The following is a 227390-nucleotide window of genomic DNA, read 5'->3' as shown; positions in this document are numbered from 1 at the left end:
GCGCAACAGCATGATTGGCGAGTTGCTGCCACATCGCTGGACGCCGCCAACCGCGTCACCCTGACTGTCACCACCACTGCAGGGCCGCGGTCAATATGGGTTTGCCGCGCGCTTACCGTCCAATTCGATTGCAACGACCTAGGCGAGTTCATTGCTGCGTTCAAAACACCAATGCGCGGGAAGCGTCACCTGTCAGTACAAGCCGCGCAATCTAGATGAATCAGGCGCAACTTTTCGCACGAGAAAGGCTCTCTCGAATGCTGGTATCCAAAGCTACAGTATTAGAAAGAGGCGAAAAAAGTATTAGAAAACGACTGCGTTTGCTATTGTTTTTGTAGCAAACTATCCAGTGCCGTTGCGGCTTCTGAGGCTTCTCAAAAAACGCCTTTGAGGCTGAGCGAAGGATTAACAGTCCGGCGCTCTACCAACTGAGCTATCGAGGAATGCAGCCTCAAATTATAACGTGATCTTTTCCAGTTTTTGCCCTGCAGAGCAAATTTTCAGTAATTGGCGCACTCAGGCCCGTGTTGGCGACGCGACGCCAAGCACTTTGTGCAGTTGCGGGCTGGTGGTGGTGTACTGAAGCAGAACTTTCTTGTCTGGTGCAATAAAAGGCATGGCGCCATAGGCCGCCAACACGCATTCGTGAAAACCACAGACGATCAGCTTTTTCTTGCCTGGATAAGTGTTGATGTCGCCTACCGCAAATATGCCGGGCGTGCTCGTTGAAAACGTTTCGGTGTCGACTTGCAACTGTTTGCGCGCAATGTCCAGGCCCCAGTCGGCAATAGCCCCGAGTTTGGGTGAAAGGCCCAAAAGCACCAGCAACGCATCTGCGGGGATTATTTTCTCGACGCCGTCGACCCCTGCGACCCTGGCGCCCGTCAATAGCCCGTTCGCCTCTTCAAAGCCGGTAATTTGTCCCACCTTGAATTGCATGTGTTGGGCATCGCACAAAGCACGCATGGTTGCCACGGTGAATGGATCGCCCTGCAGCACGTCGCGCCGGTGCAGCAGTGTGACGCTTCGGGCCTTGTGGGGATTGCCGTCCTGGTGCGCGGCACACAAGTGCAGCGCCCATTCCAGGGCGATGTCATCGCCTCCCACAATGATCAGGTTTTTGCCAGCGTAGTCAGCCGCATTGGTAACCCGGTAGTTCAGCTGCGTACCCTCGAACCGCTCCAGACCATCAATTTTCAGTGTGCGGGGTAAAAAGGCACCTACGCCAGCAGCGATGAATACGGTTTTTGTCAGAAATCGCGTGCCCATGCTGGTGTCGACTGCAAAACGCCCATCGGGCTGCTTTTGCACCGCAGTGACCTGCTGGCTGTAATGAAATGTGGCGCCAAAAGGCGCAATTTGCTGGAGCAGTCGATCAGTCAACTCACGGCCGGTGCAAACGGCAATGGCTGGAATGTCATAGATGGGCTTGTCCGGGTACAACTCGGCGCACTGTCCGCCAGCGTAGGGAAGTGCGTCGATGACGTGGGCCTTGACTTCCAGCAGCCCCAGCTGAAATACCTGGAACAATCCAACCGGCCCAGCGCCCACAACGACGGCATCGGTCTCGATAAGACCTTTCGGGGCGGTCACGTGCAAATGATCCGAACCTGACGACGAAATCAGCGGAGCAACTGTGACAGCTTGCCTGTCTTGTCTTTCCACTCCTCCGCTTCGGGCAGTGGTGCTTTGCGTTTGGTGATGCTCTTCCAGGTTGGAAGTTTGGCGAGATCGGCGTTGAGCTGGGTCATGTGGCGCTGATCGGCGGGCACATCTTCTTCGGCGTAGATGGCGTTGACAGGGCATTCAGGGATACACACCGCGCAATCAATGCACTCATCCGGATCGATGGTCAGGAAATTGGGGCCTTCGCGGAAGCAGTCCACAGGACAAACGTCGACGCAATCGGTGTACTTGCACTTGATGCAGGCTTCTGTGACGGTGTGGGTCATTTTGGTTTTATGTGCGGGGATGGATTTATCAAACCCTTGATTTTATTGGCTTTTGGTGCCCCGGCATGTCACAGGGGTACGCGGGGCAGCGAATACGGCGGTTCTTCTTGTTGCAGGTCAATTCAGAAGCAACGCGCCAGATGTCTTGTGGCTGGCGGTGTCCACCAGAATCAAGGCACCCAAAACGCGCGACTGGCTGTAGGGCAGGGCGGCAATCGGTTCTTGCAGGCTGAGCTCAATGTGGCCGATGGCGTTGGGCTCGATCTGGGTCGCATCATGCTCTTCCAGCGTATGGATGTCCAGGCTGTGCACGATGCGTTTGACCTTGGCCTTGATCCAGCGGTGGCCATGCAGCGCCCAGTACACGCGGCCTGCCACCAGAGGTTCGTCGTCCATCCAGGCGACGGTGGCCTTGATTTCGCGTGTCGTCTCGAAATGGCTGGGTGCATCGTTGGATGCCAGCAGCCAGTCCCCGCGAGACACGTCCACTTCACGGTCCAGCACAATGCCAGCGCTGTGGCCTGCAGTCACCTTGCCCGGTACGCGGATGTGGTTCAGCACCTGGGCCACGGTGGCCGTCTTGCCGCTGGGCAGGATAGAGATGGTCTGGCCCGGTTGAACCGTACCGGTGGACACACGGCCCCAGAAAATGCGGCGACCCTGGCTGGTGTCGCTGGATGCCGAGAATTTTTCGACCCATTGCACTGGAAAGGCGAAAGGCACATCCAGCTCGGGTGGTGTCACTGGCAGTTGTTCCAGAAGGGTCAACAGGCTGGGGCCTGTGTAGCCGCACCAACCTTCAGTGGCTTGCACCACGTTGTTGCCTTTGAGGGCCGAGATCGGCACGATGGCACTAACCTGAATACCCGCGTGGGCCGCAAACGCTTGCAGCGCCTCTCGGATCTTGTTGAACGCTGCGGTGGCATTGCCCTGGGTTTCTGGCTTGGCTTCGCTCTCCAGTGCATCGAGTTTGTTCACGGCAAACACAATGCCGGGGACGCGCAGCAGGTTTACCAGCAGCGAGTGGCGGCGGGTCTGGGGCAGCAGTTCGACCAGGCCGTCCACATTCCACTTCAGCTTGGTTGCGTCCACCAGCACCACGGCGGCGTGGGCGCTGCTGGCCGCGGTAACCATGTTGCGGGTGTACTGCTCGTGGCCGGGCGCGTCACCAATGATGAACTTGCGCGTGGGCGTCGCAAAGTAGCGGTAAGCCACGTCGATAGTGATGCCCTGTTCGCGCTCCGCGCTCAGACCGTCGGTGAACAAGGCCAGGTCGGCTTCGCCGCTTTTGGACACGTTGGCCAGCTGGTCGAGCATGACCGAGCGGCTGTCCACCAGCAGGCGGCCAATCAGGGTGCTTTTGCCGTCGTCCACAGAGCCGCAGGTGATGAAACGCAGGGCGGATTGGGTGTCGTTCAGGCCGCTAGCCCCCGTGGATGTTGCTGGAGCAGCTATTGATTTTGTAGCGGTCATCAGAAGTATCCGTCTTTCTTGCGTTTTTCCATGGAGGCTTCGGACGTCTTGTCGTCCATGCGGGTTGCACCGCGTTCGCTCACATCGGCTGATAGTGTCTCAATCACCACGTCACCCGCGTTGGCCGCCAGGCTTTCGACTGGGCAGGTGCAGGTGATGTCGCCCACGGTGCGAAAACGCACGTCGCGCGATTCCACGGTTTCGCCCGCTTTGGCAGGCGTCAGTTCGGTCACTGGCACCAGCAGGCCCTTGCGCTCCACGATGTCACGCTTGTGCGTGTAGTACAGCGATGGCAAAGCGATTTTTTCGCGCTCGATGTACTGCCACACGTCCAGCTCGGTCCAGTTGCTGATGGGGAACACGCGGAAGTGTTCGCCCGGCTGCAGGCGGGTGTTGAACAGCGTCCACAGCTCCGGGCGCTGGGCCTTGGGTTGCCATTGGCCGAAGCTGTCGCGGTGGCTGAAAATGCGTTCCTTGGCGCGGGCTTTTTCTTCGTCACGGCGGGCACCGCCAATCAGGGCGTCAAAGCGGAACTCGTCAATGGCCTCCAGCAGCGTGACCGACTGGTGCACATTGCGGCTCTCGCCGGGGTGGGCCAGGCGCACGGTGCCACGGGCCATCGAATCTTCCACGCTGCGCACAATCAGCTCAGCGCCCAGCTCTTTGGCGCGGGAGTCGCGAAAATCGGTCACTTCCTTGAAGTTATGGCCGGTGTCGATCATCAGGAGCGGGTAGGGAATGCGCCCCGTGCCGAAGGCTTTTTCAGCGCATTTCAGCATCACTAGCGAATCTTTTCCACCCGAGAACAGCAGGGTGGGGCGCTCAAACGCGGCGGCTACTTCGCGCAGGATGAAGATGGTTTCTTCTTCCAGTGCATCCAGGTGCTGGTTGCTCAGGTGGGTGAGCCGTTCCTGGTTGCTGAGGTGGTCATTTCGGGCGTTCATGCGGGTGCTTTCTGGGACTCGGTGGATGCTTTGACGTGCAGGCCGCACTCTTTGGCAGAGCCGCCTTCCAGCTCGGCTTCCCACCACCAGCGGCCGGAGCGGAAATCTTCTCCCAGGCTGATGGCGCGGGTGCAGGGCTCGCAGCCAATGCTGGGAAAAAACTGGTCGTGCAGCGGGTTGTAAGGCACCTTGTTGATGCTGATGTAGTGCCACACATCACCCCAGGTCCAGTTGGCCAGGGGGTTGAGTTTGATGCGTTGTTCCGAATGATCGATCAGCGGCACGTCTGCACGGGCGCCACTCTGCTCGCGGCGCAGGCCGGTGATCCAGGCCTTTTTGCCCTCCAGTGCGCGTGCCAGCGGCTCCATCTTGCGGATGTTGCAGCACTCCTTGCGCAGGGCAATACTTGTGTACATGGGGTCTTTGCCTTCGCGGGCCACAAATTGCACGACGGCCTCTTTGTTGGGCGTGAAAACGCTGACCGGCGCGCGCGACGTAGCCTTGAACTGGGTCAGAAGCGCCAGCGATTCAGCGTGCAGCCTGCCGGTCTCCAGCACAAAGATGCCGATGTTGAGGCCCTGGCTGTTGATCATGTGGCTGATCACCACGTCTTCTGCGCCCAGGCTGGACGCCTGGGTAACTTCAGGCGTTCCGCCTTGGTTCGGTGACGCGTATTGCACGGCGGCCTGCGCCAGCAGTGCGCGCGACTCGGCGACCTTGATGACGTATTCCCGTGAGGGGCGTGCGTTCAGTTCGATGGCGGCACCGGCGGGTGCGGCCTGAAAGAGAGGGGTGACACTCATGCGGCCTCCTTGTGGGCGGGTTGGGCGAAGGCGGGTTGCACCGTGACGGCATCCCCCTGGTAGAAACGGCTGTAGCGCTCAAACTGCGCCTGTGCGAAGGCCATGTTCTGGTCTGCGCGCAGCACCGCAGCATCAAAGCCGCTGCGCTGCATTTGTACCAGCTGGTCAATCAACACGTCGCCGGTGGCGCGAATTTCGCCCTTGAAGCCGAGCCGGCGGCGCAGCAAAAAGGCCTGGCTGAAAGCGCGGCCATCGGTGAACTTGGGAAAGTGCAGGTCAATCCGCTCCACACCCTCCAGCGTGAGGGTTCGAGGGTCTACATCATTGGCCACTTCAATGGCATTTTGGCCTGTGGCCCCCGTGGAACTTGCGTCAGTAGCTATCAATTTCATAGTTTTTTCTGCGTGGTCCATCTTAAGCTTCCTGCGCGTCGCGGGCGTAACCGGGCGCTTTGGGCAACACATGCAGGTCTTCATGCGGGTTGGCCAGGCGTGCGGAATTGGCGGCAGCCTTGAAGGTCTCAAAGCCCACACGCTTGAGCGTGTCGATGAAGGTTTCGTGGTCCACGCGGTTGAACCGGTAGGCGTCCAGCACTGCTTCAATTACCAAGGGAACTTCATGGGCTCCAAACGAGGGGCCGACTACTTTGCCGGGCACTGCAGGCCCACTCAGCGTCGATCCATCGGAGCCGCCCAGCGAAATCTGGTACCACTCCTTGCCGTCTTTGTCCACGCCCAGCACGCCGATGTGGCCGCTGTGGTGGTGTCCGCAGGAGTTGATGCAACCGCTGATGTGCAGGTCGATTTCGCCCAGGTCGTGCAGCTCGTCCATGTCTTGGTAGCGCTCGGTAATGGATGCTGCAATGGGAATGGAGCGGGCGTTGGCCAGTGCGCAGAAGTCACCGCCGGGGCAGGCAATCATGTCGGTCAGCAGGCGGATGTTGGAGCGTGCCAAACCAGCGTGGCTGGCAGCGACCCACAGGGCGGGCAGGTCCGACTCGCGCACCCAGGGCAACAGCAGGTTCTGGTCGTGCGTTACACGCACTTCACCGGCGCTGAACTCCTGCGCGAGGTCGGCTGCGGTGTCCAGCTGGTCGGCATCGGCGTCGCCGGGTGCCTGGCCCAAGCGTTTATAGGACAGGGTCACGCAGCGCAGGACCGGGTTCTTGTGGGCTGCGACGTTTTGCTTCAACCAGCGTGCGTAGTCGGTTTGACGGTCAGCGGGAATTGCTACTGTTTTGATAGCTGCTTGCGCACGTTCTGCAAGGGCCGGCGGCACAAATGATGCTGAAACGCGGTCCAGCTCGGCCTGGCTGATGGTGTGGGGAGCGCCGTCCACCGTCAGAATCTGCTGGTACTCGGCTTCGACTTCGTCGATGTAGCGTTGGCCTTCGGCCTTGACCAGAATCTTGATGCGCGCCTTGTACAGGTTGTCGCGCCGTCCCCAGCGGTTGTAGACACGCACCACGGCTTCCAGAAAATTCATGATCTGGTTCCAGGGCAAAAACGCGCGCACCACGGTGCCAATGATGGGCGTGCGGCCCATGCCGCCGCCCACCTGGACCCGAAAGCCCAGCTCGCCCGCTTCATTTTTTATCAGGTGCAGGCCCACGTCGTGCCAGCCGGTCGCGGCGCGGTCTTCTGTAGCACCGGTGATGGCAATCTTGAATTTGCGTGGCAGGAACGCGAACTCGGGGTGCAGCGTGCTCCACTGGCGCATGATTTCGGCAAATGGCCGTGGATCGGCAATTTCGTCTGCGGCAACGCCGGCGAGTTCGTCACTGGTGATGTTGCGAATGCAATTGCCGCTGGTCTGGATGCCATGCATGTTGACCGTGGCCAGCAGGTCCATCACGTCGGCGCTTTTCACCAGAGGAATCCAGTTGAACTGCACGTTCTGGCGGGTGGTGAAGTGGCCGTAGCCCACGGGCAAATGCGTGGTGCCCCAAGTGGCCTGGGTGCCAATGGCCGTGTCAAACACTTCTTTACCGGGGTGGTCGTATTCACGGGCAATGCGGGCGAGCACGCGCAACTGGGTGCTGGACAACTCGCCATACGGCACGGCCACGCGCAGCATGGGCGCGTAACGCTGGATGTACCAGCCGTTTTGCAGACGCAGGGGGCGGAAGTCGTCATCGCTCAGGGTGCCGGCCAGATTGCGTTCGAGCTGGTCGCGGTGTTGGGCAGCACGGTTCTGAATGAACTGGCGGTCAAAGTCAGTGTATTGGTACATTTTAAAGCGCGATTAATTTGAAGCCGGCATAGGCCAGCAGTGCGGACAACAGGGAGCGGATCACGCGTTCGGGGGTTTTGTCCATCAGGTGGGACCCGACCCAAATGCCGGGCAATGAGCCCACCAGCAGGCTGGCCAGCATGGGCCAGTCGACAGAGCCCATGGACGCGTGGCCAAAACCTGCCACCAACGTGAGTGGCACCGCATAGGCGATGTCAGCCGCAACAATGCGGGGCAATGGCAGCAGGGGGTACAAAATCATCAAAACGGTAACGCCAATGGCGCCCGCGCCCACCGAGGTCAGCGTGACCAGGGTACCAATGATGGCTCCGAACAGCAGCGGCAGGCTCCAGTGCCGGGGGCGGGCAGCAGCGGCCTCCTGGCCTTTACCAATACTCGTGGGCGCCATTCTCCCGCGCACTACTTTGTACAGCGTGGCGGCCGCCGTCAGCAGCAAGGCCAGGCCCAACGCGGTGGTCATGACTTTTTGGACGGCCGGGTTGGCCGCACCCACCGTGTGCAGCAGGTACAGGGTAATCAGCGAAGCCGGGATGCTTCCAGCTGACAGATTGAGCACCACCGGCCAGTCAATGCGTTTGGCACGGGCCAACTTGATGGTGCCCCCCATTTTGGTGAATGCAGCAAAGAGCAGGTCTGTGCCTACCGCCAAATAGGGTTTGATGTCAAAGAAGAAGATCAGGATGGGCGTCATCAGCGACCCGCCACCGACGCCCGTGAGGCCGACGATGGTGCCGACAAAAAAGCCCGCCAATACAAACGCTAGTTCATGCATGGTCACGACTGTAGGTGGCCGTGCATATATTGAAAACTACTTTTTCGCTATTTCCATATTCTCATGTTGAATATAGAGCGCATTGGCAGTTGTTGGATGCGGTGCGTCTCAGCCTGCCAGGCCCACATAGACCTCTTGCACGTCGTCATTGGCATCGATAGCGGCCAGAAAGCCTTCCACTTCTTCCAGGGCTTCCGGGCTCAGGCTTGCCGGATCAACCGGGTTTTTGGGCTTGTAGCCCAGCTTCATGGACAGAACATTGAACCCCTGGGCTGGCAGTGCGCGGCTGACCAGGTCCAGGTCAGCGGGATCGGTGAGAAACAGGGTGGTGCCTTCCTCCTCGCCCGGCTCCAGGTCCTGTGCGCCTGATTCGATGGCTGCCATTTCCGGGTCCGCGTCCTTGGTGAGCGGTGCGGCTTCGATCATGCCCAGATGGTCAAAATCCCACGCGACTGAGCCAGAGGTACCGAGTTGGCCCTTGCGGAACAGCACCCGCATTTCGGGTGCGGTGCGCTTGACGTTGTCAGTCAGGCATTCGACCATCACCGCCACCTGGTGGGGCGCAAAGCCTTCGTAAATGACGCGTTCAAAGTTGACGGGTTCATCCGTCAGTCCTGCGCCTTTCTTGATGGCGCGCTCCAGCGTTTCCCGGGGCATGGAGACCTTGCGGGCCTGCTCCACCACCAGGCGTAACCGGGCATTTTGAGCGGGGTCGGCGCCGTTGCGTGCGGCCAGCATGATGTCCTTGGCCAGCTTGCCGAATACTTTGCCCTTGGCATTGGCTGCCAGATCTTTGCCTTTTGCTTTCCACTGCGCGCCCATGTCGGATCTTCCTTAAGTTATGACGATTGAATGCGAGGTTATACACCCAGGCTATCGACGTGCCCAACAGAGTGGGGAATCAACCGCATTGACGGAACACGGACTGAAATGTCCGGCGGTCACAATGTCCGTCTGAAACGCCACGACATAATGAAACTTTACCGAACCGAGCGCCCAAAGCCACCCCTATGAGCATCCGAAAAGAGATCGACGGCCGGGCCATGGGCTTGATGCTGGTGTTGTCCATGGTATGGGGCCTCCAGCAGGTCGGGCTTAAGGCCACCGCATCGGACATTGCACCCCTGATGCTGATTGCCCTGCGCTCGGGCTTGGCAGCGTTGCTGGTCCTTCTGTTGATGGTGGTGCGACGCGAGAACCTGTCATTGCGCGATGGCACCTTGCGACCCGGGTTGATCGTCGGCTTTTTGTTTGCACTGGAATACCTGCTGGTGGGGGAAGGCCTGAGGCACACCAGTGCGGCGCACATCGTGGTCTTTCTTTATACGGCGCCCATCTTTGCCGCGCTGGGTTTGAACAAAAAGCTGCGTTCAGAGAAGCTTCAACCCGTGCAATGGGTTGGAATCACGCTGGCCTTCTCTGGAATTGCAGTGGCGTTCTTTGGCCACAAGCAGACGGTCGCAAGCGATGCCAACAGCGTGTTGTTGGGGGACATTCTCGGCCTGCTGGCCGGTGCGGCGTGGGGCGCGACGACCGTTGTCGTACGGACCTCGGTTCTGGCGAACGCACCGGCAACCAAGACACTGCTCTACCAGTTGGTGGGCGCCTTTTTTTTACTTTTGATCGCGGCCATTGGTTTGGGGCAAACCGGGTTCAAGCACACGCCCATGGTCTGGAGCAATCTGGCGTTTCAGGTGGTGGTGGTGTCGTTTGCCAGCTTTCTCGTCTGGTTTTGGTTGCTCAGGCAATACGTTGCATCGCAGCTGGGGGTGTTTTCATTCATGACACCCTTGTTTGGCGTTGCGTTTGGGGTTTGGCTTTTGAATGAGCCCATGGAACCTGGCTTTGTGGGTGGGGCTGCACTGGTGCTGCTGGGCATCCTATTGGTGAGCGGCCACGGCTGGCTGAAGAAAATGCTGGTCGGCTGGGCTTAGTCCTATTGCAGCCAGTCCGACATCAGCGTCGCCTCAAACAGTTCCAGGCAACCCGCTGCATTCACCGCCATACAGACATCGGTCAATGGCAGATGCGGGCCCCAGCCGGCCTGCGGGTAGTCAATGTAAGCGCGGCGATTGAGCATGGTTTGTCCCTGGGCAATGCCTTCAGTCACCACACGGACGCAACCTCTTTCAAGCGTAAATAGTCCGGGACTCACCAGATAGATGAACGCCAGCAGGTCATGCGCAAAGCAACCCGGCTTGAGTGCCAGATGTTTATGCAGGCCACTGTAGAAAGTGGAATAGAAGGCTACCGCGTGGTGCAGCGTGTCGGTCGCCATATGGCGGTGGTGTTCGGCAATTTTCTTGAATAGGGCCAACTCGGTTACGACCCGGTGCGTGACGTCCAGGCCGACCATGGTGAGCTTCCAGTTTGCAGAAAAAACCCGGTCTGCAGCGTGGGGATCATTCCAGATGTTGGCTTCAGCCACGGGTGACACGTTGCCGGGCTCCGCGACGGTACCGCCCATGATGATGACCTCCCGCAAAAGCGCCGGAAGGTTGGGTTCCAGCATGAGCGCCAGGCTCAGGTTGCCCAGCGGACCAACAGCCACCAACGTGATCTCTCCCGGCTGCGCACGCGCCATGTCAACAATGAATTGCGCGGACGAGCGTGGGTCCAGCTGGTTGCCCGTGGCCACACGCGCTGTCAAATTGCCAAGGCCATCTGCGCCATGAATGAAATCCGGCGGTGCCTCGCCGGGTTTGACCCACGGGGTTGCCACGCCTTGGGTGATCGGGACCTCGCGGCCTGCGATCGCCGTCAGGTAGAGCGCATTCGTGGCGGCCTGTTCTACCGATACATTGCCAAAGGTGGTGGTAATGCCAACCACCTCAATGCCGGGGTGCGCCAGCGCGAAATACAGGGCCATGGCGTCGTCAACGCCGGGGTCTGTGTCATAAATAACTTTGCGGGGCAGTGTTGTTCTCATGGGTGCGCAGGTTGTTGGGATAGGAAGCGGGCTACCTCGGCCGCTTGCGGAATGCTGGACTGAGCGCCCGGGCGGGTGCATGTGAGTGCGGCAGCGGCACTGGCCTGTCGCAGAGCGATTGGCAAGTTGGCGCCCTGGCTAAGGGCGGCCACGAGCGCCCCACAAAACGTATCGCCAGCGGCGGTGGTGTCGATAGCGGTCACCGCAAATGCGGGTTGCTGATATAAGAACCCCTGACTGCGCGCCAGACAGCCTTCACGACCCAGCGTTACCACCACGGTGGGCACCGAAACACTTTGCAGGCAGTGGCTGACCGAGCCCGATTGGCCAGACACCGTGGCCAGCTCCCCCTCGTTGACCACCAGAATATCGATAAGCGAGAGCAGATCTGCCGGCAGGGCTTGGGCGGGCGCGGCGTTGAGGACTACGGTGATGCCCATTGCTTGGGCAGCACGGGCATAGGCCATGACGGTCGGTACCGGCGTCTCCAATTGCAGCAAGATGTGGCTGAAACCTTCAAGTGGTGGCAAATGTTCGGGTTGCAGGCAGAGATTGGCTCCTGGGGCGACCGTGATGGCGTTCTCCGCATCATCTGAGACACAAATGAAGGCGCAGCCGGTGGGCTGCTCCGCGACGTGAACCGCGTGAAGTTGCACCCCCGCGTCTTTCAGCGATGCTTCAAGCGGCACTGCATAGGCATCTCTGCCCAGTGCCGCAAGCATATGGGTGTCTGCGCCACCCGCGCGTGATGCGGCCACGGCCTGATTGGCACCCTTGCCCCCTGGAAAAGTGTTGAAGTCGCTGCCCAGCACCGTTTCTCCTGGGCTGGGAATGTGCGGCGCCCGAACCACAAAGTCCAGGTTCGCTGAGCCTGCCACCAGTATCATGAAGTCCTCCGTCGGTCTATCCATACACCCAACCATCTAGGGCTCTGATTGTGTCTTGTAAAACTGTTGTAGTGGTCGGTGGCGCGAATATGGATATCGTTGCGAGTACCAACTCCACGCTTGCCATGGCTGACTCCACGCCCGGGCATATTGCGTGCGCAGCCGGCGGTGTCGCTCGAAACGTTGCAGAGAACCTGGCGCGCATGGGTGATGTTGTGCACCTGATCAGTGCGGTCGGTGACGACGTGTTTGGCAGAAGCCTGCTGAATGCAACGTCGCAGGCAGGCGTGCATGTGAACGCCGTACATGTCATGCCCCAGGAACGCACTGCCACTTATCTGTCGGTTCACGGTGCCGATGGTGACATGGCCCTGGCGGTCAACGACATGGCCATACTGGAGCGCATGACCCCCGAAGTTTTGCAGGGCCATCGGGGTCTTTTTGCGCTTGCCGCTTGCACGGTCCTGGACAGCAATCTGTCCAGTGCGGCACTGGAGTGGCTATTTGATACCCGCTCCAAGGTCCCATTTTTTGTGGATGGCGTGTCAGTGGTCAAGTGCATGAAGCTGGCCCCATGGATCTCGCAGATTCACACGTTGAAAGTGAATCGGCTGGAAGCAGCAGCCCTCAGTGGCTTGCCCGTGAAGACCCCTGCAGACGCGGTGACCGCCGCACAGCGGCTTCACCAGATGGGGGTCACAAATGTCGTGGTGAGCCTGGGGGATCAAGGGGTGTGCTGGTGTGATGCACAGGGAGCCGGTGGTCATTGGACTGCCGGTCAGGTGCCCGTGGTCAACACGTCAGGCGCGGGTGATGCTCTGCTGGCAGGCCTGGTGCATGCCTATCTGTGTGATTTGCCATTGGCAACCGCGGTGAAATTCGCCATGGCGTGCGCGGAACTGACACTATCCAGTACATTCGCCAATGCACCGGAGCTGTCGCTTCGAGCCATAGACGCCCGTTTGACTGCGGGTGCTTTACCAGTCTGAAATTTTTCAATCCATGCCTCAACTTCCCTTTCTGGATATTGCTCCTGAAGTCGTCCACGCACTGAACACCGGTTTACCAGTGGTGGCACTGGAATCCACCATTATTTCGCATGGCATGCCTTATCCCCAAAATGTGGCAGCCGCCATGCAGGTTGAAGCCGAGGTGCGAGTGCAGGGGGCAGTGCCCGCAACCATTGCCATCGTCAATGGGCGGTTGAAGGCCGGATTGTCAGCACAGGAGATCGAGTCCCTTGGGCGTAGCGGACGTGAGGCGGTCAAGGTCAGCCGTCGGGATATTCCGTTCATCGTGGCAGCAGGCAAGACGGGCGCAACCACTGTAGCGTCCACCATGATCATTGCCGCCATGGCGGGCATTCGCATTTTTGCCACCGGTGGTATCGGCGGCGTACACCGCGGTGCCGAGCACAGTTTTGATATTTCGGCGGATTTGCAGGAGTTGGCCACTACGCCTGTCGCAGTAGTGTGCGCGGGCGCCAAGTCAATTCTCGACTTGCGCCTGACGCTGGAGTATCTGGAGACCCATGGGGTGCCCGTGGTGGGCTATCAGACCCATTCTTTGCCCGCGTTTTTCACGCGGGAAAGTGGATTTCCCGTGGATTACCGCATAGACACTTCCGTCGAAATTGCAAATGTTTTGCATGCCAAATGGTCCATGGGGCTAAAGGGTGGCATGGTGATTGCTAACCCGATACCGGAGGCCTTCGCGATGCCGCGTGCGCGCATAGATCAAGCCATTGAGCAGGCCTTGCGTGATGCGCAGGTCCTAAAGGTTGGCGGCAAGGAGTCGACCCCTTTTTTGCTGGCCCGGGTGAGTGAGTTGACGGGGGGCGATAGTCTGGCAGCGAATATTCAGCTGGTTCTGAACAACGCAAGGCTGGCGGCAGCGATCGGTGCCGACCTGGTTGCCCTTGGGGCTTTGGTATCGCAGGGATAGGGAAACACCCTGATTGCAGGGGTGACCGCAGCGAAGTAACCTGATTTGATTCATTAACCACAAGAGTACAGAGAGAGAAACCATGAAATTCAATAACACTGCGCGTTTGGGCCTCTTGGCGGCGGCTTTGGTCGCTACTTTTCAGGTCATGGCTGAGCCGGCGATTGTTTACGACATGGGGGGGAAATTTGACAAGTCGTTCAATGAAGCCGCCTACAACGGCATGGAAAAATGGAAGAAGGAGACCGGCAAGCAGTACTTTGAGTTCGAGATCTCCAGCGAATCGCAGCGCGAGCAGGCTATTCGCCGCATGGCGGAGCGTGGTGCCAGCCCGATCATTGGCATTGGTTTTAGTCAGGCTTCGAGCATCGAGAAAATTGCCAAGGAGTTTCCCAAGCTTCAGTTCGCCATTGTTGACATGGTGGTTGACTTGCCCAACGTGCAGTCAGTGGTATTCAAGGAGCAAGAAGGCAGCTTTTTGGTAGGCGCCATGGCGTCCCTTGCCAGCAAGACCGGCAAAGTCGGATTTGTTGGCGGTATGGACATTCCGCTGATCCGCAAGTTTGAATGTGGTTACGAACAAGGTGCCAAGTTTGCCAACCCGAAGGCCCAGGTCTTTCAAAACATGACCGGCACCACGGGCGCTGCCTGGAACGACCCCGCGCGTGGTGGTGAACTCGCCAGAGCACAGTTCGCCAAGGGTGCTGACGTGGTATTTGCTGCGGCCGGGGGTACAGGGGTAGGCGTGTACCAGGCAGCCAAAGACAGTGGCAAGTTGGCGATTGGTGTCGACAGCAACCAGAATCACCTGCAACCCGGCACGATGCTTACCTCCATGCTCAAGCGAGTGGATGTTGCGGTTTACAACGTGGCCAAAGGGCACAAATCGGGCCTCTCCGTATTGGGCCTGAAGGAAGGCGGCGTGGACTACGCCATGGATGCCAACAACGAAAAGCTGGTAACAGCCGACATGAAGAAAAAGATTGAATCCGCCAAGGCAGACATCATCAGCGGCAAAATAAAAGTAGCCGATTACATGGCCGACAACGCCTGCAAGTACTGATGCCAGTCGCTTCCGGTCAAGCACACCTTGCGGTGCGCATGACCGGCATCAACAAGCGTTTTGGGGCGGTGGCTGCGAACGCCGAAGTGAGTTTGTCCGTGCAGGCAGGCACGGTGCATGGCATCGTGGGTGAAAATGGTGCAGGCAAAAGCACGCTTATGTCGGTTTTGTATGGCTTTTACCAGGCCGACAGTGGGTCCATTGAAGTGTTTGGCCAACCCGCAACCATTCGCAACGCGGATGAGGCCATTGCCTTGGGCATTGGCATGGTGCACCAGCACTTTATGCTTGTAGACACCTTGACCGTTCTGGAAAACGTCATGCTGGGGGCGGAGCCGCACTGGTTGCTTCTGCGCGCAGAAGCGCAAGTGCGCACCAAGCTCCAGGCGCTGATGGAGTCTACGGGCCTGCGCGTCAAACTGGACGCCTTGGTGGCCAATCTTCCCGTAGGCGACCGGCAGCGGCTGGAGATTCTCAAGGCGCTGTACCGCGGTGCCAAAATTCTGATTCTGGATGAACCCACTGCAGTCCTGACACCTCAGGAAACCGAGCACCTGTTCGATGTCTTGCGGTTGCTGCGCCAGCAGGGGACAACGATTCTGATGATTACCCACAAGCTCAAGGAGGTGATGCGTCTGTGCGACAACGTCACCGTCATGCGTACGGGTCGCATTGTGCAAGAGCTGCCGATAGCCGGTGCATCCATTGAGGGGTTGGCAGAAGTGATGGTGGGGCGCAAGGTCCACATGGGGCGGGTTGACGAAGACACCAAGCCACCGGGTGACGTGCTTCTGCAGGCCAAGGGAATCATGGTGCGGGACTCCCTGAATGTGATGCGGCTCAATGGCGTGAATCTCGCATTGCGTGCCGGTGAGATCGTGGGCGTTGCAGGTGTTTCAGGCAATGGTCAAAGCGAGTTGCTGGATGTGCTTTCGGGCCTATTGAAGCCCACGGAAGGGACGATGCAGTTGGGAGGCCATTCGTTTGGAGCTGATGAGTGGCTTGATCCGCAGACGGCCCGCGAGCTGGGTCTGGCACATGTACCGGAAGACCGCCATTCGCGCGCGCTGGTGATGGAGTTTGTTGCCTGGGAATCAGTCGCTCTGGGTTATGACGGGCTCGCCCAGTATTCCAGAATGGGTTGGATGGACCATGACCGGATGCGCCAGGCGACGGTGGACCTGATGGAGCGTTTTGACGTGCGTCCGCGCGACCCGGAGCTACTCTGTAGCAATTTCTCTGGTGGTAATCAGCAAAAACTGGTTCTGGCGCGTGAACTGGGGCAAATGCCCAAAGTGCTTCTGGTGGGGCAACCTACCCGCGGAGTCGACATCGGCGCCATTGAGTTCATCTATTCCCAATTGCGCGCCATGCGCGACGCGGGTTGCGCCGTGCTGGTAGTGTCGAGCGAGCTGGACGAAATACTGGCCTTGTCAAACCGGGTGATTGTGATGAATCAGGGGCGCGTGACGGGCGAACTTCCCATAGGTGAATGCACGGAAGCAGGGCTTGGGCTCTTGATGGTTGGGGAGACAGGATGAGCGCGCCAGCGGTATTGCCCCGCTGGGCTGATCTGGTTGTGCTGCCCACTGTATGTCTGGGAGTGGCGCTTCTGGCCGCGGCGGGTGTGGTTGCCTTGGTCGGCCAGCACCCCATGGAAGTCATAAACGCCTTGGTTCGCGGCGCCTTTGGATCAGCCCGGGGTTTTAGTTACACCCTTTATTACGCCACGACTTTCGTGTTTACCGGACTCGCCGTGGCGGTTGCCTATCACTGCGGGCTTTTCAATATTGGCGGGGAGGGGCAGGCCATATTGGGTGGGTTGGGTACCGGGCTCGTTGCGCTGTGGTTTTCGGCGTTTTTACCGGCCTGGATCATGCTTCCGTTGATGCTGATTTCCAGCGCATTGTTCGGTATGGCGTGGGCGGCGGTGCCGGCCTATTTGCAGGCTTATCGCGGCAGTCATGTAGTGATTACGACCATCATGTTCAATTTTATTGCCAGCACACTTTTGGTGTATCTGCTAGTCAATCACCTTCGACCGGCCAGCACCATGGCGGTCGAGAGCCTGCCGTTCAGCCCGTCTGCCAAGCTGCCGGGCATGCATGAAGCATTGGCCTGGATCGGAATTGCATGGCCTGCATCCCCTTTGAATTTAAGTGTGTTGCTGGCTTTGTTCGCTGCGGTGGGCGTGTACCTGTTCTTGTGGCGAACGCGGGGTGGCTACCACTTGCGCGCAGTGGGTTCCAGTCCGGGTGCTGCGGAATACGCGGGAATCAGCGGGCGGCGCCAGATCATGGTTGCGATGGCTATTTCCGGTGCATTGGCTGGCATGGTCGGTATGAACGAGATCGCCGGGGTCAATGGCAAGCTCTTGCTCGAATTTGTGAGTGGGGCAGGGTTTACCGGCATTGCCGTGGCCTTGATGGGGCGCAACCACCCGGTGGGCATTGTCTTGGCGAGCATCCTGTTTGGCGCGCTATTCCAGGGGGGGGCCGAGGTGGCTTTCGAAGTGCGGGGATTCAGTCGCGACATGGTGGTGATGTTGCAGGGTTTTATCGTGCTGTTTTCCGGAGCGATGGCTTACGTCATTGCCCCTATGGTGGCATGGGTGCTGGCGCTATTCAAGAGACAAGGTGCGATCAATGGATGAAACGCTGATTGGTACCATGCTGGCGTCCACGTTGCGCCTGTCAACTCCGCTTATTTTTTGTGCATTGGCGGGCCTGTTGTCCGAGCGTTCTGGCGTGGTAGACATTGGCCTGGAAGGCAAGATGCTGTTCGCCGCTTTTGCAGCTGGCGCTGCCGGGGCGATGTTTGGCTCCACTACGCTTGCATTGATGGCTGCCATGGCCGTTGCTACGGCGCTGTCATGGATGCATGGGCTGGCCTGCGTCAGCCACCGCGGGGACCAGGTGGTCTCGGGTGTCGCGATCAACATCATCGCCGCAGGGTTGACCGTGGTGTTGGGCATTGCCTGGTTTTCGCAGGGCGGGCAAACACCACCGGTGGCTGCTGATGTGCGCATTCAACCGCTGTTTTTGAACGCGGTAGTGGCCATGCGTACTGTTCCGCTGGTGGGAACGATCGTGGGGGAGGGGCTGTTGAGTCACAACGCCATGGTTTATCTAGCGCTACTGCTGGTGCCCGCAGTGTGGTGGCTGCTGTTTCGCACGCGTTTTGGCCTTCGCCTTCGCGCGGTGGGAGAGAACCCGCAGATGGTGGATGCAGCGGGTGTTTCGGTTGCAAGGCTTCGATACACGGCTCTCACCTTGAACGGCATGCTGTGCGGTCTGGCGGGAAGCTATCTGGTCCTTGCCCAAGGCGCCAGCTTTTCTCCGAACATGACGGCCGGGCGGGGCTTCATGGCGCTGGCTGCGCTCATCTTTGGCCGCTGGCACCCTGTGAGCGCGTTATGGGCCTGTTTGCTCTTTGGCCTGCTGGACGCTGCTGCCATTCGCTTGCAGGGCGTGCACCTGCCAGGGATTGGCGAAGTCCCGGTGCAGGTGATTCAGGCATTGCCCTATGTACTGACCGTGGTGCTGCTCGCCGGTTTTATTGGCAAGGCCGTGGCACCGCAGGCATTGGGCCATCCGTATGTGAAGGAGCGTTAGGCAGGACTGGCAACAAAACGCTGCTAGAGTGCAGGCCCATGGAGAATGTATGAAGAAATTGGTGATGACGTTGGTAGCGGCGGTGTCGTTGGGCGCAATGGCCGAGAGCAAACCGATAAAAATTGGCGAAATCAACAGCTACTCCAGCATGCCCCAGTTCACCACGCCTTATCGGCAGGGCTGGCAGCTGGCAGTTGAAGAGATCAATGCCGCTGGTGGTTTGCTGGGCCGCAAGGTAGAGGTTGTGGCGCGAGACGACGCGGGCAAGCCCGAAGAAGCGCTTCGCCATGCGATTGAGCTCACATCCAATGAAAAGGTCGATGTATTGGCGGGAGGATTCCTGTCCAATGTGGGTTTGGCGCTGGCGGATCACGCCGCCAAGAACAAGCGCTTGTTCATAGCCAGTGAGCCTTTGACGGATGCCATTGTTTGGGACAAGGGCAACCGTTACACCTTCCGTTTGCGCCCCAGCACCTACATGCAGGCGGCCATGCTGGTCGAAGAGGCGGCCAAGCTGCCTGCCAAACGCTGGGCCACGATTGCTCCCAATTACGAATATGGTCAAAGCGCGGTCGCCAGCTTCAAGGCGCTATTGCAGGCGCGCCGCCCGGATGTGGAGTTTGTTGCGGAGCAGTGGCCCGCCCTGGGCAAACTGGATGCAGGCACCACCTTGCAGGCGGTGATGCAGGCACGCCCCGATGCTATTTTCAACGTGACCTTTGGTGCTGATCTGGCCAAACTGGTGCGGGAAGGCAATCAGCGCAATGTGTTTCCCAAGACGCCGGTGGTGTCCTTACTATCGGGCGAGCCCGAGTATCTGGACGTGCTGAAGGACGAGACCCCCAAGGGCTGGATCGTTACCGGCTACCCCTGGGACCAGATTGACACCCAAGAGCATGCGTCTTTTGCAGCCAACTACTACAAGAAGTTCAACGAAAACCCCAAGGTGGGCTCGGTCGTGGGTTACGCCACGATGCAGGCTATTTTTGCCGCTATCAACAAGGCCAAAAGTACGGACAACGAAAAACTGGTGGCCACCATGCGCGGGCTGAAGTTTGTGACGCCGTTTGGTCCGGCCGAGTTTCGCGCCATTGACCAGCAGTCCACGATGGGCGCCTTTGTGGGCAAGCTGGATCTGCGTGGCCAGAAGGGCACCATGGTGCAGTGGCGCTATGCCGATGGCAAGAATTATCAGCCGACAGACGCCTACGTGCGCAGTCGCCGTCCGGTGGCCGCAAGCCAGTAGGCAGGGAGCCCATGAAATCCAATGTATGGGTCAAAGTAGTGGGATTCAGCGATGTTGAAAGACACTCGCTCAACACGCTTTTTCGCCTGTCATTTCGCCGGTCACCGTCCTACAGCTTGTGGACTCCAGAGGTGGCATCCCCTGCGCATGTGGCCTTGATCGATGTGGACAGCTATGAAGCCGGGATGGAGCTGGCCTCACCCAGTCTGAATCCCAACCTGAAGATCATCTCTGTCGGAGCCCAATCGCCTGCCAAGGCGTGGCGGTCGTTTCAGCGTCCGGTCGACTGGAACGCGCTGGTTCAGGTACTTGATGGCTTATTTGCCTCTCAGGCAGAGGTGGACATTGATCTTGGCTGGGATGAGCTCCAGGACAAAATTGTGCCCCCTGGCGTGAAGGTTTCGCTCGTGGTGGGAATGGCACGCGACGAGCGACTTTATCTTCGCACCCGCCTGGCCCTGGCCGGTTTGACGGATCTGGATGAGTCCGAGAGCGTTGCACAGGCGGTCACACGCATTTCGCACCGCCACTACGATCTGGTCGTCGTCAGCCTGGAGTTGAAGGACGCCGACCCCTGGGCGCTGGTGCGCACACTCAAGGGCCTGCTGGCTCCGCCCCACGCGGTGATTGTGGTCACTGCCATGCCGTCCTGGACTGCAATGGAGCAAGCGGAACGGTTGGGCTGCACGGGTCTGCTGGAGATTCCCTTCAACCCACGCCAGGTGCTGGGCCTGCTTCAAAAAGTTTGAGAATCGGCGTGGGTCGTGGGCCCCGCTGCGCGCTTGCGGCGTACGCGGTTGGCGTCCAGGCTACGTGACAGGCTGAACTCCACTGGCAAGGGCTCGGCGCCCAGGCGCGCCACCAGCAGTTCGGCGCACAGCGCTGAAAAACTCAATCCCCGTGACCCCATGCCGACGCAGAGCCACAGACCGGGGCACGATGCAATGTCAATGGGGCCGACCAAGGGGAGGCGATCGTGGGTGACGCAACGCGTGGCAGACCACAGTGACACGGGTCCGCGGTCAAGCGTTTGTGCCAGTTCGGCACCCCCTTCGGGCAGCAGGTGCTGCAGGCGCTCCATGTTGGCCGCATGCTGCGCCCAGATGTCGGCCGCAGCCACGGCGTCAACCTCGAACGTGGAGCCTGCAAACCACTGCTCACCGCTGGCCGTGGGTACGTGGGGAATGAAACAACCATTGCCGTTCACCGGTGTGCTTGGCAAATCGGGAAGGATCTCGACGTACGTGCCATGGCTCAGCGTGCCATGAACTGCCTGCAAAGCAACCAGTTTGTCTTGCAGGTCTGACCCTGCGCGGTGGTCCGGGCCCAAGCGATTCAGCAGTGGAGCGCAGCCTACCGCGTTGGCCACAATGACCACTTCAAACCGACCCAACTCCAAACCTTGCGGGTCGTGCAGCAGCCAAAGACCGCCCGTGTGGCTGAGCCGGTGGACTTTGGTTTGCCCGACAAAGCGGACACCTGGTTGGGCCAACCAGGCCTGCACCATCGGTGCCGGCTTGATCCAGGCCGCTTCCGGGTGCCAAAGGGGTGGGGCGGTGTCCCGGCGTTCCATGACGCCGGTGGGATCCCAGTCCTGCCCTTGCACCAGAAAGCGCCTGGCATGTTCCTTCATCAAACGGGTGCCGCTGCGGGACAGACGAGAGCGCGGATTGTCGTCGGCCGATACGTGGGGCACCACCAGACCCGCGGGCAAGCCCGACGCACCGCCGGCCGGCGTGGCTTCCTGGTCAAAAACGGTTACCTGCCAATCGCGCACCGCCATGGCTTGCGCCACACTGGCTCCAGCGATGCCGGCGCCAATGACCGCGCATCGCGCAGGTGGCGGATTCATATGCTGCGACGGGTTTCGGCTGGTCGGGATTTCCCAGCGCGGATTGAAGGTGCCGGTGGTGAACGACTGATCGGTCGCGCGGGCTTTCCATTGAAAACCTGCAGCCTGCATCAGCGCAAACCCCGGCGAGTCTCCTTTCATCGTCGCAATGCAAATGCGGGTACCGCGCTTGCAGCGACGCGCCAACAATTGAGCCGCCCATTTGTTGTCGGGCGCCTTGGCCAAGACCGTATCGGCCTGAAACACCTGTTCGCCCAGCACGGCGTTCACTTCACCGAGGCACAAGGTCAACGAGACTCGGCCACCGTCCAGATTGATCCGGTGGAAACCTGGACCCAGATCCGAACACTGCTCAGCCAGTGCTAGCGAAAAGCGATGCAGATCGGCTACTTCGTGCTGGCAAACAGTCGCCGCAGGCGGGTCAATAGTCGGTGCGGTCGCCGCAATACCGACGTAGTGCAGCATGCGTGGTCTGCGGGCATCCATCTGCCAGGCGCGCCATATCGTCAGGAATTGAGAGCCATCGGCAAAGTCCGTGTCCAGCACCGTCCAGGCAGCCGTGTCGGCCCACGCGTCGGCAAGACCACAGGATGCCAGCCTGTCCACAGGAGTGGTGGCATCCACTGTGGGTGTGATCAGGCGGCGGGAGGCACGTAGCCCTGCGCTGCGTCCGCGCCATCACCAAAGAAATGGTTTTCCATCTGGCGCGCAAGGTACTGGCGGGCGCGGGCATCGGCCAGATTCAGACGGTTTTCATTGACCAGCATGGTCTGGTGCTTGAGCCAGGCCGCCCAGGCTTCCTTGCTGACGCCCTCCCAAATACGTTTGCCCAGTTCGCCGGGGTAGGGCGGAAAGTCCAGACCTTCGGCCTCTTTGCCCAGCTTGATACAGTTGACAGTGCGTGCCATGGATAACCTTTGATTGAAATGAGGGGTGTCTTTGAACACCAACGGACGAATTTTATTCGGTTTGTCGCGCTGGCTCGGCGGGGCAGTATGTTCCCGGTGGGAACTTCAGGGGCAAAATGAACACCAACCTTCGCGCAGAGATGCCGGATGGCGCAATTCTCAACAAGGACCGTGATTTTGAACTTCTTGATGGATCAGTTTGACAACGCGCCCCGGCGCGTTTTGTTGTGGGTGAGCGCTGCGTGCGTGGCCTTGTTGGCATTTGGCCTTTACCTGCAGCATGTGGTGGGTCTGGTGCCGTGCCCAATGTGCATCGTGCAGCGCTATGCTCTTGTTTTGATAGCGGTTTGTGCAGCATTGACGGGGGCTAGCGGCAGAAAGGGCTTGAATGTAACCGGTAGCGTGATCATGGTCATTCTGGCTTTGGCTGGCGCTTATGTGGCGGCGCGCCAGAGTTTTTTACAGTGGTATCCACCCGAGGTGGTGTCCTGCGGGCGCGACCTGTATGGAATGATCGAGACCTTTCCCCTGCAGCGCGCCATCCCCATGATTTTCAAGGGCGGTGGTGATTGCTCCCAGGTGGACTGGACCTTTCTGGGCGGCTCCATCGCTAACTGGTCGTTCTTGTGGTTTTGCGCGATGGCCTTGGTTGGGGCGCTGATGGTGTGGCGCCGTTCGCGTTCTCGCTGAGGCCCTTTCGCAAAAATATTCCCATCGTGCAAATACTGAGAGCTCACTTCAAGGCGGCCATCGCGTATTTCGCCCTCGTGTTGGGCACAGGCTTCGTCCTGGGGACCATTCGCGTTCCGTTTCTCGTCCCCCGACTAGGAGAACGGTATGCCGAGCTTCTAGAAATGCCCATCATGTTTGGCGTAATCGTCTTCGCCGCTCGCTACGTAGTGCGACGGTTCAGCCTGCCTCCCAACGCATCAGTCCGGCTACTGGTTGGCTTCGCGGCACTGGCTTTGGCGGTGCTTGCCGAGTTGCTATTGGCTGCTGCGCTTCAAGATGTCTCAGTCGCGCAGTACATAGCAAGCCGCGACCCCGTGTCTGGCGCTGTTTACCTCTTCGTGCTGTTGCTATTTGCGCTAATGCCTTACATCCTCACGCGCTTTCGCGGCGCGACACCCCCCGGCGGCCAAAGCCAGGTCTAGTCAACGCGGCAACACCGACCTGAATGACGGCGTGAGGCTGGACGGTATCAAGTATCACAGCCGTACCCCGGGTCAGTGTGATTCGATAACCGGTAGACGGAAAATGCAGGTCGAGGCCCTGTCCTCGCTCAGGAAGCGATTGTTTGGTAAGCCACGCCTGACCGAGCGTCGCAGAACCTGCAGGAGCCCCGCGCTATCCGAGCTTCTTCACCAGCACCTGGCTCTTGCGGTCCCAGTTGTATTTGCGCTTACGCGCCTCGGGCAGCCACTCCGGGTCCACCAGCGCAAACCCGCGTTTGAGAAACCAGTGGGTGGTACGCGTGGTCAGCACAAAGATGCTCTCCAGTCCAGAGGCCTTGGCACGCTGCTCCACCCGTTTGAGTACCCGCTCGCCGTCGCCCTGGCCCTGCACGTCGGGCGATACGGTCAACGCCGCCATTTCCGCCGTGCGGGCTTCGGGGTAGGGGTACAGGGCCGCGCAGGCAAAGATCACTCCGTCGTGTTCGATCACCGTGTAGTTGCCCACGTCGCGCTCAATCTCGGTGCGGCTGCGCTTGACCAGCGTGCCGTCTTTCTCAAAGGGCTCAATCAGTTGCAGAATCCCGCCGACATCGTCTACCGTGGCCTCACGCAGGCTCTCCAGCTTTTCGTCCACCACCATGGTGCCAATGCCGTCGTGCACATAGACCTCCAGCAGGATGGAGCCATCCACCGAAAACGGAATGATGTGGCTGCGCTCGACGCCGTTCTTGCAGGCCTTGACGCAGTGCTGCAGATAGAAGGCGGTGTCTGTGGGCTGGTTGGCGGCGGGCAACTCGGTCAACAGCTTTTCGGCTGCAGCCAAAGGAAGTTCCGTATCGATGGGGTTGTCGTCCGATGCCACTTCAAAGGGCCGCAGGCGGATGCCAGGCACTTCGGTGACAAAAATCAGTTTGTCGGCCTGCAGCGCCGTGGCCACCGAGGTCGCCACCTCTTCCATGGTCAGGTTGAAGGCTTCGCCCGTGGGTGAAAAGCCAAACGGGGAGAGCAGCAGCATGGCGCCCATGTCCAGCACGCGGGTGATGCCGGCAATGTCGACCTTGCGCACCAGGCCCGAGTGCTGAAAGTCGACGCCGTCTACAATGCCCACCGGTCGGGCCGTAATGAAGTTGCCCGATATGACGCGCACCGTGGAGTCCGCCATGGGCGTATTGGGTAGCCCCTGGCTGAAGGCGGCTTCTATTTCGTAGCGCAGTTGGCCAGCCGCCTCTTGTGCGCAGTCGAGCGCCACTTCGTCGGTAATGCGCATGCCGTGGGAATAGCGAGCAGCATGGCCTTTGGCTTTGAGTTGCTCGTTGACCTGGGGCCGAAAGCCGTGCACCAGCACAATTTTGACGCCCATACTCTGGATCATGGCCAAGTCCTGGGCCAAGTGGTGCAGTTTGCCCGCCGCAATGGCTTCGCCGGCAATGCCCACCACGAAGGTCTGGTTGCGAAACTTGTGGATGTAGGGCGCCACCGAGCGAAACCAGGGAACGAAGGTGAAATTGAAAACAGAGGTCATGGTGCGCAGGCAGTGGGGGCGGTTGAGAGCAACAGGGCGGCCAGGGGAAGGCCAAGGCAGGGATAATCTGCGATTCTCTACGAAGTTAGTACCTTGACCACTTGCCCCTTGCAAATCGACTTTCCTGAATCGCTCCCGGTGTCGGGTAAACGCGACGAGATCACGGCCGCCCTGCAGGCCCACCAGGTGATCATCGTTTGCGGCGAAACCGGCTCGGGTAAAACCACCCAGCTCCCCAAAATTGCGTTGGCCATGGGGCGTGGCAAGCTCAACTACCCGCCGGGCACGCGGCCCAAGCTCATTGGTCACACGCAGCCGCGACGCATTGCCGCCAGCAGCGTGGCCAAGCGCATTGCCGAAGAGTTGAAAACACCACTGGGCGATGTGGTGGGTTTCAAGGTGCGTTTTCAGGACCGGTTGGGTCGCGATGCATCCGTGAAGCTGATGACCGACGGTATCTTGCTCGCCGAGACGCAAACCGACCCGTTGCTCAATGCCTACGACACCATCATCATTGACGAGGCGCACGAGCGCTCTCTGAACATCGACTTTTTGCTGGGCTACCTGCGCCAAATTCTGCCGCGCCGCCCGGACCTGAAGGTGGTGGTGACGTCTGCTACGATTGACGCACAGCGCTTTGCCGACCATTTCAAATCCAGCAAGGGGCCTGCACCCGTCATCATGGTGTCGGGCCGCATGTTTCCGGTGGAGACGCGCTACCGGCCCTTTGAAGAGAGCCGTGAATACGACCTGAACAACGCAATAGCCGACGGCGTGGACGAGCTCTGGCGCGACCCGCATAACAGTGGTGACATTCTGGTGTTCCTGCCCGGAGAGCGCGAGATCCGTGAGGCCGCCGACCACTTGCGCAAGCACCTGAGCCACCAGCCCATCATGCGCAGCGCCGAGGTGTTGCCGCTATTCGCCCGCCTGAGCCCCGCCGAGCAGGACCGCATTTTTGATGGGCACACTGGCCGGCGTGTGGTGCTGGCTACCAATGTTGCCGAAACATCGCTCACGGTTCCAGGCATTCGATACGTCATTGACGCAGGCACAGCACGCGTGAAGCGCTATAGTTTTCGTAGCAAGGTAGAGCAGCTGCTGGTCGAGCCCATTAGCCAGGCAGCCGCCAATCAGCGGTCCGGGCGCTGCGGGCGGGTGGCCAACGGCATCTGCATCCGGCTGTACGACGAGAAAGATTTTGCCGGACGCGACCGGTTTACCGATCCCGAAATTCTGCGGTCATCGCTGGCCGGGGTGATTCTGCGGATGAAGTCGCTGCACCTGGGGATAGTGGAAGACTTTCCGTTTCTGGAGCGGCCCAGTGGACGCGCCATTGCCGATGGCTACCAACTGCTCAATGAGCTGGGGGCGGTGGACGATGCCAATGAGTTGACTCCCATGGGCCACGAGCTGGCCAAGTTGCCGCTGGACCCGCGGGTGGGTCGCATGATTCTGGAAGCCCGGTCGCGTCAAGCACTGGACGAAGTGCTGGTGATTGCCTCGGCGCTCAGCGTTCAGGACGTGCGCGACCGGCCCATGGAAGCGCAGCAGCAGGCGGATCAGGCGCATGTGAAGTTTGATGACGAGAAGAGTGAGTTTGTGGGTTACCTCAAGCTGTGGAAGTGGATACACGATGCGCGGGGCGAGAAGGCCGCGGGAATCGCGCCTTCGCACAAGCTGACCAACCGCCAATACGAGCAACTGCTGCGCCAGAACTTCGTCAACATTCGTCGCGTGCGGGAGTGGAAAGACATCTATAGCCAGTTGCACACGGTGGTGGCCGAGCACAAGTGGCAGCTCAATGCTGCGCCCGCCACCTACGAGCAATTGCACCTGTCCATGTTGGCGGGTTTGCTGGGCAACATTGGCTACAAGGCGGAAACCGAAGGCCCGTCGGGCGAATACCTGGGTGCGCGCGGCATCAAGTTTTTTGCGCACCCCGGCGCGCACCTCGCCAAGAAGCCGGGCCGCTGGATTGTGGCCGCCGAGCTGGTGGAAACTACGCGACTGTTTGGCCGCGGCATTGCCAATATTGATCCCACCTGGCTGGAGCAGGCGGGCGGCCATTTGCTCAAGAAGCAGTTGCTGGACCCGCATTGGGAAAAGAAGGCTGCCGAAGTAGTCGCGCTGGAGCGCGCCACGCTCTACGGCATCGTCATTTACAGCGGGCGGCGCACCAACTATGGCCGGGTCGATCTGGTCGGTGCGCGTGAAATCTTCATCCGTGAGGCCCTGGTCGACGGTCAATGGGAAACGCCATTGCCCTTTTTGGCGGCCAACCAGAAGATGGTGCGCCAGGTGGAAGACCTGGAGCACAAAGCCCGCCGACAGGACGTGCTGATCGACGATGAGCTGATCTACGCCTACTACGACCAGCAACTGCCCACCGATGTGTGCAGCGGCTACAGTTTTGAGCGCTGGTACCGGGAAGAGGTCAAGAAGCAGCCCAAACTGCTCTTGCTCACCCGGGAAGAACTCATGCGCCACGAGGCGGCGGGCATCACGACCGCGTCTTTCCCCAAGACCTTGCGCCTGGGTGGCGTGGACTGTGCCGCCAGCTACCTGCACGAACCCGGTGATGCGCGCGATGGGCTGACGGTGACCGTGCCGCTGTTTGTGCTCAACCAGCTGAACGACGAGCGCTGCGAATGGCTGGTGCCGGGCATGCTGAAGGACAAGGTACAAGCCCTGCTCAAAACGCTGCACCAGCGCCCGCGCTCGCGTCTGGTGCCGCTGCCTGACACCGCTACCAAATTTGCCGAGAAGTTGAACGAGCCTGAACGGTTTGGGCATGGCGCCTTGATCGACGCCGTGCTGAAGCTGGTGCGCGAAGCCACCTCCCTGGATATTGCCCGGGCCGACATCAAGGCCGACATGTTGACGCCGCATTTCTTCATGAACTTTCGCGTGGTCGATGAACATGGCCGCCAAATGGGGCAGGGTCGCAATCTGGCGGCCTTGAAGGCCGAATTGGGCGCGCAGGCACGTGGCGCCTTTCAGGCGCTCGCCAGTTTGAAGCTGGCGCACGTGGGTTTAGCATCAAATAGCCCGCTAGCCCCCGTAGATACTGCGCAAGCAGCTATTAAAAATGGAGCAACGCCGGCGGCGGCTTCCGCGCAATCCAAGCCCCTACTGCCGTCGCCGTCCATCACCGGGCAGCGCTACACCGCCTGGACCTTTGGCGAGCTACCGGAGCTTCTGGAGATTCAAAAGGGCGGCCAGACCCTGATTGGTTTTCCTGCACTGATTGATGCCGGCGACGCCGTCACCGTTGAAGTATTCGATGAGCCTGAAATCGCGGCAACCAGGCACCGTGCGGGCCTGCGCCGCCTGTTTGCGCTGCAAATCAAGGACGCGCTGAAGTACCTGGAAAAAAACATCCCCGATCTTCAGAAGATGGCGGTGACCTATATGCTGGTGGGCAAGGCGGACAACGGCACTGGCGGGGGAACGCTGGAAGAATTGCGCGACCAGATCATCGCCGTGGCGCTGGATCGCGCCTTTCTGCTGGAGCCGCTGCCGACCGACGAATTCGCCTTCAAGCGCCGGATTGAGGAGGGTCGTGGTCGTCTGACGCTGATCGCAACCGAGGTTGCGCGTCTCGCGAGCACCATCTTGCTGGAGTACGCCACAGCAGTCCGGAAAATCAAGGACACCAAGAGTGCCCCTGATGCCGTGGCTGACAGCACACAGCAACTGCAACGCCTGGTTCCCAAACGCTTTTTGCAGGCGGCTCCCTGGCCTCGCCTTCAGCATGTGGCGCGCTACCTCAAAGCCATCACCCAGCGTCTGGACAAATACCGTGCGGATCCTGCCCGCGACGCCACCCGCCTGGCCGAGTTGCGACCGCTGGAGCAGCGTTACTGGCGTCTGGTGGCGGAGCGAAAGGGCGTAGTGGACGAACGCATGCAGGAGTTCCGCTGGCTGCTGGAAGAGCTGCGGGTGAGCTTTTTTGCACAGGAGCTGCGCACGCCGCAACCGGTGAGCGTGAAGCGACTGGACAAGGCCTGGGCGCAAATGGGGTAGTTGGACCCCTAGAATGGTGTTTTAGCTTCAAGGGAGTGGTGCGCGATGGCTACCGATCACAGTTTCAAATACCGCGGACATCATTTGCACTGCGGCCCCATTGCCATGGCGGACGGCCGCTTTGGTGCGCAAGTGGTGGTTGCCGAGGATGCGGGGGATTCGGTGCATGAGCGCCGGTTTGCAGATCTGGACTTCTTCCTGACTGAAGCCGAAGCCGTGGCCCATGGCAAGGCCACAGGCGAGCGCGTGGTGGACGAGAAGCTGGTCGCAAAGTAGCCCAACGCAAGCCATCTGTAAGCGGGCGTTCCGATACTGGGTGGCTCTGTGCCACGCATTCGGTGGCACAATGCGTGCAGTTACTAGGCCCCTTCCATGCCACAGTCGCATCCGCCAAACGGTCCAGCCGTGCCGCGGAAGGTTAATCAACACCAGCTTTAACCAGCTTATGTTTCCTACAGGGAAACGGAGGTCAGCGGAATATGAGTGAGACAACGTCCCAGAAGACGACGCCCGCGTCGATTTATCAAGCCTATGCAGGCAATACGTACCTTTTCGGTGGCAATGCGCCATACGTCGAAGAGATGTACGAAAACTACCTCGCCAACCCCGGCAGCGTGCCCGATAGCTGGCGCGATTACTTCGATGCACTTCAGCACGTACCCGCGGTGGACGGCAGCAATGCCAAAGACGTTCCTCATCTGCCCGTAGTCAATGCTTTTGCCGAGCGCGCCAAACAGGGCGGCACCAAGGTGGTCGTTGCCAGCGCCGATGCCGAAATGGGCCGCAAGCGCACTGCTGTGCAACAGCTGATCGCGGCCTACCGTAATGTGGGCGCCCGTTGGGCCGATCTGGACCCACTCAAGCGCACCGAGCGCGCCAATATTCCCGAGTTGGACCCCGCTTTTTACGGGTTCAGCGATGCCGATCAGGAAGCGGTGTTTGACACCAGCAACACCTTTTTCGGTAAAGACCGCATGGCTCTTCGTGAGCTGATGAATGCCCTGCGTGAAACCTACTGTGGCACTGTTGGCGCCGAGTACATGTACACGACGGACCAGAACCAGAAACGCTGGTGGCAACAAAAGCTCGAAGCCATTCGCAGCAAGCCTAACTTTGCTGCAGAGAAAAAGCTTCACATTCTGGATCGCCTGACAGCCGCCGAAGGCCTGGAGCGTTTTCTGCACACCAAGTATGTGGGGCAAAAGCGCTTCTCCCTCGAAGGTGGTGAGAGTTTCATCGCCTGTATGGATGAGTTGATTCAGGGCGGCGGTTCCGTCGGCCTGCAGGAAATCGTGATCGGTATGGCCCACCGGGGTCGCCTGAACGTGCTCGTCAACTCGCTGGGCAAAGTGCCCGCCGATTTGTTTGCCGAGTTCGATCACACAGCGCCAGAAGATCTGCCAAGCGGTGACGTGAAGTACCACCAGGGCTTTAGTTCTGATGTGACGACCCCTGGCGGCCCTGTCCACCTGACGCTGGCATTCAACCCATCGCACCTCGAAATCGTGAATCCGGTGGTGGAAGGCTCCGTGCGTTCGCGCATGGACCGCCGCGGTGACCCCAAAGGCCTGCAGGTGTTGCCCGTGCTGGTGCACGGCGATGCCGCCTTTGCAGGCCAGGGCGTGGTCATGGAGACGTTGGCCTTGGCCGAAACCCGTGGTTACTCCACAGGCGGCACGGTGCACATTGTCATCAACAACCAGATCGGTTTCACCACCAGTGATCCGCGCGATAGCCGTTCCACGCTGTATTGCTCGGACGTGGTCAAGATGATTGAAGCGCCCGTTTTGCACGTGAACGGCGATGACCCGGAAGCCGTGGTGCTGTGCACGCAGCTCGCACTGGAATACCGCATGGCCTTCCAGAAAGACGTGGTGGTCGACATCATCTGCTTCCGCAAACTGGGCCACAACGAGCAGGACACACCGGCGCTGACCCAGCCGCTGATGTACAAGAAAATTGCGGTTCACCCCGGTACACGCCGTCTCTATGCGGACAAGCTGTCGGCGCAGGGCTTTGGCGAAACCCTGGGTGATGACATGGTCAAGGCCATGCGCGCAGCACTGGATGCGGGCAAAAACACCTTCAACCCGGTGTTGACCAACTTCAAGAGCAAATACGCAGTGGACTGGACACCGTTCGTCAACAAGAAGTGGACTGACGCAGGCGATACGGCCATTCCATTGACTGAATGGAAGCGCCTTGCCGAGAAGCTCACCACCATTCCCGCCACCATCACGCCGCACTCTCTGGTGAAGAAGGTCTACGACGACCGTGCAGCCATGGGTCGCGGCGAGATTCCCGTGGACTGGGGCATGGGCGAGAGCATGGCTTTTGCCTCCCTGGTGGCCAGCGGTTACCCGGTGCGCCTGAGCGGTGAAGACTGTGGTCGCGGTACCTTTACCCACCGCCACGCGGTGATTCACGACCAGAATCGTGAAAAATTTGACGAAGGCATTTACACACCCCTGCAAAATGTGGCACCTAACCAGTCTTCGTTCACAGTGATCGACTCGATCCTGTCCGAAGAGGCGGTGCTGGCGTTTGAATACGGTTATGCCTCTAACGACCCCAACACGTTTGTGATCTGGGAAGCGCAGTTTGGCGACTTTGCCAATGGCGCACAGGTTGTGATTGACCAGTTCATTGCATCCGGTGAAGTGAAGTGGGGCCGTGTGAACGGCATCACCATGATGTTGCCGCACGGGTATGAAGGCCAGGGCCCAGAGCACAGCTCGGCGCGTCTGGAGCGTTTCATGCAGTTGTCGGCTGACACCAATATGCAGGTGATCCAACCCACGACGGCCAGCCAGATCTTCCACATTTTGCGTCGCCAGATGGTGCGCAATCTGCGCAAGCCCCTGATCATCATGACGCCCAAGTCGCTGTTGCGTGCCAAGGATGCCGCGTCCCCGTTGTCCGAGTTCACCAAGGGCTGTTTCCAGACCGTGATTCCTGAGAACAAAGAGCTCAAGGGTGACAAGGTCAAGCGCGTTGTGGCGTGTTCGGGCAAGGTCTATTACGACCTGGTCAAGAAGCGGGAAGAAAAGGGTATCGAAGACGTTGCCATCATCCGCGTCGAGCAGCTCTATCCGTTCCCGCACAAAGCATTTGCGACGGAATTGAAAAAATATCCCAATGCCACCGATGTGGTGTGGTGCCAGGACGAGCCACAGAATCAGGGTGCCTGGTTCTTCGTTCAGCATTACATCCATGAAAACATGGCTGACGGCCAGAAGCTGGGCTACTCCGGCCGCGCCGCATCGGCGTCACCTGCGGTGGGTTACTCACACCTGCACCAGGAACAGCAAAAAGCATTGGTTGAGGGTGCGTTTGGCAAGCTCAAAGGCTTCGTGCTTACCAAGTAAGCGAAGCAAGTTCCAAAGCAAACCTCAGAAACAAAACACGGAAAGTTCAAAATGGCAATCGTTGAAGTAAAAGTTCCCCAGCTGTCTGAATCAGTGGCAGAAGGCACCCTGTTGACATGGAGGAAGAAGCCCGGTGAAGCCGTGGCAATCGATGAAATTCTGGTGGAAATCGAGACTGACAAAGTCGTGCTCGAAGTCCCGGCACCTGTCGCTGGCATCATGTCCCAACTCGTTCGGGCGGACGGCTCCCAGGTCGTCAGTGAAGAGGTGATTGCGCGCATTGACACCGAGGGTTCAGCCCAGACCAGCCCGCTGGCAATCAAGGCGGTGGAACCGGTTGTAGCGCCCGTACCGCAAGCGACGGCCGCAGCCGCATCCAACAGCAAGAGTGACGTGGCCATGCCCGCAGCCGCCAAGCTCTTGGCCGACAACAACCTGTCAGTCAGTGCCGTCACCGGTACAGGCAAAGATGGCCGCGTCACCAAGGGTGACGTGCTGGGTGCTGTAGCGGCGGGACCTGCTACAAAAACAGTAGCGGCTTCCGCAATCCCCACGGGGGCTCCGACCACTTCTTTGCCTCAAGTAGTAACCCGTCCAGGCAGCATGGCGGATTCGCTTGCTGGGCGACCTGAACAGCGCGTGCCGATGAGCCGTCTGCGTGCCCGTGTGGCTGAGCGGTTGCTGCAGTCGCAATCTACCAACGCCATTCTGACCACGTTCAACGAAATCAACATGGCGCCGGTGATGGACATGCGCAAGCGCATGCAGGAACGTTTCGAAAAAGAGCATGGCGTCAAACTGGGCTTCATGAGCTTCTTTGTGAAGGCCGCTGTGCACGCACTGAAGAAGTTCCCCGTGTTGAACGCCTCGGTGGATGGCAACGACATCGTCTACCACGGCTTCTTTGACGTGGGCATTGCCGTGGGTTCGCCCCGTGGTTTGGTGGTGCCGATTCTGCGCAACGCAGACCAGATGAGCTTTGCCGACATTGAGAAGAAGATTGCCGAATTCGGCACCAAAGCGCGCGATGGCAAGCTGGGCATGGAAGAAATGACCGGCGGAACCTTCTCCATCTCCAATGGCGGAACCTTCGGCTCCATGATGTCCACACCCATCATCAACCCACCGCAATCGGCGATTCTGGGCGTGCACGCCACCAAAGACCGTGCGATGGTCGAGAACGGCCAGGTTGTGGTTCGTCCCATGAACTACTTTGCCATGTCCTACGACCACCGCATCATCGACGGCCGCGAAGCCGTGCTGGGCCTGGTGGCGATGAAGGAAGCGCTGGAAGATCCTGCCCGTTTGTTGTTTGACATTTAGTAGCCTCCCCGGCTTGCCCCCCTGCGTGTGGCCGCTTTCCCTCTTGCAGGGGGGACACCAGCGGTCCGGAAACCTTTAATTTTGGAATCGCTATGAGTAAACAGTTTGATGTGATCGTTGTTGGTGGCGGCCCCGGCGGCTACATTGCGGCCATTCGCGCGGCCCAACTGGGCTTTAACGTAGCCTGTATCGACGAATGGAAGAACGAAAAAGGCGGCCCGGCATTGGGCGGCACCTGCACCAACGTGGGTTGCATTCCCTCCAAGGCGCTACTGCAGTCCAGTGAGCACTTTGACCATGCCAACCACCACTTTGCCGAGCACGGCATCAGCGCCAAAGACGTGAAGATGGACGTGACAAAAATGCTGGCCCGCAAGGACATGGTTGTGAAACAAAACAACGATGGCATTCAGTACCTGCTCAAGAAGAACAAGATTGCGTTCTTCCATGGTCGCGCCTCATTCGTCAAGGCCGTTGAGGGCGGCTACGAGATGAAGGTGGCCGGCGCCGCTGAAGAGTCGCTGACCGGAAAAAACATTATTCTCGCGACAGGCTCCAACGCCCGTGCTTTGCCTGGCACACCGTTTGACGAGGAAAATATTCTCTCGAATGATGGTGCGTTGCGCGTGGGCGCGGTGCCTAAAAAGCTGGGGTTGATCGGCTCCGGAGTCATCGGTCTGGAAATGGGCTCTGTCTGGCGCCGTCTGGGTGCAGAAGTCACCATTCTGGAAGGCTTGCCCACGTTTCTGGGTGCAGTGGACGAACAGGTGGCCAAAGAGGCGCTCAAGGCCTTCACCAAGCAAGGTCTCAAGATTGAACTCGGCGTCAAGGTCGGTGAAATCAAATCCGGAAAAAAGGGCGTGTCCATTGCCTATACCAATGCCAAGGGCGAAGCCCAGGCACTGGACGTCGACAAGCTCATCATCTCCATCGGCCGCGTACCCAATACCATCGGTTTGAACACCGAATCGGTGGGCTTGGCCTTGGACGAACGGGGAGCCATCGTGGTGGACGGCGATTGCAAGACCAATCTGCCAGGCGTCTGGGCGGTGGGCGACGTGGTGCGTGGCCCCATGCTGGCGCACAAGGCCGAGGAAGAGGGCGTGGCCGTGGCCGAGCGAATTGCCGGTCAGCACGGGCATGTCAATTTCAACACCGTGCCCTGGGTGATTTACACCAGTCCCGAGATTGCCTGGGTGGGCCAGACCGAGCAGCAGCTCAAGGCCAGCGGCCGCGCCTACAAGGCGGGCTCGTTCCCTTTCCTGGCCAATGGCCGTGCCCGTGCACTGGGTGACACCACCGGATTCGTCAAGTTCCTGGCCGATGCCACGACCGATGAAATTCTGGGCGTGCACATTGTCGGTCCACAAGCCAGTGAGTTGATTTCCGAGGCTGTCGTGGCCATGGAATTCAAGGCCAGTGCGGAAGACATCGCCCGCATTTGCCACGCGCATCCGTCCCTCAGCGAGGCCACGAAGGAGGCTGCGCTCGCGGTCGACAAGCGCACTCTGAACTTCTGATTGTTATGTGATTAAAAGTGCTGTCAGCCCTCTTGCATTGGGCGCAGGCAGCTACTTTATTGATAGCATTTAGAGGGTCTATTCATTGAACGTCAAGCAAACCTACGAAGCTGAGCTGGCAGCCCGCGGCTATGTTGCCGACCCCGCCCAGTTGCGGGCGATTGATGCGCTGGAGCGGTGTGCCACGGAGTGGGCTGCGTTCAAGGTCAAGCGGTCCAACGCCCTGAAGAAGTTGATCAATCGCCCTGATATTCCGCGCGGCGTATACATGTATGGCGGCGTCGGGCGGGGCAAGAGCTTTTTGATGGATTGCTTCTACAACGCGGTGCCTCTCAAACGCAAGACGCGCCTGCACTTTCACGAGTTCATGCGCGAGGTGCACCGGGAACTGGCAGACTTGCAGGGCACGGTCAACCCGCTCGATGTACTAGCCAAGCGGATGTCCAAACGTTACCGTCTGATCTGCTTCGACGAGTTTCATGTGGCTGATATCACCGACGCGATGATCCTGCACCGCCTGTTGGCCGCATTGTTCGAAAATGGTGTTGGATTTGTCACAACGTCCAATTTCCGGCCCGATGACTTGTACCCGGGTGGAATGCACAGGGATCGCGTATTGCCCGCCATTGCGCTGCTTAATGCCCGGCTGGACGTGATCAACGTGGACAACGGAATAGATTACCGGCGGCGTACGCTGGAGTCGGCAAAGCTCTACCATGTGCCGATGGGGTCGGATGCAGATCTGGCCATGGAAAGCACGTTCAATGCACTGGCGGAAACCCACGACGAGGATCCGGTTCTGCATATTGAGTCCCGCGAGATACATGCCCGACGCATGGCCGGAGGGGTGGTGTGGTTTGATTTCAAAGCCCTGTGCGGTGGACCCCGTTCACAAAACGACTATCTGGAGATAGCCTCCCGGTTTCACACGGTTTTTCTGAGTGATGTGCCGCACATGCCCGTGCGACTGGCATCGGAGGCTCGCCGGTTCACCTGGCTGGTGGATGTTTTATATGACCGGCGCGTCAAGTTGATCATGTCCGCTGCAGTGCAGCCAGAAGAGCTGTATACAGAGGGTCCGATGGCGCATGAATTTCCGCGCACCGTTTCACGACTCAACGAAATGCAGTCCAAAGAGTTTTTGGCGCTTGAGAGGCGTATTGTGGACACGCGGCTCACATGAGGGCACTAGGGGTTTTCGTGGCGATACTGACCGTATGCGCCCAAGCATGGGGTCAGGAAGGGCCAGGGCAAAGCCTGGACAGTGTCGACCAAGAGCGCCAGCGCATCGAGGCCATTCGCCAGCAGCAGAACGTACTGTTCAATGAACAGGAAGCGGCCTGCCAAACGAGATTCGCCGTCACGGATTGTGTGAATTCAGTACAGGCGCGCCGCCGCGCCATGCTGGTCGAATTGAAGCGGCAGGAGACCGCTCTCAACAGCTTGCAGCGCAGTCAAAGCGGCGAAGACCAGTTGCGGCTGATCCAGGAAAAGGCTGCAGACCAGGCAAAGGCGAGGGCGCAAGCTGAACCGGACGCACTTCAGCAGCCGCAAGTCGATGCGCAGGCTGAGAGGAAAGGCGCGCTGGATGAAAAGGTCAAAAACCATTCCAAGCCACTTCCTTCGCCAGCGGCCCCGGCGGGTAGTCGCGAAAAACCGGCTGGGATGGATGCGTCCGTAGCAGAGGCCAATCGCAAGGACTATGAAGCCAAGCAGAAGGCTTCAGCAGAGCGGCGCGCAGACAAGGAAAAAAGGTTGAAGGACAACAACCTGCGCAACCAGCCGCTACCGGTACCGCGCTGAATCGCTGAATGTCTGTTGTTGGTGGCAGGCAGCGTCAGCCCAACGACTCGAGCTTGACGATCACGATAGAGAGGTTGTCTCCCGTCCCGTTTCCCCGCGAGCGTGCTTTTTCGATCAAAAATTCGTTTGCTTCGCGAGCGGACAGTGTCGCCAGAACAGAGCCAATTTCCCCTGTATTGAAATAGTGCCATACGCCGTCGCTGCAGGCCATCAATACGTCACCCGGCCGCAACTGTGGAATGAAATGCAGGTCCACAGGAGGATCGTTGTCCGTGCCCAAACACCCCATCAGGATGTTGGACTGGGGGTGGACTGCTGCCTGTTCTTCGGTGATTTCTCCACGGTTTACCAAGGCCTGAACATAGGAGTGGTCCATTGTCCGCTTTACGAAGCGGTTGCCGTGGTAATGGTAAATGCGAGAGTCGCCGGTATGTGCCCAGTGGCAGTCACCCTTGGGGTTGATCAGAAATGCAGCCAACGTGCTGTGGGGTTCTTCCTCTGAAGACACAGCCGTCAATTTAATGACGATATGGGCCTCTTGCACCAGTTGCGTCAGGGTGGCCGCTGCGTCGTCGGTCTCCGGGTCATAGCGATCGAACAGTTGCTTGGCCGTCATCATCACCTGATCTGACGCTTTTCTGCCTCCACTGCGCCCGCCCATGCCGTCGGCAACCACGGCCAGGATGCAGCCATTAATGCGCGGGTGTTTGAGCAGCGCAACCTGATCCTGCTGGTACTCGCGGTCACCTTTGTGTATTCCGGTTGAAGCGGTAAGTCGGTAACCAGTGGCCATGTTCGGATTGATTGCAGAGCAATACTTTGGGTAAAGGGGGTGGTCTGGACGTATTATCCAGTCCAGCTTATTTGTCGCAGTTTAACCGCCTACTTTTACCTATTTTTTTCGTGGACGCCAATCTTCACTCCCCCGGTCGAATGCTTATTGAGTTGCGCATGGAGCATGGCGACCTGGATGCGTTGATCGACCGCGCAGCAGACCATACACCGGTAGACGAATTGATGATGCGGCGCCTGAAGAAGAGGCGTCTTGCCTTGCGCGATGACATTGCGCGTTTGGAATTGCAATTGCAGCCTAATGAGCCAGCTTGAAACATGGGTCTGCAAGATGCCGTTGAGCGCGCTTTTGACACCGATGGCCCGCTGGCCAGTTCCGTAGCGGAATTCAGACCTCGCCCGGGCCAGACCGTGATGGCTAGAGAGGTCGCGCGGGCGATGGAGTCGGGTGGCGTGTTGGCAGTGGAGGCAGGTACCGGGGTCGGGAAGACCTTTGCTTACCTTGTTCCCGCGCTACTGAGCGGTGAGCGGGTATTACTTTCCACGGCAACGAAAGCGCTTCAGGACCAGTTGTTTGGTCGCGACATTCCACGTCTGGCAGCGGTGCTGGGTTTGCCGGTCCGGGCGGCCATGTTAAAGGGACGAAGCAGCTATTTGTGTGTGCACCGCCTGGAATCGGCCAGGCACGACGTGCAGGCCGGCATTCCGTTGGTGCAACGTGATCTGGCGCGAATAGAAGCGTGGTCAGCAGCCACGCGCTCAGGGGATCTGGCGGAATTGGTGCAACTGGACGACCGTTCACCGGTTATTCCACTCGTTACTTCCACGCGCGAGAACTGCCTGGGTGGGCAATGCCCCAAAGTACATGTCTGCCATGTGAATCTTGCCCGCAGAGAAGCGATGGATGCGGATGTGGTCGTTATTAATCACCACCTTTTTTTCGCTGATCTGAACGTTCGTGAGTCGGGGGTTGCCGAATTGTTGCCAACGGTCACGTCCGTTGTCTTTGATGAAGCTCACCAGCTCAATGAAATTGGCGTGCAGTTTCTTGGGCGCCAGCTGACTACCGGGCAATTGGACGGCTTGCGTCGGGACATTGCATTGCAGGGCCCCCAATTGGCTTTGGGATCAGCCGACTGGCGCCAGCTTCTGGATGAACTGGGTGACTCCATTACCTCGCTTCGCGATTTGTGTAGCGGCGGCGAATCGGATCGGTGGTCCTGGTTTGGGGATAGCCCGCTGGGTGTACCCCCTGCGCCGTGGGCCGACAGGTTGGCAGGTATTCATTCGCGTTTGCAGCTACTGGACATGACGTTACGTAACCTGGAGGAATCGTCTCCTGTGTTGAAGGGCTTGCGTGAACGAACGGGTGCCTTGATGTCCGCGGTTGATTTGTTTGCCTCGCCCATGCCACCGGGTTTTGTGCGCTGGCTTGAGTCGGGCAAGCACATCCGGCTGGTTCAGTCGCCGCTGGATATCGCGCAGACCATGCAAACCAGGGTCATCGGGCAAGAGCCAGCCGCTGGCAGTAGAAAGTCCTGGATTTTTACATCGGCAACGCTGGGCAGCGATGCAAGCATGTCATGGTTTCTGGAGTCCTGTGGATTAAAGGGCGCGCAGGTGCTTCATGTCGAAAGCCCATTTGACTATGCAGTTCAGGCTGCCATGTACATCCCGGCACATATGCCAAAGCCCAGTGATCCGTCGCATAGTGCCTGTGTGGCTTTGCTGGTGGCGCGCGGGGCTGAAATACTCCGGGGCCGAACGCTGGTGCTGACGACGTCATTGCGAGCCATGCGAACCATTGGGGAGGCTTTGCACATTCACTTTCCTCCATCCCAAGGCATTGAAGTGCTGGTCCAGGGGCAGGCCCCCAAGCGAGAGCTCATAGAACGTTTTTGCGGGGCAGAGGGTGGTGCAATTCCCAAGTGCATTCTCATTGCCTCATTCTCGTTTTGGGAAGGTATCGATGTTCCTGGTGACGCTTTGCAGATGGTCGTCATCGACAAGCTGCCCTTTGCTTCACCGGGAGATCCGTTGGTTGAAGCAAGGGCGCGGCAGGTAGAGTCGCTGGGGAAAAGCCCGTTTCAACACTATCACTTGCCACAGGCCGCGATTGCGCTCAGGCAGGGTGCTGGTCGACTCATCCGCAGGGAAACTGACCGAGGGGTCCTGGTTGTTTGCGACGTGCGCTTGAGTCAGATGGCCTATGGCCGTCGAATGCAGGCCGCGTTACCCGCCATGCAGGCTATTTCAAACGATAGTCAGTTTGAGGCGGCGCTGCTGGCGCTCACCAGAACTTCCACCAAGGATTCTGGGTAGACCGGGAACCCTTGGACAAAAACTCTGACTGGGGATAGTTAGTTTCCAACACTCTTTTGGCATCGTCTCGCAGCTGCTGCATGCCCAGGGCATCGTATGACTTGTACAGTATGAACAACGCTTCTTCCACCGCAGGAACGTCCCGATAGTCCGTCACCGTCTGCTGCGCCCGGTTTGCGGCGGCCAAATAGGCCCCGCGCTTGTAGTAATAGCGCGCCACATACACTTCATACTGAGCGAGCGAACCGACGATGTAGGCCATGCGTTGTCGGGCGTCCGGCGCATAACGCGAATCCGGAAAACGTGCCACCAGCTCCTTGAATGCTTCAAACGACTCTTTGGACGCTTTCTGGTCTCTCTCTGCGAGGTCTTGGCGTGTCAGATCCGAAAACAAGCCCAGATCATCATTAAAGTTGATGACGCCCCTCAGGTAAAGTGCATAGTCCAGCGCGGGGCTGGCCGGGTGCAGCTTCATGAAGCGCTCCAGTGTGGCGAGCGCCTGCGCCTGCTCGCCTGCCTTGTATTGGGCGTACGCCTTGTCCAGCTGGGCTTGCTGCGCAAGGGGCGTTCCCGCAGCGCGTGCTTCCAGTTTTTCAAGCAATGGAACGGCTTTGTCCCATTGACCAGTACTCATTTCGTCTTTCGCTTCTGCGTATAACGTGTTGGGGCTCATTCCCGCAGTTTTGTCTACGGGGGCAGTTGAGCAGCCTGTCATCAGAAATGCGCTGGTCGTCAGCAGGCATACGCAAACGACCGATAATTTGACTCGAAGCATTTGGGGAAACTTTCTTGAAACAGACCGCGGGAATTATATCGAGCACTCTGCTTGTAACAGACGCAGAAGACACCGAGGACGTATCTGCGGACGTCGAATGGCGCAATGTATCAGTCACGGCCTCACAGCACGGGGAAAGGATTGACCGTGCCTTGGCGAATGCCACCCCCGAGTTCTCGCGCAGTTACTTGCAGCAACTAATCGAAGCGGGCCTTGTGGTGGTCAATGCCTTGCCAGTGCGCAAGGCGTCGCATCGCGTAAAGGCGGGCGACACGATCACGGTGGAACTGAGGCCAACCCCTCAAAGTCAGGCTTTCAAGCCCGAGGCGATGCCACTACGAGTTGTTTTCGAGGATGAACACATCCTGGTGATCAATAAACCGGCGGGCCTGGTGGTCCATCCTGCGCCTGGCAACTGGAGTGGGACTCTGCTCAATGGCCTGTTGGCCTACGACGAGGGAAGCGCACTGGTGCCCCGAGCCGGGATCGTCCATCGACTGGACAAGGACACCAGTGGATTGATGGTGGTAGCGCGCACCCGGGCAGCGATGGACTCCTTGGTGCAGGCCATTGCGGCGCGCGAGGTTAGTCGCCAATACCTGGCGCTTGCCCACCGGCCATGGGTTGGGCAACCACGCCGAAGCGTTGAAGCTCCGATTGGCCGTGATCCGCGAAACCGTTTGCGTATGGCTGTTGTTGATCTTGAAAAATCACCGGGAAAAACGGCGAAGACTGACGTGGTCTTTTTGGGCAATTCTGAAGCTGGGTGTTTTGTTCGATGTATTTTGCACACTGGACGAACACACCAGATTCGGGTGCATATGGCTTCACTGGGACATCCCCTCGTTGCCGACGTCGTATACGGCGGCACATGCGTTCCGGGAATGTCCAGGCAGGCGTTGCATGCATGCCGCTTGGCGCTGGTGCATCCTTTCACAGGAGAATCGTTGGTTTTCGAGGCGCCGTTACCTGACGATTTCAGTGGTTTGTTGACTGCATGGGGCCTACGTTACAATGAGGGCGAGAGGCTGGAATGCCCTTAATTGCCTTGGCGCATGGCTCAAGGTAGGCTCGGTGTCTCCTTCACACCTGCAGCCATCCGAATGGGATCACATTGATTGATCACCTGATTGGTGACGTTTCCGGAATAGCCTGATTATGAATATGGCGGAAGCAAAGCGGGTCCTGGAGACCGCACTAATTTGCTCGCAGCAACCCTTATCGTTGCGCGATATGCGTGCGCTTTTCAATGAAACCCTGGGAGCAGACTCCATTAAAGAGCTGCTGGAAGCGCTGAATAACGACTGGATGGATAAAGGGGCGGAACTGGTCACTGTTTCGACAGGCTGGCGGTTTCAGAGTCGGCCGGAGATGCGCGAATATCTGGATCGGCTTCACCCTGAAAAGCCTCCGCGATACACGCGTGCGACGCTGGAAACGCTGGCAATCATTGCCTACCGCCAGCCAGTTACACGGGGTGACATGGAGGATATCCGTGGCGTCACCATTAATTCGTTGTTGATCAAGCAACTGGAAGATCGAGGGTGGGTGGAGGTTATTGGTCACAGGGAGGCTGCGGGACGACCGGCACTCTTCGCGACGACACGGCAGTTTCTGGACGATCTGGGGCTGGCTTCTCTGGATCAGCTTCCATTGCTGGAGAGTGTTGCGCACAAGGGCGATACTTTAGACGCTTTTGTCAGCGTCATGGAGGAAGCTCCCGTGACGTTGGCAACGGATAGCGCAGTGCAAGGCGATGGGGAATTACAACTGAACATGCCACTGGATGCTTTGACTCCAGACATGAATACATTAACGAATGGGTTTTCAGAATGAACGAAATCACCTCTGCGGCACCGTCTGGCGCCGGGCCGGAAACCGGCCCTGCGGATGACGCGGCCAGCGCCAATTTGACCGCGATGAATCCCGCAGCTCCTGACGCCGTGACCCAAAGCGAACTGCCGGTCGACCATGGACTTGAATCGGCAACGGTTGCACCCGGTGTTACGACTGATAACCGGTTCAGCGATGTAATCTCGGGTCAGTTTGATGCCGACGAGGAATTGGTAGAACTGGTCCCGACCAAACGTGTGCTTGCACCATTGGCTGAAACCCCAAAACTGCACAAAGTCCTCGCGCAGGCAGGTATGGGCTCGCGTTTGGAAATGGAGCAGCTGATTCTGGAGGGCCGTATTTCCGTGAACAACGAGCCTGCCCACATAGGTCAAAGAATCCAATTTGGCGACCACATCAAGGTCAATGGCAAGCCCATCCGGTTTCGTATTGATCCCCCTCCCGCACGGGTTATCGCGTACCACAAGCCGGTTGGCGAAGTGGTTACCCACGATGATCCTCAAAATCGGCCAACGGTGTTCAGGCGTCTTCCCAAGCTGCACCAGGGCAAGTGGCAGTCGGTGGGCCGACTAGATTTGAATACGGAAGGTTTATTGCTGTTTACCAGTTCAGGCGAACTGGCGAACAACCTGATGCACCCAAGATTCGGGTTGGAGCGTGAGTATGCCGTTCGCGTCTTGGGATCCCTCAATAAGGAGGAGAAGCAGATGTTGCTCGGTGGCGTCAAACTGGATGATGGAATGGCCCAGTTTGGATCTATTGAAGAGGGCGGTGGCGAGGGCTCCAATTGTTGGTACCGGGTCACCATTTCAGAGGGGCGCAACCGGGAGGTGCGACGGATGTTTGAGGCCGTCGGACATGCTGTGAGCCGCCTTATTCGTATCCGTTATGGTGCCATGGTATTGCCGCGCGGTCTGAAGCGTGGTGCATGGATGGAGCTTGATGAGGCGGACATCCGCGGTCTTGTGCAGGCTGCCGGCGGTGGCGCAGCGCAGGCGGGTGGGGCGCATGGAGAGGTAAGCCGCGGGGAAGGTTTGCCGCGCAATGCACCGAGAGACGGAAAACCGCGCCGCGGGCGCACTGGCGGCCCTCGTGCCGGGAACAATAGTCAGCGGGCAGCACCGCAAGCGCCTTTCCCTGGAGGAGTTGCCAACACAAGAGGCGGTGGACGACCGGATCAGAATCGACAGGATAAAGTCGGCGATCGAAAAGACGGATCCAGCCAGCCGGACCCGATGAAGACGGCGTTCGGATACATCGGTGCTGACAGTTTTACCCGACAGCGACAGGAGGTTGGGCAGCGACCGCGCGGCGCGCCGGGCGGGCAGCGTCGCAACGGACGCAGTCGTTAGCAGTGAATGCTAAAATAATCGGCTTTGCTTGATTTGCAGCAAATTTAATTTCACATTCAGTTCAGGAAATATTATGACAATCGAACGTACCCTATCCATCATCAAACCCGATGCAGTTGCAAAAAACGTCGTCGGCCAGATTTACGCACGTTTTGAAGCGGCAGGCCTGAAAGTTGTTGCCGCACGCATGGCTCATTTGTCACGCGGTGAAGCCGAGGCATTTTATGCCGTTCACAAGGCCCGTCCCTTTTTCAAAGACTTGGTGGATTTCATGATTTCCGGCCCGGTCATGATCCAGGCGCTCGAAGGTGAAAACGCTATCCTGAAGAATCGCGATCTGATGGGCGCAACGGACCCAAAGAAAGCGGATGCAGGAACCATCCGCGCCGACTTTGCGGACAGCATCGACGCAAATGCAGTGCATGGTTCTGATGCCGCAGAAACCGCGGCCGTCGAGATCGCGTTCTTCTTCGCCGGCATGAACGTCTACTCACGTTAATTCATGCAATGACAACCAATCTGCTCGACTACGATCTGGAGGGATTGGTTGCTTTTTGCGAACGGCTGGGGGAGAAGCGATTTCGCGCGACCCAGTTGTTCCGTTGGATTCATCAAAAAGGTGTCGCCCAGTTCGATGAGATGAGCGACCTCGCAAAGTCGTTGCGGGAAAAACTCAAGGCCTCGGCGACGGTTCAGCCACTGCGTATTGTTCAACAGCATATATCGAACGATGGAACCATCAAATGGTTGTTTGACGTTGGCGGTGGTGATGCTGTTGAGGCGGTGTTTATACCCGAGGACGATCGCGGGACGCTGTGCATATCGTCGCAGGCCGGATGTGCGGTTGGTTGTAGGTTTTGTTCGACCGGGCATCAGGGTTTTAGTCGTAACCTGACATCGGGAGAGATCGTTTCCCAACTGTGGTTTGCTGAACATTTTCTGCGTAAACACTTGCAATCGAGCGAGCGGGTCATCTCGAATGTGGTGATGATGGGAATGGGTGAGCCGTTGCAGAATTACTCTGCACTGGTGCCAGCACTGAAGGTGATGCTGGACGATCATGCCTACGGCCTGTCCCGCAGGCGTGTCACGGTTTCCACTTCGGGCGTGGTTCCCATGATGGACCGATTGGGCCAGGATTGTCCTGTTGCGTTGGCGGTATCGCTGCACGCACCAAGCGATGCGTTGAGAAGCGACCTCGTGCCCTTGAATCGCAAGTATCCGATTGCTGAGCTGATGGAAGCTTGCAAACGCTACCTCGCCCATGCACCGCGTGACTTCATCACGTTTGAATACTGCATGCTGGACGGTGTGAACGATTCACCTGAACAGGCTGCTGAACTCGTGAAAATTGTCCGTCCTGAACCTGGTGAACGAGCCTGGTGCAAGTTCAACCTCATTCCTTTTAACCCGTTTCCCGCGTCGGGCCTTGTTCGGTCACCTCAAGCCAGGGTTTTGGCGTTCTCCAAAGTTCTGAGCGATGCGGGTCTGGTGACAACGATTCGAAAGACGCGCGGTGATGACATCGATGCCGCCTGCGGGCAACTTGCTGGGGATGTGAAAGACAGAACCGACGTGAACAAGCGGATTTCCCGACAGCGGACCGTTATGCTCACGCCAGTGAAAGAATTCTCTCCACCAGCAAGCAAGGATATGGTCAATGACAAATAGAGTTCGGAGCGGCACAGTCGCGCTTGCGTCAATGGTGTGGTCGATTCTGCTTCTGACACTATTGACGGGTTGCGCCTCAAGCCCAACTGGCCTGCCTGGGCGGTCAGACATGGTGACAGAGTCTGATCAGACAGATGTGCGGCAGCGGGCCAGTAAGCGACTTGAACTTGCAGTTGCTTATTTGCAAGAAGGTAAACCAATTTTTGCCCTGGATAACATCAAACAGGCCTTGGCAACCGACCCCAGTTATATCGACGCCTACAACGTCAGGGGCCTTATCTACATGAAGCTGAACGACCCCGGCTTGGCAGAGGAGAGTTTTCGGCGGGCCTTGAGCATTGACTCTCAGGACAGCGATGCACTGAACAATTTCGGCTGGTTTTTGTGTCAGCAATCACGACACGCGGAATCGATGCAATATTTCACAAAGGTTCTTGCCAACCCTCGATATGTTGGCCGAGCTAAAACGCTGATGAACCAGGGCCTTTGTCAGCTCAAGGCTGGTCGCCCCGTCGATGCAGAACAGAGTCTGTTGAGGTCTTTCGAGCTGGATGCGGGTAACCCTGTAACGGGCTACAACCTTGCGCTGCTGCTATTCCAAAGAGGGGATTTTGTACGCTCCCAGTTCTATTTACGCCGACTGAATAACAGTGAATTGGCAAATGCAGAGTCGCTCTGGCTGGGCATTAAAGTGGAGCGGCGTCTGGGTAACCGGGATGCTGTGGCGCAATTGGGCTCACAGCTAAAAAAACGTTACTCCCAATCGGTCGAATCGTCTGCTTTGGAGCGAGGTGCATTTGATGAGTGATCCGATGACAGCAAACCAGGCGGCCACCGTAAATGAGATTCAGTCGACGACTTCATTGACTGCAGGAGCGATGCTGCGCAAGGCGAGAATGGCCGCAGGCTTGCATGTTGCGGCTCTTGCCGTTTCGATGAAGGTGCCGGTCAAAAAACTGGAGGCGCTGGAAGGTGATCGACTGGATCTCTTGCCGGACGCCGTTTTTGTTCGTGCATTGGCGTCGAGCGTGTGCCGCACGTTAAAAATTGATCCAGTTCCCATTTTGGCGAAACTGCCAAAAAACAGTGCAGTGAGCCTCAGTGTTGGCAATCGCGACATCAACGAGCCGTTCCAAAGGACCGGCGCTAATTCCGGTTTTTCGATTTCAGCCATTCTGGCCAGGCCTGTGGTTTTGGTAGTTCTGGGCTTGTTGATGGCCGCAATCGTGCTGCTTTTTCTTCCAGATATTCAGAAGATGGGACTCTCTTTTGATCTGGGTGGTACCCGGACCAAGCCAAGTTCTGCTTTATTAACTTCTGAAGTGCTCAAGAAGTCTGATGACACTGGCGGTGCTTTGATGCCTCCCACGGGTGACTCTCCCGGGCTGGCAGGCACCGTTGTGTCAATGCCGCCAAGCAGTTCAACAGGTGGGGTAACGCAGGAGAGTCTGACAACCCTCACTGCCACCGCGCCTCAAACGGCATCCAGTCAATTGCCGGAACCAGTGGTGGGCAACTCTGCCGAATGGGTAGTGTTCAAGGCGCATGGATCGACTTGGGTTCAGGTTGTTGACGCCAAGGGAACTGTTCAGCTCAGCAAGACTCTGGCAAATGGAGATGTAGTTGGCACGGGCGGATCGTTGCCGTTGATGGTCGTCATAGGGCGTGCGGATGTCACTGATGTTGAGGTCCGTGGCAAAACCTTCAGCTTGGCCGGTATTGTCAAAGACAACGTTGCGCGATTTGAGGTGAAATAGTGGATTCGAAATTACCCATTGCCCTGGCGGCCCCATTAAAACGGAATTCATTACAAGCGCGAGTCCTATGGGGAGGGCGCACTGTAACCGTCGGCGGCAGTGCGCCGGTCCGCATTCAGTCAATGACCAATACGGACACTGCTGATGCTGTAGGAACGGCGATACAAGTCAAGGAACTGGCAATTGCGGGTTCGGAGATGGTTCGAATAACCGTGAATACTCCTGAGGCAGCACAAGCCGTACCCTACATTCGCGAGCAACTTGATCGTATGGGAATCGACGTTCCGTTGATCGGAGATTTCCATTTCAACGGACATCGATTGCTCACGGACCATCCGGATTGCGCACAGGCGCTTTCAAAATACCGAATCAATCCAGGAAACGTTGGCAAGGGCGATAAACGGGATAAACAGTTTGCGCTGATGATCGAGGCAGCGATTCGATGGGATAAACCCGTCCGGATTGGTGTCAACTGGGGCAGCCTGGATCAGGAATTGCTGGCAACCCTGATGGACGAAAACAACCAAAGAGCGGCTCCATGGGACGCCAAGCCAGTGATGTACGAGGCGCTGATCACCTCCGCGATCGAGTCGGCCCAGCGCGCGGAGCAGATTGGCATGAAAGCCAGTCAAATCATCTTGTCATGTAAGGTCAGTGGTGTGCAGGACCTGATCGCGGTCTACCGTGAGTTAGGCCGGCGGTGCACCTACCCACTGCATCTGGGGCTTACTGAGGCTGGCATGGGAACCAAGGGGACTGTGGCGTCGTCTGTTGCGCTCGCTGTTCTGCTGCAGGAAGGAATCGGTGACACGATTCGTGTGTCCCTGACACCCGCTCCGGGTGAGTCTCGCAACCAAGAGGTTGTTATTGCGTCCGAAATAATTCAGGCACTTGGGTTGCGGACCTTTGTTCCCAGCGTTACAGCCTGTCCAGGTTGCGGACGCACGACAAGCACGACTTTCCAGGAACTAACTCAACAGATTGATGACTTTCTCAGAGCGAAAATGCCTGAGTGGCGTGAATCCTATCCCGGGGTAGAAAACCTCAAGGTTGCGGTGATGGGGTGCATTGTCAATGGACCTGGCGAAAGCAAGCATGCCGACATTGGGATCAGTTTGCCAGGAACCGGAGAAGCACCGGCGGCGCCAGTGTTCATTGATGGCGAGAAACGGATGACCCTGCGTGGGGAGTCTATCGCTGCCGATTTCCAGTTGGTTGTCGAGAATTACATACAGCAGCGCTTTGGCGCATCTGTCACTTCATCTAAATAGTAAGACTTCGAATGGTTGAGAAAACTGCTACACGTGGCACCGAGAAACTGGCTGCTGTGAAAGGCATGAATGATATTTTGCCGCCTGAGTCCGCTCGATGGGAAGCTTTGGAAGGCAAGGTACGTGCGTTAATGCGGCGTTATGCCTATGAGAACATCCGTACGCCGATTGTTGAACAGACCGCGTTGTTTGTGCGCAGTCTGGGCGACGCAACTGACATTGTCGAAAAGGAAATGTATTCTTTCGACGATCGCTTGAATGGCGAAGCATTGACTTTGCGACCAGAAAACACCGCTGGGGTCGTTCGTGCGGTTGTTGAGCACTCCATGCTGTACAACGGTGGGAAGCGACTCTATTACATGGGCCCGATGTTTCGCCACGAACGGCCGCAGCGAGGTCGCTACCGACAGTTTCATCAGATAGGTGCTGAGGCATTGGGTTTTTCTGGCGCCGAAGTGGATGCCGAACTCATTTTGATGGCTCATGCACTCTGGAAAGAGTTGGGGTTGACCGAGGTTGCGTTGCAGATCAACAGTTTGGGGCAACCTGCCGAGCGCGTGTTGCATCGGGCCGCATTGGTGGCGCATTTTGAACAGAATGCGAGCAGCCTGGATGACGATGCGAAGCGGAGATTGCACCTCAACCCTTTGCGTTTGCTGGACAGCAAAAATCCTCACATGCAGGACCTCATTGAGGCGGCTCCCAAGCTACTGGATTTTTTGGGTGAGGAATCTCGCGCCCACTTGCAGTTAGTGACCTCCATCCTGGACGCGAATGGCGTGGAGTATTCCATTAATCCACGACTGGTGCGGGGCATGGATTACTACAACTTGACCGTCTTCGAGTTTGTAACCACCCGGCTTGGTGCGCAGGGCACAATCTGCGCTGGTGGACGTTATGACTACCTGACAGAGCAGATCGGTGGGAAGCCTGCAGCGGCAGTGGGTTGGGCCATGGGGGTTGAGCGGGTGCTGGAGTTGATCAGTGAGCAGGCTGTAGAAACTGAGGTTTCCCCGATCGATGCCTATGCCATCGTGCCGGATGCAGGCGGGTTGCCTGCGGCGATGGTCTGCCTGCAAATGCTGCGCGCCTTGGGTGTGACGGTACAAATGCACGCTGGGTCTGCCGCCGGTCTGGCAAGCATGAAGTCCCAATTCAAACGCGCAGACAGTTCAGGAGCGCGTTTTGCACTGGTGTTTGGAGCCGATGAGCTTGCCAAAGGGCTAGTTACCGTGAAGGCCTTGCGTGAGGGTGGCGGTCCTCAGGTCACTCAACTCCTGAGCAACCCGGCCCAATGGGCCAAAAGCCTACAATCCAAGGCTTAACTGAATATCTCCATGGCAAATCACCTAGATCTCGAAGAACAAGAGCAACTCGATCAGCTCAAACATTTTTGGAAGCAGTATGGCAACTTGATCACATGGGGGTTGATTGCAGTGCTAAGTGTTTTTGCGGCATGGAATGGTTACCAGTTTTGGCAACGTACCCAGTCGGCACAGGCCGCTTCGATGTACGATGAAGTGGAAAAAGTCGTACGCGCGGGCGATGTACAAAAGGGGGAACGTGCTTTCTCTGATATGAAAGAACGTTTCTCTGGCGCCGTGTACACGCAGCAGGCTGGTCTTCTGGTTTCCAAAATGGCCTACGAATCGGGCAAAGCCGATTCCGCCAAATCGATATTGACCTGGGTCGCTGAAAAGGGTGCGGACAAAGGGTACGCCTCTGCCGCGCGGCTGAGGTTATCTGCCGTGTTGATGGACACCAAATCCTATGATGAGGCGCTCAAATTACTTTCTACGGGTGTTGCAGAAGAATATGTCGCATTGGTCGCTGACCGAACCGGGGATATATACACATTGCAAGGCAATACTACCGAAGCAAAGAAACAATACCAAAAAGCGTTTGCAGCCTTGGACGAGCGTTCTGACTACCGCCGTCTGGTCGATGTCAAGCTGAACGCACTGGGTGGCGTGATCGTGGCGGACGGGGCCCGATGATGGATTTTTCATCGTTTTTTGTGCGCCTGTTTCGCCCAGTTTTGATTGTCGGCTTCGCTGTGACGATTGCTGCATGCGCTGGTCCCGAGAAGGCTAAACCGGCCGACCTCGGGGCGAATACCGCTTTGATCGGCGTTCGCTCTGTGTGGTCCGCATCTATTGGTGCGGTAAATTTTCCGCTTGATATTCGGGTCATCGGCAATACTTTTGTGGTTGCCGGGTCCGACGGCAATATTGCTGCGATAGACGGCAGAACGGGTGGTGACCTCTGGCGCGTCGCTTTAGATACGAAGTTGTCTGCGGGGGTGGGAAGCGACGGTCGATATTCTTCGGTGGTCAGTCGCGAAAACCAGTTGATCACCCTCGACGGAGGCAGAGAGATCTGGCGCCAGAAACTCAACGCCATCACGCTCACCGCGCCATTGGTCGCTGGGGCAAGGGTTTTTGTCTTGTCGTCCGATCGGTCTGTTTCCGCGTATGAAGCTGCCACTGGCCGTAAGCTATGGAATCAGCAACGAAGCAGTGACGCATTGGTACTTGGGCAATCAGGGGTTATTTTTGCTTTGGGCGATTCATTGGTTGCGGGTTTGAGCGGTCATTTGGTAGCCATGAATCCCCTTAACGGCAATGTGCGCTGGGACGCTGCGGTCGCCAGTAGCCGTGGAACCAATGAAGTTGAGAGGCTTGTTGATCTGGTATCTGGCGTGAGCCGTATAGGCGATCAGGTCTGCATGCGCGCGTTTCAAGCAGCTGTTGGTTGCGTGGACGGTGTCAAGGGTAGCCTGGTATGGAGTAAGCCTGCATCTGGGGCTACCGGATTGGGCGGTGACGATGTGGCCTTGTTTGGTTCAGAGAGTGACGGAAAGCTGATCGCGTGGAAGCGTTTAGATGGTGAGCGTCTGTGGGTGTCGGAGCGATTGCGTTTCCGGTCTGTGACTGCGCCGTTGTTGGCCGGTAGGTCGCTTGTGGTGGGAGACGAGTCTGGCACCGTTCATTTTCTATCCCGAGAGGATGGTGCACCCCTGAATCGCGTGTCAACCGATGGATCACCGGTAGTTTCTGCACCTGTATTGGTTGGGCAAACACTGGTTGTCGTGACGCAGCGTGGTGGTATTTTTGGCTTCAGGCCTGAGTGAAAGTTTAGGCGAAAACCATGAAACCTGTTATTGCTTTGGTCGGGCGTCCCAACGTCGGCAAATCCACGCTTTTTAACCGATTGACCAAAACCCGGGATGCAATTGTGGCCGACTTTGCCGGGCTGACGCGCGACCGTCACTACGGTACGGGAAAGCTCGGCAATCTGGAATTCATTGTGATTGACACCGGTGGTTTCGAGCCGGACGCAACGACTGGCATCTACAAAGAGATGGCCAAACAGACGCGTCAGGCTGTAGCCGAGGCCGATGTAGTCATGTTTGTCCTAGATGCCCGTGCCGGCCTCTCAGCTCAGGACTACGAAATTGGCAAGTATTTGCGCAAGCTCGGAAAACCCTGTCTTCTCGTTGCAAACAAGTCAGAGGGGATGGCTGAGGGTACTCAACTCGGCGAGTTCTTTGAACTTGGTTTGGGCGAGGTGATTGCCATATCGGCGGCGCATGGTCAAGGTATCCGACCTCTGGTGGAGCTTGCCCTGGCGCCGTTAGGCCTCAAAGACAAGGATGAAGACGAGGCAGAGGCTGATCCCAGCGTTATCAAGCTGGCAGTGGCTGGTCGTCCAAACGTGGGCAAGTCGACCCTTATCAATACCTGGTTGGGCGAGGAGCGTCTGGTGGCGTTCGATATGCCGGGAACCACCCGTGACGCGATTTCCGTCCCCTTTGAACGGAATGGACAGCGTTTTGAATTGATCGATACTGCTGGCCTGAGACGCAAAGGGCAGGTATTCGAGGCTATCGAAAAATTCTCGGTTGTAAAAACCCTTCAGGCCATCGAGTCTGCCAGTGTGGTGCTTTTATTGATCGATGCTACTCAGGGCGTTACTGACCAGGATGCGCATATAGCAGGCTATATTCTGGAATCGGGGCGTGCGGTGGTTGTTGCAGTCAACAAATGGGATGCTATTGATGAGTATCAGCGGGAGCTCGTCAAGAGGTCCATTGAAACGCGACTTGGTTTCCTGAAGTTCGCTGCTTTGCATCTGATATCGGCCCAAAAGCGCCAGGGACTGGGTCCATTGTGGGATTCAATTGCGCAGGCGCACAAAGCTGCAAACTGCAAAATGTCTACCCCCGTGTTGACTCGTTTACTGCTGGAAGCAGTTCAGTTTCAAACGCCCAAGAAGTCGGGCATGTACCGACCAAAACTCCGCTACGCGCACCAGGGTGGCATGAACCCTCCGATCATCATCATTCACGGCAACTCGCTGGAGCATGTGACGGACTCGTACAAGCGTTTCCTGGAAGGGCGTTTTCGCAAGGAGTTTGATCTGGTTGGAACGCCAATGCGCATCCAGATGAAATCCGCTCAAAATCCCTATGCTGACAAGGATTAGGCCTAGTCATTTATCTCCTCGTGTTCCCCTCGCTGAGACACGGGTTGGTTGATTCGGCGCCAACTTCGGTTGCATCGTGTGGTATCGTTGATACTTATTAATTTTTTGAACACGGAGAATATCGTGAGCAACAAAGGTCAGTTACTTCAAGACCCATTTCTCAACGCTTTGCGTCGTGAACATGTTCCAGTTTCCATCTATCTGGTCAACGGCATCAAGCTGCAGGGGCAGGTTGAGTCGTTCGATCAGTACGTGGTTTTACTGCGAAATACGGTCACTCAAATGGTATACAAACATGCCATTTCAACAATAGTTCCTGGGCGGGCTGTGAATTTCACTTCCCCTGGTTCAGACGAGCCTGAGGCTGCGTGAGATTCCCTGCGGCACTGGCCATATCAACTGAAACGCCAGTTTCTCTCTCCCTCATTTGACAGCAGCGCATCAAATTACCGACGCCCCAACCATATTGGTTGGTGTTGACTTGGGTGACCGCAATTTCGACAGCGAGCTGGAGGAGTTGGGGTTGTTGGCGAAAACCGCTGGTTTGACACCGATCGCCCGGGTCACATGTAAACGTAAAGCTCCGGACGCGGCTTTGTTTGTCGGGTCGGGGAAGGCCGATGAGATCAAGCTCCTGGCAACTCAATTGGGTGCGAAGGAAGTCTTGTTCGACCAAAGCTTGAGTCCTAGCCAGCAACGCAATCTTGAGCGCCATCTTGAGCTTCCTGTAAACGACAGGACCTACCTGATTCTGGAAATATTTGCCCAGCGTGCCCGGAGCCACGAGGGGAAATTGCAGGTGGAGCTTGCCCGTCTTCAATACTTGAGCACACGACTTGTGCGTCGTTGGTCCCATTTGGAGCGCCAGAGTGGCGGCATCGGCATGCGGGGTGGCCCCGGTGAAGCGCAGATTGAGCTTGATCGTCGAATGATCGCAGACACAATCAAAAAGACCAAAGAGCGATTGACCAAGGTCAAGCGCCAAAGACAGACTCAGAGGCGCCAGCGCGAGCGTCGGGACGCTTTCAATATTTCTCTTATCGGCTATACCAATGCGGGGAAGTCAACGCTTTTTAACGCACTGGTCAAAGCGCGCGCCTATGCGGCAGATCAGTTGTTTGCGACGCTGGACACCACGACGCGACAGCTATACCTGGGTGAGGCGGGGCGCTCGGTTTCCCTGTCTGATACGGTTGGTTTTATTCGTGATCTGCCTCATGGATTGGTTGATGCGTTTCAGGCTACCTTGCAGGAAGCGGTGGATGCGGATCTGCTTTTGCATGTGATCGACGCCTCAAATCCGAACGTCGTGGAGCAAATTGCCCAGGTGCAACAGGTGCTCAAGGAAATTGGGGCTGATCAAATTCCCCAGTTACTTGTTTTCAACAAGATCGACGCCTTGGACCAGGAGCATCAGCCGCTGCGAATGGAAGACGAATTCGAGATAGATGGTATGCAAACGCCACGTATATTTGTGAGTGCAAAAAACTCGTTGGGGTTGCAGGCGTTGCGAAGCCGTTTGGCCAGCATCGCGTTGAAGTCTGCTGGAGACGTTGCGGTGGATCCCCCTGATACTGTGGGGCTGACCGATGATTGGGCACAATCGGATTTAGATAAACGAGAAACGAAGAAATGAAACTTCACAATCGCGTGATTGATTTTGGTTCGGCCAATCTGCCGCAGTGGCTAAAAGGAATGTTCAGTTTGAACGATTCCCGCTGGGGCCGTGGTGAATCCAAACAGGGTGACAATGAAAAGGCTGACGGGCCACCTCCAGAGGGCGAGCCCGCCAAACCGCCAGCAGATTCTGGTTCCCGCAACGGTCGAAATGGCTCCTCCAATTCGGGGCCACCCGATCTGGATGAGTTGTGGCGGGATGTCAATCGCAAGCTCGGCGGTTTGTTTGGCAAGTCACAGCCACCCAGGGGCAACAACGGCGGAACAGGCGGCGGATTTCAGCCCGACATGAAAAATGCCGGGATCGGTATCGGGTTGATTGCGGCGGTGCTGGTACTGATCTGGTTGGGCACCGGCTTTTTCATTGTGCAAGAAGGGCAACAGGCCGTCATCACCCAGTTTGGTAAATACAAGACAACCGTCAATGCCGGCTTCAATTGGCGTTTGCCGTATCCCATTCAGCGCCATGAATTGATTTTCGTGACCCAGATTCGTTCTGTTGATGTGGGTCGCGATACGGTCCTCAAGGCGACCGGACTGCGTGAATCAGCGATGCTGACGGAAGACGAGAATATTCTGGATATTAAGTTTGCAGTGCAATATCGCCTGAGCGATGCGCGTGCGTTTCTGTTCGAAAGCAAAAATCCAGGCGATGCAGTGGTGCAGGCGGCTGAAACCGCGGTGCGCGAAGTCGTGGGGAAAATGAAGATGGATGCCGCTCTCTCAGAAGATCGTGACCAGATCGCTCCGCGGGTCAGAGCACTGATGCAAGTAATTCTTGATCGCTACAAGGTCGGCGTTGAGGTGGTTGGCATCAACCTGCAACAAGGGGGCGTGCGGCCGCCCGAGCAGGTGCAGGCCTCGTTTGATGATGTTCTCAAAGCCGGACAGGAGCGTGAGCGCGCCAAAAACGAAGCGCAGGCCTACGCCAACGACGTGATACCGCGGGCGGTTGGTTCTGCTTCTCGCTTGAAAGAAGAGGCGGATGCGTACAAGGCCCGAGTCGTAGCGCAGGCGCAAGGTGATGCCCAGCGTTTTCGGTCCGTCTTTGCCGAGTATCAGAAAGCACCACAAGTGACGAGAGACCGGATGTATCTGGATGCCATGCAGCAAATTTACGGCAATGTGACCAAGGTCCTGGTCGATTCCCGGCAAGGTTCAAACCTTTTGTATATGCCGCTGGACAAACTCCTTCAAATGGGCGGTGACGCGGGCGCCGCAGTGGCTCCAGCAGCAGCGCCTGTTCAAGTGGCGCCGGCGAATACCGCCCCTATCAATGATGCACGCAGTCGTGAAGCGGCGCGTACGCGCGAACGTGAAACACGCTAGGAGCCAATGATGAATCGTATTGGATTATTTTTCTCGTCCCTGCTGGTGTTGGTAGCGCTTGCAAGTTCAACATTGTTTGTAGTAGACCAACGGCAATTCGGTGTGGTCTACGCCTTGGGTCAAATCAAGGAAGTCATCACCGAGCCAGGCTTGAATTTCAAGCTGCCACCGCCGTTTCAAAATGTGTCCTATATTGACAAACGCCTATTGACGCTCGACAGCACCGATGCAGAACCCATGCTGACTGCGGAAAAGCAGCGGGTCGTTATTGACTGGTACGTGCGCTGGCGCATATCGGAGCCAACAGAATACATCCGCAACGTAGGTCTGAATGAAGGTGCGGGTGCCAGTCAGTTGAACCGGGTAGTGCGCAATGCGTTTCAGCAGGAGATCAACAAGTACACGGTCAAGGAACTCCTTTCATTGAAACGTGAAACTTTGATGTCCGAGGTGAAGACAGAGGTGCTGGATAAGGTTCGTGGAGCCAAGCCTTGGGGTGTTGATGTCGTGGATGTGCGCATCACCCGCGTGGACTATGTGGAGGCCATCACTGAGTCGGTGTATCGCCGTATGGAGGCAGAGCGTAAACGGGTTGCCAACGAATTGCGATCTACGGGTGCGGCTGAGGGCGAAAAAATTCGTGCGGATGCAGACCGGCAACGGGAGGTGACCATTGCGAATGCCTACCGTGATGCCCAGAAAATCAAGGGTGAAGGTGATGCTGAGGCTGCCCGCACGTATGCGGAAGCGTTTGGTCGTGATCCTCAGTTTGCCCAGTTCTACCGTAGTCTGGATGCCTACAAGGCTACCTTCAACAGCAAGAGTGATGTGATGGTCCTTGATCCGTCGTCATCCGAATTCTTCAAGGTTTTTCGGGGCGGTGGCGCTGCAACCCCTGCAGCGAAGAAGTAAGCGTTGGACTTCGATTCCGTGTGGCTGGCGCTGGCCCTGGTGCTGGTGATTGAAGGGTTGTTCCCTTTTGTGTCTCCCTCGGGGTGGCGCAAGATGTTTGCCCAACTGCTGCAACTGACGGATGGGCAGATCCGGTTCTTTGCCATGTTCAGCATATTGATCGGTTTGCTGCTGATTTGGTTGCTTGCACCCTGAAAAGAAGGGTGCAAGCCCGGTAAAATCACGGTTTTAATAGCCTGCCCTTTTCACATGTCAGCTTGGGTCCTTCCGGATTACATTGCCGATGTGCTGCCCTCCGAGGCGCGCCACATCGAAGAAATACGTAGAGACCTGCTGGACATGGCTCGCTGCTATGGCTATGAATTGGTCATGCCGCCATTGCTGGAGCACCTCGAGTCACTGCTGTCGGGCACCGGCGAAGCGCTGGATCTGCAAACCTTCAAACTGGTCGACCAACTTTCCGGTCGCATGATGGGTCTGCGAGCCGACAGTACGCCACAAGTTGCCCGCATTGATGCACATCTGCTGAACCGCGAAGGCGTCACGCGCCTCTGCTACTGCGGTCCCGTGCTGCATACGCGGCCCAGTGGACCCCATGCGACACGCGAACCGCTGCAATTTGGCGCCGAGCTCTATGGGCATACCGGGCTTGAAGCCGATCTGGAGATTCTGACGCTGGCGTTGGACTCCCTGAAAGTTGCACAGGTAGGCTCCATCAAGGTGGATATGGCCGATGCGCGGATTGTTCACGCCTTGCTGAAGGATTTGTCGCTGGACGCGTCCCAACTGGCGCTGATTCACGCTGCGCTGGCTGCCAAGGATGCCAGTGAACTCAAATGGCTAACCCGCGATGCACCGGTCGCGACAGCCCAGGCCTTGCAGGATTTGGTGCAACTGTATGGCGATGTCGATGTCCTCCAGGAAGCCCGACGCGTATTGCCCGCATTGCCCGCTATCGATGACGCTTTGACGCACCTGAAGTGGCTGGCGAGCCATCTTGATGGCGCGGGCGTTTCTTTTGATCTGGCGGATTTGCGCGGTTACGCCTACTACAGCGGTGCCATGTTTTCCATGTATGCGCCAGGGGCCAGCAATGCTCTGGCGCGCGGCGGACGTTACGATGAAGTGGGTCTGGTATTCGGGCGCAAGCGCCCAGCTGTCGGATTTAGCCTGGATATCAAGTCTCTGACCGCGGTTGCGGGCAATCGTCCCCTGCGGGCTGCAATTCGTGCGCCTTGGGGTGAGGGCGCTGATTTGCGTGCCGTGATCGCCTCTTTGCGCCGTCAAGGCGAAACCGTGGTGTGTGTGCTGCCGGGCCATGAGAGTCAAGTTGATGAGTTCCATTGCGACCGCGAGCTGCTTCAGGCGGCGGGGCAGTGGGTTGTTACAGCTATCTGAGAAATTTCCAAATGAATGCAACCAAAGGTCGTAACGTTGTCGTCGTGGGTACCCAGTGGGGTGACGAGGGCAAGGGCAAGCTGGTCGATTGGCTCACCGAAAGCTCCCAAGGCGTGGTGCGCTTTCAAGGCGGTCACAATGCCGGCCACACGCTGGTTATTAATGGTGTCAAAACTGCGTTGCATTTGATCCCAAGCGGCATCATGCGCCCGGGTGTCAAGTGCTATATCGGCAATGGAGTCGTGTTGTCGGCTGCCAAGTTGTTTGAAGAAATTGAAGGTCTGGAAAAGGTCGGCGTGGAAGTACGCTCGCGTTTGCGCATCAGCGAAGCCTGTCCGTTGATCCTGCCTTTTCACGCTGCGCTGGATCAAGCGCGGGAAGCAGCCCGTGAAAAAGGTGGTGATGCAAAAATCGGAACAACGGGTCGCGGCATCGGCCCTGCTTACGAGGACAAAATTGCACGCCGTGCCTTGCGGGTGCAGGACTTGAAGCATCCTGAGCGCTTCGCTGCCAAGCTGCAGATACTGCTTGATCTGCACAACCACGTACTCACCACGTATCTTGGTTCGGCAGACTTTGATTTTGGTGAGGCCCTTGCGCCCTTCATGTCCAATGGCAGTGTGCAGTTTGATGCCGTGTACACACAAGCGATGCAGCATGCAGAGCTGCTCAAGCCCATGATTGCTGACGTGTCCCGTGAACTGAATGAGGCCCATGACAAAGGTGCCAACCTGCTGTTTGAGGGTGCGCAAGGCACATTGCTTGATGTGGACCACGGAACCTACCCGTATGTCACCTCCAGCAATTGCGTGGCAGGCAACGCAGCTGCTGGATCGGGCGTTGGCCCTGGCATGCTGCACTACATTCTGGGCATTACCAAAGCCTACTGCACGCGCGTGGGCGGCGGACCGTTCCCTACTGAACTGGATTGGGCAACACCCGGCACACCCGGTTACCACATGAGTACCGTGGGCGCCGAGAGGGGTACCACCACGGGCCGCTCGCGACGCTGTGGCTGGTTTGACGCGGCCTTGCTCAAGCGTTCCGCTCAGGTCAACGGCCTGTCGGGCCTGTGCATCACCAAGCTGGACGTGCTGGACGGACTTAAGGAATTGTTGCTTTGCACGGGCTACGAAATGGATGGTGAAATTCTTGACATTCTGCCCATGGGCGCGGACGACATTGAGCGTTGCAAGCCTATCTATGAAGTGATGGATGGCTGGAGTGACAGCACCGTGGGTGTCACACAGTATGACCGTCTGCCTGTGGCCGCCCGGTTGTATTTGCAGCGTATCGAGCAGGTTACCGGCGTACCCATTCACATGGTGTCCACCAGTCCGGATCGGGATCACACCATCATGATGCGTCACCCCTACCTGGCCGATTGAGAGTGCAGCGGATAATTTCAAGAGAAATAGGGCTCTAGCCCACGTGGATATTGCGCAAGCAGCTATGAAATCAGGAGCAAAGAGATGTTGACAGAAGACGGCAAGCACCTTTACGTGAGCTATGACGAGTACCACAATCTGATCGAAAAACTGGCGATCAAGATTCACCAGTCGGGTTGGGAATTTGACACCATCCTGTGTCTGGCACGCGGGGGCATGCGCCCTGGCGACATCTTGTCGCGGGTGTTTGGCAAGCCGTTGGCAATCATGTCGACCAGTTCGTACCGATCGGACGCGGGTACCGTGCAGGGCAACTTGGACATTGCCCGTTTCATCACCACCCCCAAGGGCGAGATTGCCGGTAAGGTTCTGTTGGTGGATGACCTTGCTGATTCCGGGCACACCCTGAACGCGGTTATCAACATGCTCAAGAACAACTACGCACCCATCACGGAATTGCGTAGCGCAGTCATCTGGACCAAGGCACTGTCCACGTTCACACCCGATTACGCCGTGGAGTTTTTGCCCACCAACCCCTGGATCCACCAGCCCTTTGAGAGTTACGACTCCATGCGGCCTGAACAGCTCATCAAAAAGTGGAGCGTCTGACGCGTCCGGTTTGCCATGGCGCACCTCACCACCGAACTGATCCACCACGCCTACGTTCCTCCTGAGGGATTCGAGGCGCCCCAGCCGGGCGTCTTCAAGGCCTCAACGGTGTTCTTTCCATCCGTCGCAGCCATGCGCAGCCGCGAATGGAAGGACAAGTCGGCGTACACCTACGGCCTTCATGGAACGCCCACCACTTACGCGCTGGAGGAGCGCCTGTGCACGCTGGAAGGGGGCCAACAATGCCTTCTGGTGCCCAGTGGCCTGGCCGCCCTCGCGCTGGTGGCGCTGTCTGTGCTCAAGTCGGGTGACGAAGTCCTGATGCCTGACAACGCATATGGCCCGAACAAAGCCCTGGCGGAAGGGGAACTCAAGGATTGGGGCATCACCCACCAATACTATGACCCGATGGATGCGCTGGACCTCCAGGCCAAAATGTCCAGCCGTACCCGGTTGGTGTGGGTGGAAGCGGCTGGGTCAGTGACACAGGAGTTTCCCGACCTGCCCGCATTGGTGCGCATCTGCAAGGCCAACAACGTTTTGGTGGCAATAGACAATACGTGGGGCGCCGGGCTGGCCTTCAAGCCTTTTGACCTGCTGCCGGTAACTGATCCGGGCTTGGGAGTAGATATTTCTGCACACGCCCTGACCAAATACCCCAGTGGCGGTGGCGATGTGCTTATGGGCAGCGTCATCACGCGCGATCCGGGTTTGCATTTGCGCCTCAAGCTGACGCATATGCGCTTGGGTTTGGGTGTGGGTGCCAATGATGCAGAGGCGGTGCTCAGGAGCTTGCCCAGCATGGCCTTACGGTACCGGGCACACGATGAGACGGCGCGGGCGCTGGCACTGTGGTGCCAGGCACAGCCGGAGTTCGTACAGGTATTGCATCCCGCCCTGACGGGTTCACCGGGGCATGAGCATTGGAAGGCACTTTGCGTCGGTGCGGCCGGCCTTTTCAGCGTCGTCCTGGATGCGCGCTTCAGTCAGGCGCAGACGGATGCGTTTTGTGATGCGCTTAAGTTATTCCGTTTGGGTTACAGCTGGGCTGGCCCCGTCAGTCTGGTGGTTCCCTATGATCTGGCGACCATGCGTAGCGGTTGGCCCAACCATATTGCGAAGGGCACACTCGTGCGTTTTGCCGTCGGCCTTGAAGCGTTTGAGGATTTGCGTGCCGATTTGGCGCGGGCATTGAAGTTTTTGCGCTGACCCCGTGTTTTCCTGAATAGCCAGCGCAGGAAGTGCGCGCTAGTCTGTTGGCATGAGTCAACCATTTCCCACGCAAGAACCACCGCCCTACGTACCGCCTCCTTCCGACGCACCACCCAAGGAAATACTGCCCCTGCGCCCTGTCCACCTGCTGAACTGGCTTGCCGCCGGCTGGCGCGACATGCGCGCTCAACCGGGTATCAGTGCGTTTTACGGATTTTCCTTCTGGTTTATGGCATTGGTCTTGGGTGCAGTATTCCGGTCCAGGCCGGAATACACCATGTCCATTGCGTCTGGCTGCCTGCTGATCGGCCCGTTTCTCGCGATGGGGCTCTATGAAGTGAGTCGGCGTCGTGAACTGGGTATCACGCCTGAGTTGGGAGCATCGCTGACCTGCTGGGAGTCCCATTTGCGCAGCATGGGCATGCTGGTGCTGGTGCTCATCGTGCTGGAGTTGCTGTGGGGCAGGGCGTCACTGATTGTTTTTGCGGTATTTTTCAATACCGGCATGCCGTCCACCTCCAGCGTGATGCAGGCGGTATTCAATCCCGAGAATTGGGAGTTTGTGGCGGCGTACGCCATCGTAGGTGGCGGGTTTGCCGCTCTGGTATTTTCTATTTCGGTCGTGTCCATTCCCATGATCCTGGATCGGGATACCGATGCCATTTCAGCCGCCATCACCAGCATTGAGGTGGTGTTTCACAACACCTTTGTGATGTTGTTGTGGGGTGCCCTGATTGCGGCACTGGTAGTCGTCGCCTTGCTGCTGCCATGGGGGGCTGGTTTGCTGCTCGTGGGGCCACTGCTGGGCCACGCAAGCTGGCATGCCTACCGCGGCGCGGTGCATTGGCATCCCGACAAGGCAGAAGAGCAGGCCTGAGGTGGTAAAGTGTCAGCAACTACTGAAAGCAAACCTTGGCAACACCCAATTACGGATACGAAAAACGTCAGAAAGAACTGGCGAAAAAACGCAAGAAAGAAGACAAACTCAAAGAAAAAAATGAGCGCAAGACCCATGGTCCTGAAGACGGCGCCCCTGAAGATGGCCAAAATCCGGATTCACTACACCCCCCCGCTCCAGACGCTTCCTGATCGCCCTGCGGCCCGTATCACCCACCCGATGGTTCCGGCGACAGCAACTGCTGCGCCAGTTGGCTCATAGCCTCTGCGGAGCGGTTGGTTGGCGTGATGGGCTGCGCTTGCGGATACTGGCTGAAATTGCGCTTCATTGACTGGATGTATACCGGGTCGTAGTGCTCGGTCAGTAAATCCCGCACCACGGGGTCCACATTGCCCCCCAGGACCTGGGCCTTCCAGGCATCCACAACCGCCTTGCCCCGAAACGTAGCCAAAACATCCAGGCGAGTGCAGAAGTAGGCGCTGTCTTTGACAAAAAAGTCGTAGTCTTCCAGCAGCAAGGCCACCCGTTCCTCAATGGGCAGGGTCAAATCCAGGCACGGACTCGACCGCATCCGGTCAATCAATGCCGTTGGCACTGCCACGTTACCCACTTTCTTGCTTTCGCTTTCGATGAAAACGGGGCGCGACGGGTCGAACTGGCGCAATGCATCCCACACCAACATATCAAAGCGCTTTTGGCTTGGCTGCGGTACGCCGGGAATAGCGCCCAGAACCGAACTGCGGTGGTTGGCCAGCGCCTCCAGGTCCAGCACCTGCGCGCCATGCCCTGCAAGAGCCTGCAGTAGGCGGGTCTTGCCCGAGCCTGTGGTGCCGCAAACGACCTGAAAATCCAGTCGGGCGACCTGCAGCGGAATATCCAGCAACACAGCGGCACGAAAGGCCTTGTAACCGCCCTCGACCAGAGTGACGCGAAAGCCAATCTGGTCCAGGACCAATGACAGTGACCCGCTGCGCTTGCCGCCTCGCCAGCAATAGGCCAGGGGTTTCCAGTCGCGCGGTTTGTCAATGACATCGCGTTCGATGTGCATGGAAATATTGCGCGCAGCAAGGGCCGCCCCGCGCTTTTTGGCTTCAAACTGGTTGACTTGCACATACATGGTGCCAATCAGCTTGCGCTCTTCATCGTTGAGCGTGGGCCAGTTCACTGCCCCTGGAAGGTGGTCTTCAGCGAACTCACCCTCGCTTCGGGCATCGATGATCGTGTCAAAGGTGTTCAGTTGCGCCAGTACGTCGGGCGCGCTCAGAATGGTCAGGCTCATGCAATCAGTTTCTTCACGGTGGGCCACACATTGTTGAGGATCAGGGGGTGCGCCGCTTCATTGGGGTGAATGCGGTCGTTCTGAAAGAGTTGCGCGGCATTGGGGCCATCGGCCACGTCCTTCAGCAGAAACGGCACCAGAGTCGCCTTGCCCGCTTTGGCGACGGTAGCAAAGGTGGCTGCAAATTTTTGAGCATAGTCTTGCCCGTAATTGGGCGGCACCTGCATGCCTATCAGCATGACTTTGGCCCCTGCGGCCTGCGCCATTCGGGCCATGGCCTGCAGGTTTTCCTGCGTCATCTGCAAAGGCAGTCCGCGCAGGGCATCGTTGCCGCCCAGTTCGATGATGACGACGGTGGGTTTATGCTGGGTCAGCAGTGCCGGGAGACGGGAGCGCCCGCCTGACGTCGTATCGCCACTGATGCTGGCATTGACGACATGGGCCGTGATTTTTTCCTGGGCCAGTCGCTGCTCCATCAAGGCGACCCATCCGGTACCGCGTTTGAGGCCATACTCGGCGCTGAGAGAGTCTCCCACGACCAGCAGTGTGGGAGTGTGCGGTTTGGGTGTGGCGGACTGGGCGGTTGAAAGCCCTGCCGAAGCAGCCCAAACGCCAAGCGCGATAAAGTGTCGTCGATTCAAAGAAGGCCCCATGACTGATTCCATTATTTCCGTTGAGCACGTGTGCAAGTCGGTTACCGACTCCACCGGCACATTGCAGATTCTGCTCGACATCGATTTTGCGCTAAAAGCGAAAGAGACGGCTGCCATCGTCGGCGCCTCAGGGTCTGGCAAGAGCACATTGCTGTCCATCATTGCCGGACTCGACACGCCCACTTCCGGCACGGTGCGGCTGGCAGGGGTCGATTTGTTCGCAATGGACGAGGACGACCGGGCTGCACTGCGGGCCAGCAAGGTGGGCTTTGTGTTTCAGAGCTTTCAGCTGCTGGGCAATTTGACTGCGCTGGAAAACGTGATGCTGCCGCTGGAGCTGGATGGCCGCAAAGACGCCCGCAAAGCCGCCACGGAGATGCTGGCGCGGGTGGGGCTGTCCCAGCGCTTGATGGCCTATCCCAAGGTACTCAGTGGAGGTGAGCAGCAGCGCGTGGCCCTGGCCCGTGCCTTTGTGGTGCACCCCGCCGTCTTGCTGGCGGACGAGCCCACGGGCAGCCTGGACTTTGCCACGGGTGAAAAAATAATGGAGTTGATGTTCGAGCTGAACCGCGAGCAGGGCACGACGCTGGTGCTGGTCACCCACGACCGCGCCATCGCGGCCCGATGCGACCGGCGCATTACCATTGAAGCCGGGAAACTGGTGGATTCTTTGGCCGAGGTTTAAAGCGATATGGGCCTGTAGCCCCCGAGGAATATGCGCAGGCAGCTCCTTTTTTGATAGCGGATGCTAACCCGCGATAATCACGGCATGTCTTCACCCAAAGTTTTATTCGGCTTCCATGCCCTGGCCGTGCGTCTCAAAACCGCGCCTCAATCCATTATCGAAATCTACTACGAGCCCAGCCGGCGCGACGCGCGCATGCGGCAGTTCCTGGACAAGGCCAATGAGTCGGGTGTTCGGCTGATCGAAAGCGATGGCGAGCGGCTTTCCAAAATGTGTGGCGGCCACGGGCACCAGGGCGTGGCAGCGCGCGTCCATGCGCTGGAGCAGATTCATTCGCTGGACGAACTGCTGGAAAACCTGGAGGCCGCCAATCTGGCTTTGCCGGTTGCCGAGCGTGTACAGCCCCTGATTCTGGTACTGGATGGGGTGACCGATCCGCACAACCTGGGTGCGTGCCTGCGCGTGGCCGATGGCGCTGGGGCGCATGCCGTGATTGCCCCCAAAGACCATGCGGCGGGTATCAACGCCACTGTGGCCAAAGTAGCCAGCGGTGCGGCCGAGACCGTGCCGTACTTCATGGTGACCAACCTGGCGCGTACCTTGAATGAACTCAAAGAGCGCAACATCTGGATCATTGGCACCAGCGACGCGGCACCGGGCACTTTGTACCAGGCCGACCTGAAAGGGCCGGTTGCGCTGGTGCTGGGCGCAGAGGGTGACGGCATGCGCCAGCTGACCGCAAAAACCTGTGACCAATTGGTGAGCATTCCGATGCATGGCGCAGTTGAGAGTCTGAATGTGTCGGTGGCGAGCGGCATTTGCCTCTATGAGGCACTGCGCCAGCGTCTCTGACAGTCGTCAACCCGAAATCAATCCGCAACTTGCCGCGATGGCCAAGGCCAACTGGACACTCGGCATCGTCACCCTGGCCCTGTTCGTGGGCCTGGGCGTCTACCTGGCGCCTCTGAATCCCAACATCGTGACGCTGCAGTTCACGTTCAGCCCGGTCGCCTTCCAGGCTGTTTTGGACGCGTGGGGTCCCGAGGGCGTGGCGCACTACCGGGCGCATCTGCCGGTCGATGGCGTTTTGCTGCTGTGCTATGGCGCTCTGGGCTATGGGTTGTCCACCACGACGGCTTTGTTCGCGCCGTTTTCACCTGATGCAAGAAGATTCCTGGCCCTAGTCCTTCCTTTGGCGGCGTGCTGCGATTCCCTTGAAAACCTTCTGCATTGGACCCTGACTGTGGCCAATGGTCCAGGTCCGGCGGCGCTTTACGCGGTTGCAGGAATCAGTTCAACGTTGAAATGGCTGGGCATCGTCCTGTTTTTGCTATGCGCGATGTTTGCCTTGATGCGCAGGACGCGGTAGATGAACAGCCATTCAAATCCAGCCAAGGCCACCCAAGAGCGCTCCGGCACCCAGTAACCACAGCATGTGAATGCGCGTGCGCCACACCAGCACGGCGGTGATGGCGGTCAGCAGCCAGACGCGCCAGTGCGCCAAGGGGCTGCCCTGGCTGGCGGCCAGAATCCAGCCAGTGGCAATGAGCAGGGCAATGACAATGGGCGCCATGCCCTGTTTGAAAGCGCGCACCGCGCGCAGTTCCCGGTTTCTGTGTCCCCAGCGCGCAGCCACAAAGGTGAGGGTGGTGCTGGGCAACATGATGCCAACCATGGTGACCAGCACCCCGGTAGCGGCCATACCCCAGGCGCGCGGGCCAGCGGCCATGCCGCCACCGGCGTTCATGCCCACGTTCCACCCCAGCAGTGCGACAAACAGCACGTTGGGGCCAGGCGCTGCCTGCGCCAGCGCAACAGATGCGGTGAACTGGCTGTCGGTCAGCCACGATTTTTCATTCACCAGGTAGCTGTGCATTTCAGGTGCCGTGGTGATAGCGCCGCCAATGGCCAGCAGTGAGAGCGACATAAAGTGTACGAACAGCGCCAGCCAGTCGGCACTGGTAAACCCGGCCATCATTCGCTGCCTCCGGCCGTTTGCTGAGCCAGGGCAATACTCCCCAGTTGCTTGTACGCCCAGACGCAGGCCAGGCCACCCACACCCAGCAGCACTGCGGCCAGGGGCACCCTGAATAGCCCGATGGCCACGAAACTGACGATTCCCAGTGCGTAGCAAACCGACAATCCCATGACATTTCGCTGCAGGCCTGCCATCAGCTTGAGGCCCGTAGCGGCAATCAAGCCAGCCGCTACGGCACCCATCCCGCGCAGGGCGCCCTGGGCCACCGGTGTGTCGGCGATTCCGCCAAATAGCACGGCCAGTGCCAGCACAATCAACAGGGGAAACGTCAACATGCCCGCCAGCGCCGTCAGCGCGCCGCGCAGACCGAAGTAGCGGTCACCAATCATCAGCGAGAGATTGACGACGTTGGGGCCCGGCAAAATCTGGGCGACGGCCCAGTCCTCCAGAAACTCCTCCCGGGTGAGCCATTGCTTCTTTTCCACCAACTCACGCTGCACCACGGCCAGCACGCCCCCAAAACCCTGCAGCGCCAAAATGGAAAACGAGAGGAAAAGGTCGGTCTTGGATTGGGGGCGCTGGGATGACATGGACTGAAAATGAGGGGTTATTTGTGCCGCTAGCCCCCGTGGAATATGCGCAGGCAGCTACTGTTTTGATAGTGTTTTAACCGACGGCTGTTTCCTGGGCGCCCGTTTGGCGGCCCCCTTTGGGGTGGCCGTCTTTGGCGTCGTTGATTTTATTACCCTGGACGCCGGCTTGCGCGTTTCCTTCGGCGAAGGGTGTGCCCCAATGCCCAGTGCTGCCTCCAGTTCCAGGATCGCGTTGTGCGTGTAGTCCAGCATGCGCTGCAACGCCGGCACCGATCGGCGGCAGGCAATGTAGCCAAAGCCCAGCCGGTCACCATAGCCACTGATGGTGATGTTCAGCGCCAGATAGTGGGTGGGGATGGATACCGGATAAACCTCATCCAGCCGTGCGCCATTGAGGTAGAGGGTCTCCCGGGGCCCCGGTACGTTGGAGATCACCAGGTTGAACACCGGGTGCTGTTCTGCCATGCCCGTGACCATGCCAGGAGCGAGTGGGGAAATCGTGGTGACGCCATGGGCCCATTTTTGCAGGCGAGGCATGGCCGCCAGACGGTCTTTGGCATGTTTGGTGGACTCGACGATGCGCTGGAGGCGCTTAAGCGGGTCCGCAATGTTGGTGGCCAGACTCGCCAATAGCAGCGATACCTGGTTGCCTCCGGCGTCCGTCTCGGCATGAAGCGAAACCGGCACCATCGCCACCAGCGGTTTCCTGGGTAATTTGTTCTGCGACAGCAGATATTCGCGCAGTGCGCCAGCACAGATGGCGAGCGTGACGTCGTTCACCGTGGCCCCGGTGGCCTCACCAATGTGTTTGAACCGCGCCAGTGAATAGGACTGCGACGCAAATCGCCGTGAGCCTGAAATCTCCACATTGAAGGGGGAGGGCGGTGCCTGAAAGGGCAGGGCTGCCGTGGTCTCGGAAACCGCCGCGCGCACGATGTCCCATAGGCCAATGCCAACACCCGGAAGGATTTCCTTGCCGGCTTTCAGCACGCTGCCCAGTTGCTCCAGTAGCCCGGGCGACGCCACTTTGGGGCGGGACGTCGGGTGTTGCTTGTAGGGTAGCGCCCACAAGGGCGGTTTGTGGTCCGAATCATTCAGACACAGGCCATTGGCCGCCATTTTTCCGCCGGTAACGCCATCCACCAGCGCGTGGTGGATCTTGTTGTAAACGGCAAACCGGCCTCCGGGCAGGCCTTCGATGACATAGGTTTCCCACAGCGGGCGGTTGCGGTCCAGCAGGTTGCCATGCAACCGGGACACCATGGCCAATAGCTCCCGAATGCGTCCGGGTTGCGGCAACGAAAGGTGGCGCAAGTGGTAGTCCAGCTCGAAGTCTTTGTCCTCCTCCCAAAACCACAGACCCAAGCGCAAAACCGGGCGCAAATTGAAAGGGGCGACGGCCTTGTGATGCCTGCCCCAATCGGCCAGCAGTTTGCTGACGAAATCATGGCTTGATCCCGGCGGCGGTGTGTAAATGCTCAGCCCCGCCACATGCATGGGCTGGTTGCGGGTTTCCATCCACAGGAATGCGGAGTCGGTGGGGCTCAGTGCTTGCATGGTGTTGTCCTCCTCTTGTTTTTTTGCTGGTCAGGTCGTCCCGAGCCCAGTCTATTCAGTTTACGGGCCCGGAGCCAGTAGCACGGTGCGAAAACCCAGATGGCTCGCGCCCAGATCGTCGTCCTGGGGTTGGCGTGCCCCGGAACGGTAGCGCATGCAGTAGTTCGGCGCACACAAGAACGAGCCTCCCTTGATGACGCGTTGCCCGTTGGAACGGGGCCGCAGGTCTGGTGGCACCTGGTCAGGCGTTGTCGCTTCGCCATCCGCATGCGTGGACGTGTAGGCATCGCGGGTCAGCTCCCAGGCATTGCCCATCATGTCAAACAGTCCCCAGGTGTTTGGTGGGTAGCACCCTGCGGGGGCAAGGCCCACAAATCCGTCTTCAGCCGAGTTCGCCACCGGGAACAAGCCCTGCCACGTGTTGGCGTCTTTGGGCTGGTCATGGTCGGCCGCTGCACCGGTGTTGCCCGCACGTGCCGCCCACTCCCACTGCGCTTCGCTGGGCAGTTGATGCCCTTTCCATTTTGCGTAGGCGGAGGCATCTTCAAAAGTGACCGTGACCACGGGGAATGCACCACGGCCGTCAATGCGGGTGTCGGGGCCACCGGGATGGCGCCAGTTGGCACCCGGGATGTAGCGCCACCATTGGGTCACGCTGCCAGTGCCCTTCACATCATTGGGCATGACGAAGACGACGGCACCGGGCAGGCGCATCTCGGCCGACAGCCCGGGGTGCAGCCGGGTGTCCACTGCGCGCTCAGCGACAGTGACGTACGCCGTCGCCTTCACAAACTCTGCAAACTCAGCATTGGTGACTTCCGTGCGATCCATCCAGAACCCGGCTACCCGGGTGGGATGAACCGGCTGTTCTTCAGGGTAGGCCGTGTCGCCAAATGCGAAGCTTCCGCCCGGCACCCACGCCATGCCCGGGTGGGGTGCTGTGGCGTCTTGCGCAGGCAACGCACATTGCAAACGCTCGGCCTTCGTGTGGCGGGATGTTTGCGCACCCAAGCCCATCCACGCAGCAACGGCCAGAAGGGCCAGCAAGGCTGCAAAGAGGGCCAACCGGCGAATATTCATGTTGAACAGTGCACGCTTTAGTTGACCCAGTAGGTGTATTCGTCTTTCGGCGTCATTGGTTGGTTCAGCGTCTTGTCGATTGCCACGGGTATTTCAAGAAACGACGGCCACAGTGGTGCAGGCATGCCGGCGTTGTGGGTGGTCAACAGCGCCTGGAGTTGCGCCAGCTTCTGCGGCTGCTGGTCTGCCAGATTGATCTTCTCGGTGGGATCAGTGTTCAGATTGAACAGCCAGTTCTTTTTGGGTCGTTCCGCTGAAATGAGCTTCCAGCCCTGATCTTGAACGGTGCGGTAGGGGCCATCACGCCAGAACAGCGGTCGTGGCGGTTGTGTCGCGGGCTTGGCACTCAGGTACGGCAACAGGTTCACGCCATCCATCACGCGATCGGTGGGCACTGTTCCACCCGCCGCAGAGACTACCGTGGGCAGAACATCGATGTTCGATACGGGGGGCTGGTAACGTGTTCCGGCTGGAATATGGCCCGGCCACTTGGCCACATAGGGCACATGCAGGCCTCCCTCAAACAGGGTGAGCTTCCAGCCGCGGTAAGGCTGGTTCACCTCCGGCAGCCCAATGTAGCCTGGTGCGCCGTTGTCGCTGGTGAAAATCACGATGGTGTTGTCGTCCAGGCCCTCGTCCCGCAGGGTCTGCAGCACGCGGCCCACGCTGCGGTCAATAGCGCGCACCATGGCCAGATACACGCGCCTGCGGTGGTCGGGAATGTTGCTTAGGGCGTCATAGTCGGCCTTGCTCGCCTGCAGCGGGGTATGCACGCCCCAGTGCGCCAGGTACAGGAAGAAAGGCTGATTCTTGTTGCGTTTGATGGCGGTTACCGCTTCATCGGTGAAGTAGTCGGTCAGGTACCTGGCCGGTTTGAACCACTTGCCATTGTTGAAGCTGACGCCAAAGCGCATGTTGGGCCAGAGGAACTTGTCAATCGGGTCAAAGTCCTGCTTGGAGTTCACCACATTGGGATCGTTTTCCGGCAAATACAAGCCGCTCTCCATGAACAGGCTTTCATCAAAGCCCTGGTTGTTGGGGCGCATCTCGGGCGTGCTGCCCAGATGCCATTTGCCGATGTGCAGGGTGTGGTAACCGCGTGCCTTCAGGAGTTCGGCCACGGTTTGTTCTGAGGGGGGCATGCCCAGGTCGTTGAAACTTTTGGCCTGGCCGGCCTTTTTCCTGTCGATGACAATCGGATACAGGCCGTCGGCATCTTCATACAACTTGCCCGCAACCCGCGCCATGGCGCCCGGCGTAGGCGTGAATTCCACGCCGAATCGCCACGGGTAGCGCCCGGTCATCAAAGCCGCACGCGAGACGGTGCACACGGCGCTACCGGCATAGCCATTGTCGAAACGCACGCCGTCGCGTGCAATGGAGTCGATGTTGGGGGTGGCAACGCCCAGAGCCGCCTGGCCGCCGCCATAGGTGGTCACATCGTTGAAGCCGAGGTCATCTGCCAGAATGACAATGATGTTGGGCGGCCTTTGCGCCAGGGGTTTGCCCGTTTGGGTGGGGCCCGCGACCCAGGGCACCGGATGGTTGGCGTCACGCGGGTGAAGGATGTCAGTCTGCCAGCCCAGCGAATACTGCAGCAGCTTCAGGCGGTTGGCATATGCGCCCGCCACGACAAGTGCCAGAACAGCCAATGCGATGGCTGCCTTCTTTTTTGTGTTCATTCTTTTGATGCCCTGCGATCAGGATTGGGGTCGACCACCCGCAGCGAGCAGCATTTTCTGCGCCGTCTCCACACCCGCGTTCTGGTTTTGCCCGGTTACCAGGCGCCCATCCACTACCGTGTGATTGGCAAACACATCCAGCAGTGCGCTGCTGCTCTCAAACAAGGCGCCCGCGGCACGCAGTTCCCGTTCAGGATGTTGCGGGGTGAGGGTGATGCCCAGTTGCTGAACCTGCCGGTTCGTCACAGCCGTCAGATGCCTGCCTTTGACAAGGGATACACCGCGGGCATCCGTTGCCAGCAGCAGGCCCAGGGGCCCGTGGCACACGCCACCGACCACCCGCTGGGCGGCCCACGCTTGCGATATTTTTTGACCCAGCGAGACCGAGGTGCCCAGGTCGTACGCGGCGCCCCAGCCACCCGCCAGAAAAATGATGTCGTACTGGGTGAAGTCCAGATCATCGATCCTTCGCGAGGATTTGACTTTGCCCTGAAATTCGGGATCTTTCAAATAGCGCTTGTCGGATGGGGCGGCCAGTAGCCAGAGAAAGGAGCCTGGCTCAATCGGTATTTCGCCGCCTTGAACGCTTGCGACATCCACCTGCATCCCGGCGTCCTGGAACGCATAGTAGGGTGCTGTCATTTCTGACCCGAAAACTCCGGTCGCTCTGCCACCTTCTCCCAATGTTTTGTGGCTCGTGGTGATGATCAGGGCACGTTTTCCCGGCAACGCATAGGTCTGTCCAGAGTAGCGTGGATGCAGCCCCAGCGCGGAGAGCACCAGTGGCAACCCGAGCCAGATGAAAAGCGCGCAGAGAACGATAAAAATGAGGATGTTACGCATGGATGCCCCGCGCTCATGCGGGCTGCCCCACTACCGTGAAGCGCTGGGTGTTGTCACGCAGCCATTGCTCGGACAGGGACGTATCCTGCTGGCTGGGGTGAAAACCGGGCTCCATGTAGGCACGCCACATCGCCGAGTTGCCCCGGATCATGCCGTCTTTGGCAAACAGCAGTTTGCCAGCGCTGCGCCAGGTGCTCCACTTGAACAGGCTGCCGTCGTGCCACAGGTTGCGGATGGTCTGGCGTGTGATGTCCATGGCAAAGGTGAGGGTGATATAGCGCAGCAGGCGCACCCGCCATTCAAGGCTCCCTTGTAGCGCGGTGTAGATGTCAAACGCGGTGCTGCAGTGCTCTGCCTCTTCTGCTGCATGCCACATCCACAAGGTCTGCAGGCGGGACTCGGCACCTTCCAGGGCTTCGGGGTGGCGAAACATCCAGTCGGCAAACATGGCGGTCAAATGTTCGGTGGCTGCAGTAGCTGCCACGTGCACGCGCACATCCCGGTGTGCGTTGTCCCGCAGGCGCTTGGTGGCACGGCGCTCCAGTTCGTTATCGAGCCCCAGTTTTTCCAGCTGAGCATTGAACAGCGCGTGGATGCGCCGATGGGTTGCTTCTTGCCCAACAAAGCCTTGCACTTCAGGCGCAAGCCGTTGGCGGTCGGTCTCTGGCAGATTTTTCAGCCCGGCCCGAACGGAGTCCATGAAATACTGCTCGCCGACCGGAAAGCTCATGGACAGGGCGCTGAAAAATGCCGAGCGAAACGCGTCGCCACCATTCCACCGGGCGGGGAAGGGCGCAGCGAGGTCAATTAATAGTTTGCGGACAACAAGATCGGTCATGTTTGTGTGCTCAGGTGATCGGTAACGCCATATAGAAGGCGCTCCAGGCCTTTTGGCTTGAAGGGCTGCCAGTGATGTTCGGTCTGGGCGAGGCGTTTTGCCAAAAGATACAAAGCCCCCGGGCTGCACCCCATGCCGCAATGGGTGTTGCCGCGCAGGTGGATATTTTCGCCGTCAGGTTGTCCTTCTTCAATCGAGCACTGCCATGCAACCACACCGTCAACCTTGCTGTAGATGGAGGTGGTGGGTACCGGCGGTTTGATGCGGATTTCAACGTGCTTTTTAAAATCCATGTCATCGAATCGGTCACCCGAGAGCCATTCGTAGAAGCGAGCGCCAGTCGAGGCGAGTGGGTGGCCGGTAAAGGGCGACCCCAAGGTAATGACCTGCCGCACTTTGTCAGGGGACAACTTGGCGAGCTCGCGTGCAAAGACACCCCCCAGACTTTGCCCAATCACGCTGACTTTTTGTCCGTGCTGGGCGTAAATGAACTGCAGGTGCTTGTCCATGGCGCCGGGGAGGGCATCGTTGATGCCTTTGTTGCGACCCATGCCCCACGGGTAGGTAACGTAGCCCAGATCGTCAAGAAAACGTCGCAGCAGGGCGGTCGAGACATCGGACGCACCCAGACCCGGAAGCACCAGAACCGGGTGCCCATCCCCTTTGGGTGCCATACGCCGCAGGATTCCGAACAGGGAAGCGCCGCTCACGTATTCCCAGAATACACGCGCTTCCGATACCAGCAGCCACACAGGTGGGGCTGGAATGTCTGGAAACTGGGTCAATGACGCCTTGAGACGTTTTAATCGCGACATGGTTGTTGGGCTTTGATAAACACAAGGGGTTCAAAGGTATAGTTTATGAACGTATTTCATTAAAATGTTTCAGATTTTTGCGGGCGGAAACCATGGCGAAGAAAATAGTAAAAACTTCAATTAAATCAATAGTAAGAGCCCCAAAACAGGATCGTGCAAGGATCACGGTTGAGGCTATACTTGAGAGTGCCTTTCAGATTCTTGAAACAGATGGTCTGGCAGGATTCAAGGTTGCCACGGTGGCAGAGCGGTCGGGTTATGGCGTGGGTACTTTGTACCAGTACTTTGAAAATATCGACGCCGTCATGCTGGCACTGGTTGATCTGGAAAGTGAGCGCCAGAGGCAGACGCTGCTGGCCGCGTTCAGCGACCAGGCTGCACGTGGTGTGGCACTGGGAACACGAGACCTGGTTAACCTGATGCTGTTCGCATTTACCCAGCGCCGCGCGGCCCATAAAGCCATCATTGAGTGGGCATTGTCCCGCCGCGAAGTGCGCTCCATTGAAGGCCGCAATACATTTCTGGGGCAAATGCTGGCAAGCGTTTCGGTGCGATCGCAAGGGTTGCAGTTTGATCGGCTTCTGAATCCAACCGAAATGTTTGTGCTCTCCCGGAGCTTTCTCGGCACGCTGCGCACGGCTATCTGGAATGATGAGGCCGACACTAGCGCGCCCCAATTTGCGCAGGCACTGACGGATCTGGTGGACGGCTATGTCCATCAGCTGGTAAAGCGCGAGGCAGCGGGCATCCACGCGTGATCTGCGGCTCATCCCGGCGGTAGGTCATCCAACTGTTGCACTACCCACTGGATGACCGGCACATTGATGCACATCTGGACATGACCAATTCCATCGAATGCGGTTGGGGTAATGCCCTGCAATACCTGTGCTCGCTGGGGATAGACGATGTTGTCTTGCGGCGTAATGGCGATGCGCTTGAGCGCGCGAACAGCGTCTGATTCCGATGCGGCCAGATCGGCGAGCCATTGGCTTTTCCAGCCCATCTGGGTTCCATTGGCCGTCTTGAAAAACGGCCCCACGCGGGTACCCGCATGCGGCGTCCCCAAGGTGAGGATGCGCGCAACTCGATCCGACCCAAACGAGCGCATCCAGGCACGAATTGCCAATCCACCCATGCTGTGCCCGACCAATGCCACACGGGATGCGCCGGTTTGCCTGCAAATTTCTTCTACCGCGTTTTCCACAATAGGCGTGTAGTTGTCGATGGATGCAAACAGTGGCTCCAGATCGACGGCAAAAACCGGATGGCCGTTGGAGCGAAGCGCGTTCGCCATATCGTCCCAAATGCGGTGATTGCACATGAAGCCGTGCACCAGCACAACCGGGATTTTCGGCACGCTCCCAGTAGCCGGTTGCCAAGTGGGCGGTGCAATCGCCCAAGGCTGGCGAAACAAAAAGACCTGGATGCCCGCGTTGAACTCACCAAACAAAGACCGCCACCAGACTCTGATGCCTTCGTTCCCCCTGGATTGAACCGCAGTCACGATGTCAATCAGGATCATGCCGACGAATGGCATGGCAGCAGCCCATGCGAGCACACCCCAGACCGGGCCATGCCCCAATTTGAATAACAGGAAACCCAGTCCTGCACCGATCAGCATTTGCGTGGCTATCACGCGACGAAGAAGTTGTGCCAGCATCGTGTTACCTAAACTTTGTTGCAAACCAGTGTACGTCGGGCGGGTTCCAGAACGGATTTTTCAGCCTCGTAGTTCCCTGTCAAAACGCGCATCAACAGAAAACCTTTGGTCGATGGAGAAACCACCACCTGCACCCCTTCTGGCACCACCCGGCCATCGGGATTTCCACGTTCGGACACCAGCCACAAGTCCACAGGCTTGCCGGCAGCCTTGCGGTCATTCAGGACAAAAAAATTGTCGCTATTGGCTGAGTAGAGTGCAACGGACCAGTAAGTTTGCAGGCCCGGATTGGCCTTGATCTGGACAGGGCCTGCAGATACGTCATAGACGCAAACCGAGTAGAGCATGTCCGGGCTGGGCATGACGACGGAGCGTGAAGCTGCGTTGACGGGAGAAGGAAATGCCGCCTGGTTCTGCATGTTCAGCGCATGGGCCATGGGCCCATCCATCAATACCCGCATGATCAGACGGGGTGCCGCCCAGACAGTGACGAGGTGAACAATGGCGGCTGTCGCAGTCAGCGTCAACACGCGGTAGAACCAGAGGCGCTTGCGGGTTGACATCTGCTTCATTAGCAGGTTCCTGTGGAGGTGATGGTGGGAGGCGCCATGGTGGTGGGCGCTGCCTGCAACTCCTTTTCGGGGTTATACAGGCGCAAAGTCAGGAAAAGGCCACGGTCCCCCGGTGTTGGAAGCCAGTGGGTGCCCGGCTGCTCCTTGCCTCCCGTTGTGAAGGAAAACCGGCCATTTTTGTCAAGCTTCGCCGTACTGCCATTCAAACTGTAGTGCCCTCCGGGCGCATCAAATAAGAACTTGTCATCGGCGTATGCGGTGATGCTCCACCAGCGCGCTTTGGGAGGTATACCTTCCACGCGGTAGGTACAGCTTGAGCGGAGCGATTTGCCGGTGTCGTCGTGGGTCGCCACAAAGTACATGGTCTCATCCCGATCCAGAGCCAAAAGTGCATTGAGAGCGACGCTGGCGCGGGTGTACATGTCCGCGTCCGGGCTGCCTGCGCGCAAATTGGCTTTCCATGCGCCTGTCTGCACCGTGGCGTTCATCCAGGGTGCTTTTGTCAACACCCACCAAGCGGAACCGAGCCCCACTGCCACGGCACTCAGGTACAGGGCAATGCCTATGGCGATGCGCCTGGAACGACTTTGGTAGAGGGGCTTGTTCATCTTTATTTATTTCAGCTTATGCCGCAGGTCTGCGCCTGCGCATCAACCAGCCTGCACAGGCAATCAGTGAAAGCCCTACCAGGACGGCAGGGGCATAGGACTTGAACCGCGGCACATAGACGTTCACCAGGGCATTGATCTGCACCTGCCGGATGGGGTCGTAGTCCGCTGGCATGTCCAGAACCTGGTTGGCTTTGGCATAGGCGTCATAGTCCGCGCGCATGGCGTCAAAACGCGCAGGCATGGCTGCTTGCAGGTCCTTTGTCTCGCCGGGGTCGCTCTGGATGTTGTAGAGGTGCCATTGGCCGTCTCCCACCCCCTGGAGTACCCGCACCAGTTTGTAGTCACCCTTGAACAGGGCAGAGCTACCCGAGAGTTCGTACCCGATGGGCTGTTCGTCCGGGTGCACCTGTTGCGCTTTTCCTTGCAGTAGCGGTAACAGGTTGCTGCCCGTCAAGGGCTCCACGGGATGGCCCTGGTAGGTTCCGGTGTGGGGTGCCACACCGGCCACCGCGAGAAGGGTTGGCACGATGTCATTGACATGGGTGAAAGCCCTGCTGATCTGATTTTGCTGCATGCCTTTACCCGAGATAACCAGTGGCACCCGAAGGCCGCCTTCACCTCCATAGAACTTGTAGGTGTTCAGCGGAGACGCTGCGGCGCTGCCCCAACTGGGGCCCAGCACGGCATAAGCACCTTTCGATCCCAGGCGGTCAAGATCCCGGTTGTACTTCCAGTCCAGCCAAAGCCGACCAGACAGCGTTGCATAGGGGTCGGACGCCTCCGCCCCGTTGTCAGACATAAACACGAATACGGTGTTGTCATATTGCCCAGTCGACTTCAGGTGACTGACCAGGCGGCCGACCTCATGGTCCATCGCATCGGCCATGCCGGCATAGACTTCCATGCGCCGGGATTGGTAGGCTTTCTCGTCCGGAGTCAAGGCATCCCAATCCGTTGTGGTGGACATGGTTACCATGGGCGCGCCTGGGGGTATCAAACCCAGCGCAATCGCTCGCTCTCGTCGGCTGTTTCTCAGCGCCGTCCAGCCGTTTTTGTAGACGCCCCGGTATTTATCTACAAACGATTTTGGCGCCTGCAGGGGAATGTGGTTGGCCTGAAAAGCCACATACGAGAAAAAGGGTTTGTCGTCGCCCTGGTTGGACTGGATGTACTGAATGGCCTTGTCCACGTAGTAGGTGGACGAATAGAAGTCTTTGGGGATGGTCGCAGTTTTGTCCTGTTCAAACCAATAGACCTTGTCCTTGATGTCGAGGTAAACACGGTCTTCCCAATTGTCCGAGCCGCTATCGGCCTGAATGAACGAGCGCTCAAAGCCCCGCGCGCCAGGCAGGTTGTGCGCTTCTTTGCCCAGATGCCATTTGCCTGAGATGTAGGTGTGGTATCCACTGTCCCTGAGCATGCTGGCGACGGTGACCACATTGGTATCAAGCACCCCCAGATAACCGGGCTTCCCGATGTGCGACTGGGGAATGCTCTCGGGCATGTCGCCCACGCCATTGCGGTGGTTGTCCACACCCGTCATCAGCATGGAGCGGGTCGGTGAACACGATGCTGCGACATGGAAGTTGGAGAATCGCACGCCTTTTGCGGCCAGTGCATCAATGTTGGGGGTTGAAATTTCGCTGCCATAGGCACCCACATCGCTAAAGCCCCAGTCGTCTGCCAGCAGCAGAACGATATTGGGGCGTCTGGTTTCTGCGACCACGTGGCCCGATGCAACGACCAGAAAAGGGATTGCTACAGTGAACAGCAGCCCTTTGGCAAAGGGTCTTGAAACCAGTGCGTTGCGAGTCGTCATACCGTCAGGCTTTGCGGGCAAGCTGGCTGGCTTTGGCCAGCGGCAGCCAGTGCAACAGGCCAAACAAGAGAGCCAGAAGCAGACTGGTCAGCAAGGAGCCCTTGTAGGTCTTGATGTGTTTGAACGCAAAGATGGCCTCCAGCACATGAACTGCCAGAAAGGCCACTGCCACCTTCTGAAAAATCGGTCCACTGCCCCACGGCAGGACCATCAGCAAACTGACAAGGGCGAGCAGGTAAATAGCAATGCAGTTGGCTTTGAGAAAAGTGTTCATGGTGAGAGGGGTTGAAAGGGAGTGGAGGAAATGAAGTCTGCAATTTGTTGCGCCAACTCGGGGCCTTTGTCCTCTTGCAGGAAATGGCCTGCACCGCGCGTCACCGCGTGGGGCTGTTTGGCCGCACCCGGCACGCACTTCTGGAATATTTTTTCACCGCCACGGGTAATGGGGTCGCGGCTGCTGAACAAGGTCAAAAAGGGTTTGTTCCACTGCTTGAGCACTTCCCACGCCTGCTCATTGCGTTCGCGCTCAGGGTCTGTGGGTGTTGTGGGTACAAAGGTGGGAAATATCCGCGCCCCCATTTCGTATTGCTTCGAAGGGTAGGGCGCGTCATAGGCTGCGATTTCTTGCGGGGTGAGCTTGTTTACACAGCCAGAATTGACGATGCGGCCAATCGGAAACCAGGGGCTGAACCGGGCGAACGCGCGCCACACTTTGAACGCCTTGGGCGTCTGTCCCTGGGTGCCGGTTGGCAAGCCACCGTTGGCCAGCACCACGCGGGCAAACCGATGCGGGCTGTGGGTCACCATGCGCAATCCGATCAAAGAGCCCCAGTCCTGGCAGAACAGGGTGGCGTTCTGCAGGTCAATGCTCTCCATCCAGGCGGTCATCCACTGCACATGGTTCAAGTACGAGTAATCCGAGGGGCGCGCGGGTTTGTCCGATCGGCCAAAACCCACCAGGTCTGGCGCGATGACCCGGTGGCCTGCAGCCAGTAAAGCCGGGATCATCTTGCGATACAAAAAGGACCAGGTTGGCTCGCCGTGCATCAGCAGCACGGGGGCTGCATTGCGCGGGCCTTCGTCGATGTACGCGATGCGCAGGCCATCCAGCTCCAGGTAGTGGGGCTGGTACGGAAAATCCGGCAGATGGGCAAAGCGCGCCTCCGGGGTGCGCAGCACGCGGTCTTTCTGGATGGCGGGTAGAACGGTTGTTGGTGTCATTTGGCTCTTTTACTCATGCTTCTGCTGATATCCGTCAACCATCTGGACGACCGGGTGGGCACCAGTCGGAACATCCAGTCCAGCACCCGGGCATCTGCTCCGATCAGCAAGCGGGTCTTTCCGGTCTCGATGGCCTGGATGATGGCTTCAGCCGCCTGTGCCGGTGTGGTGCGGGCGACTTGCTCGAAGTGGCTGCGAAACGCCTGATCCGATGAAGCCACCATGCGTGAGTCGGTAATGCGCGCCTTGTTGGCGATATTCGTCTTGATGCCGCCCGGGTGCACGGTCAGAACGGTGATGGGGGTGCCGCGCAGCTCTTCGCGCAGCGCGTCGCTAAAACCGCGCACCGCGGCCTTGGACGCGTTGTAAATACTTTGGGTCGGCATGGACACCATGGCAAAGATGCTGGATACGTTCACCAGTACGGCTTCGGGTCGCTCGCGCAACTGAGGCAAAAAGGCCTGGCAGCCGTGCACCACGCCCCAGAAGTTGATGTTCATCAGCCAGTGCGCGTCCTTTGTCGGCATGCCCTCGACGGGAGACACCAGGGCAACGCCAGCGTTGTTGATCAGCACGTCGGCACTCCCCAATCTGGTACGGGCCTCCTCGGCTAGTGCATAAATGGCCGACTCACTGCCGGTGTCGGTGACCAGGCCATGGCACTCCACGCCCATGCTCTGGATGGTACCTACCACCCGCTTCAGGCCGACCGCGTCAATGTCTGCCAGCAGCAGCCGGGCACCGCGTTGCGCCATACCCGTTGCCAGTGCTTCGCCGATGCCAGAAGCCGCGCCAGTGATCACGACAGATTTGCCTTTGAGTGAGCGCATGGTCAGAACAGTTTTTGTTGGTTGATGGAAGTCCCGCCCGCGGGCAGGCTGAACAGCATGCCGTCTTCGCCCACGGTGATGGGGTTGGCATAGTGCTTGGCTGCGTCACCCAAAAATGCGGGGTAGGCATAACGAAACGGCATGGGCGGCACGATGTGGTTCAGTACCAGCTGTTTTGCACCCGCAGCGCTGGCTTGTTCAGCCGCCTCCTCCGGGGTGGTGTGGTAGTTAAGAATGTCGCGCATCACATGGCCGATGTTGGGCATGTTTTTTTTATTGAACTCCTGCTCCAGCAGATTCACCAGCTTGGGCTGCAGGGCCTCGTGCACCAGCAGATCAACGTCTTTGGACATGGCGACCACCGAGGGCGTTTTTTTGGTGTCGCCCGTAATGACGACGGAACGGCCCTTGTAGTCAAACCGGTAACCCACGGCGGGCTCGATGGGTGCATGGTTCACCCGGAACGCGGTGACCTTCAAGCCCTTATCGTCCAGCACCACCACGGCGTCGCCCTGGCCGACGGCCGGGAGCGCAAAAGGCATTCCTTTGCCGCCACTGCCCCCGGCGGGCATGATTTTCTCGGAGTGGTGGCTTACGCGGTAACCAAAGTCCAGCACGTAGGCTGCACGAAAGCCGTCCACCACTTTGTCCACGCCTGTGGGGCCGTACACCGGCAACGGGCTTTGTGCTGTGGCCATGGCCCAGCGTTGCAATAGAAACGGTGGCAGGCCGTCGATGTGGTCCGAGTGGAAGTGGGTCAGAAAGATCGCTTCAATGCTGGACGCCAGAAACCCCATGCGGGCCACATTGCGCATGCTGCCTTCACCCGCGTCCACGATGAACATCCGGTCGCCGGCAACAACGGCGGTGCAAGGGCCCGCACGTGTTGGATCGGGAAACGGCGAGCCGCTGCCGCACAGCGCAATGTGCAAGCCATCGGGCAGGGTGGGCAGGATGTTGCGGCCCACGTTGTAGGCAGCTACGCGCTGCAGCAGCAGTGTGCCAATCTGCTTCTGGAATACAACAGCGCATGCAGCCCCTATCACTGCGATGGCGGCAACACCCAACAGGGTTTTCTTGATCTTGTTCATGGTCTTATATTGTGGAATGTGAATGGCGCGCCGGATTCGAAAACTCCATTGCGTTGTCGGCCACGCTGCCAAACTTCAGGTCCATCAGGTCCAGCGCATAGTTTTGGTTCAGCTTCCAGGGCGCGTGGGATCCTTGCTTCGGCAGTCCGCTCAACGCCCGCTGGACATAGCCCGAGGTGAATTGCATGACCGGCTCGGTCACTTGGGACGGGTCGGTGTTACGCGGCACGCATTGGCTGAAGCCTTCTTTTTGCATGTGGTTCAGCAAGCGGCAGGCGTAGGCGGTGGTCAAGTCGCATTTCAGCGTCCACGAGGCGTTGGTGTAGCCCAGGCTGTAGGCCAGATTAGGCACGCCACTGAACATCATTCCCTTGTAGTTCAGTGTGTCTGCAATGTGGACGGTCTGGCCATCGACGGCCAGACTGGCACCCCCCATGAGCTCCATGACCAGACCGGTTGCGGTGACGATGACATCGGCATCCAGGTGGGCACCCGATTTCAATCGGATTCCGGTTTCCGTAAAGGTATCGATGTAGTCGGTGACGATGGACGCTTGTCCGCTTTTGATCACTTTGAATAGATCACCGTCCGGAACGACACAAACCCGTTGATCCCAGGGCTTGTAACTCGGCGTGAAATGCTTGCCCACATCAAAGTCCGGCCCGAGGGCATCCTGTACCTGTTTCACCATCCAGCGCTTGACCTGCTGCGGCCGCTTGCGGCTCATACGAAAGAAGTACATGCCCATCAACACGTTCTTCCACCGCGTCATTGCATAGGCCAGCTTGTCTGGCAGGATGTTGCGCAAGGTGTTGGCAACGGCATCCTGGCCGGGCCGCGCCATGACGTAGGTCGGTGAGCGCTGCAGCAGCGTGACATGAGCGGAAGTGGGCGCGATGCTGGGAACCAGCGTCACCGCAGTGGCGCCACTCCCGATAACCACCACCTTTTTACCTGCAGTGACGATATCGTCTGTCCATTGCTGGGGATGGACGATCCGCCCTTTGAAACGCTCAGCACCGGGGAAGTCCGGCGTGTAGCCGCGGTCATACCGGTAGTAGCCGCAACACATGAAGAGAAAATTGCAGGTCAGTTGCACGGGCGTGGGCGCACCGTCCTGCTGCACGTCTACCGTCCAGCGTCCGTCAGCACTCGACCATGCGAGATGCGTCACCTTGCTCTGAAAGCGAATGTGCTGGCGGATACCGTAGTCATCGGCAGCGTCACGGATGTAGTTCAGGATGCTGGCGCCGTCGGCGATGGCTTTGGGATCGGTCCAGGGCCGAAATTCGTAGCCCAGGGTGTACATGTCTGAGTCGGACCGGATCCCTGGATAGCGAAAAAGGTCCCATGTTCCACCGATGGCAGAACGGCCCTCAAGAATGGCATAGGTTCTGTCTGGGCACCGGGTTTGAAGGTGGTGCGCAGCACCAATGCCCGATAGTCCCGCTCCCACGATCAATACGTCAAAGTGCTCAGTGTTCATGGTTAGCTTGCTCAGGCAAATACGAACCCCTCTTTCCACGGACGTGGCAGACAGGGTCATTGCGGTGTTTAACCACTGGGTGCAAGTTTATGAAATAAGTTCATTTTCATGTTTCATATTTCTCGCACCGCTTGTTGCCTTTAAAAGTTGCGCTTGACTGCACTTTTTCATTGGTATGAATTCAATACCATCCATCTGGTATCAGTCAAAAACCATACGACGAATTGAGCGGTTTTCATATTTATAAAACGGGTATGCATCTATGTTGGGCTGTTCAGTACTGAGGCTGGTACTTGCGGATGGCCGCCTTCACCTCGTCGGTCAGTTTGAATCCATCGCCAAACTGCGCCGCCAGTTCTGCCGCACGCGTCTCAAATGCCTCTACGCCCATGCCATAAATGAACTGCATGGCGCCACCGGTCCACGCGGGGAATCCAATACCGAAGATTGAGCCGATATTGGCGTCGTGTACCGTGGTCAGCACGTTTTCACTCAGGCAACGTGCGGTTTCCACGGCCTGGCGGTACAGCAGGCGGTCTTTCAGGTCCGTAATGGTCCATTGGGCATCGGCTTTTTCAAACAATGGTTTGAGTTGAGGCCACAGAAACTTCCTGGCGCCTTTTTCCGCAGGGTATTCATAGAACCCACCGCCCCCTGCGCGGCCAGGGCGGTTGTGCTTGCGCACCAGGTCAGCCACCAGCAGTTCGCCCGGTGTGGCCACATAGGTTTTGCCTTCAGCCTCATAGTCGGACCGGGTCTGCTCCATGACGTGCAGGCTCAGCGTGAGCGCGGTTTCGTCCAGCACTGCCAGGGGCCCCACCGGCATGCCGCATTGAATGCCGGCGTTCTCGATGGCCGCAGCGGGAATGCCTTCGCCCAGCATGGCGGCACCTTCCATGACAAAAGTGCCAAACACGCGGCTGGTGAAGAAGCCACGCGAGTCATTCACCACAATCGGGATCTTGCCGATGGCCTGCACGTAGTCAAACGCACGGGCCACAGTTTCGTCATTGGTCTGCTTGCCGCGGATGATCTCCACCAGCTTCATCTTGTCCACCGGGCTGAAGAAGTGGATGCCGATGAACTTCTCGGGCGCGGCGCTGGCCGTGGCCAGGCCGCTGATGGGCAGGGTGGAGGTGTTGGAGGCGAAGAAACCACCGGCGGCCAACAGAGGCTCGGATTCCTGGGTGACCTTGGCCTTGAGCTCGCGGTTTTCGAACACGGCTTCAATGATCAGGTCGCAGCCTTTCAAGTCGTCTACCGAGCCAGTGGGTTGGATGCGGTCCAGAATGGTTTTTTGCGCCTCGGCCGTCATGCGGCCCTTGTCCACACGGGCCTGGGTGATCTTGGCACTGTAGCTTTTGCCCAGGTCCGCCTTCTCCTGACTGACGTCCTTCAATACGGTAGCAATGCCCTTGCTGGCCTGAGAGTAGGCAATGCCTGCGCCCATCATGCCGGCGCCCAGCAAACCCACTTTCCCGGGCTTGAAGCGCGGTGTCGTGCCGGGGCGGCTCTGTCCGCTCTTGATGGAGTTGAGGTTGAAAAAGAAGGTGTTGACCATGGCCTGTGCGTTGATGCCGGTCATGAGCTTGGCCAGCGCGCGGCTTTCCAGACGCAGGGCGGTTTCCATGTCCACCTGCAGGCCTTCAACCATGCACGCCATGATGGCCTCAGGCGCAGGGTACAGGCCACGGGTCTGTTTCTTGATCATGGCCGGTGCCACCGCCAGCATGCCCGCTACCACGGGTGAGGAGGGCAGGCCGCCCGGGACCTTGTAGCCCTTGGCTTCCCAGGGGTGCTGCGCGCTGGGGTTGGCGGCGATCCAGGCCAGGGCCCGGGTGCGCATCTCGGCTGCGGCGTTGTCGCCCGGGGCAACCAGGTCGTGCACCAGGCCCAGGCCTTTGGCCTCGGATGGTGAGAAGGTTTTGCCTTCCACCAAATAAGGTTGTGCACCCATCAGGCCCAGGTGGCGTGTCATCTTGGTCACGCCACTGGCGCCGGGCAGCAGGCCCAGGGTCACTTCGGGCAGGCCAAACTGGGTTTTGCGGTCGTCAATGGCAATGCGGTGGTGGCCCACCAGTGCCACTTCCCAGCCGCCACCCAATGCGGTGCCGTTGAGCAGGCTGACCACGGGCTTGCCCAGGGTCTCGAGGGTGCGAAAGTTCTTTTTCACACGCTCAATCTCGGTGAAGATGGTTCCGGCGTCCGAAGGCTTGAGGCGCATGACGCCTTTGAGGTCGGCACCGGCAAAGAAGGTGGATTTGGCAGAGGCCAGCAGGATGCCTTTGATGGCGTCCTTGTCTTTGAGCACCTGTTCGGCCACGGCCGACATGTCTTCCTGCCACTGCAGGCACATGGTGTTGACGGGAGAGTCTGGCTCGTCAAAGGTGATGGTGGCGATGCCGTCCGAGAGTGCGTATTGAATGGTTTTCATGGTGTGAATGCTATGAATTAAGGAGCTGCTTGCGCAATGAATACGGGGGCTAGAGGCCTTTTTTTCTTAAATTCTCTCGACGATGGTGGCAATGCCCATGCCGCCACCCACACACAGCGTAACCAGGCCGTAGCGCAAATTGCGGCGGTGCAGTTCATCAATCACGGTGCCCAGAATCATGGCGCCGGTGGCACCCAGCGGGTGGCCCATGGCAATGGCGCCGCCGTTCACGTTGACCTTCTCGTGTGGCACTTTCATTTCTTTCATGAAGCGCATCACCACAGCAGCGAAGGCTTCGTTCACTTCAAACAGGTCGATGTCATCTACCGTCAGGCCGGCTTTGGCCAGTGCCTTGCGTGTCGCAGGCATGGGGCCAGTGAGCATGATGGTGGGGTCTGCGCCACTCAGGGCGGCCGCCACAATGCGGGCCCGGGGCGTCAGGTTATGGGCTTTGGCGGCCGCTTCAGAGCCAATTAGCACCGCGGCAGCGCCGTCCACAATACCGGACGAATTGCCGGCATGGTGTACGTGGTGAATGCGTTCCACCTGCGGATAGCGGGTGAGCGCGACCTGATCAAAACCCATGCCGCCCATTTGCTCAAAGGCGGGTTTCAGGCCGCCCAAGCCTTCCAGTGTGGTGTGGGGCTTGATGAATTCGTCTTTGCCCAGAATGGTCTGACCCAGAGCGTCTTTCACCGGCATGACCGAGCGGTCAAAGTAGCCCGCAGCTTGCGCCTTGGTGGCGCGGCGTTGTGATTCCAGTGCAAAGGCATCCACATCGGCACGGGTAAAGCCTTCCAGCGTCGCAATCAGGTCGGCGCCAATGCCCTGCGGCACAAACGCAGTGGCCGAATTGGTTTCGGGGTCCAGAGCCCAGGCGCCGCCATCGGAGCCAATCGGCACGCGGCTCATGCTTTCCACCCCACCGGCCACCACCAGGTCTTCCCAGCCTGAGCGCACTTTTTGCGCTGCCATGTTCACGGCTTCCAGGCCCGAGGCGCAAAAGCGGTTGATCTGCACACCGGCGCACTGGAAATCCCAGCCCGCCTTGAGTGCGGCCACTTTGGGCAAGACTGAACCCTGGTCGCCCACGGGCGACACGATGCCCATTACCACGTCATCAACCCGTGCGGTATCAAACTGGTGGCGCTGCTGCAAATCGGTCAGCAGGCCTGCCAGCAGGTTCACGGGTTTGACCTCGTACAGGCTGCCGTCTTTCTTGCCTTTGCCGCGCGGGGTGCGGATGGCATCAAATACAAATGCTTCGGTCATGGTGGTACTCCAGGGGGAAATGGGTCGATGGGAACGGACGGATCAATTTGGATCTTTCTCGATTTGGAGTATATTGCTTTTTACCAAGCAAATGCTTTGTATAAATAAAAACGTCCCAACCCACAAGTGCCCCGATGATTGAACGAACCCTTTTCTCTTCCGACCACGAAGCCTTCCGCGACAGTTTTCGCCGTTTCATTGACAAGGAGATCGCCCCTTTCCATGCCGACTGGGAAGAGCAGGGCTACGTGGACCGCGCGGTCTGGAACAAGGCCGGTGAAAACGGCTTTTTGTGCATGACCATGCCCGAGGCGTACGGCGGCTCGGAGGCCGACAAGCTGTACTCCGTGATCCAGTTCGAGGAAGTGGCGCGTGCCGGCTACACCGGCATCGGCTTTAGCCTGCACAGCGAGATCGTGGCTCCTTACATCCTGCACTACGGCACACCCGAGCAAAAAGCCAAATACCTGCCCAAGCTTGCCACGGGCGAGATGATTGGCGCCATTGCCATGAGCGAGCCTGCAGCGGGCTCGGATCTGCAGGGCATCAAGTCCACCGCCATCGAACAGGCCGACGGCAGCTACCTGCTTCACGGCAGCAAGACCTTTATCACCAATGGCTGGCATGCGGATCTCGTGGTTGTGGTGGCGAAAACCAACCCGGCTGCGGGCGGCAAGGGCACCAGCCTGCTGCTGATTGAACGCGGCATGCCGGGCTTCTCGGTGGGTAAACGTCTGAAGAAAATGGGCATGAAGGCACAAGACACCTCCGAGCTGTTTTTTGACAACGTGCGCGTACCCGCAGAGAACCTGCTGGGCGGCAAGCCACAGGAGAACAAGGGCTTCATCTGCCTGATGGAACAGTTGCCTTGGGAGCGCCTGCAGATTGCCATCAGCGCCGTGGCGGCAGCGCAGGCTGCCATCGACTGGACGGTGGACTACGTGAAGGAACGCAAGGTGTTTGGCCAGCCCGTGGCCTCGTTCCAGAACACCCGCTTCACCCTGGCCGAACTGCAGACCGAAGTGCAGGTCGCCCGTGTGTTTGTGGACAAATGCTGTGAACTCATCGTGCAGGACAAGCTCGACACCGCCACCGCCAGCATGGCCAAGTACTGGACTACCGACCTGCAGTGCAAGGTGATGGACGAGTGCGTGCAGCTCTTTGGCGGTTATGGCTACATGTGGGAATACCCGATCACCCGCGCCTATGCCGATGCGCGTGTGCAGCGCATTTACGGCGGCACCAACGAAATAATGAAAGAAGTGATCACCCGGGCCATGGGACTGGGCGGCAAATAAAAAAAGGGGCAACAGCATGGGCGAGGTTTTTGACACCATCATTCGCGGTGGGCGGGTTTTTGACGGCACCGGCGGGCCTTCGCGCATCGCCGATGTCGGCATTCGCGACGGCAAGATTGCCGCCATCAGTGAGACGCCGCTGGATACGGCCGATGCTGACGAGGTAATTGACGCGCAAGGTCAGTGGGTCACACCCGGCTTTATCGACATCCACACCCACTACGATGCCGAGATGATTCTGGCGCCCGCGCTGGAGGAGTCTGTTCGCCATGGGGTCACGACCTGCTTTGTGGGAAGCTGCTCCATCAGCATGATCTACAGCGACCCCGAGGATGCGTCCGATATCTTCACCCGCGTGGAGTCCATCCCGCGTGAGTACGTGCTGCCCGTGCTGGAGAAGACCAAGAGCTGGCGCGACAGCAAGGGCTATGTGGACTACCTGAAGAGCCAGCCCTTTGGCCCCAACATTGCAAGCTATATGGGCCATTCCGATTTGCGCGTGGCCGTCATGGGCCTGGGGCGTGCGGTAGACCCGAAGGAGAAACCCAGCGAGGCCGAGATGCAGCTAATGGAAAAACACCTCAACGAAGGCATTGACCTCGGGCTGCTGGGGCTGTCGAGCATGACCAACCCCTGGGACAAGGTCGATGGCGACCGCTACCGTTCGGCCGCTTTGCCGTCGGTGTATGCGCGCTGGAGCGAATACCGCCGCCTGCACCGGCTGCTGCGCAAGCGCAACGCCATTCTGCAGTCGGCTCCCAATCTGACCAATCCGCTGAACGCGTTGTTCTTCATGGTCACATCCAGCAGCCTGGCATCGCGGCGCACGCTGCGCACCACGCTGATCACGCTGATGGACGTCAAGACCAAGCCCAAGCTGGACATCGTGATGTCGGCCGCTACCCGTGCGTTTAACAAGCTGCTGGGCGCATCGTTCAAATGGCAAATATTGCCGCAGCCCTTTCTGGTGTATGCCGACGGCATCGACTTCATCATTTTTGAGGAATTTCCGGCCGGTGAAGTGGCCCTGCATCTCAAAAAAGACTTTGACCGCAACAAGCTGTTTTCCAACCCGGCCTACCGTGAACAGTTCAAGCGCGATTACCAGCGCAAATGGGGCGGCCGTGTGTGGCACCGGGATTTTGGCGATGCCCGCGTCATTGATTGCCCCGACGCCACGCTGGTCGGGCGTACCGTGCGTGACATTGCCCTGCAGCGCGGCGTGCATGAAGTGGACACCTTTCTTGACCTGTTGATAGACCACGGTAAACAACTGCGCTGGTCCACCTTGATTGGCAACCACAACCCGGCGCGCGTGGCGGTGAATGTGAATGCCGATTGCGGGCTGGTGGGCTTCTCGGACGCGGGCGCGCACCTGCGCAACATGGCGTTTTACAACTTTGGCCTGTGCATGCTGCAGCTCGCCATGACCGAGCACCCCGTGATGACGCCCGAGAAAGCGGTGTGGCGCCTGACCGGCGAGATTGCAGACTGGTACAACCTGGACGCTGGCAAACTGCAGGTGGGTGCACAGGCGGATGTGGTGGTGCTGGACCCCAAGGCTCTTCAGCAGGCCACGCTGATGCGCTACGCCGAATCGCCCATGGCGGTAATGGGTGGTTTGTTGCGCGTGGTGAACCGCAGCGATGGCGTGGTAAAAGCCACCCTGATCAACGGCAACGTGGCCATGCGCAACGATGTGGTCAACCCGGAGCTGGGCCGGGTGCAGAAGTTTGGACGTTACCTGGCGCGGCAGGGCGCTATCAATTAAATAGCTGCTTACGCAGTACCTGCGGGGGCTAGAGCCCCAAACAGGCGCTCCTGCAGGAAGGTGACAAACGTCGCCGTGTTGAGAGCCAGCCATTTGCGCGCCGGGTACACCGCATAGATCGACGGACCTGGGCTCAGGCGGTAAGCCGGTAACAGTTCGACCAGCGCACCACTGGTGAGCTCATGCTGTGCCAGCAGGCGGTCCAGCACCGTAATGCCAGCGCCGGTGCACGCGCTGGCGACCAGTGCCATGCCATCGTTGACCCGGATGCGGCCATTGGCGCGAATCTGGGTGACCTGGGTGGTGTCATCACCGCCATGAAAGCTCCATTCGTCCCACACCTTGGCGCCACTGACGTACAGCAGGCATTCATGCTGCGCCAAATCGGCCGGTGTCGTCGGGTTGCCCGCGCGCTGCAAGTAGGACGGTGCGGCGACCAGCACGCGGGGATTGTCAGCCAGCTTGCGCGCGATCAGCGTCGAGTCTTCCATGTGCGCAACGCGAACGGCCACATCAATCTGCTCCGCGACCAGGTCGGTCAGGCGGTCTTCCACGATCAATGTCATTTCCACCAGCGGATGGCGTTGGGTGAACTCCGTCAGCAGGGGAACCAGGTAGCGCTGGCCGAGCGGTCGGGGGCAGGCAATGCGCAGACGACCCCTGACTTCCTGCTGGAACTGGCCAGAGATCTGTTCGACGTTCGCCAGTGAGCGATCGATTTGCTGGGCCTCCAGCAGCACCACTTCGCCAACCTCGGTCAGTGTCAGTTTACGTGTCGTGCGCTGGATCAGCCGTGCACCTAAATCGGCCTCCAGTTTCGCCAGCTGCCGGGAAATGACGGATTTTCCGCAGCCCAGACGGGCTGCCGCCTTGCTGATGCTGCCGGCGCTGACGATGGCAGAAAAGGTTGCAAGGTGTTGGGGGTTCAGCATAAAAAATGATTGTTGATAAAAATGCAACTCAATTTTGTCATATTGAATCTATGCAAGCAACAAATAGATGTCTAAAGTGCAACCTGGTTGCATTGATATGCATTCGATTCACATACAGAACCAGGAAAACGCACATGAGCGACAGCCATCCCCAAAACTCAGTTCACCCCCTCATTGACAAGCTTCAATGGCGCTACGCGACCAAAGGCATGGACGCCACCAAGACGGTGCCTGCAGACAAGCTGGAGCGCATTCTGGAAGCCGCGCGCCTGGCACCGACATCCAGCGGCCTGCAGCCGTTCGAGATCATCGTGGTTACCAACAAGGCGGTACGCGAACAAATCAAGCCCATCGCCTGGAATCAGGCCCAGATCACCGACGGCTCGCACCTGCTGGTGTTTGCCGCCTGGGACAACTACACGGTCGAGCGCATCAACATGATGTTTGACCTGACCAACGAGATCCGCGGTTTCAAGAACGAAGGCTGGGAAAACTACCGCCAGATGTTGCTGGGCATGTACCCCCAGCGCGATGCCGAGGTGAACTTCCAGCACGCCGCCCGTCAGGCCTACATCGGCCTGGGCGCCGCCCTGATTGCAGCGGCGTTTGAAGGGGTGGACGCAACGCCCATCGAAGGCTTCGATCCGAGCGCACTGGACACCATTCTGAACCTGCGCGAACGCGGTTTGCGCAGCGTGGTGATCATGCCCATTGGCTATCGTCAGGAAGACAAGGATTGGCTGGTCAACCTGAAGAAGGTTCGCCGTCCACGCGAGCAATTCATTACCGAAGTCTGATACACGATGCAATGAACCTGGAGCCCGCACGGCGCCAGGTTCATTGCCGCTGGGGCCGTTCCTGGAGTATCCTGTAGCTGTGAATGCAGCGGTGCGCGAAGGCAAAAGTTTCGGGCATGGTTGCTGGTCGTAGGCTCAATTTTTCTATTGAAGGGGCAACTCCATGCTCAACTTGAAAAAGACGTCGGTCTCCAGTGAACCCCCCAGCGAAGAAGAAGTCGCCGGTATGGACGAAGAAACCGATGACATTGAGATTGTTTCCAGGCCAGACGGCTATTACTGGGTGGCGCCAGACGGCCGACAGGAGATTGGCCCTTTTGAGAGCCGGGAGTTGGCGCTTTCCGACATGGAACTCGCCGAGGGGGAGTCCCCCGAACCGGGTGAATCCCTGCAGGAAGCGGAAGACGAAATCGGCATCTCTGACTGGATTGACCCGGACACCGGCGGGCCCTCGGAAAGCCAGTCAGGCCCCCGACTTTATTCGGAGTAGTTCCGCTTCAAAACCGTGATGGATGTGAATTGCAGGTGGTGCATGAACTCCCGCAAAATCAAAGGTGCGCTCCATGGCCTCAATGGACAGCTGCATTCATGCACTCTCGGCTACACCTGAGAGAATGGCAATTTCGATAGGGGATCCAGACCATCGCCCACGGCAACACATCCGTTTGCTCATGACCTATGTGCAACGCCACAAGGCGCCCTGTATCCGCAATCACATCGCGGACAGCCGCGTACCGCAATCTGACCTCGGCTTCAATTGGGGCCTTGTCCACGATCCGGCCTTTCGGTGTTGACCGCTCAGGCCGCTTGCACAGCCTTGGGCTCATTGGCGGCTTCGGACGCCAGCGTCTTGATGTCGATATGCGCTGCGGCAATGGCCTGCGCTTTGGGGGCTTCGCCCATGGCAAGGCCTTCGGCGCGCACAAACTGCACGTCGGTAATGCCAAAGAAGCCGAATACGGTTTGGAGGTAGCTCTCCTGGTGCTCCATTGCGCGTCCGCCTTCCGTCGTGGAGTACACGCCGCCACGGGTGGACGCCACGATCACCTTTTTGCCAGTGGCCAGGCCTTGTGGGCCTTTTTCCGTGTATTTGAAGGTGCGTCCGACTTGGGCTACGCGGTCGATCCAGGCCTTGAGTTGGCTGGGGATCGAGAAGTTGTACAGGGGAGCGCCCACCACGATCACGTCGGCTGCGAGAAATTGGGATACCAAAGCCTCGGAAACCGCATTTTCGCGTGCTTGCACTTCGGTCAGCGCCGCTGTACCGGGCGCCATGCGAAAGCCGAGCGAGTCAGCCGACAGGTGGCTCGGTGCGCTTGTCGCCAAGTCCAGATAGTCAACCGTGGTGCCCGGATGGCTGGCTTGCCACTGTGTGACTATTTGGGCCGTGAGTTGGCGGGAAACCGATTGGGTGCCGAGAACGCTGGAGTCGATATGGAGCAATTTCATGGTGGTATTTCAGTTTGTGACGCTGCGAACTGCAGCAATGGACTAAGTATGCCCATGTATATAGTCTTTGATAAGTCAGTGAAAATGCGTTAGATTGTTCTATTCATAGAACAATAGGTGCAGCCGATGCAGGATTTAAACGACTTGTTGTACTTTGCCGAGGTGGTGGACCGGGGCGGGTTTGCCGCCGCAGGGCGGGCGCTGGGCATACCCAAATCACGCCTGTCTCGGCGCGTGGCCGAGCTCGAGGCCCGCATTGGCGTGCGTCTGCTGCAGAGAACCACGCGCAAGCTGTCCCTGACCGCGGTGGGCGAGCAGTTTCATCGGCACTGTGTCGCGATGCGTGAGGATGCCCAGGCGGCAGAAGAAACCGTGGCGCAGGCGCAAACCGAGCCCCGGGGCATCATCCGCATTGCGTGCCCGGTCACGCTGGCACAAACGACGCTGGGGCCCATCCTGCCGCAGTTTCTGGCACGCTATCCGCAGGTGAGGGTAGACATGCGGGTGAGTAACCGGGCGGTGGACCTGGTGGAAGAGGGCTTTGATGTGGCGCTGCGGGTGCGCCCGACGCTGGATGACAGCGGCAGCTTGGTGGTGAAAAACTTTGGATCCACCCAAACTCTGCTCGTGGGTAGCCCGGCACAGTTGGCGCGCCAGGGGCGACCGACAACAGTGGCGGACCTGGATCGGCTGGACACGGTAAACATGTCCAGTGCTGACGGGCGCGCCGTCTGGCACCTGATTGGCCCGGATGGCGCGACCCACGCCTTTCAGCACCAGCCGCGCTATGTTGCCGACGACTTGCTGACACTGAAGCTGGCCGTCCTGCGCGGCACTGGAATATGTGTTTTGCCCGATTACATGTGCAGTGACGAAATCCGCGACCGGTTGCTGGTGCCGGTTCTTGCGGGCTGGGCACCCCGCCCGGGCATATTTCACGCAGTTTTTCCATCGCGCCGGGGATTGGTGCCAGCGGTCAGGCGATTTCTTGACTTTCTCGATGAAGCCATTACCCGAGAAGGGCTCGCGCAGGTGACTTCGTCCTCACAGTGACCAAACCACCCGCGTGTGGCGGTTCATTGCACAGGGCGTTTGGAGGCGTTGGCCGAGTCGAGCAGGGCGGAAATCTGGGCATCTTTCTCGCGCCAGAGCTGTTGCACCCATTGCGAAAAGGCCTCACGAAAAGCGGGATCCTGCGCGTAATCGCCCTTGAGCAAATGCTGCGGGACGGGTAGTGTACGGACCCGAACGATGACGCGCTTGAGTTTGCCTTTGAGAAAATCGGAAAATGCAACGGGGCCGTCCGGGTAGACGATGGTCACATCCAGAATGGCCTGGAATTTGTCGCCCATGGCGTCCAGGGCCAGCGCCATGCCACCGGCCTTGGGTTTGAGCAAGTGCTTGTAGGGTGACTGCTGCCTGGCCTGCTTGGCCTGCGTGAAGCGTGTGCCCTCCAGAAAGTTCATCACACTGGTGGGAATGAGCGCGTATTTCTCGCAGGCCTTGCGCGTGGTTTCCTGGTCTTTGCCGCGCATTTCGGGGTGCTCTTTCAGAAATTCCTCACTGTGGCGACGCATGAACGGGAACTCCAGCGCCCACCAGGCCAAGCCCATCACAGGCACCCAGATGAGTTGCTGTTTGATGAAAAATTTGAGCAACGGGATGCGACGGTTCAGCAAACGCTGCAGCACGAGAATATCCACCCAAGACTGGTGGTTGCTGTTGACCAGATACCAGCTGTTCGGGTTCAGGCCCTCAATACCTTGGACGTCCCATGTGGTGTCCTGGGTCAGTGCCATCCAGGCGCTATTGCCCGCGATCCAGTTCTCGGCGATAGACAGCAGAATCGGGTCGATCAAAAGACGCACCGGTTTGAACGGCAAGATCAACTTCAGCGCGGCGAAAACGAGCAGGATGGGCACCCAGAACAGTGCGTTGAGCACCATCAGAACGGTGGCGATCATGCCAATCAGCGTAGCTGGCAAAAAATGGAGCATGACGGATGGATTCCTGCGTAGTGGGCCCTGGCGTGCCCCCGGATTTCGCTATTGAATTGATAGCTCTTTGCGCAGTATATACGGGGGCTTGGGCCCCATTTCTTCATAAAAACACAGGGTGTTTCGGCCGCGGGCCTTGGCTTCGTACATCGCGGTATCTGCCCGTTTGAAGATGTCGCCGGGTGCAAAAGCGTTCCCTTTGAACAGCGTTGCGCCTATGCTGGTCGTTAAGGTGTGGCGCTGCCCCTTCAGGGTATAGGGGTCGTTCAGGCTCAAAAGAATCTTTTCCCCAAGTGCAGCGGTGTGCATTCGGGCATCAGCACAGTCGGCGCTCAAATCCTGCAGGAGCACCACGAATTCATCGCCTCCAAGGCGCGCAACCGTGTCAATCGCCCGCACGTTGAGCTCCAGCCGAAGTGCAACTTCCTGCAGCAGCAGGTCCCCCATGTCATGGCCATGGGTGTCATTGAGTTGCTTGAACTGGTCCAGATCCAGAAACAGCATGGCTCCGTGCTGCTGGCGTCGGGCGCTGGTGGACACGGCGCTTTGCAGGCGATCCGTCAGCATCCGCCGGTTCGGCAAGCCGGTCAGGCTGTCATGGAATGCCATGTGCTGAACCGCCTGCTCGGCAATCTTGCGTTCCGTGATGTTACGGGCGATGGCAATGAGGCGCACTTCTTCACCCGGCTCGGTGGGTTTGGGAACCACCGACAACTCGAACCATTGAACACCGTGCGGAAGCGACAGACTGTATTGCTTCCCCGATGACCGGCCCGTGTCGCGTGCCTCGTGCAGTGCCTCCAGACAAATAGCGGCTGCTCCTCTGGGCAATACGTCGCTCATGAATTTACCAATGATCCATTCAGCGGGCTGGATCAGGTCAGACACATCCTGGCTGTGAATGGCGCGGTACCGCCCGTCAACGGTCACTTCAATCACCAAGTCTGGAAGTGCATTGAGTGTTGCCTGCAACTCCGCCTGGGCGGCTCGCAGCTTGATTTCAGCCAGTTTGCGCTCCGAGATATCCATGAGCGTGCCCACCAGACGCAGTGGCTTGCCATTCTGGTCACTCTGCACCACTTTGCCCCGGCTGCTTAACCACACCCAGTGGCCGTCGGTGTGACGTGCACGGTATTCCACCTCGTAGGCTGGCGCCCCATGATGAATATGGGCATGCATTGCCCGAAAGGTGGCGGGCAAGTCATCGGGATGAATCAGATGCCCCCATACCTGCCTGAGCTCGCACATGCGGGTGTCGCAGCCCAGCATCAGGCAGGCGCGTTCATCCATGCGGTAGCCCTTTTCACGGGTCAGATCGTGATCCCAGCGACCCAGATCCGCACCCATCATCGCCAGCTCAAGTTGTTCCGTTGTATCGCGCAGCAGTGCTTCAGCGTCTTTGCGTAACTGGATATCGCGCGCCATGCCCAACAGGCCTACGGTATTGCCATGGCGGTCCCGCATCGGCGTTTTGACGATTTCAAAAAGGTCACGGCCCGGGTGAAAAGGCGAAGGCATCACCTCTTCAGTCATGACGGTTTTTCCGGACTGCAACGCGCGTTGATCGGTGGCCCGAAATTCGGCGGCAAACGATTCATTGACCCAATCACGGTCAGTGGTACCAACCACTTCCGCCGCGGTAACCCCCAGGTTGGCCGCGAACGCATCATTGCAGGTCAGATAGACGCCGTTCATGTCTTTGAGCCAAACCCGGTCCGGAATAGTCTGGAGAACACTTTTGAGCAAGGTTTCGCTTTGACGCAACGCGGACTTTGACAAGTATTCCTTGGTGATGTCTTCCAGCGTGCCTTCGTAATACAGCGCGTTCCCGTTTTCATCGCGGACCATGTGTGCATGCTCGCGAACCCACATAGGCTCGCCAGTTTTCAGGCGAACCATTTCGGACACGAAATCGGATATTTGTCCTTGGGTTTTCAACAAGAACGTGAACTCTTCGCGCCGCTGCGGGTTCACGTAGGAGTCCGGGCCGATGCTGTGCACGTCGGCCTTCATTTCTGCTTCGTTGGCAAATCCATTGATCCGCAGCAACGCGGCATTGGCGCACACGAGCTCACCGTCAGGACTGGACCGGTACGCGCCAATAGGCAGCAAGTCAAACAGCGTTGAAAACTCGTGGACCTTCACACCAACAATCCTTTGACAGGTTGAAGTGATTCAGTCTATCGCTCAACAGGATTTTGGATATCCCCCATTCGGGTGAATTTGCAGTGCTTTTATGCGTCTGGCTTGCGAAATCGCAGCCAATTTAACAACATCAAATTTACTTAAGACTGCCCGACAGGAATTGCGCAAGGCGCTCACTTTTAGGGCTTGCCAGCACTTGCGCAGGATTGCCTTCTTCTTCAATCAGACCCTTGTGCAGAAAGACAAGGTGGTTGGCTACCTCACGCGCAAAGCCCATTTCGTGCGTTACCACGACCATGGTCCGGCCTTCAAGCGCCAGGTTCTTCATGACCTTGAGCACCTCTGAAACCAGCTCCGGGTCCAGTGCGCTGGTCGGCTCGTCAAACAGCATCACCTCAGGCTCCATGGCCAAGGCACGCGCAATGGCGACGCGTTGTTGCTGACCACCACTCAGGTGAGCCGGGTAACTGTCTTCCTTGCCTTCCAGCCCCACTTTGGTGAGGTATTTACGGGCGACCTCAATAGCCTGGTCGCGCGGAATACCCATCACGTGGACCGGTGCTTCAATGATGTTCTGCAGCACGGTCATGTGTGCCCACAGGTTGAAATGCTGAAAAACCATGGCCAGCTTGGTACGCATACGGGCCAGTTGTTTTGGATCGGCTGCGCCCAACTCTCCGTTGGATTGCGGGACGAGCTTCAGTTCCTCGCCCGCAACAATGATGCGCCCCTGATGCGGCTTTTCCAGCAGATTGATACAACGCAAAAACGTGCTCTTGCCAGAGCCCGAGCTGCCAATGATGCTGATCACATCACCCGCTTGCGCGGTGAGGGACACACCCTTGAGCACCTCATTGCTGCCGAAGCGCTTGTGGATATTTTCGACCTGGAGTTTGAGGGGCTTGGAAGTCATTGGGTATTGAAAATGGATGCGGAAAAACCGTGGGTTCATGCACCCAGCAGCTCTCCGGTTCGAAAAGGCGTGGCGCCAGCAATTTTTCCCAGTTCACCTCCGCTGGTGATGTAACGGTCGCGGATTCGGGCATAGAACGTTCCGTCAACGCCGGCCAAAACCCGGTGGCTCTGGTTGGAGATCGGATCAATGATTTCTGCAACCAGATCTCCCACCCGAAGTGACTGGCCAACCTGGGCGGCAAACACCACAATGCCGGGGGCGGGCGCGTTCAGGGTTTGCGAACCTGCCAGAGGCGTTGGTTGGCATTTGAACGGCGGCACAACGGGTGGGACCGTGCAATCCACCACTTGGGCGTGCTGCAAGTAGGCGAAGATGGCTGCCGCATCGGCTTGTGCAAAGGCGTGGGAAACATCCAGTTCACCACGCAACTCAACAGTGGTACTGCAGCAGCCTTGGGGCAGGGGAGCCTTGCTGCCCCCTGCTTTCAATGCATCGGCCAGCCGCCACCAGACTCCCGATAGGCACTCGTCAATCGGTCCGCTTCCCGAGTTCTTGGCCAGCAAAATCGCTTCGCTGTGCAGAAACCGCGCGAGTGGCTCCAGCTGAGGCCAGCAGGTCTCCTCCGTATAGAAGTGCATGACACCTTCGCAATCGCAGTGCAAATCCAGCACAAAATCGGCGTCATGGGCGAGCGTCAACAAGGTGCGCCGCAGGCTTTCCAATTCGGTAGTTGGCACCCAGGATTGCAAGTAGTTCCCTATGGCCCTCCGCACGATTTGAACATTCGTCTGCGGGTCATTGCCTAGCGTATCCATCACCACCGAACCGATGGCTTTGGCGAGGTCCGGGTAGTGGCGATTGAAGTTCTCGGAGGTATCCAGTTCAAACCGGCCCATAGGCTTGTGGTCCACGCGCTGCGCCAGTCCGATGGGATTGGCCACTGGTACGAGAACGATCTCGCCCCTGATTTGCCCTGCCGCCTGCGCGCGCTCCAGCAGGGCGCGCAAGTGGTGCGCCACCAGCATGCCCGGCAGTTCTTCGGCGTGCAGGCTCGCCTGAATGTAGACCTTGGGCCCACGATCAGTACCGTCACTTCTTTTGCCAAAGTGAAAACTGGTCAGCGTCTTTTGGCTACCCAAACTGGGCGATAGCAGCGGATGGTCAATGCGTTGCATGGTAATTCAGTGTTTCCGTGGTGCAAGATAAGCCAGCCAATGCCGCTCGCCGAGCTTGAAGGCTCCAATCAGGCAGAACGAGGCGACGAGGTAAATTGCCGCTGCTGCCAAATAGGCCTCAAACGGAAGGTAATGGTCAGAGTAAATACGGCTCGCCGCAGCCGTGACGTCCAGCATGGAGGGCACGGCGCTGGCCAGACTGGTGCTTTGCAGCATCATGACGACTTCGTTGCTGTAGGCGGGCAGGGTGCGGCGCATGGCGCTGGGCAGCACAACCCGTAGCATCACTTGAAAACGGCTCATGCCAAATGACTGGGCGGCTTCAATCTCGCCTGCGCTGGTTTCGCGAATGGCGCCGGCCAGCATTTCAGCGGTATACCCCGCTGTGTTCAGACTGAAGGCCAGCAGGGCGCAGAAAAATGGTTCCTTGAAATGCGTCCAGGGCCAGACGTCATCCCATCTCGCCTGGATCCACTCCAGCTGACCCAGACCGTAATAGATCAGATACACCTGAATCAACAGCGGCGTGCCACGAATGACATAGGTATAGGCGCCCACCAGCCACCGCAGGGGCGCCCAGGGGCCTGTCAGCAGCAGGGCAAAAATCAGGGCAAGCACGCCGCCGACCGCCAATGATGAAAAAAGCAATCCCAGTGTGGTCAATATCCCGGTGCCGTATAGCTCCAGGTTTTGGGGCTCGAATATGACATGCCACTTCATTACAACTGCCCCCTTTTGGTGCCCAGGCTATAGCGGGCATTCAGTCTGCGCAGGGCATAGAGGGAAACGGTTGTGTAGATCAAAAACAAACCGGCCGTGAAAAGAAAGAATTCAAAAGGTGAGCGGGTGGCTGCGCTCGCTTGTTTGGCAAGGTAGGTCATTTCCTTCAGGCCAATCAGGCTCACGAGTGCAGTGGCTTTGATCAATACCAGCCAGTTATTGGTAAAACTCGGCAAGGCGTAGCGCACCATTTGTGGCATGGTGATACGAAGAAATGTTTGGGGCCGGCTCATGCCGAAAGCCCAGGCAGCCTCCGTTTGCCCCTTGGGGATGGACAGGATGGCCCCCCGAAAGGTTTCGGTCATATAGGCACCGTAGATGAATCCGATGGTCAGCACGCCCGCCAGAAAGGGGTTGATGTCGACGGTGGCCTTGCTGCCAGACCATTCAAGCAGATGGTTGATGCCAATCGTGCCACCGTAAAAGACCAGGAGCATGACAACCAGGTCGGGTATGCCCCGAATAATTGTGGTGTAGCCGGTTGCCAGTGCAACCATCACCGGACGCCCCGAGAGCTTTGCCGCCGCGCCCAACAAGCCCAGACCGATGGATACCAGCAATGCGCAAAGCGACACGCCTACGGTCAGGAGTGAGCCTTGAAGGATGCCTGCGTAATATGCGTTCATGGGTTCATAACATTACAAGTAAAAACGACGGCGCGCATTAGCTGCACGCCGTCGCAACCAGTCAAGAGCGATTATTCGCCGTAGACGTCAATGTTGTACTTGCTGAAATACTTGTCGGCGATCGTCTTGTAAGAACCATTGGCGCGGATGGCTTTGATGCCGGCGTTCAGGTCAGCCTTGAGCTGGTCCTCACCCTTACGCAATGCAATGCCAGCGCCGTAGCCGAAGTACTGGGGCATCTTCAGATCAGGGCCGACCAGCTGGTAGTTGGCGCCTTCTGGCTTGCTCAGGAATCCACCGGTGACTTCCATGAAGTCAGCCACGGTTCCATCCAGACGGCCGGACTTGATGTCCAGGTAAACCTGGTCTTGCGCTTCATACGAGTTCACTACGACGCCGGCTGGCTTCAAGTCACCCATGGCGTATTTTTCCTGGGTGCTGCCCTTGAGAACACCGATTTTTTTGCCCTTGATGGAAGCCGCGTCTGTGAATTTGACGGTCTTCTTGAGAACAATGCGGCTGGGCGTGTTGTAGTACTTGTCGGTGAAGTCAACTTCCTTCATGCGCTCGTCGGTAATGGACATCGAGCTGATGATGACGTCATATTTCTTGGCGTTCAGGCCAGGGATCATGCTGTCCCACACTTGTTCCACAAAAACGCATTTGCGCTTGACTTGTTCACACAGCGCGCTGGCAATGTCGACGTCAAAGCCGGTTGGCTTGCCATCGGCCGTTTTGAAGGTAAACGGCTCGTAGGTTGGGTCAATAGCGACCTTCAGCTCAGCCGCTTCGGGTGCAGGTGCGGCTGCAACGGGTGCCGCTGCGGGCGGCGCAACAGCGGCTGGTGCGGGTTCTTCTTTTTTGCCGCATGCTGCGAGCATCGAAGTAATGGCAAGCGCCAAGAGCAATTTTTTCATATTGGTTTCCGGATGGGCCCAAAGCGTGCCTTGGGCGGGTTGAAGAATTTAAAAAAATGATTCTACGGGTCAAAGCATGCAATTTCGATGCCTGAAAAAAGAATGGTGTTGGGGTTTCTACTGTGGGTCACCTGCTGGCCTGGGTTTTGTTGCTGGGCGATGATGCGGTTATGAAACCCATTAATGTCGCCCTCATTGGCTACGGAAACGCCGCCCGCATCTTTCATGCGCCCCTCATTAGTGGAGTGCCGGGCTTGCGTTTGGACTGTATTTGTTCGTCCAAGCCCCAAGCGGTGTTGGCGGACTGGCCTCAGGTCCGCGTCGTGAGCACCTCGCAAGCGGTTTTTACGGATCCGTCCATCGAACTGGTCGTTATCGCTACCGGCAATGAAAGCCACCACCCGCTGGCACGCGAAGCGTTGCTGGCGGGAAAGCATGTGGTGGTGGACAAGCCTTGCACCGTGACGCTGGCGCAAACACAGGAATTGCTGCAAATCGCCAAGGAGGCAGGCAAAGCGATGACCGTGTTCCAGAACAGGCGCTGGGACGCGGACTTTCTGGCCCTGCAACAAGTACTGGACAGCGGGGTGCTGGGCCGAATCGTATCTTTCGAATCCCATTTCGATCGTTACCGCCCGGTCGTGCCCGATCGCTGGCGCGAACAGAACCTGCCAGGTTCCGGATTGTGGTTTGACCTGGGCGCCCACCTGGTTGACCAGTGCCTGCAGCTGTTTGGTGCCCCTGATGACATTCAGGTGGATCTGGCATGTCAGCGTGACGGCGCACAGGTGAACGACTATTTCCACGCCCAGTTGCGGTATGCGAAACAGGACTCCACGCGCCATACCGGTCTGCGCGTGCTGTTGCATGCCAGCGCGCTGGTTCCGGCGGTGGGACCGCGTTTTGTTGTGCACGGCACACTGGGTTCCTTTGTGAAATATGGGCTGGATGTGCAGGAAGACGCGCTCAAGGCGGGTGGGCGGCCGCAATGGGGAGACACCTCAGCCTGGGGCCACGATCCGCTGGTGGGCAGCGTGACGACGCACACAGACCGTGGGCTGGTGGTCACACCAGCACCCGACCGGGCAGGCAACTACCTGGCCTATTACGCCCAACTGTGTGAGCACCTGCAAGGGCGCGCACCTGCGCCATCGGTAACCCCGGAACAGGTGGAAATGGCCATGCGGCTGCTGGCCCAGGGTGAGCACAGTGCGTCCCTTGGGCAGTTTGTATCGGTGGGTGCGCCTGTTGGCGTGGGCGGCTGGCTTTAGCCATTGCACGGAAGTACCCCTTTAAGGTGCGCTGCCAAGCGCAAAACCTTAAAATGCTCGGTTAACCCCGTGAGTGCCATGAACGCCCCTGTTGACGTCTCCTTTTTCGCGCGCGCCGCCAAGCCGCTGACCAGTTACCGCAAGTACTGGGCGGCCCGCTTTGGCACAGCCCCCATTTTGCCCATGAGCCGTGCCGAGATGGACAAGCTGGGTTGGGACAGCTGCGACATCGTGCTGGTTACCGGCGACGCCTATGTGGACCACCCCAGTTTCGGCATGGCGGTGATTGGCCGCATGCTCGAAGCCCAGGGCTTCCGGGTCGGCATCATTGCCCAGCCCGACTGGACCAGTGCCGAGGCCTTTAAAGCGCTTGGCAAGCCCAACCTGTTTTGGGGTGTGACCGCGGGCAACATGGATTCCATGATCAACCGCTACACCGCAGACCGCAAGATTCGCAGTGACGATGCCTACACCCCGGGTGATGTGGGTGGCAAGCGCCCCGACCGCGCCGCCATCGTCTACAGCCAGCGCTGTCGCGAGGCGTTCAAGGATGTGCCCATTGTTTTGGGCGGCATCGAAGGCTCTTTGCGCCGCATCGCCCACTACGACTACTGGAGCGATAAAGTGCGCCGCAGTATCGTGGTGGACGCCAAGTGCGACCTGCTGCTCTACGGCAATGCCGAACGCGCTATTGTCGAAATTGCCCACCGCCTGGGCGCGAAAGAACCGGTTCACAACATCACCGACGTGCGCGGCACGGCCTTTGTGCGTCGCCCGGACGACGAAACCGGCAAAGGCTGGTTTGAGATTGACTCCACCAGCGTGGATGAAGTTGGACGCGTCGAAGCCCACGTCAACCCCTACATGACCACCTCAGAGCAGGCGGCGTCTCAGGGCAGCACCTGTGCGAAAGAGGATGACGCCAAAGCCGTTGCGCAAGCCGCTGAAGCGCGTGGAGCGGCGTCTAGTGCTATTAATTCAATAGCTGCTCTCGCAGGTAATACGAGGGCTACAGCCATAAAAGGCTTAAAGCCAGAGGTGAATGCCAGCATTTCACCCATTACCTTCTTTGCCAACCCAGCCTTGCAAGGCAAGCTCAAAGTACCGCCGCGCGACCGTTCGGTCATCCGCCTGCCCAGCTACGAGCAGGTCAAGAGCGACCCTATCCTGTATGCCCACGCCAACCGCGTGTTGCATTTGGAGACCAACCCCGGCAACGCCCGCGCGTTGGTGCAAGCCCACGGCGAGGGCGTAACCGCACGCGACGTGTGGATCACCCCGCCGCCCATTCCGCTGACCACGGCCGAGATGGACTTTGTGTTCGATCTGCCTTACGCCCGCAGCCCGCACCCGGCCTATGCGGACGAGAATGGCAGCCACGAGCACACCACCAAGATCCCGGCGTGGGAGATGATTCGGTTCTCGATCAACATCATGCGCGGATGTTTTGGCGGCTGCACCTTTTGCTCCATCACCGAGCATGAGGGCCGCATCATCCAGAGCCGCTCGGAAGAGTCGATCATCAAAGAAATCGAGGATGTCCGCGACAAGGTGAAGGGCTTTACCGGCACCATTTCCGACCTGGGTGGCCCCACGGCCAATATGTACCGCCTGGGCTGCCGCACACCGGAGATTGAAGCCGCCTGCCGCAAGCCGAGCTGTGTCTATCCTGGCATTTGCCAGAACCTGACCACCAACCACGACCCGCTGATCAAGATCTACCGCCGCGGGCGTGCGCTCAAAGGTATTAAGAAAATTCTGATTGGCTCTGGTGTGCGCTACGACCTGGCAGTGCAGAGCCCTGAGTACGTGAAAGAACTGGTACAGCACCACGTGGGTGGCTACCTCAAGATTGCGCCCGAGCATACCGAGCAAGGCCCGCTGAGCAAGATGATGAAGCCGGGCATGGGCACCTACGACAAGTTCAAAACCCTGTTTGACAAGTTCACTGCAGAGGCCGGCAAAAAGCAGTTTTTGATTCCGTATTTCATCGCAGCCCATCCGGGCACCACCGATGAAGACATGATGAATCTGGCGGTGTGGCTGAAGAAAAATGGCTTTCGGGCCGACCAGGTGCAAACCTTTTATCCCAGCCCCATGGCCACCGCGACGGCGATGTACCACTCTGGTGTCAACCCCCTCAAGGGTGTTCACCGCGATGAACGTGGCGAAAAAGTGGACGTGGTGCGCGGCGAAAAGCGCCGCCGCCTGCACAAAGCCTTTTTGCGCTACCACGACTCCAACAACTGGCCGCTGCTGCGCGAGGCGTTGAAATCCATGGGCCGGGCCGACTTGGTGGGCAATGGCAAGCACCACCTGATTCCAACCTACCAGCCGCTGCCGGGCAGCTCTTACGACAGTGCGCGCAAGAAAAACTCCACTGCGCTGGGTGCCAAAACATCCGTAGCCTTGTCGTCAACCAAAGCGGCCCCGTCGGCCGTGTCAGCCACGCCCGTTAAAGGGCGCATGCTGACGCAGCATACCGGCTTGCCCCCACGCGACACCGGTGCGGGTCGCCTCGCCAGCAAATTGCCGCGCAAGCCGCGCTGAGATGTGCCTGTAGCCCCCGTGGGCTATGCGCAGATAGCTATTAAAACTATAGCAAATGACGGGTCATCAGTTCTGGAACTGTTCCGCGTCCGGGGTTGTATGCGTTGACTGCGTGTGGTGAAGCGAAGCCAATCGACAGGCCGCAGATCAGCTTGTAGTCCTTTGGCACATCAAACGCTTCACGCACGGGCCCACCCCACGTAGCCAGAGCGCCCTGCGCGCACGTGCCCAGCCCGTGTGCATGGGCCGACAGCATCAGCGTCTGGATGAAGATACCCGCATCCAGCACCGAGAACTCGCGCAGTCCGCTATGCGCAAACACGAAGATCACGGTGGGCGCGCCGAAGAATTCAAAGTTCCGGCGCATTTGCGCCTCGCGGGCGGCGTGGTCTTTGCGGCCGATGCCCAGCAACGCATACAGACCATGTCCCGTGGCACGGCGGCGCGGTTGCAGGTCGGGTGGATACTCAAAGTTGACCTTGAAATCACCGTCCGGCATGGCACCCGGTGTGGCCAGCAGTTGGAGTTTGCCCATCCATCCGCCGCGCTGGGCGACCATGCCCTGGTTGAACCGTGCAGTCAGTTCGGCAGCGAGTTTGTCGCGCGTGGGGCCAGTGGCGATGGCTATCCGGTAAGGCTGCGTGTTGGACCAGCTGGGTGCGTGGTTGGCGTCGGACAGCACCGCGTTCAGCACGTCTTCGGGAATAGGGGTGGGCAAGAAATCGCGCACGCTGCGCCGGGAGCGGATCAGCGTGGACAGGGTGTCTGCAGTGGATGGGATGTGCATGGGTCAGCCGGCGTCGGCAGTGTTAATGAATATTCTGGGCGCTACTCGCGACCATAGAGGCGACCGAATTGGGCGAGTCGCGCGGCGTGCAATGGCTCCACCTGATCCCAGTGAAAGCGCCACTCCCAGTAGCCTTCTGCCTGGCCCGGGCAGTTCATGCGGTGTTCTCCGCCCAGTCCCAGTACATCCTGCAACGGGTGAATGGCGGTGTTGGCTACACTGGCGCACGCAGCGCGGATCAGCTCCCAATGCATGCGATGGCCTTCAAGGTCACTGGAACCCAGGTAATCAAGGACATGCTGGCGCATGGCGGGTGAAATATCGGCCCACCAACCCTGCGTCGTGTCGTTGTCATGCGTGCCGGTGTAGACCACCGTGCTGGCCTCATAGTTGTGCGGCAGGTAGGGGTTGGCATTGTCATCGGCGGCGCCCTCTCCAAAGGCGAATTGCAGGATGCGCATGCCCGGCAACTCGAACGCGCGGCGCAGGGCATTCACCTCTTTGGTGATCACGCCCAGGTCCTCGGCAATGATGGGCAGGTCACCCAGCGCATCGCGGATTGCGTAAAACAACGCGGCGCCAGGGCCCGGTTGCCAGCGACCCTTGACGGCTGTGGGCTCCGTGGCGGGTATCTCCCAATATCCGGCAAAACCCCGAAAGTGGTCAATGCGAACAATGTCCACCAGTTCGAAAGTGCGCCGGATGCGCTCGATCCACCAGGCGTAGCCTTCATCCGCATGGGCACCCCAGCGGTACAGTGGGTTGCCCCAACGCTGACCCGTAGCGCTGAAAAAATCGGGCGGAACACCTGCGACCACGGTGGCGCGACCGTCTGAGTCCAGCTCAAACAACTCCGGACGAGCCCAGACTTCGGCACTTTGGTAGGCAATGAAAATGGGCGCATCGCCCACGATCTGGATGCCGCGGTTATTGGCATAGTGTTTGAGCCGCTGCCACTGGCTGAAAAAGCACCATTGGCAGAACTTCCAGAAGGCGATCTGCGATGCGTTGTCATTCCTGACCTGCTGCAAAGCCTGTTCCTGGCGTTGTGCCAGGGGTGCCGGCCAATCGCACCAGTCTTGCCAGTCTTGCAGTTCGGCGACTGTCATGAACAGGGCGTAGTCGTCGAGCCAGCTGGCGTGTTGCTGGCAAAAGGCCGCGAAGTCGGCCAGATCTTCTGAAGAACCTGCGTGCGCACATGTCTGTGCGAATGCCTGCGCGGCTTTGTGCAGGCGCTGCATGCGCCAGGGCACGACGGCTGCGTAGTTCACCCGAACATCGCTGAAATCTGGGACCGCTAGCAGATCGGCCGCGTCAAGCCAGCCGCGTTGCTGCAAGTTGGCCAGGTCAATCAGCAGCAGGTTGCCCGCAAACGCGGAACTGCTCATGTACGGCGAGTTACCGGGGCCAATGCCGCCCAGCGGCAGGATTTGCCACAGCTTTTGTCGGGCCGTGGCCAACCAGTCCACAAAATGGTAGGCCGTCGGCCCGAAGTCTCCGCTGCCATGGGGGCCAGGCAGGCTGGTCGGGTGGAGCAGAATGCCGCTGCGGCGGGGAAATATCATGGTGAACGGTGCTCAGTAGAAATGCACATCGGTACCGGCAGACACCAGCAATACGAGACTCTGCGCCGCAAGCGGGTAGGGTGTTTCGCCTTGCCCGTGCCAGTGGGCAATGCCACGCGGGTGTGCCGTGTCCAGGACGGCGCGCCACACGCCCGCCGGTAGCATGAAAGCATGCGCGACAGCCTCCGGGTTCACCAACAACAACACGGGGGCCTTGGCGCGCCCCGGCTTGCCGATCAGGCAGCCCAGCACACAGTCCCGCGTATCACTCCAGGCTTGCTCCGGTAACGGACCGCCACTCCGTTGCAGCCATGTCAAGTCGCCCAGACCGTTGCGGTCGGGCAGTCCGCTGTACCAGAGGTTTCCAAATGGAAGCGTCTGGCGGCGCAATGAAATGACCCATGCGGTGAAGTCGATCAGATCCAGGTCGGCATGGGCCCAGTCAATCCAGGTGGTTTCGTTGTCCTGGCAGTAGGCATTGTTGTTGCCGTTGCCGCTGTGTCCCAGTTCATCACCGGCGCACAGCATGGGTGTTCCCTGGGCCAGCAGGGTGGTGGCCAGCAAGGCGCGCTGGAGTCGACCGCGCATGGCGTTCACCGCCGGGTCGTCGGTGGGGCCCTCAATTCCGCAGTTAAAGCTGAGGTTATGGGCGTGTCCATCCCGGTTGTTCTCGCCGTTCGCCTCGTTGTGGCGCTCGTTGTAGCTCACCAGATCATTGAGCGTGAATCCATCATGCGACACCACGTAGTTGACCGACTCCGCCGGTGCACGCTGGCGTCTCTGGCGGTGCTGGTACAGGTCGGAAGAGCCGCACAGGCGCAGAGCGAATTGGTCGCGTGTGCGGGCCGGGTGGCCGCCATGCACCCAGAAACCGCGCATCACATCCCGAAAGTGGTCGTTCCATTCCAGCCAGCCGCGTGGGAATTGACCGACCTGGTAGCCGCCTGGACCGATATCCCAGGGTTCGGCAATCATCTTGACCCGCGACAACACCGGATCCTGAGCGATTGCGGTAAAAAAAGCGCCTCCACGCTCGAACCCATGGTCTCCGCGACCCAGGATGGGCGCGAGGTCAAAACGAAAGCCATCCACATGCATATCCGTGACCCAGTAGCGCAGACTGTCCATGACCAATTGCAGGACCCGGGGATGGCGTATGTCCAGCGTGTTGCCACAACCACTGAAGTTCTCGTAGAGAGCCCGGTTATCTGGCTGCAACCGGTAGTAGCTCGCGTTATCCAGACCCCGAAAACTCAGATTAGGGCCGTTTTCGTCGGACTCGGCGGTATGGTTGTAAACCACATCCAGCATCACTTCAATGCCTTGGGCATGAAGCGCCTTGACCATATTGCGAAATTCGTCCCGTGCGTCCGCCCCGTGTTGCCCTGCGGCCATGTGCGGGTTGATGGCAAAAAAAGCGAGGGTGTTGTAGCCCCAGTAGTTGACCAGTCCCATGGCGACCAGCCGTTCTTCATCGAGAGCGTAGTGCACCGGCAGCAGGCTGACCGTCGTCACTCCCAGCCGCTTGATGTGGGCAATGGACGCGTCTTCCGCCAAGCCTGCGTAGGTTCCGTGCAGGGGCTCGGCAACGCGCCGGTTCGTTTTCGAAAAACCTTTGACGTGGAGTTCGTACAGCACGGTGTCTTGGCGGGAAACCATCGGCGGTGTGTCCTCTCCCCAGTCATAGTCGTCCAGCACGACCCGTGACTTCAAGGCACTGCCCGCGTTGTCCCGCATGTCCATTTGCTGCGGGTGGTCCCGGTCAGCAGCAAAGTGGGCGTCCTGCCAACTGAATGCGCCCACCACCTCACGGGTGTACGGATCCAGCAAAAGTTTGAATGGATTGAAGCGGTGCCCCTGGTCGGGTTGCCACAGGCCGTGTGCGCGATATCCATAGACAAGGCCTGGTCCGCCTCCGGGTAAATAGCCATGCCAGACGTCGTTGGTATGGTTGGATAGCGCCAGCCGGGCGAGCTCCACCGTGCCGGCTTCATCAAAAAGGCACAGTTCGATAGCCTGCGCGTGGGCGGAGAAAACGGCAAAGTTGACGCCCTTGCCATCACAACTGGAACCCAGTGGCCAGGGACGACCCGGTTGCAGTGCGGGGGTCAGGGCTTCCATACCAGCATCACGGTGGCCAGAGGCGCCAGGGTCAACAGCACGGAATAGGGTTTGCCGTGCCACCCCATGGGCTCTGCGGTCGCCGCGCCCCATGGAGTCCCGGTGTTGCTGCCTCCGTAATGGCTTGAGTCCGTGTTGAGGCACTCCCGGTAGACACCGGGCGTGGGGACGCCAATACGGTACCCCTGATGGACGGTGGGCGTGAAGTTGCACACCACGACGATGAAGGTATCTGGATCGGTTCCACGACGGATGAAACTCAGCACGGAATGAGCCGCATCCTGATGGTCGATCCACTCGAATCCTTCCTGCACGAAATCAAGCTGGTACAGCGCGGGTGTTGTGCAGTACAGACGGTTCAGGTCGCGCACCAGGCGCTGCACGCCCGCGTGCTGGGGGTTCTCCAGCAAATGCCAGTCCAGGCTCTGGTCATGGTTCCATTCGCGCTCCTGGGCAAATTCACATCCCATGAACAACAGCTTCTTGCCGGGGTGCGCCCACATGAAGCCCAGGTAGGCACGCAGGTTGGCCAGTTGTTGCCAGCGGTCCCCAGGCATCTTGCGCAGCAGCGAGCCTTTTCCGTGCACCACTTCGTCATGAGAAATGGGCAGTACAAAGTTCTCCGTAAATGCGTAGGCCATGCCAAACGTCATGTCGTTCTGGTGGTGCTTGCGGTACACCGGGTCACGCGCCATGTACTGCAGGGTGTCGTGCATCCAGCCCAGGTTCCATTTGTAGTGAAAACCCAGACCACCGGCATAAGTAGGGCGTGACACAGCGGGAAATGCGGTGGACTCTTCTGCCAGCGTGATGGCCTCGGGGCGCTCGCTTCCAATCACCTCGTTCATGCGCTTCAGAAAAGCGATACTTTCCAAGTTTTCGCGCCCGCCATGCTGGTTGGGAATCCATTCACCGGGTTCGCGGCTGTAATCGCGGTACAGCATGGAGGCCACGGCATCCACGCGTAGCCCGTCCACGCCGTAGCGTTCCAGCCAGTACAAGCCATTTCCGATCAGGAAGTTGCGCACCTCGGTGCGGCCCAGGTTGTAGATCAGCGTGTTCCAGTCGTTATGAAAACCCTCACGCGGATCGGCATATTCATACAAATGGGTGCCATCAAAGTTGGCCAGGCCATGGGCATCGGTGGGGAAGTGCGCGGGCACCCAGTCCAGCAGCACACCAATGCCTGCCGCATGGCAGGACTTCACAAAACGTACAAAGCCTTCGGCATCGCCAAAACGCGAAGTCGGTGCGTACAGACCAATGGGCTGGTAACCCCAGGACCCGTCAAATGGGTGCTCGCTGATGGGCATCAACTCCAGGTGGGTGAACCCCATGTCCTGCGTGTACGGCACCAGTAACTCTGCCAGCTCATCCCAGTTGGGCCAGCGCTGCGATCCGTCAGACGCCACAATGCGCCTCCACGAGCCGAGGTGCACTTCATAAATGCTCATGGGCGCGTCCAGCGCGTTGGCCTGTCGTCGCTGATCGGATGAGGCCACCAGTGGCGGCATGGCCGCCACAATGCTGGCCGTAGCCGGGCGCAATTCGGCCTGCCGGGCATAGGGATCGGCGCGGGCAACCAGCAGGTGACCATCGCCGGAATGCATCTCGAATTTGTACTTGGCGCCTACCGATACATCCGGCAGAAACAGTTCCCATACCCCGCATTCACGGCGCAGCAGCATGGGGTTACGGCGACCGTCCCATTCATTGAAATCGCCTATCACGCTGACGCCAGACGCATTGGGTGCCCATACGGCAAATGCGGTGCCGGCTACGCCATGAATGACCCGGGGGTTGGCGCCCAAAATCTCATAGGGCCGCAGATGCGTGCCCTCCCGAAGGAGCCAGACATCCATGTCGCCGAGCACGGCGAAGGGCGTACTCAGTGTGCGGGGGGCTTGATGTTCCATATCTGGGCAGCGTATTCGCGGATGGTGCGGTCAGAGGAAAAAGCGCCCATACCGGCCACGTTGGCAATGGCCCGCTCAACCCACTGCGTGGGCTGACGGTACAGATCATCCACCCGGGATTGCGCGGCGACATAGGATTCGTAGTCGGCCAGCAACAAGTAGTGGTCTCCACCCCACAGCAAGGAATCAATCAAGGCACGATAGCGCCCCGGATCGTCCGGAGAAAACTGGCCGCCAAGAATCGCGTCCAGCACCGCCTTGAGTTGGGGCAGGCGTTCGCTGTAGCGCAACGGTTGATAGCCAATTTGCCTCAGATGACGTACTTCCGGCGTTTTCAGCCCGAAGATAAAGATGTTGTCATCGCCCACGTTCTGGCGGATTTCAATGTTGGCGCCGTCATCGGTGCCGATGGTGAGTGCACCATTAAGCGCCAACTTCATGTTGCCGGTGCCGGATGCTTCAGTACCTGCAGTAGAAATCTGCTCTGACAAATCGGCGCCCGGCATGATGATTTCGGCCACTGAAACCCCATAGTTGGGGATAAAGATCAGTTTGAGTTTGTCGCCCACACGCGGGTCATTGTTGATGATGCTGCCCACGTCGTGAATCAGCCGGATGATGGATTTTGCCGTGTCGTACGACGATGCAGCCTTGCCCGCCAGGATCACGGTTCTGGGGACCCAGTCCGCACCCGGATTGGCCAGAATGGCCTGGTAACGGGTAACCACATGCAGCACATTAAGCAACTGGCGCTTGTATTCGTGGATCCGTTTCACCTGCACGTCGAATAAGCTGTCCGGGTTGACCTTGAAGCCGGTGGTTCGCTCAATGTAGGCGGCCAGTCGCACCTTGTTGGCGCGTTTGATCGCCCGGAACTTGCTGTTGAAAATAGGGTCGGTCCGATAGCCGTTCAGGCGCTTGAGCTCTTCCAGATCCAGCCTCCAGGCCCTTCCAAGCGTGCTATCCAGCAGGTCTGACAAGCCGGGGTTGGCCTGCGCCAGCCAGCGCCGCGGCGTAACGCCATTGGTCATGTTGGTAAAACGGTCGGGCCACAGGTCCGCAAAGTCGGCAAAAATGGTCTGTACCAGCAGGTTCGAATGCAATACCGACACGCCATTGACTTTGTGGCTGCCCACAACAGAAAGGTGCGCCATGCGTACACGGCGCTCACCGTGTTCGTCAATCAGGGAGAGACGGGCGAGGTATGCGTTGTCGTCCGGGCGGTGAAGCGCCGCAAGCGCCAAAAATTCCTTGTTGATCCGAAAAATGATTTCCAGATGGCGCGGCAATACATGCTGCATCAGGCTCACCGGCCAGGTTTCCAGGGCTTCGGGCATCAGCGTGTGGTTGGTGTACGAAAAAGTCGTGCAGCACAGCTGCCACGCCTGGTCCCAAGGCATCTGATGCTCGTCGCAGAGCAGACGCATCAATTCCGCCACACCGATGGCTGGATGGGTGTCGTTGAGGTGAATGGCAACCCTGTCGGCCAGATTGTCCAGTGTGGGGTGTTCCCCCAGATGTCGCTTCACCAGGTCCTGTATTGACGCGGCAACAAAGAAGTACTCCTGTTTGAGGCGCAGTTCGCGCCCGGCGGGCGTGCTGTCGTTGGGGTACAGAACCCACGAGATGTTCTCAAATTCATTTTTGATACTCGCGGCACGGGCGTAGTCACCGGTGTTGAAGGCACCAAGGTCAATGTGCGCGGGCGCCACAGCTTTCCAGAGACGCAACGTGCTGACGTGCTCGGTACCATGGCCCGGTACCACCATGTCGTAGGCCTTGGCCGCCACTTCCCCGGCGTGCCGCCAGGTGGCTGTGCCGTTCACGTGTTCAACCCAGCCACCAAACCGCACAGGGTAGGCAATCTCGGCTCGGGGAAACTCCCACGGTGTGCCGTCCTGCAACCAGGGGTCAGGGTATTCAACCTGCACGCCGTTCTGGATTTCTTGCGCGAACATGCCGTATTCGTAGCGGATTCCGTATCCAAACGACGGCAGACCGAGTGTTGCCATGGAATCCAGAAAACAGGCTGCCAGACGTCCAAGACCACCGTTGCCCAGCGCTGCATCAGGCTCCTTGTCGGCGACGTCCTCCATGGTCTGGGCATGTTGCTCCAGGCCCTGAGCGGCGCCGCCTGTCAAGTTCAGAGACGCAAGGGCATTGGATAAAGTGCGCCCCATCAGGAACTCCATGGACAGATACACCACGCGACGGGCCTTGTCTGCGCGCTCCTGCGCCTGGGTCTCCACCCACCGCCGCGACAGCTGCTGGCGCGCCACTTGAGCCACCGCCTGCATCAGGTCAGTGCGACTGGCTTCCTCCGATGCGACGCCAACCGTGCTTAAAAGATGTTCTTCAATTTGGGCGGCGAGGGCATGTTTGGCGATCGGTGAAATGGGAGACACGGTGAAATCCTTTAGTTTCGAGTCAGGTTCAAGAATAGCAGCAAGGATCGAGCCATTTGCCAACGCAATTTGATTCTCGCACGGGGGGAGGGCAGTCATACCGATTTGCGGTGGTGGGTAGGTGGGCATTAAGATGCCGGTGTGTGTCCCAATTGCGCTGAAAACGAGAACCCGTATGAACCGAACCGAGCGTGCACAAAATCTTGAACTGCCCAAACGCGCCATGGCCTTGGTGCTGGCGGGGGGACGAGGAAGTCGTCTGATGAACTTGACCGATCGCAGGGCCAAGCCCGCGGTTTATTTCGGGGGCAAGTTTCGTATCGTGGATTTTGCGCTATCGAATTGTCTGAACTCGGGCATTCGCCGTATCGGCGTCATCACCCAGTACAAATCGCACAGTTTGCTCAGGCACCTGCAACGTGGCTGGGCATTTTTGAAATCTGAAATGAACGAGTTTGTCGACCTGATGCCGGCACAGCAGCGAAATGACGACGAGAGCTGGTACCGCGGCACCGCAGACGCGGTCTACCAGAATCGCGACATTCTGGAGAGTTATCGACCCGACTTCATTGTTGTCTTGGCAGGTGACCATGTTTACAAAATGAACTACGCCCTGATGCTGGCGGACCACGTTGAAAAAGGGCGTAACTGCACCGTAGCCTGCATTGCGGTGCCACGCAGCGAAGCCAGCGCCTTCGGCGTCATGGCGGTCGACGCAGACAGCAAGGTGACTGACTTTCTGGAGAAACCGGCCGATCCGCCAGCCATGCCAGACCAGCCAGAGTTGTCATTGGCCAGCATGGGCATCTACATCTTTAACGCCGACTATCTTTACAAGGAACTGGCGCGGGACATGGCGGACCCGGGGTCAAGCCACGACTTTGGCAAAGACATCATTCCGCACGCGGTTCGCCATGGCGACGTTGCAGCACATCCGTTTGAACTGAGTTGCGTGCCAGGAAGCGATGTGGATGATGCGCCGTACTGGCGTGACGTAGGCACGATCGATGCCTACTGGGACGCCAACATGGATCTGACTGCGACCGAGCCCCAGCTCAACCTCTACGATCGTCGCTGGCCAATCATGACCTACCAGGACCAGCTGCCACCCGCCAAGTTTGTCCACAACCAGGATGATCGTCGCGGTATGGCTATTGAATCGATGGTCTCGGGCGGCTGCATTGTGTCGGGCCATGTGTTCAGGTCGGTCCTGTTCTCGAGTGTTCGGGTTCACTCCTATTCCACCGTCAACTGGTCGGTTCTATTGCCGGCAGTCCAGATAGGGCGTGGTGCCCGCTTGAACCGGGTCGTGGTGGACCGGGGTGTCAGCATTCCCGATGGAATGGTGATTGGTGAAGATCCGGTGCTTGACGCTGAACGCTTTCATCGCAGCGCCAACGGCATCACACTGGTGACTTCCGACATGCTGGCGAAAATTGCCATATGAAGGTATTGCATGCTGCGGCGGAGGTGTTTCCACTGGTCAAAACGGGAGGCCTCGCCGATGTGGTGGGTGCGCTACCCGAGGCGCTGATCGCAGCGGGTGCGGACGTCCGGCTTGTGCTACCCGGTTTCCCCGCCATTCTTGCGGGCATTGAAGAACAGAGCGTGGTGTGTGAACTGGGGGCCGTGTTTGGCGCAGGCCGTGTGACGCTGCGACTCGGACGCATGGCGCACAACGGTGTTGCCGCCTACGTGATCGATGCCCCCTACCTCTATCAGCGTGCAGGCAACCCCTATCACACTCCCGACGGCCAGGAATGGCCAGACAACCTGCAGCGTTTTGCGTTGCTGGGCTGGGTCGCGGCCCATCTGGCTGCCGGTGAGCTGGACCCGGAGTGGAAACCTGAGGTGTTGCACGCGCATGACTGGCATGCTGCCATGGCGTGTGCCTACCTGGCTTGTCGCCCGGGTACAGGTACCGCCACGGTGTACACCATTCACAATCTGGCCTACCAGGGATTGTTTGATTCCGGTGACTTTCATTTGCTGGGTTTGCCATCACGCCTGATGGTGCCTGGCGGCCTCGAATACCACGGGCAACTGTCGTTCATGAAAGCCGGTCTGAAATACGCGCAGCGTGTGACAACGGTCAGCCCAAACTACGCGCGGGAAATTGCAACCGTAGAGTTCGGCTGCGGTCTGGACGGGGTGATTCGGGCACGCAGTGCGGAGGTTTCGGGCATCCTGAATGGTGTGGATGGTGGCGTTTGGGATCCCGCCCATGACGCCTTGATTGCGGCGCCCTATTCAGCTACAGGCCTGAGTGGCAAGGCACGCTGCAAAGCGGCCCTGCAGCAGGAGATGGGACTCCACCCGGATCCTGATGCACCCTTGTTTGGAGTCGTCAGCCGGCTCACGTCACAAAAGGGGTTGGACCTGATTCTGGCCGCATTACCCGTGCTGCTGGAAGGCCCTGTTGCCAAAGGTGCCCAGCTGGCGGTTCAGGGCAACGGCGATTCCGCGCTGGAGGCTGCGTTTGAAGCGGCCACCTTGGCGTACCCCGGTCGGGTAGCGGTTCGGCTAGCGTATGACGAGCACCTTGCCCACCGAATCATTGCCGGAGCGGACGCCATGCTGGTGCCTTCCCGTTTTGAGCCCTGCGGTCTGACGCAGCTCTATGCACTGCGCTACGGTACCGTACCCGTGGTACGCAACATAGGTGGTTTGGCCGATACGGTGGTGGACGCTTCCGACGATGCGATGCAAGCGGACATTGCCACCGGGTTCATGTTTGGCCCCGCTACGACTGTAGCGCTGGGACAAGCGATGACGCGGACCGTCAACGCTTACCGCAATACAGCACTTTGGCGCCAACTGATGCTGCGTGGCATGGCCCAAAACTACTCCTGGGAACACGCTGCAAGAGAGTACATCGCGTTGTACGAGGACGCAGTTCTGGCGCTGAAGTCGGAACAGACCACCTGACGTCTGGCCTACGCCAGGGTGTGCAGGGGAATGTCTTTGTCGGCCGCCAACTCGTCGAGTTGCTTGCGCGTTTGAGTCAGGAAAAAAGCGGCTGTGCTCTGGTGTGACTCCGGGGCAAACATGGCCACGATGCCGGAGTTTTTCAAGCCGACTGCAGCACCCAGTGCCGCGGCGAAATGGGGCTCCAGTGCCGCTACGGCTACGCGACCGTCCTTGCAGGGGTAAACGCGATAACCCGCGTGGCCTCCGCCCACGGCCGCACCGGGTTTGGTCAACCCCCAACTGCGCGGCAGGGCCAGGTACGCTGCAGCATCTGACAGGGCCACTTCAAATCGCGCGCCTTTGCCTTTTTGCAGTTGATTCAGGCGCGCCTTGAGCACCGCTTCGGATGCCATGAGCGAGCCGCCCATGTCCGCGTACAGGGTCGGAGGCAACTCCAGACCTCCCACCAGATTGTTTTCCGCCAGATAGGTCAGGTCATGGCCGGGCTCCTCGGCCCGAAGCCCCGGTGAACCAAAAATCGCGACCAGTGACAGATTGGGATAGAGCTTGTGCAGCACCTTCCACTCCAGCCCCAGTTTATTTAGAGCCGATGGACGAAAGGAAGTCATCAGCACATCTGTTTTGGCCAGTTCACGGTGCAGGGCTATTTGACCTTTTTCCGACTTGAGATCCGCTGTAGCAATGCGGACACCTGCGTGCAACACATCGTAGGCTGTGCGGTTGTACAGCCCCATGGGGTCGCCGGACGTGCCCTTCGGTGCGCTAGGGTGCGCTGGCGGTTCGAGCTTGACGCACTTGGCGCCCATCTGCTGGCAGCGCATCAGTGCGGCTGGACCTGGCAGGTTCAGCGCCAGGCTCAGGATGCGAACGCCCTTGAGCGGACGGATCGGTTTGGGAGTGGCGGCGGGAGACGGAGTGGTGGCCATAAATGGTAAGAAAGAGTGAAATTTTTTTGTTATGAATTTGGAAGCTGCCTGCGCATATTCCACGGGGGCTACAGCATGTTTTCTTCTGTATTTATGGGGATGCGGCTCATCAGTTGGGGCAACCACTCCCTGCACCAGAGCAGAGCATCCTCTTCGGGCTGGACGCTCGCGAGCGAATCCAGGCAACACATAGGAGCCACCGGATGGGCTCCGAGGTCTTGCAGCCGCTCGTCAAAGCGCTTGCCGCCACCGCAAAACGTTTCCCCGTAACTGCTGTCGCCCAGCGCAATCACGCCATAGTGCACATGGCCCAGGTAGCGCGCCTGGGCATCCATGGCAAGGTAAAAAGCCTGGGCGTTGTCAGGCAAGTCGCCAGAACCCGTGGTGGAAGTGCAGATCAAAAAGGCACCTGGTCGGTCGAACACCTCCATGGTCAGCTCGTCCATGGGCAGTACAGTGATGTTGGCGGAAAAGTCGTCCGCAGACATCTGGATGGCTTGGGCCACGCTAAGGGCGTTGCCGTGAACCGTGCCGACAAGGATGGTGAGTTGCATGGGTGGGCGTCAAGGAGTCTTGCTGACGATGATAATGGCAGTTCTTCCATTCGCTTTTTCCGATCCGCAAGGTGGACCTTTGAACAACGACCAGCTCGACTTTGCCTTCGTGGCGGACCTGCCCACAGCGCCCATTCACTCCAAAAAACGGGCTTCACGCAGCAAACCTGTGGCGCCAGCATCTGATTTGGCTTTGACACACATCCCCGAAACTGGCCCTGCGCTGGAAACCAGTGCGGCTAGTAGCGCCGTCGGTGCCGCGCCAGCCATTCTTCCGGTGACGGCCGGAGATGCGGAGTCCATCGCCAACACGCTGGACGCCCACCCGGACTACCGCGTGCTGCGCCGTTTGCAGCCGCGATTGCAATGGCCGCAGGCAGGAGAGGGGCAGGGTGTTTGTCGTGTCATCGTGCTCGATACCGAGACGACCGGTCTGGACCCGTCCAGGGAAAAGATCATTGAGCTCGCCCTGTTGCGCATAGACGTTGACATGGCGACTGGCATGCCAGTGGGCTCGGTGCAGGTCTACGATGGGCTGGAAGACCCTGGCATTCCCATCCCCAAGGAAATTGAGGGCATTACGGGCATCAACAACGACATGGTTCGCGGACAGCGCCTGGACGAAGACCGTATTGCGGCGCTGCTGGACGGTGTGGACCTGGTGATTGCACACAACGCCGGATTCGATCGGCCCTTCGCAGAGGCGCGCATTCCCCGTTTTCAGCAGCTGGCATGGGCCTGCTCATTTGCTGATATTGGCTGGAAAGACCACGGACGCAGCTCCGCCAAACTGGAAAATCTGGCGCTGGAGATGGGCTGCTTTTACGACGCCCACCGCGCCGAGATGGACTGCCACGCGCTGTTGGCGGTGCTGGCGATGCCCTTGCCCAAACTGGCACACACGGGGCTGGCGCATCTGATCAGCCAAGGCAGCAAGCCCAGTTACCGCCTGCAGGCCACCAACGCGCCGTTTGACGCAAAGGACCAGCTCAAATCCCGTGGCTACCGCTGGAATGCCGACCAGAAAGTCTGGCACACCCGTATTGGCGATGCCGATGCGCTGCGGGAAGAATGCGAATGGCTGAAGGAAAAGGTCTACCACCAGCGCAACGCCGTGGTGCAGATCGAGAAGCTGGATGCGGGCGTTCGCTACTCCAGCCGCAGCGGCGAAGTGGTCCACCAGCAACTATGACAAGCACTACCGCGTCCACGCCCGCCATGTTCGTACTAGGCATCCAGATCGCCCGAGCCCGCAAGGTTGTTATCTCCGGCCGGTCCATTCTCACAGGCATCCACAAGACGCCGGTAGGCGGACCGGTGGTTGTTGCCGCGCTGGGCTTGCAGGGCGACGAGCAAGCCGATTTATCGGTGCATGGGGGGCTGGACAAGGCGGTATATGCCTACCCGGCGGAGCACTACGACTTCTGGCGGGACGCCCGCCAACAGGCCGGCGTGGCCGATATCGATACCCAGCTGGCCTACGGCGCTCTGGGAGAGAACCTGACGTTGCAGGGTCTGCTGGAAGCCGATGTGTGGGTCGGTGATGTGCTGCGATTTACGGATTGCGAACTGCGCGTGACCCAGCCCCGTGAACCCTGCTACAAGTTCAATGCGGCCATGGGCTTCAATATGGCGTCCAAGCTCATGGCAAAAAGCGGTTTTTGTGGCTTTTACCTGGCAGTGGACGTGCCCGGCACTATTCGGTCAGGCGAACCGTTTGAACTGCTTGCAGGGTCGCGACGCCTCGGCATTCCCGAGAGTTTCAAAGCCAAGATGTTCAAGCATTTGCGCTGAGATCTTTCAACAAGGGTGGGCTGGCCAGCACCATCAGCACCGCGGCAATCGGGACCGTAGCGTAAAACCCGATTGAGCGGAAGGCGAGGGCGCCCACAATTCCGCCCGTGAAAAATAGGCCCAGAATGGCCGCATGAATGGCCAGGCGGTCGTGATCTGCCTTGACGAAATGGGCTGCATTGGCTTTCTGGGAGTGGTTCCAGTACAGCATACGACCCAGTTCAATGCCCAGATCCGTCGCGATACCCGTCATGTGAGTCGTTCGGATGACCGCGCTTGAAATCTTGGTAACGATGGCATTTTGAAGCCCCATGATGAAGCACAGGATGAGCACGGTGGTGGGCACAAATACTTCAATCAGGACATTCAGATTGGCGCCGAGCAGGCCAAAGGTGAGGAGCAACACCGCTTCCAGCATCAGGGGAAGTGCATATTCGCCATGCATGTGCCGGCGACGCGCCCAGTTAATCAGAATGGCCGTGGTGGCCGCGCCCGATACAAAAGCCAGAAGAAAGGCCATACCCGCCAATGCAAGTGCCACATTGCCCAGAACCAGATCGTCCGCCACTTCCGACACGATGCCCGTCATGTGGGACGTGTAGCGCTTGACCGCCAGAAAACCGCCTGCGTTGACCGCGCCCGCCACAAAGGCCAAGACGCCCCCGAGTTGCCGGTTGCTGCGCTGGGTGCGCGAGTTGGAAACGAGTCGATAGAACATCTATGTGCAGTTTGCCTCAGTGGCAAGATTCGCGTAATGGTCGAATCATATGAAAAGTCATGGGGATTCCATTGTGCGCGGCTTCCGGCTCCTTGCGCGCCGAGGCCACCAGTTGAAGTGGTCAATCTGGACAAGACACAGCGTAATTATCTTCCAATGGACCACAATGAAAAACGCGGCCTGAGCCGCGTTTTTCTAATCGAGAGCCTGGTGCCCAGGAAAGCTTATTCGACCTTGGCTTTGCTGCGAAGTTCTTCCTGGTATTTGGCCATTTTCTGCTGCTGCAGTTGCTGGGCAATTTGGGCTTTCACTTCGTCGAACTTGGGCAGCTGGGCATCTCGTATGTCGTCCAGACGAATGATGTGGTATCCAAACTGACTCTTCACTGGCACTTCAGTTGTCTTTCCCTTGGTCAGCGCAACCAATGCGTCGGAAAACTCTTTCACGTAACTGCTGGGACTGGCCCAATCCAGTGAACCGCCGTTGGCGCCAGAGCCTGGGTCTTTGGACGATTTCTTGGCAATTTCTTCAAATTTCCCGCCTTTTTTCAGCTGGGCAATGATGGCTTTGGCCTGGTCTTCCTTCTCCACCAGAATGTGGCGGGCACGGTACTCCTTGCCGCTGTTGGCTGCAGCAAATTTGTCGTACTCTGCCTGAATTTCTGCATCAGTGACCGGGTTCTTCTTCTGATAATCCGCAAACAATTCGCGAATCAGAATGGCTTGCCGTGCCAGGTCAATCTGGGTCTTGTAGTCTTCTGTGGCGTCCAGTCCACGTGCCTGGGCTTCCTGCATAAAAATCTCGCGGGCGATGACTTCGTCCTTGAGTTGACCCTGCATTTCTGGCGTTACCGGGCGACCGGAGCGTGCGACCTGTTGAGCCAACGCTTCCACGCGGGCCTTGGGAACGGCCTTGCCGTTGACAATGGCGATGTTTTGCGCCAAGGCCGCGGGCGTCGCGGTTGCCAGCATGGCTGCAGCGGCAAGCGCGGACAAAATTTGCTTCTTCATGCGTTTTCCTTTGGGGATGCTTAGACGGATTAGACGGATTTGTCGGTTGGTGTTTCTACAGTTTCAATGGCCAGGGCATGAAGGCCCTGATCAATGAAATCCTGAAGTGAATCATACACAAGGCGGTGGCGGGCAACCCGGCTTTTGCCGGTGAACAAGGGGGAGGCAATGCGTACCCTGAAATGGGTTCCAAAACCGGTGCCGTTGGAACCAGCATGGCCGCCGTGCTGGTGACTTTCGTCCAAGACCTCCAGCTGGCTTGGAGCCAGGCGGGCGCGCAATCGCTCCTCCAGCTGGGTGACGGTCGGTCCCATACTCATGATTCGTGCTTTGTGTCGGTGGCTTCATCAGCCTGTAAATGGGGCGCGATGTATACACCTTGCCCAATGATGAACGCCAGCGGGAACGCGTAGCCCCAGAGCTTGAAGCTCACCCAGGCTTCCGTGCTGTAGTTCATCACCACGTAGGCGTTGATCAAGGACATAAAGGCGCAATACAACACCCACGCGATGTTGAGGCGGCGCCAGACCGGGTCGGGCAGCGCCAACTGACTGCCCAGCAGCAGCTTCAGGAAATTTTTCCGCATTCCCCAAACAGCGACAGCCAGACCCATTGCCATCGCCGCATACAGAACGGTGGGCTTCCATTTGATGAAACGGTCATCGTGCAAGGCCAGTGTCAATGCACCGAAGAGGAGCACCAGTACCAGCGTGATCTTATGCATGGCCTGCAGTTTGCGGTCCATGCCATAGATCAGTGCCATCTGCAGTACGGTGGCCCCCATCAGAACCGCAGTGCCAACATAAATGTCGGACAGCTTGTACGCACCAAAGAACAGCAGGATGGGGAAAAAGTCGATCAGTATTTTCATGCAGGTGTGAAGTGTAGCGAAGCCGAGTTCATGCAATACCGCAAACCGGTGGGCGCGGGCCCATCTTCAAAAACATGGCCCAAGTGGGCTCCGCAGTCTGCGCAGTGCACCTCGGTGCGTTTCATCCACAACATTCCGTCCACTTTGGTGCCCACGGCTTCAGGAGCCAGTGGCTGAAAGAAGCTTGGCCAGCCGCTGCCGGATTCATATTTGGTGTCCGACGTAAACAGCGGCTTGTCGCAGCACATGCAGCGATACGTGCCTGCGGCCTTGTTACTTTCAAGACGACCGGTGTAGGCGCGTTCGGTGGCCTCGTGACGGGCCACGTCAAAAGCCAGCGGCTCGGCCCCCTTCACTTTCAACAGGGCCTTCCACTCTTCGTCGGTTTTCTGAATTTTGTAGGTCATAGTCGGGTTGGTTGGATGTTAGGAGCTGCAACTGATGGAAATATCGCCCGCCCAGTCAGGCGGAAAGTCTGCAAAAGACTCGAACTGCGGATGTTCTTCAAAAGGTTGCTCCAGTACTGCAAGCAGTTGGGCAACCAGGGAGAAATCCTTCTGCTTTGCCGCTTGGATGGCCAATTCGCCCAAATGGTTCCGCAGTACGAACTTGGGATTGGTCTTTAGCATCAATTCGGCCGAATGCCCCCGTGGATCCTGCGCAAGGCGCTCCGAAAATTGTAGCAGCCAGCCATCGATTCCCGCGCTGTCCAAAAAGAGATCTCGTACCGACGTGTCGGCCGCACCCCGTTGGACAGCCCATTGGCTCAGACGTCGCCAGAAGATGGTGTAGTCCACGCGGTCTGTCGCCATGAGTCGCAGAACGTCGTCTACCGTGCCACGCAAACCTTCCTGGACAGCCGAAAAGCCCAACTTTGCGGCCATGGCGGCGTCAAACGCGCTTGGGTAAGCCGTCTTGTAGGTCTCCAGGGCGGCTATGGCCAACTCCTGCTCACCGATGAGTGGCAAAAGAGCCTGGCCCAGGCAAAAAAGGTTCCAATACGCCACGTTGGGTTGCTTAAAAAAGGCGTATCGGCCCTGGTTATCCGAATGATTGCAGATGTGGCCCGGGTCGAACGCATCCAGAAACTGGAACGGCCCGTAATCGATGGTCAGCCCGAGAATACTCATGTTGTCGGTGTTCATGACACCGTGGCAAAAACCCACGGCCTGCCATTGGGCCACCAAGCCTGCCGTGCGCTGGGTCACCGCGTGCAAGAAATTTGCGTACGGGTTGCCATCAAAGCGCGGGTCAGTTCGACACTCGGGGTAATGGCGATCAATCACGTAGTCGGCCAACTGCCGGAGCTGATCGTGAAGACCGTTGTGGCTAAAGTGTTCAAAGTGCCCGAATCGGATAAAACTGGCCGCTACCCGGGTCACCACCGCAGCGGTTTCCAGTGACTCCCGACGAATAGGGGCGTCGGACCCGATGACGCTCAAAGCGCGCGATGTGGGGATGCCCAGGCCATGCATCGCTTCACTGCAAAGAAACTCGCGAATACTGGACCGCAACACAGCCCGGCCGTCACCCATTCGGGAGAACGGCGTCAAGCCGGCGCCCTTCAATTGCACTTCCTGACCGGCGAGTTCGCCCAGCAGAATCGCCCGGCCATCGCCCAATTGCCCTGCCCAGACACCAAACTGGTGGCCGCTGTAGACGCTGGCCAGAGTTCGTGTTCCGGCAAGTGCCTGGTTGCCAGCCAAGGCTTGCAGCCATTCCGGAGAATCAAGACGGTCGGTCGGCAAGCTCAAATGCGCGGCAACCTGTGCACTTCTACCCACCCAGTAAGGGGCAGGAAGAGGCGTAGGGGGCAATGCGACGAAAAAATCCTCACCCAAATCAGCAAAGCTGTTGGTCCATGTCAGGCCAGTGTCCACCGGGCTGGCCGCGCTTACCAAATTATTCATGCACGAATTGTCCCGCAAATGACTATCACCGCCGATTTTCGGGGACTTGTAGCGGGTACCATGCGGCGACGCGCAACAGATGCAGCGCTCGTATTTTCGAGTCCAACTATTGAGGAGACATGTGCCATGTTAGGGTTAATGCAAAGCCAGCAGCTTCTGATTTCTTCACTGATTGATTTTGCCGAGCGCCACCACGGCGAGGGTGAAGTTGTTTCGCGCCGAGTGGAGGGCGACATCCACCGCTACACGTATAAGGATGTGGCCCAGCGTTCACGCAAAGTGGCCAATGCGCTGGATACGATGAATCTTGCCTTCAGCGACCGCGTCGCCACGCTGGCGTGGAACGGGTATCGCCATCTGGAACTGTATTTTGGTGTGAGTGGTTCAGGCCGCGTACTGCATACCCTGAATCCGCGTCTGCATCCCGACCAGATCGTCTGGATCGCCAACCACGCTGAAGACCAGGTTCTGTGCTTTGACATGTCTTTCTTGCCCATCGTCAAGGCGATTCACAGCCGTTGCACCACCATCAAGCATTTCATTGCCATGTGTGATGCAGACAAGCTCCCGGCAGATACGGGCATTCCGGGCCTGCAGAGTTATGAAGCCTGGATGGGTTCGCAATCCGCGGAATACACCTGGCCGCAGTTTGATGAAAACTCTGCTTCCAGCATGTGTTACACCAGTGGTACCACGGGCAACCCCAAGGCGGCTTTGTACAGTCACCGCTCTACGATCCTGCATGCGTTTTCAGGCGCTTTGCCGGATGCCTTGAGCATGAGTGCCCGGGATTCGGTGTTGCCGGTCGTTCCCATGTTCCACGTCAATGCGTGGGGGCTCCCTTACTCGGCAGCCATGACTGGGGCCAAACTGGTATTTCCCGGCCCCGCAATGGATGGCAAATCCATTTTTGAGTTGATCGAGTCTGAAAAAGTCACATTCGCAGCGGGTGTGCCCACCGTGTGGCAAATGATGCTGGGTCATATGCAAGCCGGCAGCCTGCGTTTCAGCACGCTGAAGCGCACAGTCATTGGCGGCTCCGCGTGCCCGCCCGCCATGATCAACGCGTTCAATGATCAGTACGGTGTGGAAGTGCTGCACGCCTGGGGAATGACAGAGATGTCCCCGCTGGGCACGGTTTGTACGCTCAAGAACAAGCACCTGGCCATGGATTCAGCCGACAAGATGAAGGTGCGCCTCAAGCAGGGGCGTGGCATTTACGGTGTCGACATGAAAATCGTCAGTGACGAAGGCAAAGAACTACCGTGGGACGGAAAGGCCTACGGAGACCTGCTGGTCAAAGGACCCTGGGTGATTAGCGAATACTTCAAAGGCGAGGGTGGCTCTCCCTTGATTGACGGCTGGTTTCCAACGGGTGATGTAGCCACTATTGACGCAGACGGCTACATGCAAATCACGGACCGAAGCAAGGACGTCATCAAGTCCGGGGGAGAGTGGATCAGTTCCATCGATGTAGAGAACGTCGCGATGGCGCATCCATCCGTCGCCATGGCGGCCTGCATCGGTATGAAACACCCCAAATGGGACGAGCGCCCCATCATCGCCGTGGTGAAGAAGCCTGGATGCGATGTGACCCGTGATGAACTCATCGCGTTCTACGACGGCAAGACCGCCAAATGGCAAATTCCTGATGATGTCGTCTTCGTTGATGCCATTCCGTTAGGTGGAACCGGAAAGATGCAAAAAACCAAGCTGCGGGAAATGTTGCAGGACTACAAGCTGCCAAGTCTCTGAGACTGCATTTCCGTCCCGTTTTTAGTCACATTGGTGATACGCCGTAGGGGAAACCCTCGCATTGCAGTGCACAAAAACTTGTACGCTGGCAGGGTTGTGTCTAACAGGAGCTTTTTAATGAAATTTGTATTCAAGCTTGTTGCCGTTTCAGCGGCTTTGGTCTGCGCAAGCGCAGCGATGGCCCAAAAAGGGGAGACCGTGAAAATGGTCCGAATTGACGCCCAGACCGGCTTGCTGGGCCCCGTTGGCGTTAACCAGCTGAAGAGCTACCAGTTTTTCGCTGAAAAATTCAGTGGAGCAGGTAATCCGGCCGGTGTGAAGTTTGAAGTGACAGGTATTGACAACAAGCTCAGCCCTACAGAGAGTCTCAATGCACTGAAGGCGGCCATTGATGGCGGCGCGCGTTACATTCTTCAGGGCAACGGCTCCTCGGTGGCTTTGGCTCTGTCTGACGCGGTTACCAAACACAACGAGCGCAACCCGGGCAAAGAAGTTTTGTATCTCAATGATTCCGCAGTGGATCCTGATCTGACCGGAAGCAAATGCAGCTACTGGCACTTCCGCTTTGACGCTGACACGTCCATGAAGATGGAAGCCATGTCGAGTTTCATGGAAGGCCAGAAGGACATCAAGAAGGTCTACATCCTGGGTCAAAATTACTCGCATGGCGTGCAGGTGGCCAAGTTTGCAAAGCAAACGCTGGCACGCAAGCGGCCTGACATCCAGATCGTTGGCGAGGACTTGCATCCACTGGCGCAGGTTCGCGACTTCGCTCCCTACATTGCAAAAATCAAGGCATCGGGAGCCGACACGGTCATCACTGGCAATTGGGGCTCAGACCTGTCCTTGTTGATCAAGGCCGCTAACGAGGGCGGCTATACCGGTAAGTTTTTCACTTATTACGCTGGCGTGACGGGCACGCCCTCTGCGCTGGGTACCAACGGCGCAGGCCGGGTGTACCAGATTTCCTACAGCCACTACAACATGGGCGGGCAAATGGACAAGTGGATGAGTGAGTTCAAGACGAAGTACAACGATGACTTCTACACGTCCTCCATCATTCGAATCTACGAAACCCTGGGTTCGGCCATGGCCAAGGCCAAGTCCACCGACCCGGTCAAGGTTGCTGCGGCGCTTGAAGGAATCAAGGTGAAGAGCTTCAACGGTGAAGTCGAAATGCGCAAAACTGACCACCAGTTGCAGCAGCCGCTGTACATGACGGTCTGGGAAAAGGCCGACAAGAAGTACCCCTACAGCCCGGAAAACACCGGTATGACGCTGGTGCCACTCAAAGAGTACCCCAACTACGTTTCCAGCACGCCCACCAGCTGTGACATGAAGCGTCCTTCCTGACCCCCTGCGGTCAAAACAGGAGCCCGAGCGGGGTCGCCGTATCGGGCTTTTTCATTTCTAGTGACGAGGAAGGTTAGTCGGCAATGGAGTTTTTCATTATTTCGATGCTCAATGGCTTGAGCTACGGTCTGCTGTTGTTCATGCTGAGTTCAGGGCTGACCCTGATTTTCAGCATGATGGGCGTCCTGAATTTTGCGCATGCCAGCTTCTACATGCTGGGCGCCTACGTGGGTTACACCGTATCCCGATTCGTCGGCTTTTGGCCAGCCCTTGTGATCGCTCCCCTGGTTGTGGGGGCCATGGGCGCGTTGTTCGAGCGGGTGTTCCTGCGCAGGGTGCACAAGTACGGGCATGTCGCTGAATTGCTGATTACCTTCGGCTTGTCGTACGTAGTGCTTGAGCTGGTGCAGCTTGTCTGGGGCCGTATCGCTCTTGAATTCCGGCCACCGGAGTCACTGCAGGGCCCCGCCTTCACATTGATCAATCATTCGGTGAATGGCTTGAGGCTGCTGTGGGGCGCGGCGCCTGCTGAACTGTGCAGCGCCGCTGACGCAGCTGTGCGGGTTGTATGCTCGCCGTTTCCGGCAACCCGTGGATTCATGATGCTGGTTGCACTGGTGATGCTGGTCTCAGTTTGGCTGCTGTTGACCCGAACGCGCATCGGGTTGATCATCCAGTCGGCCTTGACCCATCCTGAGGCAGTCGAATCGCTGGGCCACAACGTTCCGCGGATTTTCATGCTCGTATTTGGCGCAGGTGCCGGGCTGGCCGGGCTGGCCGGGGTCATTGGTGGAAGCACCTTTCTGACCGAACCTGCCATGGCTGCGACGGTAGGCTCCGTCATTTTTGTGGTCGTGGTGGTGGGCGGCATGGGTTCGTTGTCGGGTGCCTTTCTGGCCTCGGTGCTGATTGGCGTCATACAAACCTTTGCCGTTGCATTTGACTATTCCGTCGCAACTCTGGCCCAGCAGCTGGGGCTTCAGCTGGGTGACGCAACCCGAAACAATTCCTTCGTCAAGTTGACCTTGTCCCAGGTCGCCCCCATCCTTCCTTATCTCTTCCTGGTCCTCATCCTGATCTTCCGGCCCAAAGGGCTGTTGGGCAAGCGGGAGGGCTGAACTATGCGCAACCAATCAACATCCAAGCCATTCAATACGGGACGCTGGGTCACCTGGGGGCTATTCGCGCTCTTGCTGGCGCTGGCTCCATGGGTCTTCACCGGCGGCCTTGCCATCACCGTGCTGTCGCAGATGGGCATTGCGATCATTGCCTGCCTCTCCTACAACATGCTACTGGGGCAAGGCGGCATGCTGAGCTTTGGGCACGCGGTATACACCGGACTGGGTTCATTTCTGGCCATCCACGCGCTGAACAGCGCTGCCAGTGGTGCATTGCCCATTCCGGTTTCACTTGTGCCCATCGCCGGCGGATTGGCTGGTGTAGGTTTTGCGGTCCTGTTTGGTTATGTAACCACCCGCAAGTCTGGTACCACGTTTGCGATGATCACCCTGGGTCTGAGTGAACTGGTTTTTGCCATGTCGTTAATGATCCCCGAATTTTTTGGCGGCGAAGGCGGCGTTTCGGGCAACCGGGTCATCGGGCAAGCCTTCCTTGGCATCACCTACGGGCCCCCGGTTCAGGTTTACTACCTTATTGCCGTGTACACCTTTATTTCAGTTGTTGCGATGTTTGCCTTCACGCGAACGCCGCTGGGCCGCATGTTAAACGCGGTCCGGGACAATCCCGAACGGGTCGAGTTTGTGGGCTACAACACGCAGCGCGTGCGGTACACCGCATTCATCATTGCCGGTTTTTTTGCAGGAATTTCCGGCGGCTTGGGCGCACTTAATTTTGAGATCGTCACGGCTGAGGTGGTTGGGGCTGCGCGCTCAGGCGCCTACCTGCTGTTTACGTTCCTGGGAGGTGCAACCTTCTTCTTCGGCCCGATCATCGGAGCCGTGTTGATGGTGCTTGCCTTTGTGCTTTTCAGTGAGTTCACGAAGGCATGGTTGCTCTACCTCGGTCTTATTTTCCTCTTCATGGTGATGTATGCACCCGGAGGAATCGCCAGCCTGATCATGATGAATTTGCGCGTTGCTTCATTCGGCAAACTCCGCCAGCTGCTTTTGAGCTATTGCGTTCTGACTGTCACTGGCATTATTGGCCTTGCCGGTGCGGCGGCCATGGTTGAAATGATGTACCACCTCCAATTGAATGCCGGGCAGGGTTCCGAACTGGTATTTTTGGGGGTCCGACTGGATGCCGCCAATATGAGCAGCTGGGTAGGAGCCGTCGTGGTCATGATCGTGGGCTTGGGTTGCTTCGAGTTCGCCAGGCGCAAGTTTGCCCGCAAATGGGAGCAGATTCAGGGGTTTATCGAACAGGAAATCAATAGAAGGAGTCTGTCATGAGCGCGCAATTGACACCTGCGCTTGAACTAAAGAATCTGCGCAAAAGTTTTGGCAAGACCGAGATCATTCGGGGTATCAACCTGGCGGTCAATCCCGGTGAACGGGTTGCCATCATCGGACCCAACGGGGCTGGCAAATCCACGTTGTTCAATTTGATCAGTGGCCGGTTCGAGCCCACCAGTGGTGAAGTGCTGCTAAACGGAATCCGAATCGACGGAAAGAAGCCTTTCGAAATCAACCGGCTGGGGCTTTCCCGCAGCTTCCAGATCACCAACATATTTCCGAAACTCAGTGTGTTTGAAAACCTGCGCTGCAGCGTGCTGTGGAGCTTGGGCTACCGATACACATTCTTCAAATTTCTGGCTGATCTGGATGATGCCAACGCCCGCGCAGACGAGTTGATGCAGATGATCAAGCTCGACAAGAAGCACGATGTGCTTGCCATGAATTTGACCTACGCGGAACAGCGAGCGCTCGAAATTGGCATCACTATTGGCGGCGGTGCAGGGGTCATTCTTCTGGACGAACCGACGGCTGGCATGAGCAAAAGCGAAACCTCCCGTTTCATTGACCTGATCAAGACCGTCACCGAGGGTAAAACCCTGTTGACCGTGGAGCACGATATGGGCGTTGTTTTTGGGCTGGCAGACAAGATCGCTGTGGTTGTCTACGGCGAAGTTATTGCCTTTGACACACCCGATGCGGTCCGTGCCAACGCGCGGGTGCAAGAGGCCTATTTGGGGTCCGCGGTGGCCGACGCACAGGCGGGGGGGCACTGAACATGTTGAAAGTCTCCAACCTGAATGCCTTTTATGGCAAAAGTCATGTGCTGCATGGCGTGGACATGCATGTCAATGCCGGTGAGATTGTCGCTCTGCTAGGGCGTAACGGATCAGGCCGCTCCACCACGGCCAAGGCCATCATGGGCTTGGTGGACTGCCAGGGTTCCGTTCTTTGGAAAGATCAGGAATCCTTGGGCCTGAAGACCTATCAAATAGCCCATCTGGGTTTGGGATATGTACCCGAAAGCCGCGACATTTTCCCCAAACTGACGGTCTACCAAAACCTGCTGCTCGGGCAGAAGAGGGGCAAGGGCAACCCACGCTGGGCATTCGATGACATGTACCGCATGTTTCCCCGCCTGAAAGAGCGAGAGCATACGGAAGCGGGTGTCCTGTCGGGTGGCGAGCAACAGATGCTCACCCTTTGCCGCACCCTTATGGGCGACCCGGATTTGATCATCATTGACGAACCCACCGAAGGCCTTGCTCCGATGGTTGTTGAGTTGGTGGCCGAGTACCTTATGGAGCTTCGGCGCCGTGGTATCTCGGTTTTGCTTATTGAGCAGAAGCTGACGATCGCCATGAAGATTTCAGACCGCTGTCTCGTCATGGGACACGGAAGTATTGTCTTTGACGGAACCCCCGACGAACTGCGCAACAACACCGATATCCGCAAGGAATGGCTGGAAGTCTGACCTGGTTTGTCCCAACCGTGACAAACCGGATTGAACCGACTCCAAAACCCACCTACAATTAAAAAAGAACGATCGTTCTTTTTTGGTTGTTCCAATTTTCATATTTGAGGAATGCAAGCATGACTGCCCAATACCAGGTTCATGGCGACGTCGCCGTTATTACGCTGAACAACCCACCAGTCAACGGATTGGGACTCGCGACCCGACAGGGCATTGCCGATGGCATGGCGCAGGCCAATGCGGATGCAGCGGTCAAAGCCATCGTGATCACCGGTGCCGGCAAGGCGTTTTCGGGTGGTGCGGACATCAAGGAGTTTGGCTCGCCCAAAGCCCTGCAGGAGCCCAATCTGCTCAGCGTGATATCCGTGTTGGAAAACTCGTCAAAGCCAGTAGTGGCCGCGCTGCATACCGTTGCCATGGGTGGCGGCCTGGAGTTGGCGCTGGGTTGCCATTACCGTATTGCAGCGCCTGGCACCGCCATTGCATTGCCCGAAGTCAAACTGGGTCTGATTCCCGGCGCGGGCGGCACACAGCGCCTGCCCCGTGTGCTGGGTGTTGAACCTGCACTGAACATGATCGTCAGCGGCGAACCCGTTAAAAGCGAAATGCTGGCCATGCTGCCCGGTCAAAAGCTGTTTGACAAACTGTCTGCATCCGCTGAATCGCTGGCTGAAGAGGCCCTGGCCTTTGCGCGTTCGGTGGCCGATGTGCGCCCCCTGCCGCTGGTGCGCAACCTGCCGTGCAAGCATCCCCTGGGCGACGCGTATTTCCAGTTTGCCCGCAACATGGTCAAGGGCATGTCCAAGAACTACCCCGCTCCAGCCAAGTGCGTGGACGTGGTCGAAGCCGCAACGAAGAAGAAATTTGAAGACGGCATGGCCTATGAGCGCGAGCTCTTCATCAACCTGATGCTGACGGCCGAGAGCAAGGCCTTGCGCCATATTTTTGTGGCCGAGCGTGCAGCATCAAAAATACCGGATGTCCCCGCAGATATTGCACAGCGCGCTATTAATTCGATAGCGGTTATCGGCGCCGGCACCATGGGTGGCGGCATTGCGATGAACTTCCTGAACGCCGGCATCCCCGTAAAGATGCTGGAAATGAAGCAGGATGCACTCGACCGTGGCATTGCCACCATTCGCAAGAACTACGAATCCCAAGTCAAAAAGGGCAAGCTGAAGCAGGACAAATACGATCAGCGCATGAGCCTGCTCACCACGACCTTGAGCTATGACGACCTCTCCGGCGCCGATATGGTGATCGAAGCAGTGTTTGAAGAGATCGGCGTGAAGGAAGCCGTGTTCAAGGAGCTCGACCGCGTCATGAAGCCCGGTGCCATTCTGGCGTCCAACACCTCCACACTCGACGTGGACAAGATTGCATCCTTCACCAAGCGGCCTGAAGATGTGGTGGGCCTGCATTTCTTCAGCCCTGCCAACGTCATGAAGTTGCTGGAAGTGGTACGTGGCGCCAAGACCGCCAAAGACGTCATGGCCACGGTCATGGGCGTTGCCAAGAAGATTCGCAAAACGGCGGTGGTTTCGGGTGTGTGCGACGGCTTTATTGGCAACCGCATGATCGAGCAATACGGCCGTCAGGGCGGTTTCCTCCTGGACGAAGGGTGTACCCCGGCGCAAGTGGACAAGGCCATGGAGAAATTCGGCATGGCGATGGGGCCGTTCCGCATGGGCGATCTGGCTGGCAATGACATTGGCTGGGCGATCCGCAAACGCCGCTACCAGGAAAAGCCAAACATGAAGTACAGTAAAACGGCTGACTTGCTGTGCGAGAAGGGCCGTTTTGGTCAAAAGACCGGCGCTGGCTGGTATGACTATGTAGCCGGCAAACGCGACGCTATTCCCAACGCTGAAGTCGTGGCGATGATCGAAGAACACCGCAAGGCGCTGGGCATTACCCCGCGCAAAATTTCGGACGAAGAAATTGTCCAGCGTCTGGTGTTTTCACTGGTGAATGAAGCAGCGCACATTCTGGAAGAGGGCATTGCCAACAAGGCCAGCGACATCGACATCGTCTATATCTTTGGTTACGGCTTCCCTCCCCACCGCGGTGGCCCGATGAACTACGCCGATCAGGTTGGGTTGTTCAACGTGGTGCAGGCCATGAATCGTTTCGCCAAAAATCCTCTGGACGATGCCTCCTTCTGGCAACCCGCTCCGCTGTTGGCCAAGCTGGCCGCTGAAGGCAAGACCTTCAACTAAAAGCCCAGGCACCCTACCGAATAAGGAAAAATCATGACTTCAGCTGTAATCGTTTCTACCGCCCGTACCCCGCTCGCCAAGAGCTGGAAAGGCTCGTTCAACATGACCCACGGTGCGACCCTTGGCGGTCACGCAGTGGAGCACGCCATCCAGCGCGCCGGCATTGAAGCCGGTGAGGTGGATGACGTCATCATGGGCTGCGCGACACCCGAAGGCGCAACCGGCGCCAACATTGCGCGCCAGGTTGCCCTGCGTGCCGGCTGCCCGGTCACCGTGTCGGGCATGACGATCAATCGCTTCTGCTCTTCCGGTCTGCAAACCATCGCCACCGCTGCGCAGCGCATCATCGCCAATGAAGGCGATATCTATGTGGCTGGCGGAGTCGAGGCCATTTCCTGCGTTCAGCAGGAGATGAACCAGCACATGCTGGCAGACCCGTGGCTGGTGAAAAACAAGCCAGAGATCTACTGGAACATGCTGCAAACCGCCGAGAACGTGGCCAAGCGCTACAACATCAGCCGTGATGCCATGGACGAATACGGTGCGGCCAGCCAGCAACGCGCCACTGCGGCATTGGCTGCTGGATTGTTCACTGCCGAGATTGCGCCGATCACCGTGACCATGGGTGTGGCTGACAAGGTCATGGGGTTGACCACCAAGCAAGTGACCGTCAGCAACGACGAAGGCATTCGCGACGGAACCACTAAGGAAGGCATCAGCGGCTTGCGCTCAGCGGTTCCGGGTGGCCTGATCACGGCCGGCAATGCCAGCCAGTTCTCCGACGGCGGCGGTGCCGTCGTGGTCATGCATGAAAAGCTGGCCGAGAAAAAAGGCTTGAAACCCCTGGGTCGCTTTTTGGGCTTTGCGGTGGCGGGTTGCGAACCCGACGAAATGGGCATCGGCCCCGTGTTTGCCATCCCCAAAGTTCTGGCGCGTCTGGGCCTGAAGGTCAGCGACATCGATTTGTGGGAATTGAACGAAGCATTTGCCGTGCAGGTGCTTTACTGCCGTGACAAACTGGGCATTCCAGCAGACCGTCTGAACGTCAACGGCGGTGCCATTGCGGTGGGCCACCCTTACGGAGTCAGCGGCCAGCGCCTGACGGGCCACGCCCTGATTGAAGGCAAGCGTCGCGGTGCCAAGCGGGTTTGCGTCACCATGTGCATTGGCGGTGGAATGGGCGCTGCAGGCATTTTTGAAGTGCTGTAAAGCAGGCATTTAACCCATGCCAGGACGGGCCGAGACTGCACAAGAAGCGCAGTCCGGCCTTTTTTTTGACCTCACGCACCGATTAATACCATGAACTTGCGTCCAACCATTGATTTTCTGCTTCACGACTGGCTCGATACCGTAGCGCTTGCGCAGCGCGCCCGCTTCGAGGACCACTCGCGCGACACCTTCGATGCGGTGCTCGACACCTGCGAACGCATTGCCCGCGAGAAATACGCCCCTTTCAACCGCCTGGTGGACGTGCAGGAGCCGCACTTCGATGGCGAAAAGGTCATCCTGCCGCAAGAAACGCACGACGCCAACCGGGCCTATGCCGAGTCCGGCATGCTCAGCGCAGCACAGGATTACGAGATGGGCGGCATGCAGTTGCCCTATAGCGTGGAGGCTGCCGCCAATGCCTTTTTTGCCTGCGCATCCGTGAGCATTGGTTCCGGCATGCTCACCACCGGCAACGCCAATTTGCTCATGAAGCACGGCACCCCCATGCAGAAAGAGGTGTTTTCCAAGAACGAATTTGCCGGCCGCTGGTCGGGCACCATGTGCCTGAGCGAGCCCCAGGCGGGCTCCAGCCTGTCGGATGTGGCAACCCGTGCTGTACCGGATGGGGCTGATTTCGAGACGGATGCGCTGGGCCCACGCTACCGCCTCAAGGGCAACAAAATGTGGATTTCTTCCGGCGAGCACGAGCTCACCGAGAACATCATCCATCTGGTGTTGGCCAAGATTCCAGATGCATCCGGCAAGCTGGTTCCCGGCACGCGCGGCATCTCGCTGTTTGTGGTGCCCAAGAAACTGGTCAACACCGACGGCACCCTCACCGGCGTGCGCAATGACGTCGCGCTGGCTGGGCTCAACCACAAACTGGGCTGGCGCGGCACCACCAACACGCTGCTGAATTTTGGCGAAGGCAAGTTCCCCGTCGGTAGCGAGGGGCCTTTTGGAAAAGGAGCGGGCGCTGTGGGCTATCTGGTGGGCCAGGCCGGCAAAGGCTTGCAGTGCATGTTCCACATGATGAACGAGGCCCGTATTGGCGTGGGCATTGCTGCCACCATGCTGGGCATGGCGGGTTACTACGCGTCGCTGGACTACGCCCGCAACCGGCCACAGGGACGCCCGATCAAGGCGGGAAGCTCGGGCACTGCGGGCAAGGATGCGGCACAGCCCCAGGTGGCTATCATCGAACACGCCGACGTCAAACGCATGCTGCTGGCGCAAAAGTCGTATTGCGAAGGCGCACTGGCGCTGGAGTTGTACTGCGCCCGCCTGGTGGATGAACACCACACGGCCGGTGGCAATGTCGCCGACGATGCCCGCCTGCTGCTGGAGGTACTCACCCCCATTGCCAAAAGCTGGCCCAGCGAGTGGTGCCTGGAGGCCAACTCGCTGGCCATCCAGATCCATGGTGGATACGGCTACACCCGCGATTTCCCGGTGGAGCAATACTGGCGCGACAACCGTCTCAACATGATTCACGAAGGCACCCACGGCATCCAGGCTACCGACCTGCTCGGGCGCAAGGTGCTGATGGAGGAGGGCAGGGGATTGCAGCTGCTGGCTGCCCGCATGACCGCCACCATCGAGCGCGCGTCCGTACAACCCGAACTTGCCGAGCACGCAACGGCCTTGGGCAAGGCCTTGCAGCACATCGGATCGGCAACCCAAAAAGCCTGGGCCACGGGCAACCCATCGGACGCACTGGCCAATGCGGTGCCCTACATGCAGGCGTTTGGGCACACCGTGCTGGCCTGGATCTGGCTGGACGTGGCGGCTGCCGCACTGAAAGCCGACCCGGCACAGGCCAACGTGTCCACGCTGGGGCGCATGGGTGCCACGCGATTTTTCTACCACTACGAGCTCCCCAAAATCGGTGCCTGGCTGGGTGTGGTGGAATCACGGGACACAACCTGTGCCGCGTTTCCCCAAGAGGCTTTTTAATGACGTTTTTCAAAAAATACAGTGGCAGTACCGACGTTCGGATGGTCCGCATGGAGCGGCTCATCTGGACATTGATTTATGGCGGCCTGATTGCTGTCGTACTCGGGTATTTTCTGGAGACATCTCAGGAGCAGAACGGCAGTGAGCTGCTGGCTGGCGGCGGCATGGCAGTTGCCGCTGGCGTGATTCTGATTTGGGTCCGCTCCCGCATGCATGAGTGAACCTGATCCGGCGCGGTTATCGCGCCGGGGACACGCAGAAATGGTCTGTCAGCGGCACAATCCGGGCCGCAAACCGTATCGTGATGCGGCCTTCGCGCCACGATTGATCCAACCGATAAATAGCAGGAGAGTACCCCTATGACCGCACGAACCATTCAGCAATTGTTTGACCTCACGGGCAAGACGGCCCTCGTTACCGGTGGCTCGCGCGGCCTGGGCCTGCAAATGGCCCACGCGCTGGGTGAAGCCGGCGCAAAAATCATGCTGAGCTCGCGCAAGGCCGAAGACCTGGAGCAGGCCACCGCCGAACTGCAAGCCGCTGGCATCGATGCCCGCTGGATTGCCGCCGATTGCGCAAAAGACACCGAGATCCACCGCCTGGCCGATGAAACCCTGCAGCGCATGGGCGATGTGGACATTCTGGTCAACAACGCCGGCGCGGCATGGGGCGCGCCCGCTGAAGACCATTCGGTTGAAGCGTGGGACAAGGTCATGAACCTGAACGTGCGTGGCTACTTTTTGCTCAGCCAGGTCATCGCCAAGAAGAGCATGATTGCCCGGCGCAGTGGCCGCATCATCAACATCGCCTCCATTGCCGGCCTGGGCGGCAACCCCGAAGGCATGAATACTATTGCCTACAACACCTCCAAGGGCGCGGTCATCAACTTCACCCGCACCCTCGGCGCGGAATGGGGCAAGTACAACATCAACGTCAACGCCATTTGCCCCGGATTTTTCCCCAGCAAAATGACCATGGGCACGCTCAAGGCGCTGGGCGAGGACAAGCTGATTGCGGGCGCCCCCCTCAAACGCCTGGGCGATGACGAAGACCTCAAAGGCCTGTGTGTTCTGTTTGCGTCCGATGCCGGCAAGCACATCACTGGCCAGTGGATGGCGGTCGACGGCGGCGTCAGCATCGTCACGGGCGGCTAAACGGATGAACACCCCACCGTGGGACAAAGCCATGGGCTTTGGCGTGCAGATTCCGTTTGTGGATCTGCTGGGCTTTGAGCTGCTGGGGTTCAGCGGTGGCCGGTCCGAGTTGGGGTACAACCCCCGGCCAGAGCACCTGAATTCTTTCGCGGTTACCCACGGCGGCGCGTTGATGACGCTGCTGGACGTCGCCATGGCCACCTCAGCGCGCAGCATTGCGCCGGAGATGGGCGTGGTCACGATTGAGATGAAGACCAGTTTCATGCAGCCCGCCGTGGGCCCGTTGAAGGCGCGGGGTGAGTTGATGCACCGCACGGCCACCATGGCGTTCACACAGGCTACGGTGTACGACGAAGCGGGACGCGCCTGCGCGCACGCCACAGGCACCTTCAAGTTTGTGAAGCGACTGCCCACCGGACTCAAAACCGGCAACGCATCCGATAGTGCGACTGGAAACATCGCCACCGATTGAGCATTCCATTCGACAAACTTTATAAAAAATAGGCTTCTAGCCCCCGTATTCATTGTACAAGCAGCTATAAAAACAATAGCAAACCAAAGGAAAAAAACCATGCCAACCAACCAGCAGATCATTCTCGACAACCGCCCCACCGGTGAAGCGGTCGCCAGCAATTTCAAACTCGCCTCCAGCGACACACCGCCCCTGCAGGACGGCCAGGTGCTGGTGCGCCACCACTTTTTGAGCCTGGACCCTTACATGCGTGGGCGCATGAACGACTCCAAAAGCTACGCTGTACCACAGGCCTTGGGCCAGACCATGGGCGGCGGCACAGTGGGCGAGGTGGTCGAATCCCGCAACCCGCGTTTTGCCGTGGGGGATAAAGTGGTCGGCATGGGCGGCTGGCAGGAGTACAGCGTGGTCGATGCCAACCAGGTCGGCGCCCTGCGCAAGGTCGACACCACCCACATTCCCCTGAGCGCTTATCTGGGCGCGGTCGGCATGCCCGGCGTCACCGCCTGGTATGGGCTGGTCAAGATTTGTGCACCCAAGGCCGGCGAGACCGTGGTAGTCAGCGCCGCTACGGGTGCCGTGGGCAGCGCCTTTGCCGCCTTGTCCAAAGCGCGCGGTTGTCGCACGGTGGGCATTGCCGGTGGGCCGGACAAATGCAAATACGCAGTGGACGAGCTGGGCTTTGACGCCTGCATCGACTACAAGTTGCACAGCAATGCGGCCTCACTCTCCAAAGCCATTGCCGAGGCTTGCCCCAATGGTATCGACGGCTATTTTGAAAACGTGGGCGGCATGGTGCTCGACGCGGTTTTGCCCCGCATGAACGCCTTTGGCCGCATTGCGGTGTGCGGAATGATTGCGGGCTACGACGGCCAGCCCTTGCCGCTGAGCTACCCCGCCTTGATCTTGACGCAGCGCCTCACGGTGCAGGGTTTCATCGTCAGCGAGCACATGGAAATCTGGCCTGAAGCGCTCACCGAGCTGGGCACGCTGGTGGCGACCGGCAAGCTCAAGCCCCGCGAGTCCATCGCGCAAGGCCTTGCTGCCGCTCCCGAAGCGTTCCTGGGCCTGCTCAAAGGCAAAAACTTTGGCAAGCAACTGGTCAAACTGATCTGAACCCGTCTAATTCAATTACCGGGTAACGACCATGACCGACCTCATCCTGCACCACTACCCCACCTCACCGTTTTCTGAAAAGATCCGGCTGGTGTTGGGCTACAAGAACCTGGCCTGGAAGTCGGTCATCATCCCGTCCATCCTGCCCAAGCCCGATGTGCTGGCGCTCACCGGCGGCTACCGCAAAACCCCGTTTCTGCAGATTGGCAGCGATGTGTATTGCGACAGCGTCCTGATCTGCGATGTACTGGAGCACCTGCAACCCACGCCCACCTTGTACCCTGCAGAGCACAAGGGCCTGGCACGTATCGTGGCCCAGTGGGCGGACAGCACCTTGTTCTGGGCCGCTATGGCCTATAACCTGCAGCCCAGAGGGGCCGCCGCCATGTTTGAAGGCGCGCCGCCCGAAGTGGCCCAGGCCTTTGGTGCGGACCGCGCCGCGATGACCGTGGGCATGACGCGGCTGCGTCCGGCCGATGCCACCGCCGCGTACAAGTCCTACCTGCGTCGCATCGCAAACATGCTCGATGGCCAGGACTTTCTGATGGGCCGTGCCCCCTGCGTGGCGGACTTTGCCGTCTACCACCCGCTGTGGTTCTCGCGCAAGCGCGTACCGGTGATGGCGGGAATTCTGGACGCCACACCGGGCGTGCTGGCCTGGATGGACCGCATGGCCGCCATCGGCCATGGTCCGATGGAAAAGTATTCTGCTACTGAATCAATAGCAGCTTGCGCAGCATCTACGGGGGCGGTAGTTCAAAACGACACCACATTTCAGGACGAGCACGGCATTGCACTGGGCAGCCAGGTCACCGTGTCCGCCGAGAGCTTTGGCCCTGAACCCACCGAGGGCGAACTGGTGGCCGCCACCCGCACCCGTTACACCCTGCGTCGCACAGACGAACGCGCTGGCACCGTGCATGTGCACTTTCCGCGCATTGGATTTGTTTTAAAGAAAGCCAACACATGATCACTGATTTCAACAACAAGACGGCCGTCCTTACCGGCGCTGGATCGGGCTTCGGTCTGGAATGTGCCCGCATCGGTGCCAAACTGGGCATGAACCTGGTTCTGGCCGATGTGCAACAAGACGCGCTGGACAAGACCACGGCCGAGATGAAGGCGGCCGGCGCGCAGGTGCTGGCCATGCGGGTTGACGTATCCAAAGCCGCCGAGATGGAGGCGCTGGGCGCCGCGGCGTTCGCCCGTTTTGGCGCACCGCACTTTGTATTCAACAACGCCGGCGTGGGGGCAGGAGGCCTGATCTGGGAAAATACCTTGCAGGACTGGGAATGGGTGCTGGGCGTCAACCTCATGGGCGTGGTGCACGGCGTGCATACCTTCACCCCCATGATGCTGGCCGCAGCCAAAGCCGATCCCGCCTATCAGGGCCACATCGTCAACACCGCCAGCATGGCGGGCTTGCTGAACGCGCCCAACATGGGCATCTACAACGTGAGCAAACATGCCGTGGTGAGTTTGTCCGAGACCCTGTACCAGGACTTGGCCCTGGTGACGGACCAGATCAGCGCCAGCGTGTTGTGCCCGTTCTTTGTGCCCACCGGCATCAGCCAGAGCCAGCGCAACCGCCCGGACGACCTGAAGACCGCCGGCAGCAAGCCGACCCAAAGCCAGCTCATCGGTCAAGCCATGAGCGACAAGGCGGTGGGCAGTGGCAAGGTCACGGCAGCCGAGGTGGCGCAAATGGTGTTTGACGCCATTGGCGCCAACCGGTTCTACATCTACAGCCACCCCAAGGCCATTGGCTCGGTGCAGACGCGCATGGAAGACGTGCTGCAGGCGCGCAACCCGACTGATCCGTTTTCGCACAAGCCCGAGCTTGGTGTGCAACTGAAAGCGGCGCTGCGCGGCGAATAGCGCCCCACGCATGTCTGCTGCCACGCGCCTGCAAGAACTGCTCGGCATCGAGTTGCCCATCATCCAGGCGCCCATGGCCGGGGTGCTGCAGGTTTGCAGGTAGGAACGGCGTACTTACTCTGTACCGAGGCCACCACCAGCGCTCTGCATCGCCAGGCACTCCAAAGCGATGCCGCCCATCACACGGCGTTGACCAACCTGTTTACAGGCCGCCCCGCGCGCGGCATTGTCAACCGGTTCATGCGGGAGCAGGGGCCCATGAGTGGGCTTGCACCGGCATTTCCACTGGCCACTGCTGGGGTTGCCCCCTTGCGGGCCAAGGCTGAGGCCCTGGGTAGCGGCGACTTTTCGCCCCTGTGGGCGGGGCGGCGCAACCCCGAGTCAGCGTTAGATAACGCGGTTGCGACCGCGCTGCTTGGCCACGTAAAGAGCCTTGTCCGCATCGTGGTACAGCACCTCGAAGCTCTGCTTCTCACTGGCCGTGGTGCCGGCAATGCCGATGCTCACCGTGATGGCCATACGGGTGTCGTTCCAGGTGGCCGCCTGGCCCTCCAGCCGCATCCGTATTTTTTCTGCCAGATTGCGGGCTGCTTCAATGGATGTGCCGGGCAGCAGCACAATGAATTCTTCGCCCCCCAGGCGCCCCACCAGGTCGGTACTGCGCACCGTGGTGCTGGCAATCATGGCGGCGTGCTTCAGCACGGCATCCCCCGCCGGGTGTCCCCAGGTGTCATTGACGCGCTTGAAGTGGTCCAGGTCCAGCAGCAGGATTGCCGTGGCCGTGCCTTGGCGCTGGGCGCGGTCCAGCTCTTTCTTCGTCAGTTCAACAAAGGTGTTGCGGTTGAAAAGCCCGGTCAGCCCATCCAGGCGCGTGAGGCGTTCGAGTTCGCGCTGTTTCTCCTGCAGATCGGTATTGGCGTTTTCAAGCTGTTGCTGCTGCAGGGTGATGGTGGTGAATTTGCGCCACAGCAATACCGACAGTGCCCACCCCAAAACACACGCCGCCGCGCCGTTCAAGCGGTTGGATAGCAACCATGCCGGATTGGCTTGCGTCAACTCCATAGCGAAAAAGTAACCCACGTAGGCGGCGGCATACAGGCCCGCTGCGACCAAAGGCCTCAAATAGATGGCCAATCCGGCAATCATGCAAACAATCAGGAAAGGCGTGATGTTGGGCGTAATCCATTGGTCAATGGCTACCACCGCAATGCAGAAAGCCATGCCGATCACAACAACCAGGCGGGGCAGCACTTGCCCCTTAAATGTCCGGCTGTCATGCTGCAAGCGGTGGGCGAGTACGGCAGAACCCGCCATGAGCAAACCCATGATCAGATGGGCCGTCAAAAGCGCTAATTGCCAGCTCTGAATCGTCTCGTCATCCGACGGGTTGAACACCAGTTGATACAGAAAAACGGCTACGTGAATGGCGTTCAAAACAGCCACCAAAGGTGTCAGCCACCGCATCCTGTCGAGGTTGATAGCTGCCGCCTCAACCGTCACACGGGAGTTCTCTGCCCGCCAAAGACCCATCAGGCGGCGCAATTCTTGTGTGGCTTGTGATTGGGTCAGCATGCAGGGAGTGTAACTTTCTGTAACCAGCGTTTTGCATACTCCAGCGCAATACGGTAGGTGTTGAGTTGCACCTGAACAGTTTCTTCAATATGGACACCGTAGCCTCCGGCCATCACAAAAGCCACTGGCAGGTGGCGCTCATGGCACCAGTCAAACACCCGGCGATCGCGGGATTGCAGCCCATCCATGGTGAGCTTGAGGCGGCCCAGCCGATCACCCTTGTAGGGGTCTGCGCCCGCAAGGTACATCACCAGATCGGGTTTGAACTGCCCCTCCAGCGTCTGCAAGGCATTCTCCAGTGCGCTCAGGTACTCAGCGTCCCCACAGCCGTCTGGCAAAGCCACATCGAGATCGCCTGCTTCCTTGCGAAACGGAAAATTTTTGTCCCCATGCAGAGACAGCGTGAACACGCTGGCATCGTCTTTGAAAATGCTGGCGGTGCCGTTGCCCTGGTGCACGTCCAGGTCGATCACCGCGACCTGCAGCGGTGCGCGACGTTCGCCATTCTCAGCACGGCTACGACCCCATTCGGCTTGCATCACCCGTGCGGCCACAGCCACGTCATTGAAGACACAAAAGCCGCCGCCCTTGTCGGCATAGGCATGGTGGGTGCCGCCAGCCAGGTTGGCTGCGACTCCGTTTGCCATTGCGCTGCGCGCTGCGGCAATGGTGGCCCCCACTGAACGGCGCGCCCGCTCGGCCATGGCTTCGCTCCAGGGAAAGCCAATCTCCCGCACCATGGCAGGTGAGACTGTGCCGTCCGCGATGGCCGCCACGTACCCGGGGCTATGGGCAAACGCCAGTTCGCCATCGCCCGCACTAGGGGCTTGGGTGAGTTGAACCTCGGGGAGGTGCTGCGCCAGCTGGTCGCGCAGCATGCGGTACTTGGCCATGGGAAAGCGGTGCCCGTCGGGCAGCGGGAGGACAAACTGGTCGCTGTAAAAAGCCTGCATGGCCGTGTCCCGCGTTTCAGCCCATTCGATCAATAGGTCCCGATGTAGTCTTTCTTGCCCACTTCCACGCCGTTGTGGCGAAGGATGGAGTAGGCCATGCTGTCGTGGAAAAAGAAGTGCGGCAAGCCATAGTTAAAAAGGTAGGACTGGCCGGTAAAGCGCTTTTCTTTGGGGGTGCCGGCTTGCGTCACGATCTCACGGGTGGCGGCATCGGCAAATTTGGCTTCATCCAGGCTGTTCAGGAAAGCCAGCACGGTGTTGATGCGCACTTGTAGATCGCCGAAGGTTTGCTCGCTGTCTTCCAGTTTGGGCACTTCCACACCGGCCAGCCGGGCGGACACGCTTTTCGCAAAGTCGCTGGCGACCTGCACTTGGCGCAGCAGCCCGAACATGTCGGGAAACAGGCGGGCCTGCAGCAGGGCGTTGGGATCGATCTTTTTGTCGGTGGCGTGCGCTTCGGCCTTGCGCAAGACCTCTTGCAGTCCCCCCAGCATCTGCTTGAAGACGGGGATGGAGGCGGTGTAGATAGCGTGGGTCATCGGTGTTTGTGAACAAAAGGGAGTGAGAGTAGCAGGGTTGCGGTGCCGAGGCCGCCAGAGGGACACTGCCAAAAATGGGCGCGGGGTCACGTGTGGCAAACTGACGACCCTGATTCCGTTTCGGGTGCCGCAGTCGGGCATTCATCCTTATTCGTTAGTGACAGTTGGTTCCTTTATGCAGAAAATCATCGCGCAAATCGCGCAAGAAATCCGTGTTCGTCCCCAGCAAGTAGAAGCCGCCGTGCAATTGCTCGATGGCGGGGCCACCGTGCCGTTTATCGCCCGCTACCGCAAAGAGGTGACGGATGGGCTGGACGACATCCAGCTGCGCGAGTTGGAGGCCCGCCTGTCGTACCTGCGCGAGTTGCGCGACCGCAAAGAAGCCGTCATCAAACTCATTGATGAGCAGGGCAAGCTGACCCCCGCGCTGATTTCTGCCATCCATCTTGCTGCCACCAAGCAGGAGGTGGAAGACATTTATTTGCCTTTCAAGCTCAAGCGCCGTACCAAGGGCCAGCTGGCCCGCGAGGCCGGGCTGGAGCCGCTGGCCGACGCGTTGTTTGCGAATCCCACACTGGTGCCCGCTGACGAGGCGCTGGCGTATGTCATTCCCATGCGGCCGGTGGTGGAGGGCGAAGACAAGCAGCCTGATTTTTCGACCGTGCAGGCGGTGCTGGATGGCGTGCGCGACTTGCTGAGCGAGCGATGGGCCGAAGATCCGGCCCTGGTGCAAGACCTGCGCGAGTGGCTGTGGACCGAAGGCCTGCTCCAGAGCAAGCTGATGGATGGCAAAGACGAGGCCAACGCCGACGTCTCCAAGTTTCGCGACTACTTTGACTACGACGAGCCGATTGGCCGGGTGCCGTCGCACCGGGCGCTGGCCGTGTTCCGGGGTCGGGCGCTGGATATTCTGGACGCCAAACTGGTGCTTCCAGAGCCCAATGTGCCTCTAGCCCCCGTCAATGCTGCGCAAGCTGCTATTAAAACAGGAGCAGCGGGCGCCTCTGCCAGAGCGACCCCTGCCGTATCGCTGGCCGAGGCCCGCATTGCGTTGCGCCTGGGTTGGAGCCATCAGGGCCGCGCGGCAGACGACCTGCTGCGCAAATGCGTATCCTGGACCTGGAAGGTGAAGCTCAGCATGTCCACCGAGCGCGACCTTTTTACCCGTCTACGGGAAGAGGCCGAAAAAGTCGCCATCAAGGTGTTTGCCGACAACCTGCGCGACCTGCTGCTGGCCGCACCGGCCGGCCCGCGTGTGGTGATGGGGCTGGACCCCGGCATCCGCACCGGTGTGAAAGTGGCCGTGGTGGACGCCACCGGCAAGCTGGTGGAAACCGCCACGGTGTTCCCGCACGAGCCGCGCAAGGACTGGGATGGCTCGCTGCACACCCTGGGCGCTTTGTGCATGCGCCACGGCGTGAACCTGATCGCCATCGGCAACGGTACGGCCAGCCGCGAGACCGACAAGCTGGCGGCCGACTTGATCAAGCTGATGGCCAAAGGCAATGGCCCTGCCATCGAAAAAGTGGTGGTGAGCGAGGCGGGCGCCTCGGTCTATTCCGCCAGCGAATTTGCGTCGCAGGAAATGCCCGATGTCGACGTGAGCCTGCGCGGCGCAGCCAGCATTGCCCGCCGCCTGCAAGACCCGTTGGCCGAGTTAGTCAAGATTGATCCCAAATCTATCGGCGTCGGCCAGTACCAGCACGACGTGAACCAGAGCGAGCTGGCCCGCACGCTGGACACCGTGGTGGAAGACTGTGTGAACTCGGTCGGTGTGGACTTGAACACCGCCAGCGTGCCATTGCTCTCCAAAGTGTCGGGCCTGTCGGGCACCGTGGCCAAGGCTGTGGTGCGCTGGCGCGAAGCCAATGGCGCTTTTGGCAGCCGCCAGGATTTGCTCAAGGTGACGGGTCTGGGTGCCAAAACATTCGAGCAGGCCGCCGGTTTTTTGCGCATTCGCGGTGGCAGCAATCCGCTGGACATGACCGGCGTGCACCCCGAAACCTACTCCGTCATCGAACAGATCATTGCCCAAACCGGCAAGCCCGTGGCCGAGATCATGGGCCGGGCCGACATGCTCAAGACCCTGCGTCCTGAACTCTTTGCCAATGAAAAATTCGGTGTCATCACCGTCAAGGATATTTTGGGTGAGCTGGAGAAGCCCGGCCGCGACCCGCGCCCCGACTTCAAGGTGGCCCGCTTCAACGACGGCGTGGAAGACATCAAGGATTTGAAGGAAGGCATGATTCTGGAGGGCACCGTGAGCAACGTGGCCGCCTTTGGCGCTTTCATCGACCTGGGCGTGCACCAGGACGGCCTGGTCCACGTGAGCCAGCTCAGCCACAAGTTCACCACCGACGCACGCGAAGTGGTCAAGACCGGAGACATCGTCAAAGTGCAGGTGGTGGAAGTGGATGTGGTGCGCAAGCGCATTGCCCTGACCATGAAGCTGGGCGCAGCGCCTGCGCGGCAGGGCGGCGGTGACCGTAGCGACCGGGGAGCAGGGGATAACCGCTACCAGTCGGCCGGACGGGGCGAGCGTCAGCAGGGCAGCCATAACAACAGTGGCTCATTGGGCTCATCGGCCATGGCCTCCGCCTTTGCCAAGCTCAAGCGCTAGCCAATCCGTAGCAAAAATGACACTGGCAGATACATAATGGAATCGTCCCCCAAAGCGGGTCGTGGAGGCTGTATTTCATGAAGCTCAGTGCGTTGCTGGAACAGCAGTTCGTTTTGCCCAGCATCCCCAAAGTAGTGGCGCTGCTGCTGAGTGAGCTTGACCGCAATGAGGTTGATCTGCGCAAGGTCACCCAGCTCATCAGCACGGACCCGGCATTGACTACCCGGCTGCTGCAGCTGGCCAACTCTGGCTTTTTCAAGCTGGGCGGAAAGATCAGCAGCGTCTCGGAGGCCCTGGCACTTTTGAATCTGGCACATGTGCGCTCCATGGCGCAGGTCGCGGCGAGCGGCGCTTCGCTCAAGGGCATCCCGGGCATCAATCTGCAGCAGTTCTGGGACTACAGCCTGAACGTGGCCAAGGTGTCGCGGTCTCTGGCAGGGCTTGTCCGCCAGAACCAGCAAGCGGCCTTCACCTGCGGGCTCATCCACGCCATTGGTGAGCTGGCCATGCCTCTGGCAATGCCTGAAGAAATCGCGCGACTGAACAAGGAAGTGGCCCCGCTGGATTTGCGTCGCGCAGCGGCGGAGCGGCGCGCCTTCGGCTACTGCTATGCGTCGGTAGGAGCGGGCTTGGCGCGGATGTGGCAGTTCCCGCAGCCCATGATTGACGCACTGGAACACCAGTACGCACCGTTTGAAAGCAATGTGTATGAGCCACTGGCGGGCGTTATCCATCTAGCGGCCTGGCGGGCGCGCGGCAAAGAAGCCAAATTGAACGAACGTGCATTGGCGGTGACCTTTCCGGGCTCTGTGGGAGTGGCGCTGGGGCTGGACATTGACATGGTGCTGCAGCAAGACCCGTTTGACTGGGCCGCGCACCGCTAGTCGGTCGCCCAGCTCTCAGCTTTATCCCATGCACGCGCTCCACATTCACGCAGGCCCACTAGCCCTTCAGGCACTCGCCAAAAACGGGCTGCAACCGGGTGATGTGGGCACCATCCCCGGTGCAGCCGGAGGGCCTAAAGGGCTGATCCTGGGGGCATTGGACCGCTTCCTGTTTGGCGAATGGTTGCCACGCTCGGAGCAGCCGGTCAATCTGGTCGGGGCGTCCATCGGTGCGTGGCGCATGGCCACTGGCTGCCTGAATCAGCCCGTGGCTGCGTTCGAGCAGCTGGAGCATGACTACATTCACCAGCATTACGAATTGGCACCCGGACAGAAACGACCCACCGCCGCATTTGTGAGCGAGTTGTTTGGCAAGAACCTGCAGGCTTTCTACGGCGGGCGGGTGAATGAAGTACTGAGTCATCCACGCTACCGGCTGCACATCATTACCTCCCGTGGGCGCCATGTGTTGAACAGTGAACATGGACTGCGCACGCCTTTGGGGTATGTGGGTGCTTTTCTGACCAACACCCTGCACCGCAAGTCCATGGGCGCCTGGCTGGAGCGGGTGGTTTTTTCCAGCCGCGACGCCGTGGCAACGGGCGCGGCCTGTGCGCCCCTGCCATTCGCCACCGATGACTACCGCACGCGTCAGGTGCCCCTGAGTGCGGCCAACTTCAATCTGGCATTGCAGGCCAGTTGCTCGATTCCTTTTATTCTCAGGGCCGTGCACAACATTCCCGGTGCGCCGCCGGGGGCCTATTGGGATGGTGGAGTGACCGACTACCACCTGCATCTGAACTATCCTGCCGCCGGGCGCGATGCTATGAAATCAGTAGCTGTTCGCGCAATAGACACGGGGGCTAGAGGCATGAATGAGCATCAAGGCCTGGTGTTGTACCCCCACTTCCAAAAAGCCGTAGTACCCGGCTGGCTGGACAAGAAACTGACATGGCGTCACCACGCTACTCACCACCTGGACACCATGGTGCTGCTGGCACCCAACCCGGAATGGGTCAAAACCTTGCCCAACGGCAAGCTGCCGGACCGGACCGATTTCACCCATTACGGCAATGACCTGGCCGGGCGTATCAAGGCCTGGACTGCGGCCTGCAGTGCCAGCGCCCAGTTGGTAGACGAGTTTGCGGCCTGGCTGGAGCGCCCGGACATGGGCCGGGTGCAAGCGCTTTAGCGGCCCCTCACATCGCTTGCATCAGCATGTCACGGTAGTCGTCTGCCGTGGCCAGACGGGGCCCGGTCTTGTGGCAATGGTCTGCCAAAGCGCCGGTGATGATCGCGTCAAACTGCGCAATCTGCACCCCCATTTCGGCCAGACCACTGGGCAAGCCAAGACGGGCGTTCATGTCCTTGATCGCAGGGCCGATGTCGCTGGCGGAGGCCAAACCCATGGCGTGTGCCATGCGCTGCAGGCGATTTTCCTTTTGAATCGACTCCGCGCTTGCGTTAAACGCAATGACGGCTGGCAAAAACATGGCATTGAGCGTGCCATGGTGCAAGCGCGGATCCACGCCGCCCAGGCTGTGGCTGAGCGAATGCACACAACCCAGCCCTTTTTGAAAGGCCATGGCGCCCTGCATCGAGGCGCTCATCATGTTCAGGCGGGCCTCGCGGTCGCTACCGTCCTGCGTGGCGCGCGCAATGTGCGCCCAGCCGCGCTCCAGACCGTCCAGCGCAATGCCGTCGGCCGGCGGATTGAACGCAGGCGCCATGAAGGTTTCCATGCAGTGGGCTATGGCGTCCATGCCCGTTGCAGCGGTGAGTTTGGGGGGCAAGCCCAGTGTGAGCTCCGGGTCACAGATGGCGGTTTTGGGGACCAGATGCCACGAGTGAAAGCCCAGCTTGCGGTGATCGTCGACGATGACAATGGCTCCGCGTGCCACTTCACTGCCGGTTCCGCTGGTGGTGGGCACCGCAATGATGGGCGCCACACGCTCGGTAATGCGGGGTGATCCACCCAGGATGGTGGCGTAGTGCGTGAGCGGGCCTTCGTGGGTGGCAGCAATGGCCACGCCCTTGGCGCAATCAATGGCCGAGCCGCCGCCTACCGCAATCAGGCCATCGCACTGGTTGGCGTGGTACATCGTTACCGCAGCGCGCACGGCAGCTTCTGTGGGGTTGGAAGGGGTCTGGTCAAATACGGCCACCGGAAGGGCGGGGGACACCGCGTTCAGTGCGTCCAGTGCCTTCTGCAGGACTCCTGCAGCCTTCACACCGGGGTCGGTCACGATCAGGGGGCGGGTGATGCCCACCCGTTCGCACTCTTGGCGTAGCAGTTTGACCGCGCCAAACTCGAACTGGATTTGTGTCACGTAATAGATAAAGGCCATGGCGTGCTGCGGTGTAGGATTGAAAAGCAGCACTTTAACAAGAAGATTTTTATCTATGAGTCACCACCGTAACCCGAGGGCCTTGCTCACACCGGCCATGCACCATGTGTTGGAGCGCATGGACCGCACGGGAAACATGCCCTTGCATGCACTCAGCCCCCACCAGGCGCGGTTCGCCTACGCCGCAGGTTCCGGCGTGCTGGAGTTGCCAGCCCATGCTTTAGCCCGGGTAGAAGATTTCCAGATCGCCGCCCGCGATGGGTTCGAGGTGCCTGTGCGTCTGTACGCCCCCTCGCACGAAACCTTGCCGGTGCTGGTGTATTTTCATGGTGGTGGCTTCACCATTGGCAGCATCGCCACGCACGACGGTCTGTGCCGCCAGCTCAGTCACCACGCAAATTGCGCCGTGCTGTCAGTGGACTACCGGCTCGCCCCTGAGCACAAGTTTCCCACCGCAGTCGATGACGCGTGGGACGTGGTTCAGTGGGTTGTCCAACACGGCGCAGGCCGCGCGCTGGACACCCATCGGATTGCCCTGGGAGGTGACAGCGCAGGCGGAACACTGGCGGCGGTGTGTGCCATTCTGGCGCGCGATGCGGCAGTGCCAGTGGCCCTGCAGCTACTTTTTTACCCAGGTACGGCAGCGCATCAAAACACGGATTCCCACCGCACATTCGCCCAGGGTTTTGTGCTGGAGGAGTCGCACATCACCTATTTCTTCAACCACTACATCCGCACCCAAAGCGACCGCGATGACTGGCGATTTGCCCCTCTGGATGGCCTGACCGAATCCGGGCAACTGGCTGAGCTGGGGGGTGTTGCGCCGGCCTGGCTGGGTCTGGCGGAGTGCGACCCGCTCGTGGATGAGGGCGTGCAGTACGCCGACCGCCTGCGCATGGCAGGTGTGGCGGTAGACCTGGAAATTTACCGCGGCGTGGTGCATGAATTCATCAAAATGGGGCGCGCCATTCCCCAAGCGGCCCAAGCCCATCAGGACGCAGCCCGCGCGCTGCATAAAGCATTCTTGAAAGCACCTGCACCATGAGTTTGCCGCGTTCCGATTTTCGTTTTTCCCACCGCATGCGAGTGCGTTGGTGCGAAGTGGACATGCAGAAGATCGTGTTCAACGCCCACTACCTGATGTACTTTGATACCGCCATGGCCGACTACTGGCGTGCCCTGGCCTTGCCCTATGAAGCAGCCATGCAGTTGCTGGACGGGGATATTTTTGTCAAGAAGGCGAGCGTGGAATACCACGCATCCGCCCGCTACGACGACCGCATCGAGGTTTGCCTGCGCTGCGCGCGCATTGGCACATCGTCCATCGTGTTTGACGGTGCCATTTTTCGGGACGACACGCTATTGGTTACCGGCGAACTCGTGTACGTGTTTGCCAATCCGGCAACCCAGAAATCGATGCCAGTACCCAAAGCGCTGCGCGCTATTTTTGAAGGCTATCAGGCGGGCGAACCCATGACCGTCCTCGACATGGGCAACTGGGATTTGCTGGGCTCTCGCATCTCGGTGTTGCGCACACAGGTCTTTGTGGAAGAGCAGGGCATTGATCAGCGTCTCGTCTGGGACGCAGCGGACGCCACCGCGCTGCATGCCATGAGCTGCAACCAACTGGGGCAACCGATTGCCAGTGGGCGGCTGGTGCAACACGCGCCCGGCGTGGGCCGCATTGGCCGCATGGCGGTGGACCGCGTGCTACGCGGCTCCCGCCTGGGACGCAATGTGCTGGAAGCGCTGATTCAGGCATCCCGGAATCGGGGCGATTATCAGGTGATGCTTCACGCCCAGTGCAGTGCCACCGGTTTTTACACGGCCTTTGGCTTCATGCCGCAAGGCCCCGTATTTGAAGAAGCAGGGATAGCGCACATCGAAATGGCGCTCGCGCTGAACTCAGAACCCCAGTGAAGCGAGCAGGTCGTCCACATCATCCTGCTTCAGGGCCGCATCTCCCGCTTGCGGGCCCTGCAACTGGTGGGTTTCACCCGTGAATGCAGCCTCGGTCGTCGCTTCGGATGCGGGTTTCACTGGTGCACTGTCTACCAGCAACTGGACCAGCTGCATTTCAGTGCGGCTGATGATGTCGATAACCTTCTTGATCACCTGGCCCGACAGGTCCTGAAAGTCCTGCGCCATCATGATGTCGCTCAGCACATTGCCTTCCTTTTCAGCAAAGGCAGCGGTGCGTTCGGCAAACTTTCCACACACCACCAGCAGTCCGCGCGCGTGCTCCAGGCTCATGTCTGGCTGGACGGCCATGCGATTGAGCGAGTGGGCTAGCTCATGTCCGCGTTTGGCAAGGTCATCGCATTCCGGTTTTCCCGCATCCACGAGGTTCAGTACCTTATTGGCCGCTTCTTCCGTCATTTTTCCTACATGGGCCAGACGGTCGCGCGCGTCGGGCATTTCACCTACGACTGCGTGCAACTGACTGCTGCCGCCGAGAACAGAAAATGCCTCGTGCATTTCCCGGGTAATCGAACCCAGACGGGCAAAGGCTTCTTCTTTTGATAACGGTGTGGACATGTACGAAACCAATCCCTTCTTTTCTTGATGCTCTATTTTGGCGTCGGAGCAATTATGGATGCTGCGCAACCCCGTCGGCCTCCGCCGAATAAAGTTTATCGCTCGCCATTGGCTCGTGTTTTAAATGTCTTCAAGCAGAGCGTAGGGCAGGGGCAGCAGGCGAAGTGACGGTCGGCCATCACCACCGAGCCGCAGGGTGCCACCCTCCACTGCCGACAACTGGGCAGAAACGATGGCGTCGAATCCTCCTTGCGGATTGACGGCCGCCTGCACCACAGTGCCAGCGGGCTGGCTGTCGTCTGCTTCTGGAAACACTTCATCACCTGCCGCCAAGGCGACATCCGCATGGACCAAAAATGCCCGGCGTTTGAAGGTGCCCCTGAACTGGCTGCGTGCCACGACTTCCTGGCCGGGATAGCAACCCTTCTTGAAATTGACTCCGCCAACTGACTCGTAATTGAGCATCTGCGGCACAAATGCCTCAACCACTGGGGCCGTAATAGTGGCAACCCCACTGCGAACTTCGCTCCATTGCCAAAGTTCCAATGGCATGGGTACTCCGGACGGTGGTGGAGCCCCAGTGGGCGCCACCCAGAGTTGGCGGGGAGCTCCGTCCGCAGGATACAAATTGACCACGGAAACATCACCAAAATCAGCCTTGGCCCACGCCGATGTTGCGCTTCCAGCTATTGTTTTAATAGCATCCCCTGTCAGGCCAAACAAGGCATATTCGTCAGTGGCATCACCCAGCCGGGCTTTTGCCCGCATCACAAACATCGAAAGGCGTTTGAGAGTGGAGGGCAAAATATCACGGCTGCAAATCAGAAGGATCTCTTCCGGTCCGCGCTTGAACCCAATAAAACTGGCCTGCGCACGCCCTTTGGAAGAACAAAACGCGGCCAGTCGGGCGGTGTCCAGACCCAGCAATGAAAAATCCTGGGTGAGCTGTCCGTGGATGAACTTGGCAGCATCTTCGCCAACAATTTTGATGACGCCCAGATGTGTCAAAGTTGCTACCCCGTTCAGGGTCAAAGCTTTCGCACTGTCAGTCACGGTATGGAACCTCGCTATGTTGATGCACTGAATTATGATTCCTCCCATGAATTCACTAGGTATGTAAGGCTGTGCGTCTCTTTATTGTTATTGTTTTGGCCGGGGTCCTGGGTTTGGGTGGCGCCGGCTATGCCTGGCTAGACCACCGGTTCGACCTACCCGCAGCAACGGTGGATCTGTCCATTGAGCCGGGTACCTCAGCGCGCGAGGTGGCCAAATCGGTCGCTGAAGCGGGTGTGCCCGTCGATCCGGCCATGCTGTATGGGTGGTTCAGGCTGTCCGGTCAGTCCCGACAGATCAGGGCGGGCAGTTACGAACTGGACCGCGAGACCACGCCCAGAAGCCTGTTGCGCAAACTTGTGCAAGGGGAAGAAGCCTTGCGCAGTGTCACGCTCGTCGAGGGGTGGACCTTTCGCCAGGTCCAGGCTGCCCTGAAAAAGGCGGAGCAACTCAAACCGGATTCGCAAGGGTTGCCCCCGGACGTTCTCATGCAGAAACTGGGCAAACCGGGCGTGCATCCAGAAGGGCAATTTTTCCCTGACACCTATACCTACAGCAAGGGCTCCAGTGACCTGGCAGTGCTGCAACGCGCCATGCGTGCAATGGACAAGAAACTTGCCTCAGCCTGGGCTGTGCGCGACCCCAAGTCACTCTTGCAAAACCCCGCGCAGGCATTGATATTGGCTAGCATCGTTGAAAAAGAGACGGGAGCACCTGGTGATCGACCCGCAATTGCAGCCGTGTTCAGCAACCGGTTGCGCATCGGCATGCGACTGCAAACCGACCCCTCTGTGATTTACGGTCTGGGCGAGACATTTGATGGCAATTTGCGCAAGATTGACCTGCAGACGGATACACCGTGGAATACCTACACGCGTGCCGGACTGCCCCCAACACCGATCGCGATGCCAGGAAAGGCGTCTTTGCTGGCAGCGGTCCAACCGGCAGCATCGAAAGCTCTGTACTTCGTTGCAAAAGGGGATGGCAGCAGCCACTTCAGCGCCGGCCTGGACGAGCACAATAAGGCAGTCAATAAATACCAGCGTGGGCAATAAGGCCGTGAACAAGACAGTGAATCAGGTAACGAGCGGGCTTTTTATCAGTTTTGAGGGCATTGATGGCGCCGGCAAATCCACCCATGTGGAACGCCTTGCCCAAGCCTTCAAGGAACAGGGCAGGGTGGTCACCCTGACCCGCGAGCCGGGTGGGACGCCATTGGCCGAGAAACTTCGCGCCCTTATTCTGAACGATTCCATGGATGCCATGACGGAAGCGCTGCTGGTCTTTGCAGCGCGGCGCGACCACTTGAAGCGCGTCATCGAACCCGCTTTGGAACGGGGTAATGTGGTCTTGTGCGATCGTTTTACCGATGCCACATTTGCCTATCAGGGAGGTGGGCGTGGTTTTGACTGGCAGGTCCTGTCGATTCTGGAAGAATGGGTTCAAGGGTTGCCTGCGCAAGGTGACTCATTGGGTAGTTTTCAGTTAGTGCAACCGCACATGACCGTGTGGTTCGACTTGCCCGCCGCCGTCGCGGCCAAACGGCTGACGACCGCCCGCATCCCGGACAAATTCGAGTCGCAACCGTTGGAGTTCTTTGAAAAAGTAGCCCATGGTTACGGGCAAAGGCTTGCTCAGGATCCCGCGCGTTTCGCCAGAATCAACGCCGACCAGGCACCCGATGCGGTTTGGCTGCAGGTGCATCGCGCGGTGCGCGCCAAGGGCTGGTTGCCATCATGCTGAACACCACACGGCCGGCACTACAACCCTGGATTGCAGATCAAACCCGGCAGTTGTTGGCGCAACGGGGGCACGCCTGGTTGCTGCATGGCCCTTCGGGCTTGGGTCAATACAGTCTCGCCATGGAATTGGCACGCGCGTGGCTGTGCGAACAGCCCAGCGAGCAGGGTGCGTGCGGCTCCTGCGGAAGTTGCCATGCCATTGATGTGCGCACGCATGCCGACCTGTGTGTACTGATGCCTGAAGTCACCATGCTGGAACGGGGCTGGCCATTAGGGGAAAAGGCACAAGCGGAAGTGGACGACAAAAAACGCAAACCCAGCAAGGAGATTCGTGTGGACGCCATGCGCGACGCGGTCGAGTTCTCCCAGCGTACCAGTGCACGCGGGCGCGGCAAGGTTGTTTTGGTGTTTCCCGCTGAGCAAATGAACAACATTACGGCCAATGCGCTGCTCAAGACTTTGGAAGAGCCACCTGGGGATGTGAAGTTTGTACTGGCCAGTGAATCGGCGCACCAGCTATTACCCACCATTCGCAGCCGCTGTCTTGGCCACACCATGCGGTGGCCCGATGCGCAAACAAGCCAGGACTGGATGGTGTCCCAAGGCATACCGGCTACTCAATCGCATCTGTTGCTCAAAGCCACAGGAGGGCGCCCCGATGATGCACTGGCCTTTGCGAGTTCCGGCCGGGACCCGAACGCCTGGGCTGCCCTCCCAGGTGCCATGGCGCGCGGTGATACGGGTTTTATAAGGGACTGGACGGTGGCGCAGACAATGGATGCCCTGCAAAAGCTTTGCCATGACTTGATGGCTCGCCAAACGGGCGCAACACCCCGATTTTTTGAAGCGGCCGATCTGGGCGGCCCGGCGTCTCTTGACGCACTGAGCAACTGGAGTAAGGCGCTTGCACGGGCAAGAAGAACGATGGAGCACCCCTTCAACACCGGGTTGATGCAGGAGGCACTTGTCGCACAAGCCAAAACGGCCCTAAACTTCGTTTATTGAGTACCAGACATGCCTACACCCCCTGCTTCTACACCCAGACCCAGCGTCATCCAGTTGTCCATCAAGGAAAAGGCTGCTCTCTATGCTGCCTATATCCCGATGTTCACGGAGGGCGGCGTGTTCATTCCGACTTCCCGTGAGTACTCACTGGGCGATGATGTGTATGTTCTGCTTTCACTACCTGAAGACATGCAGCGCTATCCCGTGGCCGGGAAGGTTGCGTGGGTCACACCCGCCAAGGCAGCAGGCGGGCGCACGCAGGGTGTGGGAATCATGTTCCCCAAGGATGAGAAGTCCCGTACGCTCAAGCTGAAAATTGAAGAAATACTGGGTGCCCAATTGGCCTCCGAGCGGCCCACGCAAACCATTTGATTGCCTGCCAATCTGCCTGTGGGGCTGATTGGGTGCGACATCCATCTATTCATGTTTACAGACTCCCATTGTCATTTGACCTTTCCCGAGCTGACTGCGTCACTGGCTGAAATTCGTCAGTCCATGGCTGACGCCCAGGTCGACCGCGCTCTGTGCATCTGCACCACCTTGGAAGAGTTTCCACAAGTGCACCAACTGGCTACCCGATTTGATAATTTTTGGGCAAGTGTGGGAGTGCATCCTGACAATGAGGATGTAACGGAACCCAGTTTGAACGACCTGTTGGCGCGAGGGGCACTGCCTCGGGTGGTCGCCATTGGTGAAACCGGGCTGGATTATTACCGTCTGGGTGATCGTACGGTTGCCGACATGGAGTGGCAGCGCGAGCGCTTTCGGGTGCATATTCGTGCAGCGCGGCAACTGCAAAAGCCGCTGGTAATCCACACGCGCAGCGCTTCTGAAGACACACTTTCCATTTTGAGGGAACAGGGGGAAGACGGCTCGGTTGGGGCCGCCGGTGGCGTTTTTCATTGTTTTACGGAAAGCCAAGCGGTAGCCAGGCAAGCGCTCGATCTGGGTTTCTACATCTCCTTTTCTGGAATCCTGACCTTTAAAACGGCCCAGGATATACGTGATGTCGCGGCTTGGGTACCTTTGGATCGCTTGTTGATCGAGACGGACAGCCCCTATCTGGCACCTGTTCCTTTCCGCGGGAAAACCAATAATCCGTCCTATGTTCCGTATGTGGCCAAGCAACTGGCGTTGCTCAGAAACTGCAGTGTAGAGACCATTGCCGAGGCCACCAGCCATAACTTTACTGCGCTTTTTCGTGGTGTTTCATCATGAAGTACTACTTTAAGTTAGTTGCATATCTAATTGTTTTTGTTGGATTTTCACATTCCGTTGCGGGATCGTATGACGATTTTTTTGTCGCCATGGCCCGCAACAACTCTGAAGCAGTGCAGTCACTATTGAATCGCCGCTTTGACCCGAACACCTTGAGTACAAAAGGAGAATATGCTTTGATACTGGCCCTGCGGGACGGGTCACTCAAAGTGGTTGATGTGCTTCTGGATCAACCTGCCACCAAGGTTGAAGTCCGTACAGCCCTGGATGAGAGCCCTTTGATGTTGGCGGCCTTGAAGGGGCACATGGCGATTTGCCAGAAGCTGATTGCTCGCGACGCCGATGTCAACAAACCCGGCTGGACGCCTTTGCATTACGCCGCAACCGGCGGACATATTCCTGTCATGCGCCTGCTTCTGGAGAACCACGCCTATATCGATGCAGCGTCCCCCAATGGCAGCACGCCGTTGATGATGGCGGCCAAGTATGGCTCTGCACCTGCCGTTCAATTACTGCTGGAGGCTGGAGCAGATCCCTCGTTAAAGAATGGCATTGGACTGTCAGCAATCGACTTTGCACGGACGGCACAGAGAACCGACTCCGTGGAGATCATTGCGTCATTCATTCGTGCACAGAGGCCCAAAGGCAGCTGGTAATCGTACTTTATACGATGTATAGGTCATATAGAAGCTCCATTAAAGTGCAGAATCTGCATAAGAGGGTAAAAAGGGGTCAGGTTTTCAGGGCGCGAAGCGGCATCCTTGGCACACGGCGACCCGTCCCGCGAAGGGCTTGATTCGACTGGGATAGACCCCCTGCTAGGGGTGTCTGAGGCAGTCCCCGAGGGCGTGGTTTGGCTTGTCGGGTACCCCTCCAACCGGTCCCCATGGGGCGACGCCCCATACCCCATACAGCCAATGCATGGCGTAGTGGTTTTCATTGAAGGACCCCCGATGGTGGCAGCGCATGAACCACCCCCCGCGAGGCGGGGCCCCCCTCACGCGCCGCAACCATCCCCACATGATCGAGCCAGATGGCCGCAGTCTCCGCATCCGGGTGATTGCCGTTTTCAGCCTGGACGCTGGCCAATTCATGCAGCAGCTCACAGGCTGCGCGGACCTGTTCCCACTGCTCAAAGAGGCTCATAACGCACCCCCTATCGGCTGGTTAGCTGGCTGGGTTCCTGCGATGCCAGTCGGCCAAGCGGCTGCGTTCGGCTTTGCTGGGGTTCGCTTTGAGGACCGGTTTGGGGTCGGTCGGGGCAAGCCTTGGGGCCGTGAGGATCGGCTTTTCCCGGGGTGCTGGGGCAGGGCTGACAGGGCGCTCAACGGCAGGCGTTGGGGCGCTTGGAGGGCTGGCAACGGGGACAGAGGGTCCCGGATTGGGGTCCGTTCTGGGCCGTTGTAAATAGGCGTCAAGGGCGACGCCGACAAGGGCATTGAGGGAGATTCCGACCCGTTCGCAGTAGGCCCGGGCGAGTAAATCGACCTGGGGAGTGAGTCTGATATTAACGGCCATACAAGGTTGTTCGCTCCGGCTAAATCTGTTCCCCCCGTGTTACCTATGGGGGTAACATCGAGTTTGGTACCAGATTGGCCCCATGATGGTACCAGACTGCCGGGATTTAGAGCGATTGGCTGCGAAGTGCATGCTTCACTGTAAACGGCCTGCAAGGGCTCTGCAAGCCCTTTTTGGCGCTCGTAGAGCGTGCCAAAGGACTTGGCACGTAAGACCATCAACGACCACCAGGACGATTCATGCGCAGCAATGGTGCGGCCTTCTGGCGTCACCAGACAGCCCCGCGTGAAGTGCCAGCCCGCCCAAGCCTTGCCCGGCAGTTCCAGAAACCGCAGCATCCGTAGCAGCTTGGTGACCGCATACGGCACCGCGTGGGTGCCAGCGGCCCAGTTATGCAAAGTGCGCAGCGAGACGTGCAGCAACTGCGCGGCCTGGGGGTACGTCAGGCCCAGGTCTGCCAGCAGCGCACGGAAGCGCCGGGCATATTCCATGCGGTCCGCCGGGCACTGAGGCACCTTGCGCGACCGCTTGTGTACTTTATACGATGTATATTATGTTAAGTTAAGTACTGGCGCAGGCCGTCGCAATCCAACGCTACCTACAAAATTGAAAATCCTACGGTTGGCACGCTTGCGTCCGCAAACGACGCACCAAGAGCCAGCTCTCCCCGGCCATGTAGAACGCACTCATCACGGCGCAGCAGCACGTCCGAACCCGTAGCGCCTGAGAATCGGATCCAGCTTCCGTAGCTGCTGGCATCGACAAAGACCACGCTACCGTTGCGCCACTCCAGTCGTGCATGGGTTCTGGAAACTCGTGGGTCGTTGACCACGAACTCCACGTCCCGGATGCGACCAATCTGAATCGGTAGCTCAAAAGACTTAAACCGCTTGGTTGACCCCATCCAAGTTAGTTCAATTTCACGCCCCAGTGCATCGACATCACCACTGGCATACAACGGGTCGAGTTCGCCTTGCATTGTCAGAAAATCGGTGGCGACCTCTTCGCGCCATTCAATCTGATAAACGTTGCACGGCTCCGCACGTCCACGGATATTGATTGGACCTAACACGCGAAATGCTATTCCGGGCATTTCGTCAACTTCATTCAATGAAGCAGCACTGGCCCAAATCTGATGAGGTCCGCAAAGATCACAAAGCCTTGCCGCGACATTCACCGCGTCGCCATAGCAATCACCGGCGACTATTTCAACCTCTCCACTTGCGACCCCAATTCGCATCGCCATTCGCAATTCTGGCTGGCCACGCATTAGACGCTTGGTATGAAGTCGTTGCAGGTCCACTACGGCGTTCACCGCACGATGACCTTCTGGAAACATGGCTAACACCCCATCGCCTAATGTCTTGACGACTCGCCCCCCATGTCGCTCACACTGCGTTGCGATCCACGACGTAATTTCAGTAACTATCTCGGTCGCGCGGGCGTTGCCCAAGGCCTCAAACACCGCCGTGCTGCCATGTAAATCAGTAAAGACAACGGTCGTTTGAACACCCATTCCAGATATATCCGCTTTTTGTGTATGGACAGAGTTTAGATCATTGCGACGACATCGGGCGCATTGACCAAGACATTGAATTTGACGCTAGATGTTGCGAGAAAACTCGACATTCTTTTTGGTTTGCAAAGGTGTATTCGTGGCCAGGCACGTCGGTAGGGAAACCAAGGAAAGTCATCAATTTGACCGAGCAATCGAAGCAATAAAGTACCTTAACTTAGGAGCAAAAACTCACGTCTTAGATATAGTTACTGCTGTAAGTCATTGAAAACAATGTTGTTTATTTGTATTTATTGAAAAATTCTATTGCTGATCTTGAAGATACTGCTTAAGGTAGCGCTAACCACTCAGCTAAAGACATAAAACAATGCGATGGACCACCTCCAACTTCATGTTCAGCGTGCAAACACTGTTCAATGGGAATGCCTCAAACGACAAAGCGCAATGCAAAGCTGCAATGCAGCACATTCGCGAAGCAATGTTGGATAGCTTGTCGCAGCCGGGCTCTGTTGCGGACCACTCGGTGGAACTCAAAGTGGTCCACGCCAATGACTTACAGGAGCTTTGGTACCTGCGTGGGGATCTGATGGCTGCGATGGCGGCTGTCGATGGAGAAGCCGTGGCACGACGAAAACTGATTCAAATCAGTGAAATGTTCAAGGGGTTTCTGCCCAAGGGATTAACCTCACGCCCTAGCCCATTGAGCCATTGATTGGGGCGGTGAGACCCGTTTCAGGCGCGATGACCCCAGTAAATCAGCGCGTCTCGCCCGTCTACCGCGAGGTCAACCTTGGCACCTACCGGCAACAGCACTTTGGTAGCTACATGCCCGTAAGGTAAATTAGTCAATATTGGCGTCTTGGTCTGGCTTCGCAGCCAGTCGATCACCGCCTGCAGTTTGAATCCCTTGTCGTGTGCGGTCAGCTTGAACTCGGTAAATTGCCCCATCAAAATTGCCTTTTGACGAGACAGAACACCTGCATGGAGTAACTGGGTCAGCATGCGCTCAATACGGTAGGGATGTTCCGCCACATCCTCCAGAAACAGAATGCCACCCTTGATTTCAGGAAAATAAGGCGTACCCAGCAAGGACGTCAGCAAGGTCAGGTTACCGCCCCAAAGAACGACATTTTTCGCACGAAAGGCTAGTGCACCGGGTCCCTCATCACGAGCTGGTTCCCGGTGCTGACGCCAGCCGGAGCCTTCGCCCTGCCCCATCAAAAGGTCATTGAAGCAGTCTTCCATGATGTCGTCTGGAACAGCCTCTTCGCCGTGCCCATGGCCGTCGAGAAGCTCCGGCTTGCCGCCCACGCCGAACCCCTCGCACAACGCTGGCCCGGCCCAGGTAACGCTACCGGTTTTCGCCAGGAGCGCCAGTTGAAGCGACGTGAAATCACTGATACCAACAAACTGCGTCCCACGCTCAATGGCCTTGGCTAGCACCTTGTAGCGAATGCTGCCCAAAATACGCGTCAAGCCGTAGCCGCCACGCGAAATCAGTGCAACATCCGCACCACTGGCTGCTGCACGGTGAATGGCCGCCAAGCGTGTGGCATCGTCGCCGGCAAAACGCTGGTAACTGGTCAACGCGTCGGGGTCGACCTCCACCTCATGACCCAGGGTTTTAAGGCGTGATATGCCGCGCTTGAACGCGGCTTTGTCACGTACGGCGCCCGACGGCGAATAGATGTAGATATGTTTTTTCACTGCACCATTATCGGGCAGCGGTCGCTACGACTTTGCCCTGATCCCGGGGGCATTCTGACAAAGGCTCAGCTCGTCACTGCGCGTTCGCGCAACCAGTCCTGCAACTGCAGGGAGGTCAGGGGTTTTGCATACAGATAACCCTGACCTTCATGGCAGCCCAACCGCAGTAAAGCCTCGGCCTGCACCGCTTCCTCGATGCCTTCGGCTATCACCGTCAGATTGAGGTTACGTCCCAGTTCAATGACCATGGAGGCGATATGTCCGCTTGACACCTCCTGGCTGAGTTCCGAGACGAACGCCCGATCAATCTTGAGCCGGTCGATCGGCAACTGGCGCAAGTGACTCAGCGAGGAGTACCCCGTGCCAAAATCATCGATGGCGATCGATATTCCGAGTTCGCGCACCGCAAGCAGTATCTCCAGCATGAAATCCGGGTCCTCCATAGCCACCGACTCGGTAATCTCCAACTCAAGGCATTCGGGTCTGATGCCGGTATCCACCAACGCCGCCTTGAGCTTCACCAGAAACTCGGGATGACGGAACTGAATCTGGGAGACATTGACCGACATCCGCAAATCAGGCAGCCCCATGGCCTGAAGACCCAAGAGTTCGTGACAGGACACGCGGAGCACCCAGTCACCAATGGCAACGATCATGCCCGACGCTTCGGCTAAAGGAATAAAGCGGTCAGGAGGCACAAACGTACCATCTTCGTTGCGCCACCGGAGGAGTGCCTCAACACCCACCACATTGCCGTTAATCAGATTGACTTGAGGCTGGTAGACCACGAAAAGCCGCTCGCTTTCAACTGCATGGCGCAGCGCTTGCAAAAGCCGAACGCGCTCACGAATATCGAATCCCATCTCGGCGGAAAACGTTACAAAGCTGCCTCGGCGATTCCTCTTTGCCAACTTGAGGGCAATGTTGGCATCTTTAAGGGCATCTCGCCCGACAATGCCATCGCATAGCAGCCGGGTTAGACCCATGGTCGCAGTCACAACCATGGAGTCATCCTGCACAACAAAGGGCGTGCGGAACATGGCCAATATGGACACAGGGTCTACCACCTTGCTGGAGCCCATCAACCCGAATGTGTCGCTCCCGATGCGTGCCAATACCACTTGGGTACCCAGCTCCAGTTTTAGCCGCTCGGCCACGGCCTGCAGCAGCCGGTCGCCTTGCTGATGACCCAGCGCATCGTTTATTTCAGAGAAGTCATCCACATCCAGGATGGCGATGACATCGTCGTCAAACGCTCCGGACAAAATGCGTTCGTCGCTCAGATCAATGAACTTATTGCGATTGGGCAGACTGCACAGATGGTCGTAAAAGGCGAGCTCGTCGAGCTTGCGAATTTGCTCATACGCACGCAGAGCGGCGGTTATCGTTGCATATAGTTTGGTGCGCGTGAGTTCGGACTTGGTTTTATAGTCGTTGATATCGAAGTCGTGGATGGTTTCGATTTCAGGGGCGTATCCGGGTTGCCCGGTCCTCAGAATAATGCGCAACTCAGACAACTTGAGTCCTTGCCGAATGGTCTTTATCAGGGCCAAACCGGCGTCCTCACGCTCCATGACCACGTCGAGCAACACCACCGCAATTTCGGATTCCACGCGCAACAGCTGGGTAGCCTCGGCGGCTGAATAGGCGTGCAAGAACTGGAGTGATCGCCCCAGAATCTTCACCCCAGCCAAAGCGAAAGTGGTTGCACGATGCACGTCTGGTTCGTCGTCAATCACCAAGATACGCCAAACCGGCTCATCGGCGACACCATCCACGCTATCGTCATCCAGGAATTGCAGCGTATCTGATTGAGTTTGCATGCCGACTACAGTCTTGTCATTTGTTGAGCCATTGTGCACCAACACCTTGGGGAAAGTACCGGTAGAAATACCGGTTTGAATAAACTTCTGGGTACTTTGTCTCGAATAGGCGCGAGCTATTCGGGATAACCCCAATTAACTGCTCGACGTGTCGAAATAACGGACGGCCGCTTCGGCAATCACACCTCCATGCTCTTGCACGAAATGCCCTGCCTGGGTGATCAACATGGGCTCAGGACAACCCCGTATCGTGGTCTGCAATTCCGTCATAACCGGCAATCCAAGGACCGGGTCCTGGAGGCCGACGGCCATCATTGTCTTGCCCGTCCAGCGTTTTTGCCAGAACTCCCGTGCCTCGCATGAGACTTGCGCGCCCTCGGACTCAGGCTGCTCGGGAACCATGGGTGGAAACGCGCGGGTTGCAGCGCGGTGGCCCTTGTCGGGAAAGGGCGCCATGTAGGCGGCGCACTCTTCAACCGTCATCTGGGGGTTACCCCGGGCGAACAGACGGGCGATATCAAACTCTGGATTGCGGGCACACATCTCTCGCCACCCCAAAAAGCCTGGAGACAGCGCCATATCCCCCGTAGCCAGTGTCGTATTCATGACCAGCAGGCCGGCGAAACGCCCAAGTGCAGCCATAGGCAGTGTCAAGCCAAGAATGCCGCCCCAATCCTGCACGACCAGCACCACGTTGCGCAGGTCCAGCCTTTCGACCAATTCCAGCAGAATCTGACGATGGATGGTGAAGCTGTGCGCAGATTCTCTCTTCGGCTTGTCGCTTTTGCCAAAGCCGATAAGGTCGGGCGCCACCACGCGATGCCCGGCATCCAAAAACACGGGAATCATCTTACGGTACAGATAACTCCACGCGGGGTTCCCATGCAGACACAGGTAGGTCAACTGCGCGTCTTGCGGGCCCTCGTCCAAATAGTGCATCCGTAAGCCCGCAAGCGAAGGCAGATCACTCAGGTAGTGGGGCTCCCACGGATAGCCTGGCAGGTTATTGAACCGCGGCTCAGGGGTACGAAGCGCATCGTCACGCAAGGGGTGCTGAATCATTTTTCTTTCCTCGCGCCTGAGTTGAAAAAAACTCTGAAGTTCGGTGGAGCAAGCGTCCGCCAGCACGCCCCCTTGCACTTGAGTCTGGTGGTTGAGTTGTTTCTGTCCAAACAGATCAATGACCGACCCGGCCGCGCCAGTTTTGGGATCGGTGGCTCCGAACACCACGCGCGCTAGCCGAGCATGCAACATGGCGCCACTGCACATAGCGCAGGGCTCCAGTGTGACAAACAGCTCACAACCATCGAGCCGGTAGTTGCCCAGCACCTGCGCTGCTGCACGAAGGGCCACCATTTCAGCATGCGCAGTCGGGTCATGCGCATTAACGGGCCCATTGCGGCCCGTGGCAATCACCAGTCCGTCCTTGACTACCACGGCTCCCACCGGCACTTCGCCAGCGGCGGCAGCGTCGCGGGCCTGTACAAGCGCCAGATGCATAAAAGCGGAATCACGCATGACTGCTATATTTTTTATAGCTGCTTAAGCATATTTAACGGGGGCTAGAGCCCCGTTGGGTTTGATTATTTATCATCGGGCATAGACCGGGCCTGCTGGACTGCCGCCTCGGCTGCCGCTTTGAACTGCTGCTGTATTTGCTGGGATTGTTGCTGCACTGTGCCGTCCGTTTTGATTGAAGTGGTTGTTTCCTGGGCGCGTTCAGGAGCGGCAGGCAGTCTGATTTCGTTGACAGAGCCTAGTTGTTTCTTCGCCAGCATTCCGATGATCGCAACGACCAACAGCAAGCCCAAAACGCCAAAAATCATTCGCATTACTTTGCCTCTGGTACAGCCATGCCCAGACGGTCCATCCACTGCCCAAGGGCTATTTCGTTCGGATTGCCAGCGGCGTACACGGCACGCATGGCGGCATGGGCTTCCGGCCGATGCTGGTTGAGCTTCAACTTGCACTCCAGACGGGTTACCAGAAGCTCAAATCCGACTATTCCGCCCAGCATTTTCTGGGCGAACTCTTCGCCCAAGCCACGCCATTGCGCGGCATAGGTTGGCTCGTGGTCGCCAATCAGTTTCTTCAGCAAACGGTCTTTCGCCTCCGGCTCCTCCACCAGTGTTGCCTGCACCGTGCAATGCACAGCCACATAGCTCCAGGTGGGAACACGGGCCAGATCGGGATAGACCTGGGGCGACATATAGGCATGCGGTCCCAGAAAGGTAACCACCGCGGTCGGCCGACTTTGCAGATAGCGCCAATGCGGGTTGGGCTTGGCCACGTGGCCCAGCAGAACCCACTGGTCACCGCGTTCCTCCAGGTACAGGGGAAGGTGCGTAACAAAGGGCACGCCCTCCTCGTCCACACTGATCAGACTGGCAAACGGATGCTCACGCACCACGTGCGCCGCGTGGACCCGATCCTTCGCATTGAACTGGGGAGGCAGGTACATAGGCGTTCTTTCAGGTCAGGTGTGGATCATTCCCACTCGATCGTCGCGGGCGGTTTGCTGGAGACATCATAGGTCACGCGGTTGATACCCCGGACTTCATTGATGATGCGACCCGACACTTTCTTGAGCAGCGCATAGGGCAGTTCGGCCCAATCTGCCGTCATGAAATCGCTGGTTTGCACGGCGCGCAAGGCCACCACGTAGTCGTAGGTTCGACCGTCACCCATGACGCCCACGCTCTTCACCGGCAAAAACACGGTGAACGCCTGGCTGGTGAGCTGGTACCAGGTCTTGCCTGAGGCCGCATCCTTGAAGTTATGGAGTTCTTCGATAAAGATGGCGTCGGCACGGCGCAGCAAGTCGGCGTATTCCTTTTTGACTTCACCCAGAATGCGCACGCCCAAGCCGGGTCCTGGGAAGGGATGACGGTAGACCATGTCGTGGGGCAGGCCCAGTGCAACACCCAGTTCGCGTACTTCGTCCTTGAACAACTCGCGCAAGGGCTCCAGCAGTTTGAGGCCGAGCTGTTCAGGCAAACCACCCACATTGTGGTGGCTCTTGATGGTCACGGCCTTTTTGTTGCCGGCACCACCCGATTCGATCACGTCGGGATAAATGGTCCCCTGAGCCAGAAATGTTGCTCCTTTTTTGCTAGCATCTCCCGCAGTCAGGGTGAGGGCTGCCGCCTTGAATACCTCTACAAACTCGCGACCAATGATCTTGCGCTTGGCTTCGGGATCACTCACGCCCTTGAGATGGCCGAGGAACTGGTCGGCGGCATCCACCCGCATCACTTTGGCGTGCAGTTTGCCTACGAACATGTCCATCACCATGTCGCCTTCATTCAAGCGCAACAGGCCATGGTCCACAAACACACAGGTGAGTTGATCACCAATGGCACGGTGAATCAATGCGGCGGCGACCGATGAATCCACGCCACCCGACAAACCCAGAATCACTTCTTCGGAGCCGACCTGGGCGCGAATTTTTTCAACCGCCTCGGCAATGTAGTCGCCCATGATCCAGTCGGTGCGCGTGCCGCAGATATCCAGCACGAAACGATTCAGAATGGCCTGCCCCTGAATGGTGTGGGTCACCTCGGGGTGAAACTGCACGGCGTAGAAGCGGCGGGCCTCATCGGCCATACCAGCGATCGGGCAAGCGTCGTTGGATGCCATCACGCTGAATCCCTGGGGCAATTCGGTCACCTTGTCGCCATGACTCATCCAGACATCCAGCATTCCGTGACCCTCTGGCGTGGTGCTGTCCTGAATACCATCAAACAACCGGGTGTGACCGCGGGCCCGGATTTTGGCAGCACCAAACTCCCGTGTGTGTCCGGCCTCGACTTTGCCGCCCAGCTGCTGCGCCATCGCCTGCATACCGTAGCAAATGCCCAGAACCGGAATTCCCAGCTCAAACACCGATTGCGGTGCCTTGTCCGTCGTCTCTTCGTAAATGCTGGCATGACTGCCAGACAGGATCACACCTTTCAGGTTGCCGTCCTTGGCGTAATCGCGAATCCAGGCGTCGCTCACATCACAGGGATGCACTTCACAAAACACATGGGCTTCACGCACACGACGGGCAATCAGCTGCGTCACTTGGGAGCCGAAATCAAGAATGAGAATCTTCTGGTGCATAGAAATGAAAAAGCCAGCCCGAAAGCTGGACCCTATTTTTTGAAGAGAGGGATTGAGGCCTTAGGCCAAGGGCGGACAACGTAAAACTTGACCTGGGTAAATTTTGTCCGGTGAACTGAGCATTGGCTGATTGGCTGCAAAGATCACGGGGTACTTATTGGCATCGCCGTAGACCGCCTTGGCAATCTTGGACAGATTGTCGCCACTTACCACAGTGTGATAGGTGGCCTCATCAGCCGGTTCGGCTGTTTGCATTTCGTCATTGACGGCGGCAACACCGTGAACATTGCCGTAGCACAGAACGATTTTTTCCCGAACTTCCTGGCTCGCAACCAGACCGGTCACCGTGACAACCTGATCGGCTCCACTGAATGTGATGACCAGATCATCTGCTGGCAAGTCCTGTGATCGGATGTAGTTTTTTATCGCCTCTGAAGCCGACACATTGGCCGCCGCGGCCTTTGCTTCGTTGGTAGGTTCAGCGACTGCCTCCGCCACTTCTGGCGAGTGACCAAACAGTTTTTCTCCCGCGCCCTTGATGAACGAGATGATGCTCATGAAATCCTCCTGGTAAAGACTCACAATATAAACAGAAGACTTCGATGCCCGTAATGTCGGTCCCAGCCCTGTGTGCATAAATGCTCAATCGGCCCGATAATTTGGCGCTTCTTTGGTGATCTGCACATCATGCACGTGGCTCTCGCGGATACCGGCAGTGGTGATTTCCACAAACTCTGCCTTGTTCTGCATGTCTTCAATCGTGGCGCAACCGCAGTAGCCCATGCTGGCGCGGATGCCGCCCGACATCTGAAACACGATGGAGACCATCGAGCCTTTGTAAGGCACACGACCCTCAATGCCTTCAGGCACCAGCTTGTCCGCATTGGGGTTTCCGGTACTGGACTCCTGAAAATACCGGTCTGCACTGCCCTGCTGCATGGCTCCGATGGAGCCCATCCCACGGTAGCTCTTGTAGCTGCGGCCCTGAAACAAAATCACTTCACCCGGTGCTTCTTCCGTACCCGCAAACATGCCACCCATCATCACAGTGCCGGCACCGGCTGCAAGTGCTTTGGCGATGTCTCCGCTATAGCGAATGCCGCCATCAGCGATCAGCGGCACGCCCGTGCCCCGCAGAGCGGTTGCCACACTGTCAATGGCCATGATTTGTGGCACGCCTACGCCCGCCACAATCCGTGTCGTGCAGATGGAGCCGGGGCCAATACCCACTTTGACCGCATCCGCACCGGCCTCCACCAGCGCCAGAGCCGCCGCACCGGTAGCAATGTTGCCTCCAATCACATCCACCTGAGGGTAGTTTTTCTTGACCCAGCGCACGCGCTCGATCACGCCATGGCTGTGGCCGTGTGCCGTGTCCACCACGATGGCGTCCACACCGGCACGCACCAACGCTTCCACGCGCTCTTCTGTGCCCTCGCCCACTCCGACTGCGGCGCCGACGCGCAGTTTGCCCAGAGCGTCCCGCGCTGCGTTAGGGAAACTGGTTTGCTTGGTGATGTCCTTGACCGTAATCAGGCCCTTCAGCTCAAACGCGTCGTTAACCACCAGCAGGCGCTCAATTTTGTATTGATTGAGCAACACTTTGGCTTGGCTGATCGTCGTGCCGTCCGGCACGGTAATCAACTTCTCCCTGGGGGTCATGATCTTGCTCACAGGCAGGTCGTAGCGCGTCTCAAAGCGCAAATCCCGGCCGGTCACAATGCCGACCACTTTGCCACCTTCGCAGACGGGGAAACCGGAGACGCCGAGTTGTGCGGACAAATCCATCACCTGGCGAACCGTATGGTTCGGAGTAATCACGACGGGGTCTCGCAGTACGCCGGACTCATAGCGCTTGACCTTGGAGACCTGCGCAGCCTGCTCTGCTGCCGTCAGGTTTTTATGAACGATGCCGATGCCGCCTTCCTGTGCAATGGCAATGGCCAAACGTGCCTCGGTAACCGTATCCATCGCCGCTGAAACCAGGGGCAGGTTCAAGGCAATGTTGCGTGAAAATCGGGTGGCGAGGGAGGTGTCCTTTGGGAGGACCTGGGAGTACGCTGGCACCAACAACACATCGTCGAAGGTGAGCGCTTTGCCGAGGAGGCGCATGTCAAAGCTCCAAATGTCGAAATTGTACCCGTCGCGCCCTTCGTAAATTGGATGAGGTGCCGATAAAGTGGTGGTGAAACCCGACACTTCGACTGAATTCCCAGGCCAATGAAGGCCTTGAACGATACACTTCATCCATGAAAATGCTTCAACTACTCTTGATTGCAGCCCTGACCGGGGCCTGCGGTGCCGCTTTCGCCCAATGGCAGTGGATCGACAAGGACGGCCGCAAAGTATTCAGCGATCGCGCGCCTCCCGCTGATATTTTGGACAAGAATATTCTCAAACGCCCAGCGGGCCGGGCACCAAGCGCAGCACCCGCCGAAGAGAACGCCGGATCGGCCGAGGCTGCAGCGCCAGCATTGCCTGCCAGCGGCAGCAAAGTTGCCACCATTGACAAGGAGCTGGAAGCCAAGAAGAAGCAGGCTGCCGATGCCGAGGTTGCCAAGCGCAAAGCGGACGAAGAGCGTGTGACCAAGGCCAAAATCGAAAACTGTGCCCGCGCCAAACAGGCCAAGACCAGTTTTGACTCAGGCGTACGGATCGCACGCACCAACGCTGCGGGTGAGCGCGAGATCATGGATGACGCCGCGCGTGCCGCCGAGGCCAAACGCATTCAGGGCATTATCAACACCGACTGCAAATAGGCACGGGCCAGTGGGTTGCGGCTAGTAGCCTGCTTTTGCGCCAGCACGGCGCTTGGCGAACAGGCCTGCCGCTTTTTTTGCGCCCTGACGCACAAAACGTTCCCGACGAGCCACCTTGGGGTCTACGGTGAGTGGACGGTAAAGTTCCACGCGGTCATCAACCCGCAACAAATGATCAACAGGCACTTTGCGGCCCCACACGCCACACTCCAGCGCATGCACTTCTGCTGGCGTCAGCCCCTCAATCAATGCGCTGGACCGAATAGCATCTCCCACAGTGGCACCCTGCTCCATCAGCAAGTTCACTTCGCGCACCTCGCGGGGCTTTGGGGAGTAGACAACCACAACCGGGAATGGCATCTCAGTCTCCGTACACCTGCTGGGCGCGCTTCACGAACGCATCGACCAGACTGGCGGCGATCCGGTCAAAAACCGGCCCCACCAATTTACCCAGGGTGGCGTTGTCGAAACCGTAGTTCAGCGTCAGCTCAACCTTGCAGGCGCGCTGCGAGCCGTCCCCAATCGGGTAGAAATTCCATTGCCCATCCAGATGCGAAAACGGACCGTTAACCAAAACCATGTCAACACGACTGGCCTCCGTGTGGGTGTTGCGGGTAGTAAAACTCTGGCGTACGCCTCCAAAGGACAGACCGACCTCCGCGGTCATTCCGCTTGCATCCTGATCCACCACATTGGCATGGTCACACCATGGCAGGAACTCAGGGTATTGGCTGACACGGGTCACCAGGACATACATTTCCTGCGGGCTGTACCAAATAAGAACGGACTTGTGAACAGTTTTCATAGAATGGGGGTCTGCGCGGGATTGTAGTCAAGCCCTGAGGCACCCCCCTTCATTTCCCGTCTGTCACCCCCATTTGAGTCCCATGGCTAAAAAACCCGCTATCAACACCCGCATTGCCGACAACAAGAAGGCCGCGTACAACTACTTTTTCGAAGAGCGCTTTGAGGCCGGTCTGGTGCTGGAGGGCTGGGAGGTCAAATCGCTGCGCGAAGGCAAGGTCCAGCTCACCGATGGCTACGTGGTCGTCCGTGGAGGTGAGCTGTTCATCATCGGGCTGCAGATCAACCCGCTGCATACGGCATCGAGCCATGTCAACCCCGACAACGTGCGTACCAAAAAGCTCTTGATGCACAAGGAGCAGATTCAAAAACTGATCGGTAAGATAGAGCAGAAGGGCTACACCCTGGTCCCCATCAATCTGCATTGGAAAGATGGCAAGGTGAAGTGCGAAGTGGCGCTGGCAAAAGGCAAGGCAGAGCACGACAAACGCGACACCATCAAGGACCGCGAAGGAAAGCGTGAAGTGGACCGCGCCATGAAATCCCGCACCCGTTGAAATATTTCTTGCCCCCGGGAATAAACCTCGTGCATTGGGCGTTCATCTAGTTGCAGACAGTTTTCTGCGCACTGCACTACTGGAGAAAACCCATGAAATTTCTTGCCATTGCGACCTTGACCGCAGCCCTCCTCGGCGGCTGCGCCTCTATGGATACGCCCTCTCCCACCAAAACCGCCGATGGTGTGCTGACCGGTCCCAACGGAATGACGCTCTACACCTTTGACAAAGACACCCAGAACAGCGGCAAATCCGTGTGCAATGGCCCTTGTGCCACCAACTGGCCACCTTTAATGGCGGCTGATACGGACAAGGCCAGCGGCGACTACTCGGTCGTCACCCGTGACGACGGCAAAAAGCAGTGGGCACTCAAAGGCAAGCCGCTGTACTACTGGGCAAAAGACACCAAACCGGGCGACAAAACCGGTGATGGCGTACTGACCGTATGGCATACCGCCAAGCCCTGATCTCCAGGTGCTGACTTACGGTTCGCTTTAGGGCCTACCATCCGGGCATATGGACCGAACCGACCTCATCGCCCAGATACCCGGTTTGCGTCGCTATGCGCGCGCACTCATGGGAAACGCGTGGGCGGCTGACGATCTGGTGCAGGATACGCTGGAGCGTGCCTGCTCCAAGTGGCGCCTGTGGGCAGCTGGCACTGATCTGCGCGCCTGGCTGTTCACGCTGATGCATAACCTGTACGCCAGCGATGGTCGCCGCGTCGTCAGGAGTCAGCAGGCCGGAACGCGGGTTGACATCCACGACGTGGCCCATGAATTGGTGGCACCCGATCAAGCCACCGATTTGGCACTCGACCTGCAGCGGTGCCTGCTGATGCTGCCCGAAGAGCAACGCACGGTTTTGCTGTTGGTGAGCCTCGAAGATATGAGTTATGAAGACGTTGCCCGGGTCACGGGCGTTCCCATGGGTACCGTCATGTCGCGCCTTTCACGGGCACGCGCGAGATTGCAGTCGCTCATGGATGCCCCGGCTTTGACACCCGAAAAGAGTGATGTACCCGGCGCCGCGGTGTCACCGCTACGCCGCATGAAATGACTGTCAGGACAGAAATGATGGACAGGAACTCTTCCCCCCTCACTGAAAGCGAACTGCATCGGCTGGTGGATCAACAGGTGCATGGCGCCGAGCGTGCAGCGCTGGAAGCCCGTCTGTCGCAGGACCCCGCCGCCCTGGCGACGGTTGCGCAATGGCGGCAACAGCGCGACTTGCTGCGTGGCCTGCATCAGGCCGTTCTGGATGAGCCGATTCCACCAACCCTGATGGCGGCAGCCCGGCAGACGGTCGACTCGCGGCACGCCCTTCAACAGGGGTGGCGATGGGGCGGCATGGCCGCCGCAGTTGTACTCTCTTTTGGCACGGGCTGGCTGACGCACAACGAATGGCAGGCCCAGCGTGGGGGTGCCTTGGCCAAGACAACGCTGACCGCGGATTTCGTGCGCCAGGCGAGCTACGCCCATGCGGTGTACGCACCCGAGGTACGACACCCCGTAGAGGTTGCCGCAGCCGAGCAGGAACACCTGGTGCAATGGCTGTCCAAGCGGGTGGGGAAACCAATCAAGGTGCCCAATCTGTCCTCACAGGGTTACGAATTGGTCGGAGGGCGCCTTTTGCCAGGGGATGCAGGCGCACGCGCGCAGTTCATGTTCCAGAACGCCACAGGAGTCCGGGTTACCCTGTACCTCGGCGCCATCAGCCCGAAGGCAGACGCCACGACAGGTGCCAGGACTGGCGATATGGACGGACAGGAAACCGCTTTCCGGTTTGCGACAGAGGGCGCCCTTCCCAGCTTTTATTGGGTAGATCAGGGCTTTGGCTACGCCTTGACGGGCCCGCTAAAACGGGACGCCTTGATGCAATTGGCCCAAACCGTCTATCAGCAGCTTTAAGTTACTGCAAATTGCGCAGGGGATGCGCATCAGCAGCCCAAGGGCTCACGAAAAACGGCTCCACCATGCCGACCTTGACATCTTCAATGCGTGCAGGATTCCAGACCGGTGTGAAGTCCTTGTCCACCGCCAGCGCGCGAATACCCTCAACCGTTTCGCTCGACGCACCGGAGCGCTCCAGGTGCGCCGTGTGAAAACAGTGGTGTACCAGATCACGCTCCATGCGCAGATCATCCGCCAGTGTCATGGTGCGGGCACGCCGGATCTGCTGCAGCACGACGTGCAGCATCAGCGGACTTCGGTGGCGCAAGGTGGCGGCTACAGCACGCGCCGGCTTGCTGCCCTGGGCTTCCAACGCCGCCACGATAGACGCGACGCTTCCCAGACGGAAAGCCGCCTCAATCTTTGAGTCAATTGGGGCCTCAGCCCCCGTGGATACTGCGTGGTCAGCTATCACATTGGTAGCAGCCCACTGCTGCAATGACTCCAGCGAACCCTGCGTCTGCAGGCTCGCCCAGAGCGCAGGCAATTCAGCGGAAGGCACACACACATCTGCCAGTCCCCAGGCTACGGCCTGTTCGCCGGAAATGGTATCTCCGGTCAACGCCAGATACTCGCCTACATGGCCGGGACAACGACTCAAAAAATAGCCTCCGCCCACGTCGGGAAAGAGGCCAATGCCAGTTTCTGGCATGGCCATCCTGGTGCGTTCCGTCACGATGCGCAGACTGGCCCCCTGGCTGATACCCATGCCGCCGCCCATCACCACGCCGTCCATAAAGGCCATGTAGGGCTTGCGGTAGTTGTAAATCAGGTGGTTAAGGGTGTATTCCTCGTTGAAAAATTCACCCAGAGCGGGATCGTTGGCCAAGGCAGCCTGGTGGAAAAAGCGGATGTCGCCACCTGCACAGAATCCACCGAAAAAGCCTTCCGGGGTACCGGGGCGGCCCACTTTGTTGGTGCCGCGAATCGCGACCGCAAAGATGGCCGGATCGTCTTGCCAAAGCAGTAATGTGGCCAGAAGCGCACGTACCATGGGCAGGTTCAGCGCATTGAGCGCTTTGGGGCGGTTCAGCGTGATGAGGCCCACGCCTTCAACCACTTCCGTCTGGACTTCAGTCAATTCAGGGTTCATATTTCGTTTCTCCTTTGATTCCATCCCAGCAGCTCGTTGGTCACCAGGGCGCCGATCACCAGCGTTCCGCCCAGCAGTACCGTCGGGCCAGGTGCTTCACCCGCCCCGAGCCAGGCCAGCGCGATGCCAAAAACGACTTCCAGCAACGCCAGCAGCGAAAGCTCTGGGGCTTTGAGCACACGGGCACACATGACCGACAGCACGCAGGGAATGGCCAGCTGGCCCACACCCAGATACGCAAGAAGGACCAGATCGTGCGTGGTCGCCTGAAAGGGTAGCGCCAATGGCAGCGTGACGAGGCAGCTGATCACGGCGCCAACAAACACCGCCGGGACCAGATCCACGTCATGCCCCTGCGCGTGGGCGTTTTGGGTGACGGTCCAGTTGGTGGCGCCGGCAACGGGCACGCACAAGGCCACCAGGGTACCGATGAGTTGGTCCCCCGAAACCTGCGCCCCGTACATGTAGGCAATCCCCGCGCCCGCAACGGCAATGGCCATCCAGGTTCGCAGGGGAATGCGATGCCCAATGAAAATCCGGGCAATCAGCGCGGTCAGCAAGGGGCCGATCGACATGGTGACCAGCACATTGGCAACCGTTGTCAGGGTCAACGCCACCATGTAGGCGGTGAACATCACGGACCAGCACACACCTGACACCCAGAAGGCAGTGCCCGCATGGCGAATGTCTGCAAACACCCTTCGCCCCCGTATCAGAGGCAGGATCAGCACCAGTGAGAGCGATGTGAAAAACGCCCGCCAAAACGTGATCTCAAAACTGCGGGCTCCGTCCAGATGACGGGTCACCACGCCCGCAGTGGACCACATCAGCGCCACCGCAGCCATCAGGACGACGGCGCGGTTGTGACTGAGCTTCATGCCCGGCGATGGGCTGAGACGTTAGCGTCCAGCGCGCTTGCGTTCACTCTCGGTCAGGTGACGCTTGCGCAGACGGACCGATTTGGGCGTGATCTCGACCAGTTCGTCGTCTTCAATGAATTCCACACCGTATTCCAGCGTGAGTTCAATGGGTGGCGTGATCTTGATCGTGTCTTCCTTGCCGCTGACCCGGAAGTTAGTCAGCTGTTTGGTACGCGTGGCGTTGACCACCAGATCATTTTCACGGCTGTGAATACCGACGATCATGCCTTCGTACACCGGGTCGTTGGCGCGCACGAACATGCGGCCACGGTCGTCCAGCTTGCCCAGCGCGTAGGTGAAAATTTCACCGGCGTCCATGGAGATCAGCACGCCATTCTTGCGGCCGCCAATTTCACCCTTGTGTGGCTCGTAGCTGTCGAAGATGTTGGAAATCAGACCCGAGCCGCGCGTCAAGTTCAAGAACTCGTTGGTAAACCCGATCAGGCCACGCGCCGGGATGCGGTACTCCAGGCGCACGCGGCCACGGCCGTCCGGCTCCATATTCACGAGGTCACCCTTGCGCTCGCCGAGCGCCTGCATGACGCCGCCCTGGTGCTGCTCTTCAATGTCGGCCGTCACCAGCTCGATGGGTTCGTACTTTTCGCCGTTGACTTCCTTCATCACCACGCGTGGCTTGGACACAGCCATCTCGTAGCCTTCGCGACGCATGTTTTCCAGCAAAATGGTCAAGTGCAGTTCTCCGCGGCCCATGACTTCAAAGATACCTTCTTCGTCGGTTTCCTTGACGCGCAGTGCGACGTTGTGTTGCAGTTCTTTTTGCAGACGATCCCAGATCTGGCGGCTGGTAACGTACTTGCCTTCACGGCCGGCCAGCGGGCTGGTATTGACACAGAAGTTCATGGTCAGGGTCGGCTCGTCCACCTTGAGCATGGGCAGCGGAGCCGGATTGACCGGGTCGGTAATGGTCACACCAATACCGATGTCCGTCAGGCCATTGATCAGCACGATCTCGCCTGGGCCGGCTTCCGTAGCCTGCACTCGCTCCAGACCCTGGAATGTCAGTACCTGATTGATGCGGCCTTTGACGGGCTTGCCGTCCGGGCCTTCCATGACCACCACTTCCATCATGGGCTTGATGGTTCCCTGGCTGATACGGCCGACACCAATGCGACCCACAAAAGTGGAGAAATCAAGTGCAGAGATTTGCAGTTGCAGTGGTGCGGCAGGATCACCGGTTTGGGCGGGTACATGCTTCAGAATGGTGTTGAAGAGAGCCGACATGTCGGGACCCCACTGTTCACCCTGTTCGCCCTCTTCCAGTGAGCTCCAGCCGTTGATGCCGGATGCGTAGACCACAGGAAAATCGAGCTGTTCGTCTGTGGCGCCCAACTTGTCGAACAAGTCAAAAGCGGCATTGACCACGAAATCGGGGCGGGCACCAGGCTTGTCCACCTTGTTCACCACCAGGATGGGTCGCAGTCCCAGCGCCAGTGCCTTCTTGGTCACAAAGCGGGTCTGTGGCATGGGGCCTTCCTGCGCATCAATCAGCAGAACAACGCCGTCGACCATCGACAAGGCACGTTCCACTTCACCGCCGAAGTCCGCGTGTCCGGGGGTATCCACGATGTTGATGTGGGTACCTTCCCAGGTCACTGCGCAGTTCTTGGCCAGAATGGTAATACCGCGCTCTTTTTCGATCGCGTTGTTGTCCATGACGGTATCAACAATTTTTTCGTGTTGGGCAAAGGTGCCGGACTGGCGCAGCAACTGGTCGACCATGGTGGTCTTGCCATGGTCAACGTGGGCGATGATGGCGATGTTGCGGATCTGTTTAATGCTCATGGTTCACTTTCTCTTGAATCTGTTCTTCGTGGCCTTCTGAGGCCACATTCGTATCAGTTGTCATGCCAACCGCCTGCTGAGCTTGAACTTGCGCAATGTCAAGTGGGCTCAGCAAACGCCCCGGTATCAATTCACCTGCTTTGGTATGGGCAGTGCCCAGCAGAGCCGGTGGGTGCGTGCCGTATACGGCCACACGCTCATCATCAGGCCAGTTTCCACGTCGGCGAACGCCGCTCAAAAACCGTCCTGCATTTTCCGCATCCAGCGTGACAACCGTGTGATTCGCCAAAAGCGAATCCACTGGCATCAAACACGCCAAGCGCTCTTCCTCCGTCATGGCCTCCAGCGCCTCCAGCGTCACGCATTGCGACACACCAAAGCCACCAGTCCCCGTTCTGCGCAGCGCGGTCAAATGCGCGCCGCATCCCAACGCTTCTCCAATATCCTCACCCAGTGTGCGGATGTAGGTCCCCTTGCTGCATTTCACTATCATATTGATAGCTGGCTGCGCAGATTCCACGGGGGCTAGAGCCACATTTAACTCAAATATCGTGACGGCACGCGCCTCCCGCTCCACTTCGATTCCCTTGCGCGCATACTCATACAAGGGCTTGCCGTCCTTCTTCAGCGCACTGTGCATCGGCGGCGTCTGGCGTATCGGTCCGGTAAACCCGGGCACCACGCGCTCAATATCCTCCTGCGTCACTTGCACCGACCGCACCGCGATGACCTCGCCTTCTGCATCACCCGTACTGGTTTTCTCACCTAAGCGTGCGGTCGCCGCGTACTCTTTGTCGGCATCCAGCTGAAGCTGGCTGAACTTGGTGGCCGCACCAAAACACAAGGGCAGCACACCGGTGGCAAGAGGATCCAGCGTGCCGGTGTGGCCCGCCTTTTCCGCCCGCAACAACCACTTCACTTTTTGCAAAGCATCATTGCTGGACCAGCCCAATGGCTTGTCCAGCAACAGCACCCCATGCACGGGGCGCCTGGCAACCCGTGCACGCGGCGCATTCATCCTGTCAGTCCTCGTTCTTGGAACGCGACGCCACAGCCTGCGCGATCAAGGCATTCATGTCCGCTGCCTTTTCAGTCGTGCGATCGAACTGAAAGTGCAGCGTGGGAACGGTATGAATATGCAGGCGTTTGAACAAGCCAGCACGCAAGAAACCTGCCGCCTGGTTCAGCCCTTCTGTCGTCGTCACCGGGTCGCCCTTGAGCAAACTGTAGAAAACCTTGGCGTGAGCGTAGTCGGGCGTAACCTCCACAGCCTGAATCGTCACCATCCCGACCCGCGGGTCTTTCAACTCGCGGGCGATCAACTCCGTCAGATCCCGCTGGATCTGATCGGCCACGCGGAAGCCGCGGTTGGGGGTGGATGATTTTCTACGAACCATAGTTCATTACCAATTACAGCGTCCGGGCGATTTCGCGGATTTCGAAGAACTCCAGCGCGTCGCCTTCCTGGATGTCGTTGTAGTTCTTGATCGTCAAGCCGCACTCGAAGCCTTCCTTGACTTCCTTGGCGTCGTCCTTGAAGCGTTTGAGCGAATCCAGCTCGCCAGTGTAGATGACCACATTGCCGCGCAACAAGCGCAGTTTGGCGGTGCGGCGGGCAAAACCCGAGGTAACCATACAACCCGCGATCGAGCCAATCTTCGACACTTTGAGCACCTGGCGAATCTCGGCGGTACCGATGACTTCTTCTTTCTTGTCTGGCGTCAACATGCCCGACATGGCCAGTTTCAAATCGTCCACTGCATCGTAAATGATGTCGTAGTAGCGAATGTCAACACCGTTGTTCTCTGCCAGCTTGCGGGCTCCGGCGTCGGCACGGATGTTGAATCCAATGATGACGGCCTTTGCGGCAATGGCCAGATTGACGTCGGACTCGCTGATGGCGCCCACCGCGGTGTAGACCATCTGCACTTTGACTTCGTCGGTGGACAGCTTGACCAGCGACTGTGCCAAGGCTTCCTGCGAACCCTGCACGTCGGCCTTGACAATAATCGGAACAAGTTTGACTTCGCCGGCGTTGATGTCGGTGAACATGTTCTCCAACTTCGACGCTTGCTGTTTGGCCAGCTTGGTGTTGCGGAACTTGCCTGCACGGTAGGTTGCGATTTCACGGGCACGGCGTTCATCGGCCATGACAATGAATTCGTCGCCAGCGCGCGGCACCTCGGTCAGGCCCTGGATCTCGACCGGGATCGATGGACCCGCGGTCTTGATGGTTTTGCCGTTTTCGTCCAGCATGGCACGCACGCGGCCAAAGGTCTGTCCTGCCAGCACCACATCGCCTGTTTTCAGCGTACCCGACTGCACCAAGATAGTCGCCACAGGTCCGCGTCCCTTGTCCAGACGCGCCTCGATCACCAGGCCCTTGGCCATGGCATCCACCGGTGCGCGCAGCTCCAGCACCTCAGCCTGCAGGAGCACCTGCTCCAGCAGTTCGTCGATACCCTGGCCAGTTTTGGCGGACACGGAAACAAAGGGTGAACTACCACCAAACTCTTCCGGGATCACCTCTTCAACCACCAGCTCGTTCTTCACGCGCTCAGGATTGGCATCAGGCTTGTCGATCTTGTTGATCGCCACCACGATAGGAACTCCAGCAGCCTTGGCGTGCTTGATAGCCTCTTTGGTCTGGGGCATGACACCGTCGTCCGCAGCCACCACCAGAATCACGATGTCAGTTGCATTGGCTCCACGGGCACGCATGGCCGAGAAGGCCTCGTGACCCGGAGTATCCAGGAAGGACACCATGCCGCGCGGGGTTTCCACGTGGTAGGCGCCAATGTGCTGGGTAATGCCACCGGCTTCACCTGAAGCCACTTTGGCCCGGCGAATGTAATCGAGCAACGAGGTCTTGCCATGGTCCACGTGGCCCATGACGGTGACCACCGGTGCGCGTGGTAGCGCCTCAGCGTGCTGCTGCTGCACTTCGTCGTCCGTAAACGCTTCTGCGTCATCCAGCTCCGCAACCACCGCTTTGTGGCCCATTTCTTCCACCACAATCATGGCGGTATCCTGGTCCAGTGGCTGGTTGATGGTGACCATCTGACCCAGTTTCATCAGGTGCTTGATAACCTCAGATGCCTTGACGGCCATCTTGTGCGCCAATTCCGCCACGGTGATCGTTTCAGGCACATGCACTTCCAGCACGCGCGCTTCCACCGGTGCCGACATGGGCTGGTGATCGTGGTTGCGGTCATTGCTGCCACGGCGGCCCCTTGGCCCGGTGCGCCAATTGGTCGAGCGACCGGCTCCCGCACCGGTGTCACCACGGGTAGGAATAGCTTTCTTCTTGGCTGGATCGCCTGCCCAACTGGAGGACAATTTGGCCGATTTCACTTCCTTGCCAGCGCCAGCAGGAGTGGTGCCCGCAGCGCCAGGCGCCGCCGGTTTTGCCGGCTTTGCCACTGTGCTTCCGGCTGCTGGCTTGTGCAGAGTGCCTTTAACGCCAGCTACCGCCGGCTTGACTTCTTCGGGCTTGTGGGCCACCAGCACGCGTTTAGGCGCAGACATCATGGAGCGAATCGCAGCCGCTTCGGCTTCGGCCTTGCGACGACGCTCGTTCAGGTCCACAGCACGCACTGCCTCTTCATCGGCACGGGCCTTGGATTCGGCGGCGGCTTTTTCTCTCGCTTCAACCTGCGCCGCAGCACGGGCTGCAGCAGCTTCGATGGCCTCAGCACTGGCTTCTGTCTTGCTTGTAGAGGCCAGGCTCTTCTTCTCTTGTTCTGCGGCCGCATAGCTTGCGGCACGCTCTTCCGCATCGCGTTCGCGTTTTTCGTCCGCTTCACGCAGGCGACGCTTTTCCACCAAATCTTCTTCCTGGCGGCGGATCAGCTCCGCTTGGCGTCGCGCTTCTTCTTCGCGGCGTCCGAGCTCGGCGTGGTCAATCACCGGCTCAGCCGACTCTTGAACAGGAACTTCCCGCTCCTGTGCTTCAACGGGCTGCTCGACTTCGTCGTCACGGCGTACAAACGTGCGTTTTTTGCGCACCTCCACCTGAATGGTGCGTGCCTTGCCTGTTGCATCGGCCTGTTTGATTTCTGTGGTCTGCTTTTTCACGAGCGTGATCTTCTTGCGCTCGGAACTGGCCGTTCCATGGCTACTTTGAAGATAATTCAGCAAGCTGTGCTTGTCGGCATCGGTCAGGACATCCGAGGCAGCCGCCTTGGCTACCCCGGCTGACTTCAACTGCTCAAGCAGCGTGTCAGTGGATTTTTTGAGTTCACTTGCAAACTCGGCGACGGTCGTACTGGACATTTGTTGTGTAACCTTTCATGACCATTACTCTTGAGAAGCGGCGTCATTGGTAAACCAATGTTCGCGCGCCTTCATGATCAAGGTCTTGGCTTCGTCCGCAGACTGGCCGGTGATTTCTGTGAGTTCGTCAACGGCCAAATCAGCCAGATCGTCGCGGGTATGCACGCCGCCGTCTGCCAGTTTGCCGATCAATTCGGGAGTCAGGCCTTGAAGGTCACGCAAATCCTGCGAGACTTCTTCAACACTTTCCTCATGCGCAATCTCCATCGTCAGCAGAGCGTTCTTGGCACGGGTGCGCAGCTCATTGACGGTGTCTTCATCAAAGGACTCAATCTCCAGCATTTCCTGAAGCGGCACATAGGCCACCTCTTCGAGACTGGTGAAGCCTTCGGCGATCAGAATGTCGGCGATTTCCTCGTCCACATCGAGTTTTTCCATAAACAGCTTGCGACCGATATCGGTTTCGCTGGCTTGCTTCTGGGCCGACTCTGCGGCATCAAGAATATTGATTCTCCAGCCTGTCAGCTCGGACGCGAGGCGCACATTCTGTCCACCACGGCCGATGGCAATCGCGAGGTTTTCCTCGTCCACCACGACGTCCATGGCGTGGCGCTCTTCATCCACCACGATGCTGGAGACGTTGGCCGGAGCCAGCGCACCGATCACGAACTGCGCCGGATCTTCGCTCCACAACACAATGTCGACACGCTCGCCAGCGAGTTCATTGGTCACGCCATTGACGCGGGTTCCCCGTACACCCACACAGGTGCCAATCGGATCGACCCGCTTGTCATGCGACAGAACCGCAATCTTGGCGCGTGAACCGGGGTCACGGGCGCAGGATTTGATCTCCAGCAGGCCTTGTTCAATTTCGGGCACTTCCTGACGGAACAGCTCAATCATGAATTCCGGTGCGGAACGGGACAGCAGAATGGGTGCACCACGCAGTGTCAGGTCCACCTCCATGATCATGGCGCGAACCCGGTCACCGGTACGCAGGTTTTCCTTGGGGATCATCTCGCTGCGGCGCAGACGACCTTCGACGCGACCGCTCTCCACAATGAGGTCACCTTTGTCCATGCGCTTCACAGTGCCAACAAAGATTTTTTCACCGCGGGACATGAAGTCGTTGAGCAACATTTCGCGCTCAGCATCACGGATTTTTTGCAAAATAACCTGCTTGGCAGCCATGGCACCAATGCGGCCGATCGGCACCGAAGGAATGGACTCCTCGATGTGCTCATCCACCTCGATATCGGCTATCTGCTCTTTTGCTTCAAACAGCAGTATTTCCTGGTCAGGCAGCTGCAGACCAGCCTCATCGGGGACCACGTGCCAACGGCGGAAGGTTTCGTAGTTGCCGCTGTCACGATCCAGTGCGACGCGGATATCCACGTCGCCGGGATACAGCTTTTTGGTCGCTTGGGCCAAAGCCGCTTCCACGGCGCCCATTACCACATCACGTTCCACGTTTTTCTCACGTGAAATTGCTTCTATCAGCATCAACAGTTCGCGATTCATGCCATGACTCTCCTGAATACTCGAATTAACCAATACAAAACTAAAAAAATCTTGATGCAAACCTAATGGGGTCTGCAAGCTGTCAAGCCGTGTCTGCGTCCGCCACACCATCGCTGGCATCCGCCGCACCGCGACCCTTGAAACTCACAATGGGCGCAAGACGCGCGTCACGCAATTCATCAAGCGCAAAACCCAGTGCCTGCAATGGCGGAGGAACGCGCTTCTTGCTAACTTTCTGACCCGGCTTGACTGCCGGCGCATCGCTCCAGACGATTTGCCAGCCCACGCTGCCGTCGGCGGCGACAAGCTTCTCCAGCTCGCCGCGAAATTTCTTGCGACTGGGATGCACTTGCCCTGCCGCAGCCTCGCCCATCGGAGCCTTGAGGTTGAGGTCAATGATGTGACCCACAAATCGCTCAAAATCCTGCGCATGCCGCAAAGGGCGATCTATGCCAGGGGAAGAAACTTCCAGCCGCTTGTATTCGATACCATCCACTTCCAGCGCAAAAAGCAACTGGCGATTGACTTTTTCACAATCTTCCACATTGATGAATTGCTGTGGTGCAGCGACACCGTCGACCGGCGCAACCCAGGGCAAATCAATCGTGATGCGCAGCAAGCCCCCCGCGGAGCGTTCAATCTCCACCAAGTCATATCCCAGACCGCTAACGGTTTGTTCAACAATTTCCTGCAATGCCACGTGAAATCAGCCCATTCAAAAACAATCGCCCAAAAAAAACGGGCGGTAGTTACCCGCCCGTTTGGTCGTGAGCCCGGATTGTACTCCAAAAACGCCTTAAAGCCCTTGATTCTTAAGGAGTTATTCAGCGGCCGCCAGCAATATACGGGTGTATTCCTGCTGGGGGCGCTCGAAGACTTGCGCAACCGGCCCACTTTCGATGATTTTCCCACCGCGCATCACCAGAACCTGGTGAGCCATCGCGCGGATGACCGCCACGTCATGGGTGATCAATAAATATGCCAGGCCTCGCTCACGTTGCAGCCGCTGAAGCAGTTGCAGAATCTGTTTTCCCATGGTGACATCGAGCGCACTGGTCGGCTCATCAAGGACCAACAGCCGGGGTTGCACAATCAACGCCCGGGCGATCGCAATGCGCTGGCGCTGGCCCCCCGAAAACTGGTGGGGATAGCGCTGCAACAGGCCCGGGAATTGGGTTTCATCCAGCCCCACTTCGCTCAAAGCCGCCCATACCCGGTCCCGGCGGGCATCCGCGCTCAACCCGGGTTCGTGCACCAGCAAGCCTTCACCCACGATAGCCTCCACCGTCATGCGGGGTGACAGAGAGGCAAATGGATCCTGAAACACCACCTGAACGCTTTTTCGCAAGACCTGGTCGCGTGCCGTTCCCCAGCTTTTCCCCAGCACAGCGAGCGTCCCATCAAACTTCAGCAAACCCAGTGCCGCCAAAGCCAGGGTGGATTTGCCCGACCCCGATTCACCCACCACGCCCAACGTCTGGCCACAGGCCAGATCCAGATGCGCGCCAGACACCGCGACGAATTCGCCGCTTTTAAACCAGCCACGAATGCCGGGCCGAGGCACCGGATAGACCACACGCACACCGCGCGCGCTCAGTGCTACCGGTGCATTTGCGACGGGCTCGACAACGTCGCGAACCGGCCGGCTGTCGAGAAGGCGCCGCGTGTAGGGGTGCTGCGGCTTGGCGAATATGTCGGCTACCCTGCCCTGCTCCACGATGTGGCCGTTTTCCATAACGGCCACCCGATCTGCGAAGCTGCGAACCAGATTCAGATCATGGGTGATGAGCAATACCGCCATGCCCCGGGAATTCTGCTGCTGGGTCAGCAAATCCAGAATCTGCTTGCGTACCGTCACATCCAGCGCGGTCGTCGGTTCGTCTGCGAGCAGCAACTGGGGATGACAGGCCAGTGCCATGGCAATCATGGCGCGTTGGCGCTGGCCACCTGAAAGCTGGTGAGGATAGGCACCAGCGCGGCGACCAGCCTCTTCAATGCCGGTATCTGCTATCAATTTAATAGCTCTCTGCGCAGATTCCACCGGGGCTAAGCCCATTTTTAGCTGAAGAACTTCAGCGATTTGCTCACCAATGGTGAAGAGCGGGTTCAAGGCCGTCATGGGCTCCTGAAAGATCATCGAGATGTCCTGGCCGCGAATCGCCTGCATTTGTCTGTCGGGCAATGTGAGCAATTCCGCAGACGCGCCCGCAATGGGCACGAAACGGGCGGTGCCTTTGACCAGAGCGCCCTGCGCCAAGCCCAACAAGCTGAGTGCGGTGACGGTTTTGCCTGAGCCAGACTCTCCCACCAAAGCCAATTTTTCTCCCGGAAAGATCTCGAAATCGATGCCATGCACGACCTCCCGGCCGTCAAAGGACACGGTCAAACCCTGAACATGGAGCAGCGGCGTCAGCGCACTCACCGGTTGCGGCGCAGAGGGCATGACGTCAGGCCCGATGCGGGTCATTGCTCCGCCTTTCGGGGGTCCAGTGCATCGCGTAGCGCATCTCCCATCAGCGTCAACAGCAACAAAGTAATCACCAGCACGGCGAAGGTTGAAAGGGAGATCCACCACGCATCAATGTTGTTTTTGCCCTGCGACAGCAGTTCACCCAGAGAGGGGGTTCCAGGCGGCACGCCCAAACCGAGAAAGTCAAGCGAGGTCAGCGCCAGGATGGCGCCGCTCATGCGAAAAGGCAGAAAGGTGACCACCGGTGTCATGCTGTTGGGCAAGACGTGACGCACAATGATCTTCCAGTCAGAAACCCCGAGTGCCCGTGCGGCCCGAACGTAATCCAGCTGGCGGTTTCGGAGGAATTCCGCGCGGACATAGTCGCTCAAACCCATCCAGCCAAACAGGCTCAGCAGAACGAGCAGCAATGCAATGCTGGGCGCAAAGACGGCGCTAAAAATAATCAGCAAATAGAGCTCCGGCATGGCGCTCCACACCTCGATAAACCGCTGAAAAGCCAGGTCGGTTTTTCCACCGAAAAAGCCCTGGACCGCACCGGTAATCACCCCGAGCACAACCCCTGAAAAGGTGAGCGCCAGCGCAAAAAGCACGCTGACCCGAAATCCATAGATCAGTTGGGCCAGCAGGTCGCGTCCCCGGTCATCGGTTCCCAGCCAGTTGGCACGACTCGGACCCGAGGGATTGGGTTCAGCGGCGAAATAATTGAGCGTTTTGGGGCCGTATCGGTTAGGCGCAAACAGCGCCCAGTTTCCTGTCTGCTGCAGGCGCTGGCGGATGAATGGGTCCAGGTAATCGGTGGGCGTGTTGAAGTCGCCGCCGAAAGTGGTTTCGGGATAGTCCTTCCACATCGGGAAATAGGTTTGCCCCTGGTACACCACGACCAGTGGGCGATCGTTGGATACCAGCTCAGCAAACAGGCTCACCACCAGCAGGCCGCAAAAAATCAGCAAGCTCACATAGCCCAAGCGGTTGCGCTTGAAGCGTTGCCACGCTCTTACGGACGGACTGGGATAACGCAATGGCGGGATGGAATCAGTCGAACTTGACACGCGGATCCGCCCAGACGTAGCACAGGTCGGAAACCAGTTTGGTCACCAATCCGATGAGGGTAAAAAGATAAAGCGTACCCATCACGACGGGATAGTCACGGCGAATCACGCTTTCATAGCTCAGCAAGCCCAGACCATCCAGCGAAAACAGGGTTTCGATCAGAAGCGAGCCAGTAAAAAATGCCCCCACAAAGGCCGCAGGAAACCCGGTGATGATGGGGATCAGCGCATTGCGCATCACGTGCCTCCACAACACCTGCCGCTCGGATAGCCCTTTCGCGCGAGCCGTCACCACATATTGTTTGCGGATCTCTTCCAGAAAAGCGTTCTTGGTCAGCATGGCAGTGACCGCAAAACTGCCCATCACCATGGCGGTGACCGGCAGCGCGATGTGCCAGAGGTAGTCGACAATGCGCGCACCCCAGGTCATTTGCTCCCAATTGCTGGACGTCAGGCCCCGCAGCGGGAACCACTGCAATTGGCCCCCAAAGATCACCAGAAGCGCCACGCCCAGCACAAAACCGGGAATGGCATAGCCCACCAGAATCAGCAGGGTTGTTACCAAGTCAAACCGGGTACCCGCCCGCACCGCCTTGGCAACGCCCAGAGGCACGGCAATCAGGTAGCTGATGAAGAAGGTCCACAAGCCCAGGCTCATGGACACCGGCAGTTTTTCCCAGATCAAGTCAGATACTGCGCGATTCTGGAAAAAGCTCTTACCCAGATCAAAGCGGGCGAATTGCACCAGCATTTGCCAGAAACGCTCCGGCGCCGGCTTGTCAAAGCCATACAGCGCCTTGGCCTGCTCAATGCGCTTGGGGTCCACGCCTTGCGCACCGCGGTAGCTCAGCCCACCTTCGGCACTGGTGCCCGCGCCGGCCTTGGCCTCGGCGAGGTATTGCTCAACAGGACCACCGGGCACAAATTGCACCACGGCAAAGGTCACCAGCAACACCCCCAACACAGTGGGAACCATCAAAAACAACCGTTTCAAGGCGTAATAGAACATGGCTTACTTGGCCCACCAGGTGTCGATGGCCCAGGTCTCGCCCTGCGAGTAGGGGGGCATTTGCGGGGGCATGGCCAGACGCCATGCGTTGTAGGCAATGCGGTGCGTGCCAGCCGACCACTGCGGGACCAGCAGATGGCTGTGGCTGATCACCCGGTCCAGCGCGCGACAGGCCGGCAGCAAGTCGGCTTTGCGTTTGGCGCCTGTCATGTGCGTGATCAGCGCGTCCACTGCTGGACTCCTGATACCACTGTGGTTGCCTGAGTCTTCCTGATCCGCAGCCTTGCTGCCAAAGAGATCGGCGAACTCCTGGCCTGGGTTATTGGTTCCCTGATAAGCCAACGAGGTGATGTCAAACTCGAACTTCTGCAGCCGCTGCTGGTAGAGCGCAAAGTCAACAGGGCGAAACACCAGCTTGACACCAATCTTCTCCAGATTGCGCGCCCAGGGGCTGACCACACGGGCTCCGGCTTCGTTGCTATCGAGGTATTCCAGGGTCAACTCCTCGTTTTTGGCATTGCGCAGTGCGACGTCACGGTACACCCAGCCCGCCTCCTTGAGCAGTGTCTGCGCCTGGCGCAAATTCTCGCGCAGGCTGTGCGCCCCATCGGTACGGGGGGCTTGTGCCATGGGACCGAACACCGCGGCCGGAATCTGATTGCGAAAAGGTTCCAGCAGGGCCAGCTCCTGCGCATCGGGTACACCACTGGCCTGGCAGTCGGTATTACCGAAAATGCCTTGCACCCGCTGGTAGGCGCCGTAAAACATCTGGCGATTCATCCATTCAAAGTCCAGCGCCAGCCCCAAGGCCTGTCGCACCCGAACATCCTTGAGCTTGTCCCGTCGGGTGTTGAGGACATAGCTCTGAAAACCGGTCGGCAGGCGGTGCCTGAACTCGGCCTTGACCAGTTCGCCCGAATCAAAGCGTTTGCCATTCACCCGACGCGCCCAGTCACCCGCCGAGAAGAAGCGCATCAAATCAAACTCTCCGGCCTTGAGCGCTTCCAGGCGCGCGGTGTTGTCCTTGTAGATCTTGACGGTGATGCGGTCGAAATTGGCCGTACCCCGGCGCACATTGAGATCCCGGGCCCAGTACTGGGCGTCACGCACATAGGTAATGTCTTTGCCAAAATTGACGGGGCCGATGCGGTACGGTCCGCTGCCAATGGGAATATCCATGACGACCTGGTCGAAGGGTTTGGATTGGCCGTTTTCCATCCCCCATTGGTGACTGAAGATGGGCAATCCGCCCACGGTCAGCGGCAGTTCGCGGTTGGGCCGCTTGAAGCGAAAACGCACGGTCGTCGCATCCACGACGTCTGCTCCCGCAACGTCTTCCAGCAGACTGCGGTAGCCAGGCGAGGCAAACGGGCCCACCAGGGTATCAAAACTGAATTTGACATCGCGCGCCAGCACCGGCGCACCGTTGTGAAAGCGGGCCTGCGGACGCAACTGGAACGTGGCGCTTAGGCCGTCAGCTCCCACCGTAACGTCCTGTGCCAGCAGGCCGTAGCCCGCAGAGGTTTCATCCAGCGCGCCGGTCAACAATGAGTCGAACATCAGGCTCGCCAGATAAGCGGGCGCAGATCCCTTGATGGTGAAGGGGTTGTATTTGTCAAATGTGGAGGTTCGCTGGTTGCTGACCAGCCGCAATTCACCGCCTTTGGGCGCGTTGGAATTGACATAAGCGAAGTGGGGAAAGTCAGGCGGATACCTGAAATCACCCCATAGCGAATAGCCATGTGCGGCCCAAGCTGGTTGGCCGATCAAGCACACTGTCAGTGCCGTCAACAGGATCAGCAGGTTTCGCATGCGACAATTCTGCACCAAGACACGCAACTTATAAGAGGACGCAATGGGTTTTTTAGCTGGCAAAAAATTATTGATCACCGGTGTACTGTCCAACCGCTCCATCGCCTATGGCATTGCCAAGGCCTGCCATGCGCAGGGTGCGGAACTCGCGTTCAGCTATGTGGGCGAGCGCTTCAAGGAACGCATTACCGAGTTCGCGGCCGACTTTGGCTCCACGCTGATTTTTGATTGCGACGTGGGCAGCGACGAGCAGATTGAGAAGCTCTTTACCGATCTGGCCCTGGTGTGGCCCAAGTTTGATGGCTTTGTGCACAGCATTGGTTTCGCTCCGCGCGAGGCCATTGCCGGCAATTTTCTGGACGGTTTGACCCGCGAGAACTTTCGTATCGCCCATGACATCAGCGCGTACAGCTTTCCGGCCATGGCCAAAGCGGCCCTGCCCTACCTGAACGACACCGCATCCTTGTTGACACTGACCTACCTGGGCGGCGTGCGCGTGGTGCCGAGCTACAACACCATGGGACTTGCCAAGGCCTCACTCGAATCATCAGTGCGTTACCTGGCGGATGCCGTGGGCCCTAAAGGCATCCGCGTCAACGGACTCAGCGCCGGTGCCATCAAGACGCTGGCTGCCAGTGGCATCAAGGACTTCGGCAAGTTGCTGGGCATTTCCGCAGCGGCCTCACCGCTCAAGCGCAATGTGACGATTGATGAGGTGGGCAACGTGGCTGCATTCCTGCTGAGCGACCTGGCCTCCGGCATGACGGGTCAGATCTCTTACGTGGATTGTGGTGTCAGCCAGACCGCCGTGGCAGTGGTGGAAACGTCCTGATTTGAATGAAATTGGCTTCTAGCCCCCGTGGAATATGCGGGAGCAGCTATCAAAAAAATAGCGCCTTGATGGCGCTATTTTTTTTGGGTGGAAGTCTTACTTCACGCAATCCGCGTAATACCGCTTGATGCCATCGGCACCCTTCTCTTCCACCAGACCGTGAATATCGGTTTCAAACCCGGGGCACTGGGTATTGAACTCGCGTGAAAACTTAAGATAGTCAACAATCTTCTTGTTGAACACCTCACCCGGAATCAGCAGCGGAATACCCGGTGGGTAGGGTGTGACCAGCCCCACGGTGATGCGGCCTTCCAGGTTATCTATCTCAACCCGTTCGGTCTTGCGCAGCGCAATGTGGGCGTAGGCGTCACTGGGCTTCATGGCCGGAGTCAGGTCGCTCAGGTACATGTCCGTGGTCAACCGGGCGATGTCGTACTTCGCGTACAGCGCATGCAGGTGGTGGCACAGATCAGCCAGGCCCATCTTGTCGTATTGCGGGTGCGCCTTGCAAAACTTGGGCAAGATTTTCCACATGGGCTGGTTCTTGTCGTAGTCGTCCTTGAACTGCTGCAACGCGGTCAGCATGCTGTTCCAGCGGCCCTTGGTGATGCCGATCGTAAACATGATGAAGAAGCTGTAGAGCCCGGTTTTCTCCACCACCACGCCGTTTTCCGTTAAAAACTTGGTGACGATGTTGGCCGGAATGCCGGTCTTGGCAAATCTTCCGTTCAAGTCCATGCCCGGCGTCACGATCGTGGACTTGATGGGGTCCAGCATATTGAAACCGGTGGCCATCTTGCCAAAGCCATGCCAGTTGGCCTTGGCGTTTTTGGATTCACCCTTGATGATCCAGTCGGTCGCGCGGCCAATGCCTTCATCCACCAGTTTGTCAGGTCCCCAGACCTTGAACCACCAGTCAGCGCCATACTCTTCATCCACTTTACGCATGGCGCGGCGGAAGTCCAGCGCCTCGGCGATGCTTTCTTCCACCAGCGCGGTGCCGCCGGGGGGCTCCATCATGGCGGCCGCCACATCGCAGCTGGCGATGATGCTGTACTGTGGCGACGTGGACGTGTGCATGAGGTAGGCCTCGTTGAACAACGGGCGGTCCAGCTTCACGGTTTGCGAGTCCTGCACCAACACATGGCTGGCCTGGCTGATCCCCGCCAGCAGTTTGTGAATGGACTGCGTGGCATACACCACGGCGTGCTTGGGGCGAACGCGCTTCTTGCCCATCGAATGGTAGCTGCCATAAAACGGGTGAAAGGCGGCGTGCGGCAGCCAGGCTTCATCAAAATGCAGGTTTTCGACATAGCCGTCCAGCATTTTCTTGATGGTTTCGGTGTTGTAGAGCACGCCGTCGTAGGTGGACTGGGTAACCGTCATCACGCGTGGTTTGACGGCCTTTGCATCCACGCCCTGAAGCAAAGGGTTGGCGGCAATCTTGCGCTGGATGGATGCGGGTTCGAACTCTTCCTTGGGGATGGGTCCAATGATGCCGAAGTGGTTGCGCGTGGGCTTCAAAAATACGGGAATGGCCCCGGTCATGATGATGGCGTGCAGGATGGACTTGTGGCAGTTGCGGTCTACCACCACCACGTCACCCGGTGCCACCGTGTGGTGCCAGACAATTTTGTTGCTGGTGCTGGTGCCGTTGGTCACAAAGAAGCAGTGGTCCGCATTGAAGATGCGGGCCGCATTGCGCTCGCTCTCGCCAATGGCGCCGTTGTGGTCCAGCAATTGACCCAGCTCTTCGACCGCGTTGCATACATCGGCGCGGAGCATGTTTTCACCGTAAAACTGGTGGTACATCTGGCCTACCGGGCTTTTCAGGAAGGCCACGCCGCCCGAGTGTCCGGGGCAGTGCCAGGAGTAGGAGCCGTCCTCTGCATAGTCGAGCAATGCCTTGAAAAACGGGGGTTGCACACCTTCGAGGTAGCTTTTGGCTTCCCGGATGATGTGCCGCGCCACAAACTCGGGCGTGTCCTCAAACATGTGGATGAACCCGTGCAATTCACGCAAGATGTCGTTCGGAATATGGCGGGAGGTTTTGGTTTCGCCGTACACGTAGATGGGCACATCCAGATTCTTGCGTCGCACCTCTTCAATGAAATGCCGCAAGTTCAGCACGGCGGGGTCCAGATCCGGGCCGGGTGTGAACTCTTCGTCGTCGATGGACAAAATGAAGGCGCTGGCCCGGCTTTGCTGCTGTGCAAATTGACTCAGATCACCATAGCTGGTCACGCCCAGCACCTCAAAGCCCTCGGTTTCAATCGCATGGGCCAGCGCACGAATGCCTAAACCAGACGTATTTTCAGAGCGAAAGTCTTCGTCGATGATGACAATAGGAAAGCGGAATTTCATGGCAAGCTCCAACCGGAAGCGAAAAAAGGAAGAAAACAGGCGCGAAGTGTAAGGACTAAATGTGTCCTCTTCACTGACCGCTCCCCCTTTTGCCTCAAAATATCACGATAGCAACACATGCAAGGACCCTATGGCTGATTCAACAATCTGGTGGCTGTTTGCCGGTACTGCCATCGGTATCGAGCTGGTTACTGGCACGTTCTATCTGTTGATGTTGGCTTTGGGGCTGTCAGCCGCCGCCATTTCCGCCCACATGGGTGCGTCGTCCACACTGCAAATCGTGCTTGCCGCGGTGCTTGGTTCGGGCTCGGTGCTGGCTTGGCGCCGGTACAAACAAAGTCAGCCGCCTTCGGCCCCAGCGAGTGCGAACCACGATGTCAATATGGACGTGGGCGAGACGGTTCAGGTCGCGTCTTGGAATCCGGACGGAACCTCCACGGTGAAATACCGCGGCGCCAATTGGGCCGTATCCAGCGCCAGCGAAGCCCCGCTTGTGGCGGGACCGCACCGCATCGTGGAAGTAGTTGGTAGTCGACTCGTTGTGCGCAAACTGTGATGCCGGAGCCAATTTTTGGCTGAAATTAACTCTCTATAAGAAGGATTCGTGATGACACTTGGACTTATTTTGCTGGTAATTGCCATCATCTTCATTACCCAATCGGTGAAGGTTGTCCCGCAGCAGCACGCGTGGGTAATCGAGCGCCTGGGCAAGTACAACGGCACACTGACGCCCGGGCTCAGCTTTTTGATGCCATTCATCGACCGGGTGGCTTACAAGCACATTCTCAAGGAAATTCCGCTGGATATCCCCAGCCAGGTGTGCATTACCCGTGACAACACCCAGCTTCAGGTGGACGGTATTTTGTACTTCCAGGTGACGGATGCCATGCGTGCAAGCTACGGCTCCAGCAACTACATCATGGCCATCTCGCAACTCGCCCAGACCTCCCTTCGCTCCGTCATCGGCAAGCTGGAATTGGACAAGACCTTTGAGGAACGCGACATCATCAACGCCCAAGTAGTACAGGCCATTGACGAAGCGGCCCTGAACTGGGGTGTGAAGGTTCTGCGCTATGAAATCAAGGATCTGACACCCCCCAAAGAGATATTGCATGCCATGCAGCAGCAGATTACCGCTGAGCGTGAAAAGCGCGCATTGATCGCCGCATCAGAAGGCCGGCGCCAGGAGCAAATCAATATCGCCACGGGTGAGCGAGAGGCATTCATTGCCCGCTCCGAGGGCGAAAAACAGGCCGCCATCAATAACGCCCAAGGTCTGGCCGCCTCCATTCTGGCGGTGGCTGAAGCCAACGCCCAAGCCATTGAACGCGTTGCAGCCGCCATTCGTCAGCCAGGTGGCGAGCTTGCAGTGCAGCTCAAGGTTGCGGAAAAGGCCGTCGATGCCTATTCCAAAGTTGCAGCCGACGCCACCACAACCTTGATTGTTCCCAGCAACATGACAGAAGTGGCTGCGCTGATTGGTTCCGCCATGAAAATGGTTCAACTTCCAAAATAGCGGCTCATCAGGTCGACGCCAAGGGCTGAACCAGCACGATCTGCCAAGTCGACTCAGAGGGCGGTACGTGGCACTCGACAATGTTCCCGGGAGCCATTTGCAGTGTCAGCCCGCAGACATCAGCATGAATGGGCAAAACAGCGCAAGCCCGGTCGACCAATATGACCGTGAGCACCTTTTTTACGCCCTTTGTCAGCAAATACTGTACGGCTCTGAACAGCGAGAATCCACCGTAGAGAACGTCATCCACGATCACAACAGTTCGACCTGACAGATCAATGCTGGCGTGCTCCGGCTTCTCGGTCAGTTGGGTTTGCGGGTGTAACAAGGTCAAGTCATCTGCGGACCGTTTGATCGACAGGTCGATGCGCTCAATATCCACGGCGGGTAGACGGGCATGCAATCGCTCAATTAACTGGTCTGCCAGCGGCGCTCCACGGCGCAACACACCAACCAGCGACACCCGCTCAACCCCGATCAGCTTCGACGCGATGGTGGCCGCCATGGCGTCCATCACGCAATCCAATTGCTTTTGTCCATAGAGGGTTGTGCGCAACTCGGCATTCATCCTGACCTCCGCTGTTGACTCGCATCAAAAAATGGGCGTCTACAAGACCATTACTGCTGGATTGTCAGGGTGTAAATCATCGCTGACTTGATATGACACAAGTCATCCTCACTTCCTTAGTTTCTAATCCATTCCTTGGAAGCAGTCATGCCTCACGTTCGCCATTCCGCCGTTGCAGGTGCCTTTTACCCCGGGCAGAGGCAGGCTTTGGTCACAACGATTGCCGGCCTGCTGGCAACCGCCCGGTTGCAGGCCGACGGCGCAATAGCGGCGCCCAAGGCACTGATAGTTCCCCACGCAGGCTATGTTTATTCAGGCCTGACCGCCGCGACGGCCTACGCGCAGCTTGCTGCCGTGCGCAGCACCGTCCGCCGAGTGGTTTTGCTGGGGCCTGTTCACCGGGTTGCTGTGCAGGGTTTGGCCTTGGCCGGTGCATCCGCCTTTGATACCCCGTTGGGGCCCATCGGAGTGGATCAAACCGCAGAAGCCGTGCTCGCTCATCTGCCCCAAGTGGTCACCAGCGTAGCAGCACATGCCCTGGAGCACTCGCTGGAAGTACAGCTGCCATTTCTGCAAACCATGCTCGATGACTTCAAGCTGGTGCCGCTGGCGGTGGGTGACGCCACTCCGGCTGAAGTGGCAGAGGTACTGGAAGCCCTCTGGGGCGGCCCGGAAACGTTGATCGTGATCAGTTCAGATCTGTCGCATTTCCTGCCTTACCACACAGCACAGGCCATTGACCAGGATACCGTTGAGCACATCCTGAACCTGGACGGCCCGCTCACGCATGAGCAGGCCTGCGGTGGCACGCCCATTAGCGGGCTCCTGTTGGCGGCCCAGCGCCACCACTTGCAGACCCATCTGCTCAGTCTTTGCAACTCCGGCGACACTGCGGGCGACCGGCAGCGGGTGGTGGGATACACATCAATCGCATTTTTGGAGGATCCAAATGCCATCCAGTAACCACGGTCAAACCCTGCTGTCTATTGCGCGCGCATCGATTGTCTGTGCACTGGATGGCTCCCGGGCCGCCGATGAAGGGGCACCTTGGTTGCATGACATGGGGGCCTGTTTCGTAACACTGACTCAGCAGGGCGATTTACGTGGCTGCATCGGCACGCTGGAAGCACGTCGCTCGCTGCTGGCGGATGTCAGGGCCAATGCAATAGCGGCGGCCTTCCATGATCCGCGTTTTCCTCCTCTGGTTGAGCGTGAGCTGAATAGGACAGAAATTGAAGTCTCGCTACTGTCCCCCATGCACGCTTTGAGTTTCTCCAGCGAAGCAGAGGCATTGGCGCAATTGCGCCCAGAGGTCGACGGTGTGGTGTTTGAGTTTGGCGCCCGGCGCAGCACATTCCTGCCACAGGTCTGGGAGCAGTTGCCCACACCAGACGCTTTCATGGCCCATCTCAAACGAAAGGCCGGACTCCCCGGCGAATTCTGGTCCGAGGATGTCCGTTTGCTGCGCTATACGGTGAGCAAGTGGAAGGAGTCAGACCAGAAGCGAGATAACCCCATCCACCCCAAGACGCAGACGACATGATGGAATTGGACGCATACCCGGCCCGCTACTGGCACCGGATTGAGGACGGACGTATCCAGTGTGATCTGTGCCCACGTGACTGCAAGTTGCATGAAGGTCAGCGTGGGGCCTGCTTCGTACGCATGCGCGAAAACGATCGCATGTTGCTGACCACCTATGGAAGATCCTCTGGATTCTGTATCGATCCGATTGAAAAAAAACCACTGAACCACTTCTACCCCGGTAGCAGCGTGTTGTCCTTCGGCACCGCCGGCTGCAACCTGGCGTGCAAGTTTTGCCAGAACTGGGATATCAGCAAGTCGCGCGATATGGATCGCCTGATGGATCAGGCATCACCGGATGCGATCGCTGCGGAGGCTGAAAAATACGCCTGCAAGAGCGTCGCTTTCACCTATAACGACCCCGTCATTTTTGCCGAATATGCCATGGATGTGGCCGATGCCTGCCATGCGCGTGGCGTCCAGACCGTGGCCGTAACGGCTGGCTACATGCATGATCAGGCTCGACGTGATTTCTACGCCAAAATGGACGCGGCCAATGTCGACCTCAAGGCGTTCACTGACGATTTCTATTTCAAATTGACGGGATCGCATCTGCAGCCGGTACTCGACACTCTGGTTTACCTGCGGCATGAAACCAAAGTGTGGTTTGAGATCACCACGCTACTGATACCAGGCCACAACGATTCAGATGAAGAGCTCACGGCCCTTAGCCGCTGGATCATGAAAGAGCTGGGATCAGAAATACCCCTTCACTTCTCCGCCTTTCACCCGGATCACAAAATGCCCGATGTACCTGCCACACCACCCGCCACCCTGGTGCGTGCGCGCCAGATTGCCATGCGTGAAGGTCTGCAATATGTCTACACAGGCAACGTGCGCCACCGGGAGGGTGACACCACTTTCTGCCCGGGATGCAACACAGCATTGATCGAGCGCGACTGGTATCAGATCAGGCAATATAGATTGACCGAAGTGGGGCATTGCCCGGTGTGCGCTTTACCCATAGCTGGACGTTTTGCCAGCGAAGCGGGGAACTTCGGTTGTAAGCGCATCCCGATAGTGATCGCCGCTGCGTGAGTTTCAACAGCCGGAAGGCTTTCACCGCATTGGAGCACTCATCAATGGAAAAAGCCCCGTAACTCAATGAATTACAGGGCTTTTCTTTATCTGGCGGAGCAGGCGTCCGCCGGATTCGAACTTCACCCCGTATCACCCCGTATCTGAATATTGCCATTTTGAGGAATTCTCATTGGCAAGTCCATATTTGCTTGTATCAATCTAGATTAGGTCATATCATCCAGTCTTAGATTCATTGGTGGGTACATGGTGGGGTCGTCCTGCTAGGCATCATGAATCCTTGTTAGGGATTCGAATCATGCCCAAGCGAGCAAAGGAAATGAGTCCTCTGGCGGTCTCCCGGTTGAATCGGCCGGGGCTGCACTTCGTTGGTGTTGTGTCCGGCCTGGCGCTCCAAATCTCGCCCTCTGGCGCACGCAGTTGGTTGCTGCGTTATCCCGATGGAAAGAAGCGCCGCGAGATGGGTCTGGGCCCCTACCCTGACGTCGGCCTGTCGGACGCACGACGCAGAGCGCGCGAGGAACGCGAAAAGCTCGACAAGGGACAAGACCCGATTCTTGAGCGCAGGCTGGCGCAAAGTGCATTGAAGTCGCAAAGGGCCTCGGCCATCACCTTCGAGCGCGCTGCCACCGCCTATATTGAGGCACAAGAGTCCGGATGGCGAAACGCCAAACACGCACAGCAATGGCGCAATACCCTGGAGACCCACGCTTTCCCGGCCATTGGCGCAATTCTGGTGAGTGATATTTCCGTCTCCAACGTGTTGGAAGTGCTTGAACCAATCTGGCGCACCAAGACGGAGACAGCGACACGCGTGCGCGGTCGTATTGAGCAGGTTCTGGACTGGGCAACTGTGCGGGGTTATCGCGAAGGCCTCAACCCTGCCCGCTGGCGCGGTCACCTGGACAAGATGCTGCCAAAGCCCGCCTCGGTGTCGAAAGTGGAGCATCACACTGCTCTCCCCATTGGTGAGATCGGTGCATTCATGGAGCGGCTACGCGAGCATATCGGCATGGGTGCAAGAGCTTTGGAGTTCACCATTTTGACCGCTGCCCGCTCCGGTGAGGTTCGCGGCGCGACGTGGGATGAGATCGATATGAACTCAGGTCAATGGGTGATCCCTGCTGAACGTATGAAGGCCAAACGTGAGCACCGCGTTCCGCTGTCCGATGCCGCCCTGCAGCTGCTCAGGGCCCTGCCCAGGTTGGCGAACAATGATCGAGTCTTCCCGGCGCCCCGTGGTGGGGAACTGTCCGACATGACGTTGACGGCCGTATTGCGCCGAATGGAAGTTGATGCCGTACCGCACGGCTTTCGCTCTTCGTTCCGGGACTGGACCGCTGAGCGCACCGTTTTCCCGAATGAAATGGCTGAGATGGCCTTGGCGCATGCCATTGGCGACAAGGTGGAGGCAGCATATCGCCGCGGTGACATGCTCGAACGCCGGCGCAAGATGATGAATGACTGGGCGCAGTTCTGCGCTCAACCGGAGCAGACGCAAGCGGACGTGATACCGATCGGACGGGCACGCGCCGCAGAATGAAACCCGCCAAGCCCTGCGGCGGTCTATGCGGGGCAACAAAGGCGGGGCCGGTAGGTGCGTAAACACCGCCCAGCCCCTGACCACAACTCACTAAACAGGAGTGAATCATGGCTGAAACAGAGTCTAGCAAGAGTCGGAAAACCATCGGAATGGATATGGAGGCACCGTATGGCGTCTACATTGATGGCGAATTGATAGCAGAACACGAATCGGTGTCAGATGCCGAGGCACACTATCAAACTCTGCGAGCCGCATCCATGCCCAAACAGGCATGCACCAAGTCAGCCGTCGGCGGGAGGGCTTGAATCATGGCTAATACCACTGTCAACACGTTTGACAAATCTGTCAAACGTAAACGTCTTTACGAAAACATCTCCTGCATCACCGTCGATGCAGACTGCGGCGAATACGAGCTGAAAGGCTTGACTTACTTCGATGTTCCTCTGGAGACCTATAACGATGGATGCCTGACAGGCACAAGGCTTGTCTATGAATTGCTCAAGGAAGCAGCGCAGGACGACAGCTTCGACCGCCTGGAGAATGTGCTGGCAGAATCATCCAAAGAGCTTGGTGGTAGTGATGGCAAGCACGACACAGCCGACAAGCGTGGGGCTGCTGTCGGCTTTGCTAGCACCTTGCAGGAGGTGTTCAATTTCGCCGCATCCAGGCTTGATTTCACCGAAGTGTTCAAGCACACATTAGATTTCCACGAAGCTGGCCTGGCCGAGCAGCTTGATGCCATGCGCAAGACAAACGCCGGAATCCTTGCCGACCTCCCCGCCAATTTAGCCCCCATCCTTGAAGGAACATGAGCATGAACACCTTGACCATTCCCCCAACCCCGCAAGCCTTCGCCGTACGAGTAACGCAGTACCGATAAGCCAGTTTTGCCCCAGCTAGTCCGGCCAGACGAAAGGCGGGCACCTTCACCCGCTTGCTGGGGCTCCTATTTGAAGCGACACCTTGAAGGGGTGCAGACATGCTCTGCGGAACAGATGAACAGTGGGCAGCACTTGCGAGGCTGCATGATGGGATCGGCACGATTGCCGATCGTCACATGCTCGCCGAAAATTTCCGCGAAAACCACCTAACACCGGAAAACATGTGCACGCCAGCAGCGCTTTGGCTTGATCGGTGCTTGGAAAAAATTCTTGATGGGGAAACTCCAGACAAAGCCTTCAGTGTTCGCAAACCAGGCAGGAGCAGAAGCATAACTCCCGAGTACAAGGCATTCATGACACTGCGCTTTGAACAAGAAAAGCGAGCGCAAGTCAGTATTCAGTGCGCTAGGGACGTGATTTTGAATGAGGTTCATCGCACTGACTGGCGCAACTTTGAACGGGACGTACTTTTGTCCGGCTTTGGGGCCAAGTGGACGGATACGGAAATTGCAAAGCGGATTGAGTTCTATCGCGGATTCCCGCGTGTCTTTGAAAAGCTGAATTTGTCGCCGTAGTCATAAAAGCGAGTAATCCGCACCATTGCGGCACTGTATCAACAAGGTGCACGCGATGCCTAAGAAGCTTACTCAAGATGGTCCAACACCGGCAGGTCTGCTGGATTTCGATAATCTCCCCAACGACGCTCACGTCAGCGCCCAAGTAGTCGCGGGGCTCTTCGGCTGCAGCGTCCCCACCGTATGGCGCTGGTCAGCCGATGGCAATCTACCAAAGCCGCTCAAGATTGGGCCCGGCTGCACGCGCTGGAGGGTCGGCTCACTTCGTGATCGCATGGTGGCCGCAGCATGACCACCGCCCACGACCCCAAGCGTTTCACGACGCTACAAGCCTCTGCCGCTCTTGCCGGCGTAACCCTCGTCCAAACTGACAGCGACCGAGGCGCACCTCTTTACGTTGCCAGCAAGTGGGCTCTTTGCAAGTCATTTGACGACCTGAACGAGGTCGCGACCTGGCTGGCCCGGGTGACCGGCAGGACCGTTGCCCTTGGGCTGAACGAGCAGGCCTGACCCCATGTACGTGAAAATTTTCTCCCAGATATACGACGGCACGCTTTGCACCAATGGCCCGTGGCAGGCGCTCGTGGCATTCCAGCAACTACTGGTACTGGCCGATCAGGACGGCGCTGTTGACATGACAGTGGCAGCTATTGCCAGGCGCACCACGATCCCGCTTGAGATCATCGAGATTGGCATTGAGGAATTGCTCAAGCCAGATTCGGAAAGCCGCACACCCACCGAGGACGGACGTCGCATCGTGCCGCTCTCAGAGGGTCGCACTTGGGGCTGGCGCATCGTGAACTACTCGCACTACCGCCAGCTGCAGCGAGAGACAGAGCGCAGGGAGTACCACCGTCAGTACTGGCACAAACGAAAACTCAATAATTCGGAGACAACTCAACAGACTCAACAGACTCAACCGAATCAACCTATAGCAGAAGCAGAAGCAGAAGCAGAAGCAAAAGCAAATAAAGAAAGCAAAGCCAATCGCGCTGCGCGCTCCCTGTTATCAGAAATTCCTGATGAACTTTTTGCAGACTTCGCCCAGCTCCGGAAAACCAAGAAAGCCACGATCACCAAAACGGCGGTAGACGGAATCCGGCGCGAAGCTGTAAAGGCCGGGCTCAGCTTTGAAGACGCTATCAGGACCTGTTGTGAACGCAGCTGGGGTAGTTTCAAAGCCGAATGGCTGGACAACAGTAAATCACGGACTGCATTCGACACTGGCAAGCCCCAGCCCAAGCCATGGGATGGTGCACGATGAAAACTCTGCCCTACCCCCGTGGAGACGCCAGGGCCATCGCTGAAGCTCGCGCTGATGGCTTGCGCCCCGCCCAAGTGGTGCTGATTGTCTTGGCCGGTCGTTTTGATGATGACTCAAACCCCAAGGTCTACCCAGCCGGTGCGCCGCTCCTGGCCAGCGGAGACATGCGGGACAACATATCGCACCAGGTATCTGGCCATGAGGCGGTGATCGGTTCGCCAGATGACAAGGCGTTCTATCACGAGTTCGGCACCTCCAAGATGCCGCCGCGCCCAATATTCGGGCCTGCGGTTTTCAGCAACAAGGCCAAGATTCAACGAATCATCGGCGCGGCCGTCGTATCTGGAATCATCGGCGGCGAGATTGTCGCCGGCGGCCACGAATACTTTTTTGGAGAATGACCATGGCAACCAAAGCAAAGAATCCCATGGATGGCAGCCTTGCCGTCCCGTCGGGCAATGAGCATGAAACTGCCGTTGAAGAAAAGAAGCCAATGTCTGCCGAGATAGCGATCAATGCCGAAGGCTTGGCTACTATCGTTACAGCTTCGTTCGTCTCCAACATGTATAAGGACATCGGATCTGGTGCTGTTTACAAAAAGGTCAAAGAGCGAACTGACGCAGTGCAAAAAGGCAGCATGGACTTGCCCGAGCGCATGCTGATGAGCCAAGCTCTGGCTTTGCAGGCAGTCTTCACCGAATTGATGCAGCGGGCATCAAGCGTAAAAGACCTGAACAGGTTGCAGCCGCTCATGCAGCTGGCGCTGAAGGCTCAGAGCAATTGCCGGGTGACGCTGGAAACCCTCAACGAGTTCAAAAACCCGCGTTCAGTGGCCTTTGTGCGCCAGACCAACGTGGCCAACGGCCCGCAGCAGGTGAACGTGGGGACAGGGCCTCAGCCTGCGCTCAATCGTGCGCATGGGAAGAACAAGACAGCTTTGAAGACGAGCAAACTATTAGAGGATCAACGCTATGGCAACACGCAAATGGACACTAGAGCAACGGCAACAACAGCGCGAAGCCATTCAGCGGTGGAAGCCGTGGGACCAATCAACCGGCCCCCGAAGCCCGCAAGGAAAGAAAAAAGTCTCTCAAAACCCAAAAGTTCACGGATTCCGGTCGAGGGAGTGGTCTGATTACAAGGCGCATGTCAGGAGCTTGTATCAGCCGCGTGGCTGACATCATATGAAGGGGGAAAATGACGTCTATCATTCTTTTGCCAACCGAAATAGAGCAGGTGACTGGCTACAAGCGCCCTGCCGACCAGTTGGCCGAGCTGCTGCGCCAAGGCTTCTACCGCGCGCGCCGCTCGCCCACCACCGGCGACAACTACACCCGCATGACCAACTACCTCGCGTACACGTTCAACGCGGGCATGGGCAAGTTTGTCGGGCGGCTGCAATCGAGTCAACCCGTTGACCCGTTGCGGGCGCAGTGCGGTGCCACCCTCGCGGCCTTCCTCGAAGCCATGAAGGGCCAGCGCCAGATTGACGACTACAGCGTGCAGTGCGATCTGGGCAACAACACACCCAACCGCATCGCCCTGGGCTATTTGCAAGCTGATGTGAAGGTGCGCTACCTCTCTGTGGTTGAGAAGTTCCTGAACAACCTTGAAGGTGGCCAGTCGGTGCAGATTGCCCGCAACACCTCCGTCGCCACGGTTTAACGGTTTTGCGCAGCCTAGGGTAGCTCCCGAAAAGATGCGGACTTAGCTCCGACCGCATCAGGCTGCGCAATTTCTTCTCGGAGCATGGAGTGCTTATGCAGAATTTCAAATTCCCACTTGTTACGGCGATTGAGGGCGAGGCAAGAGCCTCCACCGAGATCATTGCGAATGGCGTAGAGATACAACACAAGAACGTTCTTGCTTTGGTGCACAAGCATCACGCAGATTTCGAGGCGTTTGGACAAGTCGCGTTTGAAACGCGACTTAACCGGCAAGGCAGTAAAACCGAATTCGCCATGCTCAATGAGCACCAGGCCGGGCTGCTGATTGCCTTCATGCGCAATACGCCCCGCGTCATCGAGTTCAAGGTATCCCTGATTCGTGAGTTCTTCCGCATGCGCGACGAGCTGCAAGGGCGCGAAAAGAACCTCTGGAAGCAAATGCAAGAGCTGATCGCCAAAGAAGTTGAGTCAAAGGTCCGCGCCTCGTTCGGCTCCCATGGACTACATCCGTTCGTTGCAGCGTATCGCAATCGTTCTCCAAGCGGCGGAAAACGACCTTGTCATACGCATCGGTGTGCGTAACGCTTCTCCCAAACGCGTTGAGATCGTCCTTCAGACGGACGTCCAGTTCTAAAGGCTGGGCCTGGGCCATTGTTTTTGCCATTTCCCTGTATTAGGTTATCCACTTGGGAGGATTACAGCCACGCGACACCATCGATAAGTGTCAATTTGGCGTATTGTGGCCCATTGTCGGGCCAAACGTCCATGGACCGAAGCATTCAAATGGCATGGAATAGAGAAATACAACAAGACTTTTTGATCTGTGCGCACATCTAGACACTCGCCCAACCCGCTTTGACGGGTTTCTTGTTGTTTTCAGGCTCCACAAAAAAAAAGCGACTGCACTGCAATCGCTTTTCCTTTGGGTGGGTTTTTGGGTGGGTTGGATGAGAAACCCTCTTGAAACCCGCATAAACATTGACTATCTGGCGGCAGGCGTCTTTACTAAGATGCCCGGAAACCCGCATGAATGCTGCATTCTTCATTTCACTTTTCCTTTCATACCTACAAACATACCTACACACCCCACTGGTGACCTCAATTCGCCAGACTTGCAGGCCATCGCTGCAGCATTCGCAGCGTTAACGTATCAGGCCGCACCCGGTACACAGCCAGCACCCCGGCGGCACCGTGCAGTACCACGTAGACAAGCCCTAGGCGCACCTTGACGACACTGCGGTCCGTCGGCATGTCCGTGCCGCCACTCTTGAACCAAGCAACGTAGGCACGTCGCACCAGTTCCGCCCGCTGGTCATCGTCCAGCTTAGGCGTGTCGTAAACCTGTTCCTTTGCCATCAGACTCCCCTTGCATTGATCAGGGTGTTGGTTACGGCGTTGGTTATGGACCCGGCAAAGGCATCTAAGTCGCCCACATCGTCCAGCATCGTTACTAAGGCGTAGTTCTCGCGCTGTTCAGCTTCGCGGTCGTCCAACTTGAGCATGTGTTCCTGCTCCATCTGTTCCACCCGTGCCGCTAGCTGGTGCAGTTCGGTGCTATTCCCTGCCCGCGCCAAGTCGATTAGGTCGTCAATGTTGTATTCCGGGTCGTTCTGGAGGTCGTAGACATCGTCTGGCAGGGTGCTAACTCTCGTGGCAAAGAACATGCGCCACATGTTCAAGCGGGTTTTGATGGCGTGGTGTGCGGTGTGCTGCATAGAGTGCCCCAGTGGATTAAATCAGTCTCGATTTTAGCCTAAACTAATTAGTTTGTCAAACTATGTTTACAAGTGAAAGCACTTCAATCAATGGCACGTTGTGGAAAATCGCGGCAGGAAGACCCTACCCCCCCCCGATGTGGGTCCCCGCGAAATAAACAAGCCCCCCGGTCATATAGATGGCGCTGTTTTTGGGGGGCAATTTTTGAAAACCTCAGAAAATCTGAAGTGCCTCGGGTTCAGATTGTCACGTAAACAACATGTCAATCTGTGAAGATTTCCCCGGCCAAATAAAAACGCGCCCCTACGTTGTAGGTCCTGAAGAATAAGAATAAGAATAAGAATTAGAGAGATAACCCTAGGTCTGATCCTGTATGGTGGTTTTACAAGGTCATCTTGTGCACAGGGGGAAAAAATGAATGCAATAGCTAGATCGGCAACTATGAGGGTGCCCGCTTTGGGCGCGGCGTTACTGATTGGATGGGTGTACGCATTGAGGTCGAATGAACTTCTGATCTATCCCACGCTGCAGAATGCTTTGTTTGTAGCCCTATACATCGCCACGTGCCTTGGGCTTTGGAAAATGCAGCGTGCTGGCGTACACCTGCCGAATTACCTTCGTTATCTGAGCTTCCCCATTGCAGTGCTGGCAACCTTCACGCTTTGGGGAACCCTCACCGGTATGACCCCAGTCGGCACGATTGCTACATCGTTCCCGCCCCCGCTGCAATTCGCACCACTGTTTGCCGCAGGCCCGCTGATGGCACTTGTGACAAGTGCAGTCATCTTTTACCCGATCAACCGAATTTTTGGTATGTGGCACTGGGCTGTTCCACTAGCAACCGGTGCCGTGGTGTTGGCAATTCAGTATGACGGGCTGAACTCCGGTCATGGCATAAGCACTTCGTTGATGGTTTCCGAAATGGCCTGCCTAGTGCTGCTGGTGCCGCTTCTGGTCGCCGCAGGTATCCGATTTAACAAGGGAGAGAAAGTATGAATGCAATCACCACCAACCGCCTAGGCGAACGCGCCAAGATGGTTCTAATCATGCGTTATCTGCACGATATGACGCTGGAGCAAGTTGGCGACGCGATGGGCATCACGCGTGAGCGTGTGCGCCAGATAGAAAGCAAGGCCATGGTTGCCATCCGCAGCCGAAAAGAATTGCGGGACCGTGCGCTTAGTGCCTTGGGTTGTGAGGTCTGAAATCGTGTCCAATTATTCAGATAACGATCACCCACAAGTTGAAAGTGCTGCAAATGAAGTGCTGCGCGCTGCCTTGTACCGTGCCAGCGATGACGGTCTGGAACTCGCTGACCTTTGGGATATTTTCATCCAAGAAATTCAGCGGCATCAACATGGTGCTTTCGTTGATGCTCTGATCGCAAGTCTTAAAGATGACCTCGTTTACGCAATCAAAACAGAGTATGCAGACGAACTGAGGGCGCGAGCTATTTCTGATATTCGCGAGAGTGTCCGACAAGAGTTAGAGCGCGACATGATGGACGAAATGCTCTCAAGCAGCCGCGAGTCTATCGAAGCTGAAGTACGTGAAAAGCTGAAGCTTGAGCTTGGCCCGCATATTCGAGATCGGTACGTGAAAGAACTGAAGCAGGAGATCAGGGACACTGTTGTTGCCGACCTCAAGTCTGAATTATTGGAAGACGCCCAGTTCATCGCTCAGGCACAGCGGGAACTACAAATACGAATCGCTGGGTTTGCCAAAGGGTCGTAAGGGTGAAAGGGCACCGTGAGTGCGCCTAGTCTTCATCTTCCGTGCGGGTGATAGCCTCCGTCACACCCTGCCGCAACCACTTGGCATTTCCCTCGTGCCCCGTAAGCTCTAGCCACGGACACAACGCTAGCAACTCATTGGCGAACATCATCACAACCTCAAGTGCAGCGGCGCGGTTCTGGCCCTTGTCATTGATCGCGTGGGCCGCGTCGGCATTTAGTTCTAGCGCGTACCTGAACTCCATTCGCTCATGTCGGAATTTCACTTGCTGCGCACCGTTGGCCAAATTGTGCTCAATGACTCCAAGGCCACGCAGATAGCGGTAACCGTAGGCTTTTGCAATGAAACCCAGCGCACGGCGCGGCACCGTCTTGGGTGTAAATCCGGTTAATGCTCTGGTGGTGCGCGGGTCATCAGTTAAAAAGCGGTGCGCCATGCCTAGCAAGCGTGCGGAGTCCTCATATAGGTTGTACCCGAGCGTGGGGGGGCTGCCCCTTCGACCCATGATGCCGAACTTTGCCACCTCGTAGTCACGGTGTGCCTGCATCTGTACGCTGGGTGGTGTCTGCACTGTTGTTCGTTTTGCGAGGTTGGCACTCAGAATTTCATCCCGGTAGGCTTGCTCCCGGCGGTCACTTGGCGTGCGTTGTTCGGCATTGCGGATGCTTGGGGGTGTTGGTTGGTGTTGCATGGTTGTGTACTTTCAAAATGATGGTTAAGCGGGATAGGCGGGTTTAGTGGTCAGCACTGCCGGTGGCGTAGTGGGCCAAGCTGGTCCGGGGTGGGCTAAGCACGGGGTTTCGGCAAAAGACTGCTTGGCCCAGAGATTGGGCGTATGCGGGCAGTAGCGGGCGTATGTGAAAGGGGTGGTCCAAGTGGTCCAAGTGGTCCGGGCTTTTTCGCACATTTGCCACGGCGAATGCATATCGGGGGTGTGCTTAAAAAAGAGGCAGTCTGTTTTCTTATTTACTAATCTTTGAGAATGCTTAGACCACTTAGACCACCCGGACCAAGCCCCTATCCATGCGGGTTCCAGCGGGTCAAGCATTTTCAAGCGCGCGTGCATTGCCCGGACCACCCTGCCCACTTTGGCCCCGCTCATCATTCGGTCACCCGCACGTGCGTGGCAGAGCTAAAGGCCTTGCGCATGACGGAAAGCGGCGGTAGAACGTCCCGCCACTCGCGTTCGGTGCCATTGCGCACCCGCGTTTTGCGTATCCCGTCCATTCCAACCCATCCACCTACCCGCTTTGACGTTGCCGCCCAATCGGTTACCGCTCGCCCCCTTGCAGCGGCGCTATGCTCGTAGGACAAACGCAAGGCTGACCGGTCGATTTCGGTTTCGCAGTCTTCATCAAGGCGCACAGTGCGTTCCCCAATACCATCACGCCACCGAATCAGACCTTCGGTTAGGCACTGGTGCCACCATGCCGCAGCAGGGACACGTAGCGCGGTTTGTTCGATTTGATTGCGCAGTGCTTCACCCTTGGGAATTTCACGCGGGTTAAAGCCGGTCAGGTCTACCGATTGAAGGTAGTGCAACAGTGCAGCAGGGCCAGTGCCATTGCCCCATGCGTGATAGCGTGCCCAGAATTCCAGATTACCGCGCAGCGCCTCGCCCACTTCGATGACCACTGCCCGGCGCTCGTCAGTGGTTGCCTGCCATACGTGTTCGTGGTTAGTCAGCATCACATACGCGCAGCGGTTGACGCCCTGCACAGGGTCCATGCCCTTCTGGTGATACGTCATGGTCTTAGCCGTGACCCGCGATTTGATGCGGTCTGCCTGCCTTGGGTCACCAACGAATACAGCCTCGTCCAGCACGGCGAAGGACAGATACATTAGGTGCCAGCTAAACGTGCCTGCGATTAACTCGGGGTCATCGGCCAACATAGCGTGCCTGCCAAACATCGCAATGAGTGGGTCAAACAGCGAATTCTTACCCGTGCCCTTCGCACCTTTGAATATCAGTATGGTGTCCGGTACGCCTCCGGGGTTTTGAATCTTCCATGCCAGCCAGCGCAGCACGTAGGCGCGCTCAGTGGCGTCCGGCACCAAAGCCGCGAGCACCTGCAGCCACATCGTCACGTCGCCAGACTCAGGGACCACAGCGAACCCCTGCCATAAGTTCAGGATGTTGGCCGGTAGCTTGTCACCCGGTGCATAGACAAGCCCTTCGTATTGCCTGCGTTCCAAACTCTCAAGCCACGCAACTGCCAAAGGCTTCGGTTTATCCCTAGCGTTTTCAATCGGTGCAAACCGTCCATTAAACGTCTGGCGAAACGCAGCTACATCTAACCAACCTACACCAGTGCCGCCAGTGCTGAACGTCTGAAAGTCGGCCACCATCATTTTCGAGCCAGTGCGAACCAACCCATAGCGATGGTTCAGTTCAGCAACCCAAGGCGTTACCGGTACCGCTCCACTAACTTCAACACTGCCCGGCGCTGTGGTATCCACAATGCCCCCAAGTTGCAACGCTGGGTTCTTAATCTGCCCTTTCCATTCACAGGCATCGCACGGACCGCCAGCACCATATGCCACCGCCCACGTTTCGCAGTTCGCCGGGCCACCTGTCAAGCTGTCGATTTTCGTATCGGTGGTAGCGCGGTCGTAGTCAGTATGGCCGCAACTTATTTCATGGGCGAACTCGCGCCCCTCAACTGATAAGTCAGCAGTTTTTGCCGCCAGTATCCATACTGGATACGCTGTATCCCGTCCGGTTCGCTGCGCCGCCTGTTTCAGGGCCGCACACTTTTCTGCAGCTTGGCTGTAGCTGTATTTCGAGTGGCTCGCGATCACCCCATCATTGATGCCTGCTCGCGCAAGGCCTGCCGGTGCTGTACCTAGCCCCTTTACCTGAGGCACTTCAATGCCGGGGTCGTACCCCACAAGTGCATCGAATTCGGCCAGAGTAAACGGGAGGTCCCCCCGACTTTGCGCACGTACTGTTGCGCCAGTGTCCTGGTGTATCGAACCCGGTGCTCGAAAAATACGCGCAATATCTACTGTGCATGGTGCATCGATCTTTAACCCGTGAGTTTTTGCCAGCAATACCAACGCATTGGCCCGCCCCTGCCATACCTTGGGACTAATTGGAGCGTCCAAAATGAAGTACAGGTGTAGACCGCCACTACCGCTCTCAACAATGAAGGTCGGCCGCAGCCCTGAATCCTCGATGAATTCCGAGACCGCTGCGACTATTTCTTCTGCGGTTTCATATAGCCCCTCTGTGGGTTTGCCCTTCGCCAGTGCCTTAACCCATTTGACAGGCCCGCCGTCGATATCGATCCAGAAGCCTTGAACTGCAGTGCAGTTGTCGCCGGTACGCCCGCTGTCCTTGAAGCGGTTTGTATTTCGACTGTCAAACGCGGCCAGTGAGAAATAAGCAGGTTTGCGTCCTGCAGACTTCGGTGTAACCCAGTCCGCAAAGTCCACACCCGCCGCCGCCCATGTGTGATCGTTAGGCGTACCAGATGGACCCCAAGTAACCATGCATTGCACCGCGTCCGCTGTTCCCACCTGTACGGCTTTGAAAAATGCATGCGGGTTTATCGGCTTGAATTTGCGCTTAGGCGCAGCGTTGCCTGTAGCGTCACTACCTTGTATAGTCATGTGTTTATATCCTTTGCCCTGCCCTCTATGTGGCGGGGCATTTTTTTCTAGGCTGATTTAGACGCGCTTGCATTCGCAGCGCGAACCATCAATTGCCTGATCGACGCAGTGCGCTCCCGCAGTCGTTCATTCAAGGCCAGCGCAGCGGCCACCAGTTTGGAACAGTCAGAGGCACTAACGCCTCCCCCCGGCTTGCTTGCCTTGTCGATCAGGTCACCCAGACCGCGTAACTGTTCGTCGCTTTCCAGTTCGGCCTGCTCGGCTAGATCAAACTCAGTGCGCAGAAGTTCGGCGTTCATGCTGTAGGTCCCCCGGCGTTGGCGGCAATCCATGCGGCAGGTGCATCAAAAAATGCATCGACCTCCGTAGAACTCCAGCGCGTAAAACGTGGCCCCATACGCAAGCACGGCTGCGGGAAATGCCCTCGGGCAACCAAGTTGTACATGTGCGATTTTGAAAAACTGCCTCGCGCCAAGATATCGGGTAAGGCGTAAAGCGCGGCGCGGGCCGGTTGCTGGGTTTTGTCGGTGGCTGTTGCCACATTGGTATCCGTCTGCATCAAATAGCTCCAAATAGGCGCACGGATTCAGCAATGCTGAACACATACGAAAATACGAAAAGGTGGAGTAGCTACCGACGCAAACGGGTCCGTGAGGCTTATCGTTTAACTGGCTTCCCTTGAAAGGGAATCGCTAGACTTGACCCGTGATAACGGGTTTTCTAGCTACGCATGCTGTCATTATGCACAGATTAGTGGGTGCGCAGAGGTCCAAGCTAAACCCCGATTTTTGTTCAAACACTAAGTGGAGCAAAGAACGACTAAGGTCATCTATGTGGGTCAATCGGGCATTTCCTCCGTTGTTTTTATGCAACAAATGATCGTGGTTCGCAAGCACAGGCCTCTCGGCCTGCCCCATTCACGCCGTCAATTTCCGCAGTGGCACCACGTTGCCCTTAGCTGCTGACTCCATAAAGGCACCCCACCATGCCATCATCGCCGCCCGCTGGGGCAGGTACACCGCGTGGTTATAGGCTGCACTTACGCTGCTGCGCTCTGCGTGGGCAAGCTGGGCTTCAATATGGGCATGTTCAAAGCCATGTTCATGCAAGACGGTGGACGCAATGCCCCGGAATCCGTGGCCGGTCATAACGCCTTTGTACCCCATGCGCTCCAACGCCTTCAAAATCGTGTTGTTGGACATCGGCTTCGCATGGTCACGCTCACCCGGAAACAGTAGCTCCCGCTCGCCTGTAACGGTCTGCAGCGTCCTTAATACGCCAATGGCCTGTTCTGACAACGGCACGATGTGCGGCGTCTTCATTTTCATGCGCTCGCCGGGAATGTCCCACCTTGCCGCGTCCAGGTTGAATTCTGACCACTTGGCCTCTATCAACTCACTGGTGCGGACGAAGGTCAGGGACATTAACTTTATGGCGAGTCGAGTTATAGGCGTGCCCTGATAGGCTTCGATCTTGCGCATTAGCCCCGGCAGTTCGCCTGCCCCTACCCGTGCATAGTTCTCCACCTTGCGGGCTTTGAGTACGTCACTAGGCCTGATTTCGATAGCTGGATTGCGCCGGGCCTTACCGTTGGCAATGGCGTATCTGAAAATCATGCTGCACACCTGAAGTGACCGCTTGGCTAGCTCTGCCGCCCCGCGCTTCTCGATTTCCTTCGCCATCTCCACCAGTTCGGGGGCTTCGATCTCGGAAATGGGTCGCGTGCCTAGCTTGGGGAATACGTCCGCCTCAAGCCTCCGCAGGGTTTGCGCCACATGGTGGTCACTAGTCCGTGCATGTTTCCAATGTTCCCACCACAGACGTGCCACGGCTTCAAAGCAATTTTCGTTGGCGACGGCTCTAGCCTTTACTTCTTGCCGCCTTGCGTCCACTGGGTCAGCACCGGTCGCCAGTTTCTTCCGTGCTTCTAGGCACAGTTCCCGCGCCTGAGATAGTGAAACTTCCGGGTACTTCCCGAGCGTGAGCATTTTCTGTTTGCCGTCCACCCGATAGGCCACCCGCCATATCTTGCTGCCTGTTGGCATCAGGTGCAGAAACAGGCCATCACCATCGAACAGCTTTAGCGCCTTGTCGCAGGTCTTGGCTTTCTTGATTTGCGTGTCTGTCAGTGCCATTGCGCCACCTCCGTACCTACATACCTACAGGGATTCACTGGCATACCTACGAACATACCTACGCCAGACCGTGGCTTCAAGAATACCGGAAAACACTCAAGACAACAAAAAAGCCCCTGCTTCACTAGGAAACAAGGGCCTTTAGGGGTTTGCTTTGGACGGTTGGAGACCGTCAAAGACTTATAACTGGCGGAGCAGGCGGGATTCGAACCCGCGGAGGGTTTTACCCCTCGCACGCTTTCCAGGCGTGTGACTTAAACCGCTCATCCACCGCTCCAGAGCCTATGATTCTACCTTGCCTTGAAGTCGCTTTTGACGTGATGTGGAATAAAAAATGGGCACTTTAGTCGTGCCCTTCTTGTTGCACGCCAAATCAATGGCGTCAGAGTCGCTGAATCAGCGAATCACTGCCAGGGTTTCCAGCTTGCCACCGCGAATGGTCTTCAGAGTCAAAGCGCCATTTTTGATGTCGCCTTTTTCGTCAAAGGAAATGGGGCCGGTAACGCCCTTGTAGTCTGTTGTAGCGGCCAACACGGGCAGGTATTTCACTGGATCCGAAGAATTGGCTTTGACCATGGAGGCAACCATGATTTTCACAGCGTCGTAAACGTACGGTGCATACACTTGCACGTCTGCGTTGAACTTGGCCTTGAACTTGGTCTTGAACTCTTCCATGCCAGCCTTGGCTTCACCTTCAACACCGCCAGCTTCAGCGCAATACACCTGGTCATCAGCAATGGCGTCGCCACCGAGCTTCACCAGTTCTGTTGAACAGATTCCATCACCGCCCATGAACTTGGCCTTGATGCCCAAAGATTTCATTTGCTTCAACATAGGGCCGGCAACTGCGTCCATACCGCCGAAGAACACGACGTCAGGCTTTTTGCCTTTGATTGTGGTCAGGATGGAATTGAAGTCGGTCGCCTTGTCTGTTGTGAACTCTTTGGCAACCACTTTGCCACCAGCCGCTTCTACAGCCTTGGTGAACTCTTCAGCGACGCCCTGGCCGTAGGCAGTGCGGTCATCAATCACAGCGATAGCCTTGCCCTTGAGGGTACCCACTGCGTATTTGCCGAGGGTGCCGCCCAGTTGTGCGTCGTCAGCAACCAGACGGAAGGCCGTCTTGAAGCCCTGGCGTGTGTACTTGGGGTTGGTAGCAGAAGGAGAGATCTGGGGAATGCCAGCATCGCTATACAGCTTGGAAGCAGGAATCGTGGTACCCGAATTCAAGTGACCCACAACGCCAGCCACTTTAGCGTCAACCAATTTCTGGGCAACTGCGGTGCCTTGCTTTGGATCAGCCGCGTCATCTTCGGCCATCAGTTCGAGCGTGACCTTCTTGCCGTCGATCATCACGCCAGCAGCATTGAGTTCTTCAATGGCCATACGCGCGCCGTTTTCATTGTCTTTACCCAAGTGAGCAATCGCGCCGCTGGTAGGACCAACGTGACCGATCTTCACAACTGCAGCAGCGGGAGCGGCAGGTGCTGGAGCTGCTGCTGGCGCAGCAGGAGCCGCAGCCTCTTCCTTCTTACCGCAAGCCACCAGCAAAGTTGCTGCAGCCAATACTGTCAAAGTACTTTTCACTTTGAATTGCATAAAAACTCCAAAAATAAAAACATAAAAAAAACAGCGTGAATAAAATTATTCAACACCCGACACGATACCCGAGTTTGACTCGTGGCAACATAGGGAAGTTACCAAGCCAGCGAATTTAGCGGGCACTACGACAGCGCTTCCTAATTGCCCGTTGCGTCATGTTGCACTTGCACCAATGCCTGCTGAACAGCGCTCTGGATTTCCTTGTGCAAGCCCTCTTCCATCGCACATCTTTGCTCTTGAAATAGAACCTGCAGGGAACCACGCAACTCGGCCACCACCAGAGGAACCACTCTATGCAATATTTGTGCCACTAACAATTCCGCGTCGAACTCTGTGGGTACTGGAACGGGTGGGTCAGGTTGAACCACTTCAGTCAAAGTCGGAACAAATCTTGGGGTCGGTTTTGCGGTCGCCATCAGCTTGCACCTCTCAATGTCAAGTCATGACGTGCTATTGAATACCCTCGATCCGCATAGACTTTCCAGCGCCGACGCGCATGATTGCGATCAGCCTCATCCACACTGACGACTTCGATCAATCGGTCGAATGTGTCGAATTCTTCAGGGACCGATTCGGTCAGGTTAACCAGAACCTGTCTATTTGCGAAGGCTTGCTGAATCTCGGTAACCAGGACCACGGAGGAAATTTCCTTCATCGTCGAATTTGCGGTACCCCCGCAATGCCCAATAAAATCTACCGGGGACAGCGCCCATAACTCGGCGTCAATCAACTGCACCATCTCCGCATCGGCCAGCACAATCACTTTGGCACCGGCGCTAACCGCCTTGCGTAGAAGCCGACAGACATAGGCCACCTTCTCGGGTGCACCAAAATGAAAAGCAACTTCCGTCACTTTGAAGCTGCTTGGGTCATCAGGTACTCGACCAGCAAACCAACAGGTCGGCCGGTCGCACCCTTGCTCGCCCCACTTTTCCACGCTGTACCGGCAATATCCAAGTGCGCCCACGGGAATTTGTCGGCAAAACGCTGCAGGAACTTGGCTGCCGTGATGGCTCCACCAGCGCGTCCGCCCACGTTGGCCACGTCGGCAAAACTGGTTTTCAAACCTTCTGCGTACTCCTCGTCCAGAGGCATCTTCCAGCACAGGTCCTGCGAGGCATCTCCAGCGGCAAACAATGCGTTACCCAGCTCATCCTTGGTAGAAAACAAACCGCTACGGACGCCACCGAGGGCAATCACGCAAGCACCCGTCAAAGTGGCAATGTCAATCACTGCCGCTGGCTTGAATCGTTCGGCGTAGGTCAGAGCGTCGCACAACACCAGGCGACCTTCCGCGTCGGTATTTAGTATCTCAATGGTTTGGCCACTCATACTGACGACCACATCACCTGGCTTCACTGCCCTGCCATTGATCAGGTTTTCGCAGGAGGGAATCAGGCCCACAACATTGATCGCTGGCTTGAGCTCTGCCAGGGACCTGAACACTCCCAGCACACTGGCAGCGCCCGACATGTCGAACTTCATCTCATCCATTTCAGCAGCAGGCTTGATCGAAATGCCGCCGCTATCAAACGTAATCCCTTTGCCGACCAGCACGGTTGGAGCGTGAGACTTGGCCGCTCCGTTGTAGCGCAGCACGATGAAGCGCAGCGGCTGCTCCGACCCCTGTGCGACTGCCATAAAAGAGCCCATGCCCAGTTTGGCGACTTCTTTAGGTCCCAAAACTTCACAACTGATCTTGGGAAATTTTGACAAGTGTTCTGCAGCCTCTGCCAGAAGTGAGGGCGTCGCGTGGTTCGCAGGACGATTGGCCCATTCTTTTGCCAACTCGACACCCACCACGATGGCCGCGGCACGATCAAACGATGCCTGCACCTCACTCGCGTTCGTCGTGGTGACAACCGTCTTGAGCAGAGTACGCCCCTCCGGTTTGGATTTCGTGTGCGTGTAAGCGTAGCTTGCGTCCGCAACCGCCAATACAACAGCGCGAACCGACTCTTCGCGGGCGGGTGCAGCAAAGCAAACCAGCAATTTTTTCAAGGTAGCCGACTTTGCAGACCCAAGCGCAGCGCTAACAGCAGTCCTGACTTGCCTGGCGCTGCCCTCTCCCACGCCCGCCAGAACGACGCGCACCGCATTCGCCTGCATGGGCCGGTAAAGCGGCAATAGCTTGCCAGGCTTTGACTCCAGATCACCAGATTTCAGCGCATGCGCCACCAAAACCGACAAATCGTCTTTGGCGGGCTTGAAGTCCTGCGGCACGAGGACAATTAAAACGTCGCATTTTTCACTGGCAACGCCCACAAGGCCAAGAGGTTTGAGTTCAAAGTTCATAATTCGGGTTTTCCTTCGCCAACATGTTATTCCATTCCTCCATTCGCAAAGAGCTAGCCCGCAGTTTTGGCGCAACACTTGTGGTTCTGGTCACCGTGGTGATGACAATGACGCTCATCCGCACCCTTGGCGAGGCGGGACGGGGAACATTCAACCCTGCGGACGTGATGATCATCATGGGCTATACGGTTCTATCCGACATGCCGACCATTTTGTCGATGAGTCTGTTCATTGCCGTGCTCAGTGTTTTGACACGCATGTTTCGTGACAGCGAAATGGTCATCTGGTTTGGCAGCGGACGTGGTCTTGCCTCCCTGATCGGGCCTTTGTTTCGCTTTGCCTGGCCGATACTGGTTGTCATCATGGCATTAGCTTTCTTCATACTCCCGTGGGCTTTTGGACGCATTGAGGACATGCGCGACAAATACGAGAAGCGGGGCGACCTAGCCCGGATTGAGCCTGGTCAATTTCAGGAATCCGCCAATGGAGATCGGGTTTTTTTCATTGAAAAAGATGCCACTGGCAAGCAGGCTGGCAGCAACGTGTTTATCGCGACGAATGAGCAGGGGAAGGAAACGATCACCTCAGCTCGCAGTGGAAAGGTCGAGGCGATTGGCCCCGACAAGTTCTTGATTCTGGAAAAGGGACAACGCCTGGAAAGGACCGTCGGCAAACCTGATCTAACCGTCAGCGTTTTTGCAGCCTATGGAGCCCGAATCGGTGCGGATGACCAGTCCACAAGAAATTATGTTCCGACTAACGTCATGGATACGATAGAACTTATCAGGGTCCCCGATAAACGGCGACTGGCAGAACTATCCTGGCGCGCCGGCTTGGCTTTGGCAGCGATAAATTTTATAGTCATTGGGCTGGCTTCAGCAGGTGTGAACCCCCGGGTCGGACGCACTGCCAACCTGGGTTTTGCATTTATGGCGTTTATTGTTTACTTCAACTTGCTGGTACTGGGCAAGAGTTGGATTGAAGCGGGCCAGGTGAACTTCGGGGTGTATTTGCTTTCACTCCATGGTGGCGCGCTTGCGTTAGGTTTGATTTGGCTTGCCACGCGCCACAACAACTGGGCGTTCAGGAGGCCCCGCCGCGCCGCCACCAAAGACATTCAGCCAGGAGCCGCACGTTGAAAACTGTACGACGTCTCTTTTACGTGGAAGTTGTACAGGCTGTACTGCTTGTCACCTTGGGCTTCGTTGCCCTGTTCTATTTTTTTGATTTTGTCGAAGAACTGCAGTCGGTTGGGAAGCAGAGCGCCATGGGCTACACCGTGGTGAAAGCGCTGCTATACGTAGCCCTGATGTTGCCCAGTCATGTGTATGAACTACTGCCCATTACAGTGCTGATTGGCACCATTTTCGTGATGGCGCGTCTTGCGCAAAGTTCCGAGTTCACCATCCTGCGCACCAGCGGGCTTGGTCCCTGGCGCGCATTGCGAACGCTGCTGGTGTTGGGCCTGGGCTTTGTGATGTTTACCTTTGCTGTGGGCGACTACGTTGCGCCGCTGGCTGACAGAACCGCGCAATTGCTAAAGGCGCAGTTCCAGGGACGCATCACGGTGGGCAAAACCGGCGCGTGGCTGAAGGAAAAGCAGGCATACGGACATTTCGCCGTAAATGTCGGAGCCCTTGCGCCTGACGCCAGCATGGCGGACGTACGGGTTTTCGAGTTTGACAATCAGGGCTATCTGGTCTCCATGACCTTGGGACAGACAGCCCACTTTGGAGAGCATGATGACTGGCTGCTGGAAAAGGTAGACCGTACCGAGTTCACGAGTACAGATGCCAAAGGATCCCGGGTCGACCGCGCATTTGTTGACAGTTTTCGCTGGCCGACTCAGATTAGCGCCGAAATGGTGGCGGCGGCGGTTCTGCGCCCGGAGCGCATGGGCACCATTGACTTGTTTCAGTACATACGCCACTTGAATGCCAACGGACAATCAGCACAAAAATACGAGATTCAGTTCTGGAAGAAGGTGTTTTACCCACTGAGTTGCCTGGTTATGGTCGTACTGGCCCTGCCATTTGCCTACCTGCATTTCCGTTCCGGCAGCATTACGACCTACGTTTTCGGCGGGGTCATGGCAGGTATCAGCTTTGTGCTGCTGAACAACGTACTCGGTGATCTGGGCGCCCTGCGAGGCTGGGCTCCATGGATTACGGCCGCCCTACCGGGACTGATTTATTCCTTTGCTTCTTTAACAGCCTTCATGTGGCTCGTAATACGACGATGACGACTTTTTCAATTTCCCAAGGTATCGTGCTATTCGCGCACGGGTCTCGCGACCCTTTGTGGCACAAACCCATAGAGGCGGTGGCGGCGCACATTGCGACACTGTCCAGTCAAACACCCGTGGTGTGTGCCTATCTTGAATTGAGCACACCTGACCTTGCGACCGCAACATTCACGTTGATCGAAGCTGGTGTGAACTCCATCAGGATCGTGCCTATGTTTCTAGGCGTTGGGAGGCATGCCCGTGAAGATTTACCAGCGCTGGTTGCCGACATGCAACAGCAGCATCCCTCAGTTACTTTCACCTTGCAAACGGCTGTCGGCGAAGACGCCCGATTGGTAGAGTTGCTGGCTCAAATCGCCCTTGAAAGTACCCGTTAGCCTTTAAAAAATGCAATTACTGCATAATGAATTTCATCTTTAGCTGAAATTCGATATGAACCTGCACCAATTTCGCTTTGTTCAAGAGGCTGTCCGGCGCAACCTCAATCTCACCGAGGCGGCCAAAGCGCTACACACATCGCAACCTGGCGTCTCCAAGGCCATCATTGAGTTGGAGGAAGAGCTAGGCATCGAGATTTTCGCCCGCCATGGCAAACGCCTCAAACGCGTGACGGAGCCAGGCCAGCATGTTCTCAGGAGCATTGAACTGATCCTGCGTGAAGTCGGCAACCTAAAACGCATTGGCGAGCAATACAGTGCGGAGGACAGCGGTACCTTGTCCATTGCGACGACCCACACTCAGGCCCGCTACGTACTGCCTGAAAAAGTCGCTGCACTGCGCGCTGCGTACCCCAAGGTCAACATCAGCCTGCACCAGGGCTCGCCCGATCAGGTGGCCCGCATGCTGATTGATGAAGTGGCAGAAATCGGAATCGCCACTGAATCACTGGCGGCCTATTCCGAACTGGTCACCCTTCCCTGCTACGAATGGCAGCACATGCTGGTTCTACCCGTTGATCACCCCCTGGCGCGAAAAGAACGCATAACCCTGGAAGACGTGGCGCAGGAACCTCTCATTACCTACCATCCGTCATTTACTGGCCGCACGAAAATAGACCAGGCTTTTGCCATCCGAAAGCTGGAACCCCGCATTGCGCTTGAAGCCATCGACTCCGATGTCATCAAAACCTACGTGCGCTTAGGCCTGGGCGTAGGTATTGCCGCAGAGATGGCCGTGCGTGATGTGCTGGAAGATTGCGAAAAAAATGGTGGCAAAGGCGGCTTGGTGGCTAGGCCCGCAGGTAACCTGTTTGGCCAAAATGTAGCGCGGGTGGCGTTCAAACGCAGCGCCTACCTGCGCAACTTCGTCTACACCTTTGCCGAACTGTTGAGCGACCGCCTGGACCGCAAGTTGATTGCCCGCGCCATGGATGGTCATATAGAAGACTACGAATTCTGAATCGATTGCCTCTGCTTCACACACCATGACACCGATACTCCAATCTCGCCTTCCCTCTGTAGGCACCACTATCTTCACCGTGATGTCGGCGCTGGCCACACAACACAATGCTGTCAATTTGGGGCAAGGGTTTCCTGACTTCGCCTGCGATCCTGCGCTGGTCGACCATGTCACCCAAGCCATGCAGGCGGGGCACAATCAATACCCACCGATGCCCGGTGTGCCTCTGTTCCGGGAGTCTATTGCTACAAAAATAGAAGCACTCCACGCCCACCATTACAGGGCTACAGACGAAATAACCATTACAGCTGGCGCTACGCAAGCCATCATTACTGCCATATTGGCCATCGTTCATCCTGGGGATGAGGTCATTGTGCTGGATCCCTGCTACGACAGCTATGTGCCCAACGTCGTTCTGGCAGGCGGTACTCCCGTGCGTGTGCCGCTCACTCCGGGTACCTTTCGGCCCAACTTTGATGCGATTGCAGCGGCCATTACTTCCAAAACGCGCGCCATCATCATCAACTCGCCGCACAACCCCAGTGCGACGGTTTGGACGCGTCAGGACATGCTGACCCTGCAAGATCTGCTGGCACCCACCAACGTGCTGCTCATCAGTGACGAGGTGTATGAGCACATGGTCTTTGATGGCGCGCAGCACGAAAGTGCGGCCCGCTTCCCCGGCCTGGCAGAGCGCGCCTTTATCGTTTCCAGTTTTGGCAAAACGTACCATGTGACGGGTTGGAAAGTAGGCTATGTGGCCGCCCCAGCATCGATGACGGCGGAATTTCGCAAGGTTCACCAGTTCAATGTGTTTACCGTGAACACGCCTATGCAATATGGCCTGGCCGCCTACATGACCACGTCAGCGGCCTATCTGAATCTGCCCGCCTTCTATCAACGCAAGCGGGACCTGTTTCGAGCGGGCCTGGCGAACACAGGCTTGAGGCTGCTTCCGAGTGAGGGCACCTACTTTCAGTGCGTGGACATCTCGAAAGTGAGCGACTTGGGTGAAGCCGACTTCTGCCAATGGCTCACCGCAGAGGTCGGCGTCGCAGCCATACCACTATCAGCGTTCTACGGCAACGGTTTTGACCAGCGCGTGGTGCGCTTTTGTTTTGCCAAGCAGGACGCCACGCTTTACTCCGCATTGGAGCGACTTAAGTCGCTATAGAAATAGGAGCTGCCCGCGCAACATCTAAGGGGGCTACCACTGGATTAACAGTTGAAGCACGCGTGGCAGATCAATCTTTATGGACGACGTTTGGAGGGTGTCAAGGCGGCAGTCGTGAGCGCATAAAGGTTCACGCGGGCCTTGAGCCGGATCGCCAGCAAATAGAGACCACCGAACTTGCGGTGAAGCAACATGGCATCAGAGGGGGGTAGTTGCCAGAATTCCTTGTCCAGACCCAAGGCGATACTGGTAGCCCGGATGCGCTCAGGTAGGTCAGATGCACCAAAGTCGTAGCCGTCCTTCGCGCAAAAAGGCTCCAACGCTTGTTCGCCGATGTCCAGCACAGCATTCTTGTGTTTCTCCTGGGTCGTGGCATCAAAGTAACCGATGGCCAGGCACGCCTCACCCATCAATATACGGTCGCCAGCCATTGCACCCTTTATAAGACGCCGATAGTCGCGGGCCATCGTCGCTTTGTAGGGCCTTGTAGCTCCGAAGTCGAGAAGGATGAGCCGCTTGGACTCGATGTCATACTGATAATTGGCAAAGTTGGGATCTGTCTGAACCAACCGGAATTCAAAAACTTCCCGCATCAGAAGCGAAAAAAGTAGCGCCATTACGCGATCACGCTCTATTTGCGGAGAAGTCACCAGTGCTTCAATTGGCACTCCCCCCACATAGTCCATGGCAAGGACGCTGTCAGTTGTCAGATCAGCATGCATTCTGGGTAGCAGGTACTGCGGCGAATCAGCCAGCAGTTCGCCATAGCGATGCAGGTAGTTGCCCTCCCGGACGTAATCGGCCTCTTCATGCAGTTGGCGCTTGGCATCTCGCAACAGGGGTTTGATGTCCATTTCCTTGGGTAGCAGGGCAGACATCCGCAGCAAGCCCGCCACGTTGTCCACATCGCTGTTGATGCTTTCACGCACACCAGGGTATTGGATCTTGATTGCCAAGTCACGCCCATCCAGCGTCTGCGCGCGATGGACCTGCCCAATGGATGCTGCAGCCAAAGGGGTGAAAGTGAAGTGCTTGAACTGCTTTTCCCAGCCCTTGCCCCAATTGGCCTCCAACATGCCAACCACTTGGGATTTGGGCATGGCCCGTGCATCCGAGCGCAGGCGCGCCAAAATATCAGCCAGCGCTGGCGGTAACAGGTCGCCCGATTCCATGGACACCAATTGCCCCACTTTCATGGCGGCGCCGCGCAGTTTGACTAGCTGATCTGCAACGCGGCGAGCATTGGCGGGGGTTAGCAGAAGATCACTCACTTTCGGGCGGTTGCCCTTGGCAATCTGGCGTGCGCCCTCGGCGAGCATGCCTCCGGCAATGCCTGTAGCCATCCATCCCAACCTCACTAGCCGGGAGCCGCGACCGCTGGGCACAGCCATAGTAGGAGCCGGAGTGTTCTTGCTATCGTCGTTATGCAACTTGGGTTTCCTTCAATCGCCTCAAATCCCAGCTCCTGAGCAGCCGGGCGAGCGCAGCCGAACCTTACAACAAAACGGGCGGAGCCGCATTGATGAAGCCTTGAGAGCCGAATCGATACTACTGCAGCCCCAACCACTGAAATGTGCTGCGTGATGTCGCAATCAACCGGCAAAAGCCGATGCAAACTACTACCGTCAAATAGCCAAGCAGACCGGGTCCGAGGTCTTAACGTAGTTCAACTGGCCTTGACCAAATCCGGGGCGATTCAATAGAGGCCGATACAGGCCGCCAAACTTCGACTACGACAGTGGCGAAATTGATCGAAGTTTGTGGATATGCCCTATAGGAAAGGTGTCACCGAACGTGCCGCGAACACAGCCAGAAAGACAAAAAGGCTAGCAAACGCCAACCCGCACGTAAAACCGCACGAATGTTGCCTTGAAACCCGCATGGATGCTAGGTTTCAACTCTGAAAACATCCGTTTGTTACCCCGTTCTATTCCCCCGCTTTGCCTTTGCGACCCACATAGCAATGGAACGCCAACACCGGTCAATCAGTAGCTTGCATGCACCAAACTTTTGCCCGAACACTCAGCGACAATATTTCGGAACCAAATTACCATTTTTCGGAATTGCGCGAGCATGTGTCGGAATAATTTACATGCAATAGGACTTTTAGTCAGAAACCGATTGGTACTTACAACCGATAGTCATATTAAATCCATGCAGATCAAGGACTTAGATGTCTTCCTTGCAACATATAAAAAGATGGCACAAAGTTTGCTTTATTTGACGAATATCAAAACTGAATGTGTTGAATCCATATGAAAAAAACAATTTCTCAAACTTTGAAATTAGCCGTAATCGCGCTCTCCCTCAGCACTGGGTTGTCTTTCAGCGCACACGCTGGCCTTGTTGGTGTCAATTCGATTCAAATTTCAAATACAAACAACGACTGGATTCAAATTGCTGAAGTCCAGGCGTTCAACATGTCCGCGACTGACGTAGCGCTCGCTTCCTATGGTGCAATTGCGAGCGCCCCAAGCACATGGGATAGCAATTCTCTGCCAGGGAAGGCAATAGACGGGAGCACTAATGGTGTCTTTCCAAATATTTTTCATTCGGGTAGTACAGGTGCAACTCAAATTCTGACTATTACATTTGCGTCCATTGAGGAACTGGCTTCTATCAATGTTTGGGGACGAACAGATTGCTGCTCCAATCGGGACGTCTTTAACGTGTCGTTCTTTGATGTCGCGGGCTCGTTGCTTTACAGCGCGGCCGGATTGAATGCAACCGCCCAATTTCAAAACGTCGCGTCCCGGGAACTGCCAGATACTCAAGCAGTCCCTGAACCCGGCTCACTCGCACTGATCGGTCTTGGTTTAGCCGGACTCGCTGCAGTTGGTCGCAAGTGTAAAGTTTGATGACTTTCAATCTCAAAAACGGCACCTTCGGGTGCCTTTTTTGTTTCAACCGCGATTCGACGCATTTGAATTGATGTGAACCGGGACATTGTTCTCCGCGTGCCAAACAAGGAGGTTTCCAGTTCCCGCCGCCCTCACACTTTTGATGCCCCCTCCCGCCTCGCGCGCGCGACGCGTTTTGTGGGTTAGCGTGAACTTGGGGGATAAGTAACGGTCCAACGTTGAAACTCCTTGGAGATTCAGGCCCCCTACCCTCCCCATTACCCTTTTGGCTACCTCACATTGAACGTAAGCGCGCGGCAAACCCATATTGACCGCGGCCCTGCAGTGGTGGTGACAGTCAGGGTGACGCGGTTGGCGGCGTCCAGCGATGTGGCAGCAACTCGCCAATCATGCTGTTGCG

220 protein-coding genes, 1 tRNA gene and 1 pseudogene are annotated in these 227390 nt (G+C 58.0%); 116 read left to right on the top strand and 106 right to left on the bottom strand.

Going from position 1 to position 227390, the window contains the following annotated elements; genetic code table 11:
- Positions 1–516 precede the first annotated feature (516 nt).
- From AC097W_RS17280 to AC097W_RS17240, 9 genes are all read right to left on the bottom strand, one after another.
- Positions 517–1626, bottom strand: coding sequence for an NAD(P)/FAD-dependent oxidoreductase (locus tag AC097W_RS17280; RefSeq protein WP_479603872.1), 1110 nt, complete (start codon positions 1624–1626; stop codon positions 517–519).
- Complete coding sequence (fdxA, locus tag AC097W_RS17275; protein WP_479603863.1) at positions 1623–1952, bottom strand: ferredoxin FdxA; 330 nt, start codon at positions 1950–1952, stop codon at positions 1623–1625. The genes AC097W_RS17280 and fdxA overlap by 4 nt, the downstream gene beginning before the upstream one ends.
- Positions 1953–2069: 117 nt before the next feature.
- Positions 2070–3425 carry a sulfate adenylyltransferase subunit 1 gene (locus AC097W_RS17270; RefSeq protein WP_479603862.1) on the bottom strand — a complete coding sequence of 452 codons (1356 nt, stop codon included), beginning with the start codon at positions 3423–3425 and terminating at the stop codon, positions 2070–2072.
- Complete coding sequence (gene cysD / locus AC097W_RS17265) at positions 3425–4369, bottom strand: sulfate adenylyltransferase subunit CysD (protein ID WP_479603861.1); 945 nt, start codon at positions 4367–4369, stop codon at positions 3425–3427. Before cysD ends, AC097W_RS17270 begins: the two co-directional genes overlap by 1 nt.
- A complete protein-coding gene (locus tag AC097W_RS17260) occupies positions 4366–5172 on the bottom strand; it encodes a phosphoadenylyl-sulfate reductase (RefSeq protein WP_479603860.1) in 807 nt (268 codons plus the stop codon). The genes cysD and AC097W_RS17260 overlap by 4 nt, the downstream gene beginning before the upstream one ends.
- On the bottom strand, positions 5169–5564 hold the full coding sequence (locus AC097W_RS17255; RefSeq protein WP_479603859.1) for a DUF934 domain-containing protein: 396 nt from the start codon (positions 5562–5564) through the stop codon (positions 5169–5171). Before AC097W_RS17255 ends, AC097W_RS17260 begins: the two co-directional genes overlap by 4 nt.
- Positions 5565–5586: 22 nt before the next feature.
- On the bottom strand, positions 5587–7404 hold the full coding sequence (locus tag AC097W_RS17250) for a nitrite/sulfite reductase (protein WP_479603858.1): 1818 nt from the start codon (positions 7402–7404) through the stop codon (positions 5587–5589).
- Between the two features lies 1 nt (position 7405).
- On the bottom strand, positions 7406–8197 hold the full coding sequence (locus AC097W_RS17245) for a sulfite exporter TauE/SafE family protein (RefSeq protein ID WP_479603857.1): 792 nt from the start codon (positions 8195–8197) through the stop codon (positions 7406–7408).
- 108 nt (positions 8198–8305) lie between these two features.
- On the bottom strand, positions 8306–9019 hold the full coding sequence (locus AC097W_RS17240) for a YebC/PmpR family DNA-binding transcriptional regulator (protein ID WP_479603856.1): 714 nt from the start codon (positions 9017–9019) through the stop codon (positions 8306–8308).
- Positions 9020–9207: 188 nt separating this feature from the next.
- Here AC097W_RS17240 and AC097W_RS17235 point away from each other — a divergent pair, with 188 nt between their 5' ends.
- Positions 9208–10131 carry a DMT family transporter gene (locus AC097W_RS17235; protein WP_479603855.1) on the top strand — a complete coding sequence of 308 codons (924 nt, stop codon included), beginning with the start codon at positions 9208–9210 and terminating at the stop codon, positions 10129–10131.
- A 2-nt stretch (positions 10132–10133) separates the two neighbouring features.
- On the opposite strand, the gene AC097W_RS17230 is transcribed toward AC097W_RS17235, so the two are convergent.
- Both AC097W_RS17230 and AC097W_RS17225 read right to left on the bottom strand, forming a co-directional pair.
- On the bottom strand, positions 10134–11126 hold the full coding sequence (locus tag AC097W_RS17230; RefSeq protein ID WP_479603854.1) for a nucleoside hydrolase: 993 nt from the start codon (positions 11124–11126) through the stop codon (positions 10134–10136).
- A complete protein-coding gene (locus AC097W_RS17225) occupies positions 11123–12037 on the bottom strand; it encodes a ribokinase (RefSeq protein ID WP_479603853.1) in 915 nt (304 codons plus the stop codon). The genes AC097W_RS17230 and AC097W_RS17225 overlap by 4 nt, the downstream gene beginning before the upstream one ends.
- Before the next feature lie 26 nt (positions 12038–12063).
- Between AC097W_RS17225 and AC097W_RS17220 the strand changes: the two genes are divergently transcribed.
- The 8 genes from AC097W_RS17220 (at position 12064) to AC097W_RS17185 (ending at position 20629) form a co-directional block, all read left to right on the top strand.
- A complete protein-coding gene (locus AC097W_RS17220) occupies positions 12064–13002 on the top strand; it encodes a PfkB family carbohydrate kinase (protein ID WP_479603852.1) in 939 nt (312 codons plus the stop codon).
- A 13-nt stretch (positions 13003–13015) separates the two neighbouring features.
- Positions 13016–13957, top strand: a complete 942-nt coding sequence (locus tag AC097W_RS17215; protein ID WP_479603851.1) for a pseudouridine-5'-phosphate glycosidase — start codon at positions 13016–13018, stop codon at positions 13955–13957.
- An 82-nt stretch (positions 13958–14039) separates the two neighbouring features.
- Positions 14040–15020: a BMP family lipoprotein gene (locus AC097W_RS17210; RefSeq protein WP_479603850.1), complete on the top strand. Its 981-nt coding sequence runs from the start codon at positions 14040–14042 to the stop codon at positions 15018–15020.
- Positions 15020–16561, top strand: coding sequence for an ABC transporter ATP-binding protein (locus AC097W_RS17205; protein ID WP_479603849.1), 1542 nt, complete (start codon positions 15020–15022; stop codon positions 16559–16561). Before AC097W_RS17210 ends, AC097W_RS17205 begins: the two co-directional genes overlap by 1 nt.
- Entirely contained in the window at positions 16558–17673 is a 1116-nt protein-coding gene (locus AC097W_RS17200; protein WP_479603848.1) for an ABC transporter permease, read from the top strand. Before AC097W_RS17205 ends, AC097W_RS17200 begins: the two co-directional genes overlap by 4 nt.
- Positions 17666–18634, top strand: a complete 969-nt coding sequence (locus AC097W_RS17195) for an ABC transporter permease (RefSeq protein WP_479603847.1) — start codon at positions 17666–17668, stop codon at positions 18632–18634. Before AC097W_RS17200 ends, AC097W_RS17195 begins: the two co-directional genes overlap by 8 nt.
- Before the next feature lie 49 nt (positions 18635–18683).
- Entirely contained in the window at positions 18684–19880 is a 1197-nt protein-coding gene (locus AC097W_RS17190) for an ABC transporter substrate-binding protein (protein WP_479603846.1), read from the top strand.
- A gap of 11 nt (positions 19881–19891) precedes the next feature.
- Positions 19892–20629, top strand: coding sequence for a response regulator (locus AC097W_RS17185; protein ID WP_479603845.1), 738 nt, complete (start codon positions 19892–19894; stop codon positions 20627–20629).
- Here AC097W_RS17185 and AC097W_RS17180 read toward each other — a convergent pair.
- Together AC097W_RS17180 and AC097W_RS17175 are read right to left on the bottom strand one after the other, a co-directional pair.
- A complete protein-coding gene (locus tag AC097W_RS17180; RefSeq protein WP_479603844.1) occupies positions 20617–22356 on the bottom strand; it encodes an FAD-dependent oxidoreductase in 1740 nt (579 codons plus the stop codon). The genes AC097W_RS17185 and AC097W_RS17180 overlap by 13 nt on opposite strands.
- 11 nt (positions 22357–22367) lie before the next feature.
- A complete protein-coding gene (locus tag AC097W_RS17175; protein WP_479603843.1) occupies positions 22368–22640 on the bottom strand; it encodes an oxidative damage protection protein in 273 nt (90 codons plus the stop codon).
- 189 nt (positions 22641–22829) lie between these two features.
- Between AC097W_RS17175 and AC097W_RS17170 the strand changes: the two genes are divergently transcribed.
- Together AC097W_RS17170 and AC097W_RS17165 are read left to right on the top strand one after the other, a co-directional pair.
- Complete coding sequence (locus AC097W_RS17170) at positions 22830–23330, top strand: disulfide bond formation protein B (protein WP_479603871.1); 501 nt, start codon at positions 22830–22832, stop codon at positions 23328–23330.
- A 26-nt stretch (positions 23331–23356) separates the two neighbouring features.
- Positions 23357–23794: a hypothetical protein gene (locus AC097W_RS17165; RefSeq protein WP_479603842.1), complete on the top strand. Its 438-nt coding sequence runs from the start codon at positions 23357–23359 to the stop codon at positions 23792–23794.
- A 193-nt stretch (positions 23795–23987) separates the two neighbouring features.
- Here AC097W_RS17165 and argA read toward each other — a convergent pair whose 3' ends face one another.
- Positions 23988–25337 (bottom strand): amino-acid N-acetyltransferase, encoded by a 1350-nt coding sequence (argA, locus tag AC097W_RS17160; protein ID WP_479603841.1) that lies wholly within the window; start codon positions 25335–25337, stop codon positions 23988–23990.
- Between the two features lie 108 nt (positions 25338–25445).
- On the opposite strand from argA, the gene hrpA reads away from it, so the two are divergent.
- From hrpA to AC097W_RS17125, 7 genes are all read left to right on the top strand, one after another.
- Positions 25446–29366 (top strand): ATP-dependent RNA helicase HrpA, encoded by a 3921-nt coding sequence (gene hrpA, locus AC097W_RS17155; RefSeq protein ID WP_479603840.1) that lies wholly within the window; start codon positions 25446–25448, stop codon positions 29364–29366.
- A gap of 45 nt (positions 29367–29411) precedes the next feature.
- Entirely contained in the window at positions 29412–29642 is a 231-nt protein-coding gene (locus AC097W_RS17150) for a hypothetical protein (RefSeq protein ID WP_479603839.1), read from the top strand.
- Positions 29643–29845: 203 nt separating this feature from the next.
- Positions 29846–32734, top strand: coding sequence for a 2-oxoglutarate dehydrogenase E1 component (locus tag AC097W_RS17145; protein WP_479603838.1), 2889 nt, complete (start codon positions 29846–29848; stop codon positions 32732–32734).
- Positions 32735–32785: 51 nt separating this feature from the next.
- The gene (odhB, locus tag AC097W_RS17140) at positions 32786–34057 is read left to right on the top strand and encodes a 2-oxoglutarate dehydrogenase complex dihydrolipoyllysine-residue succinyltransferase (RefSeq protein ID WP_479603837.1); all 1272 of its coding nucleotides are present in this window, start codon (positions 32786–32788) and stop codon (positions 34055–34057) included.
- Positions 34058–34149: 92 nt separating this feature from the next.
- Positions 34150–35577 carry a dihydrolipoyl dehydrogenase gene (lpdA, locus tag AC097W_RS17135; RefSeq protein WP_479603836.1) on the top strand — a complete coding sequence of 476 codons (1428 nt, stop codon included), beginning with the start codon at positions 34150–34152 and terminating at the stop codon, positions 35575–35577.
- Positions 35578–35662: 85 nt separating this feature from the next.
- On the top strand, positions 35663–36760 hold the full coding sequence (gene zapE, locus AC097W_RS17130; RefSeq protein WP_479603835.1) for a cell division protein ZapE: 1098 nt from the start codon (positions 35663–35665) through the stop codon (positions 36758–36760).
- Positions 36761–36777: 17 nt separating this feature from the next.
- Entirely contained in the window at positions 36778–37380 is a 603-nt protein-coding gene (locus AC097W_RS17125) for a hypothetical protein (RefSeq protein WP_479603834.1), read from the top strand.
- 34 nt (positions 37381–37414) lie between these two features.
- On the opposite strand, the gene AC097W_RS17120 is transcribed toward AC097W_RS17125, so the two are convergent.
- The gene (locus AC097W_RS17120; protein ID WP_479603833.1) at positions 37415–38173 is read right to left on the bottom strand and encodes a PP2C family protein-serine/threonine phosphatase; all 759 of its coding nucleotides are present in this window, start codon (positions 38171–38173) and stop codon (positions 37415–37417) included.
- A 110-nt stretch (positions 38174–38283) separates the two neighbouring features.
- Between AC097W_RS17120 and AC097W_RS17115 the strand changes: the two genes are divergently transcribed.
- Together AC097W_RS17115 and AC097W_RS17110 are read left to right on the top strand one after the other, a co-directional pair.
- Positions 38284–38487, top strand: coding sequence for a YdcH family protein (locus AC097W_RS17115; RefSeq protein WP_479603832.1), 204 nt, complete (start codon positions 38284–38286; stop codon positions 38485–38487).
- A 3-nt stretch (positions 38488–38490) separates the two neighbouring features.
- Positions 38491–40494: an ATP-dependent DNA helicase gene (locus AC097W_RS17110; protein ID WP_479603831.1), complete on the top strand. Its 2004-nt coding sequence runs from the start codon at positions 38491–38493 to the stop codon at positions 40492–40494.
- Here the strand turns inward: AC097W_RS17110 and AC097W_RS17105 are convergent.
- Entirely contained in the window at positions 40463–41269 is an 807-nt protein-coding gene (locus AC097W_RS17105; RefSeq protein ID WP_479603830.1) for an outer membrane protein assembly factor BamD, read from the bottom strand. The two genes, AC097W_RS17110 and AC097W_RS17105, sit on opposite strands and share 32 nt — an antisense overlap.
- A gap of 14 nt (positions 41270–41283) precedes the next feature.
- Between AC097W_RS17105 and AC097W_RS17100 the strand changes: the two genes are divergently transcribed.
- From AC097W_RS17100 to AC097W_RS16990, 23 genes are all read left to right on the top strand, one after another.
- Positions 41284–42312 carry an RluA family pseudouridine synthase gene (locus tag AC097W_RS17100; RefSeq protein ID WP_479603829.1) on the top strand — a complete coding sequence of 343 codons (1029 nt, stop codon included), beginning with the start codon at positions 41284–41286 and terminating at the stop codon, positions 42310–42312.
- 115 nt (positions 42313–42427) lie between these two features.
- Positions 42428–43105 (top strand): SMC-Scp complex subunit ScpB, encoded by a 678-nt coding sequence (gene scpB / locus AC097W_RS17095; protein WP_479603828.1) that lies wholly within the window; start codon positions 42428–42430, stop codon positions 43103–43105.
- Positions 43102–44475, top strand: a complete 1374-nt coding sequence (locus AC097W_RS17090; RefSeq protein WP_479603827.1) for a pseudouridine synthase — start codon at positions 43102–43104, stop codon at positions 44473–44475. Before scpB ends, AC097W_RS17090 begins: the two co-directional genes overlap by 4 nt.
- Positions 44476–44548: 73 nt before the next feature.
- Positions 44549–44974 carry a nucleoside-diphosphate kinase gene (gene ndk / locus AC097W_RS17085; protein WP_479603826.1) on the top strand — a complete coding sequence of 142 codons (426 nt, stop codon included), beginning with the start codon at positions 44549–44551 and terminating at the stop codon, positions 44972–44974.
- Between the two features lie 8 nt (positions 44975–44982).
- Positions 44983–46146: a dual-specificity RNA methyltransferase RlmN gene (rlmN, locus tag AC097W_RS17080; RefSeq protein ID WP_479603825.1), complete on the top strand. Its 1164-nt coding sequence runs from the start codon at positions 44983–44985 to the stop codon at positions 46144–46146.
- Positions 46136–46954 carry a type IV pilus biogenesis/stability protein PilW gene (gene pilW, locus AC097W_RS17075; protein WP_479603824.1) on the top strand — a complete coding sequence of 273 codons (819 nt, stop codon included), beginning with the start codon at positions 46136–46138 and terminating at the stop codon, positions 46952–46954. The genes rlmN and pilW overlap by 11 nt, the downstream gene beginning before the upstream one ends.
- Positions 46947–47903, top strand: a complete 957-nt coding sequence (locus AC097W_RS17070; RefSeq protein WP_479603823.1) for a helix-turn-helix domain-containing protein — start codon at positions 46947–46949, stop codon at positions 47901–47903. Before pilW ends, AC097W_RS17070 begins: the two co-directional genes overlap by 8 nt.
- On the top strand, positions 47903–49174 hold the full coding sequence (gene ispG, locus AC097W_RS17065; protein ID WP_479603822.1) for a flavodoxin-dependent (E)-4-hydroxy-3-methylbut-2-enyl-diphosphate synthase: 1272 nt from the start codon (positions 47903–47905) through the stop codon (positions 49172–49174). The genes AC097W_RS17070 and ispG overlap by 1 nt, the downstream gene beginning before the upstream one ends.
- A gap of 11 nt (positions 49175–49185) precedes the next feature.
- The gene (gene hisS / locus AC097W_RS17060) at positions 49186–50499 is read left to right on the top strand and encodes a histidine--tRNA ligase (protein WP_479603821.1); all 1314 of its coding nucleotides are present in this window, start codon (positions 49186–49188) and stop codon (positions 50497–50499) included.
- A 12-nt stretch (positions 50500–50511) separates the two neighbouring features.
- Positions 50512–51171 carry a YfgM family protein gene (locus AC097W_RS17055; protein WP_479603820.1) on the top strand — a complete coding sequence of 220 codons (660 nt, stop codon included), beginning with the start codon at positions 50512–50514 and terminating at the stop codon, positions 51169–51171.
- Complete coding sequence (gene bamB, locus AC097W_RS17050) at positions 51171–52307, top strand: outer membrane protein assembly factor BamB (protein ID WP_479603870.1); 1137 nt, start codon at positions 51171–51173, stop codon at positions 52305–52307. Before AC097W_RS17055 ends, bamB begins: the two co-directional genes overlap by 1 nt.
- A gap of 17 nt (positions 52308–52324) precedes the next feature.
- Positions 52325–53662 (top strand): ribosome biogenesis GTPase Der, encoded by a 1338-nt coding sequence (der, locus tag AC097W_RS17045; RefSeq protein ID WP_479603819.1) that lies wholly within the window; start codon positions 52325–52327, stop codon positions 53660–53662.
- A gap of 123 nt (positions 53663–53785) precedes the next feature.
- Positions 53786–54034: an RNA chaperone Hfq gene (hfq, locus tag AC097W_RS17040; RefSeq protein WP_479603818.1), complete on the top strand. Its 249-nt coding sequence runs from the start codon at positions 53786–53788 to the stop codon at positions 54032–54034.
- 55 nt (positions 54035–54089) lie between these two features.
- Complete coding sequence (gene hflX, locus AC097W_RS17035; RefSeq protein ID WP_479603817.1) at positions 54090–55298, top strand: GTPase HflX; 1209 nt, start codon at positions 54090–54092, stop codon at positions 55296–55298.
- On the top strand, positions 55295–56668 hold the full coding sequence (gene hflK, locus AC097W_RS17030; RefSeq protein WP_479603816.1) for an FtsH protease activity modulator HflK: 1374 nt from the start codon (positions 55295–55297) through the stop codon (positions 56666–56668). Before hflX ends, hflK begins: the two co-directional genes overlap by 4 nt.
- A gap of 9 nt (positions 56669–56677) precedes the next feature.
- Complete coding sequence (gene hflC, locus AC097W_RS17025) at positions 56678–57580, top strand: protease modulator HflC (protein ID WP_479603815.1); 903 nt, start codon at positions 56678–56680, stop codon at positions 57578–57580.
- Between the two features lie 3 nt (positions 57581–57583).
- A complete protein-coding gene (locus AC097W_RS17020; RefSeq protein WP_479603814.1) occupies positions 57584–57775 on the top strand; it encodes a DUF2065 domain-containing protein in 192 nt (63 codons plus the stop codon).
- A 54-nt stretch (positions 57776–57829) separates the two neighbouring features.
- Positions 57830–58978, top strand: a complete 1149-nt coding sequence (locus tag AC097W_RS17015; RefSeq protein ID WP_479603813.1) for an ATP phosphoribosyltransferase regulatory subunit — start codon at positions 57830–57832, stop codon at positions 58976–58978.
- Positions 58979–58989: 11 nt separating this feature from the next.
- Entirely contained in the window at positions 58990–60366 is a 1377-nt protein-coding gene (locus tag AC097W_RS17010) for an adenylosuccinate synthase (RefSeq protein WP_479603812.1), read from the top strand.
- A gap of 84 nt (positions 60367–60450) precedes the next feature.
- Positions 60451–60975: a phosphoribosyltransferase gene (locus AC097W_RS17005; protein WP_479603811.1), complete on the top strand. Its 525-nt coding sequence runs from the start codon at positions 60451–60453 to the stop codon at positions 60973–60975.
- A 15-nt stretch (positions 60976–60990) separates the two neighbouring features.
- The gene (locus AC097W_RS17000) at positions 60991–62184 is read left to right on the top strand and encodes an aminotransferase class I/II-fold pyridoxal phosphate-dependent enzyme (protein WP_479603810.1); all 1194 of its coding nucleotides are present in this window, start codon (positions 60991–60993) and stop codon (positions 62182–62184) included.
- Positions 62185–62236: 52 nt separating this feature from the next.
- Complete coding sequence (locus AC097W_RS16995) at positions 62237–63064, top strand: DUF2189 domain-containing protein (protein WP_479603809.1); 828 nt, start codon at positions 62237–62239, stop codon at positions 63062–63064.
- A 35-nt stretch (positions 63065–63099) separates the two neighbouring features.
- Positions 63100–63276 (top strand): hypothetical protein, encoded by a 177-nt coding sequence (locus AC097W_RS16990; RefSeq protein ID WP_479603808.1) that lies wholly within the window; start codon positions 63100–63102, stop codon positions 63274–63276.
- A 17-nt stretch (positions 63277–63293) separates the two neighbouring features.
- On the opposite strand, the gene mnmH is transcribed toward AC097W_RS16990, so the two are convergent.
- Both mnmH and AC097W_RS16980 read right to left on the bottom strand, forming a co-directional pair.
- Positions 63294–64364 (bottom strand): tRNA 2-selenouridine(34) synthase MnmH, encoded by a 1071-nt coding sequence (gene mnmH, locus AC097W_RS16985; protein ID WP_479603807.1) that lies wholly within the window; start codon positions 64362–64364, stop codon positions 63294–63296.
- The gene (locus tag AC097W_RS16980) at positions 64361–65017 is read right to left on the bottom strand and encodes an arylesterase (RefSeq protein WP_479603806.1); all 657 of its coding nucleotides are present in this window, start codon (positions 65015–65017) and stop codon (positions 64361–64363) included. Before AC097W_RS16980 ends, mnmH begins: the two co-directional genes overlap by 4 nt.
- Between AC097W_RS16980 and AC097W_RS16975 the strand changes: the two genes are divergently transcribed.
- The 3 genes from AC097W_RS16975 to AC097W_RS16965 all read left to right on the top strand — a co-directional run bounded on the left by AC097W_RS16975 (position 65016) and on the right by AC097W_RS16965 (position 67071).
- A complete protein-coding gene (locus tag AC097W_RS16975; protein WP_479603805.1) occupies positions 65016–65702 on the top strand; it encodes an ABC transporter ATP-binding protein in 687 nt (228 codons plus the stop codon). The genes AC097W_RS16980 and AC097W_RS16975 overlap by 2 nt on opposite strands.
- Positions 65703–65786: 84 nt before the next feature.
- Positions 65787–66554, top strand: coding sequence for a 23S rRNA (guanosine(2251)-2'-O)-methyltransferase RlmB (gene rlmB, locus AC097W_RS16970; protein WP_479603804.1), 768 nt, complete (start codon positions 65787–65789; stop codon positions 66552–66554).
- Entirely contained in the window at positions 66529–67071 is a 543-nt protein-coding gene (locus AC097W_RS16965; RefSeq protein WP_479603803.1) for a hypothetical protein, read from the top strand. Before rlmB ends, AC097W_RS16965 begins: the two co-directional genes overlap by 26 nt.
- Positions 67072–67083: 12 nt before the next feature.
- Here AC097W_RS16965 and AC097W_RS16960 read toward each other — a convergent pair whose 3' ends face one another.
- Genes AC097W_RS16960 through AC097W_RS16925 form a run of 8 tightly spaced genes read right to left on the bottom strand, consistent with a single transcriptional unit; the run spans position 67084 to position 75088 of the window.
- Positions 67084–67677 (bottom strand): chromate transporter, encoded by a 594-nt coding sequence (locus AC097W_RS16960; RefSeq protein WP_479603869.1) that lies wholly within the window; start codon positions 67675–67677, stop codon positions 67084–67086.
- Positions 67677–68270 (bottom strand): chromate transporter, encoded by a 594-nt coding sequence (locus tag AC097W_RS16955; protein ID WP_479603802.1) that lies wholly within the window; start codon positions 68268–68270, stop codon positions 67677–67679. Before AC097W_RS16955 ends, AC097W_RS16960 begins: the two co-directional genes overlap by 1 nt.
- 57 nt (positions 68271–68327) lie before the next feature.
- Positions 68328–69830: a WS/DGAT/MGAT family O-acyltransferase gene (locus tag AC097W_RS16950; RefSeq protein WP_479603801.1), complete on the bottom strand. Its 1503-nt coding sequence runs from the start codon at positions 69828–69830 to the stop codon at positions 68328–68330.
- A gap of 60 nt (positions 69831–69890) precedes the next feature.
- Positions 69891–70910, bottom strand: coding sequence for a formylglycine-generating enzyme family protein (locus tag AC097W_RS16945; protein WP_479603800.1), 1020 nt, complete (start codon positions 70908–70910; stop codon positions 69891–69893).
- A gap of 17 nt (positions 70911–70927) precedes the next feature.
- Positions 70928–72592: a sulfatase-like hydrolase/transferase gene (locus tag AC097W_RS16940; RefSeq protein ID WP_479603799.1), complete on the bottom strand. Its 1665-nt coding sequence runs from the start codon at positions 72590–72592 to the stop codon at positions 70928–70930.
- Positions 72593–72610: 18 nt separating this feature from the next.
- Entirely contained in the window at positions 72611–73435 is an 825-nt protein-coding gene (locus tag AC097W_RS16935; protein WP_479603798.1) for a type 1 glutamine amidotransferase domain-containing protein, read from the bottom strand.
- 13 nt (positions 73436–73448) lie between these two features.
- Positions 73449–74273 (bottom strand): metal-dependent hydrolase, encoded by an 825-nt coding sequence (locus tag AC097W_RS16930; RefSeq protein WP_479603797.1) that lies wholly within the window; start codon positions 74271–74273, stop codon positions 73449–73451.
- Positions 74270–75088, bottom strand: coding sequence for an esterase/lipase family protein (locus AC097W_RS16925; protein WP_479603796.1), 819 nt, complete (start codon positions 75086–75088; stop codon positions 74270–74272). Before AC097W_RS16925 ends, AC097W_RS16930 begins: the two co-directional genes overlap by 4 nt.
- Positions 75089–75180: 92 nt before the next feature.
- On the opposite strand from AC097W_RS16925, the gene AC097W_RS16920 reads away from it, so the two are divergent.
- Positions 75181–75846 (top strand): TetR/AcrR family transcriptional regulator, encoded by a 666-nt coding sequence (locus AC097W_RS16920; protein ID WP_479603868.1) that lies wholly within the window; start codon positions 75181–75183, stop codon positions 75844–75846.
- 8 nt (positions 75847–75854) lie between these two features.
- Here AC097W_RS16920 and AC097W_RS16915 read toward each other — a convergent pair whose 3' ends face one another.
- The 11 genes from AC097W_RS16915 to AC097W_RS16865 form a co-directional block, all read right to left on the bottom strand.
- Positions 75855–76748: an esterase/lipase family protein gene (locus AC097W_RS16915; protein WP_479603795.1), complete on the bottom strand. Its 894-nt coding sequence runs from the start codon at positions 76746–76748 to the stop codon at positions 75855–75857.
- A gap of 8 nt (positions 76749–76756) precedes the next feature.
- Positions 76757–77320 (bottom strand): DUF1254 domain-containing protein, encoded by a 564-nt coding sequence (locus AC097W_RS16910; RefSeq protein WP_479603794.1) that lies wholly within the window; start codon positions 77318–77320, stop codon positions 76757–76759.
- Positions 77320–77928, bottom strand: a complete 609-nt coding sequence (locus AC097W_RS16905) for a DUF1214 domain-containing protein (RefSeq protein ID WP_479603793.1) — start codon at positions 77926–77928, stop codon at positions 77320–77322. Before AC097W_RS16905 ends, AC097W_RS16910 begins: the two co-directional genes overlap by 1 nt.
- Positions 77929–77944: 16 nt before the next feature.
- The gene (locus AC097W_RS16900; protein WP_479603792.1) at positions 77945–79750 is read right to left on the bottom strand and encodes an arylsulfatase; all 1806 of its coding nucleotides are present in this window, start codon (positions 79748–79750) and stop codon (positions 77945–77947) included.
- Positions 79751–79754: 4 nt separating this feature from the next.
- The gene (locus AC097W_RS16895) at positions 79755–80024 is read right to left on the bottom strand and encodes a hypothetical protein (RefSeq protein WP_479603791.1); all 270 of its coding nucleotides are present in this window, start codon (positions 80022–80024) and stop codon (positions 79755–79757) included.
- A complete protein-coding gene (locus tag AC097W_RS16890) occupies positions 80021–80971 on the bottom strand; it encodes a haloalkane dehalogenase (RefSeq protein ID WP_479603790.1) in 951 nt (316 codons plus the stop codon). Before AC097W_RS16890 ends, AC097W_RS16895 begins: the two co-directional genes overlap by 4 nt.
- Entirely contained in the window at positions 80968–81801 is an 834-nt protein-coding gene (locus tag AC097W_RS16885; protein ID WP_479603789.1) for an SDR family NAD(P)-dependent oxidoreductase, read from the bottom strand. Before AC097W_RS16885 ends, AC097W_RS16890 begins: the two co-directional genes overlap by 4 nt.
- A 2-nt stretch (positions 81802–81803) precedes the next feature.
- The gene (locus AC097W_RS16880) at positions 81804–82892 is read right to left on the bottom strand and encodes an MBL fold metallo-hydrolase (RefSeq protein WP_479603788.1); all 1089 of its coding nucleotides are present in this window, start codon (positions 82890–82892) and stop codon (positions 81804–81806) included.
- A gap of 4 nt (positions 82893–82896) precedes the next feature.
- Positions 82897–84378, bottom strand: coding sequence for a flavin-containing monooxygenase (locus AC097W_RS16875; protein WP_479603787.1), 1482 nt, complete (start codon positions 84376–84378; stop codon positions 82897–82899).
- A 274-nt stretch (positions 84379–84652) separates the two neighbouring features.
- Positions 84653–86812: a 3-hydroxyacyl-CoA dehydrogenase NAD-binding domain-containing protein gene (locus AC097W_RS16870; protein ID WP_479603786.1), complete on the bottom strand. Its 2160-nt coding sequence runs from the start codon at positions 86810–86812 to the stop codon at positions 84653–84655.
- A 66-nt stretch (positions 86813–86878) separates the two neighbouring features.
- The gene (locus AC097W_RS16865; RefSeq protein WP_479603785.1) at positions 86879–88084 is read right to left on the bottom strand and encodes an acetyl-CoA C-acetyltransferase; all 1206 of its coding nucleotides are present in this window, start codon (positions 88082–88084) and stop codon (positions 86879–86881) included.
- Positions 88085–88218: 134 nt separating this feature from the next.
- Between AC097W_RS16865 and AC097W_RS16860 the strand changes: the two genes are divergently transcribed.
- Positions 88219–89382 carry an acyl-CoA dehydrogenase family protein gene (locus tag AC097W_RS16860; protein WP_479603784.1) on the top strand — a complete coding sequence of 388 codons (1164 nt, stop codon included), beginning with the start codon at positions 88219–88221 and terminating at the stop codon, positions 89380–89382.
- A gap of 16 nt (positions 89383–89398) precedes the next feature.
- Positions 89399–91153: an N-acyl-D-amino-acid deacylase family protein gene (locus AC097W_RS16855; protein ID WP_479603783.1), complete on the top strand. Its 1755-nt coding sequence runs from the start codon at positions 89399–89401 to the stop codon at positions 91151–91153.
- An 8-nt stretch (positions 91154–91161) separates the two neighbouring features.
- Here AC097W_RS16855 and AC097W_RS16850 read toward each other — a convergent pair whose 3' ends face one another.
- A complete protein-coding gene (locus tag AC097W_RS16850; protein WP_479603782.1) occupies positions 91162–92085 on the bottom strand; it encodes a LysR family transcriptional regulator in 924 nt (307 codons plus the stop codon).
- A gap of 134 nt (positions 92086–92219) precedes the next feature.
- Between AC097W_RS16850 and AC097W_RS16845 the strand changes: the two genes are divergently transcribed.
- Both AC097W_RS16845 and AC097W_RS16840 read left to right on the top strand, forming a co-directional pair.
- On the top strand, positions 92220–92882 hold the full coding sequence (locus tag AC097W_RS16845; RefSeq protein WP_479603781.1) for an NAD(P)H-dependent oxidoreductase: 663 nt from the start codon (positions 92220–92222) through the stop codon (positions 92880–92882).
- A gap of 163 nt (positions 92883–93045) precedes the next feature.
- Positions 93046–93372: a hypothetical protein gene (locus AC097W_RS16840; RefSeq protein WP_479603780.1), complete on the top strand. Its 327-nt coding sequence runs from the start codon at positions 93046–93048 to the stop codon at positions 93370–93372.
- 308 nt (positions 93373–93680) lie between these two features.
- On the opposite strand, the gene AC097W_RS16835 is transcribed toward AC097W_RS16840, so the two are convergent.
- Entirely contained in the window at positions 93681–94331 is a 651-nt protein-coding gene (locus tag AC097W_RS16835) for an FMN-dependent NADH-azoreductase (protein WP_479603779.1), read from the bottom strand.
- 126 nt (positions 94332–94457) lie between these two features.
- Here AC097W_RS16835 and AC097W_RS16830 point away from each other — a divergent pair, with 126 nt between their 5' ends.
- On the top strand, positions 94458–95384 hold the full coding sequence (locus tag AC097W_RS16830; protein WP_479603778.1) for a LysR substrate-binding domain-containing protein: 927 nt from the start codon (positions 94458–94460) through the stop codon (positions 95382–95384).
- Positions 95385–95407: 23 nt separating this feature from the next.
- On the opposite strand, the gene AC097W_RS16825 is transcribed toward AC097W_RS16830, so the two are convergent.
- The 7 genes from AC097W_RS16825 to AC097W_RS16795 form a co-directional block, all read right to left on the bottom strand.
- Complete coding sequence (locus AC097W_RS16825; RefSeq protein WP_479603777.1) at positions 95408–96328, bottom strand: acyltransferase; 921 nt, start codon at positions 96326–96328, stop codon at positions 95408–95410.
- Between the two features lie 48 nt (positions 96329–96376).
- Positions 96377–98473, bottom strand: coding sequence for a diguanylate cyclase domain-containing protein (locus tag AC097W_RS16820; RefSeq protein ID WP_479603776.1), 2097 nt, complete (start codon positions 98471–98473; stop codon positions 96377–96379).
- A gap of 136 nt (positions 98474–98609) precedes the next feature.
- Positions 98610–99386 (bottom strand): ABC transporter ATP-binding protein, encoded by a 777-nt coding sequence (locus AC097W_RS16815; RefSeq protein ID WP_479603775.1) that lies wholly within the window; start codon positions 99384–99386, stop codon positions 98610–98612.
- Between the two features lie 35 nt (positions 99387–99421).
- Positions 99422–100564, bottom strand: coding sequence for a succinylglutamate desuccinylase/aspartoacylase family protein (locus AC097W_RS16810; protein ID WP_479603774.1), 1143 nt, complete (start codon positions 100562–100564; stop codon positions 99422–99424).
- Positions 100565–100570: 6 nt separating this feature from the next.
- Complete coding sequence (locus AC097W_RS16805; protein WP_479603773.1) at positions 100571–101284, bottom strand: ABC transporter permease; 714 nt, start codon at positions 101282–101284, stop codon at positions 100571–100573.
- On the bottom strand, positions 101284–101970 hold the full coding sequence (locus AC097W_RS16800) for an ABC transporter permease (protein WP_479603772.1): 687 nt from the start codon (positions 101968–101970) through the stop codon (positions 101284–101286). The genes AC097W_RS16805 and AC097W_RS16800 overlap by 1 nt, the downstream gene beginning before the upstream one ends.
- Positions 101971–102041: 71 nt before the next feature.
- Complete coding sequence (locus AC097W_RS16795; protein ID WP_479603771.1) at positions 102042–102887, bottom strand: transporter substrate-binding domain-containing protein; 846 nt, start codon at positions 102885–102887, stop codon at positions 102042–102044.
- Positions 102888–103057: 170 nt separating this feature from the next.
- Here AC097W_RS16795 and AC097W_RS16790 point away from each other — a divergent pair, with 170 nt between their 5' ends.
- Together AC097W_RS16790 and AC097W_RS16785 are read left to right on the top strand one after the other, a co-directional pair.
- On the top strand, positions 103058–104158 hold the full coding sequence (locus tag AC097W_RS16790; protein ID WP_479603770.1) for an oxidoreductase: 1101 nt from the start codon (positions 103058–103060) through the stop codon (positions 104156–104158).
- Between the two features lie 78 nt (positions 104159–104236).
- Positions 104237–106708 carry a YgiQ family radical SAM protein gene (locus AC097W_RS16785; protein ID WP_479603769.1) on the top strand — a complete coding sequence of 824 codons (2472 nt, stop codon included), beginning with the start codon at positions 104237–104239 and terminating at the stop codon, positions 106706–106708.
- A 46-nt stretch (positions 106709–106754) separates the two neighbouring features.
- Here AC097W_RS16785 and AC097W_RS16780 read toward each other — a convergent pair whose 3' ends face one another.
- From AC097W_RS16780 to AC097W_RS16760, 5 genes are read right to left on the bottom strand one after another with little or no spacing between them, the layout of a single operon-like run.
- The gene (locus tag AC097W_RS16780; protein WP_479603768.1) at positions 106755–107495 is read right to left on the bottom strand and encodes a nitroreductase; all 741 of its coding nucleotides are present in this window, start codon (positions 107493–107495) and stop codon (positions 106755–106757) included.
- A gap of 41 nt (positions 107496–107536) precedes the next feature.
- A complete protein-coding gene (malQ, locus tag AC097W_RS16775; protein WP_479603767.1) occupies positions 107537–109060 on the bottom strand; it encodes a 4-alpha-glucanotransferase in 1524 nt (507 codons plus the stop codon).
- A gap of 12 nt (positions 109061–109072) precedes the next feature.
- Positions 109073–111181 (bottom strand): glycogen debranching protein GlgX, encoded by a 2109-nt coding sequence (gene glgX / locus AC097W_RS16770; RefSeq protein WP_479603766.1) that lies wholly within the window; start codon positions 111179–111181, stop codon positions 109073–109075.
- Positions 111169–113097, bottom strand: coding sequence for a 1,4-alpha-glucan branching protein GlgB (gene glgB, locus AC097W_RS16765; protein ID WP_479603765.1), 1929 nt, complete (start codon positions 113095–113097; stop codon positions 111169–111171). Before glgB ends, glgX begins: the two co-directional genes overlap by 13 nt.
- On the bottom strand, positions 113070–115502 hold the full coding sequence (locus AC097W_RS16760; RefSeq protein ID WP_479603764.1) for a glycogen/starch/alpha-glucan phosphorylase: 2433 nt from the start codon (positions 115500–115502) through the stop codon (positions 113070–113072). The genes glgB and AC097W_RS16760 overlap by 28 nt, the downstream gene beginning before the upstream one ends.
- A gap of 175 nt (positions 115503–115677) precedes the next feature.
- Here AC097W_RS16760 and glgC point away from each other — a divergent pair, with 175 nt between their 5' ends.
- Positions 115678–116949: a glucose-1-phosphate adenylyltransferase gene (glgC, locus tag AC097W_RS16755; RefSeq protein WP_479603763.1), complete on the top strand. Its 1272-nt coding sequence runs from the start codon at positions 115678–115680 to the stop codon at positions 116947–116949.
- Entirely contained in the window at positions 116946–118430 is a 1485-nt protein-coding gene (gene glgA / locus AC097W_RS16750) for a glycogen synthase GlgA (RefSeq protein WP_479603762.1), read from the top strand. Before glgC ends, glgA begins: the two co-directional genes overlap by 4 nt.
- Positions 118431–118438: 8 nt before the next feature.
- Here the strand turns inward: glgA and AC097W_RS16745 are convergent, their stop codons facing one another.
- Together AC097W_RS16745 and AC097W_RS16740 are read right to left on the bottom strand one after the other, a co-directional pair.
- Positions 118439–119359 carry a CoA transferase gene (locus AC097W_RS16745; RefSeq protein ID WP_479603761.1) on the bottom strand — a complete coding sequence of 307 codons (921 nt, stop codon included), beginning with the start codon at positions 119357–119359 and terminating at the stop codon, positions 118439–118441.
- A gap of 68 nt (positions 119360–119427) precedes the next feature.
- Positions 119428–119913, bottom strand: coding sequence for a flavodoxin domain-containing protein (locus AC097W_RS16740; protein WP_479603760.1), 486 nt, complete (start codon positions 119911–119913; stop codon positions 119428–119430).
- Positions 119914–119947: 34 nt separating this feature from the next.
- Here AC097W_RS16740 and AC097W_RS16735 point away from each other — a divergent pair, with 34 nt between their 5' ends.
- Together AC097W_RS16735 and AC097W_RS16730 are read left to right on the top strand one after the other, a co-directional pair.
- On the top strand, positions 119948–121105 hold the full coding sequence (locus tag AC097W_RS16735; RefSeq protein ID WP_479603759.1) for a 3'-5' exonuclease: 1158 nt from the start codon (positions 119948–119950) through the stop codon (positions 121103–121105).
- Positions 121102–121707 carry an MOSC domain-containing protein gene (locus AC097W_RS16730; protein WP_479603758.1) on the top strand — a complete coding sequence of 202 codons (606 nt, stop codon included), beginning with the start codon at positions 121102–121104 and terminating at the stop codon, positions 121705–121707. Before AC097W_RS16735 ends, AC097W_RS16730 begins: the two co-directional genes overlap by 4 nt.
- Here AC097W_RS16730 and AC097W_RS16725 read toward each other — a convergent pair.
- From AC097W_RS16725 to AC097W_RS16700, 6 genes are all read right to left on the bottom strand, one after another.
- Complete coding sequence (locus AC097W_RS16725; RefSeq protein ID WP_479603757.1) at positions 121691–122425, bottom strand: YoaK family protein; 735 nt, start codon at positions 122423–122425, stop codon at positions 121691–121693. The two genes, AC097W_RS16730 and AC097W_RS16725, sit on opposite strands and share 17 nt — an antisense overlap.
- A 224-nt stretch (positions 122426–122649) precedes the next feature.
- On the bottom strand, positions 122650–123435 hold the full coding sequence (locus AC097W_RS16720) for a peptidylprolyl isomerase (RefSeq protein WP_479603756.1): 786 nt from the start codon (positions 123433–123435) through the stop codon (positions 122650–122652).
- A gap of 29 nt (positions 123436–123464) precedes the next feature.
- Positions 123465–123755 (bottom strand): BolA family protein, encoded by a 291-nt coding sequence (locus tag AC097W_RS16715; RefSeq protein WP_479603755.1) that lies wholly within the window; start codon positions 123753–123755, stop codon positions 123465–123467.
- Positions 123752–124306: a septation protein A gene (locus AC097W_RS16710; protein ID WP_479603754.1), complete on the bottom strand. Its 555-nt coding sequence runs from the start codon at positions 124304–124306 to the stop codon at positions 123752–123754. Before AC097W_RS16710 ends, AC097W_RS16715 begins: the two co-directional genes overlap by 4 nt.
- Complete coding sequence (gene msrB / locus AC097W_RS16705) at positions 124303–124713, bottom strand: peptide-methionine (R)-S-oxide reductase MsrB (protein ID WP_479603753.1); 411 nt, start codon at positions 124711–124713, stop codon at positions 124303–124305. The genes AC097W_RS16710 and msrB overlap by 4 nt, the downstream gene beginning before the upstream one ends.
- Before the next feature lie 18 nt (positions 124714–124731).
- Positions 124732–126216 carry a protein adenylyltransferase SelO gene (locus tag AC097W_RS16700; protein WP_479603752.1) on the bottom strand — a complete coding sequence of 495 codons (1485 nt, stop codon included), beginning with the start codon at positions 126214–126216 and terminating at the stop codon, positions 124732–124734.
- 126 nt (positions 126217–126342) lie between these two features.
- Here AC097W_RS16700 and AC097W_RS16695 point away from each other — a divergent pair, with 126 nt between their 5' ends.
- From AC097W_RS16695 to AC097W_RS16620, 16 genes and pseudogenes are all read left to right on the top strand, one after another.
- On the top strand, positions 126343–127971 hold the full coding sequence (locus tag AC097W_RS16695; RefSeq protein ID WP_479603751.1) for a 3-(methylthio)propionyl-CoA ligase: 1629 nt from the start codon (positions 126343–126345) through the stop codon (positions 127969–127971).
- 117 nt (positions 127972–128088) lie between these two features.
- Entirely contained in the window at positions 128089–129324 is a 1236-nt protein-coding gene (locus AC097W_RS16690; protein WP_479603750.1) for a branched-chain amino acid ABC transporter substrate-binding protein, read from the top strand.
- Positions 129325–129407: 83 nt separating this feature from the next.
- On the top strand, positions 129408–130442 hold the full coding sequence (locus AC097W_RS16685; RefSeq protein ID WP_479603749.1) for a branched-chain amino acid ABC transporter permease: 1035 nt from the start codon (positions 129408–129410) through the stop codon (positions 130440–130442).
- 3 nt (positions 130443–130445) lie between these two features.
- Positions 130446–131735, top strand: a complete 1290-nt coding sequence (locus AC097W_RS16680; RefSeq protein ID WP_479603748.1) for a branched-chain amino acid ABC transporter permease — start codon at positions 130446–130448, stop codon at positions 131733–131735.
- Positions 131732–132514: an ABC transporter ATP-binding protein gene (locus AC097W_RS16675; RefSeq protein WP_479603747.1), complete on the top strand. Its 783-nt coding sequence runs from the start codon at positions 131732–131734 to the stop codon at positions 132512–132514. The genes AC097W_RS16680 and AC097W_RS16675 overlap by 4 nt, the downstream gene beginning before the upstream one ends.
- A 2-nt stretch (positions 132515–132516) precedes the next feature.
- Positions 132517–133212 (top strand): ABC transporter ATP-binding protein, encoded by a 696-nt coding sequence (locus AC097W_RS16670; RefSeq protein WP_479603746.1) that lies wholly within the window; start codon positions 132517–132519, stop codon positions 133210–133212.
- 119 nt (positions 133213–133331) lie between these two features.
- A complete protein-coding gene (locus tag AC097W_RS16665) occupies positions 133332–135431 on the top strand; it encodes a 3-hydroxyacyl-CoA dehydrogenase NAD-binding domain-containing protein (protein WP_479603745.1) in 2100 nt (699 codons plus the stop codon).
- A 33-nt stretch (positions 135432–135464) separates the two neighbouring features.
- Complete coding sequence (locus tag AC097W_RS16660) at positions 135465–136640, top strand: acetyl-CoA C-acyltransferase (RefSeq protein ID WP_479603744.1); 1176 nt, start codon at positions 135465–135467, stop codon at positions 136638–136640.
- 90 nt (positions 136641–136730) lie between these two features.
- Complete coding sequence (locus AC097W_RS16655; protein WP_479603743.1) at positions 136731–138596, top strand: acyl-CoA dehydrogenase; 1866 nt, start codon at positions 136731–136733, stop codon at positions 138594–138596.
- Positions 138596–138817: a hypothetical protein gene (locus AC097W_RS16650; protein WP_479603742.1), complete on the top strand. Its 222-nt coding sequence runs from the start codon at positions 138596–138598 to the stop codon at positions 138815–138817. Before AC097W_RS16655 ends, AC097W_RS16650 begins: the two co-directional genes overlap by 1 nt.
- 138 nt (positions 138818–138955) lie before the next feature.
- Complete coding sequence (locus AC097W_RS16645) at positions 138956–139750, top strand: SDR family oxidoreductase (RefSeq protein ID WP_479603741.1); 795 nt, start codon at positions 138956–138958, stop codon at positions 139748–139750.
- Between the two features lie 31 nt (positions 139751–139781).
- Positions 139782–140222 (top strand): PaaI family thioesterase, encoded by a 441-nt coding sequence (locus tag AC097W_RS16640; protein ID WP_479603867.1) that lies wholly within the window; start codon positions 139782–139784, stop codon positions 140220–140222.
- A gap of 99 nt (positions 140223–140321) precedes the next feature.
- Entirely contained in the window at positions 140322–141338 is a 1017-nt protein-coding gene (locus AC097W_RS16635; RefSeq protein WP_479603740.1) for an NADP-dependent oxidoreductase, read from the top strand.
- A gap of 31 nt (positions 141339–141369) precedes the next feature.
- Positions 141370–142308 carry a glutathione S-transferase family protein gene (locus AC097W_RS16630; RefSeq protein WP_479603739.1) on the top strand — a complete coding sequence of 313 codons (939 nt, stop codon included), beginning with the start codon at positions 141370–141372 and terminating at the stop codon, positions 142306–142308.
- A complete protein-coding gene (locus AC097W_RS16625; protein WP_479603738.1) occupies positions 142305–143216 on the top strand; it encodes an SDR family oxidoreductase in 912 nt (303 codons plus the stop codon). The genes AC097W_RS16630 and AC097W_RS16625 overlap by 4 nt, the downstream gene beginning before the upstream one ends.
- An 81-nt stretch (positions 143217–143297) precedes the next feature.
- A pseudogene (locus AC097W_RS16620) lies at positions 143298–143585 on the top strand (nitronate monooxygenase); the annotation flags it as partial.
- Positions 143586–143603: 18 nt separating this feature from the next.
- Here AC097W_RS16620 and AC097W_RS16615 read toward each other — a convergent pair.
- The 3 genes from AC097W_RS16615 to AC097W_RS16605 are packed head-to-tail and all read right to left on the bottom strand — an operon-like array spanning position 143604 to position 146280.
- The gene (locus AC097W_RS16615) at positions 143604–144788 is read right to left on the bottom strand and encodes a GGDEF domain-containing protein (protein WP_479603737.1); all 1185 of its coding nucleotides are present in this window, start codon (positions 144786–144788) and stop codon (positions 143604–143606) included.
- Positions 144782–145741, bottom strand: a complete 960-nt coding sequence (locus AC097W_RS16610) for a histone deacetylase family protein (RefSeq protein WP_479603736.1) — start codon at positions 145739–145741, stop codon at positions 144782–144784. The genes AC097W_RS16615 and AC097W_RS16610 overlap by 7 nt, the downstream gene beginning before the upstream one ends.
- A gap of 29 nt (positions 145742–145770) precedes the next feature.
- Positions 145771–146280: a DUF1993 domain-containing protein gene (locus AC097W_RS16605; RefSeq protein WP_479603735.1), complete on the bottom strand. Its 510-nt coding sequence runs from the start codon at positions 146278–146280 to the stop codon at positions 145771–145773.
- 175 nt (positions 146281–146455) lie between these two features.
- On the opposite strand from AC097W_RS16605, the gene AC097W_RS16600 reads away from it, so the two are divergent.
- The 3 genes from AC097W_RS16600 to AC097W_RS16590 all read left to right on the top strand — a co-directional run bounded on the left by AC097W_RS16600 (position 146456) and on the right by AC097W_RS16590 (position 150976).
- On the top strand, positions 146456–148900 hold the full coding sequence (locus AC097W_RS16600) for a Tex family protein (RefSeq protein ID WP_479603734.1): 2445 nt from the start codon (positions 146456–146458) through the stop codon (positions 148898–148900).
- A 77-nt stretch (positions 148901–148977) separates the two neighbouring features.
- Complete coding sequence (locus tag AC097W_RS16595) at positions 148978–149784, top strand: HDOD domain-containing protein (RefSeq protein WP_479603733.1); 807 nt, start codon at positions 148978–148980, stop codon at positions 149782–149784.
- Between the two features lie 28 nt (positions 149785–149812).
- Complete coding sequence (locus AC097W_RS16590) at positions 149813–150976, top strand: patatin-like phospholipase domain-containing protein (RefSeq protein ID WP_479603732.1); 1164 nt, start codon at positions 149813–149815, stop codon at positions 150974–150976.
- Positions 150977–150983: 7 nt separating this feature from the next.
- Here the strand turns inward: AC097W_RS16590 and AC097W_RS16585 are convergent, their stop codons facing one another.
- Complete coding sequence (locus AC097W_RS16585; RefSeq protein ID WP_479603731.1) at positions 150984–152132, bottom strand: iron-containing alcohol dehydrogenase; 1149 nt, start codon at positions 152130–152132, stop codon at positions 150984–150986.
- Between the two features lie 55 nt (positions 152133–152187).
- On the opposite strand from AC097W_RS16585, the gene AC097W_RS16580 reads away from it, so the two are divergent.
- Both AC097W_RS16580 and AC097W_RS16575 read left to right on the top strand, forming a co-directional pair.
- Positions 152188–153177 carry an alpha/beta hydrolase gene (locus tag AC097W_RS16580; protein ID WP_479603730.1) on the top strand — a complete coding sequence of 330 codons (990 nt, stop codon included), beginning with the start codon at positions 152188–152190 and terminating at the stop codon, positions 153175–153177.
- A gap of 2 nt (positions 153178–153179) precedes the next feature.
- Entirely contained in the window at positions 153180–154052 is an 873-nt protein-coding gene (locus tag AC097W_RS16575; RefSeq protein ID WP_479603866.1) for a YbgC/FadM family acyl-CoA thioesterase, read from the top strand.
- On the opposite strand, the gene AC097W_RS16570 is transcribed toward AC097W_RS16575, so the two are convergent.
- Both AC097W_RS16570 and ygfZ read right to left on the bottom strand, forming a co-directional pair.
- Entirely contained in the window at positions 154038–154670 is a 633-nt protein-coding gene (locus AC097W_RS16570; RefSeq protein WP_479603729.1) for a protein phosphatase CheZ, read from the bottom strand. The genes AC097W_RS16575 and AC097W_RS16570 overlap by 15 nt on opposite strands.
- A 120-nt stretch (positions 154671–154790) precedes the next feature.
- Positions 154791–155723 carry a CAF17-like 4Fe-4S cluster assembly/insertion protein YgfZ gene (gene ygfZ, locus AC097W_RS16565; RefSeq protein ID WP_479603728.1) on the bottom strand — a complete coding sequence of 311 codons (933 nt, stop codon included), beginning with the start codon at positions 155721–155723 and terminating at the stop codon, positions 154791–154793.
- Positions 155724–155794: 71 nt separating this feature from the next.
- On the opposite strand from ygfZ, the gene mltG reads away from it, so the two are divergent.
- From mltG to AC097W_RS16535, 6 genes are read left to right on the top strand one after another with little or no spacing between them, the layout of a single operon-like run.
- A complete protein-coding gene (gene mltG, locus AC097W_RS16560; protein WP_479603727.1) occupies positions 155795–156778 on the top strand; it encodes an endolytic transglycosylase MltG in 984 nt (327 codons plus the stop codon).
- A 4-nt stretch (positions 156779–156782) separates the two neighbouring features.
- Entirely contained in the window at positions 156783–157466 is a 684-nt protein-coding gene (tmk, locus tag AC097W_RS16555) for a dTMP kinase (RefSeq protein WP_479603726.1), read from the top strand.
- The gene (locus tag AC097W_RS16550) at positions 157460–158470 is read left to right on the top strand and encodes a DNA polymerase III subunit delta' (RefSeq protein WP_479603725.1); all 1011 of its coding nucleotides are present in this window, start codon (positions 157460–157462) and stop codon (positions 158468–158470) included. The genes tmk and AC097W_RS16550 overlap by 7 nt, the downstream gene beginning before the upstream one ends.
- Positions 158471–158479: 9 nt before the next feature.
- Positions 158480–158842 (top strand): PilZ domain-containing protein, encoded by a 363-nt coding sequence (locus AC097W_RS16545; protein WP_479603724.1) that lies wholly within the window; start codon positions 158480–158482, stop codon positions 158840–158842.
- A 51-nt stretch (positions 158843–158893) separates the two neighbouring features.
- Positions 158894–159688, top strand: coding sequence for a TatD family hydrolase (locus AC097W_RS16540; protein WP_479603865.1), 795 nt, complete (start codon positions 158894–158896; stop codon positions 159686–159688).
- The gene (locus AC097W_RS16535) at positions 159685–160344 is read left to right on the top strand and encodes an ankyrin repeat domain-containing protein (RefSeq protein WP_479603723.1); all 660 of its coding nucleotides are present in this window, start codon (positions 159685–159687) and stop codon (positions 160342–160344) included. Before AC097W_RS16540 ends, AC097W_RS16535 begins: the two co-directional genes overlap by 4 nt.
- 280 nt (positions 160345–160624) lie before the next feature.
- Here the strand turns inward: AC097W_RS16535 and AC097W_RS16530 are convergent, their stop codons facing one another.
- The 3 genes from AC097W_RS16530 to AC097W_RS16520 all read right to left on the bottom strand — a co-directional run bounded on the left by AC097W_RS16530 (position 160625) and on the right by AC097W_RS16520 (position 162722).
- On the bottom strand, positions 160625–160834 hold the full coding sequence (locus AC097W_RS16530; RefSeq protein ID WP_479603722.1) for a hypothetical protein: 210 nt from the start codon (positions 160832–160834) through the stop codon (positions 160625–160627).
- Entirely contained in the window at positions 160831–161697 is an 867-nt protein-coding gene (locus AC097W_RS16525) for a VC1465 family Xer recombination activation factor (protein ID WP_479603721.1), read from the bottom strand. Before AC097W_RS16525 ends, AC097W_RS16530 begins: the two co-directional genes overlap by 4 nt.
- Positions 161698–161804: 107 nt before the next feature.
- Positions 161805–162722: an adenylate/guanylate cyclase domain-containing protein gene (locus AC097W_RS16520; RefSeq protein ID WP_479603720.1), complete on the bottom strand. Its 918-nt coding sequence runs from the start codon at positions 162720–162722 to the stop codon at positions 161805–161807.
- Between the two features lie 367 nt (positions 162723–163089).
- On the opposite strand from AC097W_RS16520, the gene AC097W_RS16515 reads away from it, so the two are divergent.
- Entirely contained in the window at positions 163090–163434 is a 345-nt protein-coding gene (locus AC097W_RS16515) for a hypothetical protein (protein WP_479603719.1), read from the top strand.
- Positions 163435–163454: 20 nt separating this feature from the next.
- Here the strand turns inward: AC097W_RS16515 and AC097W_RS16510 are convergent, their stop codons facing one another.
- The 8 genes from AC097W_RS16510 to guaB all read right to left on the bottom strand — a co-directional run bounded on the left by AC097W_RS16510 (position 163455) and on the right by guaB (position 172468).
- The gene (locus AC097W_RS16510; RefSeq protein WP_479603718.1) at positions 163455–164429 is read right to left on the bottom strand and encodes an LD-carboxypeptidase; all 975 of its coding nucleotides are present in this window, start codon (positions 164427–164429) and stop codon (positions 163455–163457) included.
- 65 nt (positions 164430–164494) lie between these two features.
- A complete protein-coding gene (locus AC097W_RS16505; RefSeq protein WP_479603717.1) occupies positions 164495–166252 on the bottom strand; it encodes a putative bifunctional diguanylate cyclase/phosphodiesterase in 1758 nt (585 codons plus the stop codon).
- 135 nt (positions 166253–166387) lie between these two features.
- Entirely contained in the window at positions 166388–167770 is a 1383-nt protein-coding gene (gene tadA / locus AC097W_RS16500; RefSeq protein WP_479603716.1) for a tRNA adenosine(34) deaminase TadA, read from the bottom strand.
- A gap of 65 nt (positions 167771–167835) precedes the next feature.
- Complete coding sequence (locus tag AC097W_RS16495) at positions 167836–168084, bottom strand: hypothetical protein (RefSeq protein ID WP_479603715.1); 249 nt, start codon at positions 168082–168084, stop codon at positions 167836–167838.
- Positions 168084–168713, bottom strand: coding sequence for an FMN-binding negative transcriptional regulator (locus AC097W_RS16490; protein WP_479603714.1), 630 nt, complete (start codon positions 168711–168713; stop codon positions 168084–168086). The genes AC097W_RS16495 and AC097W_RS16490 overlap by 1 nt, the downstream gene beginning before the upstream one ends.
- Before the next feature lie 26 nt (positions 168714–168739).
- Complete coding sequence (guaA, locus tag AC097W_RS16485; RefSeq protein ID WP_479603713.1) at positions 168740–170356, bottom strand: glutamine-hydrolyzing GMP synthase; 1617 nt, start codon at positions 170354–170356, stop codon at positions 168740–168742.
- A gap of 60 nt (positions 170357–170416) precedes the next feature.
- Positions 170417–170914 (bottom strand): peptidoglycan-binding protein LysM, encoded by a 498-nt coding sequence (gene lysM / locus AC097W_RS16480; RefSeq protein ID WP_479603864.1) that lies wholly within the window; start codon positions 170912–170914, stop codon positions 170417–170419.
- A gap of 84 nt (positions 170915–170998) precedes the next feature.
- Complete coding sequence (guaB, locus tag AC097W_RS16475) at positions 170999–172468, bottom strand: IMP dehydrogenase (RefSeq protein WP_479603712.1); 1470 nt, start codon at positions 172466–172468, stop codon at positions 170999–171001.
- A gap of 137 nt (positions 172469–172605) precedes the next feature.
- Between guaB and AC097W_RS16470 the strand changes: the two genes are divergently transcribed.
- Complete coding sequence (locus tag AC097W_RS16470) at positions 172606–173115, top strand: DUF4124 domain-containing protein (protein ID WP_479603711.1); 510 nt, start codon at positions 172606–172608, stop codon at positions 173113–173115.
- Positions 173116–173136: 21 nt separating this feature from the next.
- Here AC097W_RS16470 and AC097W_RS16465 read toward each other — a convergent pair whose 3' ends face one another.
- Both AC097W_RS16465 and AC097W_RS16460 read right to left on the bottom strand, forming a co-directional pair.
- The gene (locus AC097W_RS16465) at positions 173137–173475 is read right to left on the bottom strand and encodes an RnfH family protein (RefSeq protein WP_479603710.1); all 339 of its coding nucleotides are present in this window, start codon (positions 173473–173475) and stop codon (positions 173137–173139) included.
- Position 173476: 1 nt separating this feature from the next.
- Positions 173477–173920, bottom strand: a complete 444-nt coding sequence (locus tag AC097W_RS16460; protein WP_479603709.1) for a type II toxin-antitoxin system RatA family toxin — start codon at positions 173918–173920, stop codon at positions 173477–173479.
- An 82-nt stretch (positions 173921–174002) separates the two neighbouring features.
- Here AC097W_RS16460 and smpB point away from each other — a divergent pair, with 82 nt between their 5' ends.
- From smpB to AC097W_RS16440, 4 genes are all read left to right on the top strand, one after another.
- Entirely contained in the window at positions 174003–174476 is a 474-nt protein-coding gene (gene smpB, locus AC097W_RS16455; RefSeq protein WP_479603708.1) for an SsrA-binding protein SmpB, read from the top strand.
- Positions 174477–174568: 92 nt separating this feature from the next.
- A complete protein-coding gene (locus tag AC097W_RS16450) occupies positions 174569–174943 on the top strand; it encodes a COG4315 family predicted lipoprotein (protein WP_479603707.1) in 375 nt (124 codons plus the stop codon).
- Between the two features lie 49 nt (positions 174944–174992).
- Positions 174993–175535: a sigma-70 family RNA polymerase sigma factor gene (locus AC097W_RS16445; RefSeq protein ID WP_479603706.1), complete on the top strand. Its 543-nt coding sequence runs from the start codon at positions 174993–174995 to the stop codon at positions 175533–175535.
- A gap of 17 nt (positions 175536–175552) precedes the next feature.
- Positions 175553–176386, top strand: coding sequence for an anti-sigma factor family protein (locus AC097W_RS16440; RefSeq protein WP_479603705.1), 834 nt, complete (start codon positions 175553–175555; stop codon positions 176384–176386).
- Position 176387: 1 nt separating this feature from the next.
- Here the strand turns inward: AC097W_RS16440 and AC097W_RS16435 are convergent, their stop codons facing one another.
- The 12 genes from AC097W_RS16435 to AC097W_RS16380 all read right to left on the bottom strand — a co-directional run bounded on the left by AC097W_RS16435 (position 176388) and on the right by AC097W_RS16380 (position 192383).
- Positions 176388–177521, bottom strand: coding sequence for an enoyl-CoA hydratase/isomerase family protein (locus AC097W_RS16435; RefSeq protein ID WP_479603704.1), 1134 nt, complete (start codon positions 177519–177521; stop codon positions 176388–176390).
- A complete protein-coding gene (locus AC097W_RS16430) occupies positions 177518–178399 on the bottom strand; it encodes a DMT family transporter (RefSeq protein ID WP_479603703.1) in 882 nt (293 codons plus the stop codon). Before AC097W_RS16430 ends, AC097W_RS16435 begins: the two co-directional genes overlap by 4 nt.
- Before the next feature lie 21 nt (positions 178400–178420).
- Complete coding sequence (typA, locus tag AC097W_RS16425) at positions 178421–180244, bottom strand: translational GTPase TypA (RefSeq protein WP_479603702.1); 1824 nt, start codon at positions 180242–180244, stop codon at positions 178421–178423.
- Entirely contained in the window at positions 180234–181262 is a 1029-nt protein-coding gene (gene truB, locus AC097W_RS16420; RefSeq protein WP_479603701.1) for a tRNA pseudouridine(55) synthase TruB, read from the bottom strand. Before truB ends, typA begins: the two co-directional genes overlap by 11 nt.
- A gap of 4 nt (positions 181263–181266) precedes the next feature.
- Positions 181267–181641, bottom strand: coding sequence for a 30S ribosome-binding factor RbfA (gene rbfA, locus AC097W_RS16415; protein WP_479603700.1), 375 nt, complete (start codon positions 181639–181641; stop codon positions 181267–181269).
- A gap of 13 nt (positions 181642–181654) precedes the next feature.
- A complete protein-coding gene (gene infB, locus AC097W_RS16410; RefSeq protein WP_479603699.1) occupies positions 181655–184519 on the bottom strand; it encodes a translation initiation factor IF-2 in 2865 nt (954 codons plus the stop codon).
- 24 nt (positions 184520–184543) lie between these two features.
- Complete coding sequence (gene nusA / locus AC097W_RS16405; protein ID WP_479603698.1) at positions 184544–186040, bottom strand: transcription termination factor NusA; 1497 nt, start codon at positions 186038–186040, stop codon at positions 184544–184546.
- Positions 186041–186122: 82 nt separating this feature from the next.
- A complete protein-coding gene (gene rimP / locus AC097W_RS16400) occupies positions 186123–186740 on the bottom strand; it encodes a ribosome maturation factor RimP (protein ID WP_479603697.1) in 618 nt (205 codons plus the stop codon).
- 120 nt (positions 186741–186860) lie between these two features.
- The gene (locus AC097W_RS16395) at positions 186861–188507 is read right to left on the bottom strand and encodes an ABC transporter ATP-binding protein (RefSeq protein WP_479603696.1); all 1647 of its coding nucleotides are present in this window, start codon (positions 188505–188507) and stop codon (positions 186861–186863) included.
- Entirely contained in the window at positions 188504–189562 is a 1059-nt protein-coding gene (locus tag AC097W_RS16390; protein ID WP_479603695.1) for an ABC transporter permease, read from the bottom strand. The genes AC097W_RS16395 and AC097W_RS16390 overlap by 4 nt, the downstream gene beginning before the upstream one ends.
- On the bottom strand, positions 189546–190571 hold the full coding sequence (locus tag AC097W_RS16385; protein WP_479603694.1) for a microcin C ABC transporter permease YejB: 1026 nt from the start codon (positions 190569–190571) through the stop codon (positions 189546–189548). The genes AC097W_RS16390 and AC097W_RS16385 overlap by 17 nt, the downstream gene beginning before the upstream one ends.
- Positions 190572–190574: 3 nt before the next feature.
- The gene (locus AC097W_RS16380; protein ID WP_479603693.1) at positions 190575–192383 is read right to left on the bottom strand and encodes an extracellular solute-binding protein; all 1809 of its coding nucleotides are present in this window, start codon (positions 192381–192383) and stop codon (positions 190575–190577) included.
- A gap of 43 nt (positions 192384–192426) precedes the next feature.
- Here AC097W_RS16380 and fabI point away from each other — a divergent pair, with 43 nt between their 5' ends.
- Positions 192427–193215 (top strand): enoyl-ACP reductase FabI, encoded by a 789-nt coding sequence (gene fabI, locus AC097W_RS16375; protein WP_479603692.1) that lies wholly within the window; start codon positions 192427–192429, stop codon positions 193213–193215.
- A 96-nt stretch (positions 193216–193311) separates the two neighbouring features.
- Here the strand turns inward: fabI and AC097W_RS16370 are convergent, their stop codons facing one another.
- Complete coding sequence (locus AC097W_RS16370) at positions 193312–195579, bottom strand: Orn/Lys/Arg family decarboxylase (RefSeq protein WP_479603691.1); 2268 nt, start codon at positions 195577–195579, stop codon at positions 193312–193314.
- A 130-nt stretch (positions 195580–195709) separates the two neighbouring features.
- On the opposite strand from AC097W_RS16370, the gene AC097W_RS16365 reads away from it, so the two are divergent.
- Together AC097W_RS16365 and AC097W_RS16360 are read left to right on the top strand one after the other, a co-directional pair.
- On the top strand, positions 195710–196135 hold the full coding sequence (locus AC097W_RS16365) for an NfeD family protein (protein ID WP_479603690.1): 426 nt from the start codon (positions 195710–195712) through the stop codon (positions 196133–196135).
- Between the two features lie 51 nt (positions 196136–196186).
- Positions 196187–197095 carry an SPFH domain-containing protein gene (locus AC097W_RS16360; RefSeq protein WP_479603689.1) on the top strand — a complete coding sequence of 303 codons (909 nt, stop codon included), beginning with the start codon at positions 196187–196189 and terminating at the stop codon, positions 197093–197095.
- 7 nt (positions 197096–197102) lie between these two features.
- Here AC097W_RS16360 and AC097W_RS16355 read toward each other — a convergent pair whose 3' ends face one another.
- Positions 197103–197663: a phosphoribosyltransferase family protein gene (locus AC097W_RS16355; RefSeq protein WP_479603688.1), complete on the bottom strand. Its 561-nt coding sequence runs from the start codon at positions 197661–197663 to the stop codon at positions 197103–197105.
- A gap of 147 nt (positions 197664–197810) precedes the next feature.
- Here AC097W_RS16355 and amrB point away from each other — a divergent pair, with 147 nt between their 5' ends.
- The 13 genes from amrB to AC097W_RS16290 all read left to right on the top strand — a co-directional run bounded on the left by amrB (position 197811) and on the right by AC097W_RS16290 (position 206797).
- On the top strand, positions 197811–198626 hold the full coding sequence (gene amrB / locus AC097W_RS16350) for an AmmeMemoRadiSam system protein B (RefSeq protein ID WP_479603687.1): 816 nt from the start codon (positions 197811–197813) through the stop codon (positions 198624–198626).
- Complete coding sequence (gene amrA / locus AC097W_RS16345) at positions 198613–199206, top strand: AmmeMemoRadiSam system protein A (RefSeq protein ID WP_479603686.1); 594 nt, start codon at positions 198613–198615, stop codon at positions 199204–199206. The genes amrB and amrA overlap by 14 nt, the downstream gene beginning before the upstream one ends.
- Entirely contained in the window at positions 199203–200285 is a 1083-nt protein-coding gene (gene amrS / locus AC097W_RS16340; RefSeq protein WP_479603685.1) for an AmmeMemoRadiSam system radical SAM enzyme, read from the top strand. Before amrA ends, amrS begins: the two co-directional genes overlap by 4 nt.
- A gap of 298 nt (positions 200286–200583) precedes the next feature.
- Complete coding sequence (locus tag AC097W_RS16335) at positions 200584–201828, top strand: tyrosine-type recombinase/integrase (protein ID WP_479603684.1); 1245 nt, start codon at positions 200584–200586, stop codon at positions 201826–201828.
- Between the two features lie 107 nt (positions 201829–201935).
- Positions 201936–202133, top strand: coding sequence for a hypothetical protein (locus AC097W_RS16330; RefSeq protein WP_479603683.1), 198 nt, complete (start codon positions 201936–201938; stop codon positions 202131–202133).
- A gap of 3 nt (positions 202134–202136) precedes the next feature.
- Positions 202137–202640, top strand: coding sequence for a hypothetical protein (locus tag AC097W_RS16325; protein ID WP_479603682.1), 504 nt, complete (start codon positions 202137–202139; stop codon positions 202638–202640).
- Positions 202641–202807: 167 nt separating this feature from the next.
- Positions 202808–203284, top strand: a complete 477-nt coding sequence (locus AC097W_RS16320; protein WP_479603681.1) for a hypothetical protein — start codon at positions 202808–202810, stop codon at positions 203282–203284.
- A gap of 288 nt (positions 203285–203572) precedes the next feature.
- Positions 203573–203794 (top strand): hypothetical protein, encoded by a 222-nt coding sequence (locus tag AC097W_RS16315; RefSeq protein WP_479603680.1) that lies wholly within the window; start codon positions 203573–203575, stop codon positions 203792–203794.
- Positions 203795–203798: 4 nt separating this feature from the next.
- A complete protein-coding gene (locus AC097W_RS16310) occupies positions 203799–204548 on the top strand; it encodes a hypothetical protein (protein ID WP_479603679.1) in 750 nt (249 codons plus the stop codon).
- Complete coding sequence (locus AC097W_RS16305; RefSeq protein ID WP_479603678.1) at positions 204545–204949, top strand: HK97-gp10 family putative phage morphogenesis protein; 405 nt, start codon at positions 204545–204547, stop codon at positions 204947–204949. Before AC097W_RS16310 ends, AC097W_RS16305 begins: the two co-directional genes overlap by 4 nt.
- 2 nt (positions 204950–204951) lie before the next feature.
- The gene (locus AC097W_RS16300; protein WP_479603677.1) at positions 204952–205683 is read left to right on the top strand and encodes a hypothetical protein; all 732 of its coding nucleotides are present in this window, start codon (positions 204952–204954) and stop codon (positions 205681–205683) included.
- Positions 205684–205745: 62 nt separating this feature from the next.
- Entirely contained in the window at positions 205746–206213 is a 468-nt protein-coding gene (locus tag AC097W_RS16295) for a hypothetical protein (RefSeq protein ID WP_479603676.1), read from the top strand.
- Between the two features lie 95 nt (positions 206214–206308).
- Positions 206309–206797 carry a Rha family transcriptional regulator gene (locus AC097W_RS16290; protein WP_479603675.1) on the top strand — a complete coding sequence of 163 codons (489 nt, stop codon included), beginning with the start codon at positions 206309–206311 and terminating at the stop codon, positions 206795–206797.
- A gap of 251 nt (positions 206798–207048) precedes the next feature.
- Here the strand turns inward: AC097W_RS16290 and AC097W_RS16285 are convergent, their stop codons facing one another.
- From AC097W_RS16285 to AC097W_RS16275, 3 genes are read right to left on the bottom strand one after another with little or no spacing between them, the layout of a single operon-like run.
- Complete coding sequence (locus AC097W_RS16285) at positions 207049–207261, bottom strand: hypothetical protein (protein WP_479603674.1); 213 nt, start codon at positions 207259–207261, stop codon at positions 207049–207051.
- A gap of 52 nt (positions 207262–207313) precedes the next feature.
- A complete protein-coding gene (locus AC097W_RS16280; protein ID WP_479603673.1) occupies positions 207314–207571 on the bottom strand; it encodes a hypothetical protein in 258 nt (85 codons plus the stop codon).
- Positions 207571–207930 (bottom strand): hypothetical protein, encoded by a 360-nt coding sequence (locus AC097W_RS16275; protein ID WP_479603672.1) that lies wholly within the window; start codon positions 207928–207930, stop codon positions 207571–207573. The genes AC097W_RS16280 and AC097W_RS16275 overlap by 1 nt, the downstream gene beginning before the upstream one ends.
- Positions 207931–208345: 415 nt before the next feature.
- On the opposite strand from AC097W_RS16275, the gene AC097W_RS16270 reads away from it, so the two are divergent.
- Genes AC097W_RS16270 through AC097W_RS16260 form a run of 3 tightly spaced genes read left to right on the top strand, consistent with a single transcriptional unit; the run spans position 208346 to position 209665 of the window.
- Positions 208346–208927, top strand: coding sequence for a hypothetical protein (locus AC097W_RS16270; protein ID WP_479603671.1), 582 nt, complete (start codon positions 208346–208348; stop codon positions 208925–208927).
- The gene (locus AC097W_RS16265; protein ID WP_479603670.1) at positions 208924–209136 is read left to right on the top strand and encodes a sigma-70 family RNA polymerase sigma factor; all 213 of its coding nucleotides are present in this window, start codon (positions 208924–208926) and stop codon (positions 209134–209136) included. Before AC097W_RS16270 ends, AC097W_RS16265 begins: the two co-directional genes overlap by 4 nt.
- 4 nt (positions 209137–209140) lie before the next feature.
- Positions 209141–209665 (top strand): hypothetical protein, encoded by a 525-nt coding sequence (locus AC097W_RS16260; RefSeq protein WP_479603669.1) that lies wholly within the window; start codon positions 209141–209143, stop codon positions 209663–209665.
- Between the two features lie 25 nt (positions 209666–209690).
- Here the strand turns inward: AC097W_RS16260 and AC097W_RS16255 are convergent, their stop codons facing one another.
- From AC097W_RS16255 to AC097W_RS16210, 10 genes are all read right to left on the bottom strand, one after another.
- Positions 209691–210356, bottom strand: coding sequence for a hypothetical protein (locus AC097W_RS16255; protein ID WP_479603668.1), 666 nt, complete (start codon positions 210354–210356; stop codon positions 209691–209693).
- A gap of 410 nt (positions 210357–210766) precedes the next feature.
- Positions 210767–213103 (bottom strand): DUF5906 domain-containing protein, encoded by a 2337-nt coding sequence (locus AC097W_RS16250; protein ID WP_479603667.1) that lies wholly within the window; start codon positions 213101–213103, stop codon positions 210767–210769.
- 224 nt (positions 213104–213327) lie between these two features.
- On the bottom strand, positions 213328–213579 hold the full coding sequence (locus AC097W_RS16245) for a hypothetical protein (RefSeq protein ID WP_479603666.1): 252 nt from the start codon (positions 213577–213579) through the stop codon (positions 213328–213330).
- The gene (locus AC097W_RS16240; RefSeq protein WP_479603665.1) at positions 213576–213839 is read right to left on the bottom strand and encodes a helix-turn-helix transcriptional regulator; all 264 of its coding nucleotides are present in this window, start codon (positions 213837–213839) and stop codon (positions 213576–213578) included. Before AC097W_RS16240 ends, AC097W_RS16245 begins: the two co-directional genes overlap by 4 nt.
- 358 nt (positions 213840–214197) lie before the next feature.
- Positions 214198–215415, bottom strand: a complete 1218-nt coding sequence (locus AC097W_RS16235) for a tyrosine-type recombinase/integrase (RefSeq protein ID WP_479603664.1) — start codon at positions 215413–215415, stop codon at positions 214198–214200.
- Between the two features lie 187 nt (positions 215416–215602).
- Positions 215603–215692 (bottom strand) — tRNA-Ser (locus AC097W_RS16230).
- 119 nt (positions 215693–215811) lie between these two features.
- Positions 215812–217014, bottom strand: a complete 1203-nt coding sequence (locus AC097W_RS16225) for a branched-chain amino acid ABC transporter substrate-binding protein (RefSeq protein WP_479603663.1) — start codon at positions 217012–217014, stop codon at positions 215812–215814.
- Between the two features lie 140 nt (positions 217015–217154).
- Entirely contained in the window at positions 217155–217433 is a 279-nt protein-coding gene (locus AC097W_RS16220; protein WP_479603662.1) for a hypothetical protein, read from the bottom strand.
- Entirely contained in the window at positions 217433–217870 is a 438-nt protein-coding gene (locus AC097W_RS16215) for a DNA polymerase III subunit chi (protein WP_479603661.1), read from the bottom strand. The genes AC097W_RS16220 and AC097W_RS16215 overlap by 1 nt, the downstream gene beginning before the upstream one ends.
- Complete coding sequence (locus AC097W_RS16210; RefSeq protein WP_479603660.1) at positions 217867–219312, bottom strand: leucyl aminopeptidase; 1446 nt, start codon at positions 219310–219312, stop codon at positions 217867–217869. Before AC097W_RS16210 ends, AC097W_RS16215 begins: the two co-directional genes overlap by 4 nt.
- A gap of 23 nt (positions 219313–219335) precedes the next feature.
- Between AC097W_RS16210 and lptF the strand changes: the two genes are divergently transcribed.
- The 5 genes from lptF to AC097W_RS16185 are packed head-to-tail and all read left to right on the top strand — an operon-like array spanning position 219336 to position 224129.
- Positions 219336–220451: an LPS export ABC transporter permease LptF gene (lptF, locus tag AC097W_RS16205; RefSeq protein WP_479603659.1), complete on the top strand. Its 1116-nt coding sequence runs from the start codon at positions 219336–219338 to the stop codon at positions 220449–220451.
- Entirely contained in the window at positions 220448–221554 is a 1107-nt protein-coding gene (gene lptG, locus AC097W_RS16200) for an LPS export ABC transporter permease LptG (RefSeq protein WP_479603658.1), read from the top strand. The genes lptF and lptG overlap by 4 nt, the downstream gene beginning before the upstream one ends.
- Positions 221551–221934, top strand: a complete 384-nt coding sequence (locus AC097W_RS16195; protein ID WP_479603657.1) for a sirohydrochlorin chelatase — start codon at positions 221551–221553, stop codon at positions 221932–221934. The genes lptG and AC097W_RS16195 overlap by 4 nt, the downstream gene beginning before the upstream one ends.
- A 55-nt stretch (positions 221935–221989) precedes the next feature.
- The gene (locus tag AC097W_RS16190; RefSeq protein ID WP_479603656.1) at positions 221990–222955 is read left to right on the top strand and encodes a CysB family HTH-type transcriptional regulator; all 966 of its coding nucleotides are present in this window, start codon (positions 221990–221992) and stop codon (positions 222953–222955) included.
- Between the two features lie 25 nt (positions 222956–222980).
- On the top strand, positions 222981–224129 hold the full coding sequence (locus AC097W_RS16185) for a pyridoxal phosphate-dependent aminotransferase (protein WP_479603655.1): 1149 nt from the start codon (positions 222981–222983) through the stop codon (positions 224127–224129).
- Between the two features lie 77 nt (positions 224130–224206).
- Here the strand turns inward: AC097W_RS16185 and AC097W_RS16180 are convergent, their stop codons facing one another.
- Positions 224207–225472 (bottom strand): ABC1 kinase family protein, encoded by a 1266-nt coding sequence (locus AC097W_RS16180; RefSeq protein WP_479603654.1) that lies wholly within the window; start codon positions 225470–225472, stop codon positions 224207–224209.
- Positions 225473–226384: 912 nt separating this feature from the next.
- On the opposite strand from AC097W_RS16180, the gene AC097W_RS16175 reads away from it, so the two are divergent.
- Positions 226385–226987 carry a PEP-CTERM sorting domain-containing protein gene (locus AC097W_RS16175; protein ID WP_479603653.1) on the top strand — a complete coding sequence of 201 codons (603 nt, stop codon included), beginning with the start codon at positions 226385–226387 and terminating at the stop codon, positions 226985–226987.
- Positions 226988–227390 lie beyond the last annotated feature (403 nt).

The sequence above is a fragment of the Rhodoferax sp. GT1R46 genome (assembly GCF_056521285.1).
The sequence above is the reverse complement of the archived record's forward strand: the minus strand, read 5'-3'. Positions and strand labels throughout refer to the sequence as shown.

What these genes read in the sequence shown, in the direction of transcription:
- AC097W_RS16370 (WP_479603691.1), bottom strand. Translation starts at nt 195,579, where the DNA reads ATGAAATTCCGCTTTCCTATTGTCATCATCGACGAAGACTTTCGCTCT.
- AC097W_RS16630 (WP_479603739.1), top strand. Translation starts at nt 141,370, where the DNA reads ATGACCGACCTCATCCTGCACCACTACCCCACCTCACCGTTTTCTGAA.
- AC097W_RS16745 (WP_479603761.1), bottom strand. Translation starts at nt 119,359, where the DNA reads ATGGCCACCACTCCGTCTCCCGCCGCCACTCCCAAACCGATCCGTCCG.
- AC097W_RS16520 (WP_479603720.1), bottom strand. Translation starts at nt 162,722, where the DNA reads ATGGGTGTTCAAACGACCGTTGTCTTTACTGATTTACATGGCAGCACG.
- AC097W_RS16830 (WP_479603778.1), top strand. Translation starts at nt 94,458, where the DNA reads ATGCAGGATTTAAACGACTTGTTGTACTTTGCCGAGGTGGTGGACCGG.
- AC097W_RS16915 (WP_479603795.1), bottom strand. Translation starts at nt 76,748, where the DNA reads ATGCTGGCACAACTTCTTCGTCGCGTGATAGCCACGCAAATGCTGATC.
- AC097W_RS16725 (WP_479603757.1), bottom strand. Translation starts at nt 122,425, where the DNA reads ATGTTCTATCGACTCGTTTCCAACTCGCGCACCCAGCGCAGCAACCGG.
- AC097W_RS16850 (WP_479603782.1), bottom strand. Translation starts at nt 92,085, where the DNA reads ATGCTGAACCCCCAACACCTTGCAACCTTTTCTGCCATCGTCAGCGCC.
- AC097W_RS16355 (WP_479603688.1), bottom strand. Translation starts at nt 197,663, where the DNA reads ATGAATGCCGAGTTGCGCACAACCCTCTATGGACAAAAGCAATTGGAT.
- AC097W_RS17000 (WP_479603810.1), top strand. Translation starts at nt 60,991, where the DNA reads ATGGCGCACCTCACCACCGAACTGATCCACCACGCCTACGTTCCTCCT.
- AC097W_RS16660 (WP_479603744.1), top strand. Translation starts at nt 135,465, where the DNA reads ATGACTTCAGCTGTAATCGTTTCTACCGCCCGTACCCCGCTCGCCAAG.
- AC097W_RS16645 (WP_479603741.1), top strand. Translation starts at nt 138,956, where the DNA reads ATGACCGCACGAACCATTCAGCAATTGTTTGACCTCACGGGCAAGACG.
- AC097W_RS16545 (WP_479603724.1), top strand. Translation starts at nt 158,480, where the DNA reads ATGCCTACACCCCCTGCTTCTACACCCAGACCCAGCGTCATCCAGTTG.
- AC097W_RS17185 (WP_479603845.1), top strand. Translation starts at nt 19,892, where the DNA reads ATGAAATCCAATGTATGGGTCAAAGTAGTGGGATTCAGCGATGTTGAA.
- AC097W_RS16515 (WP_479603719.1), top strand. Translation starts at nt 163,090, where the DNA reads ATGCGATGGACCACCTCCAACTTCATGTTCAGCGTGCAAACACTGTTC.
- AC097W_RS17235 (WP_479603855.1), top strand. Translation starts at nt 9,208, where the DNA reads ATGAGCATCCGAAAAGAGATCGACGGCCGGGCCATGGGCTTGATGCTG.
- lysM (WP_479603864.1), bottom strand. Translation starts at nt 170,914, where the DNA reads ATGAGCATCATCTCGTTCATCAAGGGCGCGGGAGAAAAACTGTTTGGT.
- typA (WP_479603702.1), bottom strand. Translation starts at nt 180,244, where the DNA reads ATGAGCATTAAACAGATCCGCAACATCGCCATCATCGCCCACGTTGAC.
- AC097W_RS17230 (WP_479603854.1), bottom strand. Translation starts at nt 11,126, where the DNA reads ATGAGAACAACACTGCCCCGCAAAGTTATTTATGACACAGACCCCGGC.
- AC097W_RS16655 (WP_479603743.1), top strand. Translation starts at nt 136,731, where the DNA reads ATGAACTTGCGTCCAACCATTGATTTTCTGCTTCACGACTGGCTCGAT.
- AC097W_RS16880 (WP_479603788.1), bottom strand. Translation starts at nt 82,892, where the DNA reads ATGAACAAGATCAAGAAAACCCTGTTGGGTGTTGCCGCCATCGCAGTG.
- AC097W_RS16805 (WP_479603773.1), bottom strand. Translation starts at nt 101,284, where the DNA reads ATGAAGTGGCATGTCATATTCGAGCCCCAAAACCTGGAGCTATACGGC.
- AC097W_RS16740 (WP_479603760.1), bottom strand. Translation starts at nt 119,913, where the DNA reads ATGCAACTCACCATCCTTGTCGGCACGGTTCACGGCAACGCCCTTAGC.
- AC097W_RS16185 (WP_479603655.1), top strand. Translation starts at nt 222,981, where the DNA reads ATGACACCGATACTCCAATCTCGCCTTCCCTCTGTAGGCACCACTATC.
- argA (WP_479603841.1), bottom strand. Translation starts at nt 25,337, where the DNA reads ATGACCTCTGTTTTCAATTTCACCTTCGTTCCCTGGTTTCGCTCGGTG.
- AC097W_RS16795 (WP_479603771.1), bottom strand. Translation starts at nt 102,887, where the DNA reads ATGAAAAAATTGCTCTTGGCGCTTGCCATTACTTCGATGCTCGCAGCA.
- AC097W_RS16945 (WP_479603800.1), bottom strand. Translation starts at nt 70,910, where the DNA reads ATGAATATTCGCCGGTTGGCCCTCTTTGCAGCCTTGCTGGCCCTTCTG.
- tadA (WP_479603716.1), bottom strand. Translation starts at nt 167,770, where the DNA reads ATGCGTGATTCCGCTTTTATGCATCTGGCGCTTGTACAGGCCCGCGAC.
- AC097W_RS16790 (WP_479603770.1), top strand. Translation starts at nt 103,058, where the DNA reads ATGAAACCCATTAATGTCGCCCTCATTGGCTACGGAAACGCCGCCCGC.
- AC097W_RS16585 (WP_479603731.1), bottom strand. Translation starts at nt 152,132, where the DNA reads ATGGCCTTTATCTATTACGTGACACAAATCCAGTTCGAGTTTGGCGCG.
- AC097W_RS16965 (WP_479603803.1), top strand. Translation starts at nt 66,529, where the DNA reads ATGAGGCACTGCGCCAGCGTCTCTGACAGTCGTCAACCCGAAATCAAT.
- AC097W_RS16855 (WP_479603783.1), top strand. Translation starts at nt 89,399, where the DNA reads ATGGGCGAGGTTTTTGACACCATCATTCGCGGTGGGCGGGTTTTTGAC.
- smpB (WP_479603708.1), top strand. Translation starts at nt 174,003, where the DNA reads ATGGCTAAAAAACCCGCTATCAACACCCGCATTGCCGACAACAAGAAG.
- cysD (WP_479603861.1), bottom strand. Translation starts at nt 4,369, where the DNA reads ATGAACGCCCGAAATGACCACCTCAGCAACCAGGAACGGCTCACCCAC.
- AC097W_RS16360 (WP_479603689.1), top strand. Translation starts at nt 196,187, where the DNA reads ATGACACTTGGACTTATTTTGCTGGTAATTGCCATCATCTTCATTACC.
- AC097W_RS16685 (WP_479603749.1), top strand. Translation starts at nt 129,408, where the DNA reads ATGGAGTTTTTCATTATTTCGATGCTCAATGGCTTGAGCTACGGTCTG.
- AC097W_RS16505 (WP_479603717.1), bottom strand. Translation starts at nt 166,252, where the DNA reads ATGCAAACTCAATCAGATACGCTGCAATTCCTGGATGACGATAGCGTG.
- AC097W_RS16280 (WP_479603673.1), bottom strand. Translation starts at nt 207,571, where the DNA reads ATGGCAAAGGAACAGGTTTACGACACGCCTAAGCTGGACGATGACCAG.
- nusA (WP_479603698.1), bottom strand. Translation starts at nt 186,040, where the DNA reads ATGAATCGCGAACTGTTGATGCTGATAGAAGCAATTTCACGTGAGAAA.
- AC097W_RS16715 (WP_479603755.1), bottom strand. Translation starts at nt 123,755, where the DNA reads ATGAGTATGGGACCGACCGTCACCCAGCTGGAGGAGCGATTGCGCGCC.
- AC097W_RS16435 (WP_479603704.1), bottom strand. Translation starts at nt 177,521, where the DNA reads ATGAACCCTGAATTGACTGAAGTCCAGACGGAAGTGGTTGAAGGCGTG.
- AC097W_RS16540 (WP_479603865.1), top strand. Translation starts at nt 158,894, where the DNA reads ATGTTTACAGACTCCCATTGTCATTTGACCTTTCCCGAGCTGACTGCG.
- AC097W_RS17055 (WP_479603820.1), top strand. Translation starts at nt 50,512, where the DNA reads ATGGCAAATCACCTAGATCTCGAAGAACAAGAGCAACTCGATCAGCTC.
- AC097W_RS17010 (WP_479603812.1), top strand. Translation starts at nt 58,990, where the DNA reads ATGAATGCAACCAAAGGTCGTAACGTTGTCGTCGTGGGTACCCAGTGG.
- AC097W_RS17195 (WP_479603847.1), top strand. Translation starts at nt 17,666, where the DNA reads ATGGATGAAACGCTGATTGGTACCATGCTGGCGTCCACGTTGCGCCTG.
- AC097W_RS16270 (WP_479603671.1), top strand. Translation starts at nt 208,346, where the DNA reads ATGAATGCAATAGCTAGATCGGCAACTATGAGGGTGCCCGCTTTGGGC.
- AC097W_RS16890 (WP_479603790.1), bottom strand. Translation starts at nt 80,971, where the DNA reads ATGACACCAACAACCGTTCTACCCGCCATCCAGAAAGACCGCGTGCTG.
- AC097W_RS17090 (WP_479603827.1), top strand. Translation starts at nt 43,102, where the DNA reads ATGAACGAAATCACCTCTGCGGCACCGTCTGGCGCCGGGCCGGAAACC.
- AC097W_RS16860 (WP_479603784.1), top strand. Translation starts at nt 88,219, where the DNA reads ATGATTGAACGAACCCTTTTCTCTTCCGACCACGAAGCCTTCCGCGAC.
- hisS (WP_479603821.1), top strand. Translation starts at nt 49,186, where the DNA reads ATGGTTGAGAAAACTGCTACACGTGGCACCGAGAAACTGGCTGCTGTG.
- AC097W_RS17145 (WP_479603838.1), top strand. Translation starts at nt 29,846, where the DNA reads ATGAGTGAGACAACGTCCCAGAAGACGACGCCCGCGTCGATTTATCAA.
- guaA (WP_479603713.1), bottom strand. Translation starts at nt 170,356, where the DNA reads ATGCACCAGAAGATTCTCATTCTTGATTTCGGCTCCCAAGTGACGCAG.
- fdxA (WP_479603863.1), bottom strand. Translation starts at nt 1,952, where the DNA reads ATGACCCACACCGTCACAGAAGCCTGCATCAAGTGCAAGTACACCGAT.
- amrS (WP_479603685.1), top strand. Translation starts at nt 199,203, where the DNA reads ATGATGGAATTGGACGCATACCCGGCCCGCTACTGGCACCGGATTGAG.
- AC097W_RS16825 (WP_479603777.1), bottom strand. Translation starts at nt 96,328, where the DNA reads ATGCTCCATTTTTTGCCAGCTACGCTGATTGGCATGATCGCCACCGTT.
- AC097W_RS16430 (WP_479603703.1), bottom strand. Translation starts at nt 178,399, where the DNA reads ATGAAGCTCAGTCACAACCGCGCCGTCGTCCTGATGGCTGCGGTGGCG.
- AC097W_RS16905 (WP_479603793.1), bottom strand. Translation starts at nt 77,928, where the DNA reads ATGAACAAGCCCCTCTACCAAAGTCGTTCCAGGCGCATCGCCATAGGC.
- AC097W_RS16720 (WP_479603756.1), bottom strand. Translation starts at nt 123,435, where the DNA reads ATGAAGAAGCAAATTTTGTCCGCGCTTGCCGCTGCAGCCATGCTGGCA.
- der (WP_479603819.1), top strand. Translation starts at nt 52,325, where the DNA reads ATGAAACCTGTTATTGCTTTGGTCGGGCGTCCCAACGTCGGCAAATCC.
- AC097W_RS16845 (WP_479603781.1), top strand. Translation starts at nt 92,220, where the DNA reads ATGAGCGACAGCCATCCCCAAAACTCAGTTCACCCCCTCATTGACAAG.
- AC097W_RS16265 (WP_479603670.1), top strand. Translation starts at nt 208,924, where the DNA reads ATGAATGCAATCACCACCAACCGCCTAGGCGAACGCGCCAAGATGGTT.
- AC097W_RS16615 (WP_479603737.1), bottom strand. Translation starts at nt 144,788, where the DNA reads ATGCTGACCCAATCACAAGCCACACAAGAATTGCGCCGCCTGATGGGT.
- AC097W_RS16440 (WP_479603705.1), top strand. Translation starts at nt 175,553, where the DNA reads ATGGACAGGAACTCTTCCCCCCTCACTGAAAGCGAACTGCATCGGCTG.
- glgA (WP_479603762.1), top strand. Translation starts at nt 116,946, where the DNA reads ATGAAGGTATTGCATGCTGCGGCGGAGGTGTTTCCACTGGTCAAAACG.
- hflK (WP_479603816.1), top strand. Translation starts at nt 55,295, where the DNA reads ATGAAACTTCACAATCGCGTGATTGATTTTGGTTCGGCCAATCTGCCG.
- AC097W_RS16580 (WP_479603730.1), top strand. Translation starts at nt 152,188, where the DNA reads ATGAGTCACCACCGTAACCCGAGGGCCTTGCTCACACCGGCCATGCAC.
- AC097W_RS16465 (WP_479603710.1), bottom strand. Translation starts at nt 173,475, where the DNA reads ATGCCATTCCCGGTTGTGGTTGTCTACTCCCCAAAGCCCCGCGAGGTG.
- glgC (WP_479603763.1), top strand. Translation starts at nt 115,678, where the DNA reads ATGAACCGAACCGAGCGTGCACAAAATCTTGAACTGCCCAAACGCGCC.
- AC097W_RS16490 (WP_479603714.1), bottom strand. Translation starts at nt 168,713, where the DNA reads ATGTACCTGCCTCCCCAGTTCAATGCGAAGGATCGGGTCCACGCGGCG.
- AC097W_RS17210 (WP_479603850.1), top strand. Translation starts at nt 14,040, where the DNA reads ATGAAATTCAATAACACTGCGCGTTTGGGCCTCTTGGCGGCGGCTTTG.
- AC097W_RS16535 (WP_479603723.1), top strand. Translation starts at nt 159,685, where the DNA reads ATGAAGTACTACTTTAAGTTAGTTGCATATCTAATTGTTTTTGTTGGA.
- AC097W_RS16320 (WP_479603681.1), top strand. Translation starts at nt 202,808, where the DNA reads ATGCTCTGCGGAACAGATGAACAGTGGGCAGCACTTGCGAGGCTGCAT.
- AC097W_RS16325 (WP_479603682.1), top strand. Translation starts at nt 202,137, where the DNA reads ATGGCTAATACCACTGTCAACACGTTTGACAAATCTGTCAAACGTAAA.
- ndk (WP_479603826.1), top strand. Translation starts at nt 44,549, where the DNA reads ATGACAATCGAACGTACCCTATCCATCATCAAACCCGATGCAGTTGCA.
- AC097W_RS16610 (WP_479603736.1), bottom strand. Translation starts at nt 145,741, where the DNA reads ATGCAGGCTTTTTACAGCGACCAGTTTGTCCTCCCGCTGCCCGACGGG.
- glgX (WP_479603766.1), bottom strand. Translation starts at nt 111,181, where the DNA reads ATGGAAGCCCTGACCCCCGCACTGCAACCGGGTCGTCCCTGGCCACTG.
- AC097W_RS16495 (WP_479603715.1), bottom strand. Translation starts at nt 168,084, where the DNA reads ATGCGAATGATTTTTGGCGTTTTGGGCTTGCTGTTGGTCGTTGCGATC.
- AC097W_RS16785 (WP_479603769.1), top strand. Translation starts at nt 104,237, where the DNA reads ATGAACGCCCCTGTTGACGTCTCCTTTTTCGCGCGCGCCGCCAAGCCG.
- AC097W_RS17070 (WP_479603823.1), top strand. Translation starts at nt 46,947, where the DNA reads ATGAGTGATCCGATGACAGCAAACCAGGCGGCCACCGTAAATGAGATT.
- amrA (WP_479603686.1), top strand. Translation starts at nt 198,613, where the DNA reads ATGCCATCCAGTAACCACGGTCAAACCCTGCTGTCTATTGCGCGCGCA.
- AC097W_RS16175 (WP_479603653.1), top strand. Translation starts at nt 226,385, where the DNA reads ATGAAAAAAACAATTTCTCAAACTTTGAAATTAGCCGTAATCGCGCTC.
- AC097W_RS16835 (WP_479603779.1), bottom strand. Translation starts at nt 94,331, where the DNA reads ATGAAATTGCTCCATATCGACTCCAGCGTTCTCGGCACCCAATCGGTT.
- AC097W_RS16695 (WP_479603751.1), top strand. Translation starts at nt 126,343, where the DNA reads ATGTTAGGGTTAATGCAAAGCCAGCAGCTTCTGATTTCTTCACTGATT.
- msrB (WP_479603753.1), bottom strand. Translation starts at nt 124,713, where the DNA reads ATGACCTACAAAATTCAGAAAACCGACGAAGAGTGGAAGGCCCTGTTG.
- AC097W_RS16220 (WP_479603662.1), bottom strand. Translation starts at nt 217,433, where the DNA reads ATGGCGACCGCAAAACCGACCCCAAGATTTGTTCCGACTTTGACTGAA.
- lpdA (WP_479603836.1), top strand. Translation starts at nt 34,150, where the DNA reads ATGAGTAAACAGTTTGATGTGATCGTTGTTGGTGGCGGCCCCGGCGGC.
- hflC (WP_479603815.1), top strand. Translation starts at nt 56,678, where the DNA reads ATGAATCGTATTGGATTATTTTTCTCGTCCCTGCTGGTGTTGGTAGCG.
- AC097W_RS16980 (WP_479603806.1), bottom strand. Translation starts at nt 65,017, where the DNA reads ATGGGGCCTTCTTTGAATCGACGACACTTTATCGCGCTTGGCGTTTGG.
- AC097W_RS16840 (WP_479603780.1), top strand. Translation starts at nt 93,046, where the DNA reads ATGCTCAACTTGAAAAAGACGTCGGTCTCCAGTGAACCCCCCAGCGAA.
- AC097W_RS17150 (WP_479603839.1), top strand. Translation starts at nt 29,412, where the DNA reads ATGGCTACCGATCACAGTTTCAAATACCGCGGACATCATTTGCACTGC.
- AC097W_RS16245 (WP_479603666.1), bottom strand. Translation starts at nt 213,579, where the DNA reads ATGAACGCCGAACTTCTGCGCACTGAGTTTGATCTAGCCGAGCAGGCC.
- AC097W_RS17015 (WP_479603813.1), top strand. Translation starts at nt 57,830, where the DNA reads ATGTCAGCTTGGGTCCTTCCGGATTACATTGCCGATGTGCTGCCCTCC.
- AC097W_RS16940 (WP_479603799.1), bottom strand. Translation starts at nt 72,592, where the DNA reads ATGAACACAAAAAAGAAGGCAGCCATCGCATTGGCTGTTCTGGCACTT.
- AC097W_RS16870 (WP_479603786.1), bottom strand. Translation starts at nt 86,812, where the DNA reads ATGAAAACCATTCAATACGCACTCTCGGACGGCATCGCCACCATCACC.
- AC097W_RS16590 (WP_479603732.1), top strand. Translation starts at nt 149,813, where the DNA reads ATGCACGCGCTCCACATTCACGCAGGCCCACTAGCCCTTCAGGCACTC.
- amrB (WP_479603687.1), top strand. Translation starts at nt 197,811, where the DNA reads ATGCCTCACGTTCGCCATTCCGCCGTTGCAGGTGCCTTTTACCCCGGG.
- rbfA (WP_479603700.1), bottom strand. Translation starts at nt 181,641, where the DNA reads ATGGTTCGTAGAAAATCATCCACCCCCAACCGCGGCTTCCGCGTGGCC.
- AC097W_RS16930 (WP_479603797.1), bottom strand. Translation starts at nt 74,273, where the DNA reads ATGACCGATCTTGTTGTCCGCAAACTATTAATTGACCTCGCTGCGCCC.
- AC097W_RS16315 (WP_479603680.1), top strand. Translation starts at nt 203,573, where the DNA reads ATGACCACCGCCCACGACCCCAAGCGTTTCACGACGCTACAAGCCTCT.
- AC097W_RS16665 (WP_479603745.1), top strand. Translation starts at nt 133,332, where the DNA reads ATGACTGCCCAATACCAGGTTCATGGCGACGTCGCCGTTATTACGCTG.
- AC097W_RS16780 (WP_479603768.1), bottom strand. Translation starts at nt 107,495, where the DNA reads ATGCACATCCCATCCACTGCAGACACCCTGTCCACGCTGATCCGCTCC.
- AC097W_RS16300 (WP_479603677.1), top strand. Translation starts at nt 204,952, where the DNA reads ATGGCAACCAAAGCAAAGAATCCCATGGATGGCAGCCTTGCCGTCCCG.
- scpB (WP_479603828.1), top strand. Translation starts at nt 42,428, where the DNA reads ATGAATATGGCGGAAGCAAAGCGGGTCCTGGAGACCGCACTAATTTGC.
- AC097W_RS16935 (WP_479603798.1), bottom strand. Translation starts at nt 73,435, where the DNA reads ATGCGTAACATCCTCATTTTTATCGTTCTCTGCGCGCTTTTCATCTGG.
- AC097W_RS16800 (WP_479603772.1), bottom strand. Translation starts at nt 101,970, where the DNA reads ATGAACGCATATTACGCAGGCATCCTTCAAGGCTCACTCCTGACCGTA.
- AC097W_RS16925 (WP_479603796.1), bottom strand. Translation starts at nt 75,088, where the DNA reads ATGTCGCGATTAAAACGTCTCAAGGCGTCATTGACCCAGTTTCCAGAC.
- AC097W_RS16875 (WP_479603787.1), bottom strand. Translation starts at nt 84,378, where the DNA reads ATGAACACTGAGCACTTTGACGTATTGATCGTGGGAGCGGGACTATCG.
- AC097W_RS16810 (WP_479603774.1), bottom strand. Translation starts at nt 100,564, where the DNA reads ATGCAACGCATTGACCATCCGCTGCTATCGCCCAGTTTGGGTAGCCAA.
- AC097W_RS16640 (WP_479603867.1), top strand. Translation starts at nt 139,782, where the DNA reads ATGGGCTTTGGCGTGCAGATTCCGTTTGTGGATCTGCTGGGCTTTGAG.
- AC097W_RS17190 (WP_479603846.1), top strand. Translation starts at nt 18,684, where the DNA reads ATGAAGAAATTGGTGATGACGTTGGTAGCGGCGGTGTCGTTGGGCGCA.
- AC097W_RS16635 (WP_479603740.1), top strand. Translation starts at nt 140,322, where the DNA reads ATGCCAACCAACCAGCAGATCATTCTCGACAACCGCCCCACCGGTGAA.
- AC097W_RS17105 (WP_479603830.1), bottom strand. Translation starts at nt 41,269, where the DNA reads ATGCTTCGAGTCAAATTATCGGTCGTTTGCGTATGCCTGCTGACGACC.
- AC097W_RS16255 (WP_479603668.1), bottom strand. Translation starts at nt 210,356, where the DNA reads ATGCAACACCAACCAACACCCCCAAGCATCCGCAATGCCGAACAACGC.
- AC097W_RS16595 (WP_479603733.1), top strand. Translation starts at nt 148,978, where the DNA reads ATGAAGCTCAGTGCGTTGCTGGAACAGCAGTTCGTTTTGCCCAGCATC.
- AC097W_RS16380 (WP_479603693.1), bottom strand. Translation starts at nt 192,383, where the DNA reads ATGCGAAACCTGCTGATCCTGTTGACGGCACTGACAGTGTGCTTGATC.
- AC097W_RS16365 (WP_479603690.1), top strand. Translation starts at nt 195,710, where the DNA reads ATGGCTGATTCAACAATCTGGTGGCTGTTTGCCGGTACTGCCATCGGT.
- AC097W_RS16470 (WP_479603711.1), top strand. Translation starts at nt 172,606, where the DNA reads ATGAAAATGCTTCAACTACTCTTGATTGCAGCCCTGACCGGGGCCTGC.
- AC097W_RS16285 (WP_479603674.1), bottom strand. Translation starts at nt 207,261, where the DNA reads ATGAAGAATGCAGCATTCATGCGGGTTTCCGGGCATCTTAGTAAAGAC.
- AC097W_RS17110 (WP_479603831.1), top strand. Translation starts at nt 38,491, where the DNA reads ATGGGTCTGCAAGATGCCGTTGAGCGCGCTTTTGACACCGATGGCCCG.
- AC097W_RS16395 (WP_479603696.1), bottom strand. Translation starts at nt 188,507, where the DNA reads ATGACCCGCATCGGGCCTGACGTCATGCCCTCTGCGCCGCAACCGGTG.
- lptF (WP_479603659.1), top strand. Translation starts at nt 219,336, where the DNA reads ATGTTATTCCATTCCTCCATTCGCAAAGAGCTAGCCCGCAGTTTTGGC.
- AC097W_RS17245 (WP_479603857.1), bottom strand. Translation starts at nt 8,197, where the DNA reads ATGCATGAACTAGCGTTTGTATTGGCGGGCTTTTTTGTCGGCACCATC.
- AC097W_RS17170 (WP_479603871.1), top strand. Translation starts at nt 22,830, where the DNA reads ATGGATCAGTTTGACAACGCGCCCCGGCGCGTTTTGTTGTGGGTGAGC.
- AC097W_RS17175 (WP_479603843.1), bottom strand. Translation starts at nt 22,640, where the DNA reads ATGGCACGCACTGTCAACTGTATCAAGCTGGGCAAAGAGGCCGAAGGT.
- AC097W_RS17005 (WP_479603811.1), top strand. Translation starts at nt 60,451, where the DNA reads ATGTTGACAGAAGACGGCAAGCACCTTTACGTGAGCTATGACGAGTAC.
- AC097W_RS17215 (WP_479603851.1), top strand. Translation starts at nt 13,016, where the DNA reads ATGCCTCAACTTCCCTTTCTGGATATTGCTCCTGAAGTCGTCCACGCA.
- AC097W_RS16950 (WP_479603801.1), bottom strand. Translation starts at nt 69,830, where the DNA reads ATGCAAGCACTGAGCCCCACCGACTCCGCATTCCTGTGGATGGAAACC.
- AC097W_RS17270 (WP_479603862.1), bottom strand. Translation starts at nt 3,425, where the DNA reads ATGACCGCTACAAAATCAATAGCTGCTCCAGCAACATCCACGGGGGCT.
- AC097W_RS16735 (WP_479603759.1), top strand. Translation starts at nt 119,948, where the DNA reads ATGGCAGTTCTTCCATTCGCTTTTTCCGATCCGCAAGGTGGACCTTTG.
- AC097W_RS16195 (WP_479603657.1), top strand. Translation starts at nt 221,551, where the DNA reads ATGACGACTTTTTCAATTTCCCAAGGTATCGTGCTATTCGCGCACGGG.
- AC097W_RS16450 (WP_479603707.1), top strand. Translation starts at nt 174,569, where the DNA reads ATGAAATTTCTTGCCATTGCGACCTTGACCGCAGCCCTCCTCGGCGGC.
- AC097W_RS17260 (WP_479603860.1), bottom strand. Translation starts at nt 5,172, where the DNA reads ATGAGTGTCACCCCTCTCTTTCAGGCCGCACCCGCCGGTGCCGCCATC.
- AC097W_RS16295 (WP_479603676.1), top strand. Translation starts at nt 205,746, where the DNA reads ATGACGTCTATCATTCTTTTGCCAACCGAAATAGAGCAGGTGACTGGC.
- AC097W_RS16330 (WP_479603683.1), top strand. Translation starts at nt 201,936, where the DNA reads ATGGCTGAAACAGAGTCTAGCAAGAGTCGGAAAACCATCGGAATGGAT.
- AC097W_RS16600 (WP_479603734.1), top strand. Translation starts at nt 146,456, where the DNA reads ATGCAGAAAATCATCGCGCAAATCGCGCAAGAAATCCGTGTTCGTCCC.
- AC097W_RS16700 (WP_479603752.1), bottom strand. Translation starts at nt 126,216, where the DNA reads ATGAATAATTTGGTAAGCGCGGCCAGCCCGGTGGACACTGGCCTGACA.
- AC097W_RS16570 (WP_479603729.1), bottom strand. Translation starts at nt 154,670, where the DNA reads ATGTCCACACCGTTATCAAAAGAAGAAGCCTTTGCCCGTCTGGGTTCG.
- AC097W_RS17120 (WP_479603833.1), bottom strand. Translation starts at nt 38,173, where the DNA reads ATGGCCACTGGTTACCGACTTACCGCTTCAACCGGAATACACAAAGGT.
- AC097W_RS16240 (WP_479603665.1), bottom strand. Translation starts at nt 213,839, where the DNA reads ATGCAGACGGATACCAATGTGGCAACAGCCACCGACAAAACCCAGCAA.
- AC097W_RS17225 (WP_479603853.1), bottom strand. Translation starts at nt 12,037, where the DNA reads ATGGATAGACCGACGGAGGACTTCATGATACTGGTGGCAGGCTCAGCG.
- AC097W_RS17240 (WP_479603856.1), bottom strand. Translation starts at nt 9,019, where the DNA reads ATGGGCGCGCAGTGGAAAGCAAAAGGCAAAGATCTGGCAGCCAATGCC.
- AC097W_RS16960 (WP_479603869.1), bottom strand. Translation starts at nt 67,677, where the DNA reads ATGGCCGGGTTTACCAGTGCCGACTGGCTGGCGCTGTTCGTACACTTT.
- AC097W_RS16625 (WP_479603738.1), top strand. Translation starts at nt 142,305, where the DNA reads ATGATCACTGATTTCAACAACAAGACGGCCGTCCTTACCGGCGCTGGA.
- odhB (WP_479603837.1), top strand. Translation starts at nt 32,786, where the DNA reads ATGGCAATCGTTGAAGTAAAAGTTCCCCAGCTGTCTGAATCAGTGGCA.
- AC097W_RS16865 (WP_479603785.1), bottom strand. Translation starts at nt 88,084, where the DNA reads ATGACCGAAGCATTTGTATTTGATGCCATCCGCACCCCGCGCGGCAAA.
- AC097W_RS16310 (WP_479603679.1), top strand. Translation starts at nt 203,799, where the DNA reads ATGTACGTGAAAATTTTCTCCCAGATATACGACGGCACGCTTTGCACC.
- AC097W_RS16995 (WP_479603809.1), top strand. Translation starts at nt 62,237, where the DNA reads ATGAGTCAACCATTTCCCACGCAAGAACCACCGCCCTACGTACCGCCT.
- glgB (WP_479603765.1), bottom strand. Translation starts at nt 113,097, where the DNA reads ATGGAACATCAAGCCCCCCGCACACTGAGTACGCCCTTCGCCGTGCTC.
- AC097W_RS16900 (WP_479603792.1), bottom strand. Translation starts at nt 79,750, where the DNA reads ATGACGACTCGCAACGCACTGGTTTCAAGACCCTTTGCCAAAGGGCTG.
- AC097W_RS16885 (WP_479603789.1), bottom strand. Translation starts at nt 81,801, where the DNA reads ATGCGCTCACTCAAAGGCAAATCTGTCGTGATCACTGGCGCGGCTTCT.
- AC097W_RS16605 (WP_479603735.1), bottom strand. Translation starts at nt 146,280, where the DNA reads ATGACCCACGCTATCTACACCGCCTCCATCCCCGTCTTCAAGCAGATG.
- AC097W_RS16710 (WP_479603754.1), bottom strand. Translation starts at nt 124,306, where the DNA reads ATGAAAATACTGATCGACTTTTTCCCCATCCTGCTGTTCTTTGGTGCG.
- AC097W_RS16290 (WP_479603675.1), top strand. Translation starts at nt 206,309, where the DNA reads ATGCAGAATTTCAAATTCCCACTTGTTACGGCGATTGAGGGCGAGGCA.
- AC097W_RS16675 (WP_479603747.1), top strand. Translation starts at nt 131,732, where the DNA reads ATGAGCGCGCAATTGACACCTGCGCTTGAACTAAAGAATCTGCGCAAA.
- AC097W_RS16525 (WP_479603721.1), bottom strand. Translation starts at nt 161,697, where the DNA reads ATGGAATATGCCCGGCGCTTCCGTGCGCTGCTGGCAGACCTGGGCCTG.
- AC097W_RS16180 (WP_479603654.1), bottom strand. Translation starts at nt 225,472, where the DNA reads ATGGCTACAGGCATTGCCGGAGGCATGCTCGCCGAGGGCGCACGCCAG.
- AC097W_RS16680 (WP_479603748.1), top strand. Translation starts at nt 130,446, where the DNA reads ATGCGCAACCAATCAACATCCAAGCCATTCAATACGGGACGCTGGGTC.
- AC097W_RS17255 (WP_479603859.1), bottom strand. Translation starts at nt 5,564, where the DNA reads ATGAAATTGATAGCTACTGACGCAAGTTCCACGGGGGCCACAGGCCAA.
- AC097W_RS17205 (WP_479603849.1), top strand. Translation starts at nt 15,020, where the DNA reads ATGCCAGTCGCTTCCGGTCAAGCACACCTTGCGGTGCGCATGACCGGC.
- AC097W_RS16550 (WP_479603725.1), top strand. Translation starts at nt 157,460, where the DNA reads ATGCTGAACACCACACGGCCGGCACTACAACCCTGGATTGCAGATCAA.
- guaB (WP_479603712.1), bottom strand. Translation starts at nt 172,468, where the DNA reads ATGCGCCTCCTCGGCAAAGCGCTCACCTTCGACGATGTGTTGTTGGTG.
- AC097W_RS16955 (WP_479603802.1), bottom strand. Translation starts at nt 68,270, where the DNA reads ATGTCATCCCAGCGCCCCCAATCCAAGACCGACCTTTTCCTCTCGTTT.
- AC097W_RS16670 (WP_479603746.1), top strand. Translation starts at nt 132,517, where the DNA reads ATGTTGAAAGTCTCCAACCTGAATGCCTTTTATGGCAAAAGTCATGTG.
- AC097W_RS16305 (WP_479603678.1), top strand. Translation starts at nt 204,545, where the DNA reads ATGAAAACTCTGCCCTACCCCCGTGGAGACGCCAGGGCCATCGCTGAA.
- AC097W_RS17250 (WP_479603858.1), bottom strand. Translation starts at nt 7,404, where the DNA reads ATGTACCAATACACTGACTTTGACCGCCAGTTCATTCAGAACCGTGCT.
- pilW (WP_479603824.1), top strand. Translation starts at nt 46,136, where the DNA reads ATGACAAATAGAGTTCGGAGCGGCACAGTCGCGCTTGCGTCAATGGTG.
- mnmH (WP_479603807.1), bottom strand. Translation starts at nt 64,364, where the DNA reads ATGAGCCTGACCATTCTGAGCGCGCCCGACGTACTGGCGCAACTGAAC.
- AC097W_RS16335 (WP_479603684.1), top strand. Translation starts at nt 200,584, where the DNA reads ATGCCCAAGCGAGCAAAGGAAATGAGTCCTCTGGCGGTCTCCCGGTTG.
- truB (WP_479603701.1), bottom strand. Translation starts at nt 181,262, where the DNA reads ATGAATGCGCCGCGTGCACGGGTTGCCAGGCGCCCCGTGCATGGGGTG.
- infB (WP_479603699.1), bottom strand. Translation starts at nt 184,519, where the DNA reads ATGTCCAGTACGACCGTCGCCGAGTTTGCAAGTGAACTCAAAAAATCC.
- AC097W_RS16815 (WP_479603775.1), bottom strand. Translation starts at nt 99,386, where the DNA reads ATGACTTCCAAGCCCCTCAAACTCCAGGTCGAAAATATCCACAAGCGC.
- AC097W_RS16975 (WP_479603805.1), top strand. Translation starts at nt 65,016, where the DNA reads ATGACTGATTCCATTATTTCCGTTGAGCACGTGTGCAAGTCGGTTACC.
- AC097W_RS17200 (WP_479603848.1), top strand. Translation starts at nt 16,558, where the DNA reads ATGAGCGCGCCAGCGGTATTGCCCCGCTGGGCTGATCTGGTTGTGCTG.
- rlmN (WP_479603825.1), top strand. Translation starts at nt 44,983, where the DNA reads ATGACAACCAATCTGCTCGACTACGATCTGGAGGGATTGGTTGCTTTT.
- AC097W_RS16910 (WP_479603794.1), bottom strand. Translation starts at nt 77,320, where the DNA reads ATGAAGCAGATGTCAACCCGCAAGCGCCTCTGGTTCTACCGCGTGTTG.
- AC097W_RS16190 (WP_479603656.1), top strand. Translation starts at nt 221,990, where the DNA reads ATGAACCTGCACCAATTTCGCTTTGTTCAAGAGGCTGTCCGGCGCAAC.
- AC097W_RS16225 (WP_479603663.1), bottom strand. Translation starts at nt 217,014, where the DNA reads ATGCAATTCAAAGTGAAAAGTACTTTGACAGTATTGGCTGCAGCAACT.
- AC097W_RS16235 (WP_479603664.1), bottom strand. Translation starts at nt 215,415, where the DNA reads ATGGCACTGACAGACACGCAAATCAAGAAAGCCAAGACCTGCGACAAG.
- AC097W_RS16895 (WP_479603791.1), bottom strand. Translation starts at nt 80,024, where the DNA reads ATGAACACTTTTCTCAAAGCCAACTGCATTGCTATTTACCTGCTCGCC.
- bamB (WP_479603870.1), top strand. Translation starts at nt 51,171, where the DNA reads ATGGATTTTTCATCGTTTTTTGTGCGCCTGTTTCGCCCAGTTTTGATT.
- AC097W_RS16690 (WP_479603750.1), top strand. Translation starts at nt 128,089, where the DNA reads ATGAAATTTGTATTCAAGCTTGTTGCCGTTTCAGCGGCTTTGGTCTGC.
- AC097W_RS16385 (WP_479603694.1), bottom strand. Translation starts at nt 190,571, where the DNA reads ATGTTCTATTACGCCTTGAAACGGTTGTTTTTGATGGTTCCCACTGTG.
- AC097W_RS16460 (WP_479603709.1), bottom strand. Translation starts at nt 173,920, where the DNA reads ATGAAAACTGTTCACAAGTCCGTTCTTATTTGGTACAGCCCGCAGGAA.
- AC097W_RS16275 (WP_479603672.1), bottom strand. Translation starts at nt 207,930, where the DNA reads ATGCAGCACACCGCACACCACGCCATCAAAACCCGCTTGAACATGTGG.
- fabI (WP_479603692.1), top strand. Translation starts at nt 192,427, where the DNA reads ATGGGTTTTTTAGCTGGCAAAAAATTATTGATCACCGGTGTACTGTCC.
- malQ (WP_479603767.1), bottom strand. Translation starts at nt 109,060, where the DNA reads ATGATATTTCCCCGCCGCAGCGGCATTCTGCTCCACCCGACCAGCCTG.
- rlmB (WP_479603804.1), top strand. Translation starts at nt 65,787, where the DNA reads ATGTCTTCACCCAAAGTTTTATTCGGCTTCCATGCCCTGGCCGTGCGT.
- AC097W_RS16210 (WP_479603660.1), bottom strand. Translation starts at nt 219,312, where the DNA reads ATGAACTTTGAACTCAAACCTCTTGGCCTTGTGGGCGTTGCCAGTGAA.
- AC097W_RS16730 (WP_479603758.1), top strand. Translation starts at nt 121,102, where the DNA reads ATGACAAGCACTACCGCGTCCACGCCCGCCATGTTCGTACTAGGCATC.
- AC097W_RS16650 (WP_479603742.1), top strand. Translation starts at nt 138,596, where the DNA reads ATGACGTTTTTCAAAAAATACAGTGGCAGTACCGACGTTCGGATGGTC.
- AC097W_RS16530 (WP_479603722.1), bottom strand. Translation starts at nt 160,834, where the DNA reads ATGAGCCTCTTTGAGCAGTGGGAACAGGTCCGCGCAGCCTGTGAGCTG.
- AC097W_RS16920 (WP_479603868.1), top strand. Translation starts at nt 75,181, where the DNA reads ATGGCGAAGAAAATAGTAAAAACTTCAATTAAATCAATAGTAAGAGCC.
- AC097W_RS16445 (WP_479603706.1), top strand. Translation starts at nt 174,993, where the DNA reads ATGGACCGAACCGACCTCATCGCCCAGATACCCGGTTTGCGTCGCTAT.